This window comes from Flavobacterium crassostreae (assembly GCF_001831475.1).
In the GTDB taxonomy this organism is placed as follows: Bacteria; Bacteroidota; Bacteroidia; order Flavobacteriales; family Flavobacteriaceae; genus Flavobacterium; species Flavobacterium crassostreae.
Map to the genome: position 1 here is coordinate 634386 of NZ_CP017688.1, position 230686 is coordinate 865071.

The 230686-nt window shown below is 36.9% G+C and carries 194 protein-coding genes, 2 tRNA genes and 1 pseudogene (2 of these 197 only partly in view); 93 read left to right on the forward strand and 104 right to left on the reverse strand.

From position 1 onward, the window contains the following. Nucleotides 1–570, reverse strand: the 5' portion of a protein-coding gene (locus LB076_RS02825; RefSeq protein WP_066334935.1) for an exodeoxyribonuclease III. Its footprint begins 195 nt before the window's first position; only the first 570 of its 765 coding nucleotides appear in the window; the start codon lies at nucleotides 568–570; its stop codon lies off the left edge, out of view. Nucleotides 571–706: 136 nt separating this feature from the next. Between LB076_RS02825 and LB076_RS02830 the strand changes: the two genes are divergently transcribed. Continuing rightward, complete coding sequence (locus tag LB076_RS02830) at nucleotides 707–2512, forward strand: GNAT family N-acyltransferase (protein WP_066334939.1); 1806 nt, start codon at nucleotides 707–709, stop codon at nucleotides 2510–2512. Between the two features lie 83 nt (nucleotides 2513–2595). Here the strand turns inward: LB076_RS02830 and LB076_RS02835 are convergent, their stop codons facing one another. The 11 genes from LB076_RS02835 to LB076_RS02880 form a co-directional block, all read right to left on the reverse strand. Next, nucleotides 2596–3561: a 2-hydroxyacid dehydrogenase gene (locus tag LB076_RS02835; protein ID WP_066334942.1), complete on the reverse strand. Its 966-nt coding sequence runs from the start codon at nucleotides 3559–3561 to the stop codon at nucleotides 2596–2598. Between the two features lie 134 nt (nucleotides 3562–3695). Continuing rightward, entirely contained in the window at nucleotides 3696–4472 is a 777-nt protein-coding gene (gene proC / locus LB076_RS02840) for a pyrroline-5-carboxylate reductase (RefSeq protein ID WP_066334945.1), read from the reverse strand. Nucleotides 4473–4515: 43 nt separating this feature from the next. Next, nucleotides 4516–5868 carry a magnesium transporter gene (mgtE, locus tag LB076_RS02845; RefSeq protein ID WP_066334947.1) on the reverse strand — a complete coding sequence of 451 codons (1353 nt, stop codon included), beginning with the start codon at nucleotides 5866–5868 and terminating at the stop codon, nucleotides 4516–4518. After that, nucleotides 5858–6637 carry a 16S rRNA (adenine(1518)-N(6)/adenine(1519)-N(6))-dimethyltransferase RsmA gene (gene rsmA / locus LB076_RS02850; RefSeq protein ID WP_066334949.1) on the reverse strand — a complete coding sequence of 260 codons (780 nt, stop codon included), beginning with the start codon at nucleotides 6635–6637 and terminating at the stop codon, nucleotides 5858–5860. The genes mgtE and rsmA overlap by 11 nt, the downstream gene beginning before the upstream one ends. 125 nt (nucleotides 6638–6762) lie before the next feature. Continuing rightward, nucleotides 6763–7074 carry a DUF4286 family protein gene (locus LB076_RS02855; RefSeq protein WP_066334951.1) on the reverse strand — a complete coding sequence of 104 codons (312 nt, stop codon included), beginning with the start codon at nucleotides 7072–7074 and terminating at the stop codon, nucleotides 6763–6765. Nucleotides 7075–7218: 144 nt separating this feature from the next. Beyond that, nucleotides 7219–8997, reverse strand: a complete 1779-nt coding sequence (locus tag LB076_RS02860; protein ID WP_066334952.1) for a tetratricopeptide repeat protein — start codon at nucleotides 8995–8997, stop codon at nucleotides 7219–7221. A 118-nt stretch (nucleotides 8998–9115) separates the two neighbouring features. Then, nucleotides 9116–10387, reverse strand: a complete 1272-nt coding sequence (gene serS / locus LB076_RS02865) for a serine--tRNA ligase (RefSeq protein WP_066334954.1) — start codon at nucleotides 10385–10387, stop codon at nucleotides 9116–9118. A 158-nt stretch (nucleotides 10388–10545) separates the two neighbouring features. Next, nucleotides 10546–11085 (reverse strand): DMP19 family protein, encoded by a 540-nt coding sequence (locus LB076_RS02870; RefSeq protein WP_066334962.1) that lies wholly within the window; start codon nucleotides 11083–11085, stop codon nucleotides 10546–10548. A 103-nt stretch (nucleotides 11086–11188) separates the two neighbouring features. Continuing rightward, nucleotides 11189–11359, reverse strand: coding sequence for a hypothetical protein (locus LB076_RS13950; protein WP_176699280.1), 171 nt, complete (start codon nucleotides 11357–11359; stop codon nucleotides 11189–11191). A gap of 65 nt (nucleotides 11360–11424) precedes the next feature. Beyond that, on the reverse strand, nucleotides 11425–11784 hold the full coding sequence (locus LB076_RS02875; protein ID WP_066334963.1) for a hypothetical protein: 360 nt from the start codon (nucleotides 11782–11784) through the stop codon (nucleotides 11425–11427). Between the two features lie 50 nt (nucleotides 11785–11834). Then, entirely contained in the window at nucleotides 11835–12152 is a 318-nt protein-coding gene (locus LB076_RS02880) for a hypothetical protein (RefSeq protein ID WP_141672833.1), read from the reverse strand. A gap of 280 nt (nucleotides 12153–12432) precedes the next feature. Here LB076_RS02880 and metG point away from each other — a divergent pair, with 280 nt between their 5' ends. The 4 genes from metG to LB076_RS02900 all read left to right on the forward strand — a co-directional run bounded on the left by metG (nucleotide 12433) and on the right by LB076_RS02900 (nucleotide 17636). Then, a complete protein-coding gene (gene metG, locus LB076_RS02885; RefSeq protein ID WP_066334967.1) occupies nucleotides 12433–14493 on the forward strand; it encodes a methionine--tRNA ligase in 2061 nt (686 codons plus the stop codon). A gap of 19 nt (nucleotides 14494–14512) precedes the next feature. Continuing rightward, nucleotides 14513–15394 (forward strand): DMT family transporter, encoded by an 882-nt coding sequence (locus LB076_RS02890; RefSeq protein ID WP_066334970.1) that lies wholly within the window; start codon nucleotides 14513–14515, stop codon nucleotides 15392–15394. Between the two features lie 38 nt (nucleotides 15395–15432). Then, complete coding sequence (locus LB076_RS02895; RefSeq protein ID WP_066334972.1) at nucleotides 15433–16122, forward strand: HAD family hydrolase; 690 nt, start codon at nucleotides 15433–15435, stop codon at nucleotides 16120–16122. A 245-nt stretch (nucleotides 16123–16367) separates the two neighbouring features. Further along, nucleotides 16368–17636, forward strand: a complete 1269-nt coding sequence (locus LB076_RS02900) for an OmpA family protein (RefSeq protein ID WP_066334974.1) — start codon at nucleotides 16368–16370, stop codon at nucleotides 17634–17636. 108 nt (nucleotides 17637–17744) lie between these two features. Here the strand turns inward: LB076_RS02900 and LB076_RS02905 are convergent, their stop codons facing one another. Continuing rightward, nucleotides 17745–18077 carry a single-stranded DNA-binding protein gene (locus tag LB076_RS02905; protein WP_066334976.1) on the reverse strand — a complete coding sequence of 111 codons (333 nt, stop codon included), beginning with the start codon at nucleotides 18075–18077 and terminating at the stop codon, nucleotides 17745–17747. Between the two features lie 214 nt (nucleotides 18078–18291). Between LB076_RS02905 and LB076_RS02910 the strand changes: the two genes are divergently transcribed. From LB076_RS02910 to LB076_RS02925, 4 genes are read left to right on the forward strand one after another with little or no spacing between them, the layout of a single operon-like run. Then, nucleotides 18292–19815: a carbon-nitrogen hydrolase family protein gene (locus LB076_RS02910; RefSeq protein ID WP_066335142.1), complete on the forward strand. Its 1524-nt coding sequence runs from the start codon at nucleotides 18292–18294 to the stop codon at nucleotides 19813–19815. Nucleotide 19816: 1 nt separating this feature from the next. After that, nucleotides 19817–20164, forward strand: a complete 348-nt coding sequence (locus LB076_RS02915) for a hypothetical protein (protein WP_066334977.1) — start codon at nucleotides 19817–19819, stop codon at nucleotides 20162–20164. A gap of 26 nt (nucleotides 20165–20190) precedes the next feature. Continuing rightward, entirely contained in the window at nucleotides 20191–22560 is a 2370-nt protein-coding gene (locus tag LB076_RS02920) for a M20/M25/M40 family metallo-hydrolase (RefSeq protein ID WP_066334979.1), read from the forward strand. A gap of 23 nt (nucleotides 22561–22583) precedes the next feature. Next, the gene (locus LB076_RS02925) at nucleotides 22584–23387 is read left to right on the forward strand and encodes a Rossmann-fold NAD(P)-binding domain-containing protein (protein ID WP_066334982.1); all 804 of its coding nucleotides are present in this window, start codon (nucleotides 22584–22586) and stop codon (nucleotides 23385–23387) included. 158 nt (nucleotides 23388–23545) lie between these two features. Here the strand turns inward: LB076_RS02925 and LB076_RS02930 are convergent, their stop codons facing one another. Further along, entirely contained in the window at nucleotides 23546–25609 is a 2064-nt protein-coding gene (locus LB076_RS02930) for a M13 family metallopeptidase (RefSeq protein WP_066334985.1), read from the reverse strand. A 137-nt stretch (nucleotides 25610–25746) separates the two neighbouring features. Between LB076_RS02930 and LB076_RS02935 the strand changes: the two genes are divergently transcribed. The 4 genes from LB076_RS02935 to LB076_RS13750 all read left to right on the forward strand — a co-directional run bounded on the left by LB076_RS02935 (nucleotide 25747) and on the right by LB076_RS13750 (nucleotide 29059). Beyond that, complete coding sequence (locus tag LB076_RS02935) at nucleotides 25747–26412, forward strand: SCO family protein (RefSeq protein ID WP_066335144.1); 666 nt, start codon at nucleotides 25747–25749, stop codon at nucleotides 26410–26412. Nucleotides 26413–26582: 170 nt separating this feature from the next. After that, complete coding sequence (locus tag LB076_RS02940; RefSeq protein ID WP_066334986.1) at nucleotides 26583–26822, forward strand: FeoA family protein; 240 nt, start codon at nucleotides 26583–26585, stop codon at nucleotides 26820–26822. A 1-nt stretch (nucleotide 26823) separates the two neighbouring features. Further along, on the forward strand, nucleotides 26824–28923 hold the full coding sequence (gene feoB / locus LB076_RS02945; protein WP_066334990.1) for a ferrous iron transport protein B: 2100 nt from the start codon (nucleotides 26824–26826) through the stop codon (nucleotides 28921–28923). A gap of 10 nt (nucleotides 28924–28933) precedes the next feature. Next, on the forward strand, nucleotides 28934–29059 hold the full coding sequence (locus LB076_RS13750; RefSeq protein WP_099092419.1) for a FeoB-associated Cys-rich membrane protein: 126 nt from the start codon (nucleotides 28934–28936) through the stop codon (nucleotides 29057–29059). Between the two features lie 8 nt (nucleotides 29060–29067). Here LB076_RS13750 and LB076_RS02950 read toward each other — a convergent pair whose 3' ends face one another. Further along, nucleotides 29068–29721: a metal-dependent transcriptional regulator gene (locus LB076_RS02950; RefSeq protein ID WP_066334991.1), complete on the reverse strand. Its 654-nt coding sequence runs from the start codon at nucleotides 29719–29721 to the stop codon at nucleotides 29068–29070. 98 nt (nucleotides 29722–29819) lie between these two features. Beyond that, nucleotides 29820–31691: an Nramp family divalent metal transporter gene (locus LB076_RS02955; protein WP_066334994.1), complete on the reverse strand. Its 1872-nt coding sequence runs from the start codon at nucleotides 31689–31691 to the stop codon at nucleotides 29820–29822. Nucleotides 31692–31811: 120 nt separating this feature from the next. Between LB076_RS02955 and LB076_RS02960 the strand changes: the two genes are divergently transcribed. The 4 genes from LB076_RS02960 (at nucleotide 31812) to LB076_RS02975 (ending at nucleotide 36273) form a co-directional block, all read left to right on the forward strand. Continuing rightward, nucleotides 31812–34052 (forward strand): TonB-dependent receptor, encoded by a 2241-nt coding sequence (locus LB076_RS02960; protein WP_066334998.1) that lies wholly within the window; start codon nucleotides 31812–31814, stop codon nucleotides 34050–34052. A 47-nt stretch (nucleotides 34053–34099) separates the two neighbouring features. Further along, nucleotides 34100–34564, forward strand: coding sequence for a thioredoxin family protein (locus tag LB076_RS02965; RefSeq protein WP_066334999.1), 465 nt, complete (start codon nucleotides 34100–34102; stop codon nucleotides 34562–34564). A 36-nt stretch (nucleotides 34565–34600) separates the two neighbouring features. Continuing rightward, a complete protein-coding gene (locus LB076_RS02970) occupies nucleotides 34601–35752 on the forward strand; it encodes a lycopene cyclase family protein (RefSeq protein ID WP_066335006.1) in 1152 nt (383 codons plus the stop codon). A gap of 110 nt (nucleotides 35753–35862) precedes the next feature. Next, on the forward strand, nucleotides 35863–36273 hold the full coding sequence (locus tag LB076_RS02975; RefSeq protein ID WP_066335007.1) for a BrxA/BrxB family bacilliredoxin: 411 nt from the start codon (nucleotides 35863–35865) through the stop codon (nucleotides 36271–36273). A 486-nt stretch (nucleotides 36274–36759) separates the two neighbouring features. Here the strand turns inward: LB076_RS02975 and LB076_RS02985 are convergent, their stop codons facing one another. The 9 genes from LB076_RS02985 to LB076_RS03025 form a co-directional block, all read right to left on the reverse strand. Beyond that, nucleotides 36760–37077 (reverse strand): hypothetical protein, encoded by a 318-nt coding sequence (locus LB076_RS02985; RefSeq protein WP_066335012.1) that lies wholly within the window; start codon nucleotides 37075–37077, stop codon nucleotides 36760–36762. A gap of 55 nt (nucleotides 37078–37132) precedes the next feature. Then, nucleotides 37133–37666 carry a hypothetical protein gene (locus LB076_RS02990; RefSeq protein ID WP_066335013.1) on the reverse strand — a complete coding sequence of 178 codons (534 nt, stop codon included), beginning with the start codon at nucleotides 37664–37666 and terminating at the stop codon, nucleotides 37133–37135. 65 nt (nucleotides 37667–37731) lie between these two features. Then, nucleotides 37732–38355, reverse strand: coding sequence for a hypothetical protein (locus LB076_RS02995; protein WP_141672834.1), 624 nt, complete (start codon nucleotides 38353–38355; stop codon nucleotides 37732–37734). A 7-nt stretch (nucleotides 38356–38362) separates the two neighbouring features. Further along, nucleotides 38363–38590, reverse strand: coding sequence for a hypothetical protein (locus LB076_RS03000; RefSeq protein WP_066335016.1), 228 nt, complete (start codon nucleotides 38588–38590; stop codon nucleotides 38363–38365). An 81-nt stretch (nucleotides 38591–38671) separates the two neighbouring features. Beyond that, the gene (locus LB076_RS03005; protein WP_141672835.1) at nucleotides 38672–38881 is read right to left on the reverse strand and encodes a hypothetical protein; all 210 of its coding nucleotides are present in this window, start codon (nucleotides 38879–38881) and stop codon (nucleotides 38672–38674) included. Nucleotides 38882–38938: 57 nt separating this feature from the next. Continuing rightward, nucleotides 38939–39547 (reverse strand): hypothetical protein, encoded by a 609-nt coding sequence (locus LB076_RS03010; RefSeq protein ID WP_066335022.1) that lies wholly within the window; start codon nucleotides 39545–39547, stop codon nucleotides 38939–38941. A 62-nt stretch (nucleotides 39548–39609) separates the two neighbouring features. Beyond that, nucleotides 39610–40062, reverse strand: coding sequence for a hypothetical protein (locus LB076_RS03015; protein WP_141672836.1), 453 nt, complete (start codon nucleotides 40060–40062; stop codon nucleotides 39610–39612). Between the two features lie 52 nt (nucleotides 40063–40114). Further along, nucleotides 40115–40822, reverse strand: a complete 708-nt coding sequence (locus LB076_RS03020; protein WP_066335027.1) for a hypothetical protein — start codon at nucleotides 40820–40822, stop codon at nucleotides 40115–40117. Next, the gene (locus LB076_RS03025; protein ID WP_078055287.1) at nucleotides 40819–42255 is read right to left on the reverse strand and encodes an RHS repeat-associated core domain-containing protein; all 1437 of its coding nucleotides are present in this window, start codon (nucleotides 42253–42255) and stop codon (nucleotides 40819–40821) included. The genes LB076_RS03020 and LB076_RS03025 overlap by 4 nt, the downstream gene beginning before the upstream one ends. 254 nt (nucleotides 42256–42509) lie before the next feature. Here LB076_RS03025 and trhO point away from each other — a divergent pair, with 254 nt between their 5' ends. The 6 genes from trhO (at nucleotide 42510) to LB076_RS03055 (ending at nucleotide 49712) form a co-directional block, all read left to right on the forward strand. Then, complete coding sequence (gene trhO / locus LB076_RS03030; RefSeq protein ID WP_066335032.1) at nucleotides 42510–43886, forward strand: oxygen-dependent tRNA uridine(34) hydroxylase TrhO; 1377 nt, start codon at nucleotides 42510–42512, stop codon at nucleotides 43884–43886. Between the two features lie 183 nt (nucleotides 43887–44069). After that, nucleotides 44070–45413 (forward strand): PSP1 domain-containing protein, encoded by a 1344-nt coding sequence (locus LB076_RS03035; protein WP_066335035.1) that lies wholly within the window; start codon nucleotides 44070–44072, stop codon nucleotides 45411–45413. Further along, on the forward strand, nucleotides 45397–45876 hold the full coding sequence (locus LB076_RS03040; protein ID WP_066335037.1) for a gliding motility lipoprotein GldH: 480 nt from the start codon (nucleotides 45397–45399) through the stop codon (nucleotides 45874–45876). Before LB076_RS03035 ends, LB076_RS03040 begins: the two co-directional genes overlap by 17 nt. Nucleotides 45877–45882: 6 nt before the next feature. After that, nucleotides 45883–48177 carry a penicillin-binding protein 1A gene (locus LB076_RS03045; RefSeq protein ID WP_066335039.1) on the forward strand — a complete coding sequence of 765 codons (2295 nt, stop codon included), beginning with the start codon at nucleotides 45883–45885 and terminating at the stop codon, nucleotides 48175–48177. A gap of 109 nt (nucleotides 48178–48286) precedes the next feature. Continuing rightward, on the forward strand, nucleotides 48287–48985 hold the full coding sequence (locus tag LB076_RS03050; RefSeq protein WP_066335041.1) for a CoA transferase subunit A: 699 nt from the start codon (nucleotides 48287–48289) through the stop codon (nucleotides 48983–48985). 70 nt (nucleotides 48986–49055) lie between these two features. Continuing rightward, the gene (locus LB076_RS03055) at nucleotides 49056–49712 is read left to right on the forward strand and encodes a 3-oxoacid CoA-transferase subunit B (RefSeq protein ID WP_066335044.1); all 657 of its coding nucleotides are present in this window, start codon (nucleotides 49056–49058) and stop codon (nucleotides 49710–49712) included. Nucleotides 49713–49818: 106 nt separating this feature from the next. On the opposite strand, the gene LB076_RS03060 is transcribed toward LB076_RS03055, so the two are convergent. From LB076_RS03060 to hemB, 4 genes are all read right to left on the reverse strand, one after another. After that, nucleotides 49819–51510, reverse strand: a complete 1692-nt coding sequence (locus LB076_RS03060) for an ABC transporter ATP-binding protein (RefSeq protein WP_066335046.1) — start codon at nucleotides 51508–51510, stop codon at nucleotides 49819–49821. Between the two features lie 48 nt (nucleotides 51511–51558). Continuing rightward, nucleotides 51559–52272: a 3'-5' exonuclease gene (locus LB076_RS03065; protein ID WP_066335048.1), complete on the reverse strand. Its 714-nt coding sequence runs from the start codon at nucleotides 52270–52272 to the stop codon at nucleotides 51559–51561. A 335-nt stretch (nucleotides 52273–52607) separates the two neighbouring features. Further along, on the reverse strand, nucleotides 52608–53021 hold the full coding sequence (locus LB076_RS03070) for a c-type cytochrome (RefSeq protein ID WP_066335053.1): 414 nt from the start codon (nucleotides 53019–53021) through the stop codon (nucleotides 52608–52610). A gap of 60 nt (nucleotides 53022–53081) precedes the next feature. Beyond that, nucleotides 53082–54083 (reverse strand): porphobilinogen synthase, encoded by a 1002-nt coding sequence (hemB, locus tag LB076_RS03075; protein WP_066335056.1) that lies wholly within the window; start codon nucleotides 54081–54083, stop codon nucleotides 53082–53084. A gap of 171 nt (nucleotides 54084–54254) precedes the next feature. Here hemB and LB076_RS03080 point away from each other — a divergent pair, with 171 nt between their 5' ends. Together LB076_RS03080 and LB076_RS03085 are read left to right on the forward strand one after the other, a co-directional pair. Further along, entirely contained in the window at nucleotides 54255–54896 is a 642-nt protein-coding gene (locus tag LB076_RS03080; RefSeq protein WP_066335057.1) for a hypothetical protein, read from the forward strand. Then, on the forward strand, nucleotides 54893–56674 hold the full coding sequence (locus LB076_RS03085) for a hypothetical protein (protein ID WP_066335059.1): 1782 nt from the start codon (nucleotides 54893–54895) through the stop codon (nucleotides 56672–56674). The genes LB076_RS03080 and LB076_RS03085 overlap by 4 nt, the downstream gene beginning before the upstream one ends. 126 nt (nucleotides 56675–56800) lie before the next feature. On the opposite strand, the gene hemF is transcribed toward LB076_RS03085, so the two are convergent. The 8 genes from hemF to hemA all read right to left on the reverse strand — a co-directional run bounded on the left by hemF (nucleotide 56801) and on the right by hemA (nucleotide 64914). Then, entirely contained in the window at nucleotides 56801–57709 is a 909-nt protein-coding gene (hemF, locus tag LB076_RS03090; protein WP_066335062.1) for an oxygen-dependent coproporphyrinogen oxidase, read from the reverse strand. Between the two features lie 63 nt (nucleotides 57710–57772). Further along, complete coding sequence (locus tag LB076_RS03095) at nucleotides 57773–59434, reverse strand: RNA-binding domain-containing protein (protein WP_066335065.1); 1662 nt, start codon at nucleotides 59432–59434, stop codon at nucleotides 57773–57775. 150 nt (nucleotides 59435–59584) lie between these two features. Beyond that, nucleotides 59585–60631 carry an OmpA family protein gene (locus LB076_RS03100; protein ID WP_066335068.1) on the reverse strand — a complete coding sequence of 349 codons (1047 nt, stop codon included), beginning with the start codon at nucleotides 60629–60631 and terminating at the stop codon, nucleotides 59585–59587. Nucleotides 60632–60698: 67 nt separating this feature from the next. Continuing rightward, entirely contained in the window at nucleotides 60699–60893 is a 195-nt protein-coding gene (locus LB076_RS03105; protein WP_066335073.1) for a hypothetical protein, read from the reverse strand. 7 nt (nucleotides 60894–60900) lie between these two features. Further along, nucleotides 60901–61926 (reverse strand): uroporphyrinogen decarboxylase, encoded by a 1026-nt coding sequence (hemE, locus tag LB076_RS03110; protein ID WP_066335147.1) that lies wholly within the window; start codon nucleotides 61924–61926, stop codon nucleotides 60901–60903. A 61-nt stretch (nucleotides 61927–61987) separates the two neighbouring features. Continuing rightward, nucleotides 61988–62680 carry a uroporphyrinogen-III synthase gene (locus tag LB076_RS03115; RefSeq protein WP_066335075.1) on the reverse strand — a complete coding sequence of 231 codons (693 nt, stop codon included), beginning with the start codon at nucleotides 62678–62680 and terminating at the stop codon, nucleotides 61988–61990. Beyond that, nucleotides 62680–63606, reverse strand: a complete 927-nt coding sequence (gene hemC, locus LB076_RS03120; protein WP_066335079.1) for a hydroxymethylbilane synthase — start codon at nucleotides 63604–63606, stop codon at nucleotides 62680–62682. Before hemC ends, LB076_RS03115 begins: the two co-directional genes overlap by 1 nt. Nucleotides 63607–63657: 51 nt before the next feature. Then, a complete protein-coding gene (hemA, locus tag LB076_RS03125) occupies nucleotides 63658–64914 on the reverse strand; it encodes a glutamyl-tRNA reductase (protein WP_066335082.1) in 1257 nt (418 codons plus the stop codon). A gap of 228 nt (nucleotides 64915–65142) precedes the next feature. On the opposite strand from hemA, the gene LB076_RS03130 reads away from it, so the two are divergent. The 6 genes from LB076_RS03130 (at nucleotide 65143) to LB076_RS03155 (ending at nucleotide 70548) form a co-directional block, all read left to right on the forward strand. Continuing rightward, nucleotides 65143–66012: an AraC family transcriptional regulator gene (locus tag LB076_RS03130; protein WP_066335085.1), complete on the forward strand. Its 870-nt coding sequence runs from the start codon at nucleotides 65143–65145 to the stop codon at nucleotides 66010–66012. A 114-nt stretch (nucleotides 66013–66126) separates the two neighbouring features. Then, on the forward strand, nucleotides 66127–67146 hold the full coding sequence (hemH, locus tag LB076_RS03135; protein ID WP_066335087.1) for a ferrochelatase: 1020 nt from the start codon (nucleotides 66127–66129) through the stop codon (nucleotides 67144–67146). Nucleotides 67147–67154: 8 nt separating this feature from the next. Next, nucleotides 67155–67709, forward strand: coding sequence for a CopD family protein (locus LB076_RS03140; RefSeq protein WP_066335090.1), 555 nt, complete (start codon nucleotides 67155–67157; stop codon nucleotides 67707–67709). 60 nt (nucleotides 67710–67769) lie between these two features. Further along, complete coding sequence (locus tag LB076_RS03145; protein ID WP_078055292.1) at nucleotides 67770–69185, forward strand: ATP-binding protein; 1416 nt, start codon at nucleotides 67770–67772, stop codon at nucleotides 69183–69185. An 11-nt stretch (nucleotides 69186–69196) separates the two neighbouring features. After that, nucleotides 69197–69979 (forward strand): enoyl-CoA hydratase/isomerase family protein, encoded by a 783-nt coding sequence (locus LB076_RS03150; RefSeq protein WP_066335096.1) that lies wholly within the window; start codon nucleotides 69197–69199, stop codon nucleotides 69977–69979. A 167-nt stretch (nucleotides 69980–70146) separates the two neighbouring features. Next, complete coding sequence (locus LB076_RS03155; protein ID WP_066335150.1) at nucleotides 70147–70548, forward strand: hypothetical protein; 402 nt, start codon at nucleotides 70147–70149, stop codon at nucleotides 70546–70548. An 11-nt stretch (nucleotides 70549–70559) separates the two neighbouring features. On the opposite strand, the gene LB076_RS03160 is transcribed toward LB076_RS03155, so the two are convergent. From LB076_RS03160 to LB076_RS03170, 3 genes are all read right to left on the reverse strand, one after another. After that, nucleotides 70560–71213, reverse strand: coding sequence for an HD domain-containing protein (locus LB076_RS03160; RefSeq protein WP_066335101.1), 654 nt, complete (start codon nucleotides 71211–71213; stop codon nucleotides 70560–70562). A gap of 91 nt (nucleotides 71214–71304) precedes the next feature. After that, complete coding sequence (locus LB076_RS03165; protein WP_066335105.1) at nucleotides 71305–72297, reverse strand: acyl-ACP desaturase; 993 nt, start codon at nucleotides 72295–72297, stop codon at nucleotides 71305–71307. 10 nt (nucleotides 72298–72307) lie between these two features. After that, complete coding sequence (locus LB076_RS03170; protein WP_066335109.1) at nucleotides 72308–73042, reverse strand: lysophospholipid acyltransferase family protein; 735 nt, start codon at nucleotides 73040–73042, stop codon at nucleotides 72308–72310. A gap of 124 nt (nucleotides 73043–73166) precedes the next feature. On the opposite strand from LB076_RS03170, the gene rnpA reads away from it, so the two are divergent. Further along, nucleotides 73167–73550, forward strand: a complete 384-nt coding sequence (rnpA, locus tag LB076_RS03175) for a ribonuclease P protein component (RefSeq protein WP_066335115.1) — start codon at nucleotides 73167–73169, stop codon at nucleotides 73548–73550. 231 nt (nucleotides 73551–73781) lie between these two features. After that, nucleotides 73782–75416, forward strand: coding sequence for a S41 family peptidase (locus LB076_RS03180; protein WP_066335121.1), 1635 nt, complete (start codon nucleotides 73782–73784; stop codon nucleotides 75414–75416). 39 nt (nucleotides 75417–75455) lie between these two features. Here LB076_RS03180 and LB076_RS03185 read toward each other — a convergent pair whose 3' ends face one another. The 10 genes from LB076_RS03185 to LB076_RS03235 all read right to left on the reverse strand — a co-directional run bounded on the left by LB076_RS03185 (nucleotide 75456) and on the right by LB076_RS03235 (nucleotide 101505). Beyond that, nucleotides 75456–75902, reverse strand: a complete 447-nt coding sequence (locus LB076_RS03185; RefSeq protein WP_066335123.1) for a GNAT family N-acetyltransferase — start codon at nucleotides 75900–75902, stop codon at nucleotides 75456–75458. Nucleotides 75903–75950: 48 nt separating this feature from the next. Then, nucleotides 75951–76928: a DUF4837 family protein gene (locus LB076_RS03190; protein WP_066335125.1), complete on the reverse strand. Its 978-nt coding sequence runs from the start codon at nucleotides 76926–76928 to the stop codon at nucleotides 75951–75953. 45 nt (nucleotides 76929–76973) lie between these two features. Continuing rightward, a complete protein-coding gene (locus tag LB076_RS03195) occupies nucleotides 76974–78464 on the reverse strand; it encodes a LysM peptidoglycan-binding domain-containing protein (protein ID WP_066335128.1) in 1491 nt (496 codons plus the stop codon). A gap of 114 nt (nucleotides 78465–78578) precedes the next feature. Next, entirely contained in the window at nucleotides 78579–79769 is a 1191-nt protein-coding gene (locus LB076_RS03200) for a phosphoglycerate kinase (RefSeq protein WP_066335131.1), read from the reverse strand. Between the two features lie 262 nt (nucleotides 79770–80031). Further along, nucleotides 80032–81006: a PorP/SprF family type IX secretion system membrane protein gene (locus LB076_RS13755; protein ID WP_066335134.1), complete on the reverse strand. Its 975-nt coding sequence runs from the start codon at nucleotides 81004–81006 to the stop codon at nucleotides 80032–80034. Between the two features lie 42 nt (nucleotides 81007–81048). Then, complete coding sequence (locus tag LB076_RS03215) at nucleotides 81049–95118, reverse strand: T9SS type B sorting domain-containing protein (protein WP_066335137.1); 14070 nt, start codon at nucleotides 95116–95118, stop codon at nucleotides 81049–81051. A gap of 131 nt (nucleotides 95119–95249) precedes the next feature. Next, on the reverse strand, nucleotides 95250–98048 hold the full coding sequence (locus LB076_RS03220; RefSeq protein ID WP_070786670.1) for a PorP/SprF family type IX secretion system membrane protein: 2799 nt from the start codon (nucleotides 98046–98048) through the stop codon (nucleotides 95250–95252). Nucleotide 98049: 1 nt separating this feature from the next. Beyond that, the gene (locus tag LB076_RS03225; protein WP_066332788.1) at nucleotides 98050–99495 is read right to left on the reverse strand and encodes a T9SS type B sorting domain-containing protein; all 1446 of its coding nucleotides are present in this window, start codon (nucleotides 99493–99495) and stop codon (nucleotides 98050–98052) included. Nucleotides 99496–99609: 114 nt separating this feature from the next. Continuing rightward, nucleotides 99610–100902: a hypothetical protein gene (locus tag LB076_RS03230; RefSeq protein ID WP_066332791.1), complete on the reverse strand. Its 1293-nt coding sequence runs from the start codon at nucleotides 100900–100902 to the stop codon at nucleotides 99610–99612. Nucleotides 100903–101058: 156 nt separating this feature from the next. Continuing rightward, entirely contained in the window at nucleotides 101059–101505 is a 447-nt protein-coding gene (locus LB076_RS03235; protein WP_066332794.1) for a hypothetical protein, read from the reverse strand. 648 nt (nucleotides 101506–102153) lie between these two features. Between LB076_RS03235 and LB076_RS03240 the strand changes: the two genes are divergently transcribed. The 4 genes from LB076_RS03240 (at nucleotide 102154) to recA (ending at nucleotide 105424) form a co-directional block, all read left to right on the forward strand. Next, nucleotides 102154–103302: a DNA polymerase III subunit gene (locus LB076_RS03240; RefSeq protein ID WP_066332797.1), complete on the forward strand. Its 1149-nt coding sequence runs from the start codon at nucleotides 102154–102156 to the stop codon at nucleotides 103300–103302. A gap of 4 nt (nucleotides 103303–103306) precedes the next feature. Continuing rightward, the gene (locus LB076_RS03245; protein WP_066332799.1) at nucleotides 103307–103690 is read left to right on the forward strand and encodes a DoxX family membrane protein; all 384 of its coding nucleotides are present in this window, start codon (nucleotides 103307–103309) and stop codon (nucleotides 103688–103690) included. Nucleotides 103691–103722: 32 nt separating this feature from the next. Then, nucleotides 103723–104232, forward strand: a complete 510-nt coding sequence (locus LB076_RS03250) for an acyl-CoA thioesterase (protein ID WP_066332800.1) — start codon at nucleotides 103723–103725, stop codon at nucleotides 104230–104232. A gap of 184 nt (nucleotides 104233–104416) precedes the next feature. Next, nucleotides 104417–105424, forward strand: a complete 1008-nt coding sequence (gene recA / locus LB076_RS03255; protein ID WP_066333366.1) for a recombinase RecA — start codon at nucleotides 104417–104419, stop codon at nucleotides 105422–105424. Between the two features lie 50 nt (nucleotides 105425–105474). On the opposite strand, the gene LB076_RS03260 is transcribed toward recA, so the two are convergent. Continuing rightward, nucleotides 105475–106224 (reverse strand): lysophospholipid acyltransferase family protein, encoded by a 750-nt coding sequence (locus LB076_RS03260; protein ID WP_066333368.1) that lies wholly within the window; start codon nucleotides 106222–106224, stop codon nucleotides 105475–105477. Between the two features lie 293 nt (nucleotides 106225–106517). On the opposite strand from LB076_RS03260, the gene trpS reads away from it, so the two are divergent. Beyond that, the gene (gene trpS, locus LB076_RS03265) at nucleotides 106518–107495 is read left to right on the forward strand and encodes a tryptophan--tRNA ligase (RefSeq protein WP_066332801.1); all 978 of its coding nucleotides are present in this window, start codon (nucleotides 106518–106520) and stop codon (nucleotides 107493–107495) included. A 70-nt stretch (nucleotides 107496–107565) separates the two neighbouring features. Here the strand turns inward: trpS and dprA are convergent, their stop codons facing one another. Then, complete coding sequence (dprA, locus tag LB076_RS03270) at nucleotides 107566–108666, reverse strand: DNA-processing protein DprA (protein WP_066332806.1); 1101 nt, start codon at nucleotides 108664–108666, stop codon at nucleotides 107566–107568. Between the two features lie 103 nt (nucleotides 108667–108769). Here dprA and LB076_RS03275 point away from each other — a divergent pair, with 103 nt between their 5' ends. Continuing rightward, on the forward strand, nucleotides 108770–109717 hold the full coding sequence (locus LB076_RS03275; protein ID WP_066332807.1) for an HU domain-containing protein: 948 nt from the start codon (nucleotides 108770–108772) through the stop codon (nucleotides 109715–109717). 312 nt (nucleotides 109718–110029) lie between these two features. Here the strand turns inward: LB076_RS03275 and LB076_RS03280 are convergent, their stop codons facing one another. The 6 genes from LB076_RS03280 to LB076_RS03305 form a co-directional block, all read right to left on the reverse strand. Continuing rightward, nucleotides 110030–112303 carry a helix-turn-helix domain-containing protein gene (locus LB076_RS03280; protein ID WP_066332809.1) on the reverse strand — a complete coding sequence of 758 codons (2274 nt, stop codon included), beginning with the start codon at nucleotides 112301–112303 and terminating at the stop codon, nucleotides 110030–110032. Between the two features lie 165 nt (nucleotides 112304–112468). Beyond that, entirely contained in the window at nucleotides 112469–113062 is a 594-nt protein-coding gene (locus tag LB076_RS03285; protein WP_066332811.1) for an OmpH/Skp family outer membrane protein, read from the reverse strand. A gap of 256 nt (nucleotides 113063–113318) precedes the next feature. Next, a complete protein-coding gene (locus LB076_RS03290; RefSeq protein ID WP_066332813.1) occupies nucleotides 113319–114167 on the reverse strand; it encodes a class I SAM-dependent methyltransferase in 849 nt (282 codons plus the stop codon). Nucleotides 114168–114398: 231 nt separating this feature from the next. Beyond that, complete coding sequence (mnmG, locus tag LB076_RS03295; RefSeq protein ID WP_066332816.1) at nucleotides 114399–116270, reverse strand: tRNA uridine-5-carboxymethylaminomethyl(34) synthesis enzyme MnmG; 1872 nt, start codon at nucleotides 116268–116270, stop codon at nucleotides 114399–114401. Nucleotides 116271–116515: 245 nt separating this feature from the next. Further along, nucleotides 116516–116935 (reverse strand): rRNA maturation RNase YbeY, encoded by a 420-nt coding sequence (gene ybeY / locus LB076_RS03300; RefSeq protein ID WP_066332819.1) that lies wholly within the window; start codon nucleotides 116933–116935, stop codon nucleotides 116516–116518. After that, nucleotides 116932–120219 carry a DUF4175 family protein gene (locus LB076_RS03305; protein ID WP_066333371.1) on the reverse strand — a complete coding sequence of 1096 codons (3288 nt, stop codon included), beginning with the start codon at nucleotides 120217–120219 and terminating at the stop codon, nucleotides 116932–116934. Before LB076_RS03305 ends, ybeY begins: the two co-directional genes overlap by 4 nt. Before the next feature lie 154 nt (nucleotides 120220–120373). Between LB076_RS03305 and gltX the strand changes: the two genes are divergently transcribed. After that, the gene (gltX, locus tag LB076_RS03310; protein WP_066332822.1) at nucleotides 120374–121879 is read left to right on the forward strand and encodes a glutamate--tRNA ligase; all 1506 of its coding nucleotides are present in this window, start codon (nucleotides 120374–120376) and stop codon (nucleotides 121877–121879) included. A 204-nt stretch (nucleotides 121880–122083) separates the two neighbouring features. Further along, nucleotides 122084–123085 (forward strand): SPFH domain-containing protein, encoded by a 1002-nt coding sequence (locus LB076_RS03315; RefSeq protein ID WP_066332824.1) that lies wholly within the window; start codon nucleotides 122084–122086, stop codon nucleotides 123083–123085. 33 nt (nucleotides 123086–123118) lie between these two features. Here LB076_RS03315 and LB076_RS03320 read toward each other — a convergent pair whose 3' ends face one another. The 4 genes from LB076_RS03320 to LB076_RS03335 form a co-directional block, all read right to left on the reverse strand. Beyond that, nucleotides 123119–123373, reverse strand: coding sequence for a DUF6327 family protein (locus LB076_RS03320; RefSeq protein WP_066332825.1), 255 nt, complete (start codon nucleotides 123371–123373; stop codon nucleotides 123119–123121). Nucleotides 123374–123376: 3 nt separating this feature from the next. Then, the gene (locus tag LB076_RS03325; protein ID WP_335583363.1) at nucleotides 123377–123784 is read right to left on the reverse strand and encodes a phage holin family protein; all 408 of its coding nucleotides are present in this window, start codon (nucleotides 123782–123784) and stop codon (nucleotides 123377–123379) included. Then, complete coding sequence (locus LB076_RS03330; RefSeq protein ID WP_066333382.1) at nucleotides 123765–124094, reverse strand: YtxH domain-containing protein; 330 nt, start codon at nucleotides 124092–124094, stop codon at nucleotides 123765–123767. Before LB076_RS03330 ends, LB076_RS03325 begins: the two co-directional genes overlap by 20 nt. A 302-nt stretch (nucleotides 124095–124396) precedes the next feature. After that, the gene (locus LB076_RS03335) at nucleotides 124397–126499 is read right to left on the reverse strand and encodes a glutamine--tRNA ligase/YqeY domain fusion protein (RefSeq protein WP_066332827.1); all 2103 of its coding nucleotides are present in this window, start codon (nucleotides 126497–126499) and stop codon (nucleotides 124397–124399) included. A gap of 143 nt (nucleotides 126500–126642) precedes the next feature. On the opposite strand from LB076_RS03335, the gene folB reads away from it, so the two are divergent. Further along, nucleotides 126643–127020 (forward strand): dihydroneopterin aldolase, encoded by a 378-nt coding sequence (gene folB, locus LB076_RS03340; protein WP_066333384.1) that lies wholly within the window; start codon nucleotides 126643–126645, stop codon nucleotides 127018–127020. 106 nt (nucleotides 127021–127126) lie between these two features. Next, a tRNA-Cys gene (locus LB076_RS03345) sits at nucleotides 127127–127200 on the forward strand. A gap of 107 nt (nucleotides 127201–127307) precedes the next feature. On the opposite strand, the gene LB076_RS03350 is transcribed toward LB076_RS03345, so the two are convergent. Genes LB076_RS03350 through rnr form a run of 3 tightly spaced genes read right to left on the reverse strand, consistent with a single transcriptional unit; the run spans nucleotide 127308 to nucleotide 130896 of the window. Further along, nucleotides 127308–127991 (reverse strand): LysE family translocator, encoded by a 684-nt coding sequence (locus LB076_RS03350; protein ID WP_066332830.1) that lies wholly within the window; start codon nucleotides 127989–127991, stop codon nucleotides 127308–127310. Between the two features lie 38 nt (nucleotides 127992–128029). Continuing rightward, nucleotides 128030–128698: a head GIN domain-containing protein gene (locus LB076_RS03355; protein WP_066332832.1), complete on the reverse strand. Its 669-nt coding sequence runs from the start codon at nucleotides 128696–128698 to the stop codon at nucleotides 128030–128032. 20 nt (nucleotides 128699–128718) lie between these two features. After that, nucleotides 128719–130896, reverse strand: a complete 2178-nt coding sequence (gene rnr / locus LB076_RS03360) for a ribonuclease R (RefSeq protein ID WP_066332835.1) — start codon at nucleotides 130894–130896, stop codon at nucleotides 128719–128721. 912 nt (nucleotides 130897–131808) lie between these two features. On the opposite strand from rnr, the gene rpiB reads away from it, so the two are divergent. Continuing rightward, on the forward strand, nucleotides 131809–132240 hold the full coding sequence (rpiB, locus tag LB076_RS03365; RefSeq protein WP_066332836.1) for a ribose 5-phosphate isomerase B: 432 nt from the start codon (nucleotides 131809–131811) through the stop codon (nucleotides 132238–132240). Between the two features lie 65 nt (nucleotides 132241–132305). Here the strand turns inward: rpiB and LB076_RS03370 are convergent, their stop codons facing one another. Beyond that, complete coding sequence (locus LB076_RS03370) at nucleotides 132306–132575, reverse strand: DUF1294 domain-containing protein (RefSeq protein WP_066332839.1); 270 nt, start codon at nucleotides 132573–132575, stop codon at nucleotides 132306–132308. 57 nt (nucleotides 132576–132632) lie between these two features. Between LB076_RS03370 and LB076_RS03375 the strand changes: the two genes are divergently transcribed. Next, nucleotides 132633–134756 (forward strand): Tex family protein, encoded by a 2124-nt coding sequence (locus tag LB076_RS03375; RefSeq protein WP_066332843.1) that lies wholly within the window; start codon nucleotides 132633–132635, stop codon nucleotides 134754–134756. A 212-nt stretch (nucleotides 134757–134968) separates the two neighbouring features. On the opposite strand, the gene LB076_RS03380 is transcribed toward LB076_RS03375, so the two are convergent. The 7 genes from LB076_RS03380 to tatA all read right to left on the reverse strand — a co-directional run bounded on the left by LB076_RS03380 (nucleotide 134969) and on the right by tatA (nucleotide 141547). Beyond that, a complete protein-coding gene (locus LB076_RS03380; RefSeq protein ID WP_066332845.1) occupies nucleotides 134969–135982 on the reverse strand; it encodes a hypothetical protein in 1014 nt (337 codons plus the stop codon). Next, entirely contained in the window at nucleotides 135960–137588 is a 1629-nt protein-coding gene (locus tag LB076_RS03385; RefSeq protein ID WP_078055255.1) for a flavin monoamine oxidase family protein, read from the reverse strand. Before LB076_RS03385 ends, LB076_RS03380 begins: the two co-directional genes overlap by 23 nt. After that, nucleotides 137563–139068, reverse strand: coding sequence for a polyamine aminopropyltransferase (locus LB076_RS03390; RefSeq protein WP_232505671.1), 1506 nt, complete (start codon nucleotides 139066–139068; stop codon nucleotides 137563–137565). Before LB076_RS03390 ends, LB076_RS03385 begins: the two co-directional genes overlap by 26 nt. A 7-nt stretch (nucleotides 139069–139075) precedes the next feature. Then, entirely contained in the window at nucleotides 139076–139291 is a 216-nt protein-coding gene (locus LB076_RS03395; protein WP_066332850.1) for a DUF350 domain-containing protein, read from the reverse strand. A gap of 186 nt (nucleotides 139292–139477) precedes the next feature. Next, nucleotides 139478–140680, reverse strand: coding sequence for a DUF4178 domain-containing protein (locus LB076_RS03400; protein WP_066332852.1), 1203 nt, complete (start codon nucleotides 140678–140680; stop codon nucleotides 139478–139480). Nucleotides 140681–140683: 3 nt separating this feature from the next. Continuing rightward, nucleotides 140684–141046: an S-adenosylmethionine decarboxylase family protein gene (locus LB076_RS03405; protein ID WP_066332855.1), complete on the reverse strand. Its 363-nt coding sequence runs from the start codon at nucleotides 141044–141046 to the stop codon at nucleotides 140684–140686. Nucleotides 141047–141373: 327 nt separating this feature from the next. Beyond that, nucleotides 141374–141547 carry a twin-arginine translocase TatA/TatE family subunit gene (gene tatA / locus LB076_RS03410; protein ID WP_066332858.1) on the reverse strand — a complete coding sequence of 58 codons (174 nt, stop codon included), beginning with the start codon at nucleotides 141545–141547 and terminating at the stop codon, nucleotides 141374–141376. Nucleotides 141548–141762: 215 nt separating this feature from the next. Between tatA and LB076_RS03415 the strand changes: the two genes are divergently transcribed. The 5 genes from LB076_RS03415 to LB076_RS03440 all read left to right on the forward strand — a co-directional run bounded on the left by LB076_RS03415 (nucleotide 141763) and on the right by LB076_RS03440 (nucleotide 149391). Continuing rightward, a complete protein-coding gene (locus tag LB076_RS03415) occupies nucleotides 141763–142257 on the forward strand; it encodes a peptidase (protein ID WP_066332859.1) in 495 nt (164 codons plus the stop codon). Nucleotides 142258–142292: 35 nt separating this feature from the next. Continuing rightward, nucleotides 142293–143780: a GH3 family acyl-acid amido synthetase gene (locus LB076_RS03420; protein WP_066332861.1), complete on the forward strand. Its 1488-nt coding sequence runs from the start codon at nucleotides 142293–142295 to the stop codon at nucleotides 143778–143780. 41 nt (nucleotides 143781–143821) lie between these two features. Then, complete coding sequence (locus tag LB076_RS03425; protein ID WP_066332863.1) at nucleotides 143822–145501, forward strand: DUF6909 family protein; 1680 nt, start codon at nucleotides 143822–143824, stop codon at nucleotides 145499–145501. 9 nt (nucleotides 145502–145510) lie between these two features. After that, nucleotides 145511–146494 carry a hypothetical protein gene (locus LB076_RS03430; protein WP_066332866.1) on the forward strand — a complete coding sequence of 328 codons (984 nt, stop codon included), beginning with the start codon at nucleotides 145511–145513 and terminating at the stop codon, nucleotides 146492–146494. 1466 nt (nucleotides 146495–147960) lie between these two features. Then, nucleotides 147961–149391, forward strand: a complete 1431-nt coding sequence (locus tag LB076_RS03440; protein ID WP_066332876.1) for an O-antigen ligase family protein — start codon at nucleotides 147961–147963, stop codon at nucleotides 149389–149391. Here the strand turns inward: LB076_RS03440 and LB076_RS03445 are convergent. Together LB076_RS03445 and LB076_RS03450 are read right to left on the reverse strand one after the other, a co-directional pair. After that, nucleotides 149388–150194, reverse strand: a complete 807-nt coding sequence (locus tag LB076_RS03445) for a glycosyltransferase (protein WP_066332878.1) — start codon at nucleotides 150192–150194, stop codon at nucleotides 149388–149390. The two genes, LB076_RS03440 and LB076_RS03445, sit on opposite strands and share 4 nt — an antisense overlap. Before the next feature lie 208 nt (nucleotides 150195–150402). Next, complete coding sequence (locus tag LB076_RS03450) at nucleotides 150403–150981, reverse strand: hypothetical protein (protein WP_066332884.1); 579 nt, start codon at nucleotides 150979–150981, stop codon at nucleotides 150403–150405. A gap of 503 nt (nucleotides 150982–151484) precedes the next feature. Here LB076_RS03450 and LB076_RS03455 point away from each other — a divergent pair. The 5 genes from LB076_RS03455 to LB076_RS03475 all read left to right on the forward strand — a co-directional run bounded on the left by LB076_RS03455 (nucleotide 151485) and on the right by LB076_RS03475 (nucleotide 157347). Further along, complete coding sequence (locus tag LB076_RS03455; RefSeq protein WP_141672815.1) at nucleotides 151485–152702, forward strand: O-antigen ligase family protein; 1218 nt, start codon at nucleotides 151485–151487, stop codon at nucleotides 152700–152702. 48 nt (nucleotides 152703–152750) lie between these two features. Next, entirely contained in the window at nucleotides 152751–153866 is a 1116-nt protein-coding gene (locus tag LB076_RS03460) for a glycosyltransferase (RefSeq protein ID WP_066333388.1), read from the forward strand. 213 nt (nucleotides 153867–154079) lie between these two features. Then, the gene (locus LB076_RS03465) at nucleotides 154080–155063 is read left to right on the forward strand and encodes a UDP-glucuronic acid decarboxylase family protein (protein ID WP_066332886.1); all 984 of its coding nucleotides are present in this window, start codon (nucleotides 154080–154082) and stop codon (nucleotides 155061–155063) included. Between the two features lie 153 nt (nucleotides 155064–155216). Then, the gene (locus tag LB076_RS03470) at nucleotides 155217–156569 is read left to right on the forward strand and encodes an exopolysaccharide biosynthesis polyprenyl glycosylphosphotransferase (protein ID WP_066332888.1); all 1353 of its coding nucleotides are present in this window, start codon (nucleotides 155217–155219) and stop codon (nucleotides 156567–156569) included. Continuing rightward, a complete protein-coding gene (locus tag LB076_RS03475) occupies nucleotides 156559–157347 on the forward strand; it encodes a glycosyltransferase family 2 protein (RefSeq protein WP_066332891.1) in 789 nt (262 codons plus the stop codon). The genes LB076_RS03470 and LB076_RS03475 overlap by 11 nt, the downstream gene beginning before the upstream one ends. On the opposite strand, the gene LB076_RS03480 is transcribed toward LB076_RS03475, so the two are convergent. Next, entirely contained in the window at nucleotides 157337–158644 is a 1308-nt protein-coding gene (locus tag LB076_RS03480; protein WP_066332892.1) for a phenylacetate--CoA ligase family protein, read from the reverse strand. The genes LB076_RS03475 and LB076_RS03480 overlap by 11 nt on opposite strands. A gap of 132 nt (nucleotides 158645–158776) precedes the next feature. Between LB076_RS03480 and purD the strand changes: the two genes are divergently transcribed. Next, nucleotides 158777–160051 carry a phosphoribosylamine--glycine ligase gene (purD, locus tag LB076_RS03485; RefSeq protein WP_066332895.1) on the forward strand — a complete coding sequence of 425 codons (1275 nt, stop codon included), beginning with the start codon at nucleotides 158777–158779 and terminating at the stop codon, nucleotides 160049–160051. Nucleotides 160052–160096: 45 nt separating this feature from the next. On the opposite strand, the gene LB076_RS03490 is transcribed toward purD, so the two are convergent. Then, nucleotides 160097–160327 carry a DUF6341 family protein gene (locus tag LB076_RS03490; RefSeq protein ID WP_066332898.1) on the reverse strand — a complete coding sequence of 77 codons (231 nt, stop codon included), beginning with the start codon at nucleotides 160325–160327 and terminating at the stop codon, nucleotides 160097–160099. A gap of 131 nt (nucleotides 160328–160458) precedes the next feature. Between LB076_RS03490 and LB076_RS03495 the strand changes: the two genes are divergently transcribed. The 3 genes from LB076_RS03495 (at nucleotide 160459) to LB076_RS03510 (ending at nucleotide 163459) form a co-directional block, all read left to right on the forward strand. After that, nucleotides 160459–161388 carry a hypothetical protein gene (locus tag LB076_RS03495; protein WP_066332900.1) on the forward strand — a complete coding sequence of 310 codons (930 nt, stop codon included), beginning with the start codon at nucleotides 160459–160461 and terminating at the stop codon, nucleotides 161386–161388. Between the two features lie 364 nt (nucleotides 161389–161752). Continuing rightward, complete coding sequence (locus tag LB076_RS03505; RefSeq protein ID WP_066332910.1) at nucleotides 161753–162361, forward strand: DUF4254 domain-containing protein; 609 nt, start codon at nucleotides 161753–161755, stop codon at nucleotides 162359–162361. A 69-nt stretch (nucleotides 162362–162430) separates the two neighbouring features. Further along, nucleotides 162431–163459, forward strand: a complete 1029-nt coding sequence (locus tag LB076_RS03510; RefSeq protein ID WP_066332912.1) for a glycosyltransferase family 9 protein — start codon at nucleotides 162431–162433, stop codon at nucleotides 163457–163459. 61 nt (nucleotides 163460–163520) lie between these two features. On the opposite strand, the gene LB076_RS03515 is transcribed toward LB076_RS03510, so the two are convergent. After that, nucleotides 163521–164573, reverse strand: coding sequence for a ferredoxin--NADP reductase (locus LB076_RS03515; protein WP_066332914.1), 1053 nt, complete (start codon nucleotides 164571–164573; stop codon nucleotides 163521–163523). Between the two features lie 304 nt (nucleotides 164574–164877). On the opposite strand from LB076_RS03515, the gene porW reads away from it, so the two are divergent. The 16 genes from porW to LB076_RS03595 all read left to right on the forward strand — a co-directional run bounded on the left by porW (nucleotide 164878) and on the right by LB076_RS03595 (nucleotide 180634). After that, on the forward strand, nucleotides 164878–167496 hold the full coding sequence (gene porW, locus LB076_RS03520) for a type IX secretion system periplasmic lipoprotein PorW/SprE (RefSeq protein ID WP_335583364.1): 2619 nt from the start codon (nucleotides 164878–164880) through the stop codon (nucleotides 167494–167496). Between the two features lie 3 nt (nucleotides 167497–167499). After that, nucleotides 167500–167925: a bactofilin family protein gene (locus LB076_RS03525; RefSeq protein WP_066332919.1), complete on the forward strand. Its 426-nt coding sequence runs from the start codon at nucleotides 167500–167502 to the stop codon at nucleotides 167923–167925. After that, nucleotides 167897–168115: an AtpZ/AtpI family protein gene (locus LB076_RS03530; protein WP_066332921.1), complete on the forward strand. Its 219-nt coding sequence runs from the start codon at nucleotides 167897–167899 to the stop codon at nucleotides 168113–168115. Before LB076_RS03525 ends, LB076_RS03530 begins: the two co-directional genes overlap by 29 nt. Then, nucleotides 168115–168498 carry a hypothetical protein gene (locus LB076_RS03535; RefSeq protein ID WP_066332923.1) on the forward strand — a complete coding sequence of 128 codons (384 nt, stop codon included), beginning with the start codon at nucleotides 168115–168117 and terminating at the stop codon, nucleotides 168496–168498. The genes LB076_RS03530 and LB076_RS03535 overlap by 1 nt, the downstream gene beginning before the upstream one ends. A gap of 139 nt (nucleotides 168499–168637) precedes the next feature. Continuing rightward, nucleotides 168638–169774 carry a F0F1 ATP synthase subunit A gene (atpB, locus tag LB076_RS03540; RefSeq protein ID WP_425598043.1) on the forward strand — a complete coding sequence of 379 codons (1137 nt, stop codon included), beginning with the start codon at nucleotides 168638–168640 and terminating at the stop codon, nucleotides 169772–169774. A gap of 40 nt (nucleotides 169775–169814) precedes the next feature. Beyond that, nucleotides 169815–170015 (forward strand): ATP synthase F0 subunit C, encoded by a 201-nt coding sequence (atpE, locus tag LB076_RS03545; protein ID WP_031453874.1) that lies wholly within the window; start codon nucleotides 169815–169817, stop codon nucleotides 170013–170015. Between the two features lie 84 nt (nucleotides 170016–170099). Further along, complete coding sequence (locus tag LB076_RS03550) at nucleotides 170100–170591, forward strand: F0F1 ATP synthase subunit B (RefSeq protein ID WP_066332933.1); 492 nt, start codon at nucleotides 170100–170102, stop codon at nucleotides 170589–170591. Nucleotides 170592–170595: 4 nt separating this feature from the next. Next, a complete protein-coding gene (gene atpH / locus LB076_RS03555) occupies nucleotides 170596–171129 on the forward strand; it encodes an ATP synthase F1 subunit delta (protein ID WP_066332936.1) in 534 nt (177 codons plus the stop codon). Nucleotides 171130–171167: 38 nt separating this feature from the next. Continuing rightward, a complete protein-coding gene (atpA, locus tag LB076_RS03560) occupies nucleotides 171168–172745 on the forward strand; it encodes a F0F1 ATP synthase subunit alpha (protein ID WP_066332938.1) in 1578 nt (525 codons plus the stop codon). Between the two features lie 100 nt (nucleotides 172746–172845). Continuing rightward, complete coding sequence (gene atpG / locus LB076_RS03565; protein WP_066332940.1) at nucleotides 172846–173706, forward strand: ATP synthase F1 subunit gamma; 861 nt, start codon at nucleotides 172846–172848, stop codon at nucleotides 173704–173706. A 268-nt stretch (nucleotides 173707–173974) separates the two neighbouring features. Continuing rightward, entirely contained in the window at nucleotides 173975–175453 is a 1479-nt protein-coding gene (locus LB076_RS03570) for a lipopolysaccharide biosynthesis protein (RefSeq protein WP_066332942.1), read from the forward strand. Between the two features lie 114 nt (nucleotides 175454–175567). Then, entirely contained in the window at nucleotides 175568–176002 is a 435-nt protein-coding gene (dut, locus tag LB076_RS03575) for a dUTP diphosphatase (RefSeq protein WP_066332944.1), read from the forward strand. A gap of 105 nt (nucleotides 176003–176107) precedes the next feature. Then, nucleotides 176108–177124, forward strand: coding sequence for a sugar phosphate nucleotidyltransferase (locus LB076_RS03580; protein ID WP_066332953.1), 1017 nt, complete (start codon nucleotides 176108–176110; stop codon nucleotides 177122–177124). A 64-nt stretch (nucleotides 177125–177188) separates the two neighbouring features. Beyond that, on the forward strand, nucleotides 177189–178544 hold the full coding sequence (locus LB076_RS03585; RefSeq protein WP_066332956.1) for a tetratricopeptide repeat protein: 1356 nt from the start codon (nucleotides 177189–177191) through the stop codon (nucleotides 178542–178544). Between the two features lie 6 nt (nucleotides 178545–178550). After that, complete coding sequence (lolB1, locus tag LB076_RS03590; RefSeq protein WP_066332958.1) at nucleotides 178551–179321, forward strand: lipoprotein insertase outer membrane protein LolB1; 771 nt, start codon at nucleotides 178551–178553, stop codon at nucleotides 179319–179321. Nucleotides 179322–179344: 23 nt separating this feature from the next. Further along, nucleotides 179345–180634: a murein hydrolase activator EnvC family protein gene (locus LB076_RS03595; RefSeq protein ID WP_066332961.1), complete on the forward strand. Its 1290-nt coding sequence runs from the start codon at nucleotides 179345–179347 to the stop codon at nucleotides 180632–180634. 106 nt (nucleotides 180635–180740) lie between these two features. Here LB076_RS03595 and LB076_RS03600 read toward each other — a convergent pair whose 3' ends face one another. The 7 genes and pseudogenes from LB076_RS03600 to rseP all read right to left on the reverse strand — a co-directional run bounded on the left by LB076_RS03600 (nucleotide 180741) and on the right by rseP (nucleotide 188628). Continuing rightward, nucleotides 180741–181775 (reverse strand): hypothetical protein, encoded by a 1035-nt coding sequence (locus LB076_RS03600; protein ID WP_066332963.1) that lies wholly within the window; start codon nucleotides 181773–181775, stop codon nucleotides 180741–180743. Between the two features lie 354 nt (nucleotides 181776–182129). Continuing rightward, nucleotides 182130–183035: a DUF5655 domain-containing protein gene (locus LB076_RS03605; protein WP_066332966.1), complete on the reverse strand. Its 906-nt coding sequence runs from the start codon at nucleotides 183033–183035 to the stop codon at nucleotides 182130–182132. Continuing rightward, complete coding sequence (locus tag LB076_RS14115; protein WP_255308134.1) at nucleotides 183032–183166, reverse strand: hypothetical protein; 135 nt, start codon at nucleotides 183164–183166, stop codon at nucleotides 183032–183034. The genes LB076_RS03605 and LB076_RS14115 overlap by 4 nt, the downstream gene beginning before the upstream one ends. 16 nt (nucleotides 183167–183182) lie before the next feature. Beyond that, a pseudogene (locus LB076_RS14030) lies at nucleotides 183183–183254 on the reverse strand (hypothetical protein); the annotation flags it as partial. Nucleotides 183255–183465: 211 nt separating this feature from the next. Next, nucleotides 183466–186771 carry an Eco57I restriction-modification methylase domain-containing protein gene (locus tag LB076_RS03610; protein ID WP_066332973.1) on the reverse strand — a complete coding sequence of 1102 codons (3306 nt, stop codon included), beginning with the start codon at nucleotides 186769–186771 and terminating at the stop codon, nucleotides 183466–183468. A gap of 298 nt (nucleotides 186772–187069) precedes the next feature. Next, nucleotides 187070–187143: transfer RNA gene (locus LB076_RS03620), tRNA-Asn, on the reverse strand. A 141-nt stretch (nucleotides 187144–187284) separates the two neighbouring features. Continuing rightward, entirely contained in the window at nucleotides 187285–188628 is a 1344-nt protein-coding gene (gene rseP, locus LB076_RS03625) for an RIP metalloprotease RseP (RefSeq protein ID WP_066332978.1), read from the reverse strand. Between the two features lie 256 nt (nucleotides 188629–188884). Here rseP and LB076_RS03630 point away from each other — a divergent pair, with 256 nt between their 5' ends. From LB076_RS03630 to hflX, 6 genes are all read left to right on the forward strand, one after another. Beyond that, complete coding sequence (locus LB076_RS03630) at nucleotides 188885–189952, forward strand: NADH:flavin oxidoreductase/NADH oxidase (RefSeq protein ID WP_066332980.1); 1068 nt, start codon at nucleotides 188885–188887, stop codon at nucleotides 189950–189952. Further along, on the forward strand, nucleotides 189919–190131 hold the full coding sequence (locus LB076_RS03635) for a Gfo/Idh/MocA family oxidoreductase (protein ID WP_066332988.1): 213 nt from the start codon (nucleotides 189919–189921) through the stop codon (nucleotides 190129–190131). The genes LB076_RS03630 and LB076_RS03635 overlap by 34 nt, the downstream gene beginning before the upstream one ends. Nucleotides 190132–190646: 515 nt before the next feature. Further along, the gene (locus LB076_RS03640; protein WP_066332998.1) at nucleotides 190647–193484 is read left to right on the forward strand and encodes a carboxypeptidase-like regulatory domain-containing protein; all 2838 of its coding nucleotides are present in this window, start codon (nucleotides 190647–190649) and stop codon (nucleotides 193482–193484) included. A 15-nt stretch (nucleotides 193485–193499) separates the two neighbouring features. Beyond that, on the forward strand, nucleotides 193500–194855 hold the full coding sequence (locus tag LB076_RS03645; RefSeq protein ID WP_066333001.1) for a DUF5689 domain-containing protein: 1356 nt from the start codon (nucleotides 193500–193502) through the stop codon (nucleotides 194853–194855). A 58-nt stretch (nucleotides 194856–194913) separates the two neighbouring features. Beyond that, nucleotides 194914–195363 (forward strand): FKBP-type peptidyl-prolyl cis-trans isomerase, encoded by a 450-nt coding sequence (locus LB076_RS03650; protein WP_066333002.1) that lies wholly within the window; start codon nucleotides 194914–194916, stop codon nucleotides 195361–195363. A 211-nt stretch (nucleotides 195364–195574) separates the two neighbouring features. Next, nucleotides 195575–196825 carry a GTPase HflX gene (hflX, locus tag LB076_RS03655; protein WP_066333005.1) on the forward strand — a complete coding sequence of 417 codons (1251 nt, stop codon included), beginning with the start codon at nucleotides 195575–195577 and terminating at the stop codon, nucleotides 196823–196825. A gap of 76 nt (nucleotides 196826–196901) precedes the next feature. Here hflX and LB076_RS03660 read toward each other — a convergent pair whose 3' ends face one another. The 10 genes from LB076_RS03660 to LB076_RS03705 form a co-directional block, all read right to left on the reverse strand. Continuing rightward, nucleotides 196902–197750 (reverse strand): DUF3078 domain-containing protein, encoded by an 849-nt coding sequence (locus LB076_RS03660; protein WP_066333008.1) that lies wholly within the window; start codon nucleotides 197748–197750, stop codon nucleotides 196902–196904. Nucleotides 197751–198173: 423 nt separating this feature from the next. Next, nucleotides 198174–198686 (reverse strand): DUF2480 family protein, encoded by a 513-nt coding sequence (locus LB076_RS03665; protein ID WP_066333011.1) that lies wholly within the window; start codon nucleotides 198684–198686, stop codon nucleotides 198174–198176. Nucleotides 198687–198794: 108 nt separating this feature from the next. Next, nucleotides 198795–199118, reverse strand: a complete 324-nt coding sequence (locus LB076_RS03670; RefSeq protein WP_066333012.1) for an SUF system Fe-S cluster assembly protein — start codon at nucleotides 199116–199118, stop codon at nucleotides 198795–198797. 125 nt (nucleotides 199119–199243) lie between these two features. After that, nucleotides 199244–199663: a SufE family protein gene (locus LB076_RS03675; RefSeq protein WP_066333015.1), complete on the reverse strand. Its 420-nt coding sequence runs from the start codon at nucleotides 199661–199663 to the stop codon at nucleotides 199244–199246. Then, entirely contained in the window at nucleotides 199653–200096 is a 444-nt protein-coding gene (locus tag LB076_RS03680) for a hypothetical protein (RefSeq protein WP_066333017.1), read from the reverse strand. Before LB076_RS03680 ends, LB076_RS03675 begins: the two co-directional genes overlap by 11 nt. Nucleotides 200097–200107: 11 nt before the next feature. Beyond that, on the reverse strand, nucleotides 200108–201322 hold the full coding sequence (locus tag LB076_RS03685) for an aminotransferase class V-fold PLP-dependent enzyme (protein WP_066333020.1): 1215 nt from the start codon (nucleotides 201320–201322) through the stop codon (nucleotides 200108–200110). 308 nt (nucleotides 201323–201630) lie between these two features. Further along, on the reverse strand, nucleotides 201631–202947 hold the full coding sequence (gene sufD / locus LB076_RS03690) for a Fe-S cluster assembly protein SufD (protein ID WP_066333023.1): 1317 nt from the start codon (nucleotides 202945–202947) through the stop codon (nucleotides 201631–201633). 84 nt (nucleotides 202948–203031) lie between these two features. Continuing rightward, complete coding sequence (gene sufC, locus LB076_RS03695) at nucleotides 203032–203784, reverse strand: Fe-S cluster assembly ATPase SufC (protein WP_066333026.1); 753 nt, start codon at nucleotides 203782–203784, stop codon at nucleotides 203032–203034. Nucleotides 203785–203848: 64 nt separating this feature from the next. After that, complete coding sequence (sufB, locus tag LB076_RS03700) at nucleotides 203849–205297, reverse strand: Fe-S cluster assembly protein SufB (protein ID WP_066333390.1); 1449 nt, start codon at nucleotides 205295–205297, stop codon at nucleotides 203849–203851. Nucleotides 205298–205367: 70 nt separating this feature from the next. Continuing rightward, nucleotides 205368–205697: a HesB/IscA family protein gene (locus tag LB076_RS03705; protein ID WP_066333394.1), complete on the reverse strand. Its 330-nt coding sequence runs from the start codon at nucleotides 205695–205697 to the stop codon at nucleotides 205368–205370. Between the two features lie 244 nt (nucleotides 205698–205941). Between LB076_RS03705 and LB076_RS03710 the strand changes: the two genes are divergently transcribed. The 3 genes from LB076_RS03710 to LB076_RS03720 all read left to right on the forward strand — a co-directional run bounded on the left by LB076_RS03710 (nucleotide 205942) and on the right by LB076_RS03720 (nucleotide 210447). Next, entirely contained in the window at nucleotides 205942–206808 is an 867-nt protein-coding gene (locus LB076_RS03710; protein WP_066333396.1) for an MBL fold metallo-hydrolase, read from the forward strand. A gap of 70 nt (nucleotides 206809–206878) precedes the next feature. Beyond that, nucleotides 206879–208504, forward strand: coding sequence for a S8 family peptidase (locus LB076_RS03715; RefSeq protein WP_066333027.1), 1626 nt, complete (start codon nucleotides 206879–206881; stop codon nucleotides 208502–208504). Nucleotides 208505–208569: 65 nt separating this feature from the next. Further along, on the forward strand, nucleotides 208570–210447 hold the full coding sequence (locus LB076_RS03720; protein ID WP_066333029.1) for a M1 family metallopeptidase: 1878 nt from the start codon (nucleotides 208570–208572) through the stop codon (nucleotides 210445–210447). Nucleotides 210448–210513: 66 nt separating this feature from the next. On the opposite strand, the gene LB076_RS03725 is transcribed toward LB076_RS03720, so the two are convergent. Further along, nucleotides 210514–211467 (reverse strand): L-threonine 3-dehydrogenase, encoded by a 954-nt coding sequence (locus LB076_RS03725; RefSeq protein WP_066333031.1) that lies wholly within the window; start codon nucleotides 211465–211467, stop codon nucleotides 210514–210516. Between the two features lie 223 nt (nucleotides 211468–211690). Between LB076_RS03725 and LB076_RS03730 the strand changes: the two genes are divergently transcribed. Both LB076_RS03730 and mfd read left to right on the forward strand, forming a co-directional pair. Further along, nucleotides 211691–212293: a hypothetical protein gene (locus LB076_RS03730; protein WP_066333033.1), complete on the forward strand. Its 603-nt coding sequence runs from the start codon at nucleotides 211691–211693 to the stop codon at nucleotides 212291–212293. Between the two features lie 82 nt (nucleotides 212294–212375). Then, entirely contained in the window at nucleotides 212376–215660 is a 3285-nt protein-coding gene (mfd, locus tag LB076_RS03735) for a transcription-repair coupling factor (RefSeq protein WP_425598045.1), read from the forward strand. A 20-nt stretch (nucleotides 215661–215680) separates the two neighbouring features. Here the strand turns inward: mfd and LB076_RS03740 are convergent, their stop codons facing one another. The 3 genes from LB076_RS03740 to LB076_RS03750 form a co-directional block, all read right to left on the reverse strand. Continuing rightward, nucleotides 215681–216337, reverse strand: a complete 657-nt coding sequence (locus tag LB076_RS03740; protein WP_066333038.1) for an aspartate kinase — start codon at nucleotides 216335–216337, stop codon at nucleotides 215681–215683. A gap of 117 nt (nucleotides 216338–216454) precedes the next feature. Continuing rightward, nucleotides 216455–216844: a YraN family protein gene (locus LB076_RS03745; RefSeq protein WP_066333040.1), complete on the reverse strand. Its 390-nt coding sequence runs from the start codon at nucleotides 216842–216844 to the stop codon at nucleotides 216455–216457. A 17-nt stretch (nucleotides 216845–216861) separates the two neighbouring features. After that, the gene (locus LB076_RS03750) at nucleotides 216862–217758 is read right to left on the reverse strand and encodes a S66 peptidase family protein (RefSeq protein WP_066333398.1); all 897 of its coding nucleotides are present in this window, start codon (nucleotides 217756–217758) and stop codon (nucleotides 216862–216864) included. 274 nt (nucleotides 217759–218032) lie between these two features. On the opposite strand from LB076_RS03750, the gene LB076_RS03755 reads away from it, so the two are divergent. The 3 genes from LB076_RS03755 (at nucleotide 218033) to amaB (ending at nucleotide 221511) form a co-directional block, all read left to right on the forward strand. Then, nucleotides 218033–219091, forward strand: a complete 1059-nt coding sequence (locus tag LB076_RS03755; RefSeq protein WP_066333400.1) for an endonuclease/exonuclease/phosphatase family protein — start codon at nucleotides 218033–218035, stop codon at nucleotides 219089–219091. Nucleotides 219092–219175: 84 nt separating this feature from the next. Continuing rightward, nucleotides 219176–219715, forward strand: a complete 540-nt coding sequence (locus LB076_RS03760) for a 3-hydroxyanthranilate 3,4-dioxygenase (protein ID WP_066333042.1) — start codon at nucleotides 219176–219178, stop codon at nucleotides 219713–219715. A gap of 242 nt (nucleotides 219716–219957) precedes the next feature. Beyond that, the gene (gene amaB / locus LB076_RS03765) at nucleotides 219958–221511 is read left to right on the forward strand and encodes an L-piperidine-6-carboxylate dehydrogenase (protein ID WP_066333046.1); all 1554 of its coding nucleotides are present in this window, start codon (nucleotides 219958–219960) and stop codon (nucleotides 221509–221511) included. An 85-nt stretch (nucleotides 221512–221596) separates the two neighbouring features. Here amaB and LB076_RS03770 read toward each other — a convergent pair whose 3' ends face one another. The 5 genes from LB076_RS03770 to LB076_RS03790 form a co-directional block, all read right to left on the reverse strand. Next, the gene (locus tag LB076_RS03770; RefSeq protein ID WP_066333049.1) at nucleotides 221597–222124 is read right to left on the reverse strand and encodes a DUF6646 family protein; all 528 of its coding nucleotides are present in this window, start codon (nucleotides 222122–222124) and stop codon (nucleotides 221597–221599) included. Between the two features lie 44 nt (nucleotides 222125–222168). Then, nucleotides 222169–222894 carry a metallophosphoesterase gene (locus tag LB076_RS03775; RefSeq protein ID WP_066333052.1) on the reverse strand — a complete coding sequence of 242 codons (726 nt, stop codon included), beginning with the start codon at nucleotides 222892–222894 and terminating at the stop codon, nucleotides 222169–222171. 133 nt (nucleotides 222895–223027) lie between these two features. Continuing rightward, nucleotides 223028–224176 (reverse strand): ATP-binding protein, encoded by a 1149-nt coding sequence (locus LB076_RS03780; protein ID WP_066333054.1) that lies wholly within the window; start codon nucleotides 224174–224176, stop codon nucleotides 223028–223030. Nucleotides 224177–224258: 82 nt separating this feature from the next. Next, complete coding sequence (locus LB076_RS03785) at nucleotides 224259–225011, reverse strand: SDR family NAD(P)-dependent oxidoreductase (protein ID WP_066333056.1); 753 nt, start codon at nucleotides 225009–225011, stop codon at nucleotides 224259–224261. Between the two features lie 51 nt (nucleotides 225012–225062). Continuing rightward, nucleotides 225063–225935, reverse strand: a complete 873-nt coding sequence (locus tag LB076_RS03790; protein ID WP_066333403.1) for an aldo/keto reductase — start codon at nucleotides 225933–225935, stop codon at nucleotides 225063–225065. Nucleotides 225936–226147: 212 nt separating this feature from the next. Between LB076_RS03790 and LB076_RS03795 the strand changes: the two genes are divergently transcribed. From LB076_RS03795 to LB076_RS03810, 4 genes are all read left to right on the forward strand, one after another. Then, on the forward strand, nucleotides 226148–227152 hold the full coding sequence (locus LB076_RS03795; RefSeq protein WP_066333058.1) for an AAA family ATPase: 1005 nt from the start codon (nucleotides 226148–226150) through the stop codon (nucleotides 227150–227152). Between the two features lie 81 nt (nucleotides 227153–227233). Continuing rightward, nucleotides 227234–228097 carry a DUF58 domain-containing protein gene (locus tag LB076_RS03800; protein WP_066333059.1) on the forward strand — a complete coding sequence of 288 codons (864 nt, stop codon included), beginning with the start codon at nucleotides 227234–227236 and terminating at the stop codon, nucleotides 228095–228097. A 58-nt stretch (nucleotides 228098–228155) separates the two neighbouring features. Continuing rightward, nucleotides 228156–229790: a hypothetical protein gene (locus LB076_RS03805; RefSeq protein ID WP_066333060.1), complete on the forward strand. Its 1635-nt coding sequence runs from the start codon at nucleotides 228156–228158 to the stop codon at nucleotides 229788–229790. Next, nucleotides 229790–230686, forward strand: partial view of a vWA domain-containing protein gene (locus LB076_RS03810; protein ID WP_066333063.1) — the 5' portion only. Its footprint extends 105 nt past the window's final position; the window shows 897 of its 1002 coding nt (coding positions 1–897); it begins with the start codon at nucleotides 229790–229792; its stop codon lies beyond the right edge, outside the window. The genes LB076_RS03805 and LB076_RS03810 overlap by 1 nt, the downstream gene beginning before the upstream one ends.

Sequence of the window (230686 nt, forward strand, 5' to 3'; positions counted from 1 at the left end):
AAAACTATCTACAAAACCACTGGCCAAAAAACCGTCTAACCAAGTGCGCTCTGCGGGCAAAAAACCCGAAACATTTTTATTACGGACCGGATCATGAATATCAATTGCTTGGTGGCAAATATTATAATCCCCGCATACCACTAAGTTGGGAATGCTTTTTTTGAGATCCGTTATGTACTCCTGAAAATCATCCATAAATCTAAATTTATGATCCAATCTGGCGCTGTTAGTCCCGGAGGGCAAATACAAACTCATTACCGACAAAGCGTCAAAATCTACCCGGATGGTACGTCCTTCAAAGTCCATGTGCTCAATACCAGTTCCGTAAACTACCTTATTGGGTTTTATTTTAGATAAAATTGCCACGCCACTATATCCTTTTTTGGTGGCCGGAAACCAATAATGGTACGGATATCCTGCTAGTTCAAAATCTAACAAAGGTAATTGCTCTGGAGTAGCCTTAATTTCCTGAAGACAAACCACATCGGGAGCTGCTTGTTGCAGCCAAGTCAGAAAACCTTTGGAAATTGCAGCACGAATACCGTTAACATTGTAAGAGATTATTCTCATTTTTGAAAAAATTTATTTTCAAAAGTACTAAAAATAAGAAACTATTCGGTGTTAAAAACCGTAAAATCTAATTCCGAATGATTAGTTAATAGAGTTTTTTTCTATCTTTGTTTTTCGCTCAAAAAACAAGAAATAAATGGGTTTAGTTACCGCCAAAGAAGTTGCAAAATCAATAAATGCTGAGAAATACGGGGTCTTAGGAACCTTTACTGGTTGGTTATTAATGAAAGTACTTAAAATTTCTACCCTAAATAAAGTTTACGACAGAAACAAACATCTCGAAGACCTTCCGTTCTTGAACGGTATTCTAGATGATCTCCAGATAAAATTTGAACTCCCCGAAGAGGATCTAAAACGCTTGCCTAAAACAGGCGCTTACATTACCATATCCAACCATCCTTTGGGAGGGATTGATGGTGCTTTATTGCTAAAATTAATGCTCGAAAGAGAGCCAAATTTTAAAATTATTGCCAATTTTCTTTTGCATAGAATTGCACCACTCAAAAAATACATCATGCCTGTGAATCCTTTTGAGAATCACAAAGATGTAAAATCTAGCGTGTTGGGCATCAAAGAAACACTGCGCCATTTAAGTGACGGAAAACCCTTAGGGATGTTTCCGGCAGGAGAAGTATCTACCTACAAAGATGGCCAACTAATGGTAGACAAACCTTGGGAAGAAGGCGCAATTAAAGTAATCCGAAAAGCGCAAGTTCCGGTGGTGCCAATTTATTTTCATGCCAAAAACAGCCGTCTTTTTTATTTTCTGTCCAAGATAAATGGCACTTTCCGTACTGCAAAACTACCCTCCGAAGTATTTAGTCAAAAACATCGGGTAATCAAAGTACGTATCGGCAAACCCATAACCGTGGCGGAACAAAACGAATACAAATCTATTGAAAGCTATTCGGAATTTTTAAGAAAAAAAACCTACATGCTTGCCAATCCTTTTGAAAAAGAAAGCAAGCTCCTAACCACCCCGCATTTAAAACTTCCCAAAAGCAATCCAAAAGCAATTGCTACTCCTGCCAATGCAGAAAAAATAAGTGCTGAGGTAAATGCCTTACGAGAAACCGATTGCCGCTTGTTACAAAGCAAAAACTACGAAGTCTTTTTTGCGGAAGCAAAAAATATTCCTAATGTATTGCATGAAATAGGTCGTCTGCGCGAAATTACCTTCAGAGAAGTAGGAGAAGGCACGAATGAATCTATTGATTTAGACAAATTTGACCAATACTACCACCATTTATTTCTCTGGGACGAAGAAGCCAAAAAAATAGCGGGTGCCTATAGAATGGGATTGGGATCTGAGATTTTTTCAAAACACGGTATTGAAGGGTTCTACCTAAATGAACTTTTCCGTTTTGAGCCAGAACTGCATGATATGATGCACCAATCTATTGAGATGGGACGCGCCTTTATCATCAAAGAATACCAACAGAAACCCATGCCATTATTTTTGCTATGGAAGGGGATCATACACACCACGTTGCGTTTTCCGGAACATAAATTTTTGCTTGGCGGCGTGAGTATTAGCAACCAATTTTCTGATTTTTCAAAATCCTTGATGATTGAGTTCATGAAATCCAATTATTACGATCCGTATGTTGCGCAATACATCCATCCCAAAAAGGCCTACAAAGTCAAGCTGAAAGATGCCGATAAAGATTTTATATTTAATGAAACCGAGGCAGATTTAAACAAATTTGACAAAATTATTGACGAGCTAGAGCCTGGTGTTTTGCGTCTGCCTGTTTTGATCAAAAAATACATCAAACAAAATGCAAAAGTAGTTGCCTTTAATGTAGATCCGTTATTTAATAATGCAGTGGATGGCCTGATGTATATCCGAATTGCAGACATACCAGAGAGCACCATGAAACCCGTTATGGAAGAATTTCAGGCAGAATTAGAACGAAAATTAGCCGAAAAAGAATACTAAAACCATCTCTAGATACAGCCAAAGCAACACAAGTATCCACCAAGATCGTCTAGCTTTATACCAACAAAACGTGCAACATAGCGCTAAACTAACGAGCTATATTTGGCTTTAATTTTGTCCACAATTATCTCCGCTAAGCATGCATGACTCTCAAAGGTCCAGCCCGCAACGTGTGGTGTTAAAACTACGTTGGGCGCTTGCAGCAAATACTGAAAGGCCTCCGGAGTGGTTTGGTCTTGAAAAAGAGTTTCAAAGGATAGTTTTTCGTACTCTAACACATCCAAGCCAGCTCCCAAAATGCGACCCAACTGCATGGCGGCTACTAAATCTGCCGTAACAATATTGTTGCCTCTAGAGGTATTAATAATCCAAAATGGTTTTTTAAATCCTGCTATAAAAACCGAATCTACCATTTTATTGGTCTCGGGAGTCCACGGAATATGCAAGCTCAACACATCGGTTTTTTGTTGTAATTCTTGCAAAGAAACTTGTTTGGCGTTAGCATCTCCTACATTCTCTAGAATATCATAACACAGAACCTCAACCTCAAAACCACGAAGTTTTTTGGCAAATGATTTTCCCATATTGCCATACCCTACAATTCCAACTGTTTTTCCGTCTAGCTCGTGCCCACGATTGCTTTCTCGGTTCCAATGTCCAGAACGAATTTCTCTGTCTGCTTTGTTTAAATTATTAAAAAGAGACAAAATCATCCCTAAAGAATGTTCTGCAACAGCATTTCGGTTTCCTTCGGGAGCCGCAATTAATGTCAGATTTTTAGTTTTGGCATACTCACAATCAATACTCTCTAGACCAGCTCCCACCCGAGCAATAAACTGCAAATTGGTGGCCTTATCCAAAAATTGTTTGTCTATTTTAAAACGACTACGAATAACAATTCCGTGGTAGTGATGGATTTTGGCTTCAATTTCTTCTTTTGTTGCAGTAAAATCCTGGTGGTTGGTAAATCCTGATTTTTGCAATTGCTCCCACAAAATAGGATTGTTGCTATCTATATGCAGTATGTTAATATCTTGGGGTTGTAGCATGTTTTTTATTATTTTGATTATTCAAAAGCAGTTATTGGAAAGCAGTTTGTTTTGGATTTTTTTGTCCGAACTAAAAATGCCTTTTTTTAAACAACAATAGTCCGCAAACAAACCTTAGAGAGATACCCGTGGTATTATTCTTGTATTTGACGTAATGATGTTTTAATACCGCTTATTAAAGAGGCACTAAAACCATGTCTTTCCATATCATTTAAACCCGCAATTGTGCAGCCTTTGGGAGTGGTCACTCGGTCTATTAATTGCTCTGGATGGGTTTGTTCTTCTAATAGCATTTGTGCGGCTCCTTTTACGGTTTGTGCAGATATTTCAAGAGCGGTTTGCCAGTCAAAACCTATTTCAATACCTGCTTGCATAGAGGCCCGAATATAACGCAAGGCAAACGCCGTTCCGGAGGCTGCAAGCACTGTAGCAGCGTCCATTAGTTTTTCGTCAATAACCGGAGCGGTACCTAGATCTTTAAATAAAGACACCATTTTCTGGCCTTGCTCTGTGTGTTGCTCTAGATAAGAAACACAGGTTGCCGAGGCTCCAAATTGTGCTGCCACATTTGGCATAATCCGAATGGCTTGATTAGCAGCTCCTATTTTGTCTTGTAGCATTTCTATAGAAAGACCGCTTACCGCCGAGGCTATAATTTTGTTATTTATGACCGGTAAAATTTCGGACAAAATCAGCTCTACTTGATATGGTTTTACGGTCAAAATTATAATATCTGCTTCTTGAATCCGGTGGGTATTGTTTGCCGAAACGGTGATCGACAAGGCTTCCAGATGTTTAATTTTGTCTGCATTTCGTCGGGTGAGAGTTACGTGGTGCTTGCTTGAAAATTTTGCAATCCCTATAGCTACCGAGGTGCCTAAGTTTCCGCCTCCTATGATGTGAATATTCATTTATATGGTGTTTTTGAGGGTACTTTTTACTTTTTTTCTTAATCTAAAAACCTAAAATCATTCGTGCTATCGAAAAATAAATCAAAATTCCACAAATGTCATTACTGGTGGTAATAAAAGGTCCCGTAGCTAGTGCGGGGTCTACGCCGACTTTGTGCAACAACAACGGAATAAAAGTCCCTATCAACGACGCAATAATAATTACTGCTACTAAAGCAATACAAATCACGACGCCAAGCACTGCTGGCTCTCCTAAAAGAAAATAACTCCCTAGAAACAAGATAGAAGACAAGATCGCTCCATTTAACAAACTCAAAGAGATCTCTTTGATTAGCCGATTAAAAAGAGAACCACTCAAGGTATTATTGGCCAAACCTTGTACAATTATGGCCGAAGATTGTACGCCGACATTTCCTGCCATTGCAGCAATCAGTGGGGTAAAAAAGAATAGGTTGCCGTGTTCTACCATGGCACCTTCAAATAATCCTAAAACCCGAACGGTTATAAACCCTCCCAAAAGAGCCAAAACCAACCAAGGCAAACGGGCTTTGGATAGTTCAATAATACTATCATCTGCCTCAACATCTTGAGAGATACCAGCAGCTAATTGGTAATCTTTATCGGCCTCTTCTCTAATAACGTCTATAATATCATCAATGGTAATCCGCCCTACTAAACGCCCCATAGCATCCACTACCGGAATAGCCTCTAAATCATACTTTTGCATAATTCTGGCTACCTCTACATCTTCGGCATCTACATTTACAAAGGTGACTTTTTTGATGTAAATATCTGCAATTTGTGTTTTGGTAGAAGTGGTCAGCAAGTCTTTCAAGGAGAGCCTCCCTTTTAATCTATTTTGATCGTCTACCACATAAATAGAGTGCACCCGAGAAACGTTTTCGGCCTGAGCCCGCATTTCTTTTACGCAAGTAAGTACATTCCAGTTTTCGTTTACCTTTACAAGCTCTTTACCCATGAGTCCTCCGGCAGTATCCTCATCATAACGCAACAGGTCAATGATGTCTTTTGCGTGTTCTAAATCGTCCAGCTCAGAGATTACCTCAGCTTTTAAGTTATTAGAGAGCTCGGCAATAATATCTGCCGCATCATTGGTATCTAACTCATCTAATTCTTCGGCAATTTCTTTGGCAGAAAGACGGCTTAGTATGTTCTCCCGAAGGTCATCCTCTAACTCCAGAAGAATCTCTGCAGTCTTGTCGCTATCTAATACTTTAAAAATATATGTCGCCTCATTAAAATCCAGTTCGTCCAGAATCTCTGCAATATCCGCATGGTGCATGTCATGAAGCAGGCGTTCTAAATCCTGGTCTCTTTTATGAACTATGTGTTGTTGTAATTCGAGTATTAAGTCTTTACTGATTTCAAACTGCATCGGCTTCTATTTTTTGAGTTAAGGCAATGAATGCGGCTACGTCTAATTGTTCTGGACGAAGGTTAAAAACAAGATCTTCGCGCAAGGCATCGGATAGATTTAATATCTTTAGGCTATTGCGAAGGGTTTTTCGGCGTTGCTGAAAAGCGGTTTTCACAACGGTATAAAATAATTTTTCACTACAAGGCAAGCTATAATCTGCTTTTCTGCGCATGCGCATTACGCCTGATTTTACCTTTGGTGGCGGGATAAATACGTTTTCATCTACGGTAAATAAATACTCTACTTCATAAAAAGCTTGCGCCAAAACGGACAATATTCCGTAGGCTTTACTTCCTTTTTTTTCGCAAATACGCTCCGCTACTTCTTTTTGAAACATTCCAGCAAACTCTGGGATTTGGTGTTTTAACTCTAAGGTTTTAAAAACAATTTGTGTAGATATGTTGTAGGGAAAATTCCCAATGATTGCAAATTGTCTGCCGTCAAAAACGTGATTGATGTTGTATTTCAAAAAATCTTCCGAGATAATTTTACCCTTTAATTTTGGGTAATTTTCATCTAAATAGGTTACCGATTCCGTGTCTATCTCTATTACATAGGTGTTGATGGGTTTTTCTAACAAATATTTTGTCAAAACTCCCATCCCTGGTCCTATTTCTAACACTTCTTCATATCCTTGTAAGTTAATGGTATCTGCAATTGCTTTGGCAATGCTTTCGTCTTTCAAGAAATGCTGTCCGAGGTGTTTTTTGGCTTTTACTTTTTCCATAATTTTTTGCTTTGCGTCTGTGGGTTTAAAACTCCTTTTTATACGTCCAAATAACGCGGGTGAACTAGATCAACTACGGTTATACAAATCGAACCCAGTTAAAATTGGGTACAAAATACCTTGGTTTAGTGGTCCGAGATCACTTGTAACTCGGTTCTAAAAGCCAATACTTTGTCTCCAAACAAGGTTGCTATTTCGTCCTTAAAACCAGCAGAATCCTCTTGGTAGTACTTCTCTAAGGTGTTTTTGCTGTCTGTTGTATATTGTGCAGAATAGGTAACGCCTCCCATTTCTTCCTCTATCAAAACACGCACCAATCTAGCCGAAATAAATTTTCCTGTTGCCAGAACTTCTGGAATATGTTTGTGCTGCATCCAGATCATCCATTGGTCGTGAATACTCTCGTGTACATTGCTCGTTACGTTGTATATTATCATGTTTTTATATTTTGGTTGTTTCTATGGCATACTGCAACATAAATGCAGCCATAGGATGGTATTTATTTAAATTAGAGTTACTATTTTATTTTGGTTTATTTTGGTTCCACTGACTTCAAAGAACATCCGTTTTTAACTAAGACATCACAAATTAGGGTCTCCACGCAGTTGCCTAAAACTTTTTCTTGCCTCTACAAAGTAAATACTATCTTGATGCTCAAAAATAATTTTTTCATACAATGGTTTGGCTTTTTCGGGCAATGTTAGTTTTTTGGCATAAATTTCGGCCGAAAAATAAAGCGCCTCGTCTACATAAATCCCTTGGCTGTGTTGGGTTAGTATTTGTTGGTATTGGTTCAAAGCAAGATCATAGGATGCTTTTTTGTCATACATAGTTCCTAATCGCAATAGCGTAATGGCTTCTATTTCTTGCCCTTTATACTTTTGCAAAATAGATTGAAATTGCACGATGGCTTCGTCGTTGCGGTTTTGATATACAAGGTAATCGCCTAATGCAAAATCTTTTAGGGCTGTTTGCGTAGAATCTGCCACAAGGTTGTCATTGAGTAGCAAAAAATAGGCCAATGCATCATTTGCAATTAATTGAGTATTGGCAGCCTTTAGTTCCTTAAACTGTTTTAATGCCCATGTAAAATCGGTTTTAAAATAACTGGTTTTGGCGGCTTTCAAACTGGCTTCATGCGCCACTGCATCATTTTTTAAATCCAATTGTATTTGAGAATAATACAGTAATGCTTGGTTAAATTTTTGTTCAAAAAGCAAAATATCTGCCAGTTCCATTTTGACTTGTGCTACTTCATATTCAGTAAGTGGCAGGGCTAAAGCTTGCTGCAAAATTGCCTTACCTAAATCTGGGTTTTTAAGATTAAAAGTTACAAAATGCGCCCGGATCAGTTGCAAAGGCAGGCTATAAGGACTAACCTTGTGTTGCACCAACAAAGCCTCTAATGCCGTACCAATGGCAACTAAATCTTGTGGCTGGGCTTTTTCTATTTGTATTTTTATCAAATAGGTATCTGCCTGTAATACTACATCTGCGTCGGTGGTGTTCTGGATTACAAATTCTAGAATTTCGGTTGCGGTCTGCTCCTCTTGTTCTTCGATGGCTTGTTGTGCCAGACTCACAATGGCAGATAAGGAGCCCGAAAGACGTTTGTAAATGGCTTTTTCTTGAATAAAGGCCTTGCCAAATTCTTTTTGCTGCACATAAAACCAGCTCAAATAGCGGTTCCAAAATACCTCTTGTGATTTTTGTACCCGCAAAATAAGTTCTTTTTTGACGCTATCGCTAAAAGAACTTTCGGTTGCATCTGCCATAAATCTAGCAAGTTGGCTCTTTATCAAATCGGCATTTTCGGGGGTTGCATAAGCCTCGTCCAAAAGGGTTGTAACCATCATTTGGGTATTGCCCAATTGGCCATAAAGCAGTGCTTTTTGATAGTTAAAATTATAATTGGGCTGTAGGGCTGTTGCGGTTTCATAGGCTTTCAAAGCATAATTCAAGAGCACTTTACTCTCGAATGCGCTAGCTACACCATATACCTCTTGAGGTTTTTTTTGAATCTGCTCTAAAGCCTGGTTATAAGCTGCCTTGGCTTTGTTTTCTTTTTTTTGAAGCTGAAAAGTATATCCTAAGGCTACCAAAATAGGGGCTTGGTGGTACTTATTCCAGTGGGTTTCTAAAATTTTTTCGGCTAGATCGTATTGCTGTAACTGCTGGTAGCACTCTACAATTCGCAAAAAATAGGCCCTGTTTTGCGGCACTTTGTCTAGCAGCTCTTGGTAGTTTATTTTGGCTTTTTCAAAATCTCCTTTTTCAAAATAATATGCCGCTAATTGCTCGTTTTGAGAAAAACAATGGAATGAAAAAAACAGTAAAATCCCTAAAAAAAGTTTTTTCATTAGTGGCGTTTTTAGTGGCAATAAAAGATTTTTATTCAAAATTAATCGCAAGTACTCCAAATTATTTTTTATACAAAAATAGGCTATTGGTGTACTTGCGAGCAATAAAAGCCTTTAATTAATCAATAGTATCAAAACCACAGTACGGACGTAAAACCTCTGGTATTACAATTCCTTCTGGGGTTTGGTAGTTTTCTAGGATTCCGGCCAGAACTCTTGGCAAGGCCAGTGCGCTTCCGTTTAGGGTATGTGCCAATTGGTTTTTACCATCGGCATCTTTAAAGCGCAATTTTAATCTATTGGACTGAAAGGTTTCAAAATTAGATACCGATGAAATTTCTAACCAACGGTCTTGTGCTGTTGAAAACACTTCAAAATCATAGGTTAAGGAAGAAGTGAATCCCATGTCTCCTCCACAAAGGCGTAAGATTCTATAGGGCAATTTCAATTCGTTAAGAATGTCTTTTATGTGTTCTACCATTGCGTCTAAGGCTTTGTAAGAATTATCTGGATGCTCCACACGTACAATTTCTACTTTATCAAATTGGTGCAAACGATTTAATCCACGAACGTGTGCGCCATAAGAACCTGCCTCTCTACGAAAGCATGGGGTGTAGGCGGTAGTCAAAACTGGCAATTCGCTTTCGTTCAAGATCACGTCTCTAAACAAGTTGGTTACCGGAACCTCAGCCGTAGGGATTAAATACAGATCGTCTGTAGCATCGTGGTACATCTGCCCTTCTTTGTCTGGCAATTGTCCCGTTCCGTATGCGGATGCTTCGTTTACAAAATGTGGCACTTGTACTTCGAGGTAGCCAGCAGCGGTGTTTTTGTCTAAAAAATAATTGATCAATGCACGCTGCAACCGTGCTCCTTTACCTTTGTAGACCGGAAATCCTGCACCAGTAATTTTTACGCCTAATTCAAAATCAATGATGTCGTATTTTTTAACCAACTCCCAATGTGGCTGTGCTCCTTCGTGCAAAACCGGGATTTCGCCTGTTTCAAAAACAGTTAGATTCTCTTCGGGGGTTTTACCCTCAGGAACTATATCTGCCGGAAGATTGGGTAGGGTGTACAGTTTTTCGGTTAGTTCTTGGGCTAAACTCTCGGCAGTTTCTGCCAAGGTTTTGCTTTTTTCTTTTAAGGATACGGTTTTTTCTTTTAGGATGGCTGCTTTGGCTTTTTCGCCGGCCTTCATCAATGCTCCAATATCTTTGGATAATTTATTAGATTCTGACAAAACTCCGTCTAAGGCTACTTGGGCTGCACGGCGTTTTTCGTCTAGTTGGACCACTTCTTCCACTACGTTTTTGGCATCTATATTTCTTTTGGCCAACGCTTGGATTACTTTTTCTTGATTCTCTCTAATAAATGCGATTTGTAACATAGCTTGAGTTTTAGTACGCTTCTTTTTTTTATAATAATGGAAGCAAATTTAAGGAAATGTTTGGTATTAATAGAACAAAGTTTGGAGTAAAACGCAAAACACAACAGTAGTGAAGGACAAAGCAAGCAAAAAAATTGGCTTGGCGTTGGGGACTTGGCTTATGCTCTTTGGATCTGGTGCCCTAGAAATTCTTCAAGAGCTGCAAACATAGCCTCTACAGAAAGAATTTGGGTATCTGGATGGGATTGTAAAAATGCCGCATTTAGGGCCACCAAATTTTCTTCTATTTCAAAAAAGTGGTCGTGGTTCATTAGGTCTCTAATTGGGTTGACCCCTTCTAGTTTTCCTTTAAAAAATTTATCGCGTTTTACGGTGCTCATTAGTTGGACTTTTTTGCACTGTTGCTGGAATAGGGCCAAATGTTGTGGGGCGCCTACTAATTCTAGTGCTTCTGCAATTAATTCGTTCAGTTCTAGGTTCCAGGCTGAATTGTACACAAATTGCGCAAAGTTTCCTTGGGTATATTGGGAGGTATAATAATCTAAATAGTAACTCATCAAGGCGTCTGGATGAATGAAATCTTCTTCTATTTTTTCTTCGCGCATGAGGTTAACCACTGAAATATTAGAGTTCACGATATCTTGTGGGCTTGCACTAGCGGCGGCGGTTTCTGAAATAATGATTTTACCGAATTCCATTTGGATTTTTTTTAGGGTGTGGATGGCAAATTTCGGGTAAAATAGTGAGCTATGGAAATGTTTTTTGGAACCTGTTCCAGAACAGTCTCTTTGACTGGTTTATTTAGTTGGCATGGGATGGATTTGTATTCTTTTTCTGGTTTATTTGAGTAACTAAGGCTTTTAAACGTAGTGCTTTTTGTTTTTTATCTTCTTGTAGTTTGGTTTTTTTTCTGTTTAATAACTTGGTGTGGAGTGCTTTGTTTTTGGTGTTTTTTTCGGGTCCTTTTGGCATTTTTTGGTAAGGTTAGGCTGGTTCTATAAATGTAAAGAAAGGGGTTGGTTTTTTTGTTTAAAAAATCACGACAAAGGTCTGGTTTTTTTGTTTTCAAAAACTAAAAAAAGCATTCCTCCTATAAAATACAGCAGTACGTCTACCCAATCTGCGGTGTATCTTGGGTTTATTTGGGGCAAATAATATTCAAAATAAAAACTATAATAGGTGGCCAAAAGCAGTACAAATCCTGTTGGGAGTTGAAAGTAGGGGTCTTTTTTTAAATGTCTAATTATATAGGTTATGGCACCAAGCACTAACGGGATACATAGCAAATCATTCCAGTAATTAGCAATTAAACCAGGCAATGGAATGCCTAACTTCTGTAGGATATAAACTACGGAAGCCAGAAGAAACAGCAGGCAGTACAGGATTGGGTTAGACATATAGGATACTTTTGGAATGCCGAATTAAAACGGTTTTATGGCAAATTATGTTATCCGGCGGCGGCGGCAATGACCAAGGAAATGAGTCCTCCGATAAGTAGCGCAAAGAAAATCCAGATGTAGTACATGCCTTGAAAGAGGATTCGGAGTATTATATTGGGGTGTTGTGCGCCGTTTTTTAAAAACAATTCTATTTTTCCGGGTTTTTTGTCTGTTTTTTGTTTTTGTTTTATTTTTTGCTTGGTTTTGTGTTCTCTCTCTAGTTTGCGTTTTAAAACAACATCTAATATGGCGCCACAGGCACTACAGTTTTCTTGGTTTAAATTGACGGTACCGCACTCTAGACAGCGGATATAATTTTTATTCATGGGTGTGGATTTTGATTTTTGACCTTGCTTTGGGTATGGAAAAAACACTTTGTCCTGTTGGGTTTTGTTGGGTTTTTAAAGGATGGTTTATTTACTTTCAAAGTTAGTGAATTTTAATTCCTTTTGGGCAGGATTGGGTTAAATTGGTGGTGCTCTAGCCCCGATAGGAGTGAAAATCCTTTTGTTTTTTTCTTTAAAAAACAAAAGATTGTAACGTATAGCGGGAAATAGCTCCAAATAAAATTCTATTGCTTATTTTTGCAGCCAATAAAATTGAATCATGATACAAAATCCAAAAAGATATACCATTACAGCGGCTTTGCCGTATACCAACGGACCTATTCATATTGGGCATTTGGCGGGTGTTTATGTGCCTTCTGATATTTATTCGCGCTACTTGAGATTGCAGGGCAGAGATGTTTTGTTTGTTTGTGGGAGTGATGAGCATGGGGTGGCTATTTCGATGAAAGCCAAAAAAGAAGGCAGCACGCCGCAGCAGATAATTGACAAATATGATGGTATTATTCGTAAATCTTTTGTGGATTTTGGAATTTCGTTTGACAATTATTCTAGAACTTCGGCGCAAATACACCACGATACGGCTTCGGAATTCTTTAGAAAGCTTTATGAAAAAGGCGATTTTATTGAAGAAGTAACCGAGCAGTTGTATGATGCTAAAGCGGATCAGTTTTTGGCAGACCGTTTTGTAACCGGAACCTGCCCTAAGTGTGGCAATGAGGAGGCGTATGGGGACCAATGCGAAAAGTGTGGTTCGACACTAAACGCCACGGATTTAATACATCCAAAATCTACCATTACGGGCGAAACTCCGGTATTAAAGGCTACCAAACACTGGTTTTTGCCTTTGGATCGGTACGAAGATTTTTTGAAAGAATGGATTTTGACCGGGCATAAAAATGACTGGAAACCCAATGTTTACGGACAGGTAAAGTCTTGGATTGATGGCGGATTGGAGCCTCGTGCAGTAACTCGTGACTTGGATTGGGGTATTGATGTGCCTGTGGCTGGTGCCGAAGGTAAAAAATTATATGTGTGGTTTGATGCGCCTATTGGATACATTTCGGCTACTAAAGAATGGGCCTTGCGTGAAGGTAAAGAATGGGAACCTTATTGGAAGGATCAAGATACAAAACTGGTACACTTTATTGGAAAAGACAATATTGTTTTTCACTGTATTATTTTTCCGGCAATGTTGAAGGCCGAAGGAAGCTTTATTTTGCCAGATAACGTACCTGCTAATGAGTTTTTGAATTTAGAAGGAAATAAATTATCTACTTCTAAAAATTGGGCGGTGTGGCTGCACGAATATTTGGAAGAATTTCCGAACCAACAGGATGTTTTGCGTTATGCATTGACCTCTAACGCTCCTGAAACTAAAGATAATGATTTTACCTGGAAGGATTTTCAGGCCCGAAACAATAATGAATTAGTAGCTATTTATGGAAACTTTATTAACCGCGTGGTGGTTTTGACCAATAAATACTATAACGGAATTGTGCCTGCACCGAGTGAATTATCGGAAGTCGATACGGCTACTCTGACGGAATTGAAAGCTTATCCTGCGGTGATTTCGAGCTCTATTGAACGGTACCGTTTTAGAGAAGCTCTAGGCGAGATGATGCATGTTGCCCGACTCGGAAACAAGTATTTAGCCGATGAAGAACCTTGGAAAGTGATTAAAGACAATCCAGAACGGGTACAAACCCAAATGTATGTGGCATTACAAATTGCTGCTGCATTGCGTGCTCTTTGTGAGCCGTTTTTGCCTTTTACGGCAACGAAACTGTCCCGAATATTAAAAATAGAAAAACCTCTCTTGTGGAGCACCATTACCGAAAGTTCTGATTTATTGCCTGCGGGTCACCAAATCGGAGCAGCCGAATTGCTGTTTACCAAAATTGAAGACGACGAAATACAAAAACAAATGGATAAATTAGAGGCTACCAAAACGGCCAATACTGCCGAAAACAAAAAAGCCGAACCTCAGAAAGAAACCATTACGTTTGAAGATTTTTCTAAAATGGATTTGCGCGTTGGAACTATAGTAGAGGCTGAAAAAATGCCTAAAGCAACTAAATTGCTGGTTCTAAAAGTAGATACCGGAATAGATGTGCGCACCATAGTTTCGGGGATTGCAGAGAGTTTTAAACCCGAAGACCTTATAGGCAAACGAGTAACGGTTTTGGTAAACTTAGCTCCAAGAGCCTTGCGCGGTGTGGATAGTCAAGGAATGATCCTGATGGCTACGAACCCCGAAGGAAAACTGGTTTTTGTAAACCCAGATACCGATGGAGTGGCTAATGGCGAAACGATAAATTAACAAAAAACTGCCATCCAAGATGACCAACGCAAAACCAAGAGTAGCACTAGTGGTTGGAATACTCTGTATTTCTGTATTTCCGGTTTTGATAAAACTGGAACTTGCCTCTGGATTGATTTCGGCATTTTATAGGATGGCAATTGCTTTTTTGTTGCTATTGCCTTACATGCTTTTTACCAAAAAATTTAAGTTACCTAAAAAAGAAACTCTTATTTTGGCGGTAATTTGTGGCATCTTGTTTTCTACGGATGTGGCTCTATGGAATATAGCCATACAAGAGTCTAGTGCAACTCAAGCTACTTTATTAACTAATTTATCTCCGTTGTGGGTTGGGATTTTTTCGTATGTTTTTTTAAAAATAAAACCTGCCACCAATTTCTGGATAGGCACTTTGGTGGCTTTCTTTGGCATGGCAATGCTGGTGGGGTTTCATTTTTTTATTACTTTAAATTTTGACAGAGCCTTTGTTTTGGCTCTGTTGTCCGGGATAGTGTATGCCATGTATATGTTAGTGAGTAAAAAAGCCCTTTCGGATATGGATGTACTCTCCTTTATGCTTATTAGTTTGTTTACCTCTACGGTATATTTAGCACTAGTAGGATATTGGAACCAAGAGTCTTTTTATGGTTTTACCAATAAGGGCTGGCTCGTGTTGTTTATTCAGGGAGCCGTATGCCAATTAGCAGCTTGGCTATCCATTAGTTATGCCACGCAACACATGCGTCCTACTAGAATATCTTTAAGTTTGTTGGCCCAAGCCATACTTACGGCTATTTTGGCATGGTTGTTTCTGGATGAAAAAATCACTCTTAACAGAATAGTCGGCGGGATTGTTTTGCTGCTGGGTATTCGCATTACTTTTTATACCAAAACACTTGGAGCAAAAAAACAAGACCACTAAACCTTAATTTGGAGTTTGGCTACTTAAAACAAATACACATGACTGATTTTAAAGTTATTGCCTTTGATGCGGATGACACTTTATTTGTAAACGAAACCTATTTTGCGGAAGCAGAAGAAAAATTTTGCGGCTTAATGTCCGATTACTTATCCAAACAAAGCATCTCGCAAGAACTCTATAGAGTACAGATCAACAACCTATCTACCTACGGCTACGGCATTAAGGGATATATTTTGTCTATGATTGAAGTGGCTCTAGCTATCTCTGAAAACACCCTTGGAGTTGCCGCAATAGAAAAAATCATACAATACGGTAAAGAACTAACCCAAAAACCCATTGAATTATTAGACGGTGTTGCAGAAACGTTAGAGGCACTACACGGAAGGTATAAATTAGTCGTTGCCACCAAAGGGGATTTGTTGGACCAAAGAAGAAAAGTACACAATTCTGGATTAGGCAAGTACTTTCATCACATAGAGGTGATGTCGGACAAACAAGAAATTGATTACGCAGACTTGATCCAACGCTTAGAGGTAAAACCGGAAGAATTCTTGATGGTAGGAAACTCTTTAAAATCGGATGTTTTGCCTGTTTTAGCATTAGGAGGCCATGCGGTTCATGTTCCATTTCACACCACTTGGGAACACGAAAAAATACACCATCAAATAGTGCACCCTAATTTTTACAACTATTCTAATATTCAAGAAGTGTTAAAATTAGTCCCCTAAAAACCCGTTTGTAGGTCTGTTTTATTTATTAAAAAAATGCAAACCAACCCAATTGCCCCACCAATAAAACATCAAAATAGTTAAAAAATATATATTTTAATACTATAAACACCCTAAAATAATAAATACCCCTAAAAAAAAGGTATTTTATAACATTATGCCTAATTATTATATAATTGCCATATTAGAATTTCTTATTAAACAATATGTCGTATTTTTGCTTAAAATTTTAAACCAGAAAAAAAATGAAAAAATTAATACTGACGTTTGTTTTTGCTTCGGCATTTTCAACACTTAGTGCACAAACAAAAACTGAAGAAAAAACAGTAAAAAACACAAACGAAACCTACAACAAATGGTCTGTAGAATTGGCCGGTGGGGTTAACAAACCACAAAGACCTTTAACTTCAGGTTACTTTACTGCAACTCCAAGTCCTTTTGTAGTTGATTTGGGAGCAAGATACATGTTCAACAACAAATTTGGTTTGAAAGCAGATCTTGGTTACAACAGTTTTGAAGGTAAAGATAACTCTGCATCATTTGACACTAAATACTACAGAGTAGACTTACAAGCAGTTGCTAACTTGGGTAGAATCATGAACTTTGAAACTTGGACTAATAGAATTGGTTTATTAGGACATGCGGGTTTTGGTTTAGCACAATTAGAAGACGAAAATTCTGCATTAAAAGACAGAATGGGTAACTTCATGGCCGGTGTTACTGGACAAATCAGATTAACAAATAGAATTGCTCTAACCGGTGATTTTACAACTATTCTTAATGCTTCACAAAACGCAAATTTTGATGCAGCAACTACAGGTGCTTCAAGAGGTTTTCAAGGAATCCTTTTTAATGGTACTGTTGGGGTAAGTGTTTATTTAGGTAAAAATGCTAAACATGCGGACTGGGTTACTTTAGTGGATCAAAACACTATAGCATTAACAGATAGAGTAAACGCTCTAGAAACTATGTTAATTGACACAGATCAAGATGGTGTTGCTGATTATTTAGACTTAGAGCCTAACACGGTTTCTGGCGTAATGGTAGATTCTAAAGGTAAAGCTATTGACTTAAACAACAATAACGTACCAGACGAATTAGAAGGTTATTTATTAAAAACATACGGTAGTGCTACAGATAAAAGCCCATTATTGAATAACAACGAGTTAATCACTAATTTTATCAACGGTGGTTATGTTGCAACTTACTTTGATTTTGACAAATCTACACCAACAAATGTTTCTACAGAAGGGATTGACTTTATGTTAACATACTTAAGAAACAACCCAACTGCTTCAGTAGAAATCATTGGACATGCAGACGAAATTGGAAGAAGCGCTTACAACGACAAATTATCTACTGCTAGAGCAGAGCAAGTGAAAAGCATTTTATTAAAAGCGAATGTAGAAGCTTCAAGATTGAACGTAGTTGCTGCAGGAGAAGATACTTCAGTAGAAAAAGATTCTGAATTAGCTAGAAAATTAGTAAGAAGAGCTACTTTTAGAGTAAAATAATTTTTTCTTAAAATAGCAAAAAGCCCTAGAGGAAATTTCTTCTAGGGCTTTTTTTATGCCTTTTGTTTTCATTACCTTCTAGGCATTTCTTAAAAATTCTAGATAGGATTATTTTCCTAATAACAATACTTGAGTAACCAAAACTTCGGTAGCGTAACGTTTTTCGCCACTTTTGTCTTTGTAGGTTCTATGGGTTAATTTGCCCTCTATTGCAATCTCTTTGCCTTTGGAGGTATAGTCTTCTATAATTTCTGCTTTTTTGCCCCAAGCAACCAGACGATGCCACTGGGTTTCTATAACCTTTTCGCCTTTTTCGTTTTTGTACACCTCATTAGTTGCCAGGGTAAAATTGGCTAATTTCTTGCCTCCATCAAAATTTTTAATTTCTGCATCGTTACCCAAATGACCTATTAGTTGCACTTTGTTTCTTAATCCATTCATGTTTTTTGTAGTTTGTATTTTTAACCCAAACTCGTTTCGGGTTCTTTATTTTTTGTTACACCAACTAGTGTGGTGGTGGTTTTGACTCTGCAAAGATGAAACAGCATCCTAAAATTACTCGGTTTACAAGCAATTACTTTCGGTTGTAAATAATTGTAAGCGTTTGTAAATGGCAATCTATTTTAGTACATTAGCTAAAAATACACCTTCTTTCATGCCTGCAAGTATTAAATCTATCGAATTACGTAATCTCAAAATTGAGGATTACAAAGAGCTCAAAAAATCCATGATTGAATCGTACCCAGAAATGGCCGAATCTTTCTGGAAAGAAAATCAAATTGAACTTTTGTTAGAGAAATTTCCGGAAGGGCAATTAGTTATTGTCGTAGATGGCATTGTGGTTGGATCTGCCTTATCGTTGTTGGTTACCGAAGATTTTGCTTTTAAAACCCGAAGCTACAAAGCCGTGACCGGAAACTTTAGCTTTTCTACGCACAACCCAGATGGCGAAGTTTTGTATGGCATTGATGTTTTTATCAACCCGCAATATCGTGGACTCCGTTTGGGCAGACGTTTATACGATATCCGTAAAGAACTGTGCGAACAATTGAACTTAAAATCCATTATTTTTGCAGGAAGAATCCCTAATTACGGAAAATTTAAAAATGAAATCACGCCCAAGGTATATATCGAGAAAGTAAAGAAAAAAGAGGTTTACGATCCTGTTTTATCTTTTCAGTTGAGCAATGATTTTCATGAAATAAGAGTGTTAAAAAACTACCTAGAAGGCGATACAGAGTCTCTAGAGTATGCCGTATTATTGGAGTGGAATAATATATATTATGACGATAGTCCCAAACTAATAAACACCAAAAAAAGCGTCGTTAGGTTGGGTTTAATACAATGGCAAATGCGCTCTTTAGCAAATCTAAAAGCACTTTTTGACCAAGCAGAATTTTTTATCGATACGGTTTCTGGCTATAGTAGTGATTTTGCCTTGTTTCCGGAATTTTTTACAGCTCCTTTGATGGCAGACTTCAATCATTTATCTGAACCAGAAGCAATTAGAGAACTAGCCAAACATACTGAAGCCGTAAAATTAAAATTTCAAGAATTTGCCATCTCTTACAATATCAACATTATTACTGGAAGCATGCCTTTTATTGAAAATGGTCATGTCTATAATGTGGGTTTTTTGTGCAAACGAGACGGTACCAACGAAATGTATCGTAAAATACATATTACACCCAACGAGGTTTTTCATTGGGGGATCACAGGCGGGAATGCCATTCAGACCTTTGATACAGACTGCGGAAAAGTAGGGATTGTCATTTGTTATGATGTAGAATTTCCGGAACTCTCCAGACTTATGGCTGATGAAGGGATGCATATTTTGTTTGTGCCCTTTTTGACAGACACCCAAAACGGCTATACCCGTGTCAAACATTGCGCCCAAGCCCGAGCCATTGAAAACGAATGCTATGTGGCCATTGCTGGCTGCGTGGGTAACTTGCCCAAGGTAAACAACATGGACATTCAATATGCACAAGCAGCGGTATTTACACCTTCGGATTTTGCATTTCCGAGCAACGGAATCAAGGCCGAAGCAACTCCCAATACCGAAATGACTTTAATTGTGGATGTAGATATCAATCTTTTGAAAGAATTGCATGAACATGGAAGTGTAAAAATAATGAAAGACCGAAGACACGATTTATATAGCTTGAAAAAAGTATAGTATGAAAAATTGTTTGGAATGTGGTGTTAAAATTGTGGGTAGAGAAGACAAAAAGTTTTGTAGCGATGGGTGTCGCAATGCCTACAACAACAAAATAAATAAAGACAGCACCAATTTCATGCGCAATGTTAACAACAAATTACGCAAAAATTACCGCATACTATCGGGTCTAAATACCGATGGAAAATCAAAAACAACCCGAGCTAAATTACTTAGCAAGGGTTTTGATTTTACGTTTTTTACCAATATTTTAAATACCAAAACAGGAAACACCTACTATTTTTTGTACGACCAAGGGTATTTACTGCTGGACAATGATTATATAATGCTTGTAAAAAAAGATATTTAACCGTACAAACCTAATTCCTACTTGCAATGAAAAAAAGCTTTATCTCATTATGGAGTACCCTATTTATTTTGATTGTACTAGCGGTAGCGCAGTATACCATGATGCCACGCTGGACATCCAATGACTTGAGTACTTTGTCTGAGTTTTCTACAGACAGAGCTTTTGCAAAAGCAACCGAAATTGCAAAAAAACCGCATTATGTCAGTTCCAAAAACCACCAAGAAGTAGCTCTTTATTTACAAGAAGAATTAACTAATTTAGGTCTAGAAACCAGCATTCAAGAAGGCTATACCCTAACCAACTGGGGTAATTTAGTCAAAGCAAAAAACATCATAGCCAAAATCAAAGGCACCTCCAACAACAAAGCCTTAGTACTACTATCCCACTATGATAGTGCACCACATTCGAGCTCTAAAGGCGCCAGCGACGCAGGCTCCGGAGTCGCAACTATTTTAGAAGCCATAAGAGCTTACAAATACCAAAAAAAAACACCCAAGAATGACATCCTAATTCTCTTTACGGATGCCGAAGAAATAGGCTTAAATGGTGCGGCATTATTTGTAACCAAACACCATTGGGCTAAAGAGGTAGGCTTAGTGCTTAACTTTGAAGCCAGAGGAACCTCAGGCCCAAGCTATATGCTAGTGGAGACCAACAACGGAAACACAGGCCTAATAAAAGAGTTTGCTAAGGCAAAAACTACTTTTCCGGTAACCAACTCTCTAATGTATAGTATTTACAAAATGCTACCCAATGACACCGATTTGACCGTTTTTAGAGAAAAAGCGAATATTCAAGGATTTAATTTTGCTTTTATTGACGGCCATTACAACTACCATACCGCACAAGATACTATTACAAACCTAGACAAAGCCAGCCTTGCGCACCAGGGAGCCTACTTAATGCCGCTATTGGATCATTTTTCTAAAGCAAACTTAAACGCTACACACTCCAATCAGGATAGCGTTTATTTCAGTATTCCGTATACCATAATTAATTATCCCTTTGGTTGGGTTATGCCAATGTTACTGCTATCGGTGTTTTTGTTTGTTGTTTTTGTTCTGGTAGGAATTGCCAAAAAAATACTTCTTTTGTCGGATATTATTAAAGGATTTATCCCCTTATTGGCAGCAATCTTCACCACGCTTTTGGCGGTTGTTTTAGGCTGGAAAATAGTATCCAAACTATATCCACAATACAAAGACATGCTTAATGGATTTACCTACAACGGGCAAGACTATATCGTTGCCTTTGTGATGCTGAGTGTAGCAATCTGTTTTGGATGTTACCAGCTATTCTCTAAGCCAAAATTAAGCTGCAATCACTACGTAGCGCCTTTATTTTTATGGCTCCTTATTAATGCTGGTTTGGCCGGATTTCTGCAGGGAGCTGGTTTTTTGATACTTCCGGTTATGAGCGGGCTATTGGCGTTTGGGATTTTTATAATTACGCAAAAAAACAGTCCCTTTTTAAACCTAATCCTTAGTATTCCGGCTTTAATCCTTATAGTACCTTTTATACAAACCCTACCAGTAGGTCTGGGGCTCAACCTTCTTTTTGGTAGTGGTTTGCTGACTGTTTTGACCTTTGTATTATTACTGCCTATTTTTGGTAAATTTGAACACAAAGGCATTTGGGCCTTGGTTTTTTTGTTTCTAAGTATTGGTTTTTTTGCCAAAGCGCACTACGGATCGGGCTATGAAGCCGGCAAAGCCAAATCCAACAGTTTGGTATATATTTTGAACACGGATACCGAAACCGCACTCTGGGCAACATACGATAAAAATCTAGACTATTGGACCCAAACCTATTTAGGCAAAAAACCACAAAAAGCAACAAGCAGCAACAAAAATCCATTGTTTAGCAAATACAACTCCGTTTTTACGTATGTAAATAGCGCACCAATAGCTACTATTTTGAAACCCACGGTAGCTTTTGTAAAAGATACTATTATAGCAAACCAGCGCCATATTAAAATTAAAATCACTCCAAATAGAGACGTGAATCGTTACGATATTTTTGCGAATCCAAAGATGATTTTTACGCATTTTAAAGCAAATGGCACCGCACCCTTAGATCAAAAAGGAAGCACCTTAAAACGGAACGGCAAGAGAGTACTTAGTTATTATGTACTAGATAATGAACCCCTAGAAATGGTATTTACTATTCCTAAAACCACCGTGTTTGATATGGAATTGGTAGAATCTTCGTTTGATTTAATGCAAAATCCTTCTTTCAATATGCGCAAAAGAGCTACTTGGATGATGCCTACCCCTTTTGTGTTGACGGATGCCGTAATAATCACCCAGCACTTAAAACCAAATGCCCGTACAAACCAGTTGCCCCAAAATAAAGATACAACAGACCTGGTGCTACCTACATCCGTTGCCAGATAATAACACTTCAAAAAAAATAAAAAATGACAACGATAAGTATTTTAGGTTGTGGCTGGTTAGGAGTTCCTTTGGCCGAAGCCTTGATTAAAGCTAATTTTAGGGTAAAGGGCAGCACTACTTCTGCCCAAAAGCAAGCTGTTTTGACCCAAAAAGGCATCGAGCCGTATGTGATTAGTCTACAGACTGATGGTGTTCTGGGAGAAATTACGGCGTTTTTAGACCAAAGTGCTTTACTGATTATTGCCATTCCACCCAAGTTACGTCGCAATAGTTCTGAAAATTTTGTTGCCAAAATACAACAGTTACTTCCTTATATAGAAAATTCTGGTGTTCAGAAAGTCCTTTTTATAAGCTCTACCTCTGTTTATAGCGACACTAACGAAATTATTACCGAAAAAAGCGCACACAACCCTTCCACCGAAGCAGGGAAACAGCTTCTAGTAATTGAAGGGATTTTGCAAAACAACCCCCATTTTAGCACCACCATTCTCCGTTTTGCAGGATTAGTAGGTGCCGACCGCAATCCAGTACACTTTTTGGCAGGCAAAGAAAACCTAGAGAATCCAGAGGCACCCATAAATTTAATCCATCAAGAAGATTGTATTGGTATTATTCTAAAAATTATAAGTACCAATACATGGAACCAAGTCTTTAATGCCGCTGCAGATTACCATCCGTCTAGGGCTGCATATTATACGCAAAAAGCTGTAGCATTGGATCTAGTTCCTCCTAGTTTTTCTAGAAAAAACCCTTCGGTAGGAAAAACTATAAATTCTGATACGTTAAAAAACACGCTAAACTATCTCTTTATTAAAAACGAACTTTAGCCCCAAAATATCTATCGCAACTATTTTGGATTTATATTTAAAAAAACTTCTGGATTAAACCTAAGTATTAAATAGTTATAACCTCTAGAACTAAAAAACCCAAGCTTTAGAATAAGTCTGTCTAAAGCTTGGGTTTTTTGGTGCTCAATCTAGTATAATTACCAGATTTTAACTCTGCTTTCGGGCGCTAAATACATCCCATCTCCTTTTTTAATAGAAAAGGCTTGGTAAAAAGCGTCCATATTTTGTGCAGGAACGTAGGCACGATATTTCCCTGGGGAGTGAGGGTCTGTTTTTACTTGGTTTTTTATAGCTTCGTCTCGAGACTTGGTTCTCCAAACCGTGGCCCATGAAATAAAGAAACGCTGCTCTGGAGTAAAGCCATCAATGAGTCCTGGATTTTTGTTTTCTTTTAAATACAATTGCAAACCATCATAGGCAGCATTCACTCCTCCTAGATCTCCAATGTTTTCTCCAAGGGTAAATTTGCCATCTACATGTACTCCTGGCAATGGTTCTAGGGCACTGTATTGGTTTGCAAGAGCGGTACCCAAGGCTGTAAACTGTTCCAAATCTTCGGCTGTCCACCAATCTACCAAATTACCATCGGCATTGTAACGCGCTCCAGAATCATCAAAACCATGAGAAATTTCATGCCCAATAACAGCTCCTATACCTCCATAATTGACTGCTTCGTCTGCTTGGTAATTATAAAAAGGAGGTTGCAATATGGCCGCCGGAAAAACAATTTCATTATAGGATGGATTATAATAGGCATTGACTGTTTGTGGAGACATGTACCATTCTGTTTTGTCTACTGGTTGGTCCAGTTTGGCTATATCCAAATTCGAATTCCATTGGTAAATATTTTGCATGTTTGTAAAATAACTCCCTCCTTCGGCAACACTTTTAATATTCAGTGCTGCATACTCTTTCCATTTATCTGGATAGCCTATTTTGATGGTGATTTTATTTAGTTTTTGGATTGCTTTGGTTTTGGTTTCTTCAGACATCCAACTCAAGTTCAGGATTCGCTCCTGATACGCACGCACAATGTTGGCAATCATTTTTTGGGCTTTTTCTTTTGCCGCAGCGGGAAACATTTGGGCAACATATAATTTTCCTAATGCCTCGCCAATGGTTCCATTTACGCTAGACAAGGCCTGTTCTTCGAGTGGTCTTTGCTGGATGGCGCCATTTAAGGTTTTGCCATAAAAATCAAAATTAGCAGCAGCTATGGTTGTAGATAATAAAGAGGCCGAATTGTTGATTAGGTTCCATTTTAAGTAGGCTTTCCAAGCGGCAACCTCTTTTTGTTTAAAAATAGTCTCTAGAGTTTGCATGTATTTCGGTTGTGCCACAATCACACTATCTAAATTAGCAAAACCAATGCCTTTAAAATAATTTTTCCAATCTACAGCAGGGGTTATTTTTTGTAATGCCGAAACAGTCATGGGGTTGTATTGCAACCTACCATCTCTACTCTCTACTCTATCCAAACGTGGCCTAGACAAAGCCACCTCAAAGGCCAAAACCTGACTGGCACTTTTTTTGGCCTTAGCGGGAGACTCTCCCAAAAACTGTAACATTCTAGCAATATGCTGTTGGTATTTTTGGCGCTTTGCTTTGGTGTCTTTGTCATCGGATAAATAATACTCTTTGTCCGGAAGCCCCAAACTACTTACAGTAACAAACAACGAATTTTTTGTACTGTTTTTATCATCGGCTCCTACATAGGTTCCAAAAAAACCAATTCCTCCAATGTGCTCCATCTCCATTAACAATTGGGTTAAATCCGTTAGGTTCTCAATGCGGTCAATTTGGTCCAAATACGGTTTTAATGGCGCAATACCCTGCTTGTTACGGGCTAGAGTGTCCAGAATACTAGTATACAGATTAATGGCTTTGCCTTGGTCTGTATTGGATTGGTACTTGGGGTTGGCGGCGGCAACTTTCAAAATATCCAAGGCATCCTTATCGGTCTTTTTTACCAATTCGTTAAAACTCCCCCAAGTGGTTCGATCCTTAGGAATTTCGGTTTGGTCCAACCAAGTACCATTAACAAATCTAAAAAAATCCTCTGCGGGTTGCACTTTATAATCAAAAGATGCCTTTGTAATACCCGATTCTGTTAGGGTTTCTTTGTTTTGCGACTGCATTTCGGACCAGCCAACAAGAGCCGGAAGCATCAAAATTAACGGCCGATAGAAGTACTTTTTCATGTATTTTATAATTTAAGGATACTCTACAAAGTTAGGAATTATAGTTGAAAAATAAATTGGCGTTGCGTTGGCTTTCCAAACAAATAAAAGCAGCACAAAAGATTGGTTTTTTGTATTTTTGTAAAAATTATATTTTTATGCAATCTGTTTTAAAAAAATATGCCCTTTTTTTGGGGATTTTTGCTGTTTTCTCCATCATTACGCTGTCTTTGTTTTACAATGCTCTAAAACCACAAAAAACACTCCCGATTTATAATCCTTCGGATGTAAATCCAGAATTGGTAGACAGTACCATCCAATACATCCGTAAATACCATACCATCGCAGATTTTTCGTTTACCAATCAAAACGGAAAAACCATTACCCAAAAAGACTACGAAGGCAAAATTTATGTCGCCGATTTCTTCTTTACCACTTGTGGATCTATTTGCCCCAAAATGACTGCCAATTTATTTGAGGTACAAAAAGCCATTGCCAACAACCCAAAAGTAATGTTGCTCTCTTATAGTGTTTTTCCAGAAACGGACAGTGTTCCTGTTTTGAAGGCTTACGCCAAAAAATACGGTGTACTAGACCATAAGTGGAACCTAGTAACGGGAGACAAAAAAGAAATCTATGCCCTTGCCCGAAAATCCTACCTTGCCGTAAAACTTGGCAAACCCGAAGCGTTGTATGACATGGTGCATACCGAAAATTTTGTTTTGGTGGATACCAAAAAAAGAGTGCGGGGTTTTTATGATGGAACCAAAAAAGAAGAAGTCCAACAATTGATCGAAGACATTGCTTTTTTGAGTAAGGAATAACAACTGCTAGCCTTATTTGGTGCTTTTGGATTCTCAAAATTGAAAAATAAAAATAAGACGTAGGTTATACGCATCCTAATTTGCCCTTAGGAGATACAAAAATGACAAATATCATTCGTATTTATTTTATAATCCGTATTTTTGCAATCTTAATTCAATCTAAATAAGACTTGCGTACCACGATAAATTCATTAAAAAAAGGAGAAAAAGCCATTATCAAAGATTTTGATATTGATATCATTCCGTTAAAGTTGCTCGAGATGGGTTGTTTGCCCGGAAATACCGTAGAACTGTTACAGATCGCTCCTTTTGGAGACCCTTTGTATTTAGATATCAATGGTTCGCACTTGGCAATTCGTGTAGAAACTGCCGCAGAAATTGAGGTTGAATTGATCCAAATCCAGCTTTAAAATGATTAATCAAAATATAAATGTTGCTCTAATAGGAAACCCCAATGTAGGTAAAACGTCTGTTTTTAACCAACTAACAGGCCTTAACCAGCAAGTGGGTAATTATCCTGGTATTACGGTCGAAAAAAAAATAGGGTTTTGTAAATTACCCAATAACGTAAAGGCAAATATATTAGATTTGCCCGGAACCTATAGTCTAAACGCCAGTTCTATAGATGAGAATGTAGTCATTGAGCTGCTCTTGAACAAAAACGACAAACTATATCCAGATGTAGCCCTTGTGGTAACGGATGTAGAAAATTTGAAACGTAATTTACTGCTTTTTACCCAAATAAAAGACTTAGAAATACCTACCATACTAGTCATTAACATGGCCGATAGAATGGAACACAAAGGCATTTCGCTGGATATTCCGTATCTTGAAGAGCAATTAAAAACCAAAATTGCTTTGGTGAGTTCCAGAAAAGGTTTTGGAATAGAAGCCTTAAAAAAACTAATCATAACCTACAAGACCATCTCGAGTGAGCCTTGTTTGAATGCGTCTGTAATTGATCCCGAATATTTTGATAGTTTGCGCAAAGCCTTTCCAAACCAATTGATCTATAAACTTTGGTTGGTTATTACCCAAGATGTCAATTTTTTGAATTTAGAACGCAAAGAAATCCATAGTTCTTTTACCAAATCCCATTCGGATTTAAAGCGTTTGCAACAAAAAGAAACCATCAAACGCTACCAATTTATAAACCAAACGCTACAAAAAGGTTTAAAAATAGACACCACTCTTGCCAAAGATTTTCGCTCTAAATTAGACCGCGTGCTGACTCATAAAGTGTGGGGTTATGCCATTTTCTTTGCCATTTTGTTTGTTATATTTCAGTCTATTTTTGAATGGTCGAAAATACCGATGGATTTTATAGACAGTAGTTTTGCCTCTTTGAGCACGCTAGCTAATGACCAATTGCCGGCAGGGGTTTTGACCAATTTGATCTCGCAGGGAATCATTCCTGGTATTGGTGGTATTTTAATTTTCATTCCGCAAATTGCCTTTTTATTTCTATTTATATCTATTCTGGAAGAAAGCGGCTACATGAGTCGGGTGGTTTTTTTGATGGACAAAATTATGCGAAAATTTGGTTTGTCTGGCAAAAGTGTGGTGCCGTTAATCTCGGGAACTGCTTGTGCAATTCCGGCTATTATGGCAACCCGAAACATTGAAAACTGGAAAGAAAGACTGATAACCATACTGGTAACGCCTTTTACCACTTGTTCGGCACGATTACCGGTTTATGCCATTATTATTGCACTTGTAATACCCGATACGCACGTTTTAGGAATTTTTAACCTACAAGGACTTACCTTGATGTTGTTGTATCTTTTGGGCTTTGGTATGGCGATATTATCCGCATATGTATTAAATAAAGTGATGCAAATAAAAGGCAAAACTTTTTTTGTGGTTGAAATGCCCAATTACAAACTCCCTATGTTCAAAAACGTGGCTATCAATGTGGTCGAAAAAACAAAAGCATTTGTATTTGGTGCCGGAAAAATCATATTGGCTATCTCTATTATATTATGGTTTTTGGCCTCGTATGGTCCGGGCAAAAATTTCAAGAATGCAGCGCAAATAATCCAAACGCAAACGCAAAACATGCAGCTGTCTGAGCAAGAACTAGACAACAAAATAGCTACCTACAGATTAGAGAATTCGTATATTGGAATTATGGGCAAAACTATTGAACCGGCTATTTCTCCGTTAGGATATGACTGGAAGATCGGTATTGCCATCATTAGCTCTTTTGCCGCTAGAGAGGTTTTTGTAGGCACTTTGGCAACAATTTATAGTGTCGGAAATACGGATAATGAAGATACTATCAAAAACAAAATGGCTGCCGAGGTGCATCCGGTAACAGGTGCTAAAATATTTAATTTTGCCTCTGGTGTGTCGTTATTATTGTTTTATGCCTTTGCACTGCAATGTGCTAGTACGCTGGCCATCACCAAAAAAGAAACCAACTCTTGGAAATGGCCCGTTGGACAATTGGTATTTATGAGTGGTTTTGCGTATGTGGTGGCGCTTATTGCTTTTCAGATATTAAAATAAAGAAAAAATCATGATACAAGAAATACTCGCTTTTGGTATTCTGGCAATGGCTGTTGGGTTTTTAATTAAAAAATATTTTTTTAAGAAAAAAAAATCCGACAAAAGCTGCGGAACCAACGATTGTGGTTGCCATTAGTATGGGGCTTACTTTATCTTGACAAATAAATTGCTGGCTATTTTGTTAGAGATCGTTAAATGCTTGCCATCTACTTGTACTTTTAGAGATAGGTCAAAGGTTTCTTTGGCTAGAATTTCAATCTTGGAGCCTAAGGCTATTTCTTGTTTGTCTAGGTATTTTAAAAATTCTGAAGAGGTGTCTTTTACGCCAACACACATGCCTTTTTGGTGTACTAAAAGATCCGAAAGGAGTTGTTTTTCTACTTTGAATATTTCGCCTTCGGCATTGGGTATGGGGTCGCCATGAGGATCTTCGGTGGGGTTTCCCAAAAAATCATCCAACTTATTGATGAGCTTCTCGGACTTGATGTGTTCTAATTGCTCTGCAATATCATGGACCTCATCCCAGCTAAAATCTAGTTTTTCTACCAAAAACACCTCCCATAGACGGTGTTTTCTTACAATCATCTTGGCCTCTAGTCTTCCTTGGTTGGTTAGCGATACGCCTTGGTATTTTTTGTAATTAATTAACTCTTTTTCGGCTAATTTTTTGAGCATGTCGGTTACCGAAGATGCTTTGGTATCCATCACTTCGGCTATGGCATTGGTGCTTACGGCGGCATTAGTTACTACGGTGAGGTGGTAAATTTGTTTGAGATAATTTTCTTCGGAAAAGGTCATGGTTTTTATTTTAGCCCCGATAGCAGCGGCATCCTTTATCTTTTTTCTTTAAAAAGATAAAGATATAGCGGAGAGCGGGAAATGGCTTCACGTTTTTTTTATTCTTTTAGGATCAATAGAGGGATGGTTATTTTGTGTCTTAATTTATCTACGGTGGTCCCAAAGATTAGATCCTTAAGGCCGGTGTGGCCGTGGGTTCCCATGACTAAAATATCAAAATTGCCTTGGCTGAGGATCTTGGGTATTACTTTGTTGGGTTTGCCAAAGCCAAGCTGCGTGCTTATTTTGAAGCCTTTGGCAGAAAGCATTTCTTTGTATTCTTCTAGTAATTTTTCGTCTATTAGGGTTTCGTGATCGTCGGTGTGGTCTCCGTACATCAGGGCGCCTACGGTTTCTACTACATGTATTAGGGTGTAGTTGGCTGTGGTGCCTCCGAGTTCAAAGGCGCCGTTTAGGGCTACGGCATCGGCGGAAGAAAAATCTACGGCAATGGCTATGTTTTTTTTGGTATCAGCGGTGGTTTTTGAAAACCGCAGGTTTAAATGGTGTGGCGAATGGTTTTGAAAGGCTGTCTTGGATTTGGTTATAAAGGGTTTGATGACAATGTATAGCAACAATACTAAAAAACCCAGAGCTAAGGGCACTACGGTAAGCCATAACAGGATAGGGTTTTCGGAGGTTTCTAACCAACCGTTGATTTCGTCTACTACTAGTTTTCCGTTTAGGATTACGATAATGGTGGCTACGATCCACGAGGCTATTTGGGTCCATTTGCCTATATGAAATCCTTTCATCTTGGATTTATCGCTCACAAAGTGGATTAACGGAATGATGGCAAATCCCAATTGCAAACTCAATATTACTTGACTAAAGATGAGTAGTTTGCCTGTTACGCCTTCGCCAAAAATGGTGATGACAATTACGGCCGGAACTATGGCTATTAATCGGGTGATGATCCGGCGCACCCAAGGCTGGATTCTTAAATTAAGATAGCCTTCCATGATGATTTGTCCGGCTAAGGTTCCGGTTATGGTGGAGCTTTGGCCTGCTGCTATTAGTGCTACTGCAAATAGTATTGGAGCCCATTTGGTGCCTAAGAGGGGTTGCAAAAATTTGTGTGCGTCTTGAATTTCGGCAACTTGGTGCATGCCTACTTTATAAAATGTGGCTGCTGCCAAAATTAAAATGGCGGCATTGACAAAGAACGCAAGATTCAAGGCGATGGTAGAATCGATGAAATTGTATTTTAGGGCTTGTTTGATTCCGGCGGTTGTTCTGTCAAATTTTCGGGTTTGCACCAATGAAGAATGTAAGTATAGGTTGTGGGGCATTACGGTTGCTCCAATAATTCCGATGGCTATATACAATGCGGTTTCGTTGGGCATGGATGGGATTAATCCCAATAGAACTTTGTCCATCTCGGGTTGGGCAAAAATCATCTCAAACACAAACGAAACGCCAATTACCATCACCAAGGCAATAATAAAAGCTTCCATTTTTCGAATGCCTTTGTTGATTAAAAACAGCAGTAAAAAGGTGTCCAATACGGTGATCAGAACTCCCTCAATAAGTGGAATACCGAACAATAGATTGATCCCGATGGCCATTCCTAAAACTTCTGCTAGATCACAGGCGGCAATGGCTACCTCTGCCAAAAAATACAAAATGTAGTTGATGAATTTGGAATAGGTTTCTCGAGAGGCTTGGGCTAAATCCCGTTGGGTTACAATACCTAACCTTGCGCTCAAGCTTTGCAAAAGCAAGGCCATAATGTTGCTCATCAATAAAACCCATAGCAGTGAGTAGCCAAATTGGCTTCCTCCGGCTAGATCTGTTGCCCAATTTCCGGGATCCATGTAGCCTACACTAATTAGATATGCTGGCCCAAAGAAAGCGAGGATTTTTCGAAAAACGGATTTTTTGTCTTGAGTAGCAACGGATTGGTTTACTTCTTCTAATGATTTGCTCATGTATATCGCTATTTGAGGCAAATATAATTGTATTTTTTTGTTATATGAAATATAATTTTTAGATTTGTCTAAATTTATACACAGTCATAATCTAAAAATTATATTTTGAAAACAATTATAATGGTACTTTCTTTAGGATTGCTATCCGGCTTATCTTTTGCGCAAGCTACCCTAAAAGGGACCGTTACCACCAACGGCATGCCTTTGCCACATGCTAATATTGTAGTAAAAAAAGCAAAAAAAGCCGTAGTTACGGATAGCCAAGGAAAGTACCAGATAGCTAATCTGGATCCTGGTGTTTATGAAGTTGGCGTTTCTTACACTGGGTTTCGATCCCAGCAAAAAAAAGAAGTGTTGGTGGATCGCACCCAAACGGTTTTGGATTTTGAACTAACCGAAGACAATACCCTAGACGAAATTGTAATTACAGGAACCCTAAAACCCGTGAGTAGACTAGAAAGTACGGTTCCGGTAGAGGTGTACAAACCTACTTTTTTTAAGAAAAACCCAACAGCCAATATTTTTGAAGCCTTGCAAAACGTAAATGGGGTGCGCCCACAATTAAATTGTAATGTATGTAATACTGGAGACATTCATATCAATGGACTCGAAGGACCTTATACGCTGGTGCTCATTGACGGTATGCCTATTGTTAGTGGTTTATCAACCGTTTATGGTTTGTCTGGAATTCCGAATTCTTTATTAGAACGTATTGAGATCGTCAAAGGGCCTGCATCCTCTTTATATGGTAGCGAAGCCGTTGGCGGTTTGATCAATATTATTACCAAAAACCCCAACAATGCTCCTGTGTTTTCGGCAGACGCGTTTGTAACCGGATGGGGCGAAAGCAATGCAGACCTTGGATTTAAAGGAAATATTGGCAAAACAGCATCCGTTTTAACGGGTGTGAATTATTTTAATTACAGCAACCCGATAGACAATAACAACGATAATTTTACGGACTTGACCTTACAAGACCGTATTTCGGTTTTTCAGAAATGGAATTTTAACCGCCAGAGTAACAAACTGCTTTCGGTGGCGGGACGCTATTTTTATGAAGATCGTTGGGGAGGTGCATTGCAGTGGAATAAAAAGCACCGCGGTGGCAGCCAAGTGTATGGTGAAAGTATTTACACCAAACGCTGGGAGTTGTTAGGAGCCTATGCGTTGCCCGTTTCCGAAAAAATGCAGTTTTCATTCTCCTACACAAGCCACGATCAGAACTCGGTGTATGGCAACGTGCCTTATCTGGCACAACAACGCATTGGTTTTGGGCAACTCAGTTGGGACAAAAAAATAAAGCAACACGACTTACTTTTTGGAACTGCATTACGTTACCAATATTATGATGACAACACCACCGCTACCCTAAACGAAGAGGTCAATTGGATCCCGAGTTGGTTTGTTCAAGACGAAATTGCTTTTGATGACCATCATAAAATACTGTTGGGAGCTCGTTACGACTATAACAACAACCACGGATCTATTTTTACGCCACGTTTTGCTTACAAATGGAAAATTAACAGCAATAATATTTTGCGTTTCAATACCGGAACTGGTTTTAGAATTGTGAATCTTTTTACCGAAGAACATGCGGCACTAACTGGATCTAGAGACGTTATTGTTCTCGAAGATTTAAAACCAGAACGCTCTATTAATGCCAACTTAAATTATCTTAAAAAAATATATACCAAAAATGGCCATTTTATAGGTATCGAAACCACTGCTTGGTACACCCGATTTAGCAATTCCATTATTCCAGATTATGACACCAATCCCAACCAAATAATTTACAAAAACTTAGATGGTCATGCGGTTACAAAAGGCGTGAGCACCAATCTGGATTTTGTATGCAATAATGGGTTGAAGATGATTCTGGGCGCAACGTACATGGCTGTTTCTAAAACAGAAAACAATACCACCACGCAGCAAATGCTAACCGAAAAATTCTCGGCAACTTGGGCAATTAGCTACCGTATTAACTCCTTGTTTTTGGACATAGATTATACCGGAAATCTTTATGGCCCGATGCGTTTGCCGCTGCTTGGAGACCTAGATCCAAGAAAAGAATACTCCCCTACTTGGAGCATTCAGAATATTCAATTTACCTTTAATAAACTTAAAAACATAGAGATTTACGGTGGTATAAAAAACCTGTTAAACTGGACCCCAAACAAAGGAAATCCGTTTATCATTGCAAGAGCAAACGATCCATTTGACCAAAACGTGCAGTACGATGCTAGCGGCAATGTGCAGGCTACTCCAGAGAACCCCTACGCCCTAAGTTTTGATCCAAGTTATGTATATGGTCCTAACCAAGGGATTCGTAGTTTTTTTGGAATACGCTATAGCTTGCGATAAACACAACATACAAATAGCTTGGTTTAAACTATTATAAAATAAAACTAATGAAACAAATCGTGTTGGTATGGCTGTTGGTGTTGCTTGCCACTACACCAAGTTTTGGGCAATTAAAAACCCATACTTTTCAAGAGGCAGCACAATTGGCAGAGCAAAACCCCAAACCTATGGTAGTTTTTATTCATACATCTTGGTGCAAATACTGCAAAATAATGGATAATAGTACCTTTAAAAACAAAGAAGTCATAGCCGTATTAAACGCCAATTTTTATTTCATTTCGTTGGATGCGCAGACCAAAGAGTCGATTACTTTCAACAAGCATACGTTCCGCTTTCAACCCACCGGAACAAAAACAGGAATGCATGAATTGGCTACGGCTTTAGCAACAATTAAGGATCAAGTTCGGTATCCTACACTAACTATTTTAGGAACCGATACTTCAATTATTTTTCAGCAACATTCTATTATTGGAGCTAACACACTGCTTTCAATTCTGGATAAGGCAAAATAATTTCCTATTTTTGGAATAAATTTTTATCCCTTTTTTATGAAACACTACGATTACATTTTTACAGGCTCGGGTTTAGCGGCATTGATGACGGTGTACAAAATGATCCAATCGGGTGCTTTTGAGGATAAAACAATTCTATTGATGGATCCAGATTCTAAGAAGATTAATGATCGTACGTGGTGTTTTTGGCAAGACGCGCCCTCGGATTGGGAACGGTCCGTAACTAAAAAATGGGAATTGGCTTTATTTGCTACTACTAAATTTCGTCGTGATTTAGAGTTAAAACCCTATACTTACAACCGAATCAACGCTTCTGATTTTTACAGCCAAGCTCTTGATCAGATTTCGAAACAAAAAAACATTCACTTTCTCAACGAAAAAGTTACCGATATCCATGAATTAAAAACACATGTTTATGTTGCCACCGAAACCCAAAGTTTCACGGGCGAAAAGGTATTCAATAGTATTTATCGAAAAGGCGAAGCCGAGAGCCAAACCAAATACCCTATTTTGCAACAGCATTTTATAGGTTGGTTTATAAAAAGCAAAGAAGCAGTTTTCAACCCAGAGCAAGCGACTTTTATGGATTTTTCGGTAGCGCAAAAAGGCAACACCCGTTTTATGTATGTTCTACCCACTGCAACCAACGAAGCTTTGGTAGAATACACCCTGTTTTCGCACCAAGTATTAGACAAAAGGGACTACGAAACCGAAATCCAAAACTACCTTGCAAAATTAGGTGTCACAGAATACGAAATTACCGACAAAGAAAAAGGCAGCATCCCGATGAGTTGCTATCCCTTCTGGAAAAAAAACAGCCAACGCGTACTACATATAGGCACAGCAGGCGGATGGACCAAAGCCAGCACGGGCTACACCTTTAAAAATGCGGATAAAAAATCTACCGCTTTAATTGCCTTTTTACAAAAGGAATCGGATTTAACTACCTTTCATAAACGCACTAAATTCTGGTTTTATGATTTGCTTTTACTAGATATTTTAGATCGAGACAACCAAAAGGGAGCCAGAATATTCTCCTCGATGTTCCAAAAAGGGAGTCCTGCTCTGATTTTTAAATTTCTGGATGAAGAAACCTCGTTTTATGAGGATATTCGAGTGATTTTAAAATGTCCAAAAATGCCTTTTATCTGGTCCTTAATCCGGTCTGTGCGCTATTTATGGCCATAAAAACCACTAGCTATCCAACAATAACAAAACTTTATAACACAAAGGAGCCAATTCTTTTTAAACTTTGTAACTTTGTGGTTCCAAAAAAATAACATCTAAAATAAAACAATATGTATCCAGAAGAAATGGTAAAACCCATGCAAGCGGAATTAACCGTAGCAGGTTTTCAAGATTTACATAGTGCTGAGGCAGTTGAAAACGCATTAAAAGCAAGTGGTACTACTCTTGTTGTGGTAAACTCGGTTTGTGGTTGTGCTGCTAGAAATGCACGTCCGGGAGCAAAAATGAGTTTAGAAGGTGCTAAAAAACCAGATCATTTAATCACGGTTTTTGCAGGCGTAGATAAAGAAGCGGTAGATGCTGCTAGACAACAAATGTTTCCTTTTCCTCCCTCTTCGCCTTCTATGGCATTATTTAAAAACGGAGAATTGGTACACATGTTGGAGCGCCACCACATTGAAGGTCGTCCTGCAGAAATGATTGCAGAAAACTTAAAAGATGCTTTTAACGAATACTGTTAATACTTCTGTTAACTACAAAGTATTGCGCTAAGTACGCAAAAATTTCAACCGCCGCTTTGCAGATTTTTAACCTGTGAAGCGGCGGTTTTTTTTGGAGCTATTTCCAGCTATTCGTTACAATCTTTTTACCCGCTAAAAAACGCGGCTAAAAAGGATTTGGCAAACTGATTTAGCTGGTCGGTTAGGCACTGGTAAAAATGCATTAGGAAGATATGAGAGAAACGAAGTTTTTCCCTCTATAGATATTGCTCGTAAATGCCGATATTCTAGAAGTATCTTTAGATTATCTTACTAGCAAAGAAGATGTGCAGATGGACAAAAACACCAGTAGTCGTATTCTTGAAGTTGCTAAATTTGAAGAAACTGACCGCAATCCTATTTTTTTCTGTTATTGATGCTTTTATTGCTAAAAGAAAAATTCAAAGCATTTTATAAACACCAAAGCCGAGCAATGCTCGGCTTTCTTTTTTTAAATTCTAAATATATTTACCTGTTTTCAATAGAGATAACTTCTATATTTACCTCTTGACCATCTTTTAAATATCCAGGGTTATACATATCTCCACCCAATACATTCAATCCAGACACTGAAATATCACATATTTTTGAAGAATCAATCCTAATTTTAACTGACCCCGTAGAATCTGTTACATATTGTCCGACTTTATCAAAAGTTTTCATTAAATAACCAATTCCTTCTTTTCTTACTACTACAGTATCAAATTTATTAACTCTACGTTGTTTGGTTTCTTTATCAACTGAATTTATTGTTATAGTAATCTGATTTTTTGAATCATCTTTCATATTGCAATTTGAGATTAATAATGAAAATAGAGAAGCAAATACAACTATTTCTAATTTAAGGATTCTTGATCGCATACCTTGTTATATTTAAGTGATTAATTAGTCCTCCATTATAAGATTGTCCCGTTAAATTCACATTGTTAATTGCAGGCCATTGGAAACTACCACTTACTGGACTACCTTGAAAAGGATTATCAGCCCAAAATAGTACGCCATCAACAGGATTTCTTTGATAGTAATTAGTTACTTTCGACACGTTAGGGTAATCAAAATTAAAACTACCTCCAAAATACATCCCTACTGGGTCATAAAGAGTCATTTCAGAAATATGTATATTCATTGCTCCAAGTTTGTTCGCAATTCTTACTGCTGCTGCTCCACCACGACTATGACCATAAAGCTTTAATTGATTGCCTTTTTCAAATCCTGCTTTCAAATAAGCTATGATTTCATCATCGCCACCACCTACTGAACTGGCAAACACTTTACCCCCTTGTCCCTCAACTAATTTTTTTAAGGCAGGATTACCACTTGCTTCTTCGCCTCCTGCACCATTAATACCTGCAACTGTATACTTTGGTTTCATCATTGCGTGAGCCAGATGATTCAGTCCACTAACGACAAGACCAGTTACTGCTCCTTGCCAAAAATTACCTATTTTAAAATTAACGGCAACTTGTTAGAAACTAATTTATCTGTGAAAAACTTATAGCCTTTCTTTTTGACAGAGTCTATCACGCTGTTTGAAAATCTTTTATTAATAAAATCTTTTTTAACAGAATATTCTATCTCACATTTGTATTTTTCATTATCATTTAGTTTGTAATATATAATCGTTTCTTCGTTCTCTCTCACAACTAAATGGAAAGGTATATTCAATTTTACAGAGCTATTTGCCTTAACAAATATTAGACTTAATTTATCTTCTTTTACATACTTTTGGCTATGTCCATAATTATCCAAATTTGTATTATTTTGTGAGTTTTTATCATATGAAACATCTTTTACCCATATGGAATTTATTTTATTTTGACCATCATAAATTGTCAATTTAGGATTAATAAGTGCATTTAAATCGTGGTAGTAATCAGTACTTCTAATTGGAAAAACAGTATCAATTATAAAGCAATAATTTATTTTAGAATTATTTTCTATTTGGAAAGTAATTTTTTCATTATCTCGTATGTTAGTGTTAATTATACGTAACCTAATGTCCGATTTGTTATATTCAGTAAAACTAAAAAAAATGATTAGTAAGGATATAAATATTGTTTTCATATAAATGTTATCTAAAGCCATTATACATTTTATTCCAAAGATTAACTTGATTGTTATAAGAACTAAAAGCCTCCAAATTTACAGAAGCACCAGGCATATTAAATTGCCAATTATAAGCTTTTGCCTCTGACATAGCACTTCTATAACCATGTCCTACTTTATTATACCATCTTGCCATATTACCATTAACATAATCTGCTGCATGGTTTAATTCGTGTCCTATTGTACTGGCCAATTTTAAATAACTTGAAAAGGCATTTTTAGAGATAAGTATTTTAGAAATACTCCCTTTTAATGTGTTCGGATTAAATTCTCCTCACACTGTTAATCCATCAGCAAAATTACCTTTACCATCTGTTAAATTCTCACGAGATTCAAATGAAGGATTATGAGCTTCCGCAGACAATTCGGGTAATACTTTTTGAGCAAAACCAGCCAATTCCGAATCCGATAAGTTAACATAAGCATTTGGATCATTATATCCTGCGGCTTTTAAACGTCCAATCAAATCTGACCGTTGAGTCATTTTGTGCATCGCGTGATTCAGTCCACTAACAACTAATCCCGTAACCGCACTCAAATATTACTTTAAAATCAAAGGTACTTTGTTAGAGTTAATTTCCTTGTCATATAATTCATATCCCATTTGTTTTAAAGAATCCTTGATTTCTATTGGTAGTCTTTGTTTTAAGTATTCATCTAACTTTGGACTTATTAAAAAGCAAAAATATTTTGCGGTTTTTTTCATTTTTTCCTTTTGATAACCATACCAACAATTATCATTTATCTTGGTTTTCATTTTAAATGGTATTTTAAAATATACTCTCTGCTTTGATTTAATCTTTAAAATGTTTTTTACTTTTATTTTGTATTTAAAATCCTTATGCATTAAATTATTGTAACATTCGTAATCTACTAGTTCTATGTCTATCTCGTTATTGCAATCATCTTTAATCCCAATATTAGTTAAATATAAAAATTCAGAAGCACTAATAGGAGCTAATTTATTATAGGAACTTGTTGTGTCTAGAAGAATATAATAATCTTTTGTACTTCTATTTATTAATTCAACATCAAAATTACTGTTATCATTAATCAATTTATTTAATATTCGAAATTCTAATTCATCTTTTTTTATTTGTTTACTACTTATACATAAAAACAAAATAATTAGTATTGATATATATCTCATGTTTTTTACATTTTTAAGATTTTAAAATCATTTTTCTATATGAAATGAACAGTAACCATCCATTATTGTCTCATATAAATTTCCCAGTTTGTTGCTTTTGTTTCCGACAAAGAATGTGCAACACCTGCACTATTATGATTCGCCCAATTAGCATAATCCCCAGAAATGTGATCAACCACATGATTTAATTCATGACCGACCGTAGTGGCAAGTTGACGTATTGAATTTAGAACATTACTTCTAATTAATATTTTCCCTAATGATCTAACTGTATATTTACCACTTGCATCTACAGTAAATTCTTTACAAGCTCGACCCGCAATGTTTGGATCGTTACCAATCATTAATTGTTTTTCAAAATCAGGTGAATTTGCGTCTTTAAATAATTCAGGAAAAACTTTTGAAGCAAATTCTTTTATCTTTTCATTACTCCAATTTAAATATGGATCTTTATCAAGTTCATTTCCATAACCTCCAGTCCTTATTGCTTTTTCTAGACGTGAACTTTCCTGCATTTTATGCATCGAGTGATTGAGCCCACTAACAACTAATATTAATTGTCATACGTTACTCCAAAATCTTGATTGGAACTTTGTTTTTACTTTCAATAATACCATTGTAAACTTTTACATTATTTGCTTCAATAGTCTTTAAAATATCATTTGGCAAAACATTTTTGTAGTTAGAAGAATCACTTGCAATTGATAATTTAGAGTAGTACTTTTTATTAGAATCTAAACTTACATATCCCTGCCTTACTGCATCAAAATTTATAGGTTTGTTTAAATTAATAGTATAATAAAAAAAGATAGTTTCATTAGGATGGATAAAGAAAATATTATTTCTTTCATACAATCCAAAATATTTTAGATTAGTCTTATTCCTTAATCTACTCTCGTTTACATTAAAATCTTCAAACATAAAATTTATACCTTTTTCAGTTTCTAAATCTTGATGCCTGTATCTCTTTATCTCATATTTGGATTCAATATTTTTATCATCATAAATACGTAAATTAACTCCATTTTTGTAAACTGCTGTCTTTGATAAAAGATCTTGCTCAGTTAAATTATTTATAAAAAATATCTCGTTAGAATTATTCTTTAAACTGTACTTAACTATGTTTATTGAATCTTTATCACTATTTTTAGAATAACTAACAATATTTTCATTCAATAACGATAGTTCTAAATCGTTTTTTTTATCGGTTTTATTACATCTTATAAAAAGTGGTAAAGCAGATAAAACAATAATTATTAGTGCTGTTTTTCTCATTTTGCCCAAAAGTTTAACATATTGTGATAATTTTGATTCATTCTTGACAAAACATAAGGCTGATTATCTCCAAAACGATATTGTGCAGAATAAGCATCTAATTCCATCATATACCATTTTCCGCCTTCACCACGATATCCATCGCCGTAAAGTTTTCCCCAAGCTTCATAACGATTATCGTATCTTTTACCTCCTACAGTATATGGTGCGAAATATTGAAATGCGTGTCTATATTCGTGAAATAAAACTCCTGCAAAATAAAGATTATTTTTAGATGACAACAGCCCTTTGTTTAAATCCACATTACCATTTTCTGTAATAGCGACATACTCATTTCCTTCTAAACCATATGAGTGTGTTGGAGAATTTCCAGCTTCATAGCCTTCCGCCAATCCATCAACATTTTGATGTAATTTGGCAATACCCGCATCAGATACATCTGCTTTTTGAAATGCAAGAGCTTTGTTCTTAAATCTTGATAAAAGAGTGCGTCTTTGGTCTATTTTATGCATCGCGTGATTCAGCCCACTAACCACCAAACCAGTTACTGCTCCCTGCCAAAAATTACCACCAGTAAGTCGAGCACCCACACCACCAGAAACTGTACCAAAAGCGATCATACCAGCACTACCTGTTCCTGAACCTATACCTTTCATACCAGTATTAGGAATACTGCTTCCATTCTCATCAACACTTGGGCCTCCACTCCAAACACTACTAGCGATACTACTTAAGGCGCCCGCTGCAAAACCACTCCAAAATTTACCCCCAGAAATTGCTGTCATGCTTCCCTGAAAAGTGCCGTGTGCAGCTGCCTGAAATGCAGCTCTAGAAAAGAAGTTCGAGAACAAATTTTCTGCCCCTGTACCAATACCAAAGGTTACCGCAGCACTTGCTGCTCCTATAAAGGTAGCTTTTGCTAAACCTCCAACACTAAAGGGCACATCGCTTAATGCCGCAGTCAAAGTATAAGTTAATGCCGCTACTGCTGCACCAATCCCTACAGCGGCCAAGAAAACAATTTCACCACTGGGATCTGTATACTTAAGTGGGTTATTCCAACAATACCCGTACTTGTTGTAGTTTTGAGTATTATAAGGCTCTTGAACATAATTGTCGGGTTGCAAGAAACGATGCAATTTGCCATCGTACAAACGTCCGTTCATATGTATGAGTCCTACGCTTTGCAAATGCTCATGCCCTGTATAACCTCGGTCTAAAATCGTTAGGCCTGCTAGTATATTGCCAGCACCGTCTTGTACTTTTACAATAGTTCCCCAAGCATCAAATAAGCGCTTTTCTACTACTTTTCCTGTTTGATCACTTACAGCAACAATTGATCCTTGGTAATCTCTGTGTAAATATAAATAATTTTGTGTAGTTCCATCGCTTTTTAATACAATAGGCGCACTGTATCCATCGTTCTGGCGTATTTATCTAGCTTTGCAACAATAAATAAAATGGAAAGAAATTTATATTTTTTGAGTTGTTAGATTCCTTCTTTGCCAAAAAAACAAATTTCTTTACACCTCAAAAACCCTAGCCCAGATGGAAACGGCATCCTGTTGTGCCAGGGTTTGGCACAACAGATAGAGTGTACAGCTGGAAATAGCTCCTAAACTTTGCTGCTCTAAAACTTTTGCGTACTTTTGGGGCAATAATTTTTCACCCTTAAACCGTTTATAGCATGCAACTGTATAACACTTTAAGCGCAGAAGAAAGAGCCATCATGATTGATGATGCCGGAAAACAAAGGCTTACTTTGTCTTTCTATGCTTATGCGCAAATCTCAGATCCAACTCAATTTAGAAATGATTTATTCCGTGCTTGGGATCCGCTGGTGGTTCTTGGTCGAATATATGTAGCCTCCGAGGGGATTAATGCGCAGTTATCGCTACCCGCAGATAATTTCTATGCTTTTAAAGACACTATTGAAAAGTATGATTTCATGCAAGGCATGCGATTGAATATTGCTGTAGAGCAAGACGATCATTCGTTCTTAAAGCTGACCATTAAAGTACGTGACAAGATTGTTGCAGATGGTTTGAATGATGCAACTTTTGATGTAACCAATATTGGGGTGCACTTAAAGGCGAAAGAATTTAACGAAATATTGGACGATCCAAATACTATTGTAGTAGATTTTAGAAACCATTATGAGAGTGAAATTGGCTATTTTAAAGGCGCAATTACTCCTGATGTGGATACTTTTAGAGAATCGTTGCCGATTATCAACGAGCAATTACAAAATTTTAAAGAAGATAAAAACTTAGTGATGTATTGCACCGGAGGAATCCGTTGTGAGAAAGCTTCGGCATACTTTAAACACCAAGGCTTTAAAAAGGTGTTCCAGCTTGAAGGCGGAATTATCAATTATGCCAAACAGATTAAAGAGGAAAAATTAGAGAGCAAATTTATAGGTAAAAACTTTGTATTTGACCACCGCTTAGGCGAAAGGATCACGGACGATATTGTTTCCCAATGCCACCAATGCGGAAAACCTTGTGATGTGCATACCAATTGCATCAACGAAGGCTGTCATTTGTTGTTTATTCAATGCGAAGAATGTGCTCAAGCCATGCAGGGCTGTTGTTCTGCGGCTTGTGTGGATGTGATTCATTTGCCTGAAGAGGAGCAAAAAGCAATTAGAAGAGGGATTAAAAACGGAAATAAAATTTTCAAAAAAGGAAAATCGGAGGTATTGACTTTCAAAAACAGAGCAGCCAACCAAGATCCTTTGGCAGCTGTTCCTAATTTGGCAGATTTGACCAAATCCAAGGCATTGGCAAAAAAAATACCAAAAATAAAAAAACAATACATAGGTAGAGGCACGCACTTTTATCCAAAATCCAGCATTGGTCAATTTGCAATTGAAGAAAATGAAATTAAAGTTGGCGACACGATTTTGATTAAAGGATCCACTACTGGAGAGCAACAATTGGTAATTACGGATATGCAAGTAAATGACGCAAAAGCAACTAAGGCCGTTGCGGAGGATATTTGTACTTTTAAATTGCCTTTTAGAATTCGATTATCGGATAAATTATATAAGGTTTTGGATTAAAACCCAAGCCGTTCTATTTTAAAATGCTTGTTTGTAGTAGTTACAAACAGGCATTTTTGGTATAATATACTTACATCCATGTAGTTGGTAAGTTTTGCAACTTAACCTTAAAAAATACTATCTTTACACATTAATCGTTTTAAGAACTTAAGTTGTGCTAGTCACAACACTACATATAAAATTATGGCATGTACAAGTTGTTCAACTTCGGATGGTGGCGCACCTAAGGGTTGTAAAAATAATGGAACTTGCGGCACGGATAGCTGCAACAAATTAACTGTTTTTGATTGGCTGGCTAATATTAGTTTACCTAACGGAGAAGCTCCTTTTGATTGCGTAGAGGTACGTTTTAAAAATGGAAGAAAAGAGTTTTATCGTAACTCCGAAAAACTAACCTTATCTATCGGAGATATTGTAGCCACAGTGGCTTCGCCGGGTCATGATATTGGTATTGTAACCCTTACCGGGGAGTTGGTAAAAATCCAAATGAAGAAAAAAGGAGCCAATTATAAAGGCAACGAAATTCCAAAAATATACCGTAAAGCATCCCAAAAAGATATTGACATTTGGTCCACAGCACGCGATAAAGAAGAACCAATGAAAGTTCGGGCCAGAGAATTGGCTATTGCGCACAAATTAGAAATGAAAATATCCGATATTGAATTTCAAGGAGATGGATCTAAGGCTACCTTTTATTATACGGCCAATGATCGGGTAGACTTTAGAATGTTAATCAAGGATTTTGCCAAAGAGTTTAGTACCCGCGTAGAGATGAAACAAGTAGGTTTCCGTCAAGAAGCTGCTCGTTTGGGCGGTATTGGATCCTGTGGTAGAGAACTTTGTTGCTCTACTTGGCTAACCGATTTTAGAAGCGTCAACACCTCTGCAGCACGCTACCAACAACTCTCTCTAAACCCTCAAAAGTTAGCAGGACAATGCGGCAAATTAAAATGCTGCTTGAACTACGAATTAGACACCTACATGGATGCTTTAAAAGGTTTTCCGGATTTTGAAACCAAATTAGTCACCGAAAAAGGAGACGCTATTTGTCAAAAACAAGATATCTTTAAAGGGCTAATGTGGTTTGCCTATACCAATAATTTTGCCAATTGGCACATCCTAAAAATTGACAAGGTAAAAGAAATCATTGCCGAAAATAAATTAAAGAACAAAGTATCTGCTCTAGAAGACTATGCTATAGAAATCATTCCAGAAGCAACCAAAGACTTTAATAACGCCATGGGGCAAGAGAGTTTAACGCGTTTTGACCAGCCCAAAAAAGGCCGAAGACCTAGCCGAAAACCCACCAAAAAAGCATCCGAAAATGCCATTGTACCCAATTCTAGAAAACCAATAGAGAACAAAAGACCTATTGAGAACAAAGCACCTTCTGGCAACAAAAGACCAATTCGCAAAAAACCAACCAATCCAGAGGCCAGAAAACCTGCCGCAAACAATGCCGCAAATAACCCGGCAGCACCAGCCAGAAAACCAATAATTATTAAAAAAAATGACGCTAAAAAATAGTATTTTAGTTCTTCTGATGGCAGTACTCTTTTTTTCTTGTGATAAAAAAAGAGTATTTGATCAGTACCAATCCGTAGGAAGTGCGTGGCACAAAGACAGTGTGCTTTCTTTTAATTTACCCGAATTAGATTCTACCAAAAGATACCACTTATTTATCACCATCAGGAACAACAACAACTATCCTTTTAACAACCTGTTTTTAATTGCGTCTCTAGAAAAACCAAATGGATACACCAAAGTAGACACCCTAGAGTACCAAATGGCAGCGGCAGATGGCAGCCTATTGGGCAACGGATTTACAGATATCAAAGAGAGTAAATTAGTCTACAAAAACAACGTGCGTTTTAGAGGAAAATACAAAGTCAATATCCAGCAAGCCGTAAGAGAAACAGGCAAAATACCTGGCGTAACTGCCCTAGAAGGCGTTACAGAAGTAGGTTTACGAATAGAAAACATAGAATAACAAGACATGGCAGCTAAAAAAAACACTCCAAACAACAGCAGTTTTAAGAACTATACCAAAACCTTTTGGAAAATTTTCTTGTACGGTCTAACCGCAGTAATTTTATTTTTTCTATTTGCCTCCTGGGGGCTATTTGGTTCCATGCCCTCCTTTGAAGATTTAGAAAACCCAGACTCCAATCTAGCCACCGAAATTATTTCGTCCGATGGAGTCGTGATTGGTAAATATTTTCAAAAAAACCGATCCCAACTAAAATATTCTGACCTTCCCAAAAACTTTATCGACGCCTTAGTAGCCACCGAAGACGAACGTTTCTACCAACACTCCGGTATTGACGCCAGAGGAACCATAAGAGCCGTTGCAAGTTTAGGAACCAGCGGTGGAGCCAGTACCCTAACCCAACAGCTAGCCAAACAATTATTTCATGGCGAAGGCTCCAAGTTTCTGCCATTTAGAATTGTACAAAAAATAAAAGAATGGATTATAGCCATCCGATTAGAGCGACAATACACCAAAAACGAAATACTAACCATGTACTGTAACGTATATGATTTTGGAAACTTCTCCGTAGGTGTCAGCTCTGCTGCACAAACCTATTTTTCCAAAGAACCCAAAGATCTAACCATAGACGAGTCTGCAATATTGGTCGGAATGTTCAAAAATTCAACACTATACAACCCCGTTAGAAACCCACAAGGCGTAAAAAACCGCCGAAACGTAGTTCTGGCCCAAATGGAAAAAGGCCACATGATCTCTAAGGATCAAAAAGAAAAACTCCAAAACCTACCTATTGCACTAAAATTCAAATTAGAAAGCCATAGAGAAGGAACCGCCACCTATTTCAGAGAGTATTTGCGAGAATACATGAAAAAATGGGCCGAAGAAAACAAAAAACCAGACGGCACAGACTATGACATCTATAAAGACGGCCTAAAAATATACACCACCATAGACTCCAGAATGCAACTACACGCCGAAGAAGCCGTAGCAGCACACATGGCCAACCTACAAGAGGAATTTTTTATACAAGCCAAGAAAAACAAAAACGCACCCTTTGTAAACATTTCGGATCAAGAAACCCAGCGCATCTTGACCCAAGCCATGAAATCTTCTAACCGTTGGGCGGTTCTGAAATCCTTAGAAAAAAGTGACGAAGAAATCGTAAAATCCTTTCACGTAAAAACCAAAATGACCGTTTTTACCTGGAAAGGAGAAAAAGACACCCTAATGACCCCAATAGACTCCATCCGCTATTACAAACACTTTTTGCAATCCGGTCTAATGGCCATGGAGCCACAAACCGGCACCATCAAAGCTTGGGTTGGAGGTATCAACTACAAATACTTTCAGTACGATCACGTAGGCCAAGGCGCCAGACAAGTAGGCTCCACCTTCAAACCCTTTGTTTATGCCACCGCAATAGAACAGCTAAACATGTCTCCATGTGACTCCATCATTGACGCACCCTACACCATACCCGTAGGGCGCCATCACGTAACAGCCACCTGGACCCCACGCAATTCCAACAACAAATACACCGGAATGATAACGCTCAAAAAAGCCTTAGCCAACTCCATCAATACCGTATCGGCAAAACTAATGGACAAAGTAGGCCCCGAAGCCGTAGTAAAACTAACCCATAAATTAGGCATCAAGTCCGAAATCCCCTTACAACCCTCCATTGCACTTGGAGCCGTAGACATTACCGTAGAAGACATGGTAGCCGCCTACAGCACCTTTGCCAACCAAGGAGTCTACACCAAACCCCAATTTCTAAACCGAATCGAAGACAAAAGCGGACTCATAATCTACGAGCCCATCCCAGAATCCCACGATGTCCTGAACAAAGACATCGCCTTTGCCATCATCAAATTATTAGAAGGAGTAACCGAAGGCGGATCCGGAAACCGATTAAGAACCCAAGGCGGCGGATATGGATACAACCGAATTACCGGATACCCCTACCAATTCACCAATCCAATTGCAGGCAAAACCGGAACCACCCAAAACCAATCCGACGGCTGGTTTATGGGCATGGTACCCAACCTAGTAACCGGAGTTTGGGTAGGTTGTGAAGACCGATCCGCCCGATTCAAGAGCATCACCTACGGACAAGGAGCCACCGCAGCCCTACCCGTTTGGGCCTATTTCATGAAACTATGCTATGCAGATCCAGAACTAAAAGTCTCCAAGTCAGAATTTGAAAGACCCGCAAATCTTTCCGTAAAAGTAGACTGCTACACCGCCCCCAAAACAAAAGATACCACGGCAGTACAAGACACAGAAGAGTTTGAATTTTAGACCAACTCGGAGCTCCTTCCAGCTATACGCTATATCTTTGTGGCGGAACCCCCGCCACAAAGGATGCCGCTACTATCTGGGCTAAAAACCACACTAAATACGCCATTTTATGATTAACAAAAAAGTAAACACCGTACAAGAAGCACTCCAAGGAGTACACGATGGGATGACCATAATGCTAGGAGGTTTCGGATTGTGTGGCATACCAGAGAATGCAATTGCAGAACTAGTAAACAAAGAAACCAAAAACCTCACCTGCATTTCCAACAACGCAGGCGTAGATAACTTTGGACTCGGCTTGCTACTACAAAAACACCAAATTCAAAAAATGATTTCATCCTACGTAGGAGAAAATGCCGAATTTGAACGCCAAATGCTCAGTGGAGAACTAGAGGTAGAACTCACCCCACAAGGCACACTAGCCGAAAAATGTCGTGCAGCACAAGCAGGCATTCCGGCATTTTATACCCCCGCAGGATACGGCACCGAAGTAGCCAAAGACAAAGAAGCACGAGAATTTAATGGCAAAATGCACCTTATGGAACTAGCCTACCAAGCTGACTTTGCAATAGTCAAAGCTTGGAAAGGAGACGAAGCCGGAAACCTAATCTTTAAAGGAACCGCCCGCAACTTTAACGCCTGTATGGCAGGTGCCGCAAAAATCACCATAGCCGAAGTAGAACAACTCCTACCCATAGGCTCCTTAAACCCAAACGAAATTCACATCCCCGGAATTATGGTACAACGCATCTTTCAGGGACAAAAATTTGAAAAAAGAATAGAACAACGAACCGTCCAAAAAAAATAACGCAGCATTTGGCTGCCCAGCCCTAAAACATTCTATAAGCCCAAATTTACTACCCATAAAATACAACTATATGTTAGGAAAAGAAGAAATTGCAAAACGAATAGCCCAAGAAGTAAAAGACGGTTATTATGTAAACCTAGGAATAGGCATTCCAACATTAGTAGCCAATTATGTCCGTACGGATATAGCCGTAGAGTTTCAGAGTGAAAATGGCGTTTTGGGCATGGGCCCATTTCCGTTGGATGGCCAAGAAGATGCCGATCTAATAAACGCCGGAAAACAAACCATAACCGCCCTACCGGGCGCATCGTTCTTTGATTCGGCAATGAGTTTTGGAATGATTCGGTCCCAAAAAGTAGACCTGACAATTCTGGGAGCCATGGAAGTATCCGAAAACGGAGACATCGCAAACTGGAAAATACCCGGAAAAATGGTCAAAGGTATGGGAGGCGCAATGGATCTAGTAGCCTCCGCAGAAAACATTATAGTGGCCATGATGCACGTAAACAAAAAAGGCGAATCCAAGATACTTAAAAAATGTACACTGCCATTAACCGGAGTAGGCTGCGTCAAAAAAGTAGTCACAGAATTGGCCGTACTCGAAGTAACCCCCAAAGGCTTTAAGCTCCTGGAGCGTGCCCCAGGAATCTCGGTAGAGCATATTATAGCCGCTACACAAGCACCTTTGCTTATTGAAGGAGACATCCCTGAGATGCAAATAGAGTAACATTTCGGTTTCTATCCCTTTTTAATTCCCTTTTAAATTTTATACCAAAGGGTGGCTAGCAAATGTCCGAGTCTTTTTGAGCAACTATATAAAACGCTACGGCACCTTAAACATCTCCATTGGGTATGGCTTCAAGGAGTCGTTTGGTGTATGGCGTGCCTGGATTGGCATACAATGCATCTGCATCCGCAATTTCTTCCATTTTGCCCTTATTCATGACCAATACCTGATCACTCATATACTTTACAACGGCTAGATCATGGGAAATAAAAATGTACGTAAAACCAAAATTCTCTTTTAACTCATTTAAAAGATTTAAAACCTGCGCTTGTACCGAAATATCCAATGCCGAAACCGATTCGTCACAAACAATTAACTTTGGCTGTAAAGCAATGGTTCTCGCGATACCGATACGCTGTCTTTGACCACCCGAAAATTCATGAGGATAACGGTCAAAATAACTGCTATTTAGGCCTACTTTTTCTAAAATTTCGATCGTTTTTTCTTTTCTTTCTTTATCATTTTTGTACAGTCCGTGCACTTGCATGGGTTCCATAATAGCCTTACCAATCGGTATGCGAGGGTTTAAGGACGAGTATGGATCTTGAAAAATAATCTGAATTTCTTTTCGCAAATCTTTAGTAGCACGCTTGCTTAGTTTGGTAATGTCTCGGCCTCGGTACAAAATTGTTCCGGCAGTGGCTTTATCTAACTGCAAAATAGCATTTCCTAGGGTAGATTTGCCACAACCGCTCTCCCCTACCAAACCTAAAGTTTCTCCTTCGTATAAGGCAAAACTGATTTGGTTGACTGCTTTAAAACTGGTTTTTTTTCCAAAAAAACCGGCGGTGGACCAATATTCTTTTTCAACATTAAAGAGTTCTAGAATGGGTTTTTGACTGTATATTTTTTTATGAAATTGGGCTCTATCCTGGGCTGTAACAATCTGGCTTTGAAGCGTATTGTTCAAAAAATCCTGAATGGTAGGCAACCGTTTTAAACGCACCTCCAAAGACGGACGCGAGGCAATTAGGGCTTTGGTGTAATTGTGGATGGGGTTTTTGAATATTTGTTTTACCGCTCCTTGTTCTACAATTTGTCCTTGGTACATCACTAAAACCCGGTGTGCAATTTCTGAAATTAAAGACAAATCATGCGAAATGAACAAGATGCTCATACCGGTTTCTTGTTGGATGTCTTTCAATAGGTGTATGATTTCTTTTTGCACCGTAACGTCTAGGGCTGTGGTGGGCTCATCTGCAATTAACAATTTGGGATTACAGGCAATGGCCATAGCAATCATGACGCGTTGTTTTTGGCCACCCGATATTTCGTGGGGGTATTTGTCAAAAATAAGTGCTGGATCGGGCAGTTTTACTTTTTCAAAAAGAGAAAGGGTTCTAGCTTTTGTGTCCGATCGGGATAGGTTGGTATGCTGCAGGAGTATTTCTTGCACCTGAAAACCACATTTTAAAGAGGGATTTAAAGAACTCATGGGTTCTTGAAAGATCATGGCAATGTCTTTACCTCTAACTTTTTGTAGTTGTTTGCCTGATAATGCTGCCATATTTACTCCATCCAAAAAAATGGCTCCTTGGGATATTTTGGCACTTTTTGCGGGCAACAATCCCATTATGGCCAAAGAAGATACGGACTTGCCTGAGCCAGATTCTCCTACAATGCCTAAAATTTCGTTGGTGTTTAGGTGGTAACTAATATTGTGGATCACTGGGGTGTAGCTGCCTTCTTTTTTAAAGGAGATTTCTAGATTTTGGATAGATAGTAATTGCTCTTTCATGGGGTAAAAGTAATTATTTAAGCGCTAAAATTAATACCTCTTTAGCAATTAAACGTGACTAATTTCTGTTTCTGATAACAGCTCTTCGTAGCGCAACCGAAGAACTATTTGTGCTACGGCAATGGTGTCTTTCTCACAATAGGCTACAATTCGGTCTAGGTCTTTTTCTACATAATACACCTGCCCTACTTGACTGCCATCTATATCGGTTTTGGGCGAGGGGATTTGGAGTATTTTGCACAGGAGAGTCAGAGAGGTGTAGTGTTTGTAATCTCCGAATTTCCACAATTCTAAAGTGTCTAAGTGCTGGATTTCCCATGGTTTTTTGCCAAAGAGTTGGAGTTTTTCGGGAATAGGTATTTGATGTATCACCATGCGTCTGGCCAGAAACGGAAAGTCAAATTCTTTGGCATTATGGCCGCACAATAGGTGTTGTTCTTGGTCAAAATGCTTGTTTAGTAAGTTATTGAAGTCTTTTAGAATAATGGCTTCGTCTCCGGTGAAAGAGGTTACTCTAAAGTTGCGGCTGGTTGTTTTGTTGGCAAAGTAACCCACGGAGATGCAAATTATTTTGCCAAACTCTGCCCAGATTCCGGCACGATCATAAAATTCTTCGGGGGTGTAGTTGTCTTTGCGTTGGTATTGGGTTTTGTGTTCCCATAAGGTTTTCATTTCGGGGTCTAGGCTGTCAAAATTAGCGGTTTGGGGAACGGTTTCTATGTCTAGAAACAGAATGTTATTGAGATGGATTTTTTGGATCATCGTGTGGCTAGTTTGGTTGGTCTTTTGTACCTATTGAATAGTTGGTGTGGGTTGCACAAGCGATTACGAATATAACTATTTTGAATGGGTTGGCGGGGTTTTGGTACGGGTATTTTAGGTGTTTTGGGTTTATTGGCTGGGGCTGTTGCTAAACAAAAACGACCTAAAAAGCATTGCTCTTTGGTCGTTTGGAATGTTGTTGCGGTTTGGGGTTTTCTAGCCCTGATGGTAACGGCATCCTTTGCTTGCCTTCTTTAGGCAAGTAAAGATATAGTGTACAGCAGGAAATAGCTCCTTAGCGCTTTGGTGTATCTTTTTTGCTTTGGTATGCAACTTTATTGTAAGGTACTGTATATGTAGGCCTCTAATCCTTTTAATTCTTGATCGGACATGGTTTTGGTAAGGGCAAAATTGGCTTTCATTACTTCGTATTGGCTTGGATCTACAAGGGGTTGGCCTTCGCCTTTTAGAAAGGTAACTATGTTGCCGCTTTTTTCTTTGTAGATTTTGGCAATTTCTTGCAGGCTGGGCCCGATGGTTTTGACGTCTACTTTGTGGCAGGTGGCGCAGTTTCCTTTTCCGTTAAAGAGGGTTTGCCCTAATGCTTCGGGGGTTTGTTCTTGGGCTGGCATGCCTTCGGAGGGGTTGGCTTGGGTGGTTTGAGGCGCACCGAAGGGTTCTGCTTCTTTTTGACTGTTTTTGCATCCTAATGCTAGGAGTGCGATGGTGATAAAGAGTATTTTTTTCATGATTTGGAAGTATTTATTCTCAAATTTACCTTTATTTTGGCGCTTGTAAAATGATATTTATCAGTTTTGTTGGTTTAGTACTTGGGCGGCTTCTTTGGCAAAATAGGTCGAAATCAGGCTGGCTCCTGCTCTTTTGATGCACATTAATTGTTCCATCATGATGGCGTTGTTGTCTAGCCAACCTCTTTGGGCGGCGGCTTTGATCATGGCATACTCTCCCGATACGTGGTAGACGGTTACTGGTACGTTTACGGCGTTTTTGACCTCGCGTACGATGTCTAGGTAGGCTATTCCGGGTTTGACCATTACCATGTCTGCGCCTTCTTCTACGTCCCAGAGGGCTTCTTTGATGGCTTCTAGGCGGTTGGCATAATCCATTTGATAGGTTTTTTTGTCTTTGGGCACTACCACGTCGGCGGCTCTGGGTGCGCTGTCTAGTGCGTCTCTAAAAGGGCCATAAAATGCCGAAGCGTATTTGGCCGAATAGCTCATGATCCCTACATTGTGAAAACCTGCAGCGTCCAACCCTTGGCGCAAGCGTAAAACTCTTCCGTCCATCATGTCCGACGGGGCGACAAAATCTGCGCCTGCTTCTGCGTGAGAAATGGCCATTTTTACTAAAGCATCATTGGTACTGTCATTGGCTACGTCTGCATTGGCTATAATGCCGTCATGGCCGTAAATAGAATAGGGATCTAGGGCTACATCTGGCATTACTACCATTTCTGGACAGGCTTTTTTGATGGCTCTAATGGCGTTTTGCATCAGGCCGTTGGGGTTCCAGGCTTCTTTTCCGGTATTGTCTTTGAGGTCTTCGCTCACTTTTACATACAGGTTAACGGCACGAATGCCTAAGGCATAAACTTCGTGTATTTCGAGTAGGGTTAAATCTATGGATCTACGAAAGATTCCGGGCATGGAAGCAATTTCTATTTGTACGTTTTCTCCTTCGGTAATAAACATCGGGAACATAAAGTCTGATGGACTTAGGGTGGTTTCGCGTACTAAACTTCTAACGGATTCATTGGTTCTTAATCTTCGGCCTCGGTGTAATGGGAACATATTGGATGTGGTTTTAAATCAGTTAAAAATCCTTAAAGAATACAGGAAATAAGATGGCTACAAAGATAATTAAAATATAAAAAGAAGCTTTAGATTGTGTTGTTTTTAAAATTATTTTCAAGATTTTAAAGGATCAATTGCATACGTGTATTTTTAACTTAACTTTGTTTAATGAAGAAAATTCTTATTTTATTAGTATGCCTTTGCTTCACGAGTTGTTTTGAAATTACCGAAAGGATCCAACACCACAGCGATCAAAGTGGTACATACAAGCTAGTTGTGGATTTTTCGCAGTCGTGGTTACGGGTAAAATCTGCGATGTTTTTGGAAGAAATAAACGGTGAGAAAATACCTAATGAACAAGCCATAATAAAAAAACTGCAGGACTTTAAAAAAGCAGCAGCACAGATAGAAGGCATTTCGGGGGTGGAGACCAAAACTAACTTTGACGATTATATTTTTGTGATTCAATTAGATTACAAAAATATTGCCGCTCTGAACCAGGCGATCAATTGTATGGATAAGCAAAAAACTGGAATTCATTTTAAGACCAGTTCTGCCACTACTTTTGAACGCATTGCCTCGTATCCCATTCCGGACAAAGTGGTTAATGATCCGAACAAAAAAGAAGATTTAGAAAAAGCCAACATGATCGCTATTTATAGTTTTGCTACTCCCATAGAGGCGGTAAACAACAGCCGTTGCAAAATTTCGGCCAACAAAAAGACTGCTTTTTTAAAACAAAGTCTCTATGCTGTTCTTAAAAAATCTAGCTTGATGAACAATACAATTAAACTAACCCAACAGAAATGAAAAATGTTTTTATCCGCCTGATGCTGGTGGTATGCGCTACAATGCAAAGTCAAATTACAGAAAAAAATTACGATTATTTTGTGCAATACAATGGTCCTGAATTGTCTAAAAAAATAACCCCAAAGGCTTTCTTTGAGCATCCATTTATTACAAATTATGCCTCCAAAAACCCCGATCAAAACCTACAGAAATATGCAGATTTGATCTTGTTTGATAAAAACATAACCATGCAGGGCAGTTTTAGAGACCAAAAGCCGTATTATTTAATTACCATTCCTGTAAAAAGCAAAGCACAGGTACAGGCCTTTTTGTTGCAACTACATGCCAAAGACAGCTCCCAAACCGCTGCTCCAAATATAGAAGACTTTGGAGATTATGCCCTATACCACTCTAAAGAGCAAGGGCAAACAATTGCTTTTGATGATAAGTATATGGTTATTTATAAAATAACCAAAAAATATTCGGACCGGGCTTATCCTGCAACAGAAGAGGTTTTTGAAAAAGTGGAAGAGCTGGAAGAAAACTACCCTGACACAGAAGCAGATTCTATAGAGATAACCCCTTCATCAGAAGACACCTTCGAAGACCAAATCCAAGATCCGTATGCTCCAGAGATTTTGTTGGCCAAAGCACAGTGGGATAGTCTGCAAATAGTACAACAAAGACAGGATTTGCAAGCTTGGTTTAAAAATGGGTTTGTAGCTCCTAAATCTTCTAAAATAAATGCTTCGGCGGCTATAGCAACTTGGATAGATTATAATGCGGCATTAACTAGCTTAGGGTCTTTTTATTCGTTATCTAAAATAATGAGCAACAACAACTTGTTTTCTAAAGAATCTGCCATGCTGCGTATGGTTAAAGGGGTGCAGGTAGATTTTTATTTGGAAAACGACCATGCTAGAGTGGAAGAGATAATTGAATATGCTCCAGAAATGGCCAAGATAATGCGGAAAATTACTAACCGAAAAAACAACAAAAATTCGTATCGCTATTTTCCGAATACCCAGCCGTTGGCCTCTATGAATTATAGTATTAACACTAAAGAGGCATTGGCAAACCTGCCCAAAATTACCTCCGATTTATTTAAAGAAACACCGCAATGGGGCCAAGAGGTTGCTTTAGTGACGGATTTAATTTCTACGATAGTCGATGAAAAAGCTACCGCTACCCTCTTTGATGGAGATTTGAACTTGTTTTTGTACAACTTTGAAAACAGAGAGATTACCACAACATCCTATCAATACGATGCCAATTATGAAGAAATAGAAACCCAGAAGACAAGTACAAAATCCATTCCGTTATTTGCAGCCATTTTTACCTCAACTCACCCAAGTTTTGGAGACAAATTATTACAACTAGGGGTACGCAAAAACCTGCTGGAAGAGCAGGATGGGTATTATGAGATCCGTAACACCGAAAAAATGGGGGATTTGTTCCTAATCAAAGACCACGATGTGGTTGTTATTGCCAATACTATGGAATATTTTAGCGGAAGCAAAAAAAGCAGCTATACAAAAGGGTTGAAAAAAGAATTAAGAAAGTATTATTTTCAGGGAAAAATAGACTTTATCACCTTAGCAAAGCAATATGCCGAAGCTACTAATCTGCAAACCAATACTAAAGAGATAAATCTATTTACAGAAAACTTTAAAGACATCCGTTTGTATTCTTCGAGAAAAATGCCCCATAACAAATTGCGTTTTACCGCCAAAATTAATACCAACAGTACGGATAAGAATGTGCTTCTGCAGGTATTAGATGTATTAGAAAAACTCTAAAAATTAGTTTTTTTAAACCAACACAAAAGCCTTAAATGAAAATTTAAGGCTTTTGTGTTTTAAGGTTGCAAGGATTTGGTCTAAAGGGTATAATTTAGTCTGTATCCGATACCAGCTAATGGCTTTTTAACTCGAAATCCAATCTCTTGGGTTTTCTAAGACATGTAGTAATTTTTCTTCTTGGCTCCCTACTTCTGGATGATGGTCGTAGACCCATTGCACATGCGGCGGCAGACTCATCAGGATACTCTCTATCCGGCCGTTGGTTTTTAGACCAAACAAAGTGCCTTTGTCATGCACTAGATTGAACTCTACATAGCGTCCTCTACGGATCTCTTGCCAAGTTCTTTGCTCTGGAGTAAAGGAGCGTGTTTTTCTGCGTTCTACAATAGGCACATAGGCCTGAAGAAAACTGTTTCCAACTTCGGATACAAAGTGGAACCAATCTTCCATTTGCATGGTTTCGGACTCTTTACAATAATCAAAGAACAAGCCTCCTATTCCGCGTGCTTCGTGTCGGTGTGCATTCCAGAAATAGGTATCGCATTGTGTTTTATACTTAGGATAAAAATCTGGATTGTGTTTATCACAAGCCGTTTTACAGGTTTGGTGAAAGTGTGTAGCGTCTTCTTCAAACAAATAGTATGGCGTTAAATCTTGTCCGCCACCAAACCATTGCTGAATTACGTTTCCGTTAGGATCGTACATTTCAAAATAGCGCCAATTGGCATGTACAGTAGGCACCATTGGACTCTTTGGGTGTAAGACCAAACTCAATCCGCAAGCAAAGAAGTCGGCTTCGCCTACGCCAAACATTTTTTGCATGGCTTCGGGCAATTTGCCATGAACGGCAGAGATGTTTACGCCGCCTTTTTCAAAAACCTTTCCGTTTTCGATTACACGGGTTCTTCCTCCGCCTCCTTCTGGACGTTCCCAAAGGTCTTCTTTGAATTTGGCCTGACCATCTACGGCCTCTAATCCTGCAACGATGGTATCTTGTAGGTTTTGTATGTAGCTAAAAAATTTATCTTTCATTTGGTTGAAATGCAAAAGTGTTTAAAAGTGTCTAAAAAAGTATCTAAAAGTATTTAAAAGTGTCTAAATTATTTCCCAATAATATCCCGGAAGACATTGTACCTTACCTTCTTTACCTAATGCAGATAGAAAATTGGTAACTTTCTTTTTCTTTTTATCCGCTGAAAGTACTGCTGAGAGTTTAGGAGTAATAAGGTTATCAATCGCTTTGCGTTTAGTTTTGCCGAATTTTCTAAGATACTCTACAATCATCTCTTTAAAATGAGAATCATCAAAACTACGATTGGCTAAATATTGGGCTTGTAAATTTTCATCATTTATAGTTTCAATAATAGTATACGACAAATAGATATTAGGCCTCCTACCTTCAATGTAATTGGCTTTTTTTAAATATTTGAATTCCATTTCATTAATCTCTTTGCGTTTTTGAACTTTGTCTAATAAAATAATTTCGTTTAATAGTAATTTTGAATTTTGTATCAAAATTCGAGCGAAATTGGCATCCAAAATCTTACCCGTTATAGTCACTTTTACCTTATTATCATCAAAATTATAATCTGGTAATGGAAAAAATCGCTGTTTTTGAAAGTTAAATATTTTTCGAATACCTCCACCTTGAGTTTCAATCATATCTAAATTTTTCATTGCTTCAACCAAAAAAGGATTTCTGTAAACTTCTTCTGGAGTGTCATTTAAAACAACCTCTTCTACCGATTTTGGTAAAAAAGAGCCATAATTAGTAAATACTAAGTGGTCATCCTCGAACTCCACTACATTAATTCTTGCTCCTTTAGAATAATCTTGATGCGCAATAGCATTGTTTAAAGACTCTCGAATAGTAAACGGTTCATAACGCGATACCTCATCAGGAAATAATGTGCCATCACGGAGATAACGGTATTTTAGATTTCGTATTTTTTTAAAAACCTCGTCTATAGATAACAATAATGGGATTGAAAATATCTCAAAATCTTTATCTTGATTGTTTAGACTTTTTAGATTCCATCTAATTTTAACAGAAGAATCTAAGTAATGTTCTGATTCTTCTTTACCTAAAAGAATTAAAGCAGTTCTTGTAATTTTACCTTTTATGGTAAGTTTTGCTTTGTTTAAAAAATCAATATCGTTCCAATTATCCACATCGTCAGAGTACTTAGGATTTCTTTTTTTAAATTCAATGCGCGCTTTTTGTATAGCATCTTGATCCAAATCTTCGATAGTAACCCCTTGAATAATTACTTTAGTCCAGTCTTCATTAGCTTGAACTTGAGTCAATATTGCATCTAAGCGAGCTTTTGTCATTTCGACCAAATTGCCATCTATTCGTTGCCATGTTTTTTTATGAGCGTAAACAGGCAATCTGAATTGATGTTTTGGGATATGAAAAACCCAAACTACCTTTTTTGTGTCAGAAGTAGTGAATTCCTCTACGCTAAACGCTTCAATATTTAGATTCGTAATATTTCCATTAATTCTAAACCTAATATCCTCAATTGTGTAACCCGAAAAATCTTGGATTCCAGTAATATTTAATGTTTCATCTTGGATTCCAATAATTAAATGACCTCCTTGCATATTAGCTATTGCTGATACGTAAGATATTATATCCTTTGAAACATCTCCTGCAACAGCGTTTTTCAACGACTTAAATTCCTTCCACTCACACTTTTCATTTTCAAGTGGGTAGTTAGTCTTTAAATAATCATGTAGCTCTTTTTCAGTCATTATTGACAAATAATTGTTTCTTACAAATATAGGAATGTAAATTTAGTTTTTAAATTTCATACTTTTTCTATCTAACTAATCCGTTACAGATTTGGTCTTGTAGGTTTTGTATGTAGCTAAAAAATTTATCTTTCATTTGGTATCTATATTTTAAAACTTCACCAACTCAACTCTGCGGTTTTTAGCTTTGTTATCTTCTGTGTTATTAGTAGCCAAGGGTTTTTCTGAACCAAAACCACTGGATTTTAAACGTTTACTATCAATTCCTTTTCCGACAAGGGCATACCTTACTGTATTGGCTCTTTCTGCGGATAATTTTTTATTGCGCTCCACGCTTCCACTATTATCTGTATGGCCTTCAATGGATAGTTTCAAGCTTGGATTATTGGATAATAAGGTAAAAATTTCATCCACAACCTTTTGTTCCTCTTTTTGTAAAATCGCTTTATCCACATCAAAATTAATATTTAAAACCACTTTGCCTTTGGCATCAATATCTTTCTGCATCGCTGAAGCAGTAGGCGTTTGAATGGTTTGTTTAAAACCTTCTAGCTCTACAACAGCCATTTCAGCGCTAGCGGAATTGGAACCAAATTGAAAAAATATTTTTCCGTTTTTATGATTTAAAGCATAATTGCGAACAGAAACATCATAAGGACTTCCGGCAGTTTGAATGTACTTATATACTGCTTTTTCCTCTGTTTTTTTAATCTCATCTAATTTTTTAGATGGTATTTTTCCTTCGAATAATAAAACAGCTCCAATTTTTTTTAAATACGCATCGACACTTTTATCAAATTTCAAGGTATTAAAGTTGGATTCACTATCTTTTTTTCCAAAATCTAGTACTGCTTTTTTTCCTTCCGCATTAAAAAAAGAATTTCCGTTATAAATTATTAATTTATTAAAATCAAAAACTGCTGTCATTCCGTTTTTTGCTACAGCATTATGACCATCTTCCCAAATAACAAAGCCCTCTGGAGCAGTTATATATGGAAAAGAACCTATCTCTGCTGTAGATTCTGGAATTTTTGACCAATCAAATGATTCTAAATAAAGTGTGTTTTCTTTATCCGAAAGTGTATTTTCAGAAGCAACACTTACTTTTACCTCATCTGTATTAGCAACCTTTCTTGCTTCTTTTTTACAAGATAGAAAAAGCAATCCTGAGAATATAACAACAATACTTTTTTTCATGTTTCCTAAATTTAATTATTTCTAAACAACTTTTAGAACTAAATTACAATTTAAAAAACCAAAGAAGTTATGCTACTATTAAATCTGCCTCTTCAATTGGATCCAGAATCACTCTTGTTAAATCAAAACCCATCAGTTGATTATCTACTAAATTAGTATCTTCTGTATTCCAAAATTTGGGCACAAAAACCAAAGAAAGTAAAGTGGTCAACATCGTGTCGCTCTTTACTTTCTTCTGGTCTCTTATTCCTTTGGTTAGCATTTGCTATCTATGGATTGTATTCTTTCACTGCATCAATGAATGCTTTAGCGTGATCTACAGGGATATTGGGTAAAATACCGTGACCTAAATTCACGATGTATTTGTCTTTTCCGAATTCGTCAATCATTTCGTGCACCATTTTCTTAATCACCGGAATTGGCGACAACAATCGAGATGGGTCAAAATTTCCTTGCAAAGTAATGTTGCCACCAGATAGGTAGCGTGCGTTTCTAGGCGAACAAGTCCAGTCTACTCCTAATGCAGAAGCACGGCTTTTTCCCATTTCGCCAAGAGCGAACCAACATCCTTTTCCAAAAACAATAACTGGAGCATCATCTGCCAATGCTTCCACGATTTGGTTGATGTATTTCCAAGAAAATTCTTGATAATCCACCGGAGAGAGCATCCCGCCCCAAGAGTCAAAAATCTGAACGGCATTGACGCCTGCTTTTACTTTTTCTTTTAGGTATAAAATAGTTGTATCGGTGATTTTTTGTAACAAAACGTGTGCTGCTTCTGGGTATTGAAAACAAAACCCTTTGGCTTTATCAAAACTTTTAGACCCTTGCCCTTCTACCGCATAACACATAATGGTCCAAGGCGAACCCGCAAAACCAATTAATGGTACGGCATCGTTCAACATTTCTTTGGTTAATTTTATGGCATCAAAAACATATCCTAAGGTTTCGTGCACATCTGGAACCATTACATTCTCCACATCTTGAATAGTACGGATTGGATTTGGCAAATAGGGTCCAAAATTAGGTTTCATCTCTACAGCAATACCCATTGCTTGCGGAATCACTAAGATATCCGAGAACAAAATTGCGGCATCGGGTGCAATTCTTCGGATGGGTTGTACCGTAATTTCGGCAGCCAATTCTGGAGTTTGACAACGGGTGAAAAAATCATATTTATCACGCAAGGCGATAAATTCTGGCAAATACCTACCCGCCTGACGCATCATCCATACGGGCGGACGTTGTACTGTTTCTCCTTTTAATGCTCTTAAAAATAAGTCGTTTTTTATCATTTTTTTGCTATTGGCTAGTCGCTTGTGGCTTTTAGCGGATGGTTTATCTTGTTTTGTTTTTCTAATTACCTTCTTCGGGCATTGGTGCATAATGCTGAATTACTTCAAAAACTACGTCTTCAATGGTCGGTATTTCAGGAATTACACTATTTTTAATTTTATGCGCCTCCAATGCGGCAGCGGTAGTGCTGCCAATACAAAAGCAACGTTCTTTTTTTATTTTATTATTGGTCAAATAACTCTCCACAGCAGATGGACTGAAGAACATAATTGCGTCAAAATTTTCTTGATCCGAAATTTTAAAAGGCGCCAAGGTGGTTTGGTACACTTCTATTTCGTTAAAGATAATTCCAGCCTTTTTTAAAGACTCTGGAAGGGTTTCTCTACGCAAATTGCCGCTAAAAAAGGTGTAACTTTCTTGGTTATAAATTAGGGTGATGATTTCGGCCAGTTCTGAGGCGTAATCCAAGTAGACTAGAACCGTAAAACCATTTGCCTCTAATAATTCTTTGGTTTTAATTCCTACACAAAAAACCGGTTTTGCCTTTAAGGCTTCCCAACCGTTTTGTTCCATCAAACTCAAAACTGCATTTTGGCTGCTAAATATCAGATTGTTATTGATTTTATCTAGCTCAAAAAGGGTGTTTTTAATTTCGATAAAATCTTGTTCTAAAAGATCCAAATTAGCATCAATAAATACTTGTCTTAGTTCGTCTGACAATGTTTTGGTGGATAAAATACTTATTTGGCTCATTATTTTTTCAAATTATTTTTGATTTCGGTCATTAATTTTGTTCCTCCGTTATTCAGAATTTCTTGAGCCGAGTAGAATCCTAATTTTTTCCATTCTTGGATAGGAACCTTTTTGTCTACTTCAATTTTTTCTTTTCCGTCAAGCGAAAATAACACCCCTTGAAAATGGATGGTATCTTCTTGTTCGTTATATCGTGCCAATGCGCCAATTGGTGCCGTGCAACCTCCTTCTAGGGTTTTAAGAAATTGTCGCTCTATGTAGGTTACAATTTCGGTTTCTATATCATTTAATTGGGACAAAGCATCCAAGGTAAAAGCATCGTTTTGCATGGCTACCACAAGCATTGCACCTTGGGCTGGAGCAGGAATCATCCAATCTAAATTAATATAATTTTCTGGTTTTAGGTCAATACGCTCTAATCCTGCAGCTGCAAAAACAGCTCCATTCCAGTTGCCTTCTTGGAGTTTTTTCATGCGCAAATTTACATTTCCGCGTAGATCCACTACGTGGTGTGTTGGATATTTATTAAGCCATTGTGCTTGGCGGCGCAAACTACCTGTAGCAATTGTTCCGGCGGCGTCAAGAAAATCTAAATTTCCTTTGTGTACTAAAATATCCAGAGTGCTGGCTCTTTCCAGAACGGCAGCTTGCACAATTCCTTGAGGAAGAGCTGTAGGAACGTCTTTCATAGAATGTACTGCAATATCTACATCGCCATGGATCATGGCAACATCTAGTGTTTTTGTAAATATTCCGGTGATGCCTAATTCATAAAGTGGCTTGTCCAAAATTACATCTCCCGTTGATTTTACCGCTACAATTTTGGTTTTGTACCCTAAATTATTTAACTTTTTTTCTACGGTGTGGGCTTGCCAGAGTGCGAGTTCGCTATCTCGAGTCCCTATTCTTATTGTCTTTTCTGCCATGTATTTTTTTTAACCATTCTAGAATTGCTATTCTTTGGTGCTTTTGGAGTCTTATTTGGCAGTAATGCCTATTTTAAAAACCTTTTCAATCCACTCAATACTTTCGTCTACCATAGTATTGTCATCTTTTAAGTGATTTGCAAATTGGGTGGTTATTTTTTGAATGATTCGTGCGCTTATAATCTCTGCTTGCTCCTCATTGAAGTCTGTTATTTTTTTGCTTTGAAAGTTCAATTCTGAGTTTTTGATGGCATTAAGCTTTTCTTTCAAGGCGTGTATAGTAGGAGCAAACTTACGTCCTTTGGTCCAGAGATTAAACTCCTCTTTTATTTCTTCGATAATGGCTTCGGCGGCAGGAATGTGGTTTTTTCTGTTCTCTAGGGTTTCATCTGTGAGTTGAGACAAATAATCCATGTGTACTAGGCTCACTCCATCTAGAGACTCTACATCTGCATTTACGTTTTTAGGAATGGATAAATCTAAAATCAGTAGCGGCTTTTTGAGGTTTAAAATGGCTTTATCAACAGTAGGGTTTTGGGCGCCAGTAGCAACTACCACCACATCTGCTTTTTGCAATTCTAAATGTAGCTCAGAGTAGTCTTTTACTATTAAATTTAACTTTCCGGCTAATTTTTCTGCCTTGTCTTTGGTTCGGTTAATAAGTGTTATGTGCTCATTTTTGGTGTGTTTTACCAAGTTTTCGCAGGTATTTCGGCCTATTTTACCCGTACCAAATAACAAAATGTTTTTGTTACCAATATCTTCTACATTTTTTATAATGTATTGTACTGCTGCAAAAGATACCGAGGTTGCTCCTGAGCTAATTTCGGTGTCGTTTTTTATTTTTTTACTGGCCTGTATAACGGCATTTACTAAGCGTTCTATAAAATTGTTAGCCAGACCCATTGCTTTAGACTGGGTAAAACTGGAGCGGATTTGGGATATAATTTCAAAATCTCCTAAAATTTGGCTATCCAGACCCGTCCCTACTCTAAATATATGGCTGATTGCCTCTTGGTTTTTGTAGACAAAACCTACTTTTTGAAATTCTTCAACGCTACCATTGCTATTCTCGCAGATTAATTTTATGAGTTGAAAAGGGTGTTCTGCAAATCCATAAATTTCGGTACGGTTGCAGGTAGACGAAACGATTAAGCTTTCAATTCCTTCGGATTTTGCTTGTTCTAGTAAACGTGTTTTTGCCAAAGTATCCAAACTAAATTTGCCTCGCATCTCGGCGTCTGCCTTTTTATAGCTTAGTCCTACAGAGTAAAAATAGTGGTGCTTTGATTGGTTGCTGTTTTCCATATAAATACTTTTCAAGAAAGTGCTACAAAATTATCACTATAGTATTTATAAAAGTAACGCTGTAAGTTCTTTTTGTAACGCTGTGTGATTTTTTGTTTCTAAAGGGCTTATTATAGTCAAAAAACGCTATTTTTGTACTAAAATCAACTTGTAAGACGGTTTTTATTTAGAGTGATTCTAAATAAAACAAAGCCAGACAGAGCTTCTGTTTAACAAAAAAATATCGCTATGGGTTCTCAAGAAATTATGCAAATAGAGGATGACTTTACCTTAATTCGGTTTCAAAATGATAGTCCCGAAACCTTTAAAGCCCAGCGCGAGGTAAGCAGCGGTTTGATTCAGTTTCATTTTGGTCTAAAAGGAAGCGCAAAGTTTGTTTTCAACCAAGGCCATTATGTATTAGACCTTAAAGAAGAACATTCCTTGCTGCTCTACAATCCGCAAAAAGAGTTGCCTCTAAATTTAGAATTAGCTCCTAACTCTTGGGTTATATCTATGATTATATCTATCAAAAAATTTCATGCCTTGTTTTCTGCCGAAGCCGATTATATCCCGTTTTTGAGTGGCGAGAACAAGGACAAAAAATACTACAACGAAGGAAACATCAGCCCTTCAATGGCCATTGTTTTAAGCCAATTGTTTCATTATAACCTGCATCCGTCTATAAAAAACCTATACAACAGAGGCAAAGGTTACGAATTGTTAAGCCTATATTTCAACCGGACCGAAGACCCCAATGCAGAACAATGCCCTTTTTTGACCGATGAAGATAATGTTATCAAAATACGAAAAGCCAAAGAAATCATTGTAAACAATATGGCAGAGCCTCCCGGTTTGCAAGAATTAGCAGATCAGGTAGGTTTAAATTTAAAGAAATTAAAAATGGGTTTCAAACAAATTTATGGCGATACCGTTTATGGGTTTTTGTTTGATTATAAAATGGATTTTGCCCGAAAACTCTTAGACAGTGGTTCTTATAATGTAAACGAAGTGGGATTAAAAATAGGTTACAGCACCGGAAGTCATTTTATCGCTGCATTTAAAAAGAAATTTGCCACCACTCCCAAAAAATATTTAATGTCCATCAATAACAACTAATCAAAAGGAGGTTCTTTTGCCTTTGGAGCAGAACTCCAACAACAAATAAATAAAAGTTAATCCCAACCTATAAAAAAGTAAGATTTAGTACTTTTACCAATTAAAAAAAACAACATGAAAGGCGTATTATTAGTAAACCTTGGCTCTCCTGAAAGCCCTACCCCAAAAGATGTAAAACCGTATTTAGACGAATTTTTGATGGACAAATACGTCATCGACGTTCCGTATTTACTAAGAGCATTGCTCGTTAGAGGTATTATACTACAAACCAGACCCAAAAAATCTGCTGCTGCATACGCAAAAATATGGTGGGACGAAGGATCGCCGCTTGTAGTGATTTCTAAAAGAATGCACCAAAAAGTACAAAAACAAGTAGAACTGCCTGTTGCTCTTGCTATGCGCTACGGCAATCCATCGATACTCTCAGGCCTACAAGAACTTAGAGACAAAGGCGTTACGGAAGTATTGCTCTTTCCGTTGTATCCACAACATGCTATGGCCTCTACTACTACTATATTAGTACTGGCCGAAGAGTTGCGTAAAAAACATTTTCCGGAGATGCAGCTAACCACCGTTCCAGCATTTTATAACAAACCGGACTATTTGAAAAATCTAGCTGATTCTATGCAAAAGCATTTAGAAGGTTTTGATTACGACCATTTATTGTTTTCTTACCACGGAATTCCAGAGCGTCACATCCGAAAGACCGATATAACCAAATCCCATTGCAAAATTGATGGTTCTTGTTGCAACACGCCATCGCCGGCGCATGAATTTTGTTACCGCCATCAATGTTACGAAACCACCAAACAAGTCGTAAAATTATTAGGAATTCCAGAAGGGAAATACAGCCAAACCTTCCAATCTCGTTTAGCGGGTGACAAATGGTTAACGCCTTATACGGATGTAGAGGTAAACAAAATGCCCGAAAAAGGAATTAAAAAACTAGCCGTAGTCACTCCTGCATTTGTATCCGATTGTTTAGAAACCCTCGAAGAAATTGCCATGGAAGCAAACCACGAATTTAAGGCACATGGTGGCGAAGAATTTTTAGCAATCCCTTGCTTGAATGATGACCAGCAATGGTGCAACACGGTAAGCAAATGGATTAACGACTGGGCTTATGCCAAATAACCAAACCAATGGCCTATTATAACTACCTAAAATCCTTACACCTCATCTTTGTCATTACGTGGTTTGCAGGATTGTTCTATATTGTAAGACTGTTTGTATACCAAATTGAAGCGGCTCAAAAACCCACGCCCGAAAAAGAAATTTTGCAAAAACAATACCAAATAATGGCCTATCGGTTATGGTATATCATTACGTGGCCCTCGGCAATTTTGGCGAGTATTTTTGCTTTTTGGATGTTGTTTTTTACCGACTTGGGCAAATCTTGGCTACAAATGCCTTGGATGCATGTAAAACTTGGCTTTGTTTTTGTGTTGTATTTGTATCATGCCAAATGCCAACAAATATTTCAGCAATTACAACAAAACCAGGTTAAATACACCACCAATTTTATGCGTTTGTGGAATGAAGGTGCTACTATAATATTGTTTTCTGTGGTTTTTTTGGTAGTTTTAAAAAATGCTTTTAATTGGATTTACGGCGTAATTGGAATCTTTTTGTTTTCGGTAACAATTATGCTCGGCTTTAAATTTTACAAAAAAATAAGAGACAAAAACGCCTCCTAAACTATGCTAAAAGGTTTTAGATTATCCATGCTCTCGTTACGCATCCGAATTTTTCTTTCGATGATTGTATTGATAATCCTTGCCTCAGTATTGCTAGCCTCTATCTCCATTATCCAATTTAAGGCCGAAGCCAAAGAGTACCACCAAGAACGATTGGAACGCAAAGAAAATGCTGTCAAAGAGCACATAAATTATGTGCTCTCCACCACCACTTACCCTTTGAATACCGAAAATCTGGACTTGATTTTTAAGGACAAAATACACGAACTGGCACACATCCACAACATTGAGATAAACATCTACAACCTAGAGGGACAGCTATTGAAATCTTCTAAAGAATCTTTTTCTGTAGATAAAATTGCACCTCCAATACCAAAATACATCCTAAAACTGGTGCGTTCCTCTATAGAAAAACGCTACGTAGACATCAAAACCGTAAATGGTGTAAAAAACCGTTCCTCGTATACGCAGATCAAAGACGAAAAATTCAAACCGTTAGGGGTTTTAAACTTGCCCTATCTGGAAGACGATGGCTATTATGACAAAGAATTAAACAACTTTCTGATCCGATTAGGCCAAGTATATTCGTTTATGCTACTTGTTGCTTTTGCCATAGCGTATTTTCTTTCTTCGTATATAACCAAGTCTTTAAAAACCATTTCGGACCGTTTGAATGAAACCAGTTTTAACCAAAAAAACAAAAAGATTTTATTGGAAGCCAGCAGCAAAGAAATTAATTTATTGATTGCCGCCTACAACAGAATGGTAGACGAATTAGAAATTAGCGCCATTAAATTAGCCCAAAGTGAACGCGAAGAAGCTTGGCGCGAAATGGCTAAACAAGTGGCACACGAGATAAAAAACCCGCTGACCCCCATGCGATTGACTGTACAGAGTTTTCAACGACGGTTCCGACCAGAAGACCCTAACATACTTCAAAAAATGAAGGATTATTCTGAAACTTTGATTCAGCAAATAGACACCATGAATGCGGTAGCTTCGGCCTTTTCTAATTTTGCTTCGATGCCAGCACAACAAAACGAAACCTTAAATGTAGTGGAAGTGGTCGAATTGACTTTGGATATTTTTAATGAAGAAAACATTGTTTTTGAGAAAGAATCTCCAGAGATTATTTCTAAAATAGACCGTACCCAACTTATCCGTATTGTGACCAATTTAGTCAAAAACGCCATTCAATCCATACCCGAACAACAACCAAACAAAACTGTCTTTGTAACGGTCAAAAGACAGCTAGACAACGTACTGATTTCTGTTGCAGATCCAGGCGTTGGGATCAAGCCCGAAGACACAAACCGCATATTTGAACCTAAATTTACCACCAAAAATAGTGGCATGGGGCTCGGATTAGGAATCATAAAAAACATCATCGAAAACTACAAAGGCACCATCCGTTTTGAAACAGAATTTGGAAAAGGAACCAAGTTTACCGTTTCTCTTCCAATAACAAACACCTAAACAAACCAATTATGACTTACAAAAATATCCTGATAACCACCGATAATAAAGTAACCACCATTACGATCCATCGCCCTAGTAAATTGAATGCCCTAAATATGGCTACCATTGAAGAGTTACATCAGGCCTTTGCGCAGGTCAGTCAAGACAAACAAACCCAAGTAATTGTGCTCACTGGCAGCGGAGACAAAGCCTTTGTAGCAGGTGCAGATATTGCAGAATTTGCTGGTTTTTCGGTGCAAGAAGGTATCCAACTGGCTGCCCACGGACAAGAATCTTTATTTAATTTTATCGAAAATTTAAACCTTCCGGTAATTGCTGCCATAAATGGATTTGCATTGGGAGGCGGATTGGAGTTAGCTATGGCCTGCCACATTAGAGTGGCCTCCGAAAACGCAAAAATGGGATTACCAGAGGTTTCGTTAGGAGTTATTCCGGGTTATGGAGGTACGCAACGTTTGCCACAACTAATTGGCAAAGGACGCGCTTTAGAAATGATTATGACCGCCTCGATGGTTAGTGCCAAGGAGGCACACCGAACTGGTTTAGTAAATCACGTGGTGGCTCCAACAGAGCTTTTAGCTTTTTGCAACGGCATGGCTCAAAAAATTGTACCCAACTCTCCTGTAGCCATTGGCATGGCCATTGATGCTGTAAACGCCAATTTTAAAGAAGGCGAAAATGGTTTTGAAACAGAAATAAAAGCTTTTGGAAAGTGTTTTGGAACAGACGATTTTAAAGAAGGTACTACTGCATTTCTCGAAAAAAGAAAGGCGGTTTTCTCTGGAAAATGAGCTGCCAAACTATAAAAAAACCCCCGATTCAAAGCAATTAAAACACCAAATCTGTGGTTTTCTATTTATATAAATAAAGTTTTTATAGAATACAATCTACTTTTGCGATACAAAAGCTAATTTTGCAAACCCTCTTTGGGGAGAAAATCAAATTTAAAATCCAAACCATGTCCTACGAGCCAGTATTTGCCCTTTTTTGGGAAAGCGTAAAGCAAAGCATACAAAACGGAACCTATGCTAAATTAACTTTGGCCAAGACCATAGGAGACACCGAATTAAAAAACATCTACATCAGACCCGTTTTATTGGACGAAGGCGGCTACACATTGTCTGTAATAGCGCGTTATAAAACTGAAGAGGTAGAAAGTTTTCATTCTTTAGACCAAGCCTATGCAGTATTGTTTCCTTATATGAACAATCCGTTTTTGACTGCTTTGTTATTCACTACCGAAAACGACATTACCTTTAAATTAAATAAAAAAAGAGTAGGAACCATCCTGGAGCAAGCACCTACTTTCAAGAGTGCCTCTGATGCTATTATAGAAATGAAAGAAAAAGGAATTATTTAATGCTGTAATCCCTATTTCTCTCCATCCCACTCAGCATAGAATTGAGCCAAAAAACCTTCCATATAGCGGTGTCTTTGGGCGGCAATAGCTTTTCCAGAAGGGGTATTCATTTGGTCTTTTAGTAGCAATAGTTTTTCGTAAAAATGATTTAGCGTAGGGGCCGTACTCTTTTTATACTCCTCCGCATTCATTGTGGTGTTTGGCGCAATATTAGGATCGTATAAGGCTCTGTTTTTAAATCCGCCATAATGGAACGTTCGGGCAATCCCTATAGCTCCTAAGGCGTCTAAACGGTCTGCATCTTGAACAATATCTAATTCTATAGACGTGAAGCTCTTTTGAAAATTTCCGCCTTTAAAGGAGGTGTTTTCTATAATTTTAATCACGTGATCCACCACCTTTGGATCGGTATTTTGTGCTTCCAGAAATGTTCTGGCTATTTTGGGCCCCACGGTTTCATCTCCATCCTGAAATTTGCTGTCCGCAATATCATGCAGCAAGGCTCCTAGTTGCACTACAACCAGTTGGCAGGCGGTGTCTTGGGCTAGCAACAAACTATTTTTGTAGACTCTTTCAGTATGGTTCCAGTCATGGCCACCTTCGGCATGTTGCAATTTTTCTTTTACAAAAGAAATCGTTTTGCTAATTATATCGGTGTTATTCATTTTCTTATATTTAAAAAAATGCTGATCTACAAGGATTTACCCTCATGAATCAACATTTTTTAAGCGATCTATCTAAATTCTTTATTTGGAATTATATTCTGGCTGGTTCTACCCATTTAAAGATATGGGACTCTTGAGGAATTACAATTCTGTCTGAAATTCGGGCCATTCTAGCCGGGAGTTTCATCAAGTAATCTCGTGCTTTTTCGGCCTCGTCAGTCAATCCAGTAATTTTATCAATTTCCCATTTGTCTATTAATTTTTGCATGATATCAACATAATCATGCGCCGTGTACACGCCTATACGCTGTGCTGAATCTGAAAATTGTTCAAAAGCAGTGCTTATTTTTTGGCCAGACTCTCTCAAAAAATGTGCTGGCATGACAATTTTTTGTTTCATCATGTATTGAAAAGCAAGCATCATTTCGCTAGGATCTACCTGAAAAATTCTATTCACAAATTCGCTGTAGGCATGATGGTGACGCATTTCGTCTCCTGCAATCATTCGACACATTTTGGACAATTTGTTATCGCCGTATTTTTTGGCCATTTGCGCTACTCTATTGTGAGATACATAGGTGGCCAATTCTTGAAAACTGGTATAAACAAAGTTTTTGTACGGATCCGAACCGGTACCAATATCAAAACCATCATTGATTAAATGTTGGGTAGTAATTTCGATCTCGCGCATGTTCACGCGTCCGGACAGATACAAATATTTATTGAGCAGATCGCCATGGCGGTTTTCTTCTCCGGTCCATTGTCTAATCCACTTGGACCAACCGTTGCCTTTGCCTTCTACTTGATCAATACCCTCTACATCCATTAACCACGATTCATAGGTCGGTAATGCCTCTTCGGTGATGGTATCTCCTACTAGAGTAACCCAAAAATCGTAGGGCAAATCTTTGGCAATTTCGCGCAGTTCTTTTACTTCTTCAAAAAAGTTTTCTCCTTCTGAATTTGGCAAAAAATCAGATGGTTGCCAGATTTTTTCTACGGGTATTAAATATTGATCTACAAAAGTATCTACATTTTTTTCTAAAAATTGCATTACTTCTAATCGAATGTTTTTTATAGACATTGTATATAGTTTAAATTTTTATTCCTTTTACTACTGCGTTTTCGGCCTTTTCTACCAACTCCTCAAAAGAAAACGCACTTACCTTTAATGGATGGTGTATGGCAAAGGTAAGGCGATTTCCTAAACCAACAGGAAAAAAACCAAATTTTACCATTTTCCAAGAATTATTAATACTCACCGGAACCACATAGGCAGACGGAGCATATTTACACAATATTTTTAATCCGCTTTGCGCAAAAGGCTTTGGATGGCCGGTTTTGCTACGGGTCCCTTCCGGGAAAATCACCGCAGAACGACGGTTTTTTTCAATATATTGCGACAATCCTTTTATTGCAGGTATCGCTTGTTTGGGATCTTTGCGATCAATTAGTACCGACCCGCCGTGGGTTAAATTATACGAAACACTTGGAATACCGGATCCCAACTCTTTTTTACTAACAAATTTACAATGAAAACGTCTTAAATACCAGATCATTGCCACAATATCATACATGCTTTGGTGGTTGCAAACAAAAATTATAGGCACGCCTTTTGGAATGTTCTCTATGCCTTCAAAGTGGTATCTAGTCCCTATTAAGTTGGTGCATTTTACCAAAAAAAAATTCAGATAATCCACACTTTTTTTGTGCGCCTGATAACCAAACACATTAAAACAAACCCACTGAATGGGATGGAACACCACTAATGTAAGCCCAAAAAGTAAGTAATAAATTACGGATATTGGGTAGGAAAGAAGTTTTTGCATGCTTAAAAAATTAACCACAAAAGTACTAAATATATTTTTTAGTGCTATTTAATTCCTAAACAATAATAGGTTTGGCGTTTAATTGTACCTTTGTGACCTACAAATTAGTGCCTTTTTTATAAAAATGAATTTCAGCTATCCTAAACAAGAAAAATTAAAAAGTAAAAACACCATTGATTTACTCTTTTCAGAAGGCAAATCCGTGTCCAAATATCCGTTGCGTTTGGTTTACTATTCTGGAGACACCACCGAGGATTTAAAAATAAAAATGGGAGTTTCGGTTTCTAAAAAACACTTCAAGAAAGCCGTAGACAGAAACCGCTATAAACGCATCCTCAGAGAAACCTACCGCCTAAATAAGCATCTATTGGTGGACGCACTAGACAAACCCCATGCCTTTATGTTGTTTTATCAAACCAAAGAAAAATGGACCTATGATGCCATCCATACCAAAACCATACAGCTCTTTGAAAAGTTTGTAGCCCAAACTACAAAAAAAGAAGACTAGCATCCCTATTTTTTGTATTTTTAGCCTATAAATCCGATCCATCACGGAGTTCTAAATTTGTCTTTAGTAGTATTTTTTTTGCTTGATGCAAAAAAGATAGCGCTACGTATTACAAATTCTATAGTTTCTCCAAGGGATATATATTGGTACTAGTTTTAGATTGGCATGTAGCATCATCTTAACTAGCACGGCCGGATTTAGTATAAAATTTAAGACCAAAAAAACAAAACAATGCATTCTTACTTTAAAAAAAAATACCTTATCCCTATTGCTGCTTCGGCATTTTTGATAGTTGGCACGAGCTTCAAAAATGATTTTTTTGAAATTGCCAAGCAAATAGAAATTTTTACTACTCTGTTTAAAGAACTCAACACCAATTATGTAGACCAAACCAATCCGGGAGAACTGATGGACAAAGCCATTAAAGGCATGCTCTCTAGTTTGGATCCATACACGGTTTATTTTAATGAGCAAGACGTACTCAAATTTAAAATTAACAATACCGGCGAATACACCGGAATAGGTGCTATCATTAATCGCAAAGAGGGAACTATTATTATCCGAGAAGTATTTAAAGGTTTTCCGGCTGATAAAGCAGGTATCCAACCAGGAGACGAAATAACCAAAATAAATGACGTGCTATTGTCGGATTTTAAAGCCGATGCTTCGGAATTGTTAAAAGGAGGCAAAAACACCAAAATTGCCATTACCTATACCCGACAAGGCAAAACCAATACCACCGAGATTATTCTGGATGAAGTAGAGGTAAAATCGGTGCCTTTTTTTGCAAAAATTGATGCTACAACGGGATATATCGCAATCGAACATTTTAACAAAAAAGCATCCAACGAAACTAGAGCTGCTCTAGAAGCTTTAAAAAAACAAGGTGCCGAAAGAATTGTTTTAGACCTTCGTGGCAATCCTGGCGGTTTATTAAATGAAGCCGTTGCTATTTGCAACCTCTTTGTAGCCAAGGATGAAATTATTGTTACCACAAAATCCAAAATTGAGAAACACAACAACACCTACAAAACAACCTTTGATCCTGTAGACACACAAATTCCATTGGTAATCCTGATTGATGCCCGAAGCGCCTCTGCATCAGAAATTGTTTCTGGAGCCTTGCAGGATCTAGATCGAGCGGTGGTTATAGGTGGCAGGAGCTACGGAAAAGGATTGGTACAAAAACCCATTAACCTGACCTATGACACCCAACTAAAAGTTACTATATCTAGATACTACACGCCTTCAGGCCGATGCATCCAAGCCTTAGACTATACCCATAAAGACAAAAATGGCGCTGCTATTAGAACCGAAGAAAAAAACTACAATGCCTTTAAAACTCGTAACGGAAGAACCGTTTATGATGGCGGTGGCATTCTGCCAGACATTCTATTAGAAGATCCTGGTAGCAAAGCCATTTTGGATGCGCTCCAAAAAAACGATGGCATATTTAATTACGCTACCCAATACTATCATAAACACCCGAATTTAGGCAGCAAAATACCCAATATTACTGCAACGGATTACCAAGATTTTAAGCAATTTTTAAAATCCGGAAAATACGCTTTTGATACCCAAACCATAGTGGCCTTAAAAAACACATTGGAGGTTGCCAAAAAAGAAAAGATAGATGCAACCATTAAATTAGAATACGACCAACTATTGCAAAGTATAGAAAAAAGTCAAGAAACTTTGTTGGACAAAAATCAAGAAAAAATTAAAAGCGTACTGGTCGAGGAAATTCTTAAAAGATACCAATACCAAGAAGGGCTTTACCACTATTATTTGGAGCATAGTCCCGAGATTCAAAAAGCAGTAACCCTTTTGAAGGATCCCCAAGCTTACGCTAAAATTTTGAAGTAAAAAAAGACTCCCGATATGTTTTAGAGCTATACCAAACCCCTAATCTTTTGTCATTTGAAGATGGGGTATGCCATCTTCTAGATACATCGCACTAGTTGGCACAAATCCATGACTTTCGTAAAATTTTTGCAAATACTGCTGTGCTCCTATGGTGATTTTGGTAGTTTTAAAATGCGTGGCAATACCCGCAATGGCGTGACGCATTAATTCTTGCCCCCATTTTCTATCCCTAAAATTGGAGGCTACCACTACCCTACCTATAGAGGCATTTGGATAACTAATCCCTGCTTCTAAAAGACGGGCGTGCGCTACAATAGCGCCTTTGTAAGTTGCAAATAAATGCAAAGCCAACTTATCTTTGGAGTCTATATCTAGATAAACACAGTTTTGTTCTACCACAAATACTTGACTACGGAGTTGTAATAAATCATATAATTCATTTACCGTAAGTGCCTCAAAAGGCTTTGTTTGCCATTGTAATGCCATCGCTATTGTTTTTTTGAGTGGGTTATAAAATCCAAAAATACCCTTTAATTATTTATCCATAACCTGTACCGATTTTATGATGGCTTCGAGCTCGTGCATAAGATCTCTTTTTTCTTTAGACGGAGAGTAACAAAACCCTTCTAAAATCCAGGCACTATTGTTTTTGGGGTCCATCAACGCATACGTAATAAAAGGTCCAGACATAAAATCATTCTTTAAAACCCAAGTGCCTTTCATCTCGTAGGCCAATTTTCCATCCAGTTGTATCTTAAAAAAATAGGGCGCATAGGCTTCTTCGGTGATCATGGCCGTATCGGGCTCTTTGCCATGGATGTATAAGTTGCCAATAGAATCTCGGGCTTTAATAAGAGATGCTACGAGATTTTCTTTGCTAATATTTGATGACAGAGGTATTTTATAGAGCAACAAACTACTGTTACCGCTTACAATTTCTTTTTTGAACCAAATAAAATTAGTTTGCTCTAATACGCACTGGTAGTTTTCTGGAATTTGAATTTTGAGTTGAAATTTATTCTTTGCTTTTTTGGCATTCGATAAAGAGTTCCGAATCAAAAGTTGGCTTTCTTTAATTTCGGTCGCTTTGATGGTTTGAATAATTTCGGGGGCTTTATTTTCAATTATTTTTATAATAGCAGCGGTAGATTTGCCCGAAATACAAAAGATGTTTTTGGCCTTGGCATGGGTGTCTTTCTTTATATAAAAATGGTTTTGCGCATCTCTTTTTATCAATATAATATTGCGGCTGTCTGCTATAAAGCCTTCCATCAATTTTACTGGATATTGGTTGATGGTAAATAGCGGCTCCTCTTGAGGCAAGCCAATTACTGGCGAAGCAAATTTATTACGGATGCTGTCTCCCACTTCGCCATTCCAGAGTTGGTCTTCAATGAGTATCGAAATGGTATTGATTGGATTGGTTGCTTGGGTACTATTCTTGGCATTTTCTTTTTGACAAGAATAAAACAACAAGGCCAACAAAACAACTAAAAAGGGAGAATGGATCATTTGGAACAGTTTATAAACAAAACCCTTTGGTGCAAAACATTGGTTTTATCTCTTGATTCGTAGTTTCATACCGGGCTTTATAGCTTCACCGCGAATACCGTTCCATTTTTTTAAATCTACGATAGAAACTCCAGAATATTTTTTGGCAATACTATACAAAGAGTCGCCTTTTTTAACCGAATAGCTTTTGTTAGCTGCTACACTAGCTCGTTGGGACACTCTTAATTTGCGTCCAGCAGTAATGGTATTGGTTCTTAGAGCATTCCATTTTTTTAAATTAGCAACGCTAACGTGGTATTTTCGGGCTATTGCACCTAGATTATCTCCAGAGCGTATGGTATGGTATCTAGCGGCCAGATTGCGGCTTTGTCGATCTATTGTGGGGGTTGCTTTGGCTACTTGGGAGCGGGGTTGTTCTTTTAGCTTTTCTTGGTGATTCGCATAGGCATAAATTTTTTCTTCGTTAGATACAAAAACGGCTATTTTTGATTTTGGTAATCTCAAATAGTGGTCGTCTTGCTCGTAAACCGGAATAACTTCTAGTTTGTAAGACGGATTCAGTGCCTGCAATTGGGGTACCGAAACGTCTAACAAATTAGAAATTTGTTGGAACGATAGCTGTTGTCTAATTCTTACGGTATCGGTGGCAAAATGGGGTATTATGGCCTCTTCTGGCACAATGCCGTGTTCTTTATGGTATTCATAAAGATACATGGTAGCCAAAAAAGCAGGAACATATCCTTGGGTTTCTTTGGGTAGTTTTTTGCGGATATTCCAATAATTTTGTTTTCCACCAGATCTTCGGATGGCCTTAGAGACGTTTCCGGGGCCAGAGTTATACGATGCCAAAACCAACTCCCAATCTCCAAAAATGCCATGCATTCTAGACATATATTTGGCCGCAGCTGCGGTGGCTTTTAGTGGATCACTGCGCTCGTCTATGTAGGAGTCAATGTGTAAATCGTACTGTTTTCCGGTTTGGTACATAAATTGCCAAAGGCCAGTTGCTCCCATTCTGGAGACTGCTTTTGGATTCAAGGCCGATTCTACAATGGCGAGGTATTTTATCTCTAATGGAACATTTTCTTTGGCAAAGGCTGCTTCAAAAATGGGAAAATAATATTGGGAAAGCCCCATCAATTTACCAAAAGATTTTTTGCGGTATTTTAAATAGGCTTTGATGATGTTCTCTAAACTTGGATGGTATTCTATCCTAAAAGGAGATTTTGCATTCATGGCCTTCAGCCTAGATTTTAAGACACTTGTGGGCAGGTCATAGGCTACTTTTTTATCAAAATCAATGTTTTGAATATCTGCGGTAAGCTCCTCAAATAAATCCAGATTGTTTAGCTCGGTCATCCATAGGCTATCTACGCATAGGGCTATTTCATCTTTTACAAAAGTGCTTTTTATAGAATCTAGGTACGAGAGAGAACTAGCGTGCTTAAATATATCTTTTGGAACTGTTCGTTGTTGTGAGAATACAGGAGCCGAAATAAGCAATAATAAGGCACAAGTGGTATTTTTTAAAAACATAATTTTAATTTCAATAGGGGCGTATAAAAGGCAATTATACCATTTTTTTTACAAACCCCTAGTGTTGAAATCAAAAAAATATTTTTTGTGTTTTTATAAAATACTAACAATCCATTAGTTATCTAATATTGCTGCAATTCCTGGAAGTGTTTTTCCTTCTAGCATTTCGAGCATTGCACCGCCTCCGGTAGATACATAACTCATTTTGTCTTCTAAATTAAATTGTTTTACTGCAGCAACAGAATCACCTCCGCCTACTAACGAGAAAGCGCCGTTTTGAGTAGCCTTGGCTATACTATTTCCTAAAGCTATCGTTCCTTTGGCAAAAGCATCCATTTCGAAAACACCTAATGGCCCGTTCCAAAGAATGGTTTTGGACTCCAAAAGCACTTTTTCAAAAATAACTAAAGACTCCGGACCTACATCCAGCCCTTGCCATCCGTCTGGAATTTGGTTGGCAGCAACAATTTGGGTTTTGGCGTCGTTAGAAAAACTATCTGCAGCTACCACATCTACGGGTAAGTGAATTTGTACGCCTTTTTCTTTGGCTAGTTGTAGTATTTCTAAGGCCAATTCTTGTTTGTCGTCTTCGCAAATAGAATTGCCTATTTTTCCTCCCAAGGCTTTTACAAAGGTAAAAGTCATACCGCCACCTATTATTATGTGGTCTACTTTGTCTAGTATGTTTTCTATAACGGTTATTTTAGAAGATACCTTGGAGCCTCCTAAAATTGCTGTTACTGGTTTTTGGCTGTTTTTAAGCACTCTATTTAAACTTTCTATCTCTTTGGCTAGCAAGGTTCCAAAACATTTTTGGTTAGCAAAGAACTGCGCTATAATAGTGGTAGAAGCATGCGCTCGGTGTGCCGTACCAAAGGCATCATTTACATAGATATCACCTAAAGAAGCGAGTGCTTTTGCAAAAGCGAGGTCTCCGGCTTCTTCTTCGGGATGAAAACGCAAATTTTCTAACAATAAAACGGTTCCAGGCTGTAGATTAGATGCGGCTTTTTGTGCGGCTTCACCGACACAATCTGCAACAAATTCTACGGTAACTCCAAGTATAGCCGAAACGGTGTTTACTATGTGTTTTAAAGAATATTTCTCTTGAATCCCTTTTGGTCTGCCCAAATGTGACATCAAAATCACACTACCGCCTTGTGACAAAATAGCGTCAATGGTGGGTTTGGCAGCCTCAATACGCGTGGCATCAGTTACTTGAAAATTTTCGTCCAAAGGAACATTAAAATCAACACGAATAAGGGCTTTTTTATTTTTAAAATTAAAATCGCGTAACGTTTTCATCTTATTTTTGTTTTTTAGTTTTTATTCAAAGAGCTACAAATATAGCATTTTGCCGGCTTTTGAATTACAAAAAAAACACAAAACAAACCCAAAAGTAGCTTGCACTTGTTTTTGTAACTATTCTGGGCAAGAATACAATTTAAATACCTTCCAGAAAAGAAAAAGTCTAGCATTGGGAACCAACTAGTACTTCTTTTTTAAAAAATATGGGGTATAAAAAATGCGGTAGAATATACCGCATTGTATTTATTATGTATAAAAATTAGTCGTGAACTGGTCCTTGTGTACACGGACAATTACTGATGCCTTGCAAGAAATCAAACCCTAAGGTAATCATGTGGGTTCCGGAATTAAATGACGAAAGCGCATTGAAGGTTACTTGATACGAATATCCAAAGTAAAATTTGGATTTTTGAAAACCAGCCATTGGTCCTAAATTAAGTGGTTTCATGGGTTGGTCGTTTAAGAAACGGTAGGACGCTCCAATCCAGTAGTAATCTTCGTAACGATTGTATTTTCTATACTTAAAATTGACATCCGTACTGGATCTTTTGTCACTAGCAAAATATTGAAAAAATACAGATGGTTCTAGCTCTACACGGTTGGTAGATCCTTTAAAAACCATACCACTATAAATTTGGTAATTGCGCAGTAAGTTAGGCTCTACTCCCGAAAATTTTACGGTGTTTTTATCTAAAATATTACTGGCATTAAAAGCGGCATAGAACCCTTTGTTACGGTACAAAGCACTCACATCAAAGTTGCTATTTGTTGTAAAACGATTGTCTGTAATGCTGGGGTCTAAAACGGGATGTTCATAATCCGTATTAAATTCATTTATATCAATCTTAAAGTTATTATAGTTATACGATAGTCCGAAAGATAGGTATTGCTTGGAGTAATAATCTAAAATTAAATGGTGTGCAAAAGAAACCTTGGCTCCAGTTTGGCGGGTGTAGCCATTTTTATCATTATACACAGAGATACCTACTCCAGAACGGTCTAAAACTCTAAAATCTGCATAGAGTGATTGGTTGTCGGGCGCCTCTTTTATGCCTACCCACTGAGTCAAACCATTAACTCGGATCCGGAAGTTATCTCCAATACCTGCATAAGTAGGCGAAATAACAAAAGGGTTGTCTGAAAGATACTGTGTAAATACTGGCAAATTTAACTCCTGACTGTAGCTAGATGTAGTTACAGTCAAAAGTAAAAAAGATATTAGTAATTTTTTCATGATTCTATTTTTAATGGCTAGCTAAACATATTCGTTATCCGGTTATCTGTACAAGGTAAAGTGGCCTACAAATTCACGGTCATCTTTGTTATTGTTCAGTTTAAGCGTGTACCAGTAATCTCCAGATGGCAGTTCTTCGCCATTGTATTTACCGTCCCATTTTTGTCCCAATTTATATTTGGCAATCAAACGTCCGTAACGATCGAATATAGAGAACGATAGGTCTGGATAATTATTGGTACATCCTGGTGCCCAAGTATCTAAATAGCCATCTCCGTTTGGTGTGAAATAGTTTGGAATACAAACATCTACCACTTCAAATTGTCTACTCAAGGTAGCGGTACAGCCATTTTTATCTCGAACCTCCACGGTATGAATTCCGGATTGGTACAACACAAAGGTAGCATTACTTGAGAAAGCACCACCATCAAAACTATACGTATAATTACCGGCTCCTCCTGTTGTAGTTGCTTTAATTTGGTTCAAATCTCCATCAACAACCACTAGTGCAAGTGGGTCTACTTGTACTACTTTAAACTCTGGTGTAGTTTTAATACAACCATTAGTGTGTCTAACCGTAATGGTATGGGGACCTGGGGCAACATTTTCAAAAATATTGCTAGTTTGGTAGTTTCCTAAACCATCCAAATCAAAGTCAAGATCTGCTGGGTTATTGCTGGCATCATAGGTTACAGTAATCGTATTGGCTTGTGTGTTATTTACACAATCATAACGTACCGTTGCTATTCCATTTATAACTACTGGTTGAGGTGTAGCAACATCAATTTCTGAAGTACATCCACTAGCGTCTTTGATATAAACGGTATGCGCTCCTCCTGATATATTCATAAAATTAAATATCGTTTGACCAATGGCACCTTGCGTATATACGCCATAATAATCATCCAAACTTACACTATAAGGTGCAACACCTCCAGCTATTTCGATGTTAAAGGCAGCATCATTATCTCCAGAACAAATTTCTGGAACTACGGAGGATGTAATTAGACTACCATACAAAATTGGTGGTTGTTTAATTTCAAAATCGTACGTTAGATAACAGCCTTGCGCATCTTGCACTAATACTTGATACGTGTCTGCTTTTAAATTATTAAATATACCGGAATCAAAAAACTGGTTTAAATTAGGAGAAATAGCATACTTGATTTGTCCAGTTCCTCCTGATGCCACGACTTCTATTTTTCCGTTACGTAGTCCGTTGCAAGTGATATCTTGTTTTGTTGCACTAGAAACCAAAGACAATAATGGCTCTGCAATTGCTATTGGAACGGAGTAATCACAATCTGCACTCGTTACTTTTACGGTGTAATTACCAGCTGCAAGATTAACAAAATTACCTGCAGAAATTTGCATTGGAGTTGGAACAATTGGGTTACCAGCACTGTTTAACAAACTGTACAAATAACTACCTAAACCGCCTTGGGCAACTGCGGTTATTGATCCAGTTACGCTCCCTTTACATTTTATATCCACTTTATTTAAGCTCACAAAATTAAGAGTTGGTATAGGTGCAAAATCTATAGAATTGCTAATACTACTCTTGCAACCTTTGCTGTCTTTAACATAGTATTGGTATTGTGCCTTAACCGCAGTGGTTGGTAACGTAATTACTACTGAATTTGCAAAAGAAACGCTATAGTTAACACCATCAGCACTATAATAATATGGTGCAGTTCCTCCTGATGCCGTTAATCTTACTTGTGGAGCAACTAAACAACTCTCTGGAGTTTGCACTATTAATGTTGCTTTTACACGGCTCGGTTCATTGAGTAGTACGGTATTTGAAGTGGCCGAACAAGTCCAATCATCGGTTACTGTAACTAGATAACTACCCCCTTTAAGATCTGTAAAAACTTTACCGATTTGTGGTCCTTTGGTGATCGTGGTACCATCGGTTAAAGTTCCAGATAAAGTGTAGGTGTAATTACCAGATCCACCTGTTACGGCTCCAACGGTGAGTATTCCTGAGGTATCATCAAAACAATCTAACAAATTAGTATTCAAACTAACGGTAGTAGCAATTGGCTGTGGATTAACCAAAACAACAGGAACAGAAGCAATACACCCTTTTTTATCTTTTACATTAACTACATAATTCCCTGCAATCAAATCCGTGAATTTATATGTTGCAGAATAGGCCACTTTTTCGGATCCATTGAAAAGTAATTGGTATTCATAGCCACCAGGCCATCCACCTGTAGCATTTGCTTGGATAGAGCCATTATTATTAGCCGTTATACACGTTATAGAAGTATGCGTCTCTGCAACAGACAATACTTTGATTGGCTGATCTATAGTAAATATAGTAGAAACGCTACAAAAAGGACTGTTCAATAGGGTAGCAGAAACCGTATAAATACCAGCGGTTAAACCCGTCAAATTTAATGGTCCAGCTGTAGTTGTACTACCGCTACTAGGGGTTGGTCCAGATACAACATAACTAAATGCTCCAGCATCATCACTCGGATTAATTTGGGTATCTATTAGGTTAACTGTAACCGCACCTTCATTAGAACCAACACATTGTACGTCACTTGTTTTAATGGCTTTTAATTCAAAAGTATTGGGCTCATTTACATAATGAATGGCTTGAATGCTACACAAAGTAGTAGGGTTTAATGCCGTTATGGCATAATTACCAACACCCAGATTGGTAAATATTCCAGAATTATTTGTCTGTAATGGGGTTCCGGTAGCATCTGCTAAAGTATAGGTTATACCAGTTATAGTAGCGCCCGTATTGTCTACTGCTGTAGCTGTTACGGATTCCAAATTGGTACAAGTAACTGCTGTGGTAACAGCAACCTTAATTTTGTCCAAAGCCTGATATGGCGCTATAGTGATCCCACTTGGATAAGTACCTTTACAGTTCTTATCATCATACACATTTACGGTATAGGTACCTCCTGCATAATTTGCTTCGGTAAAGACGTTACTTGAGCCTCTTTGTACTACTGTGGTACCATTTTTTATAAATTCATAGATGGTATAATTTCCAGAGCCTCCTATTACTGTGTTTACGGTTATGGTGGCATACTTTGCGCCATTGGTACCGATATTACAAGCAAAAGGTACGGTTACTAGATTGGTTATTTCTATAAGCTCTGGTTGCAGAACTGAAACAGATACTGTCGCGGCACATTTACGACCAGAAGTAGCTGTAACAGTGTAGGTTCCTGCCTCTAAATTATTAAAAAACATACTTGATTGCGCAGGGCGAATAACTGTAGTTCCGGTGATAGTAGTTCCAGTTAAAGCAAAAGTATATATTGGATTATCGTTTACGCCAATTGAAGGCGCGTCCATAGAAACAGTTATAGTACCATTGGCGTCTGCAAAACAATTTGTTTTGGTAGAAACCGCTGCTAAACCTGTTATTGGAGTAGCTGCTTTGAGAGTAACTACAACAGAGTTTTCGCAACCAGTAGTAACATCTCTAACATAAAAAGTGTACGTTCCTGCAAGCAAACCAGCGTAAGTATTGCTTGAACTGTAAGTTCCTACGATACTTTGTTTGTATTCATATGTTGGTGTTGGAGTGGTTCCGCCAGTTGCGGTCAAAGTAACACTACCATCTGCAACGTCACAACTAGGCAAAGTATTCACGGTATAATCCAGTTGTAATGGTTTAAAGATCGTGAAATTTACAGCCGTACTACTTATACAACCATTAGCATCTTTGACAGAAACGCTATACGTTGCAGGGTTAGAAATAACAAATGTATTACTAGTTTGGTAACCAGCTCCAATACTGTAATAGTAATTGGCAGTTCCTAGACCTACTCCGGTACCAGTAAGTGTTACGGTGTATTTACCAGAAGCATCTGGACATTGGCTGTAACTATCTACGGTAACTGTTGGTAATGGATCCAGAATTATAGTAATTGGTTTGCTGGCTATACAACCTCGGGCATCTTTTACATAAACATCCCAAACCAAGTTAGTCAAATTAGTGTTTACTGACAGTTCTGGAGTTGGATAAAAAGTAGTTACTGGTGTAATACTACTACCACTTACTACTGCTGCATAGCTATAATTACCTGTGCCTCCTGAAACATTTGAAATAGTTATTTTTGACTGATTTTGAACACAATACACATTAGTAGCGCTCACGTCAAAAGTGATAGCTGCTGGTTCTGTAAATAATACAGAGTCTGACATACTACAACCTGTTGTATTATCCGTAACCGTTACAGTATAGGTGTTTGCAGTTAATCCGGACAAAGTAATTACATCATTTATATTTGTTATTTGAGCAGGTGGAAGCACTGGAGAAGTTACTACCGTATAATTTGCCGATGCACTAAATCCTGTAACAGTAAATGTAGCAGAACCATTGCTATTGCTACCATTTAAAACATTACAGAATACCGGATTCTGAACTGCTCCTGCAATTTGAATTTTGGTAACTTCATTTATACTAATTCGTTCTTGGTCTTTACAGCCTTTACTATCGATTACTTCAAAGGTATACTCTCCAGGAGCCAATCCTGAGAATTGGTTAGCAGTTTGTACTACTCCTGGTGGTAATGTTGGCGGAACCATGGCATAAGTTACGGTTCCAAACCCGGTACCAGTGGTGGTATTAATTGTTACAGTACTGGTTGTATCTCCAAGGCCTTGTTGTACACAATATACTGGTGTAGCTGTAAGGCTAGCAATGGTTGGTGGATTTAAAGCATCTATAATTACAGAGTCACTAGTTATACAACCATGATTATCTTTTACATAAATAGTAAATGTTCCCGCGGTGTAGGTTTGGTAAATGTCTTGACTTGAAAAATTAATCCCATCAAGTCCATACTCATAAGGGCCTGTCCCTCCAGAACCTACAATGTTTATGGTAGCTTTTTGAGCAGCATTAGATTGTCCACAGGTTAATGGATCTATAATTGTAGCTGTGGCCGTCAAAGGTGCTGGTAATGGAACTATTACAGATTGTATTAATTCACAACCTCTTCCGGAGGTAACTTTAACGGAATATGTTCCGGATAGCAATCCATTAAACACATTAGAAGATTGAGCAATTGCAGTTTGTGGTCCAGCTATAATTTCGTAGGTATAGGTTGGATTATCATTTCCAGCACCTAAGATAACTGTAATGCTTCCGTTTGCAGCACCCAAACACAATGGTGGTTTGGTGGTGCTAGTAAAACTAACCGGACTTGGCGCTCCTAAGGTTACCGTAGCAGTTGTACTACAATTAGTCGGTGTAGCAGTATCTGTGATGGTCACAATATACGTATCGGCTGGTAATCCGGTAATCGTATTTCCGGTAATAGTACCTGCTACTGGATTTATCGTATAGGTGTACGTTCCTGCTCCAGTACCGCCAGAACCAGTTAAGGTAATTTGGCCATCGTTATTGGCACAGCTTGGCAAGGAGTTAATAGTAGGAATTATAGAAAGAGGACTTGCAATTGTAATGGATTTAGTATCCGTACAACTGTTTGCATCTTTAATAGTTACGGTATGTATACCAGAATTTAAGTTTGTAATTCTATATGGCAAACCTAATAAAGGGGTAAAAACACTGCCATCCACACTTATCATGTATGCACCAATACCGGCTGTTACTTCCGAAACATCCATTTCAAAATTGCCTTCACTAACGCATTTGTTTACAATAGCTAAAGCAATTTCAGGCTTAGGGTCTTTTACAATAGTGGTGTTCAAGGCAAAGGTACATCCTTTAGCATCTTTAACTAAAATATTCCAATTAGAACCTAAATTGTAATCCAAGTCCAAGATATTGTTACCTAGATTGAATACCGTAGGGGTTGTTGGATTCAAAGCTACTGCATAAGTATACGGTCCGGTTCCTCCTGTAGTGTTTAGGGTAATTTGTGCTGGATTGTCACAAGTAGCATTAACCGTATTGGTTAGGATTGATTTTAATGGTTGTGCAGGTTGGGTTACCTCAAAGGTATAGGCCGCAGAACAAAGTGTACCTCCGGCTTCTTTAACTTGAAGGACATAGTTCCCAGCTTTTAGATTGGTAATATTTCCTGAAACTGGCCCTCCGGCAGTACCGCTTAAAGTACCATCAATTGGAGTACTTAATGGCAATAAGGTTAGTGCGTCTACCACTTTGTATTCAATATCTGTAACGGTTGGATCAAAATTTTGAACCGTAAATGCTAACGTTCCAGATGCAGAGGCATTACAACTAACATTGGTGCTGGTTGTTGCCGCTATGTTAATAGTGGATGGTGCTGGTGGCATGGTTGCCTCTAATATAGAAATACACATATTGGAGTCTCTTACCTGTAAAAAGTAAGTCACACCATGTAAAAGCCCCGCAAAAGTATGGGAATTGCTAGCTGTTGCAGCAGTTTCTGTTTGTCCGAAGATAGAATACTTATAGGGACCAGTACCACCACTAGTAGTAACGGTATAATCGATACCTGTTGCGCAGTTATTGGTATCTATTAAACCTAATAGTTGCAAGTAAGGTGGGGTTTCAATTCGTAATTTATTGGTTTTAAATTCACAACCTTTGGCGTCTACAATTGTAATATAATAATCCCCAAAATTAAGACCTGCAAAAGTATGCACCGGCGTTACTGCGGCTGCAGTCTCTGTATAAGTTGCTATTTCTGTAAAAGAATTGTCATACAATTTATATACATAAGGTGCCGTACCACCTGAGGCTACATTTACCTCTAGACTCCCTGGAGTATTTGCATTACACAAAATAGGATTTGCTTTTATGGTGGCTACAATAGCTGCAGGGTCTGTTAGAGTAACTGTTCCTGTTGCCTCACAACCCTTGGCGTCAATAACCCTATAGGTATAAATTCCGGCTACTAGGCCTCCAAAACTAGCTGTTGCTTTTGGGGTTCCTCCGTTAATACTGTACTTAAATGGTATTTCTCCTGTTAAACCAGTGAGTGTTATGGATCCATTACTAAACCCATTACATGTTGGATCCAAATGCGTTTCTGAGGCCGTTACCACCACAGGTGCAACTACAGTAATGCTTTTGGTGTTGGTGATACAACCTTTACTATCGGTTATTTCAAATTCATAGTTTCCGGGATTAAGTGTTTTGTATACAAACGACGAACCCGTAACCGGAATAGTACTGCCTAATGTTCCACTGTTATATTTTACTTTATAACTAAAACTAGCAAAACCTCCAAGGATATCTACCTTAATTTCTGCCTCTTCTGGATTTGCACAACTAAGATCTTTTATTAATTTAATTTCAGATTCTAGTACTTTATTTACGGTAATGTTTTGGATATCCGTACAGCCATTTTTATCGGTTACGGTTACAACATACGTTCCAGCAACTACCGTGAAAATATTTTTATCTACACCAGTTGGAGCTTGCCCTGTATTTATGGTATAGGTATAGGGTGCAACTCCTAATGTGGAAGCCTCTATCCTAAATGAATTTGCAGAAGCGGTACATTGGTTGGTTACTGCTAGGGTTAAATTTGGTTTAACATCTTGAGTGATGGTTACATCAATTGGAGCCGTAATTGTACAACCGTTGTTATCTTTTACCCAAACATCCCAGTTTAAGGAAATTAATGGATCCAAATTGGCAACATTGGTAGTTACATAGTCTGCCGCAATTGGAGTTACGCCGTCTTTTACAAAGGCATAATTGTAGTTTGGTGTACCTCCAGTAGCAGTAATAGTTACAACTGCATAAGGAATTTGGCAATTAGCATTTACATTACTATCTAATAGTGCGGTTACTGCAGTTGCTGGTTCTTTAATTTCTAGAACCGAACTTGCAGTGCAATTAGTTGCTGCATCTGTAACGGTATAGGTGTAAATACCTTTGGCTAAACCAGTATAGGTAACCGTTTTACCTCCATTGGTAATTATTTCTGTAGGAGTAACCACTACACTTCCTAAAGATAAGGAGTGGCTGTAAGTAGTCGCGTAATTGTCTGCTATAAATTCTAAAGAACCAATATTGACTCCAAAACATTTATTATCCTTTAGTTTGTTACCTATAACGGTAATTTTAATGACATCTTTTAATTGGTAGTCATCCGTATAATAACACCCATTGGCATCTGTAACTCTAAAAGTATAGGTTCCTGGAGTTAAATTAGTAAAAGTACCGCTTGTTTGTTTTGCTACTATTATAGGGGAAGGCGCAATGGTTTCATAATATAAAGTGCCAACTCCATTTGTTGCAGCTACGGTTAGATTAGTGGTACTAGCCCCGCAGGTTATAGCACCCGCAGGAGTAAAAGATAAGGCTGTTGGCGGGTTTAGTCGGTTTAGAATGCCACTGCCGCCAATTGTACATTCGTTTTTATCTTTTACATCATAGGTGTAAGAAACATCTTGTGTTGTATTGTTAATAACCAAGGTGTTGTTGGAGGTGTAATTACCTCCATTAAAACTATATGTGTATGGGGCAGTTCCGCCCGTTGGTAGATTGATTACTACAGAACCTCCAATTTTTGTATTAGAACTAGAACATGAAAATATGGTTTCAGTGACCGTAGCTTCTAATTTATTTAACGGCTCTGTGATAGTTACTGTGGTTGTACCGACACAACCTTTGCTGTCTTTAACATAAAAAGTATATGCTGTTGCAGATGGAGAAAGGTTAATAAATAAAGAAGTCCCTACATACGTAATTCCATCCTTACTATAGGTATATCCTCCAGAACCACCATTAGCTAGTAATTGTACCGTACCGTTATTGGCTCCTTTACAAGTAACTTGTGTTGGCGTAGCCTGTAGCGTAGGGTTGACAATTGCATTAACTTTGGCATCTACTGAAGTAGTACATCCTTTAGAATCAATTATTTCAAATTTATAATCGCCTGCTGTCGGAGCAGTATAGGTGAATGTTGTTGTTCCATTTGGTAAATTAATGGCCGGTAAGGTTCCATTTACGGTATAAGAATACTCTTGCGTGCCACCAGTTATTGAAACTACAATAGCTGCCCCTGTGGTATCACAACGCAATTCGGCAACAGAATCTACTTTTGCCTTTAGAGCATTAGCAACCAAAATACCTGTAATAGTTGTAGTACAGCTATTAGCGTCTGTAACAGTGATGGTATAATTGCCTGGTATTACCTCAAAGGTATTGCCAACTGGTGCTTGACCTGTATTTATACTGTAAGTAAACGGCGCTGTTCCGGTTCCAGCAGTTACATTGGCGGTCAATTTTACTTTATTGGTTCCGTCATAACATAAGGAAACTGAAGTATCTAAAGTAGCTACAACAGGATTTGGAGCCGTTACCGCTACTAAAGCAGATTCTGCAGATACACATTGATTGGCATCCCGAACTACTACAACGTAATTTCCTAGAGCTATATCACTAAAAACTGCCGTATTGGTGTAGGCCACTACAATTGTTCCGTCTGTTTTTCTTAATTCATACTCGTAGCCTGGGGTTCCACCCGAAGCCACTGCAGTGATTGTTGCACCGGTTATACAAGTAGGTAATGTAGTTACACTAGCTGTTACCGTAGCAGGTGTAGGTGCAGTTATCGGTTGTGAAAAGTCAAAAGAACAAGTACTTGCTAGATTGTCATATCGTATTTTAATTGCATAGGTTTGCGCTGCTAAACCGGTTATAGTAACTGGAGAGGTTTTTGTATTGGTCCAGTTTGTACCGTTATCTATGGAGTAATCAAAACCATAAACGGTATTAAAGTTTTCGGCAGCAATAGTTATGGTTCCATCATTGGATGTAGGGCATTTTAAATTTGTAGCACCTGTTACCGAAGCTGCAAATTTTTTGTCTGTTGGAACTTTAATAGGAAAATCTTTTTTAGCAATACATGATTCTGGTAGTTGGTAAACTCTAATATCGTCAATCGCAACATCATTACCATCTGTAGCTCTTTTATTAGATCTAATAATAAATTTTAAAGACGTATTTGCTCCTGGATTAAGAGTAACAGCTGTTTTAGGATAAACTTCCCATTTTTCTGATTTTGGAATGTCTCCTGTTGCAAACCATGAAATTTCTGTACCTGAAGCATCTACCAAAGCAACTCTTAAGTCCGCATCAATATCGCTGCTTGTATTCCTAAGTAAATTCATTGCATAAAGCTCAAAATTTATAGGTTGGTTAGGAATAATATCATTTATAACTTTTTGATATAAAATATCAGTAAGAGCTATCTGATTACCAATATTTACTACTAAGCTTCTCCCTTTAGGGGTGGGAGGTACAGTTTGAGTTGTATGATCTCCTGGTTGTACCCATGAGCCATAAGGATTAACGATAAATGATGTTACAGAATAGTCTCCATCATTTATAGCTGGGCTACCTTTACATTGTGTAGCTACCACCTGTCTTTCAAAACAATAAAGTGCTGTACTAATACCTGGTGAGGTTGTATCTTCACCGTATCCAAAAGTCTCTAGTAATAAGTTGCTATACGTTGTTGTTTTTAATAATTTATAATTTACAGTAATTTGATGGTCTCCAGAGGTAACGTTTAAAAATACCTTAGGATCTGTTGTATTGGGATTTTTGACACCATCTATAAAATACTCGTACTCATAGTTGCTACTGCCTGGGTTGGTTACCGTAACGGTACTTGTTGCGGTGCCATCACAATTAAACCCAGAAGTTGTAACTGTGATTGTTGGTGCAGCTGGTACGGGATCTAAAATTACGGGATACGGAATGGTATAAGTACAATTCAATGCGTCTTTTACCAATAAGGTATACGTTCCAGGTAAAACCGCTTTTTCATTGGTGCTTTGCCAAGTAGCTCCTCCATCAAAACTATAGGTATAGGGTGTAACTCCTCCTTCGACATTAGTAATACGGATAGTACCTCCTTGATTGGATAGTGTACAACCTGCCAATTGGGATACTCCTGCTGAGGCAGTTAAACTATTTGCTGGTGGGGCTATGGTTATGGTTTTAGGGCCATCCAAACATTCGGTAATTACTCCATTAGTAGCTGTAGAGGCATATTTAAGAACTACTTGGTAATCTCCAGCAACTTGGTTTAAAAATACTGGATCAGTAGTAAAGGTCGCTCCATTATCAATACTATATGTTAAAGTATATCCATTAGGATTGGTAACCTTAAAGCTAATACTTGCTTTGTCATCAGAACAATTTAGAGTAGTAGCCTCAACGGTATAGGTTGGCTTTGCAACTTCGTCAACATGTATAATTGGGAGCGTTATTCTACAACCTACTGCGTCTACAACTTCAATTTGGTAATTACCTCCTGGAGGCAATGGTTTAATAATTGGAATTATAGGGCTAGTTTGCGCAACCGTACTTCCGTTAACAAAATAATAATAATATGGTGGGGTTCCTACTACAGGGGTTCCTCCTGAAGCTACTACGGTTATTTCTCCGTTTTCGCAAGTAAGGTTTTTTGTTATAGATGCGGTAGCTTTTAATATTTTGGGTAAAAAATCTACTACTTCTTTTTTATAACAGCCATCCGCTGTAGTTATGATTACATCATATCTTCCTGCTCCAATGCCGGAATAATTATAATAGTTATTATCTATTAAACCAGAATCTCCTACAGTATCTGTAGTGCCTTCTTTATTAATAACAAAACGGTACTGTTTGTTAACATCATTGGCAGTTATACCTATATACCCCTTATCTGCACAGTGCCTTGCATCAGATGTAATTGTTACTGAAAAAACTTGATCCAAAATAGTAGCTTTCACTTTAAATTCGCATAATTTAGTGTTGGGGTCTGTTACAGGTACTATTTGTTTTATGCTAACGGTATAATTTCCGGCAGCTAAATTTTGAAAAACATTAGCGTCTTGATAATTTATTCCATCTATGCTATACTTATAACCACTACCTAATGGAGGATTTGTTACCGTTATGGATCCCTTTGTATCACAGATGTTGTTTTTAACTGCAATCTTAGGGTCTAAAGGATTTTGGTACACATTAAAGTAGAAGGTACTCAAACATACATCCGTATAATTAATGATTACTCTAAAAAACCCGGGGCTATCCGCAACAAAATTAGAACCCGTAGCTACATTGGTCCAAGTTGCTGTAGGGCTTTCATTAGGGCAAGAATCTGGTAACGTTGGATTAACATCTGTGGTTTGTTGCCACAAAATGCTTTTAGCAGTTGCCAGATTAATATTAAGTGTACGGCTATCATTTTTGCCACATAAAAATATTTTAGGTAACGGTTTTAAATTATTTACACATTTAAAAGGCAATCCTGTTGTAGGATCAATATTATCCGCCCATGCATTAATTGGATTACTCTCTTGTATCCCTAAGGGATTAATTACTTCAAAAGTTTTATTAATACCAATACAAGGGTTAGCTCCAGATGTTATAACAGTATAAGTTCCCGTTTTAGTTGCGGTAATCACTTGATTATTTCCTCCAACAACAACCCCAGATGGATCAGTCCAGCTGTAATATGGGTATCCATTAGGTGCTTTTAATTCAATAGATGTACCACACAAAGCAACGGTCTCTTTTAGGGTACAATTATCTAAACCTACCAAAAAGTTTGTGGAACTTGCTTCCCTTTTGCACCCTACATTTACCGCAAAACTATCACTACCAAATTCGCTTGGATTGATAACTCCTTTGTATTTAGAAAAAGCTATATTTTTAATTACATTAGAGCACGCATCAGCAAGATTCTCACAACCCGCAACTATAACCCTGAATTTTATGGTATACTTACCTCCACTATTCATTACCAATCTGTCCTCAATACTAAAAACGATAGTACGCGTTACACTATCATACGAAAGTACTTTTACGCCATCTGGTAGTTGCAAAATATCATTATTAACATCAAATATAACATTCACAGGAAGCTTATCTGTAATAGTGAAATTTGTGGCATCATCATTCCCATCATTCTGAAAAGAAATACTGTATCGTAATTCATCACCCGGCTGTACATTAGCATTACTTACATTATCATCATTAACGTCTGTAACACCTTTGTCAAGTATGATATCCGGTGCAATAATCTCTACAGCCAATGCGTTAAAGTAATAAAAATAAGCATCTTGACTACTTCCTAAAAAAATTTCCGCACTAGTTTGATTATTATCTAATACAGACCCCCCAGGGTTATTAACGGGGTCATTAATAGGATTGTCTATTTCAAAAACCCCTGCATCAAACCCTAATGTATTGGTACTAGCTGGATTTCGGTTGGTAACTACCGCACCCATAGAAGTAACGGAACTATTAAAGAAATTGTCTTTTGAATCCCAATCATAAATAGTCTCCTGAAAACCATCCCAAAACCATAAAGGCACAACAGCAGGACGCTCCGGAGGAGTCATTTTTACACCATTTATAGACAAATAATCCCCTCCAATACCAAGATCTCCTTCCATGGCAGAAAAAGCAAACTTAGCTTTAACTGGACCATTAGGTATGGTTCTAAATCCTGAAATAGGAATCGTTAAGTTATTACTACCACCAATAGCGTTAAAACCGTCAAAAGAGGTAATGGATTTTCGGGGTAAAAAAACGTTTTCATATACAATAAATAAAGACCAACCAGCAGATAAGCCAGTACCTCCATTTTTACCTTGAGCAGTGGAAATATTTCCTACGGTATAAGTACCCGAAACAGGAGTTGCACCAAGGCTATTTATTAATGTAGTCACATCCGCAAAACAAGCATATGGCTTACTAGTGCCTATTGATCCAGTACCTGCGTTATAAATAACTGTACCAGTTACATCGTTATAGTTACCCGTAGGCATTTTAAATTTTACAGCAGTTATGGTTTCTGTTCCTCTTGTAACTGCACTCCAATATAAACCAGCATAAACTATCTTAGAGCACGTTGGATCTGGCAAAACCAAATTTGCACTACTTGAATTAAAAATACCAGCACTAGGAGAAACATTAATATAATTCATGTTAAAATCTGTATCCGAATTTAACTTACCTCCATTATATGCTTTATTAGGATTATTACTTGCGGTAGCAATACTTTGCCTATTTAAAATACTATTACCTATCAAAAGAATATCTCCATTTATATCGCTATCATAACGAGGTGAAAAGTTAACATAAGCTTGCGCAAAAATGTTTAGCGATGACAAAACAAGTAAACAAATAAAAAGATGTTTTAAAAAAGTAGGTTTTTTCATGATATTTAATTTTAATGACTTGTTTTTCTTTCGTATTTATAACCAAAGAAAGACTCGCTTTACTTATATGTTTTTTTACAAAGCAGTTAAGGCTTTAAAAGTTTATTAATCCTTTTATAGAGCTTATTGTGTTATTCATTTTCTATTTTAACAATGGACATTTTTGCATTATACGCAGCATTCCCTTTAGATTGCAATGCATAAGTGGCTTGTTCCAGACTGTCATATTTTTGATAATAAATATAATATTTACTCGTATTTACATTATAAAAGAAATTAACATTGGATCCTCCAGAGGCAATTACTTTGGTCAAAAATGCATCTCGTTTGGCTACATCATTGTGTACTGCAATGGTTAAATAATAACCACTTTGTTCGTTTTTGACATTTTTGACAATCTGTATATTGGATTGCTCCTGACCAAAATCAAAATCTTTCTCCGTTAGAGGTGTTGGACTTGATTTAGTCGTTTCTTTAATATATTTCAGGGTTGCTAAATCTTTAGCATAACGGCCTTCGTCATTCTCAAAGTTAGCTCTCTTGATTCGTCGTTTCTTTTCGATCTCTGTTTCTAATTTTATTTTATCTAAGCTAGCCAAAAGTTTGTTATTGACCGATTGCAGTTTTGCTTGTTCTGCTTTTAGGGCTTCTATTTTCTTTAAATACGAAACCGTAAGTACATCGTTTTTGTTCGAATTCTTTTTGAGCCTATCTTCATACAATTTGGTTAAATTATCTAAAGTAGTTTGCTGGGTTGCATTTACCTCCGCAATTTGTGCTTTTAGAGCTTCTAATTTGGCGTTTTCATCTGCAATACTTTTAAACGGCTTTGGCTGTCTATAAATCCCTCTTTCGCTTAAATCATTTTCTTCTCGGATATCCTCTAAATCCTTTTGTTTGCTTTCTACAGAGGCGTTTAAAGCCTCTATTAAATCGGTTTGTTTTTTGGAATCCGTGTCAAAATTTTGAACTACGTTGTCCATAGCTCGTGCATTATCGTCTTTAGAGGCTTCGGTTGCTAATTTTGCTTTACGTGCTAGTTCAGCAGCTATTCTTTGTTTTTCTTCAGCATCGGCATCGGCTTGTGCTTTGGCGTCGGCGTCTACAGCTTGTTTGGCTTTGGCGGCAGCATCAGCATCCGCTTGTGCTTTGGCGTCTGCAGCTTGTTTGGCTTTGGCGGCAGCATCGGCATCCGCTTGTGCTTTAGCGTCGGCGGCTTGTTTGGCTTTGGCGGCAGCATCGGCATCGGCTTGTGCTTTAGCGTCGGCAGCTTGTTTGGCTTTGGCGGCAGCATCGGCATCGGCTTGTGCTTTGGCGTCTGCAGCTTGTTTGGCTTTGGCGGTAGCATCGGCATCGGCTTGTGCTTTGGCGTCTGCAGCTTGTTTGGCTTTGGCGGCAGCATCGGCATCCGCTTTTGCTTTTGCATCGGCAGCTTGTTTGGCTTTGGCAGCAGCATCGGCATCCGCTTTTGCTTTAGCATCGGCAGCTTGTTTGGCTTTGGCGGCAGCATCGGCATCCGCTTGTGCTTTGGCGTCGGCGGCTTGTTTGGCTTTGACGGCAGCATCGGCATCGGCTTTTGCTTTAGCATCGGCAGCTTGTTTGGCTTTCATGGCAGCATCGGCATCCGCTTTTGCTTTTGCATCGGCAGCTTGTTTGGCTTTGGCGGCATCGGCATCCGCTTTTGCTTTAGCGTCTGTTGCTGATTTATCTGGAGCAACCACTGATGGTTTTACTTTTGCATCTGCAGCTTGTTTGGCTTTGGCGGCAGCATCAGCATCGGCTTTTGCTTTAGCATCTGCAGCTTGTTTGGCTTTAAGAGCTGCTGCTGCATCGGCTTTGGCTTGGGTATCAGCAGCTAATTTTTGTTTGGCAGCTGCTGCTTTTGTATCGGCATTGTCTTTTCTTGTTTTGGCATCTATATAAGGTGCTTTGTTGGTTGGCTTGCTTTTTTTGGAACTATAATCTGGGCTGATTAATGCGCCTTCTTCTTCGTCATCACCATAATAATAGTCTTTGGATTTGAATTTATAGGCTATCAAGAATTCATGAGAGGATCCGAAGTTAGAAAAGTTTCCGGTGCCTTTTTCATAGTTGTATTCAATAGAAATTTTGGGTGTTATATTGACTCCTAAACCCGCGGACATTCCGTACAAGGTGTTATAACCTCCTTGTACCCAAGCGCCTTGAGATAGCGTAAGCATGGCTAGTCCTGATATAACTGTTTTTTCTTTTTTAAACTCCGAACGTACTAAGGTAGAAAATTTACTTTTGTCAAAAAAACCATAGGTATCTATAAAACCAGTGTACATTACATGTGCTTGAAGGCTTTGTTCTGGATCGTCTTTGATTATTTCCGAGTTGGTAAAGTTGTATAAGGCAACATTCTGGAGTGCAATACCGATATCAAAAAAGGCATTTCCGTAGTTAATACCTGGGCTGATGGCTAACAAAGTGTTAGAAGGCAATTGGTCTAAGGAAGGTTCTGCACTATTTACAATAGCTTTGCCTTTATTTAGGCCACTTTTGTAAGCAGCAACGTTTATACCAAAGGTTAGGTTGCTGTCTTCTTGAAGTACTAGATTGTGCGCAAAATTTGCTATAGCTCCAAAAGTAGTTAGTAGACCATAATTTTGCTGAAAAAGCCCCAGACCAAGACCACCGTTTTCGCTGAATCTACCCGAGTAGCCAACTAAATACGATTGGGGCGCATCTTGAAAAGCAACCCATTGTCTTTTGTTGTAAAAAGAGGCATACGTAGCATTTTGTCTTACAAAACTAAACGCAGGATTTATGGTATATTGATTGTATTTTAAGGAATTTCTGATAGGTAACGAAAACGAAACAACTCCATCCGCAGTTTTAGTTTCCTGTGAATAGAGTACGGGTGTAAAACCATAAAATAAAGTTACAAAAAGTAAAATTTTCTTCATATTATTTCATTACAGTTATCGATCCTTTTACTGTTTTATTGTCTTTAGTTGTAATAATATAGTAGTAAATGGGGTTTATATTTTTAAAATCAAGAGCTGTTGTTGGCCAATCATTTTGATAATTATCTGTTTGCAAAACAACATCTCCATTGGAACTTATTATAACTATTTTGGTGTTGGATCCAGAGGTATACGCTGTTGGAATGATCCACGTATCATTGATAAAATCTCCGTTAGGGCTAATCAAATTAGGGATATTGGCTATGTTGGGATCTGTAGTGTATGCCACTGCAAATTGTAGCACATTTTCGGAGTTGCAGGTTCCAGCTTGCGAAACTACTACTTTATAATTTCCTCTTAGGGTAGCCGAATAACTACTCTGAGTAGCGTTTGGAATGCTTTCTCCGTTTAGAAACCATTGGTAAGTAGGAGAAACGGCATCTGTGGTTACGGTAACTAATAAAGAATCTCCCGATGCTATGGTGTTTCTGTCTGGCACATCTATACTGCTTGTGCTACTGGTTTGTTGCAATTGTATGGTTGCTGTTGCATTACAACCACCAAAATCTATTGCAACACTATAAAGTCCAGCGGTAGTTGCTGCATAGGTTTGGCTTGTTGCGCCATCTATTTTTGCATTGTCTTTAAACCATTGGTAGCTACTACCAGTAGAAGTGCTCAAAATAGTTGCACCTTGTGATGGACAAAAAGGATTGCCTTGGCTTGAGGTTATGGATGCAGAAGCAGTGGTACCCGAAGCAGTAACTTCTACTCTATTAGAATAGGAATTAGAGGTACAAGTTCCATAATTTGTTTCTACATAATAAATACCCGGCTTGGTTACGGTATAACTACTAGTAGATGCCGTTGCCAATACGGTAGGTGGTACGGTATCTCCATTGAATTGGAACCAATTATAGGTTAGTTCAGGAAATGCTAAAGGAGAATTAGTAATCCCGTTTGCGTTGGGATCAATACTCAAAACATAACTGCCGCCTTGGCAATAAGATGCTTGCGAATTGGCATTATTGATTGTGAACTGTTCATCGTGAGGTTTGTAATATGCTCCAAAAAAATCAGAGTTTTGTCCTGTTGCTGCTGGCATGGTACTTTTAACTCTAATTCTGTACTGTTCTCCAAAAGTAGTGGTTGGAAATGAAACACTTACTATTTTGTCCGAATTAACAACCTCTCCCATAGCAGTGGTATATAAAATTTTTGGAGCACTAAAGTCTCCAGTAGGGCTGGATAATTCTATTATAAATTGATTAGAAGCATTTAAACTAGGCGTTGCCGAAAAATTAATCCTTAAATCAAATGTATTACCAACAGGATTGGCACAGGCTTTAGTAAAAACTAAGGACGGTTTTCCAATAATCATTTGGGCAAACATAGGGTTTGCTAAAGGGAATACCAAAAGGAGTATGTATAAAAATTTTTTCGTCATTAGAATAGCTATTGATCTTCTTAAAAATTTATTTTGGTAAAAAACACAAGGAATTGATGAACCAGACCATCAATTCCTTGTTTAAATATGGAACAACTTGTATAAAACATTACATTAATATTTATTTGAAGCTGTAATTTTACCAATATTTAATCTATAGTCCGGACGTTTAGCATTAGCTATGTCAATAAACGTCTCTTTATTATCGCTTTGCGAGTATAAGTTAAAAAAGATACTGTTTCCGTACCAGTTTTCTAAATCTTCATTATTGATATTATTCTCTGTAAAAATGTTTCCTTTGCAAAGATTAAAATACATTTCTTCTAATTTGATTTTCTTCAAATTCGTTTCGTTAATTTCAATTTCATTATTTAAAATAACCGCTGGATTAAATCCTGAAATTACACTTCTTTTGATTTCTAAACTAGCTTCGTTACCAACATAAACCGCTTCTTTAACAAGACCTGACTCAATATCTGCGCTGATGTTTTCGCTATCGTTTAGCATGGTGATATTGTAGGCAACAACTGCGGTTGCTTTTTTAGAAAAATCAGTTTCTTCTCTCTTTTCATACGAAGTAATCTCCATGCAACGAGAACCATTTTTGTTTCCGGATAAATAAGAAGAACGTACCGCTAAAGAATTAAAAATTTTACTTTGTGCGCCTTGTGTAAATTTAAAATCATCATTTATGGAATGAAAAGACACTAATTTAGAAGCGTTCAATTCTCCTCCGATTACCGCAAAAGAGTCTCCTCCGGAATAGCTAACCATTACGTTTTCTAAAATCGTTTTGTTACCAACTCCTGCAAATGTAAGCGCATTTAAGGATGGAGAGCCTTTTACTCTTTTTCCCGCAAATTCTACCCTAACAAAACGCATTACACCAGCATTATGTTCAACATTAGTACCACCGTAAAGTGTTAATGCAGGGTTTAAATCATACAAAAGAGAAGATATATTACCAAACTTGTTGATCGGAGCATCTCCTAAAATCACAATTCCACCCCAGTCGCCTGCTTTTTTTACGCCTCTGTTTGAAGTAAAAACAATAGGATCTGTTTCTAAACCTTCCGCCATTATCTGAGAACCTTTAGTAAAAATTAAAGTTCCCTTGGTTTCAAAATCTCCAATGATTACAGTTCCTGGCTCAATAGTCAGTACCGCATTATTAGTAACATATACATTTCCTTGAATCAAGTAAACATTTCTTTTAGATAACTTGGTATTTACCGAAATATTTCCTGCCAAAATTTGGGTAGCTTCGCCAAACTCAATCTTATTTGGTTTGAATTCGGTCCAGTTATACAACCAGTTTGTGTAACCAATTATACCTTTTTCTTGTTGTGCATTTGCTGCAGAAACAACAAAAAGTGCTATCCATAAAATTTGTATCGTTTTTTTCATAAGAATTGAGATTTGGGGATGGTTACTACTATAAATCTTAATGAAGCAATTACATAAGACTGTGTTTATAGTTCAAAAATTAAATGCTTCATTTAGTTGGTGATTTAATCAAATATACAAAAAAAATTAATACATAAATTTTATTTACAAAATAATTTATTTATATTCATTAAATAAATGTAAAGATTTAACCGTGCTTTCATAAAATAAAATCGCAGCAATCAAATTTTCGGTATCTGCATAAGGAACAAACCTTTTTTGGTATTCCATGGTGTTTTCCAAAAAGTTGTTGGTAGCCTCAGTCTGACCGTCTTGTAATTTCTTTTTGTCGTTATCCATCGGGATCCCTAGATCATACATCGTTAAACCTGGTTTGGTTGCCAAGGCTATATACGGAAGTGTTTTTACCAAAACACGTATTCTTTCTATGTATAATTCTAACAGTTCTCCTTTTTGCATCCCTTTTAATTCGTCTTGAGTATAATATTTACGAATAACCGCTGTAGTACTAATGATACTTTGAGGTGCGTTTTTGTTTTGTGCGGACATAATTTGGCTTGTAAATAATACACATAGCCCTAAAAAAATAATTTTCCCTTTCATAAAATTGTCTTTGGTTTTCTTATAATTAAACAAATTTATACAAATTAACTTAACTCACAACTATATTAAAGTGATATTGAAAAATTTAGCAGAAAGAAATTTCTTAAAAAAAATACAAATACCACCCAGAACAGCACAAAATCAAGCAATCGTTATTGTTTTATGTTTAATTAAATAAGTTGTTTATACTAATTTATTTTTATATATGTTTAATAATTATCCTACATTTAGATGGAACACTCTATTTGTTCCGAGGTTCCATAAACGTTAAAAATCTAAAACAGATTTTTTTAACTTAATTTATGTAAACCAATCTTTATTAATGCTTTACCGTTTTTAAAAGTAGTATATATTTTTTACTACCGCTTTAAACGATGTATTAAACATCTATCTACAGTAACAAAAACAAAAGTCGTGCCATAAATAGTTTTTCCAAACAAAACTTAAATCAATCCGCTATTAAAACCCGTATTATTAGTGTTTTAGAAGTATTTAATGTTAAACTTATGTGAACAAACCATTATTATTAAAACAATAATAACACCTAATCACAATCTAGTTATTAATTTTATTTACAAACCCTAAAGAGTCTAGAAACTTTATAGCTTGTAAATTTTAGACTAATTCATTTTCTGCTATCTTTGCTGCATGCTGTTTTCGGAAATTTTAGGACAAGAACATATCAAAAGCCATCTAACCAAAAGTGCTGATTCGGGCAGAATACCGCACGCCCAATTATTTATTGGCCCCGAAGGTAGCGGCACATTGGCCATGGCTATAGCTTATGCACAATATATTTTGTGTACGAACTCCAATGGTGAAAATACAGGCCCCAAAGAATCCTGCAATATTAAGTTCCAAAAACTATCCCACCCGGATTTGCATTTTGCCTATCCTACGGTAACTACCGATACCATCAAAAAAAGCCCCAAAAGCATTGATTTTATCACTCAGTGGAGGCAATTTGTCTCTGAGAATCCTTACGGAGGTTTGTTGGATTGGTACGCCATTTTAGGCGTGCAAAATAAACAGGGAGAAATTAGAGTAGATGATGCGCAAGAAATCTTGAAAGCACTTTCGTTAAAAGCGTACGAAGGAGGTTACAAATTTATGCTAGTTTGGATGGCAGACAAACTAAATACGGCTGCTTCTAACAAATTATTAAAATTATTAGAAGAACCTCCCGAAAAAACCATTTTCATACTCCTATCTGAAAATGAAGAGGATATCCTGCAAACCATACGATCGCGTTGTCAAATTTTACATTTCAATGCATTAACCGAACCAATCTTAGCCCAAGGACTCATTACAAGAGAAAATGTGGATCCAAAACTAGCTGCTAAAATTGCCCATCAAGCACAAGGAAATTATAATGCGGCATTGCATTTGATACACCAAGATAGTCAAGACAATCCCTTTGAAGAGTGGTTTGTAAGCTGGGTGCGAGCTGCCTTTAAGGCAAAAGGAAATGCTGCAGCAATACAAGATTTGATCCTTTGGAGCGAAAAAATTGCCGCTTTGGGAAGAGAAACCCAAAAAAAGTTTTTAGAATTTTGCATCGAAATGTTTCGTCAAGCCTTAATGATTACTTACGATGCAACAAGTTTGGTTTATTATGAACCCAAAGTACCCAAATTCAAACTAGAAAACTTTGCCCCATTTGTTAACGGAAACAACATTCTAGAAATTTTTAATGAAATATCTAGCGCCACGTATCACATTGAACGCAATGGAAATGCCAAAATTATTTTAACTGATTTATCCATAAAACTCACCCGATTAATCCATAAAAAATAATCTTATGAATAATGTAGCCTCTATTTTGATTTTGATTTTTTTAGCCATTTCTTTTATTCAATCCGGATACGATAAACTCTTTTACTGGAAAGATAATTTAGACTGGCTAAAAAGCCATTTTGCACAAACCAAACTAAAAAACCATGTGCCTCTAGCCCTATTAAACATTTTAATTCTAGAATTGATCTCCGGAGTATTGTGTATTGTAGGCAGCATTGAATTAATTGTCAACAACGGAAGAGTATTTGGTCTCTATGGCGCTATCTTTTCGTGCATTACCCTAATTATGCTACTATTTGGACAACGCTTAGCCAAAGATTATGATGGAGCCAGAACCATTGTGATCTATTTTATACCAGCCGTAATGGCGGTTTACTGGCTAAATTAGAACTACAAACCCCCTCTATTTAATAAAAATATATGACGCCAAAACATCCTTCAGAATCGCTCACTACTTTAACAGATCTAGTATTACCTAGTGAAACCAATCCGTTAAACAACCTTTTTGGAGGCGAATTACTGGCCCGAATGGACCGAGCAGCAAGTATAGCCGCCCGCAGACATTCCAGACGAATTGTAGTAACAGCATCTGTAAACCACGTGGCTTTCAATAGAGCCATACCCTTAGGGAGTGTTGTAACAGTAGAGGCCAAAGTATCTCGCTCGTTCAAAACCTCTATGGAAATTTATATCGATATATGGGTCGAAGACAGAGAATCCGGCAATAAAACCAAAGCCAACGAAGCCATTTATACCTTTGTAGCCGTAGACGATACTGGCAGACCCGTAGAAGTACCGCAGATTGTGCCCCAAACCCCTCTAGAAATAGAACGCTTTGATGCCGCACTCAGACGCAAACAACTCAGTTTGTTATTGGCCGGCAAAATAAAACCCAATGAAGCATCAGAATTGAGAGCATTATTTATCTAAAAAAAACGTTTTTAACGCTTCTTAAAAACGTCTTAAATAGTACAAAAGTCGAAAATTTATTAAAAAAAAGAAGTAATTTTACAAGCATTAATCTTAAAAAGCAACTAAATTGGTCTAGTCTAAAATCCAGGCTAATTTAAAGAGTCATAAAACAATACAAATGAAAGAAAAGGGAAAAGAGAAGATGAGCACAGAAAAAGAAGCCAAATTAAAAGCCTTACAATTAACGTTAGATAAACTAGACAAAACCTACGGTAAAGGAACGGTAATGAAAATGGGCGATAAAGCCATTGTAGAAGTAGATACCATTTCTTCTGGATCTTTAGGAATAGATTTAGCCCTAGGAGTAAATGGATATCCAAAAGGAAGAATTATTGAAATCTATGGTCCAGAATCCTCCGGAAAAACAACCCTAACACTACATGCTATTGCAGAAGCCCAAAAAGCCGGTGGAATTGCCGCATTTATAGATGCAGAACACGCTTTTGATAGAAATTATGCCGAAAAACTAGGTGTAGACATTGAAAACTTAATCATCTCACAACCTGATAATGGAGAGCAGGCACTAGAAATTGCCGAAAACTTGATCCGTTCTGGAGCCATAGACATTGTTGTGATTGACTCCGTAGCGGCACTAACACCAAAGAGTGAAATTGAAGGTGAGATGGGAGATTCTAAAATGGGATTGCACGCCAGATTAATGTCTCAAGCATTGAGAAAACTAACGGGTTCTATTAGTAAAACCAATTGTACTGTTTTCTTTATCAATCAATTGAGAGAAAAAATTGGAGTTATGTTTGGTAACCCCGAAACAACCACTGGAGGTAATGCCCTAAAGTTCTATGCATCAGTACGTTTGGACATTAGACGTTCTACACAAATCAAAGATGGCGATAACGTTATAGGAAACAGAACCAAGGTAAAAGTCGTAAAAAACAAAGTTGCCCCACCATTTAAGGTAGCAGAGTTTGACATCATGTATGGCGAAGGAGTTTCAAAAACAGGCGAAATTTTGGATCTAGCCGTAGAATTTGAAATCATCAAAAAAGCAGGTTCTTGGTTCAGCTACGGCGAAACCAAATTAGGGCAAGGACGCGATGCGGTAAAATCTTTAATTAAAGACAACCCCGAATTGGCCGAAGAGTTAGAAGTAAAGATAAAAGAAAGAATAAAAGAATTAGCAGAAGCATAACAAAAAGTAAAAGAGTTGGTTTTAAGCCAACTCTTTTTTTATACCAAATATTACACACCTTTGGGCTGCTGAAATTTTTTTAATTCGGAGTAAATAACCGCACGGGTTTGTTCCCGCAGGTCTTTTCGGTCTAAACCAGACTTGCCTTTGGTTGGTATTATTTTGCCTACATGCACCCGCATAATTCCTGGGCTTCCGCTAAAAAAAGTAAAGGAAAAACGTTTTTTATTATCCGCAAAAGTTATCGGGACAAGCGGTATTTGGTGGTCAATCGCTAACCGAAATGCCCCATCTTTAAAACCATCCAAAAATACCGATTCTTCTGGAACCCCGCCTTCGGGAAAAATGCACACACTTAGACCTCTACTTAATCGGTTTTGGGCTTGGGCAAAAACCTCCAAACGACTTTTGGGACAGCCTCTATCTACCAAAATACAACTTCTTTTATAGAAAAAACCAAACAACGGAATTTTGGCTAATTCTTTTTTGCCCACAAATACAAACGGATTTTGGATAACCGCCAACATTAGCATTATATCCGTCATGGAGGTATGATTGGCTACAATAAGGTAACTTTCTTTCGGATTTAGAACTTGTTCCCTTTCAATTTTATAATAAAAACCCATTCCAAAAAGAATGCATTTGGCCCAAATACGTGCCATTTTAAAAAAATAGGGATACCCCTTATCGGTACTAATTGCTACAATCAAAAATGGGAACAACAACAAAATAGGAATGGCCATCAGTATATAAAACCAAATACGCCACAGTGTCCAAAAGATATATTTAAAAGCTTTCATGGGATCAAAAATAAGCAATCTAAAGTTATCCAAGCTATAAATATTGTGTTGGTAGTTCATGCAGCATAAGGTATTTTTGACGTACTAAATTCAAAAAAAAGATATAGAACAATCATTGGCCGACTAAAGTGGCTTTGGCGCAAAAAAGAGACTAAAAAAGGCCTAAAAAGCATCTTTAGACTGCATTGTAACGCTCCCAAAACCAAACCAAGCGGCTAAACATGCAAAATATTAAAATTTTGCCCCCAAAGAATAAAAAACTTTGCGAACTTTGCGAGTAAGAAATAATTACCATGGCAAAAATACTTACCGGCGTTCAAAGCACAGGAACCCCACATCTAGGAAATCTATTGGGCGCAATTCTTCCGGCAATAAAATTAGCAGCGGATCCTAAAAACGAATCCTATCTTTTTATAGCCGATTTGCATTCTATCACCCAAATAAAAAATGGAGAAACTTTAAAAACCAATACCTATAGCACTGCAGCTGCTTGGTTAGCTTGCGGATTAGATGTAGAAAAAGTGGTTTTTTACCGGCAGTCTGACGTACCACAAACCGCAGAATTATCTTGGTATTTGAGTTGTTTTTTTCCGTTTCAGAGGCTTACTTTAGCACATTCTTTTAAGGATAAGGCAGACCGTTTAGAAGACGTAAATGCAGGTTTATTTTCGTATCCTATGCTAATGGCTGCGGATATATTATTGTATGATGCGGAGTTTGTTCCGGTAGGAAAAGACCAGTTGCAACATTTAGAAATCACTCGAGATGTTGCCTCAAGATTCAACCACCAAATGGGCGAAACCTTTGTACTACCAGAGGCAAAAATCCAAGAAGACAGCATGCTTATTCCAGGAACCAATGGCGGCAAAATGAGTAAGTCAGCCAATAATATTATTAATATTTTTTTGGATGACAAAGCATTACGAAAACAAGTAATGTCTATTGCCACAGATAGCACCCCATTAGAAGATCCAAAAGATCCCAACACCTGCAATGCCTTTGCCATTTATGCCTTATTAGCAAATCAGGAACAACTAGAGAGTATGCGGGCAAATTATCTCGGCGGTAATTACGGATATGGACACGCCAAACAGGCTTTGTTTGAGCTGATTTGTGAGACCTTTAGATCCGAAAGAGAAAAATACAATTACTACCTCAATAACCTTGAAGAAGTAGATGCTTTATTAAAAATTGGAGCTCAAAAAGCCTCGGCTGTTGCCAATACCGTTCTGGATAGAGTACGTATAAAACTCGGTTTTAAAGCTCTTTAAAATACTTTATAAAAATAATGCACAGCAAGTTTGGTCGTCCAATAGAATGCCAACTCGCTGTGCATAAAATTTAAATTGCCTCAAAGAGTTTGCCTGGCAAAGGTCTGACAACGCCTTTGAGCTCCATGTTAAGTAATATTCCAGAGATTTTATACACCGGAAAATCACAATGCAGCGCAAGGATGTCTAGTAGTTCTTTACCGGATTTCAATAAATAATCATAAATTTTTTGTTCCTCTGGATCTAGGGTAACAAAAAGTTGTTTTTGCACTGGTTTTGGTTTTTGGTTAATATCCCAATTCATGATATAAACCAAATCTGCTGCACTAGTTAGTAAATTGGCTTTTTGGGTTTTAATTAAATTATTACAACCCTGACTGTATTTGTCTGTGGTACGCCCCGGAACCGCAAAAACATCCCGATTGTAGTCATTTGCCATAGTAGCAGTAATTAAAGATCCACCCCTATCTGCAGATTCAATTACAATGGTGGCTTCGGTCATGCCGGCAACAATTCTGTTTCTGCGCACAAAATTTTCTTTATCTGGGTTAGTACTACTCCAAAACTCGGTCATAAAACCGCCATTTTGCTCCACTGCAGCTACATATTTTTTATGAGCCTTTGGATAAATTTGGTTCAAGCCATGCGCAACTACTCCTATGGTTTGTAGCTTGTATTCCATGGCCAATTGGTGTGCCACAATATCTACACCATAGGCAAAACCACTAACAATAATTGGGTCTAATGGCGCTAAATCTTCTATAAGTTTGCGACAAAACTCCGTACCATACGCCGTGATTTGTCTGGTCCCCACTATACTAATAATTTTGCGGTCTTTTAAATTAATAGTGCCCGAAGAAAACAGCAAAACAGGCCCATCAATACACTGTTTTAGTCGTTCGGGATAGTTTTGGTCCTGAAAATAAGCAACCTCAATACCATTTGCTTGAATAAAAGCAATTTCTGCCTTGGCTTTTTCAAAAACAGATGGGTCTTTCAAATTTTTGAGTAGTACTGTTCCTACACCATCAATCCCTGCAAGATCAGAAGATTTGGTTTTAAAAACAGCTTCGGCACTACCACAATGCGTCAAAAGTTTTTTGGCCATAATGGCGCCCACTCCGTTTATTCGTTGTAATGCTAATAAATAAAATAAATCGTGTTCTGTCATGCTAAATTATTGTTGCTGAAATATATAGATATTTTTTGTGAATTGTTAATAAAAATTGTGAATAAAATTTTGATAACTATTTTCATTGCATAACTTTGTAACTATGAATTTAGACTCTTACATATCTCAGCTACTCTATCGTTACCAATGTGTTATCGTTCCTGGTTTTGGTGCATTCCTTACAGAAACTCAGTCCGCACAATGGGTTGCGAGTGCTAATTCGTTTTTTCCGCCCAAAAAATTAGTCTCCTTTAATACAAATCTAAAAAATAATGATGGGTTATTGGCCAATCATATTGCGGCCACCGAAAAAACATCGTACAATTATGCCGTAAATGCAATTGAATACGAAGTAGCCAAATGGAAAAAAGCTTTAGAAAACAAAGATGTTTTGGTTCTAAAAAATATTGGAACACTGAGTACCAACGCAGATAACAATTTGGTTTTTAGACCCTCTGAACAAGAAAACTTTTTAACCAGTTCTTTTGGTTTAGCATCGTTTGTTTCTCCAGTGGTAAAAAGAACCATTTTTGAACAAAAAACAGAAAACATTGCCACCACCAATACTACCCTATCTCTGGAAACTCCAGTTTTAGAATCCAACCCTAGAAGTTCTTACTTAAAGTATGCGGCTATTTTTGTTTTAGGATTAGGATTGGCCGGAACTTTAGGCTATCCAATTTATCAAAATGAATTAGCTACACAATCTATTTTGGTAGAGAGATCGGTACAAAAACAGGTTGAAAATAAAATTCAAGAAGCCACGTTTTTTATCCAAAACCCAATGCCTGCGGTAACGTTAGCCATTCAGGAGAATAAATTACCGTATCATGTAGTTGCGGGCGCCTTTAGAGAAGAAAAAAATGCCAACAAAATATACCAAAAACTAGTAAAAAAAGGCTACGATTCCAAACTTTTGGAAGTAAACAAACACGGTTTATATCCGGTGGTTTACGGCAGTTATGCTACTTTGGCAGAAGCCGAAAAAGCAAAACGAGATATACAACAGCATGAAAATGCAGAAGCATGGGTTCTGATTGAATCTTTGTAAGCCGGATTTGCACAAAATACAAAACCTCCAAAAGCGTTCTTTTGGAGGTTTTTGGTTTTAATGCTTCGGCAAATTCTAAAACTGTATTTATAAAATCGGTAGCGCTTTTGTTATAACTGCTATTTAGAGGCTTTATTGGCTTCTTTTTTTAGGAAAGCATGCATACTATAAATTAGGCGTGATTTTGCGTACAGACGCCCAAAAACAGCACTAAGTCCTACAGAAACTAAATAGTCCAAACTGAAGAAATAAATAAATTCGAGCAGAAATCCAGTTAGGCATCCAATGAGGCTATTGTTTTGGATGCAAAATTTAATTTAGGCTGGCTTTAAACATCCGTAATTCGTTCCAACTAAAGGCATCACCCAGTTGCTCTTTCATGCTGTTTAAGGATTCTTCTTGGTAGTGCTTAAATGCCAATTGTAAGGTCTCTATTTTGTCCGGCGGCAACAACTCTTGTACGGTTACTTTTTTGGATTGTACGAGTTTTACTAAATGAGTTTCGATCGTTTGATGGGTTAGTTTTCGGATTTTAGCAATCTCTTGTATCGAATTTTTGGAAGCCCATAAATCATAGGTTTCGTCAATGGTCGATTTTTTGGGTGCTTTCTTTACTGTTTTTTTATTAGAAGTGTATCGTTCGAGGTTTTTATCGTCTTCTATCAGAGTGACATGATTTTTTTTAAATTGGTTTTCAATGGCCTCTTTTTTGCTCAAGATGTATTTTTTAATTTCCTCAGAAGTTAGTTTTTCTTTCGAAATAGTTTGGCCTGCAACTACAGTATCTATAAGCAATTTGGCTTTCATGAGTCGCAAAACGGCTTTGGTCTGCACTTCTTCTAGAAGGCATAATTCGTCAAAAAAAGCTTTAACTTTCTGGATCCGTTTTACTTCTTCTAGCTTCCACAAAACTTCAAAAACCAACTCGTCCATTGGTTTGAAAAAATAATCAAAAGCCGCTTGAATGCGCTCCGAAACATGGATTAGATCGACGGTCTCAGTATTGAAAATTTTATTAAGCTGGTGCATAAATTTTTTGGATGGATCTAAAATCCCTTCCACAGTTGTTAACTGCTTGTTTGCCCAAATGGCGTGCTTGGATTTCTCGGAACTTTCGGAGGTGTCGGAATAACTAAATTTGTGATTGCGCCATTCCTGAGCCAGATTAGACCAATCAAAGCTAGCAATCAAATAGTTATGGATGAAATTTTTGGTTTCAAAGTGTAACGAATTTTTCAAAACGTCCTCAGTAGCCTTATTCCGTGCATAATCCATCACGTCTTGGTCATTCGAAATTCCATTCATACGTAGCGGAGAAAGCAAAACAAGCCCTTTTAAGGAACGCAAACGCGATAAGGCAACATAGGCTTGTCCAGGCATAAAAACTTGCGAAACATCAATTGCTGCTTTGTCAAAGGTCAATCCTTGGCTTTTGTGTACCGTAATAGCCCAGGCCAACTTGATAGGATAGTGTACAAAGGTGCCTAAAATTTCCTCTTCAACTTCTTTAGTCAAAGGGTTCAATTGGTATCGGATGTTTTGCCATTCGTACTTTTCGACTTCTATTGTTTTATTCTCTTCCGGAAAATGGACGCTAATTTCATGCATGTCTAAGGATTTAATGACACCCATTTTTCCGTTGAAATAGTTTTTTTCAAAAGACAAATCATTTTTGACAAACATTATCTGTGCCCCTACTTTGAGTTGCAAATGCTCCTCTACCGGAAAGATTTTTTCAGGAAAATCACCTACTATCTCTGGATCATAGGTAATTAACTCCCCTTTTAGATCGGCAAGCGCTTGGGTATTCATTGCATCCGCCTTAGCGTTATGGGTGGTTAGCGTAATGTATCCTTTGTTTTCTTTCAGATCAAAATCTGGTTTGACGTATTTATTTAAAACGGCAATATCCTGTTGCGAAATCTGGTTGTTACGCAAATTATTTAAAACAGCGATAAAATCCGTATCGGTTTGACGGTAAATTTGAGACAATTCTATGTACAAAGGCGGGCTAAGTTGCACGGCATGCGAATGGAAAAAGAATTTTCCGCTATAATAATTGCGCAACGTACGCCATTCTTCGTCTCGAATAACGGGTGGCAATTGTAGTAAATCTCCTATATACAATACTTGAACACCACCAAAAGGGGCTGCTTTTTTACGAACAGTTTGCATCATATAATCCATAGCGTCCAGTAAATCAGCACGTAGCATACTTACTTCATCAATAACAAGCAATTCCATGTTTCGAATAACTGATTTTTTGAGTCCGCTCATCTTAAAATGCCTACGTAAGGTATCTTTCGATTCAAATTTAACCGTATCCGTAAACTGAGAATCAACATTAAAAGCCGGAATAAATCCGCCAAAAGGCAACTGAAACATGGAGTGAATGGTAACGCCGCCTGCGTTAAGCGCAGCAATTCCTGTAGGTGCCACGACCACAGTGTTCTTGTGTGTGGTTGCAATAATTTCGCGCAACAATGTCGTTTTACCCGTTCCTGCTTTACCGGTCAAAAAAACAGATCGTTGGGTTTGATTGATAAATTGTAAAGTATAAGCAGCGGCTTGTGATAGAGTTTGCATTAGGTATAAAATTAGGCAACTAAAGTAGGCTTGGTGAATCTAAAAATAAGGTAAAAATAAGCTTTTAATTTAAACTATTTGCGCCTAAATAATCCCTTTTTAAAACAAAAAAACCTTTATCCTGTAATGAAGAATAAAGGTTGTAAGCATTTATGTTTGATACAATTATTTTTTCTCTACCGCTTCTTTGGTAGTAGCCGTTTTAGTTGCTTCTTTGTTTTCTGTTTTAGTCTCGGACTCGTATTTGGCATTCAAAGCTTTGATAATGTCTTTGGTGATATCAAATTTTTCTTCGGCATACAAAATAGAAGCTGCATCGCCGGTTCCGTATATGTAAGCATATCCTTTTTCTTTACCATACGATTTGATAAATTTTTTGATACCCGTTACCAAACTATCCATCTCGGTACCACTTTCTTGTTGTAATTGTTGTGCTAATGCTTGTTGTGCATAGCCCAATTGTTGTTCTCTTTTTTGCAATTCTGCACCTCTACGTTGCGCCCATTCTTGCCCGTTGGCTTGTGCTTGTTTTTGAAAATTGGCAGCATCTTGTTTAAAGCGATTAATTTCAGCTTCGAGCTGTCTTCCTTTTTCTTCCGACTGTGCTTTGTATTTTGCTTCAAGATCTTTTGCCTCTGTGTATTCTTTCATTAATACCGAAGTATCTACATAAGCCGTTTTTACTTCTTTAACTTCTGCAGTTTTGTTACAAGCAACAACTGAAATAGAAATTGCGATAATTAATAATACTTTTTTCATTTTGGTTTATTTTGTAATTTAAAGTGTGTAGGACAAAAATATAAAAAAATAGCTCGTATCCTAAAAAACTTTAAAATTAAGGGTTTATTTATACTATTAGATTTTACTATGATTAAACATAAAAATATAATTTTAGTCTATAAAAAACGGCTTTCATATCTCTTTTTGGAGGCGATTTCTAAAAAAAGCATACTTACGATACCTTTATGCCCAAAATAATGCCTTAAAATAGCCTTAAAATCATTTTTAATTGTTTTTATTTATTTTTAAGCACATAAATCAACGAAGAATACTCTTCATTTCGCTTGGCTCTCCAATTGGACTGCAAACCTATAAAAAAAGCTTTTAGGTAATTCATTTTTCCGGTTTGGTATTTTTCTGAAAGTAAACTAACATAAAAAGAATCAAATTTCATGGGAACAATTTTATGCAACTCCATTTGATGCTTTCCAAAAAGTTTTTGGATGGCTGTTTTAGAAAAATGCCAAAAATGAATTGGCACATCATAGGCTGCCCAAAAAGATTGGTAGTGTTTTGCATCAAAGGATTTAAAATTTGGAACTGCAATTACTACCGTTCCATTTGGTTTTAAAACTCTTTTTAGCTCTTTAATTTGTTGTTCTAAATCTGGCACGTGTTCTAAAACATGCCACATCGTAATTACATCCATGGAATGGCTTGCCAAACTAGCAATATCTTTTACAAAAACAACTCCTTTTTGGGTGGCAATCTCTTTGGCTTTTTCGCTTGGTTCTATTGCAGTAGTTTGCCAACCATTTTTTTGGGCTGTTGCCAAAAAGTCTCCAGTGCCTGCTCCTATATCTAAAATAGAGCCTTTGGAGGGTTGCAAAGAATGGATCAAATCGAGTTTGTTTTTTAAAGCGATGCCTTTTACAAAATGATAGGCTTTTTCAAACAAGGACCTCTTATTGTCCGTATGCGAAATATAATCTTCGCTTTCGTAATACCTTCCGAGGGTAGCTAAACTAGGTTGTGGATGCGTAATTAACATATCCAGATCTTCATCCAAATATAATTCAAAAATTTCTTTTGAAACAGAATGGTCTTTTACGGTAAGAAAGGGTTTTTTGTTGGCAATGTCCATGTATGATACAATATGAATTATTTTGTTTTTATTTTTATTTAAAGTAAACCCTAAAAACAGTAGTGTTTTTAGGGTAAAATTGAATTACTTATTTATTTGCTACTACAGGCGTAGGCTAATTTTAGATCTATAGTTTCACGTGGAACATTTGGTCTAACTAATGAGATATTTTAATTTTTGGACACAACTAATGAAATCTAAATTGGCCACTACACAATATATTAAAACCCCTTACCTACCCATATAGATTAACAGCACCGAAATATCACTAGGAGAAACCCCACTAATTCTTGAAGCTTGAGAAATTGTAATTGGACGGACCTTGGTCAATTTTTGCTTGGCTTCAATAGACATGGATTTAATTTTATAGTAATCAAAATCTTCTGGGATTTTAACATCTTCCAGGCGTTTTAATTTATCTGCATTGTTACGTTCTTTCTCGATGTAACCAGAATATTTTACTTGTATTTCGGATTGTTCTAAAATTTCTTGATCTACATCATTTTCTTGAATATAAGCTTGAACCTTTTCTAGTTTCAAAATATCTTCTAAATTGATTTGCGGACGAGAAAATATTTTAAACATTTTGTCTCCCTGCGTTATCAAAGCAGTATTTTTAGATTCTAATATTGGGTTTGCCTCTGCCATAGTAACACTGGATTCTCTAAAAAAAGAAACCAACTTTTCGGACTCTTTTAATTTGTGTTCCATTCTGCGCAAACGCTGTTCTGAAGCCAAACCAATTTCGAAAGACATTGGAGTCAACCTAAAATCTGCATTATCTTGTCGCAACAAGGTTCTGTACTCTGCCCTTGAGGTAAACATTCTGTAAGGCTCTTCGGTTCCTTTGGTGATGAGATCATCTATCAATACCCCAATATAAGCTTCGTCTCTTTTTAATATTAGAGGTTCTTTTTGATTGATTTTTAAATGGGCATTAATACCAGCCATTAACCCTTGCGACGCCGCCTCTTCGTAACCAGTAGTTCCATTAATTTGTCCAGCAAAATACAAGCCTTCTACTAATTTAGTTTCTAAGGTATGTTTTAATTGTGTAGGCGGAAAATAATCATACTCTATAGCATAGCCTGGTCTAAAGAACTGTACTTTTTCAAAACCAACTACAGAGCGCATGGCTTTAAACTGAATGTCTGCCGGAAGTGAAGTCGAAAAACCATTTACATATACTTCGCAGGTTTTCCAACCTTCGGGCTCTATAAAAAGTTGGTGGCGTTCTTTATCTGCAAACCGGTTAATTTTATCTTCGATAGAAGGACAATACCTCGGACCCAAACTTTGAATACGACCGTTAAACATCGGCGATCGATCAAAACCTTCTCTCAAAATATCATGTACCTCCAAAGAGGTATACGTCATGTGGCAAGAGCGCTGATGTACCAAAGCTGTGGTAGCATCCGAATAAGAAAATTTATCTGGTTTGGCATCTCCTTTTTCTTCATTCATTTTAGAAAAATCTAAAGACCTTCCATCTACTCTAGGTGGCGTTCCGGTTTTCATTCGGCCGGATTCAAAACCTGCTTTAATTAAATCTTCGGTGATACCATGTGCAGCACCTTCTCCTGCTCTACCGCCTCCAAATTGTTTGTCTCCAACATGAATCAAACCATTCAAAAAAGTACCGTTGGTCAAAACAACCGACTTAGCTTTGATTTCAATACCGAGAGAGGTACGCACGCCTTTTACAACACCATCTACAATAATTAAACCCTGGACCATCTCTTGGTAGAAATCTAAATTAGGAGTTCCTTCTAACATCAAACGCCATTCTTCGGCAAAACGCATCCGATCACTTTGAACCCTCGGAGACCACATGGCAGGCCCTTTGGACTTATTCAACATTTTAAATTGAATAGCCGTTCGGTCCGAAATAATTCCGGAGTATCCACCAAGCGCATCAATCTCACGAACAATCTGTCCTTTGGCAATACCGCCCATGGCAGGGTTGCAAGACATCTGTGCAATGTTTTGCAAACTCATTGTAACCAATAATGTTTTGGAACCCAAATTGGCTGCCGCAGCAGCAGCCTCAGAACCTGCATGACCGGCTCCAACAACTATAACATCGTATTCTTCTTGAAACATTTTATATAAAAATTAACCTGAAAAAATCAGGAATAGTATTAAACCAAAGTATTTTTGATTCTCAAAAATACCAAACAAAAGTTCCACGTGGAACTAAAAAACTAAAAAAAATCTATCTGTTCCACGTGAAACAATAAAACTTAAGATTTAAGAAAAGTCTGTTTGTTTCACGTGGAACAAACAGAATTAAAACTAAGCGTTATTAAAAATGTTTCACGTGGAACAACTGAATTTAAAATAATGTCTTACTGTTTCACGTGGAACAAACTTAATTTTTCGTCTTCTTTGCTACGCATAAGCGCTTCGTCTTTGGGGTCTTTATCTTTGTAACCACAATAATGGAGCAACCCATGAACGAGTACCCGTCGTAATTCTTCCTCAAAAGAAACCTTAAAATCTTTAGCATTGTCTGCAACACGCTCCACAGAAATAAAACAATCTCCACTGATTTCTGCACCCATAGTATAATCAAAACTAATCACGTCTGTTAGGGTATCGTGATCTAGGTATTCTAAATTAATTTTATGTAGGTAGTCGTCATCACAAAAAATATAATTAATTTCTCCTTCCTTTTTGTTTTCGGATAAAATAACTTGCGATAACCACGCTGCTATAGCCGCTTCGTTATCTAAATTGAATTCGTTTTCGTAATTAAAATTGATCATTTTTTATTAAAATATTCTTGAACCTTATGGTTAAAATTGGAACGCAAAGGTAAGGATTGTCTATTCAAAATCTCTATGCTATTTAAATAATCTAACAAGGCCTTAGGCAAAGGCTTAGCATTAGCGCTAAATTGGTTTTTACTGATTTCAGATTGTCTTTTAGGATCCTCGCCTTGTTCTTTAATAGCAGTGTCCAATTGTAATAATTCTCTTTGTATACGAAGTATTTTTTGCAAATTATCTGGTGTAAGTCCTTTGTTCAGAAGTTGTTTTTCTAGTTGCTTCATTTGTTCTAAAGCATTTTGGCCGCCCATAGAGAATCCTTGTTTTTTTAATTCACGATCCAATGCTTCTCTAAGTAATTGTTGTTCTTTATAAATTTCTAGAATTTCTTTAGCATCTCCTTCTCCATCCTTTCCTTCTCCATCCTTACTTCCTTTAGAATTGCCAGGGTTTTTGTCGCCAGGATCTTTGCCAGATTCTATAGCGCTTTTTATTTTTTGACCCAAGCCTTCTTGTCTTTTGATTATATCTGGCAATTGCATTGCGTCACCATCACCGGGTTTTGGTTTTCCGGAACCCGGTTGGGACAAAGAAAGCTGCATGACACTAAGATAATTACTCAAAAAATCTCCTAATTTATTGGCTGCAGCAATAGTGTATTGCTGATGGGAAATACCTTTTGCAAATTGCATATCGGTAAAACGTTCTAAAGAATTATCAATATTGTACTGCATATTGCCTATTTGTTTGGTTACGTCTTCGGCTATGGTGGGATTACGCAAAGACATCGCATAGAGACTATCGTCTAGATGTTGGAACTGTTCTTTGAGATTTTGTTGCCATTTAATTTTTTTGCTAATGGTAGCAGAACTGCTTTTAGAACTTTTAAATTGATTTAATAATTCTTCTTGTGACAAAGAAAAAGCAACTAGGTTATCCAAAATCTGACGCAGCATTTTTACATCTTCTTCCATTTCTTTGTCTGCATTTTCTTGGAGAGATTCGGACATCTTCTTGGCCATAGATTGCATTTTCTTGGCAGCATCTTTTTGTTTGGGTTTTGCCTTATCTTGGTTTTGTTTTTTTAATTCTTGGGTAGCGTTTTGCAAATCCATATCAACTTTTTTGTTATCTAAAGCCTCATTAGGCAATGCCAAAGGAGATACCAAATTTTGATTGTCTTTCTTTAAAGCTTCCAGTTCTTTTTTGATAGTATCAAATTCGGTGTTTATTTTTTCTTGTTTTTCCAGCGTATTGGACTCCTTTTGGTCTGCTAATTTTTCTTGCTTCTCGGATAGCGTATTTAATTTCTCAGCAATTTGTTCTGCCTTCTTCTCTACATAATACTTTTTGGTAAGCTCTACTAATTGCTTTAAATTCTTGACTTGGTTTTTGCTGTTTTGCTCCAATTTTTCAAGCTTGCTTTGTAGGTCTTCATTCTGGATTTTGTCATTAATGCTTTTTAATTCGTCTAGAAGTTTTTTATTTTCTTCTAAATCTTTACTAGCCTTTTCTAAACGTTGTAACAAACCTTCTTTAAGAGCTTCTTTTTTTTCTGGTTTAAATTGCTCTAAATTATCTTTCATTTTGTCCGAAAATTGTTTCATCAAAGCATCTTGTTTTTCTTGCTTTTGGATAAAATCAGATAGCTTTTGTTGTTCTTTAAAATCAAAGTTTTGGTTTTCTTTACCCGACTTTTGAAGTTTATCTAATGCCGAAATTTGTTTGTTTTGTTTGTTTAATGCATTTTCTAAGTTCTGTATGCTCTGGTTTTGTTGTTCTAAAATTTGCTCTTGTTTTTCTGTAGTAGTTAAAACAGCCATAGAAAACACCCCAGATTTGCTACGCTTAAAATTATGCAAAGCATCATTATCTGAAACTTCAAAATAATAGTCATACACTACTCCTTCTTTAATAGAAAGATTACTCGGAAATGCAAACACAAATTGAGACACATTTTTAGAACTACTCTTGAGTGTTGCACGTTGAGCCAATGTAGGTTTTGCTTTAGGATAATAAACTACCTCAAGTTTTGAAATACCATAATCATCTGCAAGCTGTCCCAAAAGATAGGAGGCTCCGAGTTGTAAACTATCCGGGGCGGGCTGTACCTGTATGCTAGGATACTGATCAGGGATAACCGTTAGTTGGTAATCCAGTTTTTCGTGGTTGGGCAGCTTAGCATTGGAGGTACTAATTTGATATTCTGTGTTTTGAACTATATTTTTATGCAAAATAAAGCCATTTGGTGCTTTTTGGAAAGCAATTTGTTGTTTACCATTAAACCAGGTTACGCTTTGGGTAGCTTGGGTTTTGATTTTCCAAGTTATTTGAGTGCCCTCTGGTACTACTGCATTGCCAGTTCCTTGGATACTGCGTGCTTTTTGGTGTAGATATGCCGGAAACTGCAATTGCATTTCAAAATCAGAAATGGAAGGTACTGCAAGTACTTGCAACAAATAATCCTTAGAAACTACTTCGTTTGCTTTCAAATAAAAAGGAACATTGGCATTGGGATTGGTGATCTTAAATTGAAATTCGCCTGTTTTGGTGCTTTCTAAAAAATAACTTTCGGAACCCATCACAATCTGGACTTGTTCTGGAACGAGCTTACCGACAGTTTTAATTTTAAGAACAAAATCTTTATTTTGTTGGGTTTCTAAATGGCGGTTTACTACAACAAATTCAAATGGTGCTGGTGGTAAAAAAGCCGTATTGTAATGCACTACCCGATGCAAACTTTGAGAAAGAAGTGCCGTATTGCCAGACCAATAAAACAGCCCAAATAATACCAACGGAATTGCAACCAATGGAAGGTATTTTTTGTTGGCTTTTAAAACAATAGCGTTACCAAAAGGAATGGGTTGAAGTGCATTGGCTTTTTGGGTGATGGATGCCGCTAATAATTCGGACATTTCTAGAGAAGCGGTTTTGGAAGAAAGCTGCAAAAAATTAGTCAACGTATCTTTTACATTAGCAAAATGATTGCCTATAAGTATCGAAGCTTCCGGATACGAAAGTCCTTTTTGTAATTTAAAAAGTTTAAAAAGCGGAAAAAGTATCAGCCGAAGCAACAAGAAAACTTCTACTAGAATGAAGGTCCAAAACAAAACCGTTCTGGCTAAGGGTTGGAGCCAAAGAAAATATTCAATAAATAGGGTGAACAAAAAATACAAAAGCCCTAAACCGATAAAAAAAATGATACCCCGAAGGAGTTCATTCCAATAGTACTTTCTAATGAATGCTTCGAGCTTTTGATAAATGGCGTTTGATATTTCCAAGACTATAATTGTTTTATTTAACCAATAAAAGTAACCATTTATATTAATATAACGCATTAAAAATAACCAAAGCAATTAAAGCTATAATTAACTAATTGTTGCATTATATAAAAAAGTATTGGAAAGTGTATCTTTGTTCCAAAATAAAAATACAATGTCAAAGCAAGTTAGAGTGCGATTTGCACCAAGTCCAACAGGACCATTACATATAGGAGGAGTTCGAACGGCCTTATTTAATTATTTATTTGCCAAAAAAAATGGCGGTACTTTCTATTTAAGAATAGAAGATACCGACCAAAATAGGTTTGTTCCAGGAGCAGAAGCATATATAATGGAAGCCTTAGAATGGCTGGGTATTGCCCCAGATGAAACCATTGGAAAAAATGAAAAATTTGGGCCATACCGTCAAAGCGAAAGAAAAGCAATCTACCAAAAATATGCCGACCAATTGATTGCAAGTGGTTGGGCATATTATGCCTTTGATACACCAGAAGATTTAGATGCACAAAGAAAAGCAGATGAAAAAGAAGGGAAAACCTTTATTTATAACCATACCAATAGAGAAAAACTAGATACCTCTTTAGTGCTCACTCCAGAGCAACTAGCCAAAAGATTAGAAAAAGCAGAGCCGTATGTAATCCGTTTTAAAACTCCCGTAGAACAAACCTTACACTTACAAGACATTATCAGAGGCGATGTGAAATTTGAAACCAGTCTGTTGGATGATAAAGTATTGTTTAAAAGTGACGGAATGCCAACCTACCATCTAGCCAATATTGTAGATGACCATTTAATGGAAACCACACACGTGATCCGTGGAGAAGAATGGCTACCATCCCTACCCTTGCATGTACTATTGTACCAAGCCTTTGGTTGGGAAACGCCAGAATTTGCACATTTGCCATTAATATTAAAACCTGTAGGAAACGGAAAATTATCCAAAAGAGATGGCGATAAACTAGGTTTTCCGGTATTTCCGTTAGAATGGAAAACAGACCAAGGAATTGCAACTGGGTATAGAGAAAATGGTTTTTTTCCGGAAACGGTTATCAATTTCTTAGCCTTGTTGGGTTGGAATGATGGAACCGATAAAGAATTGTTTTCGTTAGAAGAATTAGTAGCTTCTTTTGATTTAAAACGAGTACACAAAGCAGGAGCAAAATTTGATCCCGAAAAAAACAAATGGTTTAACCACCAGTATTTAATGTTGCAAAGTGACGAAGCTTTGGCAAAGGCCTTCTCCCCTATTCTATCCGAAAAAAACATAGAAACATCCCAATATAATTTAGTCCGAATTGTTTCTTTAATAAAAGAACGAAGCCATTTTGTATCGGAGTTTTGGGATAGTAGTGATTTTTTCTTTCAGGCCCCTACGCAATACGATGCCAAAGCAACTAAAAACTGGAAAGAAGAAACTCCAGATTTAATGCTACAACTGATCCATGTTTTAGAACCAATAGATGACTTTACGGCAACCAACCTAGAAACCATTGTTAAAGATTGGATGCAAAACAACCAAATTGGCATGGGAAAAATTATGCAACCCTTTAGATTAAGTTTGGTAGGAGCATTAAAAGGACCCCATTTATTTGATATAGCAGAACTAATCGGCAAAACCGAAACAATCAATAGGATCCATAAAGCTATTAACAATTTATAAAAAAACAAAAAAGCTCCTTCTAACAAGGAGCTTTTTTGTTTTTTAGCACCAAGATAAAGTAGCTACACAAAATAGCTACTGCCAGTAAAAAACAGCAACCAACGCTAAGAATACGTTATACTTTTTATAATAAAAAAACCAAAGCACTACAATGCAAAACAAAAGTTGTAAATTAACCGTTAATTTAAAACTAAACAATACATTATGGACATTGCATTACTAATTATTCTTGTATTTGGATTATTTATCTTACTCTCCTCCTTCTTCACTGTGAAACAACAAACCGCAGTAATTATAGAACGGTTCGGAAAATATTTAAGCATCCGACAATCTGGACTGCATCTTAAAATTCCGCTAATGGATAGAATTGCAGGGCGTGTAAATCTTAAAATTCAGCAATTAGATGTTATCATTGAAACCAAAACCAAAGACAATGTTTTTGTAAAACTAAAAGTATCAGTACAATTTATGGTAGTCAAAGAAACGGTTTATGATGCGTTTTATAAATTAGAATACCCACACGATCAAATTACATCCTATGTATTTGATGTAGTACGAGCCGAAGTTCCTAAATTAAAATTAGACGATGTTTTTGAACGAAAAGACGATATTGCCATAGCCGTAAAAAGAGAATTGAATGAAGCCATGACTACCTACGGATATACCATTATCAATACCCTAGTAACGGATATTGACCCAGACATTCAGGTAAAAAATGCAATGAACAGAATCAATGCCGCAGATCGAGAAAAAACAGTTGCAGAATTTGAGGCCGAAGCTTCTAGAATACGCATTGTAGCCAAAGCCAAAGCTGAGGCAGAAAGCAAGCGTTTGCAAGGACAAGGTATTGCAGATCAAAGACGTGAAATTGCCAGAGGTTTGGTAGAAAGTGTAGATGTTCTAAACAGAGTTGGGATTAACTCTCAAGAGGCATCCGCCTTAATTGTGGTTACACAACATTACGATACTTTGCAAGCTATAGGGGCAGATTCAAATTCTAATTTAATTTTATTACCAAATTCTCCACAAGCTGGAAGCGAAATGTTAAACAACATGGTAGCTTCATTTAGCGCCTCTAACCAAGTAGGTGAAATGATGAAAAAAGGAAATAGAAAAAAAGAACGCCAAGATTCCAAAGAAAGTACTATGGATACGGATAGATATTTAGAACCCGAAGATCCACAAGACACCGAAAAGGAAGAATAAAGAATACAAATAAGTAAACGAAAAAAAAGAGGCTCAACGGCCTCTTTTTTTGTTTATAATCCAAGGGATAACTAAAGAAATAACTGTTTTGATAATAGATACGTAAGAGCCCGTAAAACCCATCTTGACCGTTCCTAACAAGTTACTAATAATCTGATTGGGTTGTAATGCTTCTTTAGTCTTTTGAATGCTTAAAACCAATCTTTGGTGGCTGATTTCTTTTTCTAATTTAAGAATTTCTAACTGCGCATCGATCTCTGCATAAGAAGCGTATTTTTTGGTTGTCATAATCTAATTGTTAAAAAATATTTCAGAGAATTTTTTTAGTATTGGACCTTCAATGATTTGGTCTTTTAGCAAATACAAAATTAAAGTAACCACTAAATAAAGTCCTCCAACGGATAAAAAACCATACGCATTATTGCCAAAGAACTCCCCTAACCCAAAGGCTAATGCAATAGAACAAAATAGCAACACCATACCAAAACACAAAGAAAGAAGTACAAATTTAAAAATAGTGGTAGTCGATTTCATGGCTACCTTAAACGATTGTAGCTTGTAATAAGCAACTTGGCTATCTATATAAGATTGTAGTTGTTCCGGAATGTTTTCGGCATTGTTTTTTAACTCTTCAAAAGCCATAATAATGTGGTTTATTTTTAGTTCTAAAATTTCTGAATTATCTCTGAAATTTTGCATTTTTGTCTTTGAGCTCTGCTAATTTATTTTCCAAAAAAATAATTACATCTTCTGTTTTATGGCTCATGTTAGAAACCAAATCTTCGTAGCTCCCCTCCAAATCTACTTTGGTGGTAGATAACTTGGTTTTTACTTCTTCCGAAAGGGTTTCGTACTTTTTTTGTAAATCTTTTTGAGCATCTTTGTAGCCTTCTTTAATTTTTCCTCTAGTTTTAGAACCTTTATCTGGTGCAAATAGAATTCCTATTCCTGCTCCAATTGCTGCACCGGTTAAAATAGCTAAAATGGTATTTCCAGAATTGTTTGCCATGATTTGGTATAATTTAATTGTTAATACTATAAAGGTACACATTTTATTAACATCTCGTTGTTAATAAACCTTAAATACAAATTAAAAAACCATTAAACTTTAAATAAAGCATTCTAATTAACAGAAATAACGTAAATGATACATAATACTATCCAAAAAATTATTATTGCTTAAATACGCTTTATGTAAGTCATTTTTGATAATAAAAAATAATCACTATTAAAAAAGTAATAGTTAAAACCAATAATTAAAAAGCACCTTCAAAAAGGTGCTTTTTAATATATAAAATCTATAGTAGTTGTCTAAAATAGCATAGCATTTAAAATGGCTAATACGGCTTCATTTTTTTCTTTGGCTTGTATTTCTAATAATAAATTTTTAAAAACCAAAAGACTAGCAGTATTTGCTTGTAGGTTTTGTAGGGTCAAAATTCTAACAGCTACCAATTGACTTTTTATAGACATGTTATAAAGTTTGGCTAAAGACTCTGGATCGATATCCTTAAAAGTTATTTTGTCCGAATGCTGCAAAATCAAATTAGCAAATAACAAGGCATTAGCATCGTTCTTGATATTTTTTACAATGGTTTGATTTAATAACGTATAATTATCGATGCTTTTTATGTTGTCCAGAATAGAAACTAAGCCTATTTGGGCCACAGTTTGGTCTTTCTCTTTAACGTATTTGTTGATTTCTTTTTGTGTAGCCATCAATAAATTGGCTTCTTTTTTGCCTTTTTCTTCCCAAGCATCTTTTAAACCTACAGTTTTATTGAATACTAATTCCGAACTATTGCTGTCTTTGTCAATGGCAAAATAACCCAAACGCTGAAACTGAAATTGATCTCCCAATTGTGCAGTATTAAGGCTTGGTTCTAGATAACCAACTACGGTTTGTAAAGAATTTTGGTTTATAAAATCCAGAAAATTTTTCTCCTTATGCGTATCTGGTGCCTCATCGGTAAACAACCTATCGTACAACCTAACTTCGGCTTTAATGGCATGCTTAATGGAAACCCAATGCAAGGTTCCTGCTACTTTTCTTTTGGAGGCCTCACTCCCACTTCCGCTCAAAGAATCCGTATCATAGCTTACTTGAATTTCGGTGATATTTCCTTGAGAGTCTTTGCTAATAGATTCTGCCTTGATGATATAAGCGTTTTTTAAGCGTACCTCATTACCAAGACTTAAACGAAAGAATTTGGCAGGTGCCTGTTCTAAAAAATCTTCTCTTTCTAGATACAATTCTCTAGAAAAAGGAAGCTTTCGGAATCCTGCTGTACTATCTTCTGGATTGTTTTCGGCGTCCAAAAATTCTTCTTTATCTTCTGGATAATTAGTTATTACTACTTTTATAGGATCTAAAACAGCCATCACTCTAGGAGCATTTTTGTTTAAATCTTCGCGCAAGCAAAATTCTAATAAAGAATAATCGATAACATTTTCGCGTTTTGCTACACCAATTATATCACAAAATTTACGAATAGAATGCGCAGTATATCCCCTTCTTCGTAATCCGGAAATGGTAGGCATTCTAGGATCGTCCCATCCGGTAACGATTTTATCTTGAACCAATTGGAGTAACTTTCGTTTACTCATAACGGTATAATTTAGGTTCAAACGCGCAAATTCGTATTGGTGTGGTCTTACCTTATTTGAATCGTAAATTTGATCCAAAAACCAGTTATACAGTTCTTTATGCATAACAAATTCTAGGGTACAAATTGAGTGCGAAATTTGCTCTATATAATCACTCTCGCCATGTGCAAAATCATACATTGGATAGATTTTCCAATCGTTAGCTGTTCGGTGGTGGTGGCGGTGCAAAATACGATACATCAAGGGATCCCGCAGTAACATGTTTTTAGAACTCATGTCAATTTTGGCACGCAAAACATGGGTTCCTTCCGGAAAATCCCCATTTTTCATGCCTTCAAATAATGCTAAATTTTCTGCAATGGAGCGGTTTCTAAAAGGACCATCTACTCCAGCTTGTGTTGGAGTTCCTTTTTGAATGGCTATAGCTTCTGAAGACTGGCTGTCTACATAGGCTACGCCTTTTTTAATCATTAAAACGGCCCAATCGTACAATTGCTGAAAATAATCCGAAGCATACCGTTCTTCATCCCAATGAAAGCCTAACCACTGCAAATCCTCTTTGATGGCATCTACATACTCTTGCTCTTCTTTGGCAGGGTTAGTGTCATCAAAACGCAGGTTTACTGGCGCATTATAACGCAATCCGAGTCCAAATTGCAAGCAAATAGATTTGGCATGACCAATGTGCAAATAGCCGTTGGGTTCTGGCGGAAATCGAAAGCGTAATTTATCTGAAGAGAATCCATTGGATAGGTTTTCTTCAATAATTTGTTCTATAAAATGGAGTGATTTTTCTTCTGTAGCCATGTTGTTGTATTAAAAACGCAAAGTTATTAAAATTGTTGGTTTATTGCTAGATCCTTGCTTTTGTTATCTAATAAAATAGAAAGAATACTCCAAAAACTTTGTACTTTTATGGCTTAATTATTTTACTTAAAAAAAATACTAAAATGGGAACTATTAAACTTAAAAATATACGCACGTTTTCGTACCACGGTTGTTTGATTGAAGAAGGAAAAATTGGGTCCGATTATGTCATAAATTTAGAAGTAAAAACAGATTTTAAGAAATCGTGTACTTCGGATGATTTAAAGGATACCGTAGATTATGTGCTACTCAATAAAATAGTAAAAGAAGAAATGGCTATTAGATCCCATTTATTGGAGCATGTAGGACAAAGAATTACTACCAGGATCTTGGATAGTGTTCCTGAAATTTCAAGAGTTTTATTAGGTATTTCTAAGCTAAACCCTCCTATTGGTGGCGATGTTGAGGCCGTAACTATTGAATTAAAAGAATATAGAAGCAAGACAGACTCTAAAAAATAGTTTATAAAAGCTTGGTTATCTGAGTAGTACTATATTTTTTAAAAAATATACTGCTTTATGCTTTTAAAAACTGAAGTTTTTAAGTACTTTTGTCCTTCCTAATTATGGCGTCGTGGCCGAGTGGCTAGGCTGGGCTCTGCAAAAGCTCCTACTGCGGTTCGAATCCGCACGATGCCTCCAAAACCTTCAAAGCAATTTGAAGGTTTTTTTTTGGTCTTTATTTTTTATAAATAAGACCTAAAAAAACCGCTCTTTTTACAAGCGGTTGGCATTGGTTTGGTCTAAAATTAGTGTGGCTTTTCTATCTTATGAAAAGCATTTTTTACCATTTCTTTTTCTTTTGGAAACCAGCCTTGGGTTATTAAAACCAATCCAAATAGCATTAAAACAATACTAATTCCTTTTTTTATTTTTAAAATATTTGAAGGAGTCATTTTGGATTTTAACTGTTTGGCCAAAAGTATTTTAATACAATCTATGGCTAAATAAGTGAGGATAACGGTGCTAAAAAAAGTAAGCATTCTAGTATTCTCCATCTCTAATTTTGGTCCTACAGAAAGGATTACTGCCATCCAAAAACCAAGCACTCCAATATTGATTATATTTAATAAAAACCCTTTAATAAAGAGGCTAAGATAATTTTTCTTGATTATTTCTTTATCAATTTGCTGGGTATTTACTTTTTTCTCTTTGCGTAAATTTAAAAACGAGATTAGCCCGTATGCAAGCATTAGTATGCCACCAAAGATGAAGAGAGCTGGTTTGTCTTGCAAATCTTGAATTAGCCTATAGCTTCCTAAATAGGCTACTGCAATAAAAATTATATCTCCCAATACAACTCCTAAATCTACTACTAAAGCGGCTCTAAATCCTTTTATAATACTGGTCTCTAGTAAGATAAAAAAAACAGGACCAATCATAAAACTTAAAAAAATTCCCCAAGGAATCCCTAATAATATATCGTTAATCATTAATAATTTAATTATTTAAAGAATAAAAAGTATGCAATTTAATTTTTTTCTTTAATAGTTCCACCAAATGTGGTTTCTTTATTGATTTGTTTTGGTTTTCCGAAAATCAATACAGTACCTCCTGCTTTGACTTTGGCATCTACTAAGGTTGTGGCGTACACTGCTGCATTACCTCCTGCCGAAATAGTTATTGTAGTTTGTTGGGTATGCAGATCTTTGGATTCTAGCATACCGCCTGTGGTAAGTACTGCCACTTGATTGCTGGCTTTACCAGTGAGTACAATACTGCCTCCAGTAACTGCTTTGACACGGACTTTATCCAAATCTAATTTTAAACTAATTTCTGCACCTTCTTTGACATTTAAATCCAGAATACTGGCCTTAAAGGTTTCGTTGCTAGTTACCAATGCGCCTTCACTGGCATCTATTGCATTTAGGTTGGTATAATACAACGTAATGGTAGTAGCATCTCCAGAGAGGAGTTTTGGAAAAGGCATTCGTATTTTTAGTTCGCCATTTTTTTGGATTAACTCTACTTCATCTTCTCGTTCTCCGGTTATAGTAATTCTATTTTCGGTAGAAGCTATCAATTGTACCTGGAGTTTATCAAAGACTTTTAGAGTACTAAAATCAGCTAAATTTTTGTCTACCTGAGCAGTTGCACCTTGGATCGCTAAGGCAAATACGAAGAGAAATAGATTTTTCATGGTTTTGTTTAATTTAGTAGTTACTCATTTCTTCTTAAAAAATTAAAATCCAATTGTTTTTTGACTAAATCGGCATTTTTAACTTTTACATATATTTCGTCGCCTAATTGTAATAATTTATTTGTAGTAGCACCAACTAAGGCATATTGTTTTTCATCAAAGGTGTAATAATCTTCTTTGATATCTCGGGTGCGTACCATTCCTTCGCATTTGTTTTCTATGATTTCTACATAAATACCCCATTCTGTAACGCCGGAGATAACTCCCAAAAATTCTTGATCTTGGTGGTCTTGCATGTATTTTACTTGCATGTATTTGATCGAATCTCTTTCGGCATTGGTGGCTAAACCTTCCATGGTAGAGCAATGCAAACATTTGGTTTCGTAGAGTTCTTGATCTACAGATTTGGCACCATCCAAATAAAACTGTAACAAACGGTGTACCATAACGTCTGGATAACGACGAATAGGTGAGGTAAAATGCGAATAATAATCAAATGCCAAACCATAATGCCCTATATTATCTGTAGAATATTTGGCTTTACTCATAGTTCTAATTGCTAGGGTATCAATTAAATTTTGTTCTTTTTTGCCATTCACATCAGCCATCAATTGGTTTAAAGATTTAGAAACATCTCCTTGTTTAAAATCAATTTTATAACCAAACTTAGCTATCACAGCTTGCATAGCAAAGAGTTTATCTTCATTAGGCTCGTCATGAATTCTGTAAATAAATGTTTTCTTTTGTTTACCAATATACTCTGCTACTTTTTTGTTAGCCAAAAGCATAAATTCTTCAATTAAATGGTTGGCATCTTTGGAAACTTTAAAATAAACTCCTTCTGGTTCGCCTTGATCACTCAAATTGAATTTTACTTCTACTTTATCAAATGAAATGGCACCATCTTGCATTCTTTTTCTTCTCAAAATCTTAGCTAGCGAATCTAATTTAAGCGTTGCTGCGAGGATTTCTTCCGAAACTTGATACGAACTACCCGTTATAGAAATTGCTTCCGGAATGGTATCGTCTTTGGTCTCTATGAGGTATTGTGCTTCTTCGTATGCAAATCGTTGGTCCGAATAAATCACTGTGCGACCAAACCATTGGTTAATCACTTCACTTTTTTCGGAAATCTCAAATACAGCCGAGAAGGTATATTTTTCTTCTTTCGGACGCAAAGAACACGCAAAATTAGACAACACTTCGGGCAACATTGGCACTACCCTATCTACCAAATAAACCGAGGTGGCTCGTTGGTAGGCTTCATCATCTAAGATGGTTCCTTCCTCTAGATAGTACGAAACATCTGCTATGTGAATTCCAATTTCGTAGTTCCCGTTTTCGAGTTTTTTAAAGGATAACGCATCATCAAAATCCTTGGCATCTTTGGGATCTATGGTAAAGGTTAGCGTATCGCGCATGTCTCTACGATTGGCAATTTCGGCTTCTGTTATCGAAGTATCAATCTTTTGTGCGTAGGTTTCTACCTCAATAGGAAACTCAGACGGCAAACCATATTCGGCTAAAATGGCATGAATTTCGGTATCGTGTTCTCCGGGTTTTCCGAGTACTTTTATTACTTTTCCAAAAGGGCTATCCGCTCTAGCGGGCCAATCTTCAATGTGAACCAAAACTACATCTCCTTGCTCTGCATCTCCTATTTTGTCCTTGGGTATAAAAATATCGGTGTACATCTTAGGGTTTGCGGTAGACACAAAAGAAAAATTCTTCTGGATGTCTATAACCCCAACAAAATCTGTTTTGTTTCTTTCTACAATTTCAATAACCTCTCCCTCAGGACGTTTTCCTTTTCTTCGGTTATAAACGTATACTTTTACGGTGTCTTTGTCTAGGGCGTGATTTAGGTTATTGGTAGGTATAAATACGTCTTCTTCTAAATCAGCACATACAAAATAGGCGGTTTTACGCCCAGTCATGTCTATTTTGCCTTCGTAATAATCCGAACTAGCTGCCTTGATCAGATAGCTTCCTGGTTCGGACTCAATAATCTTGTTTTGCGAAGCTAAAATTTTTAGATCCTTGATAATTTGGTTCCTGCTTTGGGTATCATCAAGATCTAGTTTAGCTCCTATTTGTTTGTAATTAAATGCTTTATTAGCACTCTGGGAGAGTATTTTTATAATCTTATCCGAGAAGTCTTTCTCTTTTTTTACTGGCTTTCGTATTCTTTTGCTCATAAATCGTTTCTTAAAGTCTGAAAAATACAAAATAGTTGCCAGTTATAAGAACAAATTGCCAGTTTTAAACAAATTATAACTTTCTGGGTTTGGATTATTTCTTAGATTGCATTAGACTGCTTTCCATAAATTTGCTGCTTTGCTTTACTACATTTCTAAAAAAACAAAGCAATCCTTTTATGTCTTTAGATTTTTTCTGTTCTAGATACCTAACAGAAACTTCTATTTAAATTTCTTTATTTTTTGGAGAGTTGTCAACACATATATAATTAAACAAAAAGAAAAATTAAATTTAAATTATTTATTAATGGGTATTATAGCGTGTTAATAGCTACTATAAATTTTGGTCTAAAAGGTTTGAATCTAACTTTTGGTAGCTTTATATGGGGTTATTAACATCTTTTTGTTTTGTTAAAGTACTTGTTTTGAGGTATTTTAGTGTTTTAATTAACAACTGTTGATAAGTTACAAAATGCTAAAATTGTAAATAACTATTTTTAAAAAACATGTTAATAAACCAGATTTAAGTATGGATAACTTTTCTAAAAAAGACACAAACTAAATTAGGATATTAAAACTGGGTTTTGGATTAACCTTTTTTTAGTGATTTCCAAAATTTAGTTCTTATTTTCTTTAGTTACTTATTAACAATTTGTATTAACAAACGGCTGCTTGAATACCAGCACTTTAGCATGCACTATTAACAATCTGTTTTTTAGACAATTTATTTTTAAGTGAAGCCTTGATTAACAGGGTTTTAGTTGTTTTTAAATATGGTTAATAACTATATAAAATACAGTATAGCAGTTAGTTATAACAAACTTTTTTTAATTTTATTTAAAAAAAGTTTTTAGGGTATCTATCCCACCATTGTTTTTGGTAAATTTGCTTGCACAACTTAATACATATATAATGAAAATTGCAATAGGAAACGATCATGCTGGTCCAGAATACAAAAAAGCCATTCTAGAAATGCTTAGCGCTAAAGGCTACCAAGTTACTAATTATGGAACGGATACTACGGATAGTGTAGATTATCCAGATTTTGCACACCTAGTAGCTACGGATGTGGCAACGGCCAAAGTAGATTTTGGTATTTTAATTTGTGGTAGCGGTAATGGTATCTCTATGGCTGCCAACAAACATCAAAATGTTCGTGCTGGTTTGTGCTGGATTAAAGAAATTGCAGTATTGGCCAGACAGCATAATGACGCTAATATTGTTAGTATTCCAGCTCGTTTTACTTCTATCCCACAAGCGGTAGAGATTGTAGAAGCTTTTTTGAGTACAGATTTTGAAGGAGGCAGACACCAAAATAGAGTGCATAAAATAGCGTGTAGCTAATTATAAATCGGGCTGCTTCGCAGCGATACATTTTAAAAGCAGTACCATCCAAGGTGCTGCTTTTTTTAGTGTAAACGATAAAAACAGACAGCACCCACAAGCAGTATTTGAAACAAAACAAGTCCCCAAAATGAAAATAAATACTTTTTTTTGGAAGTTTTATGTCTAAAAACCAGCATCCCCACTCCTGCCCCAATGGTTCCTCCAAAAGCAACAACCCCCAAAAGTGTTTTTTCGGGAATTCTTCTTTTGTGCTTTTTAGCTAAATATTTGTCGTAGCCCGTTATGGCAAATCCAAAAATAGTTAGCACTAAAAAATAGTAGAATAAAACCATGATTTAACTCCAATTACGTTTCAAAGATATTATTTTAGCCGTCCGAAAAAAAATAAAATGAACAACATACAATACATTTCCAAGTCCGTTGCCACGGCAACAATGAATATTCAAAAAACCGTACAATTATTACAAGAAGACTGTACCATACCGTTTATTTCCCGTTACCGAAAAGATACTACTGGAAACCTAGACGAGGTACAAATTGAAACCATAGCCAAACTTCAAAAAGAATATGAAGCAATTGTAAAACGCAAAGAAGCAATCCTAAAAGCCATTATGGAACAAGGAGCCATGACCGAAACCTTGTTTGCTAAAATCGATAAAAGTTTTGATTTGCAAGAATTAGAAGATTTTTATTTGCCTTTCAAAAAGAAGAAAAAAACCAAGGCGGATGTGGCCCGTGAAAACGGATTGGAACCGTTGGCCAAAATAATTATGTCGCAAGGCAAGGAAGATGTTGCTTTTTTGTCGACCAAATATTTGAACGAAACGGTCCGTAACGAAGAAGCTGCATTACAAGGCGCTCGCGATATTATAGCCGAGTGGATTAACGAAAACAGCCATGTCCGCAAACAATTGCGACGCCTCTATGAACGCAAAGCAACCATTACAACCAAGGTAGTTAAAACCAAAAAAGACGACGAAGCAGCCCAAAAATTCAACCAATATTTTGATTGGTCCGAGCCGTTAACCAAGGCACCTTCGCACCGTTTAATGGCCATGTTGCGTGCCGAAAACGAAGGTTTTATCAAGTTTAAAATAGAAGTTGACCCCGAGGATGCTTATGCACTTATCGATCAATTGGTTTTAAAAGGACAAAATGCCAGTACCTCTCAGGTGCAATTAGCCATTGAAGACAGTTACAAAAGGTTACTACATCCAGCAATTTCTAACGAAGCACTGCAAGAAGCCAAGACCAAGGCCGATGCCAATTCCATTCAGGTTTTTGCCAATAATTTAGGGCAGTTATTGTTGGCACCACCCTTGGGCGAAAAACGAATTTTGGCTATTGACCCTGGTTTTAGATCGGGTTGTAAAGTGGTTTGTTTGGACCAAAAAGGCGATTTACTGTACAACGAAACTATTTATCCGCATGCGCCGCAAAACGAAACGGCAATGGCCATGAAAAAAATAAAATCCATGGTGAATGCGTATCAAATCGATGCAATATCCATTGGTAATGGAACTGCTTCGCGCGAAACCGAATTTTTCATCAAGAAAATTGCTTTGGATAAACCAGTGCAAGTTTTTATTGTTTCTGAGGCAGGAGCTTCGGTATATTCTGCGTCTAAAACTGCTCGCGAAGAATTTCCAGATTATGATGTTACCGTGCGTGGTTCGGTTTCTATTGGCAGAAGGCTCTCCGATCCGTTGGCCGAATTGGTTAAAATAGATCCTAAAGCCATTGGCGTAGGACAGTACCAACACGATGTAGATCAAAATAAATTAAAAGAAGAACTGGACCACACCGTAATTCGTTGCGTGAATTCAGTTGGCGTGAATATCAACACGGCGAGCAAACATTTGTTGCGTTATGTGAGTGGAATAGGAGAGAAGTTGGCCGAAAACATTGTAAACTACCGCTCTGAAAATGGCGCTTTTGAAAACCGAAAGCAGTTAAAAAAAGTACCTCGCTTGGGCGAAAAAGCCTACCAACAAGCAGCGGCATTTATTAGAATTCTGAATGCAAAAAATCCTTTGGACAACTCGGCAGTACATCCAGAGGCATACGGTATTGTAGAAAAAATGGCAAAAGACTTGAAGTTATCAGTAAATGATTTGATTTCCAACAAAGAAAAAACCGCTCTAATAAAACCAGAAAACTATGTAACTGCGGATATTGGCGTTTTGACCCTGCAAGACATCATCAAAGAACTTGAAAAACCAGGATTAGATCCCAGAAAAGCAGCCACTGTGTTTGAATTTGATCCAAATGTAAAAACCATAAAAGATGTTAAGCCTGGAATGCTACTACCTGGGATTGTGAATAACATAACCAACTTTGGTTGTTTTGTAGATATAGGAGTGAAGGAAAGTGGCTTGGTACACATTTCGCAACTCAAAGAAGGCTTTGTAAGCGATGTAAACCAAGTAGTGAAGCTACACCAACAACTAACCGTAAAAGTAACGGAGGTAGATGAGGATAGAAAACGAATCCAGTTAACGATGGTGTTTTAAACCCAAAAAAGAGGCGGTTTCAAAATTTTGAAACCGCCTCTTTTTCTATTATTTTTTTATAATTCTAAAACCATAATCAACTTGTTCACCATCTTTCACTCTGAATGCGTCTTGGCAATTGGGATCAATTGGTGTTGCAACTTTTTTAAAATTACAAGTTTGGCTTGTAAAGGTTTGTGTTAAATGGGATATAAATACTAGCACAAGCAAAATTAGGATTTACTTTTCCAAATAAAACCATCCAAAAGATAATGGGTAAATTGTGGTACTGTGAGTAAGGGTATAATTATAAAATGCCAATTTTGGAGATGAAGATTTGTACCTGAAAATTGTTCGTTCCAAATAAGTAATTCCCATAAATATTCTTCTGAAAAAGCAATTAAAAGTAAGACCATTATAAAAATAATAATGCCTTTATACTGTTTGAATTGGTATAAAAAACCTAGTTCAGTTTTGGATTTTTTTTCTATTTCATTTAGATAAATCAATGCTATATAAGGGATACCGTGAGACACAACGTTCAATAGAGTAAAAACTAAATCCGTATTAAAATATACAATTCCGAAATACCAAGATAAAATAGTCCCTACAATAATTGCATTTTTTGGAATGTTGAATGTATTTTTTTTTAAAGATTGATAAACGGTTCTAGTTATATAAATCAGTAAAATAAAAAGATAAACCCAACCGAATATTTTTAGTAATAAAGGATTTTCAAACATATAAAATTCATTTTCTACAAACCAGTTAAATTTTCGCGAAGGCGACAAAAACCAAAACAGCATCGGATATATTGTTGCGGTATAAATGATGGCATTATCAATCCAGACCCATTTTTTAGATTCGTTTCGGGCATATAAACGCATGAAGCCATATTGTTGCCTTATGAAATGAAATACCGCTATATATGCTAAAGCAGACCAAAATACTGCACTACCTAAGGAAAATAATACTAAACCCATCAGGAAGCACAAAATAGGTAAGCCTATTAATAATTTTTTTCTTTTTTGAAATTCAGTCTTTACAAAATAGGTTTTAAAGAGTGTGGCATAAACATGTGCTACATCAATAAAAACAACTAAAATGAGCCAGGTGTAAAAGGAATATTGTTCTTCTATTAATTGTAGTTGTTTTTGAAATAAAAATACAATAGCAACTACTAAAAAAGAGGGAAGGAGTATAAAAAAACTGTCGGTTTTTGCTTTATGAATCCATGGTTGTATCATCCATCATATTGTTTATTACGTTAATACCTTGATGAAAGGCTTCTTCAAAAATAGAAATTCCAGCTAAATCGGTGTGTGCAAAATAAATTTTATTTTTTATGGATTGTGCTGCTTCTTTTTTGGCTTGACCATAAATAAATCCAGGTACAGGGCTAATCATTCCGTGGCCTAACAAATGAATTTCGATGCTTTGAGTGTCTTCTTCAATGGTTGGATGTGCTATTTTTAAATCTTCGAACACCATTTTTATCCAATGCTCTTGCGTTTTTTTGTATAATTCTCGGCGAGAACTTTTTAGGTCAGCAGCCGAAAAGCTATAATAATAAGTAATCACTTTTTTGTCATGAACTTGTTGTAAGGATTGGTGCTGGTCATAAACATAACCCAAACCTTTTGACCCATAAATAATATTATCCCAACAAAGTGGAAAGCGGTTGTTATCACTCAAACCAGAAACAACCAGAGTTGCTAACAACCAAGGGGTATAATGAAATTCTGTGGCTAATTTTTTACGGTTTTCTAATAGATATTGATTTACAAACTGTGGCGTTGCCAGCAAAATTTTGTTGGCAATAATTGTTGTGGATGTTTTAGATATATTGTCAAATACTGTTGCAACAGCTTTATTATCATGGATCTTGATATTGTAAACCAAATGATTTTTTAAGCATTTATCGGTTACATACTTTTGTAAATGTTGCGCTAATCTGGCGTTTCCTTCTGGCCATGTCAAAACGGTATCGGCTTTGTTTTGACTTGCATTTAGTTTTCTTGCTGCAAAATAATGAATTCCAGCATAAGCCGAAACATAGGCAATACCTAGCCCAAAATCATCTTTACAACAGTAATCAAGGTATTTTAATAAGGGTTTTGAACTAAAATTGTTTTGCTCTAACCACTGCATCATGGTTATTGAGTCTAGTGCTTTTACATCATGGTTTGTTGCGGATTGGGATTGCGGAATCATAAACCAAAATTTTCCGTTGGAATCTTTTTTAGACCGAAATGTATCCATTAGTTTAAAGAAACGACTAAGCTCACGTTCTTCTTGGTCTGAGTTTCCTTGTTTTGGAACTACACCTTCTTGCCAGTTATTTTTGTAAAATAGGCGTTCCTGTGGCGCAAAAGTAAGTTGGGTTTCATCAAATTCAGGAAGACCATTTAGATCATAGCCCAGAATGATTTTTTCTTCTTCTAAAAATTGCATCAACTGGGTATCTTCTACATTTGGCAATGGTAAATAATGGGCGCCAAGCGGATATTTGGAGTATTTATTTTCTCCGTTGGAAGAGTTTCCTCCTAAATGATCTTCTAATTCAACCACTAAAAAGTCGGTAATTCCTTTTTTGGTTAACTGTCTTGCGGCACTTAATCCAGTAATTCCGCCGCCTACAATTAAATAAGGGATTGTTATTTCTTTAGTCGGCTTTGGAAAATTTTGTACTCTGAGTTTATGCCCTAAAATATGATTGGTACCAGATAATCTGATCAACAAAGTGAAGGCTTTTTCTTTACAGGATTCCAAAAACGGAATTATAAGTAAAGATACAGCTATCGATTTGAAGAAATTTCTTCTTGAATTATTGTAATTTTCCCCATTCTTCATCAAAATAGCGTACTAAAATTTGGTTGTCTAATCGGTTAATTTCGATGTTTTTTGAAAGCATGTCTTCTGAAAAGTAATTAAACTTTTCAAACTGATAATTGTAAAAACGAAGGGTATTTAATTTTCGGTTTACGGTATTAAAAGTAGTTCCAAAACCATTGATTGCAATGGTATAACCCCATTCTCCAAAAGAGGGAACGTAGGCGTGATAAGCATCAATTTGAGGAAAAACTTGCATTGCGGTTTTATTAATACACCAAAATGATTTAGGAGCAAAATAGGGAGAAGTGGTTTGAATTACCACAACAGCATCTAGATTTAATAGTTTTTGAACGGTTGCATAAAAGTTCAGCGAATATAATTTTCCTAGACTATAATTAGATGGATCTGGAAAATCAATGATAACTACATCAAACTTCTCGGAACAATTTTTGGCCCAGATATAGGCGTCTTTATTGTAAACAGTGACCTTAATGTTATTGAGTGAATTAGCATTAAAATTGGTTAAAACAGCATTGGTTTTAAATAATTTAGTCATACCCTGGTCTAGATCTACTAAAGTGATTTTCTGGACCTCTTTGTATTTTAAAATTTCTCTAGCAGCTAGTCCGTCACCACCTCCTAAAATCAATACATTATCTACTTTTTTTGCCATTGCCATAGCGGGATGTACCAGAGCTTCATGATAACGATATTCATCAGTAGAACTAAATTGCAAATTGTTGTTTAAATACAGCCTATAATCACTTTTATTATGAGTAAGTACGATGCGCTGGTATGCGGTTGTATGGGTATAAATAATGTTTTCTCCGTAAAGTTTTTCTTCTGAATAGGCTAATATTTTGTCTGAAAACAGGAAAACAATAAGTAGTATTAGGAAAGAAATAATTGCTTTACTTTTTAAGAAATATACTTTTTTTAATTCTTTTTTTAACAAAAAACACAAAGCAATTGCTATTGAAATGTTTATCATACCAAAGAATAAGGAAGTGCCCATAATTCCTAGTTTTGGAACTAAAAATAAAGGAAATAATACCGATGCTAATAGTGCACCAATGTAATCAAAGGTAAAAACATTGGATACTAAATCTCTAAATTCAACTTTATCCTTTAGAATATTCATCAACAAAGGGATTTCCAAACCAACCAAACACCCTGTTACAAACACCAAAAAATAAAGCAAGATTTGGAAAGAATAAACACTCTCAAACAATAAAAACAATACCACTGAACTCAATCCACCTACTAAGCCTACTAGTATTTCTATTTCTACAAAAGTGTTTAATAGATTTTTAGTCAAAAATTTAGAAAAATAAGAACCCACTCCCATTGAAAATAAATATACTCCGATGATGAATGAAAATTGTTTTACCGAATCGCCTAATAGATAACTGGCTAACGTACCAGCAACTAATTCATAAACTAGTCCACATGTAGCTATTGTAAATACTGCAAAGAGCAGTAAATATTCAAATTTCAATATTTTTTTACCCATGAATTGCGGCACTAATAATCATTGAAATACCAATGATAAAGGCAGCAAATACTATTGCTAAAGCCGTATTGTTGTTTTTAGAAATTTCGTTCCAAGTGTTCTCAGGGGTTAATCGTTCGATAATAAAGTAAGCTATTAAAAGAATGATAATTCCTAAAAGAGAGAAAACAATTGAAGCTAAAAAGGGTTTCATTGTTAATGCTTCCATGGTAAATTGGTTTTAATTATTTATGATAAAAATGATTAAAAGAACTACGACTTCCTTGTGTAGGTCTATAATTTTCGGTTGATTCGCAATCACAAATGCTATTTCCATTGGTGTTATAATATACATATAATGCATAAAAACATAAGCCAACTAATAGCGAAAGATAATTTGTTTTTATAAAGTCTGTTATTCTTCCCATCGTTTGTTTTCAAAATTTTTGTCTAGATAAAACATTGCTACCACAAATACAATCATAAAAAGAAAGGTCATATACACATTTCTATAAGAGGGTTTGGACCAAGTAGCTTGAATTTGTAAAGTTTGGTTTTGTACATCTTCAACGGCTTTGGTTGGTGTAATGGACAAATGGTATTTTCCAGGCCCTACACCACAAATATTTAATTTTTCGGTCACACTTCCTTCAGTCCAACTTTCGCCATCAGCATAACCGTGATAATACTCAATATCTTTACTTGCATAGGTTTCTTCGTTGGTTTTTTCGTTAATCAAAGCCACTTGTACATTTGCCCAAGAGTTATCAACATTAGTATGCACTCTTATGGATAATGGTGCTGAACTGCCTTTTAGTACAAAACTAGGCGTAATATAGTCTTTGTTTGCATAGTGTTCAAAAGCCATCTCTGTATTGAGTACATTTTGTTCCATACGATTTATATTGGTGTACCAATGTGTAAATAGAATCAATAAAGCAAAACAACAACAGATTAAAGCCAAATTGCCGATATTAAAAAGGAATGGTTGCACCATGCCAACACCACTTTTAGCAGCAAGTGTGTTATTGGTATGAAATGCTCTTTTAATTTCTTTTCTGGAAATGTGTTTCCCTAAAAAGGCAGTCTGATTTGGACCCTTTTTTTCAAAGGATACTAACAAAGGGGGGCAAATGTATTCGATTAACTCGAAATTAGAATAGATATCAAAATCAAAAAATCCTTGAGCCGAAATTAAAGTAGGGTAGCAGTAATTGTAACGATCAAACAATTTATCTTCATATTCTAATGTCAAAGGATGGTTACCTACTTTTTTTTGAAATTCAATTTCATGCAAAATAATCCAATGACCTGAGGATTCCGATAAATATAGAAATTCTTCTTTTTTGTTGATTAGTATGTATTCTTTCCATTCAAATCCATCACAAGCTTTTATTAGGATTCCGGTTATGGTATATTCTTGATTATTAAAAGTAGCTGTTTTACCAACGACAAAGGTTTGGTCATAGTAGTAGGACTTAAATCTATTATTAAACTTAAGACCCACATCCCTAGTGTTTTTATACACGTAGGTACAATGAGGACAGGCAAAAATAGCAACCAAAAATGGAACGTCAAGTGTTGTAGTAGTATTACAATTAAAACAAGTAACAGTCATATCTTATCTATTAATTTCAAAATCTTTAAGTATTTTTGCTTCAAAATAAGAAATGTAATCTGCAGTAATTTCTTTAACCTTTAATGTATTGTCTTGCAAGTAGTTACACAAATAAACATCTAATGTTAATTGTTTAAATTCAGGCCAAGTATGAATGCATATATGGGACTCTTTCAAACAAATAGCAATGGTAAAACTGCCATTTTCAAAATCATGAATGCTAATGCCTACTTTTTCTAAAGTGTATTTTAGCAGCAAATCTTCAGAGAAAGCTATAAATTTTTGACTATTTATAAGTGTATCCAATTTTTTGACTTCAAGAGTAACCAATTTATGCAAGCCGGGCGAATAAGTAACTGGATTCATTTAGATACTAGTAATATGGAAAAACAGAAAGAATTAGTTTACGAAAATAGTCTATTTTTTGACACAGCAACAATTATTGGTTATTTTTAATTCTAATAAAAGCAGCTTATTTTGGCTGTTTTATAGCGCTACCACCAGCTACCACAACTACACCAAAGGGTCGTAGTGTTGTATTAGAGTTTTAGACTAATTAGAATATAAATTCTAAAAAAATATGCAAATCCAGAACCACATACAACAAAAACAAACAAAAAATCCCAAATGCCATTAGTTTGGAATTTGGGATTACCGTGCTTTAAACCGGAGCTTAAATGCAACTCTAATTCGTTACGCTTTAGGATCTTCTTTTTTATCAGTGGAAGGATCTTCTTTGGCGGCATTTTTAAATTCTTTAATTCCGCCACCCAATCCTTTCATTAATTCTGGAATTTTTTTGCCTCCAAAAAGTAATAAAACAACTGCTAAAATAACTAGGATTTCTGTAACACCAAATTTTCCCATGATTGAATAATTTATTGCCGAAGCAAATTTGTAATAAAAGTAGCTACAAAGGTAAATAGAATAACTTTATGGCTACCGTTTTTAAAACATTTATTTGCTATACGTTACGTTAAAATATATTAAAAGCAATTTGCAAACCGAGTTAGTTAGCCAAATCCGGCGCATGCGTTCTATCAATGACTTAAATTATTATATTTGTAGTCTAAAGAAAAAAAATGACAGAAAAACGATTGAAAAGGAAAAAACTTCATAACAAATTATTCAACAAGAACCGTTTGGTTGTTTTGAATGAAGATACTTTTGAAGAAAAATTTTCTTTAAAATTAAACCTAATGAACGTTTTTGTAGTGGCTTCCTTGGGAGCAATACTCTTGATTTTGATCACTACTTTAATTATTGCATTTACGCCCTTACGAGAATTTATACCTGGTTACTCTTCTACAAAACTAAAAAAAGAAGCAACAGAACTGGCTTTAAAATCCGATTCGTTGGCCATTGCCTTAAAAAAAAATGAAGCCTATATACACGCTATTCAAAAAGTACTTACCGGAGAGTTAGAATATGCCAAATTCAATAAAGATTCTATTTTAAAAGACCAAACCCAGAGCGTTGAGGTGCTTAAACTCACTGCCTCCGAAGAAGAGTTGGCCTTACGTAAACAAGTAAATAAACAAGAACAAAACAGCACTCTCCAAAAATCAAAACGATAAATTTGCTTTTATTTTTTTAAAGAACCCAAGCCAAAATGTCTATAAAATCAATTGCTGCCAAAATAGCTGCACAAATAATATTCAAACAAACACAAGCTTGGGCCAGCCAGCCAGTTGCAAGCCAAGAACGGGTTTTGAAAGACTTACTAAAGCAAGCAAAACACACCCAATTTGGCAAAGACCATCATTTTGAACAAATAAAAACCGCTGCAGACTTTGCTAGATTAGTGCCCATTAGAGATTATGAGGATTTAAAACCCTACATAGATAGGGTAGTGGATGGAGAAAAAGACATCCTTTGGAAAGGCAAGCCATTGTATTTTGCCAAAACCTCCGGAACGACCTCTGGAGCCAAATACATTCCGCTGACTAAAGCCTCTATGCCTTATCATATTAAAGCAGCCCGAAATGCCATTTTACATTACATACACGAAACAAATAAGGCAGATTTTGTAGATGGAAAAATGATTTTTTTGCAAGGAAGCCCAATTTTAGAACAAAAAAACGGCATACAATTTGGGCGTTTATCCGGAATTGTAGCCCATTTTGTACCCAAATATTTACAAAAAAACCGCCTACCCTCCTTAAAAACCAATTGCATTGAAGATTGGGAAACCAAGATTGATGCTATTGTTGCCGAGACCTATCAGCAAGACATGACCGTGATTTCGGGAATTCCTTCTTGGGTCCAAATGTATTTTGAGCGCTTGGAGCAAAAAACAGGCCAGAGAGTAGGCCAGCTTTTTGAGAACTTTAACCTCTTTATCTACGGAGGCGTAAATTATGAACCCTATAGAGCCAAATTTGAAAACCTTATAGGCCGAAGAGTTGACAGCATTGAATTATTTCCTGCATCCGAAGGTTTTTTTGCCTATCAAGACTCTCAAAAACAAAAAGGCATGCTCTTGCTGCTCGATGCAGGTATTTTTTATGAATTTATCAAAAGTGACGAATTTTATACAAACAACCCCAAACGCTACACCATTGGCGAGGTAGCCTTGGGTATAAACTACGTTTTAATAGTCTCTACCAACGCAGGACTTTGGGGTTATAATATAGGAGATACCGTAGCATTTACTACATTGAGTCCATATCGAGTGGTTGTTTCGGGCAGAATCAAACATTATATTTCTGCTTTTGGAGAACACGTGATTGGCAAAGAAGTAGAGAGCGCCCTGCAAGAGGCAACCTTAGGAACCCAGATCCGGATTAATGAATTTACGGTTGCCCCACAAATAACGCCAGCTACAGGATTGCCATACCATCAATGGTATATTGAATTTGAACAAGAACCCCAAGATTTAGAAGCCTTTGCCCTAGCTTTAGATTCTGCCATGCGCAAGCAAAACATGTATTATAACGATTTGATTGTTGGAAATATTTTAAAGAAAGTAGTAGTTACTAAAGTAGTTCAAAACGGTTTCCAGCAGTACATGAAAGCCATCGGAAAACTAGGAGGACAAAATAAAATCCCGCGTTTGTCCAACAATCGAGATATAGTAGATTTATTAAACACCAAATAAAGCCTTTTTAAAGTCTGATAATCAAGAAACCATACCGATCGATGAAAGAAACCAAAATTATATCCAGATCCAGAGCACAAGAGTCTTCTGCGGCTATTGAAAAAATGTACATCACCATGCGCCATTTATTCAACCGAGGTTTTTATAAACCCATGGGGATTTCGGGCGATACCTTGCGAGAAGCTTTATTGGCGCTACGTCCAGAAATTTACGGAAATATTGCCGAAGAAAAGGTAGAACTAAACGGACTTTTGTATGTAACTGAGCGGCTTCCGCTGGGGATGGAAGAATGCCGTTTTATTAATCTTACCTCCGATGAGGGCTATTCAAGATCCCATTTTAAGGCAATTGTACCACTCAAAAGAAGACGAAATTGCTACCGGATTGATGAGGAGCAAATGAATGTAGAGATTACCAGAGGTAGATCCGATATTTATGATATTCTGACCCATTTAACCTTTCTTTTTATAGAATCGCACAAGATTAGAAACCGGGTTTTATTGGATGATGCAGGAGAGGTTTCTAGAGATTGGGTAAAACTAGAACAAGCCGTATCTCAGACCAAAAAACTCCCTTTAATTGACAAAGAAAAAGCCATCTCCCATACCGCAAATATTTTGGGCAGAAGCTTTGAAGAAGTAGTAAATATCTACGATAAATTTGGTTCCGAAGCAGCCCCAGACCGTTTCTTGCATGTAGTGTATTGGTTAGGAAAACTAGCCATAGAAGAAACCCTAAGCGATACCAAACGCACCATTACCTTTAGTCCAATTCTGAGAGAACGCTTGGGCCACCATATTCATGGCGAAATCTGGGCTACCAATATTAAAGAAGTACTACAAAAAAACCATCTGTTAGACCGTCCCATACATGTAATTAGTGCCAACATGCACTCGGTGATGAATTCTATTTTTGCCACAACGGTTTTAAAAAACCAGTTCAAAGAAAAACCAGACTTTTATATTTATGAAGAGTTGAGCAAATCAGGCGCCTACGAGCTAAGAAATAAAGTAGAAAAGGTAGCCCTACAAAACGGCATGATTGCTCTACCAGATACCTCGGGCACCAACATTGATGTACAAATTTTTGACACCGCCAAAATCAATTGGCAACAATCCTCTTTTCCGAAAGCACATTTTTCAGACAAAGCCCCCGTGCTTATTGTAATGGATTATGCCTTTGGAGAACAAGCCTATGAAACAATAGATGAATTACTAAAACCATTCAAGAAAGAGATATTATTAAATGTAGAATCTGTTTCGATCATGGGAAAAGCCGGGATATTAGAAGGCGGCAAGGGAGATATCATGATCCCCAATGCACACATTAATGAAGGAACGGCAGACAATTATTTTTTTGAAAACCAATTAACACCAGCCATGTTTGAAGGCCAAGGCATTGCAGTATATTCTGGAGCAATGGTTACCGTTTTAGGAACCTCATTACAAAACAAAGACTTATTGAAATTTTTTCATGAGTCCACCTGGAGCGTTATCGGTCTAGAGATGGAAGGCTCATATTATCAAAAAGCCATACAATCTGCTTCAAAAATCAGAAAGAGCATACCAAACAACGTAAAAGTTCGTTATGCTTATTACGCCTCAGACAATCCACTCGAAACCGGCAGTACATTAGCCTCAGGAGGATTAGGAACCAGTGGTGTAAAACCAACCTATTTGATCACCAAAATAATACTAGAACAGATATTAAATTTACAATAAACCTACTAAATGAATACAAATTTACCCCAAAATCAAGACAATCAAGAAATTGATTTGATGCAAATTTCACAAAAAATAAATAAATTTTTTAAGAGCATTAACAAAAAAATTTTTAATGCTATTCAATTTTTTATAAAAAATAGAATTATAGTGCTATCCTTACTAGTTTTAGGTCTTGCAGTCGGATTTTATTTAGATAAAAAAGCCAAAACGTATTTTAGTGAAATTATTGTCACTCCAAATTTTGAAAGCATGGATTATCTGCAATCAAAAATAGTTTTAATTAAATCAAAAATTGAAGAGAATGATACTGTTTTTTTAAAAGAAGTTGTAGGTATAGCTAATCCAAAAGTTTTAAAGGAGATAAGTATAACACCCATTGTAGATGTTTATAATTTTATAAAAGGGCAGCCAGAAAATTTTGAATTGATAAAGGTTATGGCCGAAGACGGGAATGTTAAATCTGTTTTAGAAGAAAGCATGACAAGTAAGAATTATAATTTTCAAAAAATATTTTTAGATACAAATAAAAAAATATCTAGTCATGAGTTAGTAGATCCAATTTTAAAATTTTTAAACTCTTCGGATTATTATAGCAAAATTAAACAGGAAACCCATAAAAACATTCATTTTGAGCTAAACCAAAGCGATTCAATTATTAAGCAAATTGATGGTATTTTGAACAATGTAACCATCTCGAGAAATTCTTTTAAAAATAACGATAAGTTGATGTTTTATAACGAAAACATGCAATTAAACGATATTATTAAAACCAAAGAAAGCCTAATTAGGCAACAATCCGTTCAAAAAACCTATTTAATTGGTACCAATAAGATTATTAAAGAAAATAGTGTTATACTAAACATTGAAGAACCAAAATATTTAAACGGATTAATGAAAGTGTTTTTGCCTTTATTTCTGATTTCTATGTTTGTTATTAGCAAACAAGCCCAGTCCTTTTACAGAAAACTCAAGCTGCAGAATGAGGTATAAAATGGATCACTACTAAGAAAAAGGTTGATCAAAATAAGATGGATACATTTTTTATTCCAAAATTTGTTGTAATGAAACTAATTGTTGGATGTATAAAAGGATAGTATTGTTTTTAATAAACAATCTAAAAATAGAGTATAAATAAAAGGCAGTACTATGTTAGTGGTCTGGTATATTTATTATTGTAATTTTGCAAAAATAGATTATAAATCTGGTTTTATATCAAAGAGTTTTTTTAACGGATTAAATTTATAGAAAATTGCTAAATATTTTAGTCACACACGGAAAAAAGCATTTTTCTTTTGCTCTTATTGTTTTAGGTGCAGGGTGCTTTTTTTTATCGAACATTCTATTTAAGATTGTTTTTAATGAGGTAGAATATGGTAAGTATTCTATTATAATGACATACTTGTCCTTAATATACATTCTGGGTTTGTTAGGCTTAGAGCAGATTTTTTTGCGTTATTCTTTTCAGAAAAAAACAAACATAATAACAACGCAAAAATTTCAACTGCAACTCATTTTTTGGATTATTTTAATAATACCATTTTTTGGAGTGTATTGTTTCAAGAACTATTTTTTGGATGTTTATATAAATATTTTCTTATTGTATTTTGCTTCTTTAGCAATGGTTGCGTTGCTTTTTATATTTAATATTTTACGATTAAATACAAATTATGTTATTGCACAATTTATATCCAATTTTTGGAGATTTTCGCTTCTAATAATAGCTGTAATTGCATTTGTATATAAAAAGATTCTTTTTATATACATTATAAATGCCATTTTGATTAGTACTATTTTTATATTTATTGTGGCATTAATCTACTGTCAAAAAAAGATAAAATTTGTTTTTGACCAAGATGTTTCTAAAAAAGATTTACTTTTTACCGCATTTCAATTTTTTATATCCATTAGCACTTTTTCATTTTTACTATTTGGAGATCGTTTTTTAGTAGAATACAAATTTAGTGTGGAAGAGTTTGGGAACTATTTTTATTTAACAAATTTCTTTTTAGCCCCATTTTCAATATTTCAAAATTATATTGGTTTTAAGCAGTTGATTTCTTTTAAAAAACAGTTTAGTTTTAGAACTTTGGAACAATTGAACAGAAAAATTTTAATTCTAGGTTGCCTATTAGGGCTTTTTTTATATGGATTTTCGTACATAATAAATTTTTATAAATTTTTAAACTTTGATTTTGAAAGATACACCTTAGTTATATTTTTATTGATTATAATGGGCATTGTTAGATTGTATTCTGCCTCAATAAATTCTGCTTTTGAGGCCAAAACAAACATCCGTTCCCTACAAAAAGCCAATTTAATTTTTATTTTTATAGCCATACTTATTATGAGCGCTACATTCTTTTTGGATTTATTAGAACAGGTTGTAGTCTGTATTATTTTAATTTGGTTAATGCGTTGCTTAATTATGAAAAAAATCCTTCTAAAACAGTTTAAAGATGCTTGATAAACCAATAAAATCGATATCATTACGACAAATTTATACGCTACTTTTTCTATTAGGCTGGTTTTTCTTTCCGTTTAATGATTTTGAAGGCATCCCAGCATTAGGCGAATTTAAAAATGAAGCAGGAGCTTTTTTTTTCATGGCTGGTTTATTGGTTTTAGCAATAGAGATATTTTTTACTTGGAAAGTAGTACTTCCTTTGCGAAGTAAGCCGTTTCTAATATTAGTACTATTTATTGCATGGTGCTTTGTTGTAACGGTATTAAATTATGCTACAGTTAGCCAAAATTATTACAAACATACCAGCGGGATTTATAGATTTATACGTCAATATGCCTCTCTTTTAATTCCTTCGTTTTTATTTTTAATTTTTTTTCTTAATGTAATCAAAAACTGGAGCGCAATTGAAATGTTGACAAAAATTCGTAAAGTACTTTTATTTTCATTAATTTTTGTTTTTATATACGGTTTTATAGAAACATTGATAATCGTATTTAATGTTAATGCTTTACGACCTGTTTTAGCTCTATTTGGCTACTTTCCATTCGTAGAGGTGAATTATATGACAGGAGGCCGAATATCCTCTGTAGCCTACGAATCGCCTTCTTTAGGGAACTATTTAATAACAATATCCGGATGGATGTTTAGCTATATATTGAGTTCTAAAAGCCGTTATCGTTTTATACCTTTGTTGCTGATTTTATTTTTAACTTTTTTTTCAGGATCTAGAACAGCATTAATTAATATTACAGTTCAAGTTACAATATTGTTATCTATTTTGTATGCAATACCAAGTTACAGAAAGAATTTTCTTAAGATTTTTAAATTTGGTTTTATTGCAATAAGTATTTTGCTAATAATAAATGGGAACAAAGTGGTCGTAGCAGTAGGCGAAAAGATTGAAAGTTTAAATTTTAGTAAAAACTTAAAAAACAATATTTCTAACCAGACTAGATTTGGTATGCAATATGCTTCTTTACAGGTTTTTAAAGAGAATCCAATAATAGGAGTAGGTTTTGGTCAAGAAACCTATCATAAAAGGTTTCATTACCCAAGATGGGCAAAGAAAAACAATTGGGAGTTTGAGGGTATGTATCAAAACAATAAACTCCGATCGTTTCCAAGTGCCTATAATATTTATACAAGATTATTGGCAGAAACAGGTATAATAGGATTTTCTATATTCGTGTTCCTTATTTATTATTGTATAAAGCAATCGATTTATGTATTCAAAAAAAGTAGTGACCAATACAGAATTTTAGGATTTGTTTTAATCTTATCCTTTGTAGGACTAAGCTTAAATTGGTTACAAACAGATTTTTTTAGACAACATGGTTTCTGGCTATGTTTGGCAATTTTGATAACTATATTGAATAGAATTTCGTATAATAACAACCATTCAGAAACGCATTTATATAACTAACGAATTAGTTTTTTTATAAAGGTCAGAAAATTTCGGGGCATAAAAAGAAGGGGAATGTTTCGTACTAATCCATATATAGGATAAAATCCAAAATAGAAATTATTATATATAATTTTAATTCGATCTTTCACTTGCCTTTTACGGAAAACAGAAGAATTACTTTTATTATTAATAGTGTAAAATATTAATGCTTCTGGATAATTCTCAATTTTAAAATAGGTACTAACTTTAAATACAAATGCATAATCTTCTGCAATTTGATATTTTTCTGAAAAAAAACCAACTGTCTCTAAAATTGATTTATGAAAAAGCATTGTAGGATGTGCCACCATTGAATTCAGATACATTTTATTTTTAATAGTATTGTATTTAACGGGGTATTTTTGAGTAAATAAAAAATTTCCATTCTCATCAATACAGTCACACCATGAACCTAATAGTTTCACCTCAGAATGGTTTTCTAAATATTGATACTGCTTAGTAAATCTGTTTTCTTTATTCAAATCGTCAGAATCCATTGTACCAATATATTTATAATCCAGTTTAGAAATGATTTCTAAACCATGATTTCTAGCCTTGCCACAACCGGAGTTTTGCTTCATTTGAACCACAGTTAGCCTTCCTACTTTAAAATAGACTTGAAGCTCTTCTGCGATGGGTTTTTCGTTGCTTCCATCATCAATAATAAGGATATCGACAGGGATCTCTTCTTTAAAAGAGGAAAGACATTTAATCAATCGATCATTATCATTATAATGAGACATTAAAACAATTATATTACAATCGATTGATTTTTTTAACATGACTTGAAATTATTAGAAAGAAGTTTAAAAGACATTAGTGGCCCTTAGCTAAATTAATGGGCAACTATTTTTTTTAGAAATTATATTGTACTAAAAATGGATTTGAAAGTATATTCCTTGGTAGGAACAAAATATTTTAGGCACTATCAACTGCATTTTTTTTAATCCCATTTTTAACAAGAAGAGCCGACTATAAACCTAATAAATATTATTTTTGGTCTCTTTTATAAACAACTCCAGGTAATACTTCTCCTGCAACAGGAAATTCTTGAAGAGATGTTGCTGGAACATTTTTTATGATGTTGTTTCGTCCATTTTCTACAGACTTAAGAAAATCCGTTGTAGCAGGTTCTGACATTGCTCTCCAACGTTCGCCGTCTTTTATGGCAAACCATTCACCGGTAGTGGTTTCTACTAATTTATTATTAAAGATTTCTTTTGGTGTTTCGCCTTTAAAAATCACTTTTGGCAAAATTTCTCCACCAATAGGGAGCTGCTCTGCCAATGCTAATGGCACATTTTTGGACACATAATTTTTGCCGTCTTCAATAGATTTTAAATAATCCGTAGTTGCTGGCTCAGATAGGGCTTTCCACCGTTTATTGTCTTTAACAACATACCATTCTCCATCTTCGGTATTAATCACTCTACCTTCTAGTTTTTGTAATTCAGTAAGAGGCGTTTCTAACTCTTTTTGAGGTGTTTCTAACTCAGATTTAGAATTTTCATTTTTACACGATATAAGTGTAATCATCATTAAAGATGCGCAAAAAAATATTTTTTTCATTAGAAAAGTTTTTTAAAATTTAAACTAAAATTTTGCACAAAAATGGTATTTTATTTCTAATTTACCAAAATTTTATTTACTAAAATTTTATTTTGTTATCCCCTGAATAATTGCCATGCTAAAAACAAAAATAGCTATAACAATATTAAAAAAATACAAAGTGATTTTTAGTTTTACTCAAAGAGACCTATTCTAAATGCAATACATATAAATCAGGAACAAGCATGGATTATTGTTTTGACAATCAGTTTATTTTGGCGTATTGGTTTTATTGCCGATGGACCAAATAAAGCAGGATATTAATGGTATAAATAAAAACCGTTGGTTATCGGCTTGCTAATTGTATTGGATGTTATTTTTTAGCACTCCAACACCTTTAACTCTTCTTATTTTGGGTCTCTAAATACGGTTGTTTTTGGACATTGTTTAAAAAAAACTATTTTACGTTTAAAAAAATTAAACATTTATATTTGTCCACATTTGTAACATTAAAATATTTTAAAATGATTTTAGCTACTATAAAAAAACATCTTTTTGATTTATTGTTTGTTTTTTTAATCATGCTGCTTTTTTTTTCACTCAAAGCACCTAACATAATACTGATTTCACTCATAATTATATTGATTTTGGATTTTCAAAATTTTAAAAAAATAGAGTTTAAACTTTTGAAAATAAAACCTTTTTTTATTCTAGCTATTTTATTTATTTATTGGATTTTAAAAGCAATTATTACGCACTCTATTCTGGATTCTAATTATTCTCTTTTGCTACCAATAGTAATAATTCCGATACTGTTTTTGAAGGTTGAAAATAAAAACTGGCTTCAATATGGTATTTTATGGATGGTTTTATTTCTGTCCGTTAGGGCTTATATCGGTTTAATAGGATATTATATCCAAAATAAAAATTTTTTACCTTTTGAAGGAGAAATTATTAATGAAATTTTAGGAATGGAAAGACCTTATTTGGGTTTTATTTCAGTAATAGCAATTATCATTGCATTACAAGTATCTACATCTATTAAAAAATATAAAATAGTGCTAATTGGATATGCAATTTATATATCCATTTTTGTAGTAATTATATCGGCCAGAATATCCGTCTTAACAGTACTTTGTATAAGTTTTTTATTTTTTTTATTTTATTCTAAAGTTAGCAATAATAAAAAAGTAGTATTTTTTTTATGCTCCCTTTTTTTTATGCTTTCTTTTATGATGCTAAACAAAAATTTAAGAGAACGATTTTTTATTACTTCAAACTACGAAAAATCCATTGAAAAATTAAATAGGCATGAGCCTAGAATGATAATATGGAATTGTTCTTATAGGATAATGAAAAGTGAAGACTTTGATTTGTTTTTTGGACTTAACTCAACCAAAGAGTTAGAGCAAAGATACCTGAACTGTTACGACCAAACTATGACAAACCGAAATAGGGCTAACTACTTTATTTCAACCAATAAAAACTCGCACAATCAATTTATTGCTGTTTTTTTAACCTCGGGTATTTTAGGGCTATTTATTTTTTGTTACTTTTTTGGACACCAGTTTTATATATATAGACGAGACTTTTTTAAGATAGCAATGTTAGTTGCAACACTGATGTTTTTTGTTGTAGAGAATGTTTTAATGCGCCAAACAGGGGTGTATTTATTTGCGTTAATAATCTCATTAATAAATATACCCTTAACGAAGGTCAAAAATAAACCCCTCTTAGAATAGAGAAATTGGAGTAAACAGTGTTCCTTTAATTATAAATTAAAATTGATTTTGAAAAAAGTATTGGTAGTAGATTGGTTGGATAAGTATGGAGGTGCCGAAAGGGTGATTTCTTGTTTAGAGAGGAGTTATTGTTTTGATAAAACCTACACGCTTATCAATATAATGAAGAAAGAAGATTTAGCTAAAATATATTCTCAAAAAGAACCTTTTATACAAGAAACGGTTTTAAAAGTTGTAAAAAATAAGTTTAGATTGTTTTTTTTTATATTTCATTATCTAATAAGTAAGATTAAAGTAGATACCGATGCAGACTTAATAATCTCGTCCTCGCATGCCGTTGCAAAAGGAATTAAAAAAAGCAATAAAAAGCAATTACACATAAGTTATTTTCACGCACGAAATTTTAATTATATTTGGGATGATAGTGAGTTGTTTTTCGGTGCTTTCAAATATATTTTGTATCCCTTAATTTACCTATTAAGAAAAATAGACATTAAACAAGCGCAACGACCGGATCATATTATTGCAAATTCTCATTTTGTAAAAAAGTGGATAAAAGAAAAATATAACAGAAACTCGGATGTTATATATCCTCCGGTTGATTTAAGTAATTTTCCATTAGAGATAAATAAAGAGGATTATTACATAGTTGTGGGTAGGGTAGTACATGTCAAAAAATTTGATATTGTAGTTAAAGCATTTAATAAGTCAGGAAAGAAATTAATTGTAATAGGAGATGGGGATCAATTAAAAAAAATAAAGAGTATTGCATCCCAAAACATTATATTTAAAGGTTTTTTAAATTCTAAAGATGTTAGCTCTTATATACAAAAAGCAAAAGGGTTTATCCAGATGGGTGTTGAAGGATTTGGAATAGCACCTATAGAAGCTCAATCTTGTGGAACTCCAGTTATAGCCTATGCTTATGGAGGGGTTTTAGAAACAGTAGTTGACCAAGTTTCAGGGGTTTATTTTAAACAACAATCCGTTGAGTCACTTAATTTTGCAATTCAAGAGTTCGAAAAAATTAATTTTGATTATGTAGCAATAAGAAAAAATGCCTTAAGATTTTCGACGTCTAAATTTGAGTTAGAGATTGCAAATTATGTCCATAATAAGCGACAACTTCATTTAAAAGACTTGAATAAAAATAGATGCTTGTAAACCATATTTATAAAGAGGTTTATTCAATAGACGCACAATAAATGTTTCTGACTTATTTTAAAAAAAAACGCAATCATAAAGCTTTTTCAAGATTATTTTTGCAGTAATTAGGATTAGTTTATTTTTGACAGAATCTTTTAAGTAAAAAAGGGTTTTTTATAGTCCTTTTAATGTATTTTTCGTAGATACAAATAGTAAAATAAATAATATACAATGAAAAGAATATTAATTACTGGAGCAGCAGGCTTTTTGGGATCGCATTTATGTGATCGCTTTATTAAAGAAGGATACCACGTTATAGCAATGGACAATTTGATCACCGGCGATCTCAAAAACATTGCACATTTATTCAAATTAGAGCACTTTGAATTTTACCACCATGACATTACCACTTTTGTTCATGTTCCAGGCAATTTGGATTATATCTTGCATTTTGCATCTCCGGCAAGCCCTATTGATTATTTAAAAATCCCGATTCAAACCCTAAAAGTGGGTTCTTTGGGCACCCATAATTTACTTGGTTTGGCTAGAGTAAAAAAAGCCAGAATTTTGATAGCCTCTACTTCCGAAGTGTACGGAGATCCGTTGGTGCACCCACAAACAGAAGCATACTATGGCAACGTAAACACCATAGGCCCTAGAGGAGTTTATGACGAGGCCAAGCGTTTTCAAGAATCCATAACCATGGCTTACCATACCTTTCATGGGGTAGAAACCAGAATAGTGCGTATTTTTAATACCTATGGTCCCAGAATGCGACTTAATGACGGTCGGGTAATTCCTGCTTTTATTGGACAAGCACTGCGGGGAGAAGATTTAACTATTTTTGGAGACGGAATGCAAACGCGTTCGTTTTGTTATGTAGACGATCAAGTAGAGGGTATTTTTAGATTGCTACATTCGGATTACGTATATCCTGTAAACATTGGTAATCCAGACGAAATAACCATCAAAGATTTTGCCCAAGAAATCATCAAACTCACCGGAACGGATCAAAAAATTGTTTACTATCCTTTGCCAGAAAACGATCCTTTACAAAGACAACCAGATACCACCAAGGCCAAAGAACTTTTAGGGTGGAAAGCCAAAGTAACTCGAGAACAGGGAATGAAGATAACCTACGATTATTTTAAATCCTTGTCTGCTGAAGAATTATCCAAAGAAGAACACAAAGATTTTACTTCTTATATCAAGTAAGAAAACATAAAATTAGGTGAGCAATACAATATAAATTGGATTTAACAGTTTTTACTTAAGTTAAGTATTAAGTAATTAACACCCAATGTGCTATTATACAATGTTATGAATACTATTTAACCAACCACCAAATTAAATTAAACCCAATTGTAAATGCGGAACAAAGCAGGAAGATTCTCTGGATACATTCGTCCATTTTTTTATATTGTAGATGTTTTACTACTTACTTCATTGGGGTTATTTTTTTTTAATGCGCCAAATCAAGAAATTTCATTTTGTATATTCTTAAGTTTAGCTTGGTTAGTCAGTGCCTATCATTTGGGTTTTTATGAAGTGTATCGGTATACCAAGGTTGTTACTATTTTAAATTGTGCCCTAAAACAGTTTGCTTTTTTTTCTATCGCCACAATGGCATCTGTATATCTTTATTGTGAGGATACCTCCTTAAAAGTAGTATTTTATTATTTAACTAGTGTGGTATTTATGGTACTGGTTTTAAAATTATTTATCTATTATTTCTTAAAAGAATACAGATTAGTTTTTGGAGGCAATTTTAGAAAAGTAGTTATTCTTGGTAGTCAGGTCAAGACAGAGCAGTTACAAAAGTTTTTTGTCCAAAATTTAGATTACGGATATAAGTTAGTAAACGTATTTTCGGACGAAAAATGCAATGCACATAGCCTAAAAGAAGTTTGTGACTACCTAATTTCGGAGGGTGTTGATGAGTTGTATTGTGCCATGAGTGACCTAACTTCGGATGAAATTACAGAATTAGAAGATTTTACAGATAACAACTTTAAAACACTTAAATTTATTCCAGACGAAAATCATGTTTTATCTGGAAATTATATTTTTCACTACTATGGTTATCTTCCTATTATTGCAGGGAGAGAAATACGACTGGATGAGAAATTAAATAAAATCATAAAACGTATTTTTGATATCGTGTTTTCATTATTAGTAATTGTGTTTATATTGAGCTGGTTTACCATTATTGCAGCTATTTTTATAAAGGCGGAATCCAAAGGGCCAATATTTTTTAGACAGATAAGAAATGGCTTAAAAAATCAATTATTTGTTTGTTATAAATTTAGATCCATGGAACTAAATCCTTACGCACACCTCAATCAGGTTTCTAAAAATGATATACGCATAACTAAAATAGGTAAATTTTTGCGTAAAACGAGCTTAGACGAGTTGCCACAATTTTTTAATGTTTTGCTGGGCGATATGTCTGTAGTAGGGCCAAGACCACACATGGTTAGTCACAACGAAAAGTATGCCGTAAAAGTAGATAAATTTATGGTACGTCATTTTATTAAACCAGGCATAACAGGTTTGGCTCAAGTTAGAGGTTTTAGAGGGTCTATTGGTAGTGATATGGATATGGTTAACCGCATTAAGCTAGATATTTTTTATATAGAAAACTGGTCTTTCATACTCGATCTCAAAATTATTTTTCAGACCGTTATTAATATTTTTAAAGGCGAAGAAAATGCTTTCTAACCAAAAGGAAATTTTAGTCTCTATACTAACTCCTACATACAATTCTGAGAAATTTGTTTCCCTTGCCATTGCTTCTGTTCAGGCGCAAAGTTATTCCAATTGGGAACTAATTATTGTAGATGATGCCTCCACTGATGGCACTTTAGCCCTAGTGACCAAGCATGCGCAAGTAGACCCCAGAATTCAAGTACACGCACTAACTCAAAACTCAGGCACCGGAATAGCCAGAAGCAAAGCCTTGGCTGTAGCCAAAGGCCAGTATATTGCTTTTTTGGATGCAGATGATTTATGGCAACCAACCAAGTTGCTAAAACAAGTGGCATTTATGCAAACCCACCAACTCCCCTTTACATTTAGTTATTATGATTGTATAGACGAGCAGGGCAGGCCATTAAACAAAAGAGTAACCTCTCCGAGAGTGGTTAGCTATAGAGCATTGTTTTTTTGTAACTATATTGGCAATTTAACGGCACTGTATGATGCAGAATATTTTGGCAAAATACCTATTTCGTCTGTCCGAAAACGCCAAGATTGGATGCTTTGGTTGCACATTCTCCAAAAAATAAAAACAGCCCATCCCGTGCCCGAAAGTTTAGCCTATTATCGGATCCGAAACCATTCTGTATCTACGTCTAAATTTAATTTATTGCAATACAACTTTGCTGTTTATAGGCAATTTCATGGCCTTAATTTTGTTGCTTCCTTGCTATGCATGCAATTGTTTTTGTTTGTACAGTTGGCTATAAAACCATTTTATACCCATAAAATTAAAGCATAGAACGAAACTGTTTCAATTTGCCTCTGTGGGTACGCAACAAGGTCTTTTTTGGAGTAAATATAAAATGTAAATTAGGCTCCAAATAGGTCTCTATGGCCTGTTGTATTTTTTGGATAGCCACAGAATTTAGCTCTTGATCGCTTACATATTCAATTTCAAAGCTATTTATTTTGGTTTGTGTAATTACAAATTCTTTTACATTTCCGGTATCTTCAATGATGGTTTTGGTGATGTAATAAAAAGTTAATCCCGGTGCTTTTTTTCCGCTAGGCAATACTACAATATCATTGGATCTTCCGATGAGTTTTTTAAGTACAGGCCTATCCAGGGTGCTTTTGACATCCAAAATACCGATATCTCCAGTATCGTATCGGATAAATGGATGTGCTTTATTAAAAAGAGACGTAACCACAACCCGACCTTGGTGACCGTAAGGCACAACCGCATTGTTTTGGTCCAGAATCTCTACAAACAATGTCTCGGAATTGACAAGCCATTCGGACTCTGGATTTTCAAAGGCAATTATATCCAGTTCCGAAGCGCCATATTCATTAACAACCGGAATACCCAATTGCTTTTCTAAAAGAATTTTATCTTTTTCAAAAAGCATTTCGGAGGTAACCATACACACCTTTAGTGTGGGGCAAATACGTTTTAAAACTACATTTTTTTGTTCCAAAAATTTAGCAAACAAAACAATGGCACTTGTATACCCATTGATATAATCAAATTCTGTAGTACTAAATTTTTTTAAAATAGTCTCCAAAGCGGCATCAGAGAGATCAAAAATAGCAAACCGATACCGCTGGCTTACCAAATCTTTAAGCCGTTCTTTTTGGTGCGACCAAAACGCCATCGGAATACCATAAAACCGAGCTTGATAGGCCGTATTGAGATCAATACCATGCTCTTGGTAGCGCATAAAATTGGAAGCCCAAGTAAGGGCATGACAATACCTGTCTTTGGCAAAGATAAACGGGATTCCACTAGATCCCGAAGTTTTATTGCAATAAGAGTTTCCTTTAGTGTAGCCCTTAGATAGCCGTTGTGCTAAAGGAATTTGTAAGTTTTTTTTGTTTAAAATCGGAAGATCTGTCCAATTTTCGGGCACTTGAGGCACCAAAGAACCATAAAAAGCATTGTTTTGGACATGAAAAGCCACCATAGCACGTTTTTGTCGCTCTATAAAAAGCTCTTTTTCTGCTGGGCTAAGCAAACTAATTTTGTGTAGTGCCGCCTTGGCCTTGCTTATCGGAAAAAGATTTAGTTGGAGTAGTAGGTCAAAAATAGGCAGCATACAAAGGGTTTATTTGCTCAAAAATAATATTTAGAACCAACTATTGCATCGTAAAGCATAACTTTTTAAAAATTAATTATTTTTTACGTCCAAAAGCAATTATTTTTGCCAAACAACTAAACAAACTAACACATGACAATTTTACTACTGGGTTCCGGCGGAAGAGAACATGCACTTGCATGGAAAATGGTTCAAAGCCCACTTTGTGACCAACTTTATGTAGCACCAGGTAATGCAGGTACTGCAACTATTGCTACCAATGTAAACCTGAGTCCAACAGACTTTGATGCCATTAAAACATTGGTACTACAAAAAAACATTACCATGGTTGTAGTAGGTCCAGAAGATCCATTAGTAAAAGGGATTTTTGATTTTTTTGAAAACGATAGCCAACTCCATCATGTAGCCGTTATCGGACCGTCCAAGATAGGCGCTCAATTAGAAGGAAGTAAAGAATTTGCCAAAAAGTTTTTGGTAAAGCACCAAATACCTACAGCTGCCTATGCGAGCTTTACCGCAGAAACCGTAGCACAAGGCTGTGACTTTTTGGCAACATTAAAACCGCCCTATGTGCTAAAAGCAGATGGTTTGGCCGCAGGAAAAGGCGTTTTAATTATAGACAATTTAGCTCAGGCTCAAGACGAATTGCGAAGCATGCTACTAAATCAAAAGTTTGGCGCAGCAAGTACCAAAGTAGTCATTGAAGAGTTTTTGGACGGTATAGAACTCAGTTGTTTTGTACTAACCGATGGCAAAAACTACAAGATACTGCCTACGGCAAAAGATTACAAACGTATAGGAGAGGGAGATACCGGTTTAAATACGGGAGGTATGGGTGCTGTTTCGCCGGTTCCGTATGTAGATGCAGCTCTAATGGAAAAAATAGAAACGCGTATTGTAAAACCCACCATTGCAGGCTTTCAAAAGGATGGCATTACCTACAAGGGTTTTGTTTTTATAGGATTAATCAACGTAAACAATGAGCCTATTGTAATAGAGTACAATGTGCGTATGGGAGATCCAGAGACCGAGGTAGTAATTCCGAGATTAAAAACAGATTTAGTATCGTTATTCTTGGCAGTATCCAATCAAAAACTAGACGAAATTTCGTTAGAGATAGATCCCCGAAGTGCTACAACGGTAATGCTTGTTTCTGGCGGGTATCCTGAAAATTTTGAAAAAGGAAAAAGGATCACCGGATTAGAAAACATTACGGATTCTATCGTATTTCATGCCGGAACCAAACTAGAAAACCAAAACGTAGTCACTAATGGCGGTAGGGTAATGGCTATAACTTCTTATGGCGATAGCTTTCAAGAAGCCATAAAAAAATCTTACCAAAATATAGATAAGCTACACTTTGATAAGATGAATTTTAGAAAAGATATCGGGAACGATCTTTTGTAAACAAAAGAGCTTCTTTAGCCAGAATTTAAGGCTAAGGAAGTTTTTTTATTTTAAAAAAGAATGTGCCGTAGTGTCTTGACCTTCTGTACCTGCTTGGTCAAAAATACGCAACTGTTTGATCCAGTACACCATTGCTGCAGTACAAATAATCATAAAGATCCAGTTAATGGTGTTTGCAGCAAACCAAGACGAAAGCTCCAAAGAACGTAAAAAATCAAGAGGAGTAAGTAAAATATCTACAAATAAGTATTGAATACCTTCAAAAAATGCTTTCATATTATTAAAATTAGTTTGTTTTTATGTTTTTTGTAAAATTTTAAACGCTTTGTCAGAATCTTTATCTACTCCAGCGTTTCCTTATTTAAACAAGTATTATATTTACAACCACAAAAGTATAAAATATCCTTATGATTACAAGTGTTTTTAAAAAATCTACGCCATTAAATTTTTCCTTAGTGGTATTTTTAATATTGGGTTTCTTTTTTATCTATCAAAGTCAAGATTGGAGCTGGACCAATTCTGCGGAGTTACTTTTTGAAAAAGCAGCTATTTTACTGGTTTTGTTCGGGTCTGTCTTTGTAACAAATTTTATTTCGTACAAAAATGGGGTGAGCAAAGATAGTGGCTATGTGGTGCTGTTTTTCTTTTTGTTTTTGATTTTTTTTCCTTCACTTTTAGATAATCTTAGTTTATTGCTTTCCAACTTTTTTATTTTGTTGGCACTTAGAAGATTGATTTCCCTACAATCCTTAAGTGCATCCAAAGAAAAGATTTTTGATGCCTCATTATGGATATTTGTAGCGTCACTATTTCATTTTTGGAGTATAGTATACATATTATTGGTTTTTATTTCTATAGTATTTCATGTTTATAGAGATTACAGAAACTGGATTTTGCCATTTATTGCTTTTTTCTCTACAGCAGTAATTTTTGTAATGGTTAGTTTGGTTTTCAAGATAGACTACTTGGATTATTTATACCAAAACATGCAGGTAGATTTTGACCTTTATTATTTTACCAATAACTATCAAAATGCAGCCCTGTCTATATACGCCACGGCTATTTTGTTTTTTATGATTTCTATTATCGGTAGTTTGTCTCACAGACCATTAGTACTTCATACTACCTACAAAAAAATCATTGCTTCCTTATGTATAGCAATAGTGGTGTACCTTATTTCTCCCAACAAAAGCAATGACCTATTGGTATATACCATAGCGCCAATGGCCATGCTTGCTACCAGCCATATTGAACTGCCTCAGATCAAATTAAAGCAAGAAATGGTTTTGGTAGTACTACTGTTATGTAGTTTGTTTGCGTTTTTTTTCCAGTTATAATTTGCCGCCATAGGCCAAAGCAGCTGCATCCCCCAATCCCGGAATAATGCAGCCTTTGGATTCAGGCCAGAAACCCAGACCAGCAATATAGGTTAGCAATCTGTAGATGGCAATTGTTAGGCACTTTTTTGAGATTTCTTCTAAAACGCATGCTGTACTGTTGTCTTTCTTAGTCGGGTCCAAAAAGGATTCCGCACCGCTTGTATGGAACTAAACGATGGATTGGTATGTGCTTTGAGTACTACCCTTGGTTTTGACATTGTTTAAATACATAGATTACCAACAATCCAAAATAGATTTGTGTTTTGTAATTTTTTTATAAAAGTATAAAAAGTATCTTTGTAACTATTAAAATATAAAAATTATGTTTTCCAAACTAGCCTATTCCGTATTTGAAAAAAGTATCCAGGACTACCACCTACACAACCAGGTAGACCAACCAATAAACAATCCTTTTCCTAAAGATAAATTTGAACATTTATTGTACCTAAAAAACTGGATTGACACCGTGCAATGGCATTTTGAAGATATAATCCGGGATCCAAATATTGATCCAGTAGCGGCATTGAGTCTAAAACGAAAAATCGATGCCTCTAACCAAGAGCGCACCGATATGGTGGAGTATATTGACAGCTATTTTTTGCAAAAATTTAGCACCGTAAGAGTAAAAGAAAATGCCAAAATCAATTCAGAGAGTCCAGCATGGGCATTTGATAGATTGTCTATTCTGGCTCTAAAAATATACCACATGAACGAAGAAGCGACCCGCTCTGAAGCTTCAGCAGAACACCGAGACAAATGCCAAGAAAAATTAAACATTTTACTCGAGCAAAGAACCGATTTATCTGCCGCAATAGATGACTTATTAAAGGATATTGAAAGTGGAGACAAATTCATGAAAGTGTACAAACAAATGAAAATGTACAATGATGAAGAGTTGAATCCAGTTTTGTACCAAGGAAAAAAGCAATAGATCCTAGTCGCGTTATTTTTAACCCAAAACCTGGTGTAATTGTCCAATACAATCCAACATATAGCCGTCATGAGACTATCCGCAATGGGAGATGTTGCCATGACGGTTCCTGTTTTACAAGCCTTTGCAAAACAGTATCCCCATATAAAAATCACGGTTTTATCCAGACCCTTTTTCAAACCTTTTTTTGACACCATTCCTTGCGTTGCCTTTGTTGCTTTTGATGAAAATGGAAGGCATAAAGGAGTGCTTGGTTTGTTTAGATTATACAAAGATTTGAAAGCGCTGCAGGTAGATGCTTTTGCAGATTTGCACCAAGTTTTGCGATCCAAAGTAGTGCGGTCTCTTTTCGCTTTGAGCGGAAAAAAAACAGCATCTCTAGACAAAGGCAGAGCCGAAAAAAAAGCACTCACCCGTGCTGAAAATAAAATTTTCAAGCCCTTGCCAACCATGTTTCAACGACATGCTACGGTTTTTGAAAGTTTGGGTTTTCCTCTAGATTTATTAAATCCTACTTTTCCTAAAAAAGCCACCCTAACCCAGAATATTGTAACTGCGATAGGCGGAACGAGCGCCGTTATGATAGGTATTGCGCCATTTGCACAATACAATTCAAAAATGTATCCTTTGGATTTAATTCAAGAAGTGATCCATCAACTAGCACCAAATACGGACTACAAAATACTACTCTTTGGTAGCGCAAAAAAAGAAGCAGCCCTATTAGATTCGCTTTTGCAACAGCACCCAAATGTGGCAAATGTGGCCGGAAAAATAACATTCACTCAAGAATTAGAATTGATAAGCAACTTAAATGTCATGCTTTCTATGGATTCTGGCAATGCGCATATTGCCGCCATGCTAGGAGTAGAGGTCATCACACTATGGGGAGCAACCCATCCCTATGCAGGGTTTATGCCCTTTAACCAGCCAATAACCAACGCCTTGGTTTCGGATAGAACCAAGTACCCTTTATTGCCTACATCTGTTTATGGCAATAAAGACGTCAAAGGCTATCAAGACGCAATGCGAACCATTACGCCAGACCTTGTAGTACAAACCATCCTCCAAAAAATAAACCATTCCAGAAGTACCATATAATCAAGGCGAGCCCTGCAGGTGTACTTTCGGAATGGTTCTATAAAAAAGAGTTTACAGTAGTTTAAACATCGTCATAATCTATCTTCAAAGCAGCAGAAGTAGGGTGCGCTTGGCAAGTCAAAATCAAGCCACTAGCAATTTCTTTATCCGTTAGGATAGAATTTTTAGTCATCTCCGCAGTTCCTTCCGTTACACGAGCAATACAACTACTACAAATCCCACCTTGGCAAGAGTAAGGAGCGTCAATACCTTCTTTAAGAGCCGCATCCAGAATGGTTTGTTTCTGAGACATCTCAAAAGAAGTTTCTTCATCATCCACCATAACGGTAATTTTTGTATGGCCAGCCAACGACCCCGAAATTTCATTTTGGTGCACAGAAGAAGTAAAAAGCTCCAATTTAATAGCAGATTCCTTAATATTGTTTTCTCTCAAAACCCCCGTCACCGTATCGATCATCGCCTCTGGTCCGCACAGATAAAAGGTATCAAAAGGCAACTCTTTGTGTTTGTTGTTTACAACAAAATTTACGGTTTCTTTTTCAATACGTCCAAACAAAGCATCCGCCACCTTAGTCTGGCTGTACACATAGTGTATAAACAAACGACCAATATATTGCAAATGCAACTGCTGTAATTCCGAATAAAAAATAGTTTCTTCGGGCGATTTATTGCCATAAACCAACACAAAAGAGCTTTTAGGCTCGCTTGCAAGCATGGATTTAATAATTGCCAATACCGGAGTGATACCACTTCCAGAAACAAAAGCGGCATAATTTTTTTGACGATCCGCCTTAGGTTCCAACGTAAATTTTCCCTCAGGAGCTCCCACTTCCAGAACATCGCCCGCTTTTAATTTAGTGTTAGCAAATTCAGAAAAAGCCCCGTTAGTAACCGCCTTTACCGCAATGCGCAATTCGCCGCTCTCTGGCGAAGAACAAATAGAGTACGCACGTCGGATCTCTTGACCATCCAAGGTCAATTTAATAGTTACATATTGCCCGGCTACAAAGCGATAATTAGGTTGCAATTCCTGAGGAACATTAAAAAGTATAGAAACCGCCGTTGCCGTTTCGCGTTTTACTTCTTTTATAGATAGTTTTAAAAATGAAGACATGAGTTAAATTTTTTACAAATATACTAAAGTCCTTAGGTTTCTTTAAATCAAAAAGAGCAATTTTTTTAGCCATTCCCAGCACCTTACTTTGGGCATGCCCCCGCCCCAAAAAGCGGGGTCGGGCTTCCATTCCCAATCTTTTTTATTTTAGAAAAAAAAATAAAAAAGGATTTCCATTACATCCCTCATGCAAGCAACCCATAAATAACTAGATATAATTTTCACTTTCTCAAAAAGAAATGTAATTTTACCAGTTACATACTAAAAAGCTTTATTTAAAGTTTAAAGATAAAAACAATTCCCATTGAAAACCCCTATGCGCAAACTAATCATTACCGTTGGATTTTTGTTTTTTCTGGTAGCATGTTCCACCAAGAGAGACAGTTTTTTGTCCAGAAATTCCCATGCCTTAAGCACAGAATACAATATACTATACAACGGACAAATAGGATTAGATAAAGGGATTAAAGACATCCAATCCAATCTCAAAGACAACTTCTGGGAACGCTTGCCTATTGAAAAAATGCAAATGCCCCAAGAAGAGTCCAACACCCCCAGACCCGCCAACGCCAATTTTGAGTTAGCCGAGACCAAGGCCACCAAAGCCATCCAGAAGCACTCCATGAATATTGATGCAAAAGAAAGAAACCCACAAATCGACGAAGCCTATTTGCTCCTAGGAAAAGCCCGATATTACGAGCAGCGTTTTCTGCCCGCCCTAGACGCATTTAATTACATACTATACAAATACCCCAATAGCAGCAAAATATACGAAGCCAAAATATGGCGCGAAAAAACCAACATGCGCCTTGGCAATGATGCCTTGGTGGTCAACAACATCAGCACCATGTTGTTATTAAAACAAAAAGAACTAAAAAAACAAATACTCTCGGATGCCAACGCCTTATTATCCGAAGCCTACTTAAATTTAGAAGAAAAAGACAGCGCCATAGCCAAATTAAAACTAGCCGCCCAATTTACTACCAATACCAACGATAAAGGCCGCTACCTATTTATCTTAGGACAATTATACCAAGAACTAGGGCAAAAAGACAGCGCACGCTACAACTACAACGCCGTAATTAAACAAAACCGAAAATCCGACAGAAAATATCTCATACACGCCCAAGTGCGCAAAGCCCAGCTTTTTGACCCCAAAGCAGGCGATACCACCTTGTTTCTAAAACGCTTTAACAAGCTATTGCAAGACAGAGAAAACAGACCGTATTTAGCCATTTTAAACCACCAAATGGGTGCTTTTTTTGACCAACAAGGCCAACAAAACCAAGCCATTAAATACTATACTATTTCGTTAAACAAAACCAAAGACCAAGAGTACTTAATGGCTTCTAACTACCGAAACCTAGCCAACCTATATTTCAAAAACGCAAAATACCCTATAGCGGCAAAGTATTACGATAGTACCTTAGTGAAACTAAACCCCAAAACTCGGGAGTTTAACAAGATAGATAAAATCCGTAAAGATCTAGACGAAGTCATTCTTTATGAGTCTATTGCCGCCCAAAACGACAGCATTCTCAATCTTATAGCACTAACACCAGAGCAACAAAAACACTATTTTGAAAACCATATTGAAAAACTAAAAAAAGCAGAACAAGCCCAAAGAGTTTTAGAAGCAATAGAAAAAGAAAAACAAGAAAATATAGCCAGGAATAGTGCCGCCGCAGGCAATACTACCCCAATTGTAAACCAAGCAATAGGCCTTCCTCCAACACGACCAGATTCTAAAACGGGATCCCAAACCAACAGCAGCTTTTATTTTTACAACCCTACCACAGTTGCTTATGGCAAAGTAAGTTTCAAAAAAATATGGGGCAACCGTTCTGGCACAGCAAACTGGAGATTACAAAACACCAAAAATAGCCCAGCTAACGCACTAGTTACAGCTGCAGACTCTCTCCAAATAAATCCCCAAACAGTTGCAGAGGCAATCCTGCCAGAAAACCATACCACAGCCTATTATATCCAGCAGTTGCCTACTGCCCAACGCACCATAGATAGTATATCCAAAGAGCGCAATACGGCCTATTACCAGCTTGGAGTTATTTACAAAGAAAAATTTAAAGAATACGCTCTAGCGACCCAAAAATTAGAACAACTATTGGTACAAAATCCCGAAGAAAAACTAATTCTTCCTACAAAATACAATTTATACAAAATATATCAAATCACCAATAAAGAAAAAGCTGCAGCTCTACACAAAGAAATTACGTCCCAATATCCAGATTCTAGATATGCACAAATACTAAACCATGCAAACCCAGAAGCACTATCCTTTGAGGGCACACCCCAAAACGTATATAATGCCATCTACCAACGCTACCAAGAAGAACAGTACACAACCGTATTGGAAAACCTCGAAACCGCAATTTTGCAATTTTCGGGCGAAGAAATTGTCTCCAAGCTAGAACTCTTAAAAGCCAATACAGTAGGAAAACTACAAGGTCTAGCAGCCTACAAAACGAGTTTGCAATACGTAATGACCAACTACCCCAACACCGAAGAAGGCAAAAAGGCCAACGAGATTTTGAACTACCAAATACCTGATTTAGAAAAAATAACTTTTACAACCAAAGAAACCTTCAACTGGAAGATACTCTATCTAGTAGGTTCCCAAACAGCCACGGATACCCAATTGTTGGAAGAAAAAATTAAAAAATGGATTGCAAGTCCTGGCCATTCCAACATAAGGTATTCTTTGGATAGCTATACTGCAACCGAAAATTTTATATCCCTACATGGATTTAGTTCCGAGACACAAGCCAAGAATAGTGCCGTGTTTTTACGAGACAACAAAGCCTACAAAATAGCTCCCAAAGCCATTTTAATTACTAATGAAAATTATAAAGTAATCCAAATCAATAAAAACCTTACAGAATTTTTACAAGCCCTAAAACAATAAAACATGTTCAACAAAAAAAACACCCCTTACACCGAAGCTTTAGGTAAAACCAACAGAATAGTAGAAGGAACCATCATCACTGGAGACATTACCACCAAAACAGATTTCCGCTTTGACGGAGAACTAATAGGGAACTTTAAATCCACAGGAAAATTAGTTGTAGGCCCTACCGGAATCATCACCGGAGATATTGTTTGTAATAGTGCAGATATTGAAGGCAAGTTCAAAGGAACCATTCTGGTTACTGAGATACTCAACGTCAAGGCCAAGGCAAGCATGCAAGGAGAAGTAACCGTAGGCAAACTAGCCGTAGAGCCCGGGGCAGATTTTAGTGCTACATGTATCATGAAAGATACCACAAAAACCGCATTGCTAAGCGATGGAAAAGAAAACAAACCCAATGAAAACAAACCCAAAATTAAACAATAAGTGGATCGTAATGATGCAAATTCCTTTTCAAATGGGGACCATCATTTTTGCCTTTACCTTTTTAGGCATTTGGCTAGACAAAAAGTACACACAAACCAATTTATTTACCATAATTTTATCCCTTTTAGCGGTTTTTATAGCCTTGTATAACGTGATAAGACAGGTTAAAAACTTAAATAAAAAAGAGTAATGCAAGCATTTTTAAATTTCATTAAATACCTCATTCCCTTTTCGTTAGTGTTGTTTTTGTCACAATATTTAATAGTAACTACGGCTTTTGGCGGACTAACGTTTTTTTATTCTATTTGGAGTATTTACCTATTTCATATTGGGATAACGCTACTCTCGTATTTTTTTCTGTTGTTGGTACATACTACTCTTCCAGAAAAAACCGGATTTAGCTTCATGGCAATTAGTTTATTGAAGATGTTAGCGGCAGTTGTTTTTTTGATTCCGTTATTGCAATCCGAAATAACCAGTAAAATTGGAGATGTGGCCCTATTTTTTGTGCCTTATTTTTTTTATTTATTTTTTGAGACATTTTTTGCAATTCGTTTAATAAACAAGCATTAAAGACTACATTTGTGCCAAAAAGACGCCAACCAAGCACATATCTTTTTTAAAAACTAATTGATATATTTTCAAATGTGAATAAAATATGTACATTTGCAAAAAATTTTAAAACCTAAAATTAGACAACTATTTAATAATGATTATTTCAAATAAACCACTTCAGTTCTTGTTAGTTGCTTTTATGGCTTGTGTCCCTTACTTAGGTAATGCAAACCCTTTAAAGGATAGTGTTTCTGTTGCAAATACAGCAGAACCAGCGCACCATCTTGAGGCTACTCACCAAAAGAAAGAATTCAATGCTACAGATTTAATCAATTCTCATATTGGAGATTCTCACGAATTTCATATTGCAGATTGGGATGGGCATCCAATTTCGTTTTATTTGCCAGTTATTTTATGGACAAATAACGGATTAGAAGTTTTTTCTTCAGAGGCATTTCATCACGATAATTCTGGAGAACATGTAGTGGAGGTAAACGGTCAAAAATTAGTTCGTTTCAACGAAGTCATTTTTTACGCAGACCAATACGAAGCCTTATCCACAGAAGACAGACAAAACGGTGCCTTTGCCTTTGATGCAAGACCACTTGATTTTTCAATCACCAAGAATGTGTTTTCGATGTTTATGTCTGCAATTGTTTTGTTTTTGTTGTTTTTAGCAGTAGCACGTTCTTACAAAAAGAATTCGTTAGCGCCAAAAGGTCTTGCAGGATTCTTAGAGCCATTAGTTACCTTTGTTAGAGATGAAATTGCAATTCCAAACATTGGTACCAAGCATTACGCAAAATATATGCCGTACCTTTTGACCATCTTTTTCTTCATTTGGATAAATAACCTTATAGGGCTGATTCCTTTTTTTCCTTTCAGTTCTAACTTAACAGGAAACATATATTTTACCTTTGTATTAGCATTTATTACCTTTATTGTAACAACCTTAAGTGGAAACAAAGATTACTGGAGCCATATTTTAACCCCACCAGTACCAAAAGCATTATACCCAATTATGATTCCGGTAGAAATCATTGGGATGTTAACCAAACCTTTCGCTTTGATGATTCGTTTATTTGCTAATATAACAGCAGGTCACATTATCATTTTGAGTTTAGTTTCGTTAATCTTCATTTTTGAGACTGCCTGGGTTTCTCCTATCTCTGGAGCCTTTGTATTATTTATGAGTGTATTAGAGATGTTAGTAGCTGCTTTACAAGCCTACGTATTTACTTTGCTATCAGCATTATTTATTGGTCAAGCTGTAGCAGAACACGACCACCACTAAAATGTGTTTTATTAATTATTAACTATATAAATTTATTATTATGGTATTAGCTGGAATCGGAGCTGGATTAGCTGTAATCGGAGCAGGACTTGGAATTGGAAAAATTGGTGGATCTGCAATGGATGCTATCGCTCGTCAACCAGAAGCGGCTGGAAAAATCCAAACTGCTATGATTATTGCTGCTGCACTTATTGAAGGTGTTGCACTTTTTGCAGTAGTTGTTGCTTTAATCGCAAAGTAATTAAATTCTAAAATTTCCTGTAGCGGTTGGCTACAGGAAGTTTTTTTACAAAAACAAAAAACAATTTTTTAAATATATAAGTTTATGCAATTAACTTCACCAGAGAGTTTAATATTTTGGACAACAATCATATTTGTTGTTTTCTTTATTCTTTTAAGAAAATTTGCTTGGAAACCAATCTTGGGAGCAGTACAAAGCCGTGAGGAATCGATTAACAATGCCTTGGCATCTGCTGAGTCTGCACGTTTAGAGATGCAAAATTTAACCGCTAGCAACGAACGTATTTTACAAGAAGCAAGAGTAGAACGGGATGCTTTATTAAAAGAAGCTCGTGAAATGAGAGAAAAAATGATTGCAGATTCTAAGGAAGAAGCACAGCTACAAGGCGAAAGAATGATAGCACAAGCTAAAACGGCTATTGCTGCTGAGAAAAATGCTGCTATGGCAGAATTGAAAACTCAGGTTTCTACCTTGTCCTTGAACATTGCTGAAAAATTATTGAAAGACGAATTATCTAACAAAGAAGCTCAAACTAAATTAGTAGAGAACATGTTAGGTGACGTAAAATTAAACTAAAATTATGTCAGGAACTAGAGCAGCAATTCGTTATGCAAAAGCAATTTTAGAGATAGCACAATCCAAAGGTGTAGCTCCAGCAGTTAGCATGGACATGAAGACTATCGCTTCCACTATAAAGGAGAACCAAGAGTTAAGCAATTTCATTCTAAACCCCACTCTAAAAGTGGAACAAAAAGAAAACGCTTTATTAGAGGTATTTGCTACTAGTGATGCTGTAACTAAAATGTTATTTCATTTGTTATTTGAAAACAAAAGATTTGAAATCTTAGAAGCAATTGCATTAGAATATAATAACTTATTTGATACCCTCAATGGAGTAGAAGTAGCTAAGGTTACTACAGCAATTCCGATGGATGCCGCTTTAGAAGCTAAAGTTTTGGCTAAAATAGCAACCCTATCAGATAAGAAAATTACAATCGAAAATACCGTAGATCCAGCAATTATTGGGGGATTTATATTAACAATAGGTGACAAGCAGTACAATGCTTCTGTTGCTAACCGATTACAAGTATTAAAAAGAGAATTAAGTAACTAGTTTTTATTACACATTAAGTGTCTAAATTATAAATTAAGATGGCGGAAATCAAACCTGCTGAAATTTCAGCAATATTAAGAAAGCAAGTAGAAGGTTTTGAATCTGGTGCTACACTAGAGGAAGTAGGAACGGTACTTCAAGTTGGAGATGGTATTGCTCGTATTTACGGGCTTTCGAATGTGCAATATGGAGAATTAGTAGAATTTGACAATGGCCTAGAGGCTATTGTACTAAATCTTGAAGAAGACAATGTTGGTGTGGTACTTTTAGGACCATCCACCGGAATCAAAGAAGGATCAACTGCAAAAAGAACACAACGTATCGCTTCTCTTAAAGTAGGAGAACAAATGGTAGGACGTGTAGTAAACACACTTGGATTTCCAATTGATGGAAAAGGACCAATTGGTGGAGATTTATACGAAATGCCTTTAGAAAGAAAAGCTCCTGGAGTAATTTTCCGTCAACCAGTTACAGAACCATTACAAACCGGAATAAAAGCAGTAGATGCAATGATCCCAGTAGGTAGAGGACAACGTGAGCTAGTTATTGGTGACCGTCAAACGGGTAAATCTACAGTTTGTATTGATACAATCTTAAATCAAAAAGAATTTTACGATGCAGGGAAACCCGTATTTTGTATCTATGTTGCCATTGGACAAAAAGCTTCGACAGTAGCAGGAATTGCAAAAATGTTAGAAGAAAAAGGTGCTATGGCCTATACCGTTATTGTAGCAGCTAATGCTTCTGACCCAGCTCCAATGCAAGTATATGCTCCTTTCGCAGGTGCAGCCATTGGAGAATATTTTAGAGATTCAGGTCGTCCTGCTTTAATTGTTTATGATGATTTATCTAAACAAGCAGTTGCTTACCGTGAGGTATCTCTTTTATTAAGAAGACCACCCGGACGTGAAGCATATCCAGGAGATGTATTTTACTTACACAGTCGTTTATTAGAGCGTGCTTGTAAAGTAATTGCAGACGATGGAATTGCCAAAAACATGAACGATTTGCCAGATTCTTTAAAAGGTATCGTTAAAGGTGGTGGTTCCTTAACGGCATTGCCTATTATTGAAACACAAGCTGGAGACGTATCTGCATACATCCCAACCAACGTAATCTCTATTACAGATGGACAAATATTCTTGGATGGAGATTTGTTTAACTCAGGGGTTCGTCCAGCAATTAACGTAGGTATTTCGGTATCTCGTGTTGGAGGTAATGCACAAATTAAATCCATGAAAAAAGTAGCCGGAACCTTAAAACTAGATCAAGCACAATTCCGTGAATTGGAAGCGTTTGCTAAATTTGGTTCGGATCTAGATGCCGTTACTTTAAACGTAATTGAAAAAGGAAAAAGAAACGTTGAGATCTTAAAGCAAGGTTTAAACGATCCATATACCGTAGAAGACCAAGTAGCAATAATCTATGCAGGTTCTAAAAACTTATTAAAAAATGTACCTGTAAATAAAGTGAGAGAATTTGAGAAAGATTTCTTAGAATTTTTGAACAACAAACACAGAGCTACATTAGATGCTTTAAAAGCAGGTAAGCTAACCGACGAAATTACGGATGTAATTCAATCTGTGGCAAAAGAAGTTTCAGCAAAATATAACTAAAAATAGTCCAAGTTGTAAAGTCCAAAGTCTTAAAGTCAATTAACTGGCTTGAAAATGACTTTAGACTTTATAACTTTAGGGCATTAGACTAAAATAAAAAATGGCAAATTTAAAGGAAATCCGTAATAGAATTACTTCCGTTTCATCTACGATGCAGATTACATCCGCGATGAAAATGGTTTCTGCTGCAAAGCTAAAAAAAGCACAAGATGCAATTACTGCAATGCGCCCTTATGCCGAAAAATTAACAGAATTACTACAAAATCTTTCTGCTACACTCGAAGGAGATGCAGGAGGCGAATTTACCACACAACGTGAAGTAAAAAAAGTTTTGTTGGTTGCAATTACATCCAACAGAGGTTTATGTGGGGCGTTCAACACCAATGTAATTAAAGGTGCCAAAACCCGTGCAGCTCACTACCAAGGAAAACAAGTAGATATTTTTGCAATTGGTAAAAAAGGAAATGACGTATTGGCCAAAACCAACTCCGTAATTGCGAACCAAAGTGCAGTGTATGATAATTTGACTTTTGATGCCGTAGCTGCAATTGCCGAAACACTAACTCAAAAATTTGTTTCTGGAGAGTATGACAGAATAGAATTGATTTACAATCAGTTTAAAAATGCTGCCACACAAATTGTTCAAACCGAACAATTTTTGCCGCTAGCACCAATTCAATCGGACGTAGTAGCTTCTACTGGAGACTATATCTTTGAACCTTCTAAAGAAGAAATTGTATTAACATTGATCCCAAAATCATTAAAAATGCAATTATACAAAGGTATTCGGGATTCTTTTGCCTCCGAGCACGGCGCACGTATGACTGCCATGCACAAAGCAACCGATAATGCCACAGAATTAAGAAATCAATTAAAATTAACCTATAACAAAGCCCGTCAAGCTGCAATTACCAACGAGATCTTAGAGATTGTTGGAGGAGCCGAAGCTTTGAAAGGATAAATTTAGGATTTAAAAAGCCTAACAATTTCTGCAAAAAAGAGCCTTACCATAAAGTAAGGCTCTTTTTTTATAGCTATTTCACGCTTGATCACAAACCACAATCTACAAAAGGAGTCCAACATCTAGCAAAAAATCGTAGCAAACCACCCCAATAACTATTTTATCAGAACCACAAACCAAAATAAAAGCAATCCTTAGTATTGTACTACAGAATAAACCGAAGAATTAGTTATTTTTGTTCTACTAAAAATCAATAAAACATACCATTTTGGGATTATATAAAAATCTTTTTAAGCAAACTGCTATTTATGGCCTGGCAACCGTATTGCCCAGAATGTTTAGCTTTTTGCTAGTTCCACTCTACACCAATTTATTGCCCAAGGCCGCATACGGCCAAGTATCCATCATATTTGCCTACATGATATTCTTTAATGTAATCCTAGCCTACGGAATGGAAACCGCATTTTTTAGATTTTACAGCAAAGAAAAAAACAAAACCAACGTAATAGAAACCTCCATGGTCTCTATTTTTTGGACCACCGTTATGTTTTTGTTTTGCGCCCTATTATATCGGAGCACCCTAGCAGAATGGTCCGGCATAGAAGTACAATATATCGGGTACACCATCTGGATACTAGCCTTAGATGCTTTAGTAATCCTACCGTTTTCAAAACTAAGAGCCACCCAAAAATCCATGACGTATGCCACCATCAAAATAGCAAACGTAATAACCAACCTAATTCTAAGCATCTTTTTTTTAGTCTATTTACCACAAATGGCACAACACCATCCCGAAGGATTTTGGAGTTCCATATACCTAGATAACTTTCAGATAGGCTATATCTTTCTAGCCAACATAATAGCCAGTTTCTTAACCTTTGTAATACTTTCGCCAGATTATTTCTTGCTAAAATGGAAATTTGACTTCGCACTCTGGAAAAAAATGATGCGCTACAGCTTGCCAATTTTAGTAGCCGGAATAGCCTTTGCCATCAACGAACAATTTGACAAAATACTACTAGCCAAACTCCTACCCACCAACATCGCAGACTCCGAGGTTGGAGTCTATTCTGCCTGTTACAAACTAGGACTGTTTATGGTTTTGTACAGAACCGCCTACACCCTAGGGATAGAGCCCTTCTTCTTTAGCCATGCCTCAGACAAAAACGCCCCACAAACCTACGCCACCGTAACCAAATACTTTGTCATCTTTGGATCCTTCATACTACTGACCGTAATAGTATTTGCAGATCTGTTCAAACAAATAATGATACAAGACCCCTCCTATTGGGTAGCCATGAAAGTAGTACCACTAATAATCCTAGCCAATTTCTTTTTAGGGATCTACACCAACCTGTCGGTATGGTACAAACTGATAGACAAAACCCAAATAGGAGCCTATATCTCCATTGCAGGCGCCGCGATCACCCTAGTGCTCAATTACCTACTGATCCCAAGCATGAGCTATTATGGATCCGCAATTGCAACCCTAGCAGCCTATGGCAGCATGATGTTGATTTCGTATTATCTGGGCAATAAATACTATCCCATTCCGTACGATTTACCCAAAATAGGGAGCTATCTCTTGCTTTCCATACTTTTCTCAGCAGTATCCTTTTATGGATTCCGAGAAAATTATTACATAGGAATAGCCCTCCTACTACTGTTTCTATACTACATATACCATAACGAAAAAGCAATTCTAATAAAAATAATAAACCAAAAAAAGCAACCAAAAATGCATTAGGAGCCAATCCTGCTATCCGCTATATCTTTTCTTGCCTCCCAAAAAAGGCAAGAAAAGGATGCCGCTACTATCAGGGCTAAAAACCACCAAATCAGAACACCAATACCCACAAACATGAACATACAAATCATTAATACATCCGAACACCCTTTGCCAGAATACGCCACCATAGCCTCCGCCGGTATGGATTTACGAGCCAATCTCAAAGACCCCATCACCCTCCAACCATTAGAAAGAGCCATCATAAAAACCGGAATATTTATGGCCCTACCCACCGGCTACGAAGCCCAAGTACGGCCCCGTAGCGGCTTGGCTTTCAAACACGGAATCACCGTATTGAACAGCCCAGGCACAATAGATGCAGATTACCGTGGCGAAATTGGAGTAATTTTAGTAAATTTATCCAATGAAGCCTTTGTAGTCCAAAATGGAGAACGCATAGCCCAATTAATTCTAGCCAAGCACGAACGCGCCCAATGGCAAGAAGTAACCGAACTATCCCAAACCACTCGTGGAGAAGGCGGATTTGGTAGCACTGGATCCAAATAGGGCATCCAAGCCCACAAGGCAGTCATAAAACAAATTAAAACAACAATAAATTAAAACCCTACTTACCCCTAGTAGTAGTTCCCCAATGGGGGTTAGGGGACGTATATGAAAATAATCGTACCAATGGCAGGACGAGGTTCTCGTCTTCGCCCACACTCACTAACCGTTCCAAAACCATTAATACCAGTAGCAGGCAAACCAATAGTCCACCGACTGGTTGAAGACATCGCCAAAATATTAAAAGAACCCATTGAAGAAATCGCATTTATACTAGGAGACGAAGCCTTTTTTGGAGCAGAAGTAGTAAAAAGCCTCGAAGAACTAGCACAAGGATTAGGAGCCAAAGCCACCATCTACCGTCAAGACAAACCACTAGGTACCGGTCACGCCATTATGTGTGCCAAAGAATCCCTATCTGGTCCAGCCGTAATAGCCTATGCAGACACGCTCATTAGAGCAGATTTTGATCTAGATCCCACAGCAGATGCCGTAATTTGGGTCAAACAAGTAGACCAACCCGAGGCCTTTGGAGTAGTAAAAATGAACGCCAATAACGAAATTACTGAATTAGTCGAAAAACCAACCCAATTTGTAAGTGACCTTGCCGTTATCGGCATCTATTATTTCAAAGAAGTAGGCAATTTAAAAAAAGAACTACAAAACGTATTGGACAACAACATCCAAAACGGAGGCGAATACCAAATCAACGACGGCATAAAAGCCATGATGCAACAAGGCAGCATTTTTAAAACCGGTAGTGTAGACCAATGGATGGATTGCGGAAACAAAAACGTAACCGTAGAGACCAACACCAGAATGCTCGGTTTTTTAGAAAAAGACCAAGTAAATATGGTAGCCTCCAACGTACGATTAGACAACGCAACCATCATACCGCCATGTTATATAGGCGAAGACGTAATTTTAAAAAACGCCACCGTAGGGCCAAATGTCTCCTTAGGTAAAGGATGCCACGTAAGCAACAGTACCATAAAAAACAGCTTGGTGCAAACCCATGCTCACCTCACCAACGCAAAATTAGACAATGCCATGATAGGCAACCATGTAAAATTTAATGGCGATTTTACAAGCATCAGCATTGGAGATTACTCCGTTTTAGAATAGCATTAAACACGCAGACCACACCTACACGTGCATCTGTACGAGTAGGTGTTTTATAAATATACCCATGAAAAAGAAAGCACTCTTATTGCTGTTTTTTGTTTTGCTCAGCAATTCCAATAGGCTATTGGCGCAAACACAACCAGAGGTTAGCAAGCAAGATACCGCTACATTTCAGGAATATTTTTATGAGTCTTTAAAACAAAAAGCTATCGAAAATTATGACAAAGCCATAAACGCATTACAACAATGCCAAACCATTGACCCACAAAACGCTACAATTTATTTTGAGTTAGGAAAAAACTATTTGGCCCTAAAACAATACCAAAATGCCTATTCGTCCTTTGAGCATGCCACCCAGATAGACCCTAGCAACAAGTGGTTTTGGGTAGGAATGTACGATGTAAGTTACGCCACCAAAGACTATTCTACTGGCATAAAGGTACTAGACAAACTGATTGTTTTAGACCCAAAATTTAAAGAAGATTTAGTATCCCTTTACATGAATACTAGAGCGTTTGACAAAGCATTAGACTTAATCAACGCACTCAATGAGCACGTTGGTTCTACAGACCGAAGAGAGGCCTACAAACTTCAAATTTTATCCGAACCCAAATACCAAACTGCCGAAATTGCCAACCTAGAAACCCAAATACAAAAATACCCCAAGGTAGAGTCCAATTATATTGCCCTAATTTATTTGTATTCCAAAAACAATAGCCTAGGCAAAGTAGCGCTCACCGTAAAAAAACTAGAGCAGCACATCCCAACTTCAGAATGGGCACAAGTAAGTTTATTTAAAAATTATCTAGAAAACAATCAGGGCCCAAAAGCAGTACAAGCCATGACAATTGTTCTAAAAAGCACCCAAATAGACTCCAAAATTAAACACCGAGTTCTAAACGAGTTTTTGTTATTTGTTACAAAAAACCCACAATATAGCCCCGATTTAGACACTGCCATAAGTTATTTTGATCACGATCCCGAAATAAACGTAGCCTTAGAGATAGGCAAATTTTACCACAGCAAAAAACAATTTGACAAAGCCATAACGCTCTACCAAAAAGCCATTAAAAACAGCAACACCACAGATTTAGAAACCAATTTATTATTGTTAGAAGCCTATGTTGCCGTCCAAAAATTCGAAGAAGTAGCCCGCCAAACCGAAGCATTACTTGGCCTATTTCCGGCACAACCCCAATTGTATTATTATTCGGGTCTTGCCTACAACCAACTACAACAATTCCAGAAAGCCAAAGATGCGCTAGAGTCTGGCCAAGATTATCTGATAGAAGACTTGCCTCTAGAGATAAATTTTAATATACAGTTAGGCCAAGCCTATAGCGGTTTAGGAGACACCAAGAAAAAAGAATTTTATTTCTCTAAAGCCAATAAATTAGTAACGGAATCTAAGAAACAATAATTATTTATGAAAAAAATTGCCGCCTTTTTGCTTCTCATTATGGTGATTTCGTGCAAAATCAAAGCAGTCAGCACCGCAGCAACTACACCTGCAAGCTACCTTAAGGCCAAAACCATAATAGACACGCATTACAAAAACCAGATAGACTATACCACTTTGTACCTAAAAGCCAACGCTCGCTTTGCAGACAGCAAACAAACGCAAAACGTAACGGCAGAGATACGCATCAAAAAAGACGAACAAATTTTAGTAAGCATTCGTTTTTTGGGTATAACCATGGCCAAAGCCTCCATTACTCCAAGCTCCGTGCAGTATTATGAAAAAATTAAAGGCACGTATTTTGAAGGAGACTTTAGCTCTTTGAGCGCTTGGTTGGGCACGGATTTAGACTACAACAAGATCCAAAATATGCTAACAGGAGAAGCCTTGGATGATTTAACCAAAGGCAAATACCTAGAGTCTCTAACAGACCAATTGTATCGATTAGAAGCTGTAGCCAAAACCAACACCCAAAAAACCTTTTATATAGATGCCACAGATTTTAAAGTAAAAAAACAAGAACTCATCCAAGCCAAAGAAGGAAGAATGATGCAAATTCTATATGCCGACACCCAGCAATTTGCGCCCTATACCTTGCCAACCAACGTAGTTATTACCAGCTATCAGAATGCAGATAAGGCCGAAATTAATTTGAATTACAATACGGTTTCGTATAATGAAGAACTTTCTTTTCCATATAGTGTTCCAAATGGTTATAATAGAATTATAATTAAGTAAATTTGCCAAAATAAATTTTCAAGATGCCAAAATTTTTCCTTAGCCTAATTTGTATTTGCCTGACTACAGTGTTGTGGAGTCAATCTACTCAACAAGAAAAGTTAGAGCAAAGAAAGGCACAGATTCAGAAAGAAATAAAAGATAACGAAAAGTTATTGCAATCCGTAAAGTCGAAAGAAAAATCGGCTATGAACGTGTATATGATTCAAAAAAATAAAATCAGACTCAAAGAAAACCTAATACATACCACCGAAAAGCAAACCAAGCTTTTGGCAAATGACATGTATATCAACCAGATAAAGATTAATAAATTAAACAAAGAATTGGCCATTCTCAAAGAAGATTATGCCAAAATGATTGTAAAATCATACAAAAGCAGATCCGAGCAAAGTAGAGCCATGTTTATACTTTCTTCCGAAACTTTTTTGCAGGCATACAAAAGAGCTCAATATTTAAAACAATACACCAATTTTAGAAAATCCCAAGGAGAAGAAATTAAATCTAAATCTACCGATTTAATACAGGTTAACAAAAAGCTGAGCGGACAAAAAGTAGTCAAACAAAAATTACTTGCCGAGAACGTAAAGGAGCGTACGGTGCTAGAAAAAGAAAAAATAGTACAAGAAAAGTTGGTTAACGAAATCAAGAAAGACAAAAACAGAATTGTTTCGGATATCCGCAAGAAACAAAGAGAATCCAAAACCATAGACAAGCAAATTGACCGTTTGATTAGAGCTGCCATTGCCGAAGCCAATAGAAAAGCAGCACTCGAAAAAGCCAAAGCCAAAGCACTCGCCGAAAAATCCAATGCAACACCCAAAGAAGTAGCCGCCACGGCCGCCAAAGAACCTGTCTCTTCTTCAAGGATTGAATTGACCCCAGAATCCAAATTAATAGCAGATAACTTTAGAGCCAACCGAGGCAGTTTGCCATGGCCTGTAGAAAAAGGATTTATATCCTTAGGCTACGGTAACCAAGCACACCCCATTTACAATACTCTGGTTATACACAACAGTGGTGTCGAAATCACCACCAACGAAGGTGCCAATGCTAGAGCCGTATTTGGAGGAGAAGTAGCAAGTGTGATGGTATTATCACCAGTTAACAAAGCCGTAATGATCCAGCACGGGGATTATTTTACGATTTACCAAAACTTAAGTTCTGTATCGGTAAACAAAGGCGATAAAATAAGCATCAAACAAACCATAGGACGTGTCAGAACCAATGGGGATACCGGCAAAACAGTAATCAAATTTTTGTTATTACAAAATACCACCTACACAGATCCTAAGGGATGGTTGTCCAATAAATAAGGTATTGGATCGATACCATACCCAACAAAGGGCTTTATTTTTTTATATAAAAAAAATAAAGCCCTTTGCTCGTTGGACCAAGCTGCAAATACCAGCAGCAAAATCCTTATTGGTATTGTATATAAATGGGTTTTGGAGTAAGCTGTAATACCTCCTGTGGCGTGTACATGGTCCAGTTGTTCCAGTTGTCATTTTTATAAAATAATTTAAAACCCGTAAACTGAACAGGTTCTTTAAACAAATACCGCATATAAGTTGCTTTTTTTAATACTTTACTGCCAAAACCATCCATATCCATAATTATTTGCACCTCCGGAACGGTTTTTATGTTTTGGTAATTTGTAACCATACCTTGGGTAAAACGATGTACCACCAACATCTTTGGGGGCAAATTGTTTTCTGAAACCACCTCTGCCAGAATACCTATGGCATCATTGATGTCTTTTGCATCCAAAGTTCCAATTTTAGTGCCCGGAACTGCACCAGGTTGCAAAGAAAATTCTGGATCAATACCCAAGTGTACCTCCGGGAGTTTTAAATACTCTTTGAGAGCATTAACTTCGTCTTTTAGGTTGCTGTGGCCTACCTGAATATCCAAAAAAACCAAAGCACCTATAGGTTTGGCCCAGCTCAGTACGGTATCTATTTGGCTGTTGGGCATCCGCATGCGGTATAGGTTGGATTTGCCAGGGTTTGCTTGAGCAGTTACGGCAATATAATGCAAGGCCGGAAGCGTGCTAACCGTAGTATCTGCTGCGGCCCATTTGGCTACTTCTTGTTGCAGTTGAGACAGCATTTGCTCCTTGGGGATTGCGCCCAGAATGCCCATTTTGGTAGAATACAAATTTCCATAAAAAGCAATAATTCGGTGGTTTGGCAGCCACGCACCAGCCAACGGATAGGGCGTTTTGACAGGCCATCTTCCGGTGGTGTCTGCGTTACTCAAGGCAAGCATTTTTTGGTTATAAGCTACCGTATCTACTATTTTGGCTACCGTATCTGCAACCTTCTCAGTGGGCTGTTGTAGCGTTGCAGGAGGTTGTTTTGGGCTTGCAGGAGAGCCTTTTTTTTGCTGGCAAGCAGCCATAAATAGGCAAAGCAATGGCACAAAAAACAAAAGGATAAATGGGGTCTTTTTCATAACACAAGCAGTTAAATTTCTTACAAAGGTAAGTGGATTCTTGCTGGTTTAGTTACGTCCTGATGTGGTATTGTTATACCATTATGCGCTCTGGATTTGGCCCCAAAGTTTTTTTAAACAAGGGTTTTTTGTGCGTGTCTTTAAATAAAGAAACGTACTAGTTGTATTGTTTTTGGGATAGGGGCCTTTTTAGTAGCTGGATTCAACTTAGAAATGCAACTTTTCAATAAATCGGTGTGCATTGATTCGTGCATGCAATTTGCTATCGGAATTTGCAACCAATCGGCAACTTTATTTTTGAGTATTCTATACTCTAGTATCCCATCAACCCATTGAGCTTGCTGTACTCGAATTCTATTTAATCACCTGCTTTATTAGGCTCATAATATATTCTAGATCCGTATCATTTTCTATTTGAATTTGATAATCTCCATTACCTCTATGACCAATGTTTGCAACATCTTTAGCTAATCCTTTTGGGTCGTCTAATGTTCCTGTTTTGGTATTAACAAATATCTTTAATCCTTTTTTTTGCATCTCAATATCCGAAATGTTACTGCCTTTTTTGAAAGCGATGTAAAATTTTTGAGGAATAATTTCTATCCCATCGGCAAGATTTGTTATTGCGGCTTTAAACTTTTCGTATAATTCTACAGAAGCATCCGAGCCGTTGTTATAATGGTCTTCTTCGGTATATACTTTTATGTTTTCTTTGACTTCTTTTAGTTTTTCACTGTTTTCTAAAAGTGGTTTTATACTTGGTGCGCCACTACTTTTTTTAATACTGTTGATGCTTATGGTGTTATTCTCAAATTGTTTTACTTCCCACAATTCGATACCAAAATCTTTAAAATCACTTGCAGATATTTGATTTTCTGTAAAACTTGGAGAAACAAAAGCCACTCTTGATTGGGACCAATCCACATCTTTACTGTGCAAAGTATCTTGTAGTGTTTCGTTGTAAGTTAGTATAAATTCTGCCTTGTTTTGCAGCATTAAATTCAGGTAGGTGAGGCCTTGGTCTACTACGCTGTAGTTCTTGTCTCTTTTGTACTCAATAATGATAAATGCGTTGGTTTGCTTATCGTAAGCTAGAGAATCTATACGTTTGTTTTTTATGGCAAATTCTGATTTTACTAATTCCAAGCGCATCACTTCTTGAAGATTATTTTCAAAAATAGATTGCATTTCTTTCTCTAACTTAAATGGTTTTTCTTTTACTTGGTTTAATTGACCGGAAGTGTTATTGTAGAGAATCATTTTTTTTGTTTTTTTATTATATTTTCAAGCGTTTCTAAATCTACACTATCTGCTTCTTTGGCTTCTTGTGCTTTTCTGTTTTGGTCGAATTCTAAATTGCGTTCCTCTTTTACTCCGTACTCTAAACCCAATTGCTAAGATCATGTCTAGGGCATAAAAAGTAACTTCGTAATTTTTACCATCTGCAGCAGTTGTAAAGTAATTCTTTACAACTAAAATTTCGTGTAACTCTTTTTATTCTAGTATGTTAGCGATGTGTTGCCCTATGTTTTGTTTAGAGGTGTCAAAAAGTTCTGCTAATTGGTTTTGGTTCATTCAAATAGTACCCTCTTTGGGATATAAACGTACAGCTGTTTTACCATCTGGTGTGTTGTAAATAATGATGTTTTGCTCGTTTTGCTCCATGCTATTTGTTTTGCGTTACGGGTATTTAACTATTTTCAACAATTGCTATTTCCTCTTCACTCAATCCATACAACTCATAAACCATTGCATCAATTTCTCGATCTGTGGAGTTGATTTGTTGTTTTAAGGCTTGGGCTTCAGCTTTTTTGGTTTCAAAAACATCCATCCAGTCCATTTCGTCTAGTTTGGTTAGTTCTTTAATGGGTTGTAGTTCGTTTTTAACGCGTTCTTTATTAGTTACTTTAATAGCTTTATTGATTTCTTTGATAAAATCGCCAAAATCCAGCTCGTACCAGTTTTCTAGCTTTTTAGTTAGTTTTTGTATTGCAAATTGGGATTGTAGGTATTTTGTGAATTTACCGATTACTTGAAAAAAGCATTTTGTTGAACTTAATTGTTTTTTAGCTATATCTGAGAAATTATATTTATCCACATTCTCCAATGGTATACCGAATGGTTCCAAGTATTTTGTTTTAAAATAGAAGTAACCCCCACCATATTCAGAACTAGTATTTTTAATGAAATACCATAGTATCTTACTATTTAATATTGGTAGATAATCTGCAGCTTTATATTCAGGTTTAAGTAGTACTAAATATCCTCCAGCATCTGCATAAACATCTGTTTCTTTATTTGTAAAACTTGGAATATTTTGTAGTTGAGGAGTAATAATATAGTCTTTCTCAAACAATTCTATTTCTCTTGATCTATGAAGAGAATACCAATATTTTGGATTTGTTTTATACCTAGTCTTCTTATCGATTAGATTTTGCTTAAAATTACTTAAATATTTTTCTGTTAGCGGAAATTGATTTGTAAATTCTTCAGGCTCAAAAGGAACTGTTTTATTTTTTGAGTTTAATTTATGGGGGTAAATTACGTATTTTGAAGAATTTAAAGGTAGGTATCTTTTTATGTCTTGACCTTTTAATACTTCTTTAAGTATTGTTGATTCAAGGACTACATCTTGACCTAACTCTTTGGAATATCCATAAAATAAATCATTTTTAACTACGCCTTCAAGCATAAATATATCATCTCCGGTAGTTATTAGACCTTGATAAATCCCCTCGCAAATTTCTTTTAGTTTAGCACCTGCATTTATTTTATCCATAATAGATATACCAAGATTATTTTTTAATATCCAAGGTTTTTCAGAAAGATTCTTGTATTTAATTTCCTCAAAATTAAATGATTCTAGTATTTCAGAAGGATCAATATTAATAAAGTTCATAATATTATTATTCTTCTTCAAATTAATTATACAAGTATAAGTTGCTGCATCATTAAATACAATCTTAGAACCGAAATGAACAATTGAATCCACAGATTTGGTATCAATGAAAAATTTTCTTATCCCTACACCAAAATCAGCTACTAAAAATTTGTGAGGTAGTATATATGAAACTATTCCTTTTTCATTTATTAAATAATATGATTTTTCCATGAATAAAGCATAAAGGTCATATTTGCCAGTTGCAGAAACATATTTTTTTTCTAGGTATAAAGTTTGTTCAAAATAAAATTCTTTTAAACTTTGAACTCTAACATAAGGCGGATTCCCAATAATCACGTCAAATCCTCCTTTTGCAAATACGCTCGGGAATTGTTCTTGCCAGTTAAAGGCTTTATCTCCTGCAACGGCTTTACTGTCTATCAAGCTGTTCCCGCATTTAATGTTATTATTGAGGGAGTTTAGTTTGCGGCGGGGTTGTGCGGTGCGCAGCCATAAGGATAGTTTGGCAATTTCGACACTTTCCTCATTTAGATCGACACCGTAAATGTTGTTTTCTAAAATGGTGTTCTCAATATCGCTAAAGACTAAACCTCCACCTAAAATTTTGGCTTTAAGTTCGTCTATATAATTGTGTTCTTTTATTAGAAAGTCAAGAGCTTGGTTCAGGAAAGCACCACTACCACAAGCGGGGTCGCAAATGGTGAGTTGCAGCAGCCAATCTCTATAGGTATCGAGTATCTCTACTAATTTTATTATAGTGGCTTGTTGGCGGTTTTTGCGGCCTTTAAAGTACTCCTCTTCTTTAAATCCTAATTCGTTTTTCTTTTCCTCACACAGTTTACCAATGGTGTTTTCTACAATATATTTGGTGATGTATTTTGGGGTATAAAAAACACCGTCTTTCTTGCGTTTGCTTTTTTGTTTATCAAAATCACCGCCCTCAATTTCGGCATTTACGCTTTCAATTTCGTTAAGGGAGTTTTCAAAAATATGCCCCAAAATGTTAACGTCTACTTGACTTTCAAAATCATACGAAGCTAGTGTTTGGGTATGTTTGTATAATAAATCATTGTCTATCTCTAGCTTATCTAAAAGGCTGTCTTCTTTAAACAAGCCACCATTGTAGGCGTAAATTTCGGCTCGATTTGTTGTTCCTTGTCTTCCAGTGTCCAAAAACCTAAAATATTGCTTAAAGAGGTCATAAAGTGGTCTTTCGTCTCCAAAATCCACATCTGCTTTCCATTTGTTTAGTATTTGGATGGTGCTATTGGGCGGCAGTAATCCTCTGTCTTCGGCAAAGAAAACAAACAAAAAGCGGTCTATTAATTTTTGGGATTTTTTGAATAAAGTGAGTTTAAAGTTTTTATCTAACTGCAATTGCTCTGCCTTGGCTTCTTCATCCAAATCAGGATCAATGCTATCAACGCTACTTTTTAACCTTTTGGCATTGCGTTTTACTAAATCTCTAAATAATTCTCTTTTAAATACAGAATAGTCTTTGTAGAATTGCTTGGTTATTTGCTCCTCTACAACAATAGAGGCTTCTTTTATCTGTAATGGTATATTGTTTAAAATGTTGTCTTTTTGTAAACACAAATACAATAGTTCAAAACGTTCGGGAGTTAATTCAAATAAATTAAATTCTTCAAACTCTGTAGCATCATTAATATAAAAACGCAACTTTTCGTAATTGGAAGTAATTACATACACGCAGTCTTTTTGATTGGCTTTATAATCAAATGCTTGTTGGCGGATGCTTTCAAGATCTTTGGTTTTGGTGCCCTTTAACTCAATTACTCCAATGGCTACCGTGTTGTTTAGTATGGCGCCATCTGCCTTACGGGAGTTGGTTTGGTTTTTGTATTCGGCAACTAGATTAAAAGCAATATTGGGCTTTAGGGTGTATTCTAGTATGTTTACAAATAATTCGGTCAAAAAAATACCTTGGTATTCTTCTTCTTTAGAATTCCGAATGTTATCCTGTATGGTAGGGTTCAAAAAATACCGAGTGTATTTTTGGTATGCCTTGGTTACTTTGGAGGAGTCTAGTTGTTTGAGATGTTTATTAAGAACCGATTTTTGATATAACGCCATGGTATGAAAAGACTTTTTTTGGAGTGTTAAAAATACGAATCTTTATTTGAAGTAGCTTTTTCTTTGGCTGTTTATTTTTAGGATGGTTATTCGGGCTGTGCTCCATCCAAGGGAGTTGGTTTTTATTGTTTTCGGGTGCAGCTATTGGCAAGGTAACAGCAACGCTTTTGGGACGGGGATGGTGCCTTGTGTTGCTTGGGTAGCGGCTGTTTTGGGTTTTAGAACGCCAGCTTGGCAATAATTGGGTTGGGTTTAGTGCAAAAAAAAAGCCTGACATTGCTGTCAGGCTTTTAAAAAGCTCCCTCTCTTGGGCTCGAACCAAGGACCCTCTGATTAACAGTCAGATGCTCTAACCAACTGAGCTAAGAAGGAAACTGTATGTTTTTATATCTAAGAACTTTTTACTCTTTTTTTGTTGCTTTATTCTGATATGTGTTTCAGTGTTTCAGCGGTGCAAAGATACGCCTAATTTTGACATCTGCAAGCATAAATTTAATTTTTTTTAATTTTTTTTTACCTGCCTACAACTGCCTTATAAATGTCGTTTCCGTTGGCAAATAAAAGCAGGGTTATAAGTAAAACAAAACCAACCATTTGCGCGTTTTCTAAAAATTTGTCGGATGGTTTTTTGCCCGAAATCATTTCGTATAATAAAAACATTACGTGGCCACCATCTAGTGCTGGAATAGGCAATAAGTTCATTACTCCAAGCATGATGGACAACAATGCCGTGATTCTCCAAAAGGTTTCCCAGCTCCAAGTATCCGGAAAAATATCAAATATGGCCTTAAATCCACCCACTTGTTTGTAGGCTTTGGTCTCTGGGTTAAAAATCATCTTTAATTGTTTTCCGTAACCTACTAGTTGGTCTTTTCCTTTGGTGATTCCAACCGGAATGGCTTCCAAAAAGGGGTATTCTTTTTTGCTAACTTTATAGTATCCCAATTTTTCTAAAGAGTCCATGCTCAGTCCGCCTACTTGCACGCCTATGGTTCCTTGTTTAGAAACCTGTAATGTGATATTTTGCGTTTTTTGATTGCGCAGGATGGTTGCCGCAATGGTTTTTCCTTTATTGCTTTGCAAAATGGATTTGGCTTGATCAAAGTATTTGGTTTCTTGCCCATTTAGAGAAACAATCAAATCCTTTGGTTCTAAATTGGTATTGGCAGAGCCATCCGCTATGGCACCAATGGCAAAAGGCATGCGTATGGAAATTAGGGATCCTTTTTCGTATTTGGACAATTGATCCACAAGGTCAATTGGTATTTGGATTTCTTGCTCTTTTCCATCTCGTTCTATTAAGATGCTTTTGGCCATTATCAGCTTTAAATTGATGTCGTTGTCAAACTTTTCTATAAATACGCCATCAGCAGCCAGTATTTTGTCTCCAGTTTTAAATCCTGCCTTTAGCATTACTGGATTATCAATTAGCATTCCGTCTTTAAAATCGGCATTGGCTACATAGGTATCGCCGTAGGTAAAGGCCATTCCGATATAGATAATAAATGCCAAGATAAAGTTTACGGTAACACCACCAAGCATAATAATCAACCGTTGGTAAGCGGGTTTGGAACGAAATTCCCAAGGTTGTGGCGGCAATGCCATTTGCTCCTTATCCATGCTCTCGTCTATCATTCCCGAAATTTTTACATAGCCTCCAAGTGGTAACCAGCCAATTCCGTACTCGGTTTCGCCAATTTTCTTTTTTAGAAGAGAGTATTTAACGTCAAAAAATAGATAGAATTTTTCTACTCTGGTTTTGAATAACTTAGCAGGAATAAAATGCCCTAATTCATGCAGTATAATAAGTAATGATAAGCTCAATAAAAATTGAGAAAGCTTGATAAATAAATCCATTTTTTAATTTTAATTCTTTTTTATAACTCACAAAAGTAAGGTTTTCTATTTGTATAATTTGCAATTATTGTTCCATAAGGGTTTAAAAGTTTGTTAATTAATACAATTTAGGCAATGCCTTTGGATTAGGGGTAGTAACTTTACTTTTTGCGCAGTTGCTACCAAAGGCATTCCGTTTTTGCGGTTTGCAAACCCACATTTTTTGGAGCCGGTTGCTGGACTGTATTTTAGAACCATTTTATAAAACCCCAACGTTATGTCTTCAAAATTATTTTCACCACTACAAATAAAAGAAATTACCTTCAAGAACCGCATTGCCATCTCGCCCATGTGCCAATATTCTGCCACAGATGGTTTTGCCACCGACTGGCATTTGGTCCATTTAGGAAGCCGTGCCATAGGTGGGGCTGCTTTGCTGCTTCAAGAGGCTACAGCAGTATCTCCCGAGGGGCGCATCTCTCCCGGAGATTTAGGCATTTGGAGTGATGCCCAGCTACCAAAGTATCGTGCCATCAACCAATTTATCGAGAGTCAAAATGCCATAGCTGGAATTCAGTTGGCTCATGCAGGCCGCAAAGCAAGCGTTTCGGTACCTTGGCAAGGCAATAAAAAATTAGATCCTCTACAGGGCGGTTGGCAAACGGTGGCACCTAGCGCAATTGCGTACCACGATACCGAGCCAGTACCGCTTGCTTTGGATGCACAAGGCATCCAGAAAGTGCTTTTGGATTTTAAGCTAGCAGCCCAAAGAGCCCTAAAAGCGGGTTTTAAGGTGCTAGAAATTCATGCTGCCCACGGCTATTTGTTACACCAATTTTTGTCTCCATTATCCAATTTAAGAACAGACCAATATGGAGGTAGTTTTGCCAACAGAATCCGTTTGACACTCCAAGTGGTTGCAGCAGTACAGTCGGAATGGCCCATTAACTTGCCTCTTTTTGTAAGAATATCTGCCACCGACTGGGCAGAAGGCGGTTGGAACCTAGAAGAATCTGTGGCCTTGTCTAAAATCCTTAAGCAAGAAGGAGTGGACCTAATAGACGTTTCTACGGGGGCTTTGGTGCCCTACCAAAAAATTCCGGTTGCTCCCAACTACCAAGTTCCTTTTGCCGAAAGGATAAAAAAAGAAAGCAACATCCTCACCGGAGCAGTGGGTTTAATCACGCAAGCAGCACAAGCCGAAAAAATTGTCGCCTCAGCACAAGCCGATTTGGTGTTGTTTGGACGCGAATCCTTAAGAGACCCCAATCTAGCCCTGACTTTAGCCCAGGATTTGCAAGCCGAAATCCCATGGCCAAAACAATACCAAAGAGCCCAGCCGTAAATTTAAAAAACGCAAAAACAGTACGCAAAAAAATACCTAGTTTACCAGGCAATTATCAAGAATTTTATAATGGAGTTTCTACTGCCATAAACCACAACAAGCCAATGCCAGTCACCCCAGAACAGGCTGTTTTGGTTATACAACGTATCGAAGCCGCCCTGCAAAGCAACCAACAATAAAGAGTAATTAATCTATAAAACAACTACCGCAGTACCTAAAAGCAGCCTTCTCAAACCCGGTGTTTATCTTATTTTTTGAAATACCTTGCCTCCAATACACCACCAATAAGTCGCCCCGCTGTACGCAGTATCTTTATTGCCAAACCCTGGCAATAAAGGATACACGCTGCCATCGGGATTAAAGATAGTGGGCAGTATCCAGAACAGTGCTATCCACCAAACTACAAGATACTTTTTAGTCCCATAAAAAACTTAAAGTAAAATTATCTTTAAAAAACAGCCCTAATATAAAAGTTTTTTTATATTTGAAAACCAGCTATTTAGCCGTTAGTACACCCGCCACACACTAACGGTTTGGGTTTTGCTCCAAAAACAATGTTTTTATATCCCAATATTGCAAGCATTTTTGTTTTAAGCGTGATAGCAACCCATATTAGACCCCACCACAAATATTGTTTCGGTTACCAATCCTAAATTTTTAGGACAAACTCTGCTATTTTTTAAACAGAATTTTCATGAAACAATCCCTTTTTAAACTGTTTTTTATTTTTTGCGCAAGCACACTATATTCTCAAACTCCAACAGGGTTAACCGGTAAGGTTCTAGATGCCAAAACCCAGCAACCCTTGTCACATGTAGTAGTCACCATTCCAAACACCAATAAAACCCAATTGACCAGTGCCACCGGTACGTTTAATTTTAGTGCGCTAACAACAGGAAAACAGTTGGTATTATTTCGTAGTCAGGGCTATAAAGAAGCCTTGTATCCCGTAGTTATTCTGCCGGATCAAATTGTCGATCTAGGTAGCGTGGTATTGGAGCACGAAGATTTTACAGACCTACAAACTACCGTGATCCAGCTCTTTGATGCAGACCTCACCGAAGAGGATAGTGGTTCCGAAACCATTTCGGGAATACTACAATCGTCTAAGGATAATTTTCAGCGTGCAGCAGCATTCAATTGGGGGCAAGCCCGCTTTAAAGTCAGAGGGCTACCCACCGAGTATGCTACCATAAGCATCAATAGCATCCCGATGAATAAACTCTATGATGGCAGACCACAATGGAGCAATTGGGGAGGGCTCAATGATGCCCTGCGTAACCAAGAATTTACTCTTGGAACCGAGCCCTCCGACCACAATTTTGGAAACCTTCTTGGCACCCAAGAAATCAATACAAGAGCCTCTAGTTACAGAGCAGGAACCAAGGTTACGCTCTCGGGCACCAATACCAATTACAGCTGGCGTGCTATGACTACGCACGCTTCTGGAACAAGCCGCAAAGGATGGTCTTACGTGATATCAGCTGGCAAAAGACATACCCAAGAAGGCTATTTTGAAGGGACTACCTACAATGCAACTTCGGTATTAATAGGGCTCGAAAAACAAATAAATACCCAACACAGCATACATTTTACCGGAATATACACCCCAAATACTAGAGGCAAAAACAGCCCCAACACAGACGAAGTCGTGGCATTAACCAGCCCAAAATACAATGCCTATTGGGGCTATCAAAACGGACAAAAACGCAACTCAAGAGTAAAAACGGTTCAAGAACCCATTTGGATGTTACAGCATCTTTTTAAAATAAATGCGCATACCAACTTAAATAGCAGTATTATGTACCAATCTGGCAAAATTGGCAATAGCAAAATAGATTATCAAAATGGCAATAGTCCAGATCCTACCTATTTTAGAAAACTACCCAGCTATTTCAGTGCACTATATGCCCCAGATTCGGGCCAATATTCTGGAGATTTTACCCCAGATCATGCCAACGCCCAAAAAAACAAACAAGCATTTTTGGCCCAACCCCAACTAGATTGGGCTGCCTTATACCGTGCCAATCAAATTCCGGTTACAGACTCCAAAGGAACAATTATCCAATACCAACCCGCCAAGAGTCATTATGTACTCTATGAAGATAGAACAGACGACCAATTATTTGTAGCCAACGTAGGTATAAATAGCCAAATCAGCGGTCCTGTCTCTGTGCAGGCAGCAGTTACTGTAAATAAACTCCAATCGCACAACTACCAAAAACTAATAGACCTACTAGGAGGTACTTATTTTGAAGACATCGACCCTTTTTATAAAGGCAGTCAAGCACAGTCTGATTTGAATAACCCTAACAGACGTGTAGGCTTGGGCGATAGTTATGGGTATAATTACACCTTTTTGGCGAGTACTTTTGCGGCTTTTACCCAATTTAAATTTACATACAATACCATTGATTTTTATTTAGCACAAACGTTTTCTACTACCCAATACCAGCGAGAAGGCAAGTACAAAAACGGCATTTATCCCAATACATCGTTGGGTAAAAGTTCTTTAGTTAGTTTTGATAACTTTGGTTTTAAAGGCGGAATAACCTATAAAATATCCGGAAAACAGTGGTTGTATTGTAATGCTGCACAGCTAACTAAAGCACCTAGTTTGCGCAATACATTTGCAAATTCAAGATTAAATAATGCAACAGTTGAAGGATTGGAGAGCGAAACCAGTAGTAGTTTAGATCTAAATTATGTTTTTAGAGCACCTAAATTTAAAGCCCGTTTGACGGCCTATTATATTGCAAGGAAAGGGGCGAGCAGAACCTCTTTTTTTTATGCCGAAGGAATTTTTGATAATGGAGCAGGAGACACCAATACCAATGCTTTTGTGAGTCAAAACTTGACACATATTAATACCAAAAATACGGGCTTAGAACTGAGTTTAGAACAACAACTCTCCTCTACTATCCAAATAACATTGGCAGCAGCTTATGGCAATTACATTTATGACAACAATCCTAATTTGATCGTAAATAACGATGCCCTTGCAACACCAGAAAACCCAAAACCAACATTTGATTTTGGAAAAGCAGCACTCAAAAATTACAAACAGCCAGGAATGCCACAAGAGGCTTATAGTTTGGGTATAGCCTATCGGGATCCTAAGTATTGGTGGATTGCACCTAATCTAAATTATTTAAGAGCGAGTTATGTTGATTTTTCGGCCATTACCAGAACCAATAGTTTTAATATAAATCCTGCAAGCGGTTTTCCTTTTCCGGAGGCAACACTTGCAAGAGCAAAAGAACTACTCCAACAAGAGCGTTTTCCAGATTTATTGATGCTCAATTTAATAGGCGGAAAATCTTGGCGAATAAACCGAAAGTACTTGGGCCTTTTTGTTAGTGTTCAGAATGTTTTGGACAAAATATACAAATCAGGCGGCTACGAACAAGCCCGAAACGGAAATTTTAGACAATTAGATCAAGACGTATCTAGCGGTACGCCTACTTTTGGTAACAAATATTATTACGGATACGGACGCACTTTTTTTGTAAACCTATCCTTTAGTTTCTAAACAAAACCCTTAATTATGACAACATCACATTGGTACAGCTATTCTAGTTTGCTCCTGCTGGGCATTCTTTTTTGGAGTTGTGAACAACAAAACACAAGCATTCCTAGTTTGGAGTGCAATCAAGCGCCGGTTGAGGCAACCAAAACCGTAGCAGAGATACGCCAAAGTGCTACTGCTATAGTTAGTGCGTATCCATACAAGGATATTATAGAGGTCTATGTGGTTTCTAGTGATGAGTATGGTACTTTTTTTAAAACCATATCGTTTCAAACCTTGGCCACAGCCACAACAGCATCTATTGGGTTTAGTGTTCCTGTGGATGTAAGCAACACCTATGTTGATTATCCCTTAGGCACTAAGGTGTCTATCCAACTTCAAGACCAATTTACAGATATTAAGTATGGAGGTCTTAGAATTGGAGGCCTCTATGTCAGTAGTTTTAATACTGGAGGAGTAGGGCGTTTGTCTGCCACTACCTACAAAAAAGTACTGCTTGCCTCTTGCACTAACCTAACAGAAGACCAATTAGTAACCCCCATGACCATTGCACAATCCCAAAACGAAGATAAATTAAACACCTTAATAGAGCTAGACAACGTACAATTTAAAGAAGATGCCATAGGCCGCAGCTACTACGAAGAAGCCAACGATATAGGTGGCGCAACCAACTGGAGTTTATTAGACACCGAAGGCAATCAAATTATTTTTAGAACCAGTAGCTATGCTCGTTTTGCCTCTAATTTGGTGCCAACCGGAAGCGGAACCGTACGGGGAGTTCTAACAAAATATGGGGATGATTTTCAATTAGTTGCTAGATCTGAGGCCGATATTAAAATAAAAAACGAAAGAAACATTCCTTTTTTTATAGAAAATTTTCAATCCGTAACAGACAAAGCAAACCTGAGTCTACCAGGGTGGACCAATATAGTAGAGGCAGGAAAACTCTCCTGGAGATCTGGTGTTATAGCCGGGAATGGTTATGCAGAATTTGCCATTAGTGGCACAAAGGTAGCATCCAATATTGCTTGGTTGATTTCGCCCAAAATAGATATGGACCTGCACAAAAACGAAACACTAACCTTTCGGACAGCACAAGAAAAACTAGATGTAGACTCGCCATTAAATTCTCTAGAGGTGTATGTTGCCACAGATTTTGATGGACTAAATGTATCGCAAGCAAATTGGGTTTTATTAGACCCCAACCTACCCAAACAAGCCAGCCCGTGGGGCCAATTTATAGGTTCCGGAAAAATAGACCTTTCGGACTACCAAGGCAAAATAAACATTGCCTTTAAGTATACCGGTTCCGGAAAAAATACCGCCTTAGATGGGAGTTTTTTGTTAGATGATGTGCAGATTTTTAGTAATTAAAAACCTTAGACCTTAGTTACAGGTTTGTTATATTTGTGGCAACTTAAACACAAACACCATGAAATACGCTTTATTTGCGCTGCTTTTTGCCTTAGTTATCTCTTGTGCCAAAGAAAAAAAAGTAGACTATGCTACCAAAAATGACCAAGAAATAACTGCTTATATTGCCAAAAAGAACCTAAAAGCCCAAAAAGCCGCTTCAGGATTGTATTATATAATTGAGAACCCTGGAACTGGAGCACAGCCAACACCAAGTTCTGAAGTAACGGTTGCATACAAAGGCTATTATACAGATGGAACGGTCTTTGACCAAAGTAATGCCCAAGGAATTCGTTTTCCGTTAAACGGAGTCATAAAAGGCTGGACAGAAGGGATTGCTTATTTTAAAGAAGGAGGCAATGGGCTTCTGTTGATCCCTGCACATTTGGGTTACGGTAGCGCTACCTACAGTGGTATTCCTGGAGGCTCAGTGCTTATTTTTGATGTAAAACTAATCACAGTACACTAAATCCAAGACAATTTGTGGCAACATACAGTATGCAATTGCTTTAGAACAGCGCTTTTATACGCTTTGGCACAAAAAATAATATGCAACCAAAGCAGCAACCATAACTTTATAAAAGATAAAAATACGTATAATTGTTTTTCATAAGTTAAAAAACAACCCTTAGCCCACTTAGTAACTAGCAAATGATTAAATTTGTGACTTATACCAATATATGTTAGAAAAAGAAGTAATCAATTTTGAAAAAACAGCCATTGTAGGCATTGTTACTCAAAATCAAAGTGAAGAGAAACTCCAAGAATATTTAGATGAATTAGAGTTTTTGATCTACACCGCTGGAGGAGAAGTCGTAAAACGTTTTTATCAAAAAATGGAACGACCAAATCCTAAAACCTTTGTAGGGACTGGAAAGATTGAAGAAATTCATCTTTTTGTAAAAGAAAATGGCATTTCGACGCTAATATTTGATGATGAGCTAACGCCTTCGCAGCAAAAAAATATTTCCAAAATAATTGAAGAATGCAAAATCTTAGACCGAACCCATCTAATTTTGGATATTTTTGCACAACGAGCGGAAACCTCCTATGCCAGAACCCAAGTAGAGCTTGCACAATGCCAGTATTTGCTACCTAGGCTCTCCGGAATGTGGACCCACCTAGAGCGTCAAAAAGGAGGAATTGGAATGCGCGGCCCTGGTGAAACAGAGATTGAAACCGATAGGCGTATTGTTCGAGACAGAATAGCATTGCTCAAAGACAAAATAAAAGCCATAGACAAACAGATGGGTACCCAACGCAGCAATCGCGGTGCTATGGTACGAGTGGCTTTGGTTGGCTATACCAATGTAGGAAAATCTACCTTAATGAATGCCGTTGGCAAAAGCGATGTTTTTGTAGAAAACAAACTCTTTGCAACCTTAGATACCACTGTCAGAAAAGTAGTAATCAAAAACCTACCTTTTTTACTCTCCGATACCGTAGGATTTATACGTAAATTACCGACACAGTTAGTAGATTCTTTTAAGAGTACTCTAGATGAGGTGCGAGAGGCAGATTTGTTGTTGCACGTAGTAGATATTTCGCATCCAGATTTTGAAGATCATATTGCCTCGGTTAATCAAACCTTGTTAGACATTAAGGCTAATGACAAACCAGTAATCATGGTTTTTAATAAAATAGATGCCTACAAGCATTTGACCATTGATCCAGACGATTTAATGACCGAAAAAACAAGCAAACACTACAGCCTTCAAGAGTGGAAATCTACTTGGATGGGGCGCGTAGGAGAACAAAATGCCTTGTTTATATCGGCTACCGACAAGCTAAACTTTGAAGAATTTAGAGAGCGAGTTTACGAATCTGTAAGACAAATTCACATTACTCGTTTTCCTTACAACAAGTTTTTGTATCCAGATTATAAAGACGCTGTAGAGAAAGAAACCGATATCGATTCTTCCGAAGAATAAAGCCCAGATAGGAGAAGCAAAAAAAATCCCTTTTGAATGTATTCAAAAGGGATTTTTTGATAGCAAAGCTTTTTGTTTAGAAAGCATAATTGATACCTGCTCCAAAAAGTTCTTTTACTTGGACTGCTTTTATAGCATTGTCGTCATAAATGGCTTGTAGGGCAACGTTAGCCGATAGGTATTTGTTGATTTTCATTACCACATTCATCTGGTAGTCCATATCTATATTTTGTGGCTGGTCTAAGTAGTTAGAATATAAATTCAAACGGTTCTCTACCGAAACATTTTCCATGATGTTAAATTTGTAGTATGCAGAGATACTTGCTCCAAATTCAAAACGAGAGCTATCTCCTTTCAAAACACCAAAAGAAGGGCCAAATTCGGTAAAGTGCTTGTGCACAAAAATAGTTTTTGCGGCAGCTGGAGCAAAGTTAACACTCAAATTGTCACTTTTTTTCCATAACATACCTGGTCCAAATTGAAAATAGGCAGGAGAGAAAAAGTGAGAGATACGGGTGCCGTCTTTGCCTAATCCCATGTCTAACTGGCTCTTAAAGTTAAAATAAGCAGAATAGTACCAGAAACCAGATGCTTTTTTTCCCCAAAGAGAGTTTAGTTCAATACGGTCATCGGTTTTAACAGCATTGTTGTCTCCTTTAATTTTGCTTAATCCATAGGCAAGAATAAATTTGTTATCCCAAACTACATTTCCTTTTTTATAATTAAGGTCATAATTCAAACCAAAATTTCCAGCAACATTAGATGTTCCTCCACCAAGCCATTCTTTATTATAAGCAGATTGATTGAATAGTAACGAAATGTTTCCTTTTCTGGTCCAAAGTTTTGTAGAATCTGTAGCAACTTCTTGTGCTGTAACTGCCGTTAAGGCAAAAAGTAAAACGAAAGTAAGTAGTGTTTTTTTCATGATTTTATTTTAAAAAGCAAAGATAATTAAAAAATAAAAATCACTTCAAAGTGTAAATAATTGCTAATCAGTATTTTAATTTATTTTTCAAAGAGAGAAATACCTCTTTTTGGGTGGTGTTTTTGCTCCAGTACAATGGGGTATTTGCGGTTTTGTTCAAGTTGTTTAACGTGCTGTTTTGTAGTGGTTTACTCTTTGTTTTTAAGGACTGAAAGGGTTTTGTTACTAGTTTTTTTGGGTCTCTTGTAGTGCTAATTTGCCAAATTGGATACTAGGTATAGTTGTTTTAGATAAACTACTAATTTTACCGACAATTAGCACAAATGCCTGTGTTTAGGGATTTTTTAAAGCCAAAAAAAGCCAATTTCAAACCCAAAACGTGGGTGCTTTGTGTTTAAAATTGGCGTTTTATTAGGATGTGTTTTATTCTTTTTTGTTGGTTTTGTACAAAGGGACCGCGGAGCAAGCCTCACCATACATAATACTTCTAGCAAAAGCTTGTAATTGTTGTGATGCCAAAATATAAGCACGCATCGGTACCGGTTTTTTGGAGCAACCCTTGATAATTACGGCTTTGTTTTTGTAGATGGTATAATCTATTTCAGCAAGGATTTCTTGATACAAGAGAGCATCCAAATCTTCTAGAGTACCGTTGGCTATTTTTTTAGCAAATGGAGCCAATTGTATCGTGACTAGCAACAAGGCCCAAGCAGGAACGATGGCGTCTGTGCTACAATGGATGGCTACCAAATGGTCTTGGTATTGTGCCCAGTTATGGCTTTTGAGGTGTGCTCTAAAATCGGTTTCTTTTAATAAAAAACCCTCAAGTAACCATTGCGAAATATCTATTTGGGTTCGGATTCCTTTTGGATAATACTCCTCAAGGTCAAATACCTCTAGGGCACTGTTGGCAACTTTATTAATTATTTGTTCCATAAACCAAGGGTTTTAAAGCCGTAAATTGCAGTTTGAAGCGGTAGGCTTTGTTTTTATGTACAAAAAATGGTTTTGTGTTTTTATGTTGTTTTTGGGCAGTAAGCAAAATTAAAGCATTCCTAATTCTAGCTTTGCTTCTTCACTCATTAAATCTTTGCTCCAAGGTGGGTCAAATGTAATTTCTACCTCGGCATCTTTTACATGCTGAATGGATTTTACTTTATCTTCTACTTCTTTGGGCAAGCTCTCTGCAACGGGGCAGTTTGGAGAGGTTAGGGTCATTAGTATTTTTACTTCATAATCGGTGTTGACCATTACGTCATAAATTAGCCCTAATTCGTAAATGTCTACCGGAATTTCAGGATCATATATGGTTTTTAATTTCTTTACAATTGCTTCGCCCAATTCTGCGGTGTCTATTTCTTCTGTCATTTTTTTTGATTTTAGTATTCTATTCTATAAAGTGGATAAATCGGGTTGTAGTACAATTTGAGCCCTACTATTTTTATACCAAAAATACTCCAAAAAAGCCAAATGCTATGGCTTTTGGAGTGTCTTTATTGTTTGGCACTAAAGGCCAATGCATACATTTTTATATTTTTGATCATAGAGACCAATCCGTTAGCCCGTGTAGCAGAGAGGTGTTCTTTAAGCCCTATTTGATCTATAAAATCCAGGTCTGCAGCCAGAATATCGCTGGCTTTTTGATTGGAGAATACTCGGATTAAGATTGCTATAATTCCTTTGGTAAGTATTGCATCACTATCTGCTGTAAAGACTATAGTGTCGTTATTTTGTTCTCCTTGTAGCCAAACCTTGGACTGGCATCCTTGGATTAAATTTTGATCTGTTTTGGATTCGTCTTTAATCAATGGAAGGTTTTTTCCTAAATCAATGATGTATTCGTAGCGTTGCATCCAGTCGTCAAACATAGAAAATTCGGCTACTATCTCTTCTTGTATGTCTTTAATATTCATTGTTTTGTTTTGCAAATGTATTTATTTTAGTAACAATTCTTTTGATTTCTAATGGAGGAAATCCGTGGTCAAAACTAGCCGATTCATACGTTTTTCCTTGGTATATAATCTTTAGGTTGGCTATGGCTGCTCCGTCAAAAAAGCGTTTTTCTGTGGGCGATTTTAGGTCTTTTAGTTCTTCTAAATCTACTTCCTGAAAAAGAGTAATAAGCATTTTCCAATCCGTATCCGTGATAGCAACTGCTTTTATTTTTTCTTTTTGATTTCTGTCTCGGCTAACAGTAACGGTTTGTTTTTGGATTGTTATTTTTTGGTAAAAGCCTCTTGTGTTGGCCACATATTCAATCATGGCAGTGTTGATGTCTTGGTTTTCAGTGTTTTCGCAACTTTTTCCAAGAAATAAGGTCAAGAACAGGGTCAAAAATAGTTTCATAGGGTAGGTTTTTAGGAGAGCATCATTTGTGCTTTTTTTAAGGCTTCTACCAAACGGTCAATCTCTTGGGTGGTGTTATAAAAAGAAAAGGAAGCGCGGATGGTGCCCGGAATATTGAAATGATTCATAATTGGTTGTGCACAGTGGTGTCCGGTTCTTACCGCGATCCCTAATTTGTCAATAATACTCCCAATATCGTAAGGATGAATGCCATCTATGGTAAACGATATTACGGATGTTTTTATTGCAGCGGTGCCGATTATTTTTAGCCCCTCAATTTCTAACAAACGCTTGGTTCCGTAGTTTAATAAAGCTAACTCTTGTTCCTGGATTGTATCAAAACCAATGCTGTTTAGGTAATCAATAGCAGTTCCTAATACAATACCACCCGCAATATTGGGTGTTCCTGCTTCAAATTTATGCGGCAGTTCTGCGTAGGTTGTTTTTTCAAAAGTAACTTCTTTAATCATTTCGCCTCCTCCTTGGTATGGAGGTAGTTTGTTTAACCACGCTTCTTTGCCATACAAAATCCCTACACCAGTAGGACCACACATTTTGTGTCCCGAAAACACATAAAAGTCACAGTCCAACTCTTGCATGTTAGGTTTAATATGAGGCACCGCTTGTGCGCCATCTATTAAAATAGCAGCACCTACTTGGTGTGCTTTGTCAATCATATATTGGATAGGATTAACAGTCCCTAAGGCATTAGAGATATGGTTTACGGCAACAATTTTGGTTTTGTCGGACAACAATTGGTCATATTCTGCCATGAGTAACTCCCCTTGGTCATTCATCGGAATCACTTTTAGAGTAGCACCCGTTTTCTCACATAGCATTTGCCATGGAACAATATTGCTGTGGTGTTCTAATGCCGAGACAAGCACTTCATCGCCTGCTTTTAGTATAGAGGCAAATCCATTGGCTACTAAGTTAATACCAAAGGTAGTTCCGGAGGTAAAAAGCACTTCGTGCAAAAATTGGGCATTAATATGATCTTGTACTTTGGCACGAGATATCTCGTAAGCATCTGTAGCTAATTGGCTAAGTGTGTGCACACCGCGATGGATGTTGGCGTTGATTTCTTGATAATATTTTGAGATAGCATCAATAACAACTTGTGGTTTTTGAGAGGTAGCTCCGTTATCAAAATATACTAATGGTTTGCCATTTACTTCTTGAGAAAGTATCGGAAAATCGGCTCTTATTTTTAGAATGTCTATCATAATTATTTAGAAATAGTCTACGTACAAAAGTACTAAAAACTAAATTGTTTTTGCTAGGATTTAGGGATTTTAGGGTCTTTATTTTCAGGTAACTATTTCTGTAGAGTGGTAATCTTCGAATCTTTTTAAGTGCAAACCGCCATAGCATCGTGGGTTATTTTGTCAGTTTGGCTCCAAGGCAACTTGTTTTTGCAAAAGCGGGGTGTATGTAAAGCCAAAAGTAGGGAGCAAGAGTTTTTAAATTAAAAAATAAAACCCGACAAACGCTAAGAGTCTGTCGGGTTTTTAATTGTTATTTTGGAAATGGGTTACAAATCAAATCCCATTTTTACACCTAATTTAGTTGCTATAATTTTGGTGATGCGTTGTTTTAATTCGGGTATCTTGATACTCTCAATTACCGCATTAGAAAAGGCATACATCAATAACGCTTTGGCTTCTTTTTGAGGGATTCCGCGTTGTTGCATATAAAACATTGCCGTTTCGTCTAATTGTCCAATGGTACAACCATGCGAACATTTTACATCGTCTGCAAAAATTTCTAATTGTGGCTTGGCGTTTATGGTTGCTTTGTCGCTCAATAAAATGTTGTTGCTTTTTTGAAAAGCATTGGTTTTTTGGGCTTCTTTTTCTACAAATATTTTTCCGTTAAAAACACCCGTTGCACGATCAGAGAATATTCCTTTATAATCTTGGTGGCTCTCACAATTTGGTGTTGCGTGTTGTACTAAGGTATAGTGGTCTACGTGTTGTTTTTGGCCAATAATGGTTATTCCGTTTAGGTAACTAACAATTCTTTCGCCAAAATGGTAGAAGTTTAGGTTGTTCCGTGTTAGGTTACCACCAAAACTAAAGGTGTTTATAGCAACACTACTTTCTTGTTGTTGTGAGGCGTAGGTGTTGTCAATTAAATTAGCGGTGAGGTTGTCATTTTGAATTTTATAAAAATCAACTATAGCACGTTTTTCGGCAAAAATCTCTGTTACAGAGTTGGTGAGCACGGGATTTTCGTTTAGACTCTGGTGTCGTTCAATGATTTGAACCTGTGCATTTTCTCCTACAATAATTAAATTACGGGGTTGTACCAACAAAGCGGCTTCGTTCCCAGTGGAGAAATACATGATTTCTATGGGTTTGTCTGGCACTTTGTTTTTTGGAATATTGATATACGCTCCTTCATTTGCAAAAGCCGTATTTAGGGAGGTTAGGCTTTCTTCTTTATTGGCAATTTTATTAAAATAAGTTGCTACAATATCTTTGTATTTAGGTTTGTTTAATACAGAGGTCATCAAACATACATCTATCCCTTCGTGGGTTGTAGCAGATAAGTGGGAGCTAAAAATCCCGTCAATAAAAACCACTTTGTAGCTGTCTATTTCATGCAAAAAATATTTTTTTACATCACTATATTGTACCGTATTTTCTTGTTTTGGAAATACGGTAAAGTCATTTTTTAAGACTGCATTAAGCGAAGTATATTTCCAGGCTTCTTGTTTTTTACTAGGAAAACCTTTGTTTTCAAAATTCTGTAATGCTGCGGTACGTACATCATGAAGTTCTGAGTGCACATCAATGCGCTCCTCAAAAGCCATAAAAGACGATACTAATTTTTCTTTTAATTCCATTTTATTATAGTTTGTTTAAAGTTTAAGGTTTAAAAGTTTAAAGTTATCTGGTAGTAACTTTGAACTTTAAACTTCAAACAAAAATTAGACTTCCTGCTCTTGTTTAATCCAGTCGTATCCTTTTTCTTCTAGCTCGTGTGCTAGTTCTTTTCCGCCGGATTTTACAATTTTACCATTGTATAATACGTGCACAAAATCCGGAACGATGTAATCTAACAAACGTTGGTAGTGGGTGATTACTACTATGGCGTTTTTGTCGCTTTTTAATTTGTTTACTCCGTTGGCAACAATTCGTAAGGCGTCAATATCTAGTCCAGAATCGGTTTCGTCAAGGATGGCTATTTTTGGTTCTAGCATGGCCATTTGAAAAATCTCATTACGTTTTTTTTCTCCACCTGAGAATCCTTCGTTAAGAGAACGCGATAAAAACTTGCGATCAATTTCTAATAATTCGGATTTCTCACGAATTAGTTTTAGCATTTCGTTAGCGGGCATTTCGTCTTGACCATTTGCTTTACGGGTTTCGTTGATTGCGGTTCTCATAAAGTTGGTAACCGAAACTCCTGGAATTTCTACCGGATATTGGAACGAAAGAAAAACGCCTTTGTGTGCTCTTTCTTCTGGAGCTAATTCGGCAAGGTCTTGTCCTTCTAAGCTAATTTCACCTTTGGTTACTTCGTAGTTTTCGTTTCCAGCAATGATAGAGGCTAGGGTGCTTTTTCCGGCACCGTTTGGTCCCATTATGGCATGAATTTCGCCTGCTTTTACTTCCAGATTAATTCCTTTTAATATTTCTTTGTCGCCTATTGAAGCGTGTAAATTTTTTATGCTTAACATTAGATTTTATTTTAAACCATTAAGGTATTAAGATTCGTTTAGTTTTGTAGCTGTAGTCGGATTTCTAACCTACACTTCCTTCTAGGCTTATTTCCAGTAATTTTTGAGCTTCTACCGCAAACTCCATGGGTAGTTTGTTTAGAACGTCTTTACTAAAACCATTTACGATCAAAGCAATGGCTTTTTCGGTTGGGATTCCACGTTGGTTGCAATAGAAAACTTGGTCTTCACCAATTTTACTGGTGGTGGCTTCGTGTTCAATCTTGGCGGTTGGGTTTTTACTTTCGATATAAGGGAAAGTATGTGCGCCACAATTGTTACCCATTAATAAAGAGTCGCATTGCGAAAAATTACGGGCATTATCGGCACGCGGGCTTATTTGCACCAAACCTCTGTAGCTGTTTTGAGATTTACCCGCTGAGATTCCTTTAGAAATAATGGTCGATTTAGTGTTTTTACCTAAATGGATCATTTTGGTTCCAGTATCTGCTTGTTGGTAATTATTTGTTACAGCAATGGAGTAAAATTCTCCTACTGAATTGTCTCCTTTTAAGATACAAGAAGGGTATTTCCAGGTCACTGCAGAGCCAGTTTCTACTTGAGTCCAAGAGATTTTGGCATTGGTTTCGCAGATGCCTCTTTTGGTAACAAAATTATAAACCCCACCTTTTCCTTCTTTGTTTCCTGGGAACCAGTTTTGAACCGTGGAGTATTTTATTTCGGCGTCATCCAGAGCAATTAACTCTACAACTGCAGCGTGTAATTGGTTTTCGTCCCGACTTGGTGCTGTACATCCTTCGAGATAACTTACATAACTTCCGGCATCTGCAACTAGTAATGTTCTTTCAAACTGTCCAGTTCCGGCTTGATTGATACGGAAGTAAGTAGAAAGTTCCATTGGGCAACGCACACCTTTAGGGATATAACAAAAAGACCCATCCGAGAACACTGCCGAGTTTAATGCGGCATAAAAGTTGTCTTTTTGAGGTACTACGGTTCCGAGGTATTTACGGACTAATTCTGGATGCTCTTTGATAGCCTCAGAAATACTCATAAATATAATTCCTTTTTCGCCTAATGTTTTCTTGAATGTGGTTGCCACCGAAACCGAGTCCACAACAATATCCATGGCTACATTATTCATCATTTTTTGCTCATCAACAGAGATGCCTAATTTTTTGTACATCTCTAAAAGCTCCGGATCTACATCGTCTAATGTTTTATTAGGGTCCACTGCTTTTGGTGCAGAATAGTAAGAGATGGCTTGAAAATCGGGTTTTTCATAATGTACATTGGCCCATTCGGGCTCTACCATTTCTTGCCAAGCACGAAAAGCTTCAATACGCCAATCGGTCATCCATTGGGGTTCTTCTTTTCTAAGCGAGATGGCCCGAACAATATCTTCGTTCAAACCAATCGGAAAGGTGTCTGATTCTAGATCCGTATAAAATCCGTACTCGTATTCTTTGTTTTCCAGTTCGATTTTTAAATCGTCTTCGGTGTATTTGCTCATGTTTTTTTGTCTTAAATTTTTAAAGTCGGTATCGTAATGTGTTGCCAAGTTTTGGACGCAAGACTTTGGACTATAAAGAGAAACTCTCTCCGCAACCACAGGTTCTGTTGGCATTGGGGTTATTAAATACAAATCCTTTACCATTTAAACCTCCAGAGAATTCTAGTATGGTTCCGGCTAGATATAAAAAGGATTTTTTTTCTACGGCAATAGTGATGTCATTGTCTATAAATATTTTATCGTCTTCGTCTTTTTTGTTATCAAATTTTAGATCATAAGACAAGCCCGAGCAGCCGCCGCTTTTTACACCAACTCGTACATAATCTGTTGCAGCATCAAAGCCATCGTCTTTCATTAAGTCGATAATTTTCTTTTTGGCAGTATCAGAAACTTTTATCATGTTTATGTTGTTTATAACTAGCATAGTAGCCTTTGTGTGCCAATGTAAGGATTTTGGGATCCAGATGGTTACGTTAGCAAGATACCACGCTATGTTGATTTTGTCTAAATTAACCGCAAAGATACTATATAAAAATCTTTTTACATACTACTTGCCATTTTTATAACCAATGTATAAATAGAAAAAACCTATTTAAGTCCAGAATTGTTTAACTTTGTTAGGTATGGAACAAAAAACCCAAAAAATGAAATTATATCCTATAGAAACTGGTAATTTTAAATTAGACGGAGGTGCTATGTTTGGCGTGGTGCCAAAAACTATCTGGAACAGAACCAATCCTGCCGATAGCAACAATCTAATAGACATTGCTGCCAGATGTTTGCTTATAGAAGACGGCCACAGACTAATTTTGATAGATACCGGAATGGGCAACAAACAGTCCGAAAAGTTTTTTGGGTACTATTCGCTTTGGGGTTCGCACTCCTTAGACCAATCCTTGGCTAAATATGGTTTTCACCGTAACGATATTACAGATGTTTTTATGACCCACTTGCATTTTGATCACTGTGGTGGTAGCGTGCAATGGAACAAAGATAAAACAGGATACGAACCCGCTTTTAAAAATGCTAGATTTTGGTCTAATGAAAGTCATTGGGAATGGGCAACAAAACCCAACCCAAGAGAGAAAGCTTCTTTTTTGTCCGAAAATATTCTGCCCATGCAAGAAAGCGGGCAACTCCATTTTATCCAAAAACCAACGGGAGATTTTTTAGAAAAATCCGAGTTGGGTTTTGGGGTTTTATTTGCAGATGGCCATACCGAAAAACAAATGATTCCGCACATTCAATACCAAGACAAAACCATTGTTTTTTGTGCCGATCTATTGCCAACAGCCGGACATATTCCGGTTCCGTACGTCATGGGATACGATACCAGACCCTTGTTGACCATGCCAGAGAAAACTAAATTTTTGGCCGCCGCTGCCGCAAAAGGGTATTATTTGTTTCTGGAACACGATGCGCACAACCAAATAATTACCGTGCAAGAAACCGAAAAAGGAGTGCGTTTAAAGGATGTTTTTAGCTCTAACGAAATCTTAACATCCTGTTAATGGTTTTTTTATTGCAACAAAATAAATTATTTTAGACCCATAATTTCAAACAAAATAAAATTTTTAATAAATGAATACCATCAAACCTATTTGTATTTCTGCTTTTGCCATGCTGGTTCTTGCAGGATGTGGCGCTCAAAAGCAAGTTTCTAATTGGAACGCTATTACGGCCATAAGTGCCCCTTTAAATGTAAAAAAAACAACCCCTCTAAAAGAATCGGAGTTAAAACGATGGAGTCATTTAGACCTTGTGAAAGACACCATACCGGGGATGAGCGTAGATAGAGCCTATGCCGAATTGTTAAAAGACAAAAAAGGAGTTCCGGTTATTGTTGCAGTGGTAGATTCGGGCGCAGACATAGAGCATGAAGACCTAAAACAAGTAATCTGGACCAATACTAAAGAAATCCCTGCCAACGGCATTGATGATGACAATAATGGCTATATTGATGATATACACGGATGGAACTTTTTGGGAGAAAGCACCAAAGAAAATCTAGAATACGAGCGCATCATCAAAGACAAAACCCTTGTAGACGAAGCCACCTATTTGGAAGCCAAAAAAATATACGATCAAAAAATTGCCGAAGCCAACCAAAACAAAGCAAGATTAGAGCAAATGTTGTTAGCAACTAGCAATGCAGACCAAACCATTGTTGGAGCACTAAACAAGCCAACGTATACTCTAGAAGAGCTTACTGCTTTAGAGTCTAATGAAGCAAAGGTTTTAGAAAGCAAAACAATCATGCAAAAAATGCTTTCTTACGGAATGGCCGTGCCAGAATTAAAACAAGCAATCCAAGGAGATATAGACGCAATGACAGCCTTGCTCACTGGAGCAACTTTAAAACAAAACTACCGAAAAGTAGTAGGAGATAACCCACAAGATATTACGGACCTAACCTATGGCAATAACAATGTAATGGGGCCAAACAAAGAAGACACCCTTCATGGAACCCATGTTTCGGGGATTATTGCACAAGTAAGACACAACCAAATTGGTGGTGATGGAGTGGCTAACAATGTTCAGATTTTGACCGTGCGAGCTGTTCCTGATGGAGACGAGTACGATAAAGACATTGCCCTAGGAATTAGATATGCTGTGGATAATGGAGCAAAAGTAATCAATGGTAGCTTCGGAAAAAGTTTTTCTCCAAACAAACAATGGGTTTATGATGCAATTAAATATGCCCAAGAGAAAGACGTATTGTTGGTTCATGCAGCTGGTAACGACGCCAAGGATATTGATGTTTTTGATAATTTTCCGAATGATTCGGATGACAAAAAAACAGAATTTGCAGACAATATGATTACCATTGGAGCCTTAAATTTTGAATACGGAGACCAAGTAGTAGCACGTTTTTCGAACATCGGAAAAATAAACGTAGACGTATATGCTCCAGGAGTAAAAGTGTATGCAACAACCCCTAATAATACCTATAAATATTTGCAAGGAACCTCTATGGCTTCTCCAAATGCAGCAGGAGTAGCGGCACTTATTCGTTCGTACTACCCTAGTTTGACAGCATCGCAAGTAAAACATATTTTGATGGATTCTGGAGTAGCAATAACTACAGAAGTGGTTGTTGGCGGCAACCCAAGAGACCGACGTCCTTTTACAGAGTTATCCCAATCTGGTAAAATAGTCAATGCCTATAATGCTATTTTGATGGCAGAGAAAATGACCAAAAAATAATTCCTTATGCAAGGTAACCTAATGGAAGAGCAGTCTGCTCTTCCATTTTTTATTTATATAAAAAGATGAAAAAAATTCTCTTAATTTGCTTGTTCAGCTGTAGTGCTGCAACCGTATTGGCACAAAATACAAAATATTGGCAACAACACGTAGCCTATAAAATGGACGTTTCTATGGACGTTTCTAAGTACCAATATAAAGGAACACAAGAATTAGTGTATACCAATAACTCCAACGATACCCTCCAAAAAGTCTACTACCATTTGTTTAACAACGCATTCCAACCCGGAAGCGAGATGGATGCCAGGTTGCACAGCATTAAAGACCCAGATGCCAGAATGGTTCATAACGTCAAATTAGAAGGCAAAACGGTTAAGGTTAGTCGTATAGAGAGTTTAAAACCCGACGAAATTGGGTATTTAAAAATCACTAATTTTAAACAAGATGGCGTTGCAGCTAGTACCAAAACAACTGGAACTATTCTGGAGGTAGTTCTGGCACAACCAATACTACCCAATAGCCAAACCACATTTACACTTGATTTTGACGGACAAGTTCCGGTACAAATCCGCCGTTCCGGACGTAATAACTCCGAGAACGTGGCCTTATCCATGGCACAATGGTATCCCAAATTAGCAGAGTTTGATTTTGAAGGCTGGCATACAGATCCCTATATAGCTAGAGAGTTTCATGGCGTTTGGGGAGATTTTGATGTTACCATTCGTATAGATTCAGCCTATACCTTAGGAGGTTCCGGATACTTACAAAACCCAAATCAAATAGGTCATGGTTACCAAGATGAAGGAGTGGTTGTAAAAATGCCTAAAAAATCCAAAACCCTAGCATGGCATTTTATAGCTCCAATGGTGCATGATTTTACCTGGGCAGCAGACAAAGACTACATTCATGATGTAGTAAAAGGCCCTAATGATGTTGCTTTACATTTTTTATACAAAAACAATCCTAGCACAACAGCAAACTGGAAAAAATTAGAACCCATGATGGTCAAAGTGATGGATTTTTATAACAAAAACATTGGTCCCTATCCGTACCAACAATACTCATTTATACAAGGTGGAGATGGAGGAATGGAATATGCTATGTGCACCTTAATGTTAGGAAACGGAACCCTCGAGGGACTCTACGGAATGGCAACCCACGAGTTGGGGCACTCTTGGTTTCAGCATATTTTGGCTTCCAACGAGTCCAAACACCCTTGGATGGACGAAGGATTTACTACCTATGTTGAAGATTTGGTTACTAATGCCTTGTCTGACCAAAAAGTAGCCAATCCTTTTGCAGGAAATTATAAAGCCTATTATTATTTAGTAAACTCCGGAAATGAGCAGCCGCAATCTACCCACGGAGATCGGTATGACCAAAACAGATCCTATAGCATTTCTTCGTATGTCAAAGGATGTTTATTTTTGTCTCAATTGGGATATGTTATTGGTTCCGAAAAATTGGATCAAACCATCCAGAGATACTACCATGATTTTAAATTCAAACACCCCACACCCAATGACATCAAGAGAACTGCAGAACGGGTATCTGGAGCAAATTTAGATTGGTATTTAACAGATTGGACCACCACAACCAATACTATTGATTATGGCATTCAGGCAGTAACCGCCAACCAAGAGCAAACCAGGGTGCGTTTAGAAAGAATAGGCCGAATGCCCATGCCTATAGATCTAACGGTAGAGTATGCAGATGGAACCAAAGAGAGTTTTTATATCCCTTTGCGCATGATGCATTTTGAGAAAGCAAATCCAAATCCAAGCCTAAAAAGAACCGTTTTGCAGGATTGGACTTGGGCGGCATCTAACTATGATTTTACAATTGCTGCTCCCAAAAATTCAATTAAAAAAATCACCATTGATCCAAGCGGCTTAATGGCAGATGTAAAACAAGATAACAACGTGTATATCTTGGAGCAATAATTAAATATAGAATACCAATAAATACCAAAAAAGTCTAGTTTTTACGCTAGACTTTTTTTGTTGCTTTTATTTTTGTAATTTTTTTAAATTATCAAGCATAACTTTGGTCATGGTTTCGAGATCAAAGTCGTGTTTCCATCCCCAATCTGCTCTGGCATTGCTATCATCAATACTCGAAGGCCAGCTATCGGCAATTTTTTGACGAAAGTCGGGCTTATAAGTAATGGTAAATTCTGGAATGTGTTTCTGGATGGCAGCCGCAATATCCTTTGGAGCAAAACTCATGGCGGCTAAGTTGTAAGACGAGTGTATCTTGAGGTCCTCTGGAGCTGCTTGCATAATTTTTATGGTTGCAGCAATAGCATCGTCCATATACATCATAGGCATTTTTGTTTCCGAAGAAATAAAGCTCTCATAAGTTTTGTCAGACAAAGCTTTATGGAATATGTCTACAGCATAATCCGTAGTTCCGCCGCCAGGAGCAGAGGACCAACTTATTAAACCTGGATAGCGAATGCTGCGCACATCCACGCCAAAGATATTATGGTAGTATTCACACCATCTCTCGCCGGCTTGTTTGCTAATTCCGTAAACCGTAGAGGGCTCCATGATGGTATATTGTTGGGTGTTTTCTTTGGGTGTTGTAGGGCCAAAAACAGCAATGCTTGAGGGCCAGAATATTTTTTTTATTTTTCCAGCTTTAGCTAAATTCAACACATGAAATAACGAATTCATATTCAAATCCCAAGCAAACGCAGGGTTTTTTTCCGCAGTTCCTGAAAGCAAAGCAGCCATCAAATATACATCCGTAATTTCATGAACCTCTACCAAATGTTCTATTTGATTAAAATCTAAGGCATTAATTACTTCAAATGGGCCAGAATTAACCACATCAATGTTTAATTTACGAATATCCGAGGCAATTACATTTTCGGTTCCGTATACCTCTCTAAGAGAATGAGTCAGCTCGGTTCCAATTTGTCCACAAGCTCCAATAATTAATACTTTTGTACGCGTCATAGCTAGAATTTAAGCCACAAAGATAAGAAATTTGCCAATAAGGCATTTAGAGAGACTAACGGTTTGTGACTACCTAAAGCAAAGTAGGACAATAGCGATTTAATTGGTATTATTTTGGCAGTATAGTTATCAAAATCACAGCAAACAGAAATGATTTGTAATTTGAAAATTCAAATCTGTATTTATAAATTACTTTGTAACTTTGTGGTTCAATGCCATATTTATGAAATCGAACACAATTGCTGTTTTTTTAGTTCTTCTATTGTTTGTTTCCTGTAAAGAGGAAAATTCAAAAAAAAATGTAGCTACTACAAAAGAGCTAAAAAAGAAAGAACTCCTTTTATCTACCATAAGTAATGCCTGGGATTTTTATGACACTCCCATCAACCAAACAGCAGAGCAAAGTGTGGTCACTTGGACCGAATTGCGCAATTTGTTACAAGAGTTGCATTTAAAACCCAAGGGAACCATTAGCGCTTTTCAGCAAAAAGCCACCGCAATTGCCACCGCAGCTACCGCCCTAAGCCAGAACATCCCGCAATGCTACAACCAACCAGAGATTAAAAGTAGGATTGGCACTTTGATTACAAAAATTAAATTATTGGATTTATACCTGCATCTGGATGCCATTGCCCAAGACAAAGTAGTCCAAATAATTCCAGAAATAAATAAAGAACTAGCCTCTTTGCAAAGACAAATGGATAAAATTGTGGTAAAAAGCAACATTCCAACAGAACAAGGAGAGTCGGAACTAAAACAAATGAAGGATGCCTCACGAGCCATCTCCAACCAACCAACAGACCAAAATTTACCACGAGTTGACTAAAACAGTTTTATACACCACCTACGATAAGGCGCCCACAACACAACAAATTGCGGCCCATTTAAATCAAAACGCTTCCACAAAGATGCATCTTAACGGCTTGTTAGGATCTGCAACTTCCTTTGTGATACGGTCTCTATTCCAGAAAACCGAAAGCCCATTTTTACTGATCTTAAACAACAAAGAAGAAGCAGCCTATTATCTAAACGATTTGGAGCAAATGGTTGGAGAGAAAGACGTTTTGTTTTATCCTGCCTCTTTCCGTATGCCCTACCAACTAGAAGACACCGATAATGCCAATGTTTTATTGCGTGCTGAGGTATTGAACCGCATTAACTCGCGCCAAAAACCAGCCCTAATTGTTAGCTATCCAGAGGCATTGTTTGAAAAAGTAGTAACCCGTAAAGATTTAGACAAAAACACCCTAAAGGTAGCCGTTGGAGATAAAATATCGATAGACTTTATTAATGAAGTTTTATTTGAGTACGAATTTAAAAGAGTCGATTTTATCACAGAACCGGGAGAATTTTCGGTACGTGGAGGAATTGTAGATGTGTTTTCTTTTTCTAATGATAACCCCTATAGAATCGAGTTTTTTGGCAATGAGGTAGACAGCATTCGGAGTTTTGATGTAGGTACGCAATTGTCTATCGAAATCCAGAAAAAAATCACCATTATCCCTAATGTCGAAAATAAAATATTTCAAGAAAACAGAGAAAGCTTCTTGGACTATATATCCCAGAAAACGGTACTTTTTATTCAAAATACCGAAGATTTATTGGTACAATTAGACCAGCAATTTGCCAAAGCCGAAACTGCTTTTGAAAAACTATCCAAAGACATTAAACACGCCACGCCCGAACAACTATTTTTAAACCAAGCTAGTTTTATACAAAAAGCAGTTGGATTTTCGGTGGTAGAATTTGGTTCCAAAGCTATTTTTAAAACCACCAAAACGGTTGCATACCATATAAAACCACAACCCTCGTTCAACAAACAATTTGATTTGTTGTTAAATAATCTGAATGAAAATCATTTTAACGGCTACAAAAACTACCTCTTTTGTTCCAATGATGCCCAAGCCAAGCGGTTTCATGATATTTTTGAAACCTTAGACGAGGCCAATTCCGAAAACATCCGAAAACAGTACACCACCATTGTGCTGCCCATTTACCAAGGTTTTATAGACCAAGAAAACCAAATTGCCTGCTATACAGACCATCAGATTTTTGAGCGTTACCATAAGTTTAGCATCAAGAACGGCTATTCCAAAAAACAAAACATCAGCCTGAAAGAGTTGACCACCCTGTCTGTTGGAGATTATGTAACCCATATTGACCACGGAATTGGGCGTTTTGGAGGCCTACAAAAAATTGACGTAGAGGGCAAAACCCAAGAAACCATCAAGTTAGTTTACGCAGATAACGATATTGTGTACGTAAGCATCCACTCGTTGCACAAAATTTCAAAATATACCGGCAAAGACGGCACGCCACCCAAGATTTACAAAGTAGGTTCTAATGCTTGGAAAACGCTAAAGCAAAAAACCAAAGCGCGCGTCAAAAATATTGCCTTTAATCTGATCCAGCTTTACGCCAAAAGAAGACTAGACAAAGGATTTCAATTTGCGCCAGATAGTTATCTACAAAATGAATTAGAAAGCTCGTTTATCTATGAAGATACCCCAGATCAAACCAAATCCACTCAAGAGGTCAAAGCAGATATGGAGAGTGACAGACCAATGGATAGACTGGTTTGTGGAGATGTAGGTTTTGGAAAAACAGAAGTAGCCATTCGGGCCGCTTTTAAAGCCGTAGACAACAGCAAGCAAGTAGCCGTTTTGGTGCCAACCACCATTTTAGCCTACCAACATTATAGAACCTTTACCGAACGATTAAAAGACATGCCAGTCTCAATTGGGTATTTAAACCGTTTTAGAACTGCCAAACAAAAAGCCGAAACACTTAAATTATTAGCCGAAGGAAAGCTAGACATTGTTATTGGTACCCATCAATTGGTCAATAAAAACGTGGTCTTTAAAGATTTAGGTTTACTAATTGTAGATGAAGAACAAAAATTTGGCGTCAACGTCAAAGACAAGCTAAAAACCATAGCCGCCAATGTAGATACCTTGACCCTAACGGCAACACCCATCCCAAGAACCCTCCAGTTCTCCTTAATGGCAGCACGAGATTTATCCGTAATTACAACCCCTCCACCCAATAGGTATCCCATTGAGACCAATGTGGTAGGATTTAGCGAAGAAACCATTCGGGATGCAATTGCTTATGAAATACAGCGTAACGGACAAGTTTTTTTTATCAACAACCGTATTGAAAACATCAAGGAAGTAGCCGGAATGATTCAGCGCTTAGTGCCCAATGCCAGAGTAGGGATTGGTCATGGCCAAATGGAAGGTAAAAAACTAGAAGAGTTAATGCTGGCTTTCATGAATGGAGAATTTGACGTATTGGTAGCCACCACGATTATTGAGAGCGGATTGGATGTTCCAAACGCCAACACCATTTTTATAAACAATGCCAACAATTTTGGACTTTCTGATTTGCATCAAATGCGAGGTAGAGTAGGCCGAAGCAACAAAAAAGCGTTCTGTTATTTTATATGTCCACCCTATTCAGCCATGACCGAAGATGCCCGCAAACGGATTCAGGCCTTAGAACAATTTAGCGAATTAGGAAGCGGTTTTAATATTGCCATGAAAGATTTGGAAATCCGAGGAGCGGGAGATTTACTAGGCGGCGAACAATCTGGTTTTATTAACGAAATAGGTTTTGATACCTATCAAAAAATCATGAACGAAGCCATTGATGAGTTAAAAGAAAACGAATTCAAGGCATTATATCCTACAGAAAATAATATCGAAACCAAGGAGTATGTAAAAGACCTTCAGATGGATACCGATTTTGAGTTGTTGTTTTCCGACGAATACATCAACAACATCAGCGAGCGTCTTAACTTATACAATGAGCTAGGAACCATCAAAAATGAAGAAGATTTACAAATTTTTCAGAAAAAACTAATAGACCGTTTTGGTCCCATGCCGCCCCGAGCCATTGCATTGATGAACAGCATTCGGATCAAATGGATTGCCAGTAGCCTTGGGATAGAAAAACTCGTAATGAAACAAGGCAAGATGATTGGATATTTTGTTTCGGACCAACAATCCGATTACTACCAATCCAATCGGTTTATGGCAGTAATGCAATTTGTACAAAAACAAAGCGCCATTTGCAAAATAAAAGAAAAAGTTACTCCAAACGGCTTGCGTTTATTACTGACTTTTGATAATGTAAAATCCACCCGAAGGGCTTTAGAATTGATACAAATGGTAGCAGAAATTAAGGAGTAACTGTTTTGGTGCAGTAGGGGTTAGTTCTTCAAATCCTTTATCACTTTAAAGGCCACATCAACCTGCTCCTCACTTACCAAAATAGTAAATTCATTAGAGGTAGAAATCACTTCATTGATGATAATCCCTTCCCAGGCCAAACGCTGAAAAATAAAATAATAAATCCCAGGAACCGCAATATTTTCTTTGGGTAATTTTACGGTAATGGAGGCAAGATTTTCGAGTTTTTGAATTAGTTTTTCGTTTACAAAATGCTTGTCAATTAATTTATCCACACTATTGCTGATAACAATATTAATTTCGTTTACCCCACGCGATGAGGTATAAAAAACATCTGGAAGTAGGTTGATATCGGATATTAATTCGGCTTGTTTGTGCAAAACACTCTCCGAAACCGCAAACGTATAATCCGTCAAGGCAGAGCGCACCGTAATTTCGCCAATGTTTTTTATAACCTTGTTAATTTTATGGTTTAATTTAAAATCCAGTTCTTCTGTTAAGCGTTTTAATGCCATTACAATTGCCCCTTGCTTGACTTCTTTACCAAATTCACTTTCTAATTCGGACATAATGTTTCTAGACAACGATGTCAGGTTGATTATCCCAAGAGATAAAGCATTCAATAAAAAAGGCTTGGTTTTGATGTAGTTTTCTACAATGGATGAAACGGTTTTCATGATAAATACGCTGTTTTATGCAAGTCCAAGATTTTTGAAAGGACTTAATTGTTTTAAAAATCGGTACAAATATAAATAAAAAACATTTTGTTACAAATATAACAATGATAAAAAACATTAAAAATGATAAAAAGCATCCATAAGGTGCTCGATCCCAAAAGATTTTGCATGCTCTGGGTCTGTGGAGGCCTTATTTGCAGTAGCATTTATGGCAATAATATCAAACCGAACCTCCGTGTCTAGATTTTTGATCGCAACATAGGCATTTACCGCTTTTACCAATAACTGTATTTTTTTGGGGTTTACAAAGTCTTGAGGCAATCCAAATGCAACAGAAGAACGGGTCTTTACTTCCACAATGGCCAGAACGGCTTCTTTTCTGGCAATAATGTCAATTTCGGCTTTTTGAAAAGTCCAGTTGGTATCCAGAATTTCGTATCCTTGTTTCTCTAAATAAGCAACGGCCATTTCTTCACCTAATTTTCCGAGATCGTTGTGTGCAGCCATGGGTTTTTTTTATCCGATTATTCAAAAAGTAGCGTGCTGGTTTGGTCTGTTACAGTAATGGTCACGGTACTCCCTAAAATTAGTGCGCGGTTATCTCGGAGGTGCCCTGCCGGAAAATGATACATAATCGGAATAGCATATTCTTGGGTGTGCTCTTCAATAATTGCTTCGGCATTTTTGCCCCAAGGAATGGTATTGTCTCTCATTTTGGTCATAGAACCAACCACAATTCCTTTAAGGTTGTCTAAGCATCCATTGCGTTTCAAATTCATCATCATCCGATCTATGTGGTATAAATACTCATCCAAATCTTCTAAAAACAAAATTTTGTCTTTGCAATTAATTGCAGACTCCGAGCCCAATAGACTATACAGTATGGATAAATTACCCCCTACAATCTGGCCTGTGGCACTACCGATTTTGTTTTTTGACTCCGAAACAATATGGTATGCTAATTTATGTCCAAATAAAGACAAGCGCAAACTCTCTATTGCCTGCGGGCTTGCACTTGGAACCGTTACAGGCATTACGGCATGTATGGATTTAAAACCCAGAGTATGCAAATGGTTGTGCAAAACAGTGATGTCACTAAAGCCAACAATCCATTTTGGATTTTTTTGAAACCCACTAAAATCTAGTAAATCCAACATCCGTACGGTACCATACCCTCCTTTTACACACCAAATGGCTTTTATATTTGGGTTGTCTAATTGCTGCTGAAAATCTGCAGCCCTTTCGGTATCGGTACCAGCTAGTTGGTGGTTGTCTAAACGGATGCTTTGGCCTATAACGACCTCTAGACCCCAGCTTTCTAACAAATCTATGGCTGGTTTTAAATTAGCATCCAGACTTTTTCTGGCAGTAGCAACTAGGGCTACGGTATCTCCTTTTTGTAAACTAGGTGGTGTTATCATAAATTGCTTCGCTTGGCTAGAAAATGAGTGTAAAATAAAAAATAAAAATACAAATTTAGAACTTTCAAAGTTACTTTTTAAAGAGGAAAATAGTTGGTAGAACATGGCTTTAGTGTCAAACAATAAATAATTTACGGGCGTCGTAACAACCAGACGCAAACAAAGATAGCACTTAGCTCCCAAAAGCCCTAACCAGCCAAAGAACAATCTGAAAATAAAAATGCTTTAATTCAAACTATAGTTGTAAATTAGTGCTCACTCTTAAAGAATGGATATGAGGTTGTTAGGTATTTTAAGTATGTATATTGCGCTTATTTATGGTTCTGTAATTTATGGGCAGCCCAAACACTATGCAATCCATACCGTAGCATTTTACAATCTAGAAAACCTATTTGATACCATTGCGAATCCTGCCACCAACGATCAGGAGTGGACTCCAGAAGGAAAAAAACATTGGAACTCCCAAAAATACCGTCAAAAACTTGCAAACCTAAGCAGCGTTATTCTAGACATAGGCTCCTTAGAAAACAAAAATGCACCCACACTCCTTGGCTGCTGCGAAATTGAAAACAGAACCGTACTCGAAGATTTGATCCATCAACCCCTATTGCAGCACCTAGATTATGGCATTATCCATTTTGACTCTCCAGACAAACGCGGTATAGACGTAGCGCTAATGTACCAAAAAAAATTTTTCAGACCCACTAGTTACGCCAATATACCGTTGTATATTTACAAAAACCAACCCAAAACAGACCCCATCTCACCCAAGAGAGTTTTTACCAGAGACCAACTCTTAATCAGTGGCTTTCTAGAAGACGAACCCATCCATATTATAGTCAACCACTGGCCCTCCCGCTCCGGAGGCCAAAAAAGATCCAGTCCCTACCGAGAAGCTGCTGGCCGCCTAAACCGCAAAATAATAGACTCCTTGCAACACCTAAACCCCCACGCCAAAATAATAACCCTAGGAGATCTAAATGACGGCCCCACAAACCAAAGCATCAAGAAAGGCGTAGGCGCAAGCGGCAACAAACAACACACAGCAGCCCAAGGCATCTACAACCCCTTCGAGAACATGGCCAAACGCGGCTTAGGCACCATAGCCTATAGAGATTCCTGGGATATATTTGATCAAATAATGCTTTCAGAACCGTTTATAAATCAAAATTATTCCGGCTACCAATACTGGAAAGCAGGCATTTACAACAAACCCTTTTTGGTACAACAAACCGGCAAATACAAAGGCTACCCCAAAAGAAACTCCGCTGGCCAAGTAGGCTACAGCGATCACTTTCCAGTCTACCTCTACCTAATCAAACAAATACACTAAGCCACCCATTATTTGCCAGACAACCAACCAAACAACAGTTACTTTTTTTAGTATCTTAGCAGTTAGAAACCCAAAACAATAACAATGGCAATCCCAAAACCCTTTAACCTCACCCAGTGGATAGAACAAAATAGAGCCTTACTAAAACCACCCGTAGGCAACAAAAACCTATACCGAGAATCCGGAGACTACATAGTCATGATTGTTGCAGGCCCCAATGCTCGCAAAGACTACCATTACAACCAAACCGAAGAATTATTCTACCAATTAGAAGGCACCATAAAAGTACTAATTCAAGAAGATGGCCAGCGCAAAGAAATGGAACTTCAGCCCGGAGACATGTACCTACATCCCGCCAAAATACCACATTCGCCCGTACGATCCGAAGGCTCCATAGGCCTAGTAATAGAGCGCAAACGCCAAGGACAAGGACTCCAAGACGGACTATTATGGCACTGTGACCACTGCAATCACAAATTATACGAAGTCTATTTTGAGCTCCAAGACATCGAAAAAGATTTTCTACCCCATTTTGAACACTTTTATAACTCCGAAACCCTTAGAACCTGTGCCAAATGCGGCACCATCATGGAAACCGATCCCAGATTTACCTCCAAAAAATAAGCCCAATTAGCAGCAATTTCCCGTCATTCGCTCTATCTTTTGCGGCTTAAAGAAAGCCCCAAAAGGATGCCGCTACTACCGGGGCTAGACCACAACACAAACCAAGCAAAGCCCCACAAACCAAAGCCATTAAAGCGCATTTCAAAGCAGCCAAAACTAATTTTAAGCACAGATTTTTGTATTCTATGGCATTAAACAATATCTTTATAAAATAATATAACAATTATAAACAAAAAGTTACAATGATAACAATAGCAGAGCAATTTAAAATGAAAGAAGCCCTAGCCCAACTAGGCATAAAAGAAATTAATGCAGGAACCTCCACTGGACTAAACCATTTTTCTAGCGGAACCATTCTAGAGAGTCACTCCCCAGTAGATGGCCAATTGATAGCCAAAGTAACCACCACCACCGCCGCAGACTACGCCAAGGTGATGGATTCTGCCACGGCAGCATTCCAAACATTTAGAACCATGCCAGCGCCACAACGTGGAGAAATTGTACGTCAGTTTGGCGAAAAATTACGCAAAAATAAAGAAGCATTAGGAAAACTAGTTTCCTACGAAATGGGTAAATCCCTACAAGAAGGATACGGCGAAGTACAAGAAATGATAGACATCTGTGATTTTGCCGTAGGGCTATCTCGTCAATTACATGGTTTGACCATGCACTCCGAGCGTCCAGGACACCGTATGTATGAACAATACCACCCAATGGGAGTTGTCGGAATCATTTCGGCATTCAATTTTCCGGTAGCCGTATGGGCTTGGAACACCGCCTTGGCTTGGATCTGTGGCGATGTTTGCGTTTGGAAACCATCCGAAAAAACCCCACTATGCGGAATTGCTTGCCAAAACATAATTGCAGAAGTAATTAAAGAAAACAACCTTCCAGAAGGAATTTCGTGTCTAATAAATGGAGACTACAAAGTAGGCGAAATGATGACAAACGACCCTAGAGTACCCCTAATATCTGCCACAGGATCTACACGCATGGGTAAAATTGTAGCCCAAACCGTAGCCGGACGTTTAGGAAAATCCTTGCTAGAATTAGGAGGGAACAATGCCATCATTGTAACGCCAGATGCAGACATAAAAATGACCGTAATAGGAGCAGTTTTTGGAGCAGTAGGAACCGCAGGACAAAGATGTACCTCAACCCGTAGATTGATTATCCACGAGAGCATTTATGACAAAGTAAAAGAAGCTGTAGTTTCGGCCTATGGTCAGTTGCGCATTGGTAACCCATTAGACGAAAACAACCACGTAGGTCCCGTTATAGATACGCATGCCGTAGAGATGTACAACAATGCCCTAACACAAGTAGTTGCCCAAGGAGGAAAATTATTAGTAGAAGGAGGCGTACTTAGTGGCCAAGGATACGAGAGCGGTTGCTATGTAAAACCCGCTATTGCCGAAGCAGACAATGCCTTTGAAATTGTACAACACGAGACGTTTGCACCCGTATTGTATTTACTAAAATACTCTGGAGATGTGACGGATGCCCTAGCAATCCAAAACGGAGTAGCACAAGGGTTATCCTCAGCAATTATGACTAATAACTTGAGAGAAGCAGAGCTTTTCTTGTCTGTTGTAGGATCCGATTGTGGTATTGCCAATGTAAATATTGGTACTTCTGGAGCAGAAATTGGTGGCGCTTTTGGTGGCGAAAAAGAAACCGGTGGCGGTAGAGAATCTGGATCAGATGCTTGGAAAGTCTATATGAGACGCCAAACAAACACCATCAACTACACCACAAGCTTACCGCTAGCACAAGGAATAAAGTTTGATTTGTAATCCAAAATAAGCATACCAAAAAAGGCAATTTGAAATTTTCAAATTGCCTTTTTTTATGTTTGTAAATAGCCTAGAGAATTCTTTATTATAGATTAAAAGAGGCTCCAATACTAAATGTAAATTGATTGTTTAGATGATCAAAGAGTTTGTTTTTAGTACCATATTTAGCAATTGGAAACCCAAGTTCTGTAAAGACTCCAAACCCATCACTAAAAAAGTAACGACTTCCAAGATGTCCTCCAAAATTTTTCAAACCTAAACTTAATCCTGGATAGATGTCTAATCTGTCGTCTATATTGATTGCGCTACTTAAATTAGCATTAATTCTGAATTTAGCATCAAATCGATCTTTAAAAGCAGGTTTTTCGGTTTTAAATTCCGTAGGGAGTACACTAGTAGGTACAGAAATTTCTTGCACATCTAATAAATAACTACCCACAAATCCGTAAGAAAAATTTTCTCCAATACCAAAATCAGCAGAGGCCTGAATTCCAGAACCCCCTTTTTGAAGGTTTGCTCCAATATTAATTTTAGAATCTCCAGCTCCTTCAAAAGCTTGAGCATGAATAAGACCTGCGCTACAAAGTAATACTAAAGTAATGATTTTTTTCATAATTGTTTTTTTAAAAAATAAGCACAAAATTAGCTTTTTATATTTTAATTTCTCCCTTTTTCGTCAAAATAGAGTTGGTGTAAAGGTTCGCTTTGCCAAAATTCTTTAGTGTCAATATCCATAATAGTTAGCGGTCCTTGGAATGCTGCCCCAGTATCCATATTCCAAACGCAGGCTCTTTGGACTGGCTGGGTTTTGCCAATTCGGGTTACGGGAGTGTGTCCAATATACACTTCGGTGTAGAGTGTTAATCGTTTTGGGTATAAAATATCGTTTGGCTTAATGTGGGTGTCTAGTGCTAAGGCGGTTTCCCATAGGGTTCTGTCCCAATAAAATAGTTTAGGAAAAAACTCATAACTCACCCCATTCATATTAGTAAAACCAGCATGAACAAACAGACGATTTTTAGAATCTAAATGGTAATCTTTTAACGAAAGTAAAAAATCTATATGTAGTTGTTTGGTGGCTTTGTCTACTTGTTGGTATGCCGTAACAGTGGCTTCGCCACCATGTTTGTACCACAAGAGGTTGTCTTTGTTGTCTTTTAACCAATGCAAAAGCAACTCGTCATGGTTGCCTCGTATAAATACGCAATGGTTGGTGGTATTTAATTGTATTAAATAATCCAGAACTTGTGGCGATTGGCTCCAGCCATCTACATAATCTCCCAGAAAAATTAAGCGGTCTTTTGGAGTAACTTTGGCTCTTTGGATAATTTGATGTAGGGCACGCAAGCCTCCGTGTATGTCTCCTATAACTAATGTTCTCATTTGGTGTATGGTCAATCAAAATTATAAAAACAGCAAGTGCGTTGTTTTTTTAGAACATAAAAATAAGAAAAAGAGTTGGGCAAGGGGTGTTTTTTATTTTTTATTTTTCAGAAAAGCTCTAAAAACATTCCGTTTAGGCTTCTGTTTTGGTGTCGTATTTCATTTTTCGTAAAACGCGTAAGGCTTCTTTGAATGCTAAATAAATGTTTTTGTAGGGTTTTAAAAGCGGTTTGGCAAGGATCAATCTTTCTTTTGCGTCTTGAAAACCGTTGAGGTAACAAATCATGAATGTAGAGGGTAGGTTTTCTAAATCGATGTATTCTCGTTCGGTTAATGGGGTTTGTTTTTCTAATTTGAGCAGTAAGCCTAGATTTATATTGTAAATATGCAACAGCATCTTTTTGTTGAATTCTGGAGGCTGAAACAGCATTTGACTCTCTATCTTATAATACCCATTTTCATAAAAAAAGAGAATTTTTTTTTCTAAAGGATAGTAACTCGTTTTGTCATTCAAACCCAAGGGAACATATTCGGTAATGGTGAACGAATGCTCATCATAGGCTATGGTAACTACATCTTGAGCAGAATAAAAGAGCTTTACTTGTTCATTGATTAATTCAATATCTACTCTGGATAAATAGGTTTTTTGGCGTACTCTTTTGGGAATTCCTGCCCAACATATTATAAACAGCTCTTTAAAAACATGGTATTTTGGTGTCATGTCTTTGTGTTTGTACTGTATAAAATCAAAAACACCATCTAGGGTGTGTTTTATATTGTTGCGTGCGTTGTTTTCAATATCTGCCACGGTTGCAATGTTTTGGTAGTTTTTTTCAACATGTTCTTCGGTTGGCGTGGTGTTGCTTCCGCGTCTTACAAAAACACTATTTGCAGCAATGGTATGGATTCCTTTTTTAAAAAAAGAAGTTTTGTTTTTGGGTTTGATGGTTACCAGACCTACCACTTTATCTTTGGGTAGGTTTGGAAAAGGAACATTTTCGTATTGAATTTTAGGAGGATTCTCTAAGTAAGCGTTAACTAGGTTTTGAATGCGGCTGTCATCAAAAAAGTCATCGCCCACAATCTCATTGTCTTGATCCTCAACGCCCACAACAATATACGAATTGTTGGCCGGATTAGAATTGGATAAAGCGCAAATGTGTTTTAAAAATTTTGCTTTCCCCTCGCGTGTGTGCAAGTTTAATTGGCGTTTTTTGTCATAAAAGCTGTTTTCATCATTATGAGAGAGTAGGTTTTTAACTAAAAGACGCTTGTTAATCATGGGAGATGCTTTGGGTTATATAAAAAATTGCCACAGTTTTAAAACGAGTCTAAACTGTGGCATGGATAGGTTTGCAAGGCTTTTAATCTCTTTTTACAATTGTAGAAGAGGCTTGTGCAGTGCTCATTACTACCAGATCTGCAATATTGACGTGATAGGGTCTGGAGAGCACAAAATGGATTATATCTGCAATATCGTCGGCTTGCAGTGGGCTAAAGCCTTTGTACACATTAGCGGCTCTGGTGGTATCGCCTTTAAAGCGGACTTGGCTAAACTCTGTAGCCACCATCCCTGGATGAATGGCGCCTACTTTGATCCCATACAAATTTAAGTCCATCCGCATGCCTTGGTTCAGTGCATCTACGGCGTGTTTTGTAGCGCAATAAACATTTCCGTTGGGGTAAACTTCTTTTGCGGCAGTAGAACCAATATTGATAATATGGCCAGATTGTCGCGTCTTCATTTGCGGAATAATTGCTTTAGAAACATATAGCAAGCCTTTGATATTAATGTCAATCATGGCATCCCAATCTTCGATACTGCCGTCTTGAATGGGGTCTAGGCCATGGGCATTTCCGGCATTATTAATTAATACATCTATAGTAGCAAAGGCTTCGGGCAAAGAGGCAATGGCTTCAAAGACTGCTTTTTTGTCCCGAACATCAAACACCAAATGGTGTACTTGGGTGTGTGCTGCTAATTCTTCTTGTAAGGCCTCTAAGCGGTCTTTTCTTCTTCCGCAAAGGATAATTTTATAGTTGTTGCGCGCTAGGATTTTAGCTGTAGCTTGGCCTATTCCGCTCGTGGCTCCAGTGATAAAGGCTGTTTTGGTCATTTTGTTAGTTTTGAAAAGGGTTTTTGTTTGGACTGCATTTGTGCCATGGGTTTAAGGAACTTCGTGCCCCATGCTTTCGCTCCATATTGCAAACCAATCTTCTGGATCAAGGGTGAGTGCTACGGCTTTGTGCAACGACTGTATGCGAGCAATATTTACTGTGCCAGCAATAGGAATTACCTTAGCGGGATGTTGCAAAACCCAAGCCAATAAAAGGGTGTCAGAACCCAAATGGTATTTTGACACCAGCGTTGCCAATAGATTTTTTAATCGACGTGTTTGTGGTATGTCTTGTCGGAACACGGATCCCAAAGGGTTTCCAGAGATTGGTCGTATTTGGTTGTTCTGCATGTAATCAAAGCTGCCGTCGATCATGGGCTCAAAATTAGTGGCCGAAAAAGGTACTTGGTTGTAGCTTACGGCTGTTTTTTGGCGGATCAATTCGGTTTGAGAGTTGGTGAAGTTAGACAATCCAAAGGCATGGATTTTCCCTTCGGATTTTAGTTGTTCTACTGCTTCGGCAATAGTATCTGCCTGCATCAAAGGGCTTGGTCTGTGGAGCAGCAAAACATCTAAATAGTCTGTTTTTAGATTGCTCAAAGATTGCTCCACAGATCTAATTATGTGTGCTTTAGAGTAATCATAATGCTTGATGGTAGTGGGCCTGTTTTGGGCAACTATTTCAATACCACATTTAGAGATTAGTTGGATTTTTTCTCTAGCAATGGCGCTAGATGCAAAAGCGTTTCCAAAAGCAGCTTCGGTAGTATACGAGCCATAAATTGGCGCATGGTCAAAGGTGGTGATTTTATTTTCAAAACAAACATGGAGGATGTTTTCCATCTCTTTTTGATTGAGGTTTTTATCCCAAATACCCCAATTCATTGTTCCTGCAATGATGGGCGATAACGTGGTTGTATTCATGGTTTTAATTTTTAATTGTAATTGCAATTTTGGTCTATTGGATAGATGCTTCTCAAAGTTCTTAAAAATATAAAAATACTATCACAACAGATGCCTAAAATTAAGCAATTGCTAGAAGTTTTAACCATTTTTTAACATCTTTACTCTAAAAAAAAATTCAATTTGCACTACCAAATGTAAGGCTATAAAATTAAGGCATTAAATTCAATATTATGGAACAAAATACAGCAACTTTAGACATTAGAGCAATCAATGAAAAAATAGAAAGAGAAAGTGCATTTATTGATTTACTTTCCATGGAAATGAATAAAGTGATTGTAGGTCAAAAGCACATGGTAGAACGATTGCTTATTGGGCTTTTAGGCCAAGGGCATATTTTGTTAGAAGGGGTTCCTGGCTTGGCAAAAACCTTAGCGATCAATACCCTCTCTCAGGCAATTTACGGCTCTTTTAGTCGGATCCAGTTTACGCCAGATTTGTTGCCTGCAGATGTGGTTGGAACCATGATTTACAACATAAAACAAAATGAGTTTTCTATTAAAAAAGGGCCTATTTTTGCTAATTTTGTTCTTGCAGACGAGATTAACCGTGCGCCAGCAAAAGTGCAATCGGCATTATTGGAGGCCATGCAAGAAAAACAAGTAACCATTGGAGATACTACTTTTAAACTAGAAAGACCCTTCTTGGTGCTTGCCACCCAGAACCCAGTGGAGCAAGAAGGAACCTACCAGTTGCCAGAGGCACAAGTAGACCGTTTTATGCTAAAGACCGTTATTGATTATCCAAAAATGGACGAAGAGCGTTTGGTGATTCGTCAAAATTTAAAAGGAAGTTATCAAAAAGTAAACCAAGTAGTTTCGGTAGAACAGATCTTGCGAGCACAAGAAGCCGTTCGCGAAGTGTATATGGATGAGAAAATAGAAAAATACATCTTGGATATTATCTTTGCAACACGGTATCCAGAGAAATACAAATTAGCAGACTTAAAACCCTTGATTAGTTTTGGAGCTTCGCCTCGTGGAAGTATTAATCTTGCAGTTGCTGCAAAATGTTATGCCTTTATCAAACGCAGGGGATATGTAATTCCAGAAGATGTACGTGCAGTAGTACACGATGTATTGCGTCACAGAATAGGGATTACCTATGAGGCTGAGGCCGAAAACATTACTTCGGTAGATATTATCAACAAAATTGTAAACGAAGTAGAGGTGCCCTAAAAAGTTGTTTAATGTTTAAAGCGCGCTGTTGGCTAACAAAAACTTTAAACTTGTTGGAACCGTAAACAATTTTAAAAAAAAATGGACACAAAAGAACTTTTAAAAAAAGTACGCAAAATAGAAATCAAAACCCGAAGATTGAGCAATCATATCTTCTCAGGAGAATACCATACGTCTTTTAAAGGACGAGGAATGACCTTTAGTGAAGTACGACAATACCAATACGGGGATGATATCCGTGCCATAGACTGGAATGTTACGGCACGCTATAATGAGGCGCATGTAAAAGTTTTTGAAGAAGAACGAGAATTAACCATGATGTTGATGGTAGATATTTCGGGCTCAGAGAATTTTGGCACCCAGAACCAATTCAAAAAAGACATAGTAACAGAAATTGCTGCAACCATGGCTTTTTCGGCTACCCAGAATAACGATAAAATAGGATTGATTTTGTTTTCGGACCAGATTGAGTTGTATATTCCGCCCAAAAAAGGACGCTCCCATGTTTTACGAATCATTAGAGAGCTGCTAGAATTGGAACCCAAAAGCCGTAAAACAGACCTAACCCAAGCCTTAAAATTTTTATCCAGCACCCAAAAGAAAAAAGCCATTGTATTCCTGATTTCGGATTTTATGTGTCAAGGTTACGATCACAGCCTAAATATTGCAGCCAAAAAACACGACATTACCGGCATTCGAGTTTATGATATCCGAGAAGAAAGCATCCCCAATATCGGAATGGTTTCGATGCTAGATGCAGAGACAGGCAAAATAGCCTTAATAGATACCGCATCAAAAACGGTGCGGTTTAATTACGAAAAACAGTATAACCAAAAACTAAACTATTTTAAAGATAGCTTTAGTAAATCTGGGTCTGGAGTAGTCCACACTAGAGTTGACCAGAGTTATGTGACTAAATTATTAAGCTATTTCAAATCACGATAATAGTCCTTTTTCAATAGTTCCTAAATCAGGATCTGAAAAATCAAATGTTTCAAATAACATGAAAAGATATATCTACTTACTTGTACTTTTTTGTTGTATCCCGGTTTTTGCCCAACAAAAACCAGTACAAACCCTTATAAATACTACCAAAAACAAAATAGGAGCAGAGTTTAAGCTAACCCTAAAGACAAACGTAGATACCGTATCCAAAGTTGTTTTTCCGTCACCAAAAAACATGGGCGCACTAGAGGTAATCAAAACCTATCCTACAGATACCATTCTAAAAAACGGACGGTATGAGCTGATCCAAAAATATGGGTTAACCCAATTTGATTCGGGTAGCTACACTATACCAAGCAGTAAAATCCGTATTAACAACCAGCTCTATTATTCCGATTCTATCCAAGTAGAAGTAGCAAATGTTGCGGTAGACACCCTGAAACAAAAAATGTATGACATCAAAGACATTGCCACAGCAGAGAGCCAGAAAGCAAACGGCTGGAAATACCTTTTGGCAATAGCGCTACTTGCAGCTATAGGCTGTTTGGTTTATTGGTTGGTAAAAAAACAACAAAAAAAGAAAATAGAACACGAGGTTTATAAAACACCTATCGAAAAAGCAACCAATTTGCTAAACACCCTAGAACAAAAAGCACTTTGGCAAAAAGGAGAAATAAAAAACTACTACAGTGAGTTAACCGATATTGCCAGAAATTATATAGAAGAGGCCATTGAAATTCCAGCAATGGAAAGCACAACAGCCGAATTAATACAGGGACTAAGAGAAGCATCTCAAAAAAAGAAGATGGCTCTCACGCCAGAAATTATTGAAAATTTAGAGCGTGTTTTAAAACAAGCAGATTTAGTAAAATTTGCCAAATCCAAACCCTTAGATTTTGAAATTACAGAAGACAAAAATAAAATTCAAAGAGTAATTGTAACCCTAGACAAAGCCCTACCCGCAGTGGTTGAAAACCAAGAAGACAACCTGCTAAACGAGGTACAAAGACAAAAACAAATAGCCCTTCAGTTACAGAAAAAAAGAAAGAAACGCTGGGCCATTGCTGTGGCATCGGTACTTTTTTTGGGATTAACAACCCTTTTTTATTTTATAGCAACCCTAGGATTTACTAACGTAAAAGATACCCTCCTAAGGCATCCAAGCAAAGAATTGCTAGAAGGACAATGGATCCAAAGCACCTATGGTGACCCAGGGATACATATAGAAACACCCAAGGTGCTCAAACGTATAGATTTAACAAAATCATTACCCAAAAACGGCATGGCTTTAGTCAAAGAGATGCATTCTTTTGCCTACGGAAATATTTCGGATAGTTTTTATATAATGGTATCCACGTACCAATACAAACAAGATTCTGTTTCGGTAGACCTCAAAAAATCCATGGAACTTAGCATCCAAGCCCTAGAGTCTCAAGGCGCACAAAACATGTTAGTAAAACAAGAAACCTACGATACCCCCGAAGGCATAAGTGGTTTAAAAGGCTACGGTACTTTTTCGAGAATAAATACCATAACCAACAGCAGCGACAAATTGTATTACGAAATATTGCTATTCAAACAAGAAGGAGGTTTGCAACAAATACTCCTTTTTCATGAAGAAGGCGATGCGTATGCAAATCAAATAGCAGACAGAATATTGAATTCGGTTGAATTAAAAAAAACAAATCAATAATGGGTACTATCACGTTTTTAAATCCAGAGTTTTTTTGGTTATTTCTTTTGATCCCATTAGCTATAGCATGGTTGGTATACAAAAGAAACGAGCAAACTGCCACCTTAAAAATAAGTTCCTTGGATGGATTTCAGGCAACTGCATCGTGGTGGGTACGCTTGCATCCTTTTTTGAGTGGTTTACGATTAGCGGCATTAAGCGCCTTAATAGTAGCCCTAGCAAGACCCAGAACAGTAGATGTAAGCAACCAAACCAAAATAACAAAAGGGATTGATATTGTAATGGCAGTGGATGTTTCTGGGAGTATGCTTGCCAAAGATCTAAAACCCAACCGAATGGAAGCCCTAAAAAGGGTAGCTGCAGACTTTGTAGAACAACGCCCCAATGACCGCATTGGTTTGGTGGTGTACGCCTCCGAAGCCTACACAAAAACGCCAGTAACCAGTGATAAAGCCATTGTTTTAGAGGCTATAAAGAGCATAAAATACGATAATGTTTTGCAAGACGGAACCGGAATAGGAATGGGGTTGGCCACGGCCGTAAACCGCTTAAAAGACAGCAAAGCCAAAAGCCGAGTAATCATTCTTTTGACAGATGGGGTCAACAATGCGGGTTTTATAGAGCCCGAAACCGCAGCAGATATAGCCAAACAATACGGCATTAAAGTATATACCATAGGAATTGGAACCAACGGAATGGCAGAATTTCCTTACGCAATAGGCCCTAACGGGCAGTTTTTGTTTCAAAGAATGAAAGTAGAAATTGACGAGCGCTTGATGCAAAATATAGCCAGAAAAACAGACGGAAGATATTTTAGAGCAACCAGCAACAGCAAGCTAGCCTCTATTTATGCAGAAATAAATAAGCTAGAAACCACCGAAATTGAAGAGCTAAAG

Coding starts and splice junctions, on each gene's coding strand:
- LB076_RS02830 (WP_066334939.1), top strand. CDS start 707: ATGGGTTTAGTTACCGCCAAAGAAGTTGCAAAATCAATAAATGCTGAG.
- LB076_RS02835 (WP_066334942.1), bottom strand. CDS start 3,561: ATGCTACAACCCCAAGATATTAACATACTGCATATAGATAGCAACAAT.
- proC (WP_066334945.1), bottom strand. CDS start 4,472: ATGAATATTCACATCATAGGAGGCGGAAACTTAGGCACCTCGGTAGCT.
- mgtE (WP_066334947.1), bottom strand. CDS start 5,868: ATGCAGTTTGAAATCAGTAAAGACTTAATACTCGAATTACAACAACAC.
- rsmA (WP_066334949.1), bottom strand. CDS start 6,637: ATGGAAAAAGTAAAAGCCAAAAAACACCTCGGACAGCATTTCTTGAAA.
- LB076_RS02855 (WP_066334951.1), bottom strand. CDS start 7,074: ATGATAATATACAACGTAACGAGCAATGTACACGAGAGTATTCACGAC.
- LB076_RS02860 (WP_066334952.1), bottom strand. CDS start 8,997: ATGAAAAAACTTTTTTTAGGGATTTTACTGTTTTTTTCATTCCATTGT.
- serS (WP_066334954.1), bottom strand. CDS start 10,387: ATGTTACAAATCGCATTTATTAGAGAGAATCAAGAAAAAGTAATCCAA.
- LB076_RS02870 (WP_066334962.1), bottom strand. CDS start 11,085: ATGGAATTCGGTAAAATCATTATTTCAGAAACCGCCGCCGCTAGTGCA.
- LB076_RS13950 (WP_176699280.1), bottom strand. CDS start 11,359: ATGCCAAAAGGACCCGAAAAAAACACCAAAAACAAAGCACTCCACACC.
- LB076_RS02875 (WP_066334963.1), bottom strand. CDS start 11,784: ATGTCTAACCCAATCCTGTACTGCCTGCTGTTTCTTCTGGCTTCCGTA.
- LB076_RS02880 (WP_141672833.1), bottom strand. CDS start 12,152: ATGAATAAAAATTATATCCGCTGTCTAGAGTGCGGTACCGTCAATTTA.
- metG (WP_066334967.1), top strand. CDS start 12,433: ATGATACAAAATCCAAAAAGATATACCATTACAGCGGCTTTGCCGTAT.
- LB076_RS02890 (WP_066334970.1), top strand. CDS start 14,513: ATGACCAACGCAAAACCAAGAGTAGCACTAGTGGTTGGAATACTCTGT.
- LB076_RS02895 (WP_066334972.1), top strand. CDS start 15,433: ATGACTGATTTTAAAGTTATTGCCTTTGATGCGGATGACACTTTATTT.
- LB076_RS02900 (WP_066334974.1), top strand. CDS start 16,368: ATGAAAAAATTAATACTGACGTTTGTTTTTGCTTCGGCATTTTCAACA.
- LB076_RS02905 (WP_066334976.1), bottom strand. CDS start 18,077: ATGAATGGATTAAGAAACAAAGTGCAACTAATAGGTCATTTGGGTAAC.
- LB076_RS02910 (WP_066335142.1), top strand. CDS start 18,292: ATGCCTGCAAGTATTAAATCTATCGAATTACGTAATCTCAAAATTGAG.
- LB076_RS02915 (WP_066334977.1), top strand. CDS start 19,817: ATGAAAAATTGTTTGGAATGTGGTGTTAAAATTGTGGGTAGAGAAGAC.
- LB076_RS02920 (WP_066334979.1), top strand. CDS start 20,191: ATGAAAAAAAGCTTTATCTCATTATGGAGTACCCTATTTATTTTGATT.
- LB076_RS02925 (WP_066334982.1), top strand. CDS start 22,584: ATGACAACGATAAGTATTTTAGGTTGTGGCTGGTTAGGAGTTCCTTTG.
- LB076_RS02930 (WP_066334985.1), bottom strand. CDS start 25,609: ATGAAAAAGTACTTCTATCGGCCGTTAATTTTGATGCTTCCGGCTCTT.
- LB076_RS02935 (WP_066335144.1), top strand. CDS start 25,747: ATGCAATCTGTTTTAAAAAAATATGCCCTTTTTTTGGGGATTTTTGCT.
- feoB (WP_066334990.1), top strand. CDS start 26,824: ATGATTAATCAAAATATAAATGTTGCTCTAATAGGAAACCCCAATGTA.
- LB076_RS13750 (WP_099092419.1), top strand. CDS start 28,934: ATGATACAAGAAATACTCGCTTTTGGTATTCTGGCAATGGCTGTTGGG.
- LB076_RS02950 (WP_066334991.1), bottom strand. CDS start 29,721: ATGACCTTTTCCGAAGAAAATTATCTCAAACAAATTTACCACCTCACC.
- LB076_RS02955 (WP_066334994.1), bottom strand. CDS start 31,691: ATGAGCAAATCATTAGAAGAAGTAAACCAATCCGTTGCTACTCAAGAC.
- LB076_RS02960 (WP_066334998.1), top strand. CDS start 31,812: ATGGTACTTTCTTTAGGATTGCTATCCGGCTTATCTTTTGCGCAAGCT.
- LB076_RS02965 (WP_066334999.1), top strand. CDS start 34,100: ATGAAACAAATCGTGTTGGTATGGCTGTTGGTGTTGCTTGCCACTACA.
- LB076_RS02970 (WP_066335006.1), top strand. CDS start 34,601: ATGAAACACTACGATTACATTTTTACAGGCTCGGGTTTAGCGGCATTG.
- LB076_RS02975 (WP_066335007.1), top strand. CDS start 35,863: ATGTATCCAGAAGAAATGGTAAAACCCATGCAAGCGGAATTAACCGTA.
- LB076_RS02985 (WP_066335012.1), bottom strand. CDS start 37,077: ATGAAAGATGATTCAAAAAATCAGATTACTATAACAATAAATTCAGTT.
- LB076_RS02990 (WP_066335013.1), bottom strand. CDS start 37,666: ATGATGAAACCAAAGTATACAGTTGCAGGTATTAATGGTGCAGGAGGC.
- LB076_RS02995 (WP_141672834.1), bottom strand. CDS start 38,355: ATGAAAACAATATTTATATCCTTACTAATCATTTTTTTTAGTTTTACT.
- LB076_RS03005 (WP_141672835.1), bottom strand. CDS start 38,881: ATGACTCAACGGTCAGATTTGATTGGACGTTTAAAAGCCGCAGGATAT.
- LB076_RS03010 (WP_066335022.1), bottom strand. CDS start 39,547: ATGAGATATATATCAATACTAATTATTTTGTTTTTATGTATAAGTAGT.
- LB076_RS03015 (WP_141672836.1), bottom strand. CDS start 40,062: ATGCAGGAAAGTTCACGTCTAGAAAAAGCAATAAGGACTGGAGGTTAT.
- LB076_RS03020 (WP_066335027.1), bottom strand. CDS start 40,822: ATGAGAAAAACAGCACTAATAATTATTGTTTTATCTGCTTTACCACTT.
- trhO (WP_066335032.1), top strand. CDS start 42,510: ATGCAACTGTATAACACTTTAAGCGCAGAAGAAAGAGCCATCATGATT.
- LB076_RS03035 (WP_066335035.1), top strand. CDS start 44,070: ATGGCATGTACAAGTTGTTCAACTTCGGATGGTGGCGCACCTAAGGGT.
- LB076_RS03040 (WP_066335037.1), top strand. CDS start 45,397: ATGACGCTAAAAAATAGTATTTTAGTTCTTCTGATGGCAGTACTCTTT.
- LB076_RS03045 (WP_066335039.1), top strand. CDS start 45,883: ATGGCAGCTAAAAAAAACACTCCAAACAACAGCAGTTTTAAGAACTAT.
- LB076_RS03050 (WP_066335041.1), top strand. CDS start 48,287: ATGATTAACAAAAAAGTAAACACCGTACAAGAAGCACTCCAAGGAGTA.
- LB076_RS03055 (WP_066335044.1), top strand. CDS start 49,056: ATGTTAGGAAAAGAAGAAATTGCAAAACGAATAGCCCAAGAAGTAAAA.
- LB076_RS03060 (WP_066335046.1), bottom strand. CDS start 51,510: ATGAAAGAGCAATTACTATCTATCCAAAATCTAGAAATCTCCTTTAAA.
- LB076_RS03065 (WP_066335048.1), bottom strand. CDS start 52,272: ATGATCCAAAAAATCCATCTCAATAACATTCTGTTTCTAGACATAGAA.
- LB076_RS03070 (WP_066335053.1), bottom strand. CDS start 53,021: ATGAAAAAAATACTCTTTATCACCATCGCACTCCTAGCATTAGGATGC.
- hemB (WP_066335056.1), bottom strand. CDS start 54,083: ATGTTCCCATTACACCGAGGCCGAAGATTAAGAACCAATGAATCCGTT.
- LB076_RS03080 (WP_066335057.1), top strand. CDS start 54,255: ATGAAGAAAATTCTTATTTTATTAGTATGCCTTTGCTTCACGAGTTGT.
- LB076_RS03085 (WP_066335059.1), top strand. CDS start 54,893: ATGAAAAATGTTTTTATCCGCCTGATGCTGGTGGTATGCGCTACAATG.
- hemF (WP_066335062.1), bottom strand. CDS start 57,709: ATGAAAGATAAATTTTTTAGCTACATACAAAACCTACAAGATACCATC.
- LB076_RS03095 (WP_066335065.1), bottom strand. CDS start 59,434: ATGACTGAAAAAGAGCTACATGATTATTTAAAGACTAACTACCCACTT.
- LB076_RS03100 (WP_066335068.1), bottom strand. CDS start 60,631: ATGAAAAAAAGTATTGTTGTTATATTCTCAGGATTGCTTTTTCTATCT.
- LB076_RS03105 (WP_066335073.1), bottom strand. CDS start 60,893: ATGCTAACCAAAGGAATAAGAGACCAGAAGAAAGTAAAGAGCGACACG.
- hemE (WP_066335147.1), bottom strand. CDS start 61,926: ATGATAAAAAACGACTTATTTTTAAGAGCATTAAAAGGAGAAACAGTA.
- LB076_RS03115 (WP_066335075.1), bottom strand. CDS start 62,680: ATGAGCCAAATAAGTATTTTATCCACCAAAACATTGTCAGACGAACTA.
- hemC (WP_066335079.1), bottom strand. CDS start 63,606: ATGGCAGAAAAGACAATAAGAATAGGGACTCGAGATAGCGAACTCGCA.
- hemA (WP_066335082.1), bottom strand. CDS start 64,914: ATGGAAAACAGCAACCAATCAAAGCACCACTATTTTTACTCTGTAGGA.
- LB076_RS03130 (WP_066335085.1), top strand. CDS start 65,143: ATGGGTTCTCAAGAAATTATGCAAATAGAGGATGACTTTACCTTAATT.
- hemH (WP_066335087.1), top strand. CDS start 66,127: ATGAAAGGCGTATTATTAGTAAACCTTGGCTCTCCTGAAAGCCCTACC.
- LB076_RS03140 (WP_066335090.1), top strand. CDS start 67,155: ATGGCCTATTATAACTACCTAAAATCCTTACACCTCATCTTTGTCATT.
- LB076_RS03145 (WP_078055292.1), top strand. CDS start 67,770: ATGATTGTATTGATAATCCTTGCCTCAGTATTGCTAGCCTCTATCTCC.
- LB076_RS03150 (WP_066335096.1), top strand. CDS start 69,197: ATGACTTACAAAAATATCCTGATAACCACCGATAATAAAGTAACCACC.
- LB076_RS03155 (WP_066335150.1), top strand. CDS start 70,147: ATGTCCTACGAGCCAGTATTTGCCCTTTTTTGGGAAAGCGTAAAGCAA.
- LB076_RS03160 (WP_066335101.1), bottom strand. CDS start 71,213: ATGAATAACACCGATATAATTAGCAAAACGATTTCTTTTGTAAAAGAA.
- LB076_RS03165 (WP_066335105.1), bottom strand. CDS start 72,297: ATGTCTATAAAAAACATTCGATTAGAAGTAATGCAATTTTTAGAAAAA.
- LB076_RS03170 (WP_066335109.1), bottom strand. CDS start 73,042: ATGCAAAAACTTCTTTCCTACCCAATATCCGTAATTTATTACTTACTT.
- rnpA (WP_066335115.1), top strand. CDS start 73,167: ATGAATTTCAGCTATCCTAAACAAGAAAAATTAAAAAGTAAAAACACC.
- LB076_RS03180 (WP_066335121.1), top strand. CDS start 73,782: ATGCATTCTTACTTTAAAAAAAAATACCTTATCCCTATTGCTGCTTCG.
- LB076_RS03185 (WP_066335123.1), bottom strand. CDS start 75,902: ATGGCATTACAATGGCAAACAAAGCCTTTTGAGGCACTTACGGTAAAT.
- LB076_RS03190 (WP_066335125.1), bottom strand. CDS start 76,928: ATGATCCATTCTCCCTTTTTAGTTGTTTTGTTGGCCTTGTTGTTTTAT.
- LB076_RS03195 (WP_066335128.1), bottom strand. CDS start 78,464: ATGTTTTTAAAAAATACCACTTGTGCCTTATTATTGCTTATTTCGGCT.
- LB076_RS03200 (WP_066335131.1), bottom strand. CDS start 79,769: ATGAAAACGTTACGCGATTTTAATTTTAAAAATAAAAAAGCCCTTATT.
- LB076_RS13755 (WP_066335134.1), bottom strand. CDS start 81,006: ATGAAAAAATTACTAATATCTTTTTTACTTTTGACTGTAACTACATCT.
- LB076_RS03215 (WP_066335137.1), bottom strand. CDS start 95,118: ATGAAAAAACCTACTTTTTTAAAACATCTTTTTATTTGTTTACTTGTT.
- LB076_RS03220 (WP_070786670.1), bottom strand. CDS start 98,048: ATGAAGAAAATTTTACTTTTTGTAACTTTATTTTATGGTTTTACACCC.
- LB076_RS03225 (WP_066332788.1), bottom strand. CDS start 99,495: ATGACGAAAAAATTTTTATACATACTCCTTTTGGTATTCCCTTTAGCA.
- LB076_RS03230 (WP_066332791.1), bottom strand. CDS start 100,902: ATGAAAAAAACGATACAAATTTTATGGATAGCACTTTTTGTTGTTTCT.
- LB076_RS03235 (WP_066332794.1), bottom strand. CDS start 101,505: ATGAAAGGGAAAATTATTTTTTTAGGGCTATGTGTATTATTTACAAGC.
- LB076_RS03240 (WP_066332797.1), top strand. CDS start 102,154: ATGCTGTTTTCGGAAATTTTAGGACAAGAACATATCAAAAGCCATCTA.
- LB076_RS03245 (WP_066332799.1), top strand. CDS start 103,307: ATGAATAATGTAGCCTCTATTTTGATTTTGATTTTTTTAGCCATTTCT.
- LB076_RS03250 (WP_066332800.1), top strand. CDS start 103,723: ATGACGCCAAAACATCCTTCAGAATCGCTCACTACTTTAACAGATCTA.
- recA (WP_066333366.1), top strand. CDS start 104,417: ATGAGCACAGAAAAAGAAGCCAAATTAAAAGCCTTACAATTAACGTTA.
- LB076_RS03260 (WP_066333368.1), bottom strand. CDS start 106,224: ATGAAAGCTTTTAAATATATCTTTTGGACACTGTGGCGTATTTGGTTT.
- trpS (WP_066332801.1), top strand. CDS start 106,518: ATGGCAAAAATACTTACCGGCGTTCAAAGCACAGGAACCCCACATCTA.
- dprA (WP_066332806.1), bottom strand. CDS start 108,666: ATGACAGAACACGATTTATTTTATTTATTAGCATTACAACGAATAAAC.
- LB076_RS03275 (WP_066332807.1), top strand. CDS start 108,770: ATGAATTTAGACTCTTACATATCTCAGCTACTCTATCGTTACCAATGT.
- LB076_RS03280 (WP_066332809.1), bottom strand. CDS start 112,303: ATGCAAACTCTATCACAAGCCGCTGCTTATACTTTACAATTTATCAAT.
- LB076_RS03285 (WP_066332811.1), bottom strand. CDS start 113,062: ATGAAAAAAGTATTATTAATTATCGCAATTTCTATTTCAGTTGTTGCT.
- LB076_RS03290 (WP_066332813.1), bottom strand. CDS start 114,167: ATGGACATTGCCAACAAAAAACCCTTTCTTACCGTAAAAGACCATTCT.
- mnmG (WP_066332816.1), bottom strand. CDS start 116,270: ATGTTTCAAGAAGAATACGATGTTATAGTTGTTGGAGCCGGTCATGCA.
- ybeY (WP_066332819.1), bottom strand. CDS start 116,935: ATGATCAATTTTAATTACGAAAACGAATTCAATTTAGATAACGAAGCG.
- gltX (WP_066332822.1), top strand. CDS start 120,374: ATGTCAAAGCAAGTTAGAGTGCGATTTGCACCAAGTCCAACAGGACCA.
- LB076_RS03315 (WP_066332824.1), top strand. CDS start 122,084: ATGGACATTGCATTACTAATTATTCTTGTATTTGGATTATTTATCTTA.
- LB076_RS03320 (WP_066332825.1), bottom strand. CDS start 123,373: ATGACAACCAAAAAATACGCTTCTTATGCAGAGATCGATGCGCAGTTA.
- LB076_RS03325 (WP_335583363.1), bottom strand. CDS start 123,784: ATGCAAAATTTCAGAGATAATTCAGAAATTTTAGAACTAAAAATAAAC.
- LB076_RS03330 (WP_066333382.1), bottom strand. CDS start 124,094: ATGGCAAACAATTCTGGAAATACCATTTTAGCTATTTTAACCGGTGCA.
- LB076_RS03335 (WP_066332827.1), bottom strand. CDS start 126,499: ATGGCTACAGAAGAAAAATCACTCCATTTTATAGAACAAATTATTGAA.
- folB (WP_066333384.1), top strand. CDS start 126,643: ATGGGAACTATTAAACTTAAAAATATACGCACGTTTTCGTACCACGGT.
- LB076_RS03350 (WP_066332830.1), bottom strand. CDS start 127,991: ATGATTAACGATATATTATTAGGGATTCCTTGGGGAATTTTTTTAAGT.
- LB076_RS03355 (WP_066332832.1), bottom strand. CDS start 128,698: ATGAAAAATCTATTTCTCTTCGTATTTGCCTTAGCGATCCAAGGTGCA.
- rnr (WP_066332835.1), bottom strand. CDS start 130,896: ATGAGCAAAAGAATACGAAAGCCAGTAAAAAAAGAGAAAGACTTCTCG.
- rpiB (WP_066332836.1), top strand. CDS start 131,809: ATGAAAATTGCAATAGGAAACGATCATGCTGGTCCAGAATACAAAAAA.
- LB076_RS03370 (WP_066332839.1), bottom strand. CDS start 132,575: ATGGTTTTATTCTACTATTTTTTAGTGCTAACTATTTTTGGATTTGCC.
- LB076_RS03375 (WP_066332843.1), top strand. CDS start 132,633: ATGAACAACATACAATACATTTCCAAGTCCGTTGCCACGGCAACAATG.
- LB076_RS03380 (WP_066332845.1), bottom strand. CDS start 135,982: ATGATACAACCATGGATTCATAAAGCAAAAACCGACAGTTTTTTTATA.
- LB076_RS03385 (WP_078055255.1), bottom strand. CDS start 137,588: ATGAAGAATGGGGAAAATTACAATAATTCAAGAAGAAATTTCTTCAAA.
- LB076_RS03395 (WP_066332850.1), bottom strand. CDS start 139,291: ATGGAAGCATTAACAATGAAACCCTTTTTAGCTTCAATTGTTTTCTCT.
- LB076_RS03400 (WP_066332852.1), bottom strand. CDS start 140,680: ATGACTGTTACTTGTTTTAATTGTAATACTACTACAACACTTGACGTT.
- LB076_RS03405 (WP_066332855.1), bottom strand. CDS start 141,046: ATGAATCCAGTTACTTATTCGCCCGGCTTGCATAAATTGGTTACTCTT.
- tatA (WP_066332858.1), bottom strand. CDS start 141,547: ATGGGAAAATTTGGTGTTACAGAAATCCTAGTTATTTTAGCAGTTGTT.
- LB076_RS03415 (WP_066332859.1), top strand. CDS start 141,763: ATGACAGAAAAACGATTGAAAAGGAAAAAACTTCATAACAAATTATTC.
- LB076_RS03420 (WP_066332861.1), top strand. CDS start 142,293: ATGTCTATAAAATCAATTGCTGCCAAAATAGCTGCACAAATAATATTC.
- LB076_RS03425 (WP_066332863.1), top strand. CDS start 143,822: ATGAAAGAAACCAAAATTATATCCAGATCCAGAGCACAAGAGTCTTCT.
- LB076_RS03430 (WP_066332866.1), top strand. CDS start 145,511: ATGAATACAAATTTACCCCAAAATCAAGACAATCAAGAAATTGATTTG.
- LB076_RS03440 (WP_066332876.1), top strand. CDS start 147,961: ATGCTTGATAAACCAATAAAATCGATATCATTACGACAAATTTATACG.
- LB076_RS03445 (WP_066332878.1), bottom strand. CDS start 150,194: ATGTTAAAAAAATCAATCGATTGTAATATAATTGTTTTAATGTCTCAT.
- LB076_RS03450 (WP_066332884.1), bottom strand. CDS start 150,981: ATGAAAAAAATATTTTTTTGCGCATCTTTAATGATGATTACACTTATA.
- LB076_RS03455 (WP_141672815.1), top strand. CDS start 151,485: ATGATTTTAGCTACTATAAAAAAACATCTTTTTGATTTATTGTTTGTT.
- LB076_RS03465 (WP_066332886.1), top strand. CDS start 154,080: ATGAAAAGAATATTAATTACTGGAGCAGCAGGCTTTTTGGGATCGCAT.
- LB076_RS03470 (WP_066332888.1), top strand. CDS start 155,217: ATGCGGAACAAAGCAGGAAGATTCTCTGGATACATTCGTCCATTTTTT.
- LB076_RS03475 (WP_066332891.1), top strand. CDS start 156,559: ATGCTTTCTAACCAAAAGGAAATTTTAGTCTCTATACTAACTCCTACA.
- LB076_RS03480 (WP_066332892.1), bottom strand. CDS start 158,644: ATGCTGCCTATTTTTGACCTACTACTCCAACTAAATCTTTTTCCGATA.
- purD (WP_066332895.1), top strand. CDS start 158,777: ATGACAATTTTACTACTGGGTTCCGGCGGAAGAGAACATGCACTTGCA.
- LB076_RS03490 (WP_066332898.1), bottom strand. CDS start 160,327: ATGAAAGCATTTTTTGAAGGTATTCAATACTTATTTGTAGATATTTTA.
- LB076_RS03495 (WP_066332900.1), top strand. CDS start 160,459: ATGATTACAAGTGTTTTTAAAAAATCTACGCCATTAAATTTTTCCTTA.
- LB076_RS03505 (WP_066332910.1), top strand. CDS start 161,753: ATGTTTTCCAAACTAGCCTATTCCGTATTTGAAAAAAGTATCCAGGAC.
- LB076_RS03510 (WP_066332912.1), top strand. CDS start 162,431: ATGAGACTATCCGCAATGGGAGATGTTGCCATGACGGTTCCTGTTTTA.
- LB076_RS03515 (WP_066332914.1), bottom strand. CDS start 164,573: ATGTCTTCATTTTTAAAACTATCTATAAAAGAAGTAAAACGCGAAACG.
- LB076_RS03525 (WP_066332919.1), top strand. CDS start 167,500: ATGTTCAACAAAAAAAACACCCCTTACACCGAAGCTTTAGGTAAAACC.
- LB076_RS03530 (WP_066332921.1), top strand. CDS start 167,897: ATGAAAACAAACCCAAAATTAAACAATAAGTGGATCGTAATGATGCAA.
- LB076_RS03535 (WP_066332923.1), top strand. CDS start 168,115: ATGCAAGCATTTTTAAATTTCATTAAATACCTCATTCCCTTTTCGTTA.
- atpE (WP_031453874.1), top strand. CDS start 169,815: ATGGTATTAGCTGGAATCGGAGCTGGATTAGCTGTAATCGGAGCAGGA.
- LB076_RS03550 (WP_066332933.1), top strand. CDS start 170,100: ATGCAATTAACTTCACCAGAGAGTTTAATATTTTGGACAACAATCATA.
- atpH (WP_066332936.1), top strand. CDS start 170,596: ATGTCAGGAACTAGAGCAGCAATTCGTTATGCAAAAGCAATTTTAGAG.
- atpA (WP_066332938.1), top strand. CDS start 171,168: ATGGCGGAAATCAAACCTGCTGAAATTTCAGCAATATTAAGAAAGCAA.
- atpG (WP_066332940.1), top strand. CDS start 172,846: ATGGCAAATTTAAAGGAAATCCGTAATAGAATTACTTCCGTTTCATCT.
- dut (WP_066332944.1), top strand. CDS start 175,568: ATGAACATACAAATCATTAATACATCCGAACACCCTTTGCCAGAATAC.
- LB076_RS03580 (WP_066332953.1), top strand. CDS start 176,108: ATGAAAATAATCGTACCAATGGCAGGACGAGGTTCTCGTCTTCGCCCA.
- LB076_RS03585 (WP_066332956.1), top strand. CDS start 177,189: ATGAAAAAGAAAGCACTCTTATTGCTGTTTTTTGTTTTGCTCAGCAAT.
- lolB1 (WP_066332958.1), top strand. CDS start 178,551: ATGAAAAAAATTGCCGCCTTTTTGCTTCTCATTATGGTGATTTCGTGC.
- LB076_RS03595 (WP_066332961.1), top strand. CDS start 179,345: ATGCCAAAATTTTTCCTTAGCCTAATTTGTATTTGCCTGACTACAGTG.
- LB076_RS03600 (WP_066332963.1), bottom strand. CDS start 181,775: ATGAAAAAGACCCCATTTATCCTTTTGTTTTTTGTGCCATTGCTTTGC.
- LB076_RS03605 (WP_066332966.1), bottom strand. CDS start 183,035: ATGATTCTCTACAATAACACTTCCGGTCAATTAAACCAAGTAAAAGAA.
- LB076_RS03610 (WP_066332973.1), bottom strand. CDS start 186,771: ATGGCGTTATATCAAAAATCGGTTCTTAATAAACATCTCAAACAACTA.
- rseP (WP_066332978.1), bottom strand. CDS start 188,628: ATGGATTTATTTATCAAGCTTTCTCAATTTTTATTGAGCTTATCATTA.
- LB076_RS03630 (WP_066332980.1), top strand. CDS start 188,885: ATGTCTTCAAAATTATTTTCACCACTACAAATAAAAGAAATTACCTTC.
- LB076_RS03635 (WP_066332988.1), top strand. CDS start 189,919: ATGGCCAAAACAATACCAAAGAGCCCAGCCGTAAATTTAAAAAACGCA.
- LB076_RS03640 (WP_066332998.1), top strand. CDS start 190,647: ATGAAACAATCCCTTTTTAAACTGTTTTTTATTTTTTGCGCAAGCACA.
- LB076_RS03645 (WP_066333001.1), top strand. CDS start 193,500: ATGACAACATCACATTGGTACAGCTATTCTAGTTTGCTCCTGCTGGGC.
- LB076_RS03650 (WP_066333002.1), top strand. CDS start 194,914: ATGAAATACGCTTTATTTGCGCTGCTTTTTGCCTTAGTTATCTCTTGT.
- hflX (WP_066333005.1), top strand. CDS start 195,575: ATGTTAGAAAAAGAAGTAATCAATTTTGAAAAAACAGCCATTGTAGGC.
- LB076_RS03660 (WP_066333008.1), bottom strand. CDS start 197,750: ATGAAAAAAACACTACTTACTTTCGTTTTACTTTTTGCCTTAACGGCA.
- LB076_RS03665 (WP_066333011.1), bottom strand. CDS start 198,686: ATGGAACAAATAATTAATAAAGTTGCCAACAGTGCCCTAGAGGTATTT.
- LB076_RS03670 (WP_066333012.1), bottom strand. CDS start 199,118: ATGACAGAAGAAATAGACACCGCAGAATTGGGCGAAGCAATTGTAAAG.
- LB076_RS03675 (WP_066333015.1), bottom strand. CDS start 199,663: ATGAATATTAAAGACATACAAGAAGAGATAGTAGCCGAATTTTCTATG.
- LB076_RS03680 (WP_066333017.1), bottom strand. CDS start 200,096: ATGAAACTATTTTTGACCCTGTTCTTGACCTTATTTCTTGGAAAAAGT.
- LB076_RS03685 (WP_066333020.1), bottom strand. CDS start 201,322: ATGATAGACATTCTAAAAATAAGAGCCGATTTTCCGATACTTTCTCAA.
- sufD (WP_066333023.1), bottom strand. CDS start 202,947: ATGGAATTAAAAGAAAAATTAGTATCGTCTTTTATGGCTTTTGAGGAG.
- sufC (WP_066333026.1), bottom strand. CDS start 203,784: ATGTTAAGCATAAAAAATTTACACGCTTCAATAGGCGACAAAGAAATA.
- sufB (WP_066333390.1), bottom strand. CDS start 205,297: ATGAGCAAATACACCGAAGACGATTTAAAAATCGAACTGGAAAACAAA.
- LB076_RS03705 (WP_066333394.1), bottom strand. CDS start 205,697: ATGATAAAAGTTTCTGATACTGCCAAAAAGAAAATTATCGACTTAATG.
- LB076_RS03710 (WP_066333396.1), top strand. CDS start 205,942: ATGAAATTATATCCTATAGAAACTGGTAATTTTAAATTAGACGGAGGT.
- LB076_RS03715 (WP_066333027.1), top strand. CDS start 206,879: ATGAATACCATCAAACCTATTTGTATTTCTGCTTTTGCCATGCTGGTT.
- LB076_RS03720 (WP_066333029.1), top strand. CDS start 208,570: ATGAAAAAAATTCTCTTAATTTGCTTGTTCAGCTGTAGTGCTGCAACC.
- LB076_RS03725 (WP_066333031.1), bottom strand. CDS start 211,467: ATGACGCGTACAAAAGTATTAATTATTGGAGCTTGTGGACAAATTGGA.
- LB076_RS03730 (WP_066333033.1), top strand. CDS start 211,691: ATGAAATCGAACACAATTGCTGTTTTTTTAGTTCTTCTATTGTTTGTT.
- mfd (WP_425598045.1), top strand. CDS start 212,376: ATGCATCTTAACGGCTTGTTAGGATCTGCAACTTCCTTTGTGATACGG.
- LB076_RS03740 (WP_066333038.1), bottom strand. CDS start 216,337: ATGAAAACCGTTTCATCCATTGTAGAAAACTACATCAAAACCAAGCCT.
- LB076_RS03745 (WP_066333040.1), bottom strand. CDS start 216,844: ATGGCTGCACACAACGATCTCGGAAAATTAGGTGAAGAAATGGCCGTT.
- LB076_RS03750 (WP_066333398.1), bottom strand. CDS start 217,758: ATGATAACACCACCTAGTTTACAAAAAGGAGATACCGTAGCCCTAGTT.
- LB076_RS03755 (WP_066333400.1), top strand. CDS start 218,033: ATGAGGTTGTTAGGTATTTTAAGTATGTATATTGCGCTTATTTATGGT.
- LB076_RS03760 (WP_066333042.1), top strand. CDS start 219,176: ATGGCAATCCCAAAACCCTTTAACCTCACCCAGTGGATAGAACAAAAT.
- amaB (WP_066333046.1), top strand. CDS start 219,958: ATGATAACAATAGCAGAGCAATTTAAAATGAAAGAAGCCCTAGCCCAA.
- LB076_RS03770 (WP_066333049.1), bottom strand. CDS start 222,124: ATGAAAAAAATCATTACTTTAGTATTACTTTGTAGCGCAGGTCTTATT.
- LB076_RS03775 (WP_066333052.1), bottom strand. CDS start 222,894: ATGAGAACATTAGTTATAGGAGACATACACGGAGGCTTGCGTGCCCTA.
- LB076_RS03780 (WP_066333054.1), bottom strand. CDS start 224,176: ATGATTAACAAGCGTCTTTTAGTTAAAAACCTACTCTCTCATAATGAT.
- LB076_RS03785 (WP_066333056.1), bottom strand. CDS start 225,011: ATGACCAAAACAGCCTTTATCACTGGAGCCACGAGCGGAATAGGCCAA.
- LB076_RS03790 (WP_066333403.1), bottom strand. CDS start 225,935: ATGAATACAACCACGTTATCGCCCATCATTGCAGGAACAATGAATTGG.
- LB076_RS03795 (WP_066333058.1), top strand. CDS start 226,148: ATGGAACAAAATACAGCAACTTTAGACATTAGAGCAATCAATGAAAAA.
- LB076_RS03800 (WP_066333059.1), top strand. CDS start 227,234: ATGGACACAAAAGAACTTTTAAAAAAAGTACGCAAAATAGAAATCAAA.
- LB076_RS03805 (WP_066333060.1), top strand. CDS start 228,156: ATGAAAAGATATATCTACTTACTTGTACTTTTTTGTTGTATCCCGGTT.